General features: G+C 37.2%; 180 protein-coding genes, 1 tRNA gene and 1 pseudogene (1 of these 182 only partly in view). 95 read left to right on the forward strand and 87 right to left on the reverse strand.

Features of this window, described 5'->3' with window-relative positions:
- Window positions 1–118 carry the 3' portion of a rhomboid family intramembrane serine protease gene (locus FW778_RS16080; protein ID WP_150415843.1) on the forward strand. It extends 617 nt beyond the left edge of the window, so the window shows 118 of its 735 coding nt (coding positions 618–735); its start codon lies off the left edge, out of view; it ends in the stop codon at window positions 116–118.
- Between the two features lie 169 nt (window positions 119–287).
- Here the strand turns inward: FW778_RS16080 and FW778_RS16085 are convergent, their stop codons facing one another.
- Window positions 288–980: a 3-keto-disaccharide hydrolase gene (locus FW778_RS16085; RefSeq protein ID WP_150415844.1), complete on the reverse strand. Its 693-nt coding sequence runs from the start codon at window positions 978–980 to the stop codon at window positions 288–290.
- A gap of 681 nt (window positions 981–1,661) precedes the next feature.
- Here FW778_RS16085 and FW778_RS16090 point away from each other — a divergent pair.
- The 6 genes from FW778_RS16090 (at window position 1,662) to FW778_RS16115 (ending at window position 7,756) form a co-directional block, all read left to right on the forward strand.
- Window positions 1,662–4,049, forward strand: coding sequence for an ABC transporter permease (locus FW778_RS16090; RefSeq protein WP_150415845.1), 2,388 nt, complete (start codon window positions 1,662–1,664; stop codon window positions 4,047–4,049).
- 55 nt (window positions 4,050–4,104) lie between these two features.
- A complete protein-coding gene (locus FW778_RS16095; RefSeq protein ID WP_150415846.1) occupies window positions 4,105–4,695 on the forward strand; it encodes an ABC transporter permease in 591 nt (196 codons plus the stop codon).
- 347 nt (window positions 4,696–5,042) lie between these two features.
- Window positions 5,043–5,480, forward strand: a complete 438-nt coding sequence (locus FW778_RS16100) for an OB-fold protein (protein ID WP_150415847.1) — start codon at window positions 5,043–5,045, stop codon at window positions 5,478–5,480.
- 4 nt (window positions 5,481–5,484) lie between these two features.
- A complete protein-coding gene (locus FW778_RS16105; RefSeq protein WP_150415848.1) occupies window positions 5,485–6,042 on the forward strand; it encodes a YceI family protein in 558 nt (185 codons plus the stop codon).
- Between the two features lie 12 nt (window positions 6,043–6,054).
- Complete coding sequence (locus FW778_RS16110; protein ID WP_150415849.1) at window positions 6,055–6,999, forward strand: DUF5777 family beta-barrel protein; 945 nt, start codon at window positions 6,055–6,057, stop codon at window positions 6,997–6,999.
- A gap of 379 nt (window positions 7,000–7,378) precedes the next feature.
- Window positions 7,379–7,756 carry a response regulator transcription factor gene (locus FW778_RS16115; RefSeq protein ID WP_150415850.1) on the forward strand — a complete coding sequence of 126 codons (378 nt, stop codon included), beginning with the start codon at window positions 7,379–7,381 and terminating at the stop codon, window positions 7,754–7,756.
- Between the two features lie 3 nt (window positions 7,757–7,759).
- On the opposite strand, the gene FW778_RS16120 is transcribed toward FW778_RS16115, so the two are convergent.
- The gene (locus tag FW778_RS16120) at window positions 7,760–8,020 is read right to left on the reverse strand and encodes a hypothetical protein (protein ID WP_150415851.1); all 261 of its coding nucleotides are present in this window, start codon (window positions 8,018–8,020) and stop codon (window positions 7,760–7,762) included.
- Between the two features lie 133 nt (window positions 8,021–8,153).
- Entirely contained in the window at window positions 8,154–8,627 is a 474-nt protein-coding gene (locus FW778_RS16125) for a nucleoside deaminase (protein ID WP_150415852.1), read from the reverse strand.
- 84 nt (window positions 8,628–8,711) lie between these two features.
- Here FW778_RS16125 and FW778_RS16130 point away from each other — a divergent pair, with 84 nt between their 5' ends.
- The gene (locus FW778_RS16130) at window positions 8,712–9,461 is read left to right on the forward strand and encodes a class I SAM-dependent methyltransferase (protein ID WP_150415853.1); all 750 of its coding nucleotides are present in this window, start codon (window positions 8,712–8,714) and stop codon (window positions 9,459–9,461) included.
- On the opposite strand, the gene FW778_RS16135 is transcribed toward FW778_RS16130, so the two are convergent.
- The 4 genes from FW778_RS16135 to FW778_RS16150 form a co-directional block, all read right to left on the reverse strand.
- A complete protein-coding gene (locus tag FW778_RS16135) occupies window positions 9,451–10,878 on the reverse strand; it encodes an SET domain-containing protein-lysine N-methyltransferase (protein WP_150415854.1) in 1,428 nt (475 codons plus the stop codon). The two genes, FW778_RS16130 and FW778_RS16135, sit on opposite strands and share 11 nt — an antisense overlap.
- A gap of 88 nt (window positions 10,879–10,966) precedes the next feature.
- A complete protein-coding gene (locus FW778_RS16140) occupies window positions 10,967–12,088 on the reverse strand; it encodes a D-alanine--D-alanine ligase family protein (RefSeq protein ID WP_150415855.1) in 1,122 nt (373 codons plus the stop codon).
- Window positions 12,089–12,113: 25 nt separating this feature from the next.
- Complete coding sequence (locus FW778_RS16145) at window positions 12,114–12,623, reverse strand: SET domain-containing protein-lysine N-methyltransferase (RefSeq protein ID WP_150415856.1); 510 nt, start codon at window positions 12,621–12,623, stop codon at window positions 12,114–12,116.
- Window positions 12,624–12,829: 206 nt separating this feature from the next.
- The gene (locus tag FW778_RS16150; RefSeq protein ID WP_150415857.1) at window positions 12,830–13,924 is read right to left on the reverse strand and encodes an adenylate/guanylate cyclase domain-containing protein; all 1,095 of its coding nucleotides are present in this window, start codon (window positions 13,922–13,924) and stop codon (window positions 12,830–12,832) included.
- Between the two features lie 134 nt (window positions 13,925–14,058).
- Between FW778_RS16150 and FW778_RS16155 the strand changes: the two genes are divergently transcribed.
- The 3 genes from FW778_RS16155 to FW778_RS16165 are packed head-to-tail and all read left to right on the forward strand — an operon-like array spanning window position 14,059 to window position 15,928.
- The gene (locus FW778_RS16155; RefSeq protein WP_150415858.1) at window positions 14,059–14,820 is read left to right on the forward strand and encodes an ROK family protein; all 762 of its coding nucleotides are present in this window, start codon (window positions 14,059–14,061) and stop codon (window positions 14,818–14,820) included.
- An 11-nt stretch (window positions 14,821–14,831) separates the two neighbouring features.
- Window positions 14,832–15,290 (forward strand): RpiB/LacA/LacB family sugar-phosphate isomerase, encoded by a 459-nt coding sequence (locus tag FW778_RS16160; RefSeq protein ID WP_150415859.1) that lies wholly within the window; start codon window positions 14,832–14,834, stop codon window positions 15,288–15,290.
- Window positions 15,291–15,319: 29 nt separating this feature from the next.
- Window positions 15,320–15,928, forward strand: coding sequence for an HAD family hydrolase (locus FW778_RS16165; RefSeq protein WP_150415860.1), 609 nt, complete (start codon window positions 15,320–15,322; stop codon window positions 15,926–15,928).
- A 348-nt stretch (window positions 15,929–16,276) separates the two neighbouring features.
- Here FW778_RS16165 and accC read toward each other — a convergent pair whose 3' ends face one another.
- The 3 genes from accC to efp all read right to left on the reverse strand — a co-directional run bounded on the left by accC (window position 16,277) and on the right by efp (window position 18,908).
- Complete coding sequence (gene accC / locus FW778_RS16170) at window positions 16,277–17,614, reverse strand: acetyl-CoA carboxylase biotin carboxylase subunit (RefSeq protein ID WP_150415861.1); 1,338 nt, start codon at window positions 17,612–17,614, stop codon at window positions 16,277–16,279.
- Window positions 17,615–17,639: 25 nt separating this feature from the next.
- Window positions 17,640–18,116, reverse strand: a complete 477-nt coding sequence (gene accB / locus FW778_RS16175; RefSeq protein WP_150415862.1) for an acetyl-CoA carboxylase biotin carboxyl carrier protein — start codon at window positions 18,114–18,116, stop codon at window positions 17,640–17,642.
- A gap of 225 nt (window positions 18,117–18,341) precedes the next feature.
- Window positions 18,342–18,908: an elongation factor P gene (gene efp, locus FW778_RS16180; protein ID WP_150415863.1), complete on the reverse strand. Its 567-nt coding sequence runs from the start codon at window positions 18,906–18,908 to the stop codon at window positions 18,342–18,344.
- A gap of 144 nt (window positions 18,909–19,052) precedes the next feature.
- Between efp and FW778_RS16185 the strand changes: the two genes are divergently transcribed.
- Complete coding sequence (locus FW778_RS16185) at window positions 19,053–19,547, forward strand: TlpA family protein disulfide reductase (protein ID WP_150415864.1); 495 nt, start codon at window positions 19,053–19,055, stop codon at window positions 19,545–19,547.
- 185 nt (window positions 19,548–19,732) lie between these two features.
- On the opposite strand, the gene FW778_RS16190 is transcribed toward FW778_RS16185, so the two are convergent.
- Window positions 19,733–20,413, reverse strand: coding sequence for a T9SS type A sorting domain-containing protein (locus FW778_RS16190; protein WP_150415865.1), 681 nt, complete (start codon window positions 20,411–20,413; stop codon window positions 19,733–19,735).
- A 162-nt stretch (window positions 20,414–20,575) separates the two neighbouring features.
- Here FW778_RS16190 and mdh point away from each other — a divergent pair, with 162 nt between their 5' ends.
- Both mdh and FW778_RS16200 read left to right on the forward strand, forming a co-directional pair.
- A complete protein-coding gene (gene mdh, locus FW778_RS16195; RefSeq protein ID WP_150415866.1) occupies window positions 20,576–21,502 on the forward strand; it encodes a malate dehydrogenase in 927 nt (308 codons plus the stop codon).
- 209 nt (window positions 21,503–21,711) lie between these two features.
- Entirely contained in the window at window positions 21,712–21,897 is a 186-nt protein-coding gene (locus tag FW778_RS16200) for a hypothetical protein (protein WP_150415867.1), read from the forward strand.
- Window positions 21,898–21,957: 60 nt separating this feature from the next.
- Here FW778_RS16200 and FW778_RS16205 read toward each other — a convergent pair whose 3' ends face one another.
- The gene (locus FW778_RS16205) at window positions 21,958–22,581 is read right to left on the reverse strand and encodes a TMEM175 family protein (protein ID WP_150415868.1); all 624 of its coding nucleotides are present in this window, start codon (window positions 22,579–22,581) and stop codon (window positions 21,958–21,960) included.
- 234 nt (window positions 22,582–22,815) lie between these two features.
- On the opposite strand from FW778_RS16205, the gene FW778_RS16210 reads away from it, so the two are divergent.
- The 5 genes from FW778_RS16210 to lipB all read left to right on the forward strand — a co-directional run bounded on the left by FW778_RS16210 (window position 22,816) and on the right by lipB (window position 28,310).
- On the forward strand, window positions 22,816–23,496 hold the full coding sequence (locus FW778_RS16210; RefSeq protein WP_150415869.1) for a GDSL-type esterase/lipase family protein: 681 nt from the start codon (window positions 22,816–22,818) through the stop codon (window positions 23,494–23,496).
- Window positions 23,497–23,574: 78 nt separating this feature from the next.
- Complete coding sequence (locus FW778_RS16215) at window positions 23,575–25,131, forward strand: glycerol-3-phosphate dehydrogenase/oxidase (protein ID WP_150415870.1); 1,557 nt, start codon at window positions 23,575–23,577, stop codon at window positions 25,129–25,131.
- A gap of 87 nt (window positions 25,132–25,218) precedes the next feature.
- Complete coding sequence (gene glpK / locus FW778_RS16220; RefSeq protein ID WP_150415871.1) at window positions 25,219–26,709, forward strand: glycerol kinase GlpK; 1,491 nt, start codon at window positions 25,219–25,221, stop codon at window positions 26,707–26,709.
- Window positions 26,710–26,758: 49 nt separating this feature from the next.
- Complete coding sequence (locus tag FW778_RS16225; RefSeq protein WP_150415872.1) at window positions 26,759–27,463, forward strand: MIP/aquaporin family protein; 705 nt, start codon at window positions 26,759–26,761, stop codon at window positions 27,461–27,463.
- 76 nt (window positions 27,464–27,539) lie between these two features.
- Window positions 27,540–28,310 (forward strand): lipoyl(octanoyl) transferase LipB, encoded by a 771-nt coding sequence (lipB, locus tag FW778_RS16230; RefSeq protein WP_150415873.1) that lies wholly within the window; start codon window positions 27,540–27,542, stop codon window positions 28,308–28,310.
- Here lipB and FW778_RS16235 read toward each other — a convergent pair.
- Window positions 28,270–28,977 (reverse strand): hypothetical protein, encoded by a 708-nt coding sequence (locus tag FW778_RS16235; RefSeq protein ID WP_150415874.1) that lies wholly within the window; start codon window positions 28,975–28,977, stop codon window positions 28,270–28,272. The genes lipB and FW778_RS16235 overlap by 41 nt on opposite strands.
- A gap of 61 nt (window positions 28,978–29,038) precedes the next feature.
- Entirely contained in the window at window positions 29,039–29,950 is a 912-nt protein-coding gene (locus FW778_RS16240; RefSeq protein ID WP_150415875.1) for a 1-aminocyclopropane-1-carboxylate deaminase/D-cysteine desulfhydrase, read from the reverse strand.
- Between the two features lie 110 nt (window positions 29,951–30,060).
- Between FW778_RS16240 and FW778_RS16245 the strand changes: the two genes are divergently transcribed.
- Window positions 30,061–30,960, forward strand: a complete 900-nt coding sequence (locus FW778_RS16245) for a nucleotidyltransferase family protein (protein WP_150415876.1) — start codon at window positions 30,061–30,063, stop codon at window positions 30,958–30,960.
- Window positions 30,961–31,055: 95 nt separating this feature from the next.
- Here the strand turns inward: FW778_RS16245 and FW778_RS16250 are convergent, their stop codons facing one another.
- Window positions 31,056–32,159 carry a S1C family serine protease gene (locus tag FW778_RS16250; protein WP_150415877.1) on the reverse strand — a complete coding sequence of 368 codons (1,104 nt, stop codon included), beginning with the start codon at window positions 32,157–32,159 and terminating at the stop codon, window positions 31,056–31,058.
- 11 nt (window positions 32,160–32,170) lie between these two features.
- The gene (locus FW778_RS16255; protein ID WP_150415878.1) at window positions 32,171–32,737 is read right to left on the reverse strand and encodes an RNA polymerase sigma factor; all 567 of its coding nucleotides are present in this window, start codon (window positions 32,735–32,737) and stop codon (window positions 32,171–32,173) included.
- Window positions 32,738–32,874: 137 nt separating this feature from the next.
- Between FW778_RS16255 and FW778_RS16260 the strand changes: the two genes are divergently transcribed.
- From FW778_RS16260 to FW778_RS16305, 10 genes are all read left to right on the forward strand, one after another.
- On the forward strand, window positions 32,875–33,084 hold the full coding sequence (locus FW778_RS16260) for a hypothetical protein (RefSeq protein ID WP_150415879.1): 210 nt from the start codon (window positions 32,875–32,877) through the stop codon (window positions 33,082–33,084).
- A 340-nt stretch (window positions 33,085–33,424) separates the two neighbouring features.
- Window positions 33,425–34,249 (forward strand): prephenate dehydratase, encoded by an 825-nt coding sequence (locus tag FW778_RS16265; RefSeq protein ID WP_150415880.1) that lies wholly within the window; start codon window positions 33,425–33,427, stop codon window positions 34,247–34,249.
- Window positions 34,249–35,397: a pyridoxal phosphate-dependent aminotransferase gene (locus FW778_RS16270; protein ID WP_150415881.1), complete on the forward strand. Its 1,149-nt coding sequence runs from the start codon at window positions 34,249–34,251 to the stop codon at window positions 35,395–35,397. Before FW778_RS16265 ends, FW778_RS16270 begins: the two co-directional genes overlap by 1 nt.
- Window positions 35,398–35,402: 5 nt before the next feature.
- The gene (locus FW778_RS16275) at window positions 35,403–36,251 is read left to right on the forward strand and encodes a prephenate dehydrogenase (RefSeq protein WP_150415882.1); all 849 of its coding nucleotides are present in this window, start codon (window positions 35,403–35,405) and stop codon (window positions 36,249–36,251) included.
- Between the two features lie 97 nt (window positions 36,252–36,348).
- Window positions 36,349–37,437, forward strand: a complete 1,089-nt coding sequence (locus FW778_RS16280) for a chorismate mutase (protein WP_235906315.1) — start codon at window positions 36,349–36,351, stop codon at window positions 37,435–37,437.
- The gene (gene aroB, locus FW778_RS16285; RefSeq protein ID WP_150415883.1) at window positions 37,430–38,470 is read left to right on the forward strand and encodes a 3-dehydroquinate synthase; all 1,041 of its coding nucleotides are present in this window, start codon (window positions 37,430–37,432) and stop codon (window positions 38,468–38,470) included. Before FW778_RS16280 ends, aroB begins: the two co-directional genes overlap by 8 nt.
- Window positions 38,470–39,756: a 3-phosphoshikimate 1-carboxyvinyltransferase gene (aroA, locus tag FW778_RS16290; protein ID WP_150415884.1), complete on the forward strand. Its 1,287-nt coding sequence runs from the start codon at window positions 38,470–38,472 to the stop codon at window positions 39,754–39,756. The genes aroB and aroA overlap by 1 nt, the downstream gene beginning before the upstream one ends.
- 200 nt (window positions 39,757–39,956) lie before the next feature.
- Window positions 39,957–41,261, forward strand: a complete 1,305-nt coding sequence (der, locus tag FW778_RS16295) for a ribosome biogenesis GTPase Der (protein WP_150415885.1) — start codon at window positions 39,957–39,959, stop codon at window positions 41,259–41,261.
- A 69-nt stretch (window positions 41,262–41,330) separates the two neighbouring features.
- Window positions 41,331–41,753 carry a DUF6799 domain-containing protein gene (locus FW778_RS16300; RefSeq protein ID WP_150415886.1) on the forward strand — a complete coding sequence of 141 codons (423 nt, stop codon included), beginning with the start codon at window positions 41,331–41,333 and terminating at the stop codon, window positions 41,751–41,753.
- Window positions 41,754–41,960: 207 nt separating this feature from the next.
- Window positions 41,961–42,794 (forward strand): alpha/beta fold hydrolase, encoded by an 834-nt coding sequence (locus FW778_RS16305; RefSeq protein WP_150415887.1) that lies wholly within the window; start codon window positions 41,961–41,963, stop codon window positions 42,792–42,794.
- On the opposite strand, the gene FW778_RS16310 is transcribed toward FW778_RS16305, so the two are convergent.
- A complete protein-coding gene (locus FW778_RS16310) occupies window positions 42,775–43,620 on the reverse strand; it encodes a response regulator transcription factor (protein WP_150415888.1) in 846 nt (281 codons plus the stop codon). The genes FW778_RS16305 and FW778_RS16310 overlap by 20 nt on opposite strands.
- Window positions 43,621–43,997: 377 nt before the next feature.
- Between FW778_RS16310 and FW778_RS23205 the strand changes: the two genes are divergently transcribed.
- Genes FW778_RS23205 through FW778_RS16320 form a run of 3 tightly spaced genes read left to right on the forward strand, consistent with a single transcriptional unit; the run spans window position 43,998 to window position 48,343 of the window.
- A complete protein-coding gene (locus FW778_RS23205) occupies window positions 43,998–44,159 on the forward strand; it encodes a hypothetical protein (protein ID WP_202552303.1) in 162 nt (53 codons plus the stop codon).
- A gap of 54 nt (window positions 44,160–44,213) precedes the next feature.
- Complete coding sequence (locus FW778_RS16315; RefSeq protein ID WP_150415889.1) at window positions 44,214–45,284, forward strand: hypothetical protein; 1,071 nt, start codon at window positions 44,214–44,216, stop codon at window positions 45,282–45,284.
- Between the two features lie 59 nt (window positions 45,285–45,343).
- Window positions 45,344–48,343, forward strand: coding sequence for a T9SS type A sorting domain-containing protein (locus tag FW778_RS16320; protein ID WP_150415890.1), 3,000 nt, complete (start codon window positions 45,344–45,346; stop codon window positions 48,341–48,343).
- A 290-nt stretch (window positions 48,344–48,633) separates the two neighbouring features.
- Here FW778_RS16320 and FW778_RS16325 read toward each other — a convergent pair whose 3' ends face one another.
- Both FW778_RS16325 and FW778_RS16330 read right to left on the reverse strand, forming a co-directional pair.
- Window positions 48,634–49,050, reverse strand: coding sequence for a hypothetical protein (locus FW778_RS16325; protein WP_150415891.1), 417 nt, complete (start codon window positions 49,048–49,050; stop codon window positions 48,634–48,636).
- Between the two features lie 73 nt (window positions 49,051–49,123).
- On the reverse strand, window positions 49,124–49,750 hold the full coding sequence (locus tag FW778_RS16330) for an RNA polymerase sigma factor (protein ID WP_150415892.1): 627 nt from the start codon (window positions 49,748–49,750) through the stop codon (window positions 49,124–49,126).
- Window positions 49,751–49,763: 13 nt separating this feature from the next.
- On the opposite strand from FW778_RS16330, the gene FW778_RS16335 reads away from it, so the two are divergent.
- Window positions 49,764–50,534, forward strand: coding sequence for a C40 family peptidase (locus FW778_RS16335; RefSeq protein ID WP_150415893.1), 771 nt, complete (start codon window positions 49,764–49,766; stop codon window positions 50,532–50,534).
- A 5-nt stretch (window positions 50,535–50,539) separates the two neighbouring features.
- Here the strand turns inward: FW778_RS16335 and FW778_RS16340 are convergent, their stop codons facing one another.
- From FW778_RS16340 to FW778_RS16370, 7 genes are all read right to left on the reverse strand, one after another.
- A complete protein-coding gene (locus FW778_RS16340) occupies window positions 50,540–51,079 on the reverse strand; it encodes an inorganic diphosphatase (protein WP_235906318.1) in 540 nt (179 codons plus the stop codon).
- Window positions 51,080–51,129: 50 nt separating this feature from the next.
- Window positions 51,130–51,480 (reverse strand): DUF190 domain-containing protein, encoded by a 351-nt coding sequence (locus FW778_RS16345; RefSeq protein ID WP_150415895.1) that lies wholly within the window; start codon window positions 51,478–51,480, stop codon window positions 51,130–51,132.
- 1 nt (window position 51,481) lies between these two features.
- Window positions 51,482–51,853, reverse strand: a complete 372-nt coding sequence (crcB, locus tag FW778_RS16350; RefSeq protein ID WP_150415896.1) for a fluoride efflux transporter CrcB — start codon at window positions 51,851–51,853, stop codon at window positions 51,482–51,484.
- A 36-nt stretch (window positions 51,854–51,889) separates the two neighbouring features.
- Window positions 51,890–52,294, reverse strand: coding sequence for a DUF4878 domain-containing protein (locus tag FW778_RS16355; RefSeq protein WP_150415897.1), 405 nt, complete (start codon window positions 52,292–52,294; stop codon window positions 51,890–51,892).
- Between the two features lie 97 nt (window positions 52,295–52,391).
- On the reverse strand, window positions 52,392–52,970 hold the full coding sequence (locus FW778_RS16360) for a nuclear transport factor 2 family protein (RefSeq protein ID WP_150415898.1): 579 nt from the start codon (window positions 52,968–52,970) through the stop codon (window positions 52,392–52,394).
- 47 nt (window positions 52,971–53,017) lie between these two features.
- Complete coding sequence (locus FW778_RS16365; RefSeq protein WP_150415899.1) at window positions 53,018–53,710, reverse strand: C40 family peptidase; 693 nt, start codon at window positions 53,708–53,710, stop codon at window positions 53,018–53,020.
- Complete coding sequence (locus tag FW778_RS16370; protein WP_150415900.1) at window positions 53,707–54,681, reverse strand: PhoH family protein; 975 nt, start codon at window positions 54,679–54,681, stop codon at window positions 53,707–53,709. Before FW778_RS16370 ends, FW778_RS16365 begins: the two co-directional genes overlap by 4 nt.
- A 193-nt stretch (window positions 54,682–54,874) precedes the next feature.
- Between FW778_RS16370 and FW778_RS16375 the strand changes: the two genes are divergently transcribed.
- A complete protein-coding gene (locus tag FW778_RS16375; RefSeq protein WP_150415901.1) occupies window positions 54,875–55,453 on the forward strand; it encodes a c-type cytochrome in 579 nt (192 codons plus the stop codon).
- Window positions 55,454–55,657: 204 nt separating this feature from the next.
- Here the strand turns inward: FW778_RS16375 and FW778_RS16380 are convergent, their stop codons facing one another.
- On the reverse strand, window positions 55,658–56,257 hold the full coding sequence (locus tag FW778_RS16380) for an esterase-like activity of phytase family protein (RefSeq protein ID WP_150415902.1): 600 nt from the start codon (window positions 56,255–56,257) through the stop codon (window positions 55,658–55,660).
- A 243-nt stretch (window positions 56,258–56,500) separates the two neighbouring features.
- Here FW778_RS16380 and FW778_RS16385 point away from each other — a divergent pair, with 243 nt between their 5' ends.
- Window positions 56,501–56,980, forward strand: a complete 480-nt coding sequence (locus FW778_RS16385; protein ID WP_150415903.1) for a DoxX family protein — start codon at window positions 56,501–56,503, stop codon at window positions 56,978–56,980.
- A gap of 31 nt (window positions 56,981–57,011) precedes the next feature.
- Here FW778_RS16385 and FW778_RS16390 read toward each other — a convergent pair whose 3' ends face one another.
- Both FW778_RS16390 and FW778_RS16395 read right to left on the reverse strand, forming a co-directional pair.
- On the reverse strand, window positions 57,012–58,130 hold the full coding sequence (locus tag FW778_RS16390; protein WP_150415904.1) for a mandelate racemase/muconate lactonizing enzyme family protein: 1,119 nt from the start codon (window positions 58,128–58,130) through the stop codon (window positions 57,012–57,014).
- 59 nt (window positions 58,131–58,189) lie between these two features.
- The gene (locus FW778_RS16395; protein ID WP_150415905.1) at window positions 58,190–60,688 is read right to left on the reverse strand and encodes a TonB-dependent receptor; all 2,499 of its coding nucleotides are present in this window, start codon (window positions 60,686–60,688) and stop codon (window positions 58,190–58,192) included.
- 141 nt (window positions 60,689–60,829) lie between these two features.
- On the opposite strand from FW778_RS16395, the gene FW778_RS16400 reads away from it, so the two are divergent.
- A complete protein-coding gene (locus FW778_RS16400; RefSeq protein WP_150415906.1) occupies window positions 60,830–61,672 on the forward strand; it encodes a glycoside hydrolase family 30 protein in 843 nt (280 codons plus the stop codon).
- A gap of 19 nt (window positions 61,673–61,691) precedes the next feature.
- Here FW778_RS16400 and rpe read toward each other — a convergent pair whose 3' ends face one another.
- Window positions 61,692–62,336, reverse strand: a complete 645-nt coding sequence (rpe, locus tag FW778_RS16405) for a ribulose-phosphate 3-epimerase (RefSeq protein WP_150415907.1) — start codon at window positions 62,334–62,336, stop codon at window positions 61,692–61,694.
- Between the two features lie 32 nt (window positions 62,337–62,368).
- The gene (locus FW778_RS16410; RefSeq protein ID WP_150415908.1) at window positions 62,369–63,181 is read right to left on the reverse strand and encodes a tetratricopeptide repeat protein; all 813 of its coding nucleotides are present in this window, start codon (window positions 63,179–63,181) and stop codon (window positions 62,369–62,371) included.
- A 96-nt stretch (window positions 63,182–63,277) separates the two neighbouring features.
- Here FW778_RS16410 and FW778_RS16415 point away from each other — a divergent pair, with 96 nt between their 5' ends.
- Window positions 63,278–64,375 (forward strand): TolB family protein, encoded by a 1,098-nt coding sequence (locus tag FW778_RS16415; RefSeq protein ID WP_150415909.1) that lies wholly within the window; start codon window positions 63,278–63,280, stop codon window positions 64,373–64,375.
- A 63-nt stretch (window positions 64,376–64,438) separates the two neighbouring features.
- On the opposite strand, the gene FW778_RS16420 is transcribed toward FW778_RS16415, so the two are convergent.
- Window positions 64,439–64,927 carry a metallophosphoesterase family protein gene (locus tag FW778_RS16420; RefSeq protein ID WP_150415910.1) on the reverse strand — a complete coding sequence of 163 codons (489 nt, stop codon included), beginning with the start codon at window positions 64,925–64,927 and terminating at the stop codon, window positions 64,439–64,441.
- Window positions 64,928–65,111: 184 nt separating this feature from the next.
- Here FW778_RS16420 and FW778_RS16425 point away from each other — a divergent pair, with 184 nt between their 5' ends.
- Window positions 65,112–66,269, forward strand: a complete 1,158-nt coding sequence (locus tag FW778_RS16425) for a homogentisate 1,2-dioxygenase (protein ID WP_150415911.1) — start codon at window positions 65,112–65,114, stop codon at window positions 66,267–66,269.
- A 122-nt stretch (window positions 66,270–66,391) separates the two neighbouring features.
- Window positions 66,392–66,796, forward strand: a complete 405-nt coding sequence (locus FW778_RS16430; RefSeq protein ID WP_150415912.1) for a hypothetical protein — start codon at window positions 66,392–66,394, stop codon at window positions 66,794–66,796.
- Here the strand turns inward: FW778_RS16430 and FW778_RS16435 are convergent, their stop codons facing one another.
- Window positions 66,797–67,477, reverse strand: a complete 681-nt coding sequence (locus FW778_RS16435; RefSeq protein ID WP_150415913.1) for a hypothetical protein — start codon at window positions 67,475–67,477, stop codon at window positions 66,797–66,799.
- Window positions 67,478–67,567: 90 nt separating this feature from the next.
- On the opposite strand from FW778_RS16435, the gene infA reads away from it, so the two are divergent.
- The 9 genes from infA (at window position 67,568) to aroQ (ending at window position 73,141) form a co-directional block, all read left to right on the forward strand.
- A complete protein-coding gene (gene infA / locus FW778_RS16440; protein WP_150415914.1) occupies window positions 67,568–67,786 on the forward strand; it encodes a translation initiation factor IF-1 in 219 nt (72 codons plus the stop codon).
- Between the two features lie 29 nt (window positions 67,787–67,815).
- Window positions 67,816–67,932 (forward strand): type B 50S ribosomal protein L36, encoded by a 117-nt coding sequence (ykgO, locus tag FW778_RS16445; protein ID WP_083243899.1) that lies wholly within the window; start codon window positions 67,816–67,818, stop codon window positions 67,930–67,932.
- Window positions 67,933–67,987: 55 nt separating this feature from the next.
- The gene (gene rpsM / locus FW778_RS16450; RefSeq protein WP_150415915.1) at window positions 67,988–68,368 is read left to right on the forward strand and encodes a 30S ribosomal protein S13; all 381 of its coding nucleotides are present in this window, start codon (window positions 67,988–67,990) and stop codon (window positions 68,366–68,368) included.
- Between the two features lie 140 nt (window positions 68,369–68,508).
- Complete coding sequence (gene rpsK / locus FW778_RS16455; protein WP_150415916.1) at window positions 68,509–68,922, forward strand: 30S ribosomal protein S11; 414 nt, start codon at window positions 68,509–68,511, stop codon at window positions 68,920–68,922.
- 147 nt (window positions 68,923–69,069) lie between these two features.
- A complete protein-coding gene (gene rpsD, locus FW778_RS16460; protein ID WP_150415917.1) occupies window positions 69,070–69,675 on the forward strand; it encodes a 30S ribosomal protein S4 in 606 nt (201 codons plus the stop codon).
- Window positions 69,676–69,740: 65 nt separating this feature from the next.
- Entirely contained in the window at window positions 69,741–70,736 is a 996-nt protein-coding gene (locus FW778_RS16465) for a DNA-directed RNA polymerase subunit alpha (RefSeq protein WP_150415918.1), read from the forward strand.
- Between the two features lie 97 nt (window positions 70,737–70,833).
- Window positions 70,834–71,397 carry a 50S ribosomal protein L17 gene (gene rplQ, locus FW778_RS23825; RefSeq protein WP_150415919.1) on the forward strand — a complete coding sequence of 188 codons (564 nt, stop codon included), beginning with the start codon at window positions 70,834–70,836 and terminating at the stop codon, window positions 71,395–71,397.
- 157 nt (window positions 71,398–71,554) lie between these two features.
- Window positions 71,555–72,661 carry a glutamine-hydrolyzing carbamoyl-phosphate synthase small subunit gene (carA, locus tag FW778_RS16475; RefSeq protein WP_150415920.1) on the forward strand — a complete coding sequence of 369 codons (1,107 nt, stop codon included), beginning with the start codon at window positions 71,555–71,557 and terminating at the stop codon, window positions 72,659–72,661.
- Window positions 72,662–72,724: 63 nt separating this feature from the next.
- Window positions 72,725–73,141, forward strand: coding sequence for a type II 3-dehydroquinate dehydratase (aroQ, locus tag FW778_RS16480; RefSeq protein ID WP_150415921.1), 417 nt, complete (start codon window positions 72,725–72,727; stop codon window positions 73,139–73,141).
- Between the two features lie 50 nt (window positions 73,142–73,191).
- Here the strand turns inward: aroQ and FW778_RS16485 are convergent, their stop codons facing one another.
- The 3 genes from FW778_RS16485 to FW778_RS16495 are packed head-to-tail and all read right to left on the reverse strand — an operon-like array spanning window position 73,192 to window position 77,067.
- Window positions 73,192–73,845, reverse strand: a complete 654-nt coding sequence (locus tag FW778_RS16485; RefSeq protein ID WP_150415922.1) for an HD domain-containing protein — start codon at window positions 73,843–73,845, stop codon at window positions 73,192–73,194.
- 16 nt (window positions 73,846–73,861) lie between these two features.
- Window positions 73,862–75,367 carry a polysaccharide biosynthesis C-terminal domain-containing protein gene (locus FW778_RS16490; RefSeq protein ID WP_150415923.1) on the reverse strand — a complete coding sequence of 502 codons (1,506 nt, stop codon included), beginning with the start codon at window positions 75,365–75,367 and terminating at the stop codon, window positions 73,862–73,864.
- 26 nt (window positions 75,368–75,393) lie between these two features.
- Window positions 75,394–77,067, reverse strand: coding sequence for a M1 family metallopeptidase (locus tag FW778_RS16495; protein ID WP_150415924.1), 1,674 nt, complete (start codon window positions 77,065–77,067; stop codon window positions 75,394–75,396).
- A 47-nt stretch (window positions 77,068–77,114) separates the two neighbouring features.
- Here FW778_RS16495 and FW778_RS16500 point away from each other — a divergent pair, with 47 nt between their 5' ends.
- The 3 genes from FW778_RS16500 to FW778_RS16510 all read left to right on the forward strand — a co-directional run bounded on the left by FW778_RS16500 (window position 77,115) and on the right by FW778_RS16510 (window position 80,756).
- The gene (locus FW778_RS16500) at window positions 77,115–78,764 is read left to right on the forward strand and encodes an ABC transporter substrate-binding protein (protein ID WP_150415925.1); all 1,650 of its coding nucleotides are present in this window, start codon (window positions 77,115–77,117) and stop codon (window positions 78,762–78,764) included.
- Between the two features lie 90 nt (window positions 78,765–78,854).
- Window positions 78,855–79,595: a fatty acid desaturase gene (locus tag FW778_RS16505; protein ID WP_150415926.1), complete on the forward strand. Its 741-nt coding sequence runs from the start codon at window positions 78,855–78,857 to the stop codon at window positions 79,593–79,595.
- A 60-nt stretch (window positions 79,596–79,655) separates the two neighbouring features.
- Window positions 79,656–80,756 carry a fatty acid desaturase family protein gene (locus tag FW778_RS16510; protein ID WP_150415927.1) on the forward strand — a complete coding sequence of 367 codons (1,101 nt, stop codon included), beginning with the start codon at window positions 79,656–79,658 and terminating at the stop codon, window positions 80,754–80,756.
- Between the two features lie 9 nt (window positions 80,757–80,765).
- On the opposite strand, the gene FW778_RS16515 is transcribed toward FW778_RS16510, so the two are convergent.
- The 3 genes from FW778_RS16515 to msrA form a co-directional block, all read right to left on the reverse strand.
- A complete protein-coding gene (locus FW778_RS16515; protein ID WP_150415928.1) occupies window positions 80,766–81,668 on the reverse strand; it encodes an SAM-dependent methyltransferase in 903 nt (300 codons plus the stop codon).
- Window positions 81,669–81,750: 82 nt separating this feature from the next.
- Window positions 81,751–82,431, reverse strand: a complete 681-nt coding sequence (locus FW778_RS16520) for a hypothetical protein (protein WP_150415929.1) — start codon at window positions 82,429–82,431, stop codon at window positions 81,751–81,753.
- A gap of 8 nt (window positions 82,432–82,439) precedes the next feature.
- Window positions 82,440–82,988, reverse strand: coding sequence for a peptide-methionine (S)-S-oxide reductase MsrA (gene msrA / locus FW778_RS16525; RefSeq protein WP_202552305.1), 549 nt, complete (start codon window positions 82,986–82,988; stop codon window positions 82,440–82,442).
- 91 nt (window positions 82,989–83,079) lie between these two features.
- Here msrA and FW778_RS16530 point away from each other — a divergent pair, with 91 nt between their 5' ends.
- Together FW778_RS16530 and FW778_RS16535 are read left to right on the forward strand one after the other, a co-directional pair.
- Window positions 83,080–83,490, forward strand: coding sequence for a PPC domain-containing DNA-binding protein (locus tag FW778_RS16530; RefSeq protein WP_150415931.1), 411 nt, complete (start codon window positions 83,080–83,082; stop codon window positions 83,488–83,490).
- A gap of 83 nt (window positions 83,491–83,573) precedes the next feature.
- Complete coding sequence (locus tag FW778_RS16535; RefSeq protein ID WP_150415932.1) at window positions 83,574–85,682, forward strand: endonuclease MutS2; 2,109 nt, start codon at window positions 83,574–83,576, stop codon at window positions 85,680–85,682.
- Window positions 85,683–86,222: 540 nt separating this feature from the next.
- Here the strand turns inward: FW778_RS16535 and FW778_RS16540 are convergent.
- The 6 genes from FW778_RS16540 to dnaG form a co-directional block, all read right to left on the reverse strand.
- Window positions 86,223–87,965, reverse strand: coding sequence for an amidohydrolase family protein (locus FW778_RS16540; RefSeq protein WP_150415933.1), 1,743 nt, complete (start codon window positions 87,963–87,965; stop codon window positions 86,223–86,225).
- A gap of 48 nt (window positions 87,966–88,013) precedes the next feature.
- Window positions 88,014–88,361, reverse strand: coding sequence for a DUF1801 domain-containing protein (locus FW778_RS16545; RefSeq protein WP_150415934.1), 348 nt, complete (start codon window positions 88,359–88,361; stop codon window positions 88,014–88,016).
- 54 nt (window positions 88,362–88,415) lie between these two features.
- Window positions 88,416–88,832 carry a VOC family protein gene (locus FW778_RS16550; protein WP_150415935.1) on the reverse strand — a complete coding sequence of 139 codons (417 nt, stop codon included), beginning with the start codon at window positions 88,830–88,832 and terminating at the stop codon, window positions 88,416–88,418.
- Between the two features lie 151 nt (window positions 88,833–88,983).
- Window positions 88,984–89,505, reverse strand: coding sequence for a hypothetical protein (locus tag FW778_RS16555; protein WP_150415936.1), 522 nt, complete (start codon window positions 89,503–89,505; stop codon window positions 88,984–88,986).
- 98 nt (window positions 89,506–89,603) lie between these two features.
- Complete coding sequence (locus tag FW778_RS16560) at window positions 89,604–90,290, reverse strand: DUF899 family protein (protein WP_150415937.1); 687 nt, start codon at window positions 90,288–90,290, stop codon at window positions 89,604–89,606.
- A gap of 80 nt (window positions 90,291–90,370) precedes the next feature.
- Entirely contained in the window at window positions 90,371–92,311 is a 1,941-nt protein-coding gene (dnaG, locus tag FW778_RS16565; RefSeq protein ID WP_150415938.1) for a DNA primase, read from the reverse strand.
- Between the two features lie 276 nt (window positions 92,312–92,587).
- Between dnaG and FW778_RS16570 the strand changes: the two genes are divergently transcribed.
- Both FW778_RS16570 and FW778_RS16575 read left to right on the forward strand, forming a co-directional pair.
- Window positions 92,588–93,034: a DUF1569 domain-containing protein gene (locus tag FW778_RS16570; protein ID WP_150415939.1), complete on the forward strand. Its 447-nt coding sequence runs from the start codon at window positions 92,588–92,590 to the stop codon at window positions 93,032–93,034.
- Between the two features lie 113 nt (window positions 93,035–93,147).
- Window positions 93,148–94,332 carry an acetyl-CoA C-acyltransferase gene (locus tag FW778_RS16575; protein WP_150415940.1) on the forward strand — a complete coding sequence of 395 codons (1,185 nt, stop codon included), beginning with the start codon at window positions 93,148–93,150 and terminating at the stop codon, window positions 94,330–94,332.
- A gap of 68 nt (window positions 94,333–94,400) precedes the next feature.
- On the opposite strand, the gene FW778_RS16580 is transcribed toward FW778_RS16575, so the two are convergent.
- From FW778_RS16580 to FW778_RS16655, 16 genes are all read right to left on the reverse strand, one after another.
- Window positions 94,401–95,333: an RraA family protein gene (locus tag FW778_RS16580; RefSeq protein ID WP_235906322.1), complete on the reverse strand. Its 933-nt coding sequence runs from the start codon at window positions 95,331–95,333 to the stop codon at window positions 94,401–94,403.
- 73 nt (window positions 95,334–95,406) lie between these two features.
- A complete protein-coding gene (locus tag FW778_RS16585) occupies window positions 95,407–97,206 on the reverse strand; it encodes an amidohydrolase/deacetylase family metallohydrolase (protein WP_150415941.1) in 1,800 nt (599 codons plus the stop codon).
- A 62-nt stretch (window positions 97,207–97,268) separates the two neighbouring features.
- Window positions 97,269–98,477 (reverse strand): aminotransferase class V-fold PLP-dependent enzyme, encoded by a 1,209-nt coding sequence (locus FW778_RS16590; protein WP_150415942.1) that lies wholly within the window; start codon window positions 98,475–98,477, stop codon window positions 97,269–97,271.
- A gap of 67 nt (window positions 98,478–98,544) precedes the next feature.
- Window positions 98,545–99,765, reverse strand: coding sequence for a selenocysteine synthase (locus tag FW778_RS16595; protein ID WP_150415943.1), 1,221 nt, complete (start codon window positions 99,763–99,765; stop codon window positions 98,545–98,547).
- A gap of 147 nt (window positions 99,766–99,912) precedes the next feature.
- Window positions 99,913–100,947, reverse strand: coding sequence for a PIG-L deacetylase family protein (locus FW778_RS16600; protein ID WP_150415944.1), 1,035 nt, complete (start codon window positions 100,945–100,947; stop codon window positions 99,913–99,915).
- A gap of 174 nt (window positions 100,948–101,121) precedes the next feature.
- On the reverse strand, window positions 101,122–101,586 hold the full coding sequence (locus tag FW778_RS16605; protein WP_150415945.1) for a RidA family protein: 465 nt from the start codon (window positions 101,584–101,586) through the stop codon (window positions 101,122–101,124).
- A 184-nt stretch (window positions 101,587–101,770) separates the two neighbouring features.
- Window positions 101,771–102,895 carry a carbohydrate-binding family 9-like protein gene (locus tag FW778_RS16610; protein WP_150415946.1) on the reverse strand — a complete coding sequence of 375 codons (1,125 nt, stop codon included), beginning with the start codon at window positions 102,893–102,895 and terminating at the stop codon, window positions 101,771–101,773.
- Window positions 102,896–102,900: 5 nt separating this feature from the next.
- A complete protein-coding gene (locus FW778_RS16615) occupies window positions 102,901–104,649 on the reverse strand; it encodes a c-type cytochrome (protein WP_150415947.1) in 1,749 nt (582 codons plus the stop codon).
- Between the two features lie 38 nt (window positions 104,650–104,687).
- Window positions 104,688–105,947, reverse strand: a complete 1,260-nt coding sequence (locus FW778_RS16620; RefSeq protein WP_150415948.1) for an amidohydrolase/deacetylase family metallohydrolase — start codon at window positions 105,945–105,947, stop codon at window positions 104,688–104,690.
- A 57-nt stretch (window positions 105,948–106,004) separates the two neighbouring features.
- The gene (locus FW778_RS16625; RefSeq protein ID WP_150415949.1) at window positions 106,005–107,237 is read right to left on the reverse strand and encodes an aminotransferase class V-fold PLP-dependent enzyme; all 1,233 of its coding nucleotides are present in this window, start codon (window positions 107,235–107,237) and stop codon (window positions 106,005–106,007) included.
- Between the two features lie 66 nt (window positions 107,238–107,303).
- Window positions 107,304–108,854: a SusD/RagB family nutrient-binding outer membrane lipoprotein gene (locus FW778_RS16630; protein WP_150415950.1), complete on the reverse strand. Its 1,551-nt coding sequence runs from the start codon at window positions 108,852–108,854 to the stop codon at window positions 107,304–107,306.
- Window positions 108,855–108,880: 26 nt separating this feature from the next.
- Entirely contained in the window at window positions 108,881–112,417 is a 3,537-nt protein-coding gene (locus FW778_RS16635) for a SusC/RagA family TonB-linked outer membrane protein (RefSeq protein WP_202552306.1), read from the reverse strand.
- A gap of 207 nt (window positions 112,418–112,624) precedes the next feature.
- On the reverse strand, window positions 112,625–113,614 hold the full coding sequence (locus FW778_RS16640) for a FecR family protein (protein WP_150415952.1): 990 nt from the start codon (window positions 113,612–113,614) through the stop codon (window positions 112,625–112,627).
- Between the two features lie 399 nt (window positions 113,615–114,013).
- Complete coding sequence (locus FW778_RS16645) at window positions 114,014–114,223, reverse strand: Sec-independent protein translocase subunit TatA/TatB (protein ID WP_235906349.1); 210 nt, start codon at window positions 114,221–114,223, stop codon at window positions 114,014–114,016.
- A 169-nt stretch (window positions 114,224–114,392) separates the two neighbouring features.
- Window positions 114,393–114,977: an RNA polymerase sigma factor gene (locus FW778_RS16650; protein WP_202552307.1), complete on the reverse strand. Its 585-nt coding sequence runs from the start codon at window positions 114,975–114,977 to the stop codon at window positions 114,393–114,395.
- Window positions 114,978–115,130: 153 nt separating this feature from the next.
- The gene (locus FW778_RS16655) at window positions 115,131–115,382 is read right to left on the reverse strand and encodes a hypothetical protein (RefSeq protein WP_150415954.1); all 252 of its coding nucleotides are present in this window, start codon (window positions 115,380–115,382) and stop codon (window positions 115,131–115,133) included.
- A gap of 36 nt (window positions 115,383–115,418) precedes the next feature.
- Between FW778_RS16655 and FW778_RS23210 the strand changes: the two genes are divergently transcribed.
- Entirely contained in the window at window positions 115,419–115,562 is a 144-nt protein-coding gene (locus tag FW778_RS23210; protein WP_202552308.1) for a hypothetical protein, read from the forward strand.
- An 11-nt stretch (window positions 115,563–115,573) separates the two neighbouring features.
- On the opposite strand, the gene FW778_RS16660 is transcribed toward FW778_RS23210, so the two are convergent.
- Window positions 115,574–116,509 carry an SMP-30/gluconolactonase/LRE family protein gene (locus FW778_RS16660; protein WP_235906350.1) on the reverse strand — a complete coding sequence of 312 codons (936 nt, stop codon included), beginning with the start codon at window positions 116,507–116,509 and terminating at the stop codon, window positions 115,574–115,576.
- 400 nt (window positions 116,510–116,909) lie between these two features.
- Here FW778_RS16660 and FW778_RS16665 point away from each other — a divergent pair, with 400 nt between their 5' ends.
- From FW778_RS16665 to FW778_RS16695, 7 genes are all read left to right on the forward strand, one after another.
- Window positions 116,910–118,010 carry a TlpA disulfide reductase family protein gene (locus tag FW778_RS16665; protein WP_150415955.1) on the forward strand — a complete coding sequence of 367 codons (1,101 nt, stop codon included), beginning with the start codon at window positions 116,910–116,912 and terminating at the stop codon, window positions 118,008–118,010.
- A gap of 113 nt (window positions 118,011–118,123) precedes the next feature.
- On the forward strand, window positions 118,124–119,107 hold the full coding sequence (locus tag FW778_RS16670; protein WP_150415956.1) for a pyruvate dehydrogenase complex E1 component subunit beta: 984 nt from the start codon (window positions 118,124–118,126) through the stop codon (window positions 119,105–119,107).
- A 76-nt stretch (window positions 119,108–119,183) separates the two neighbouring features.
- Window positions 119,184–120,827 (forward strand): L-glutamate gamma-semialdehyde dehydrogenase, encoded by a 1,644-nt coding sequence (gene pruA, locus FW778_RS16675; RefSeq protein ID WP_150415957.1) that lies wholly within the window; start codon window positions 119,184–119,186, stop codon window positions 120,825–120,827.
- Window positions 120,824–121,333, forward strand: coding sequence for a bifunctional pyr operon transcriptional regulator/uracil phosphoribosyltransferase PyrR (gene pyrR / locus FW778_RS16680; protein WP_150415958.1), 510 nt, complete (start codon window positions 120,824–120,826; stop codon window positions 121,331–121,333). Before pruA ends, pyrR begins: the two co-directional genes overlap by 4 nt.
- An 86-nt stretch (window positions 121,334–121,419) precedes the next feature.
- Window positions 121,420–122,352 (forward strand): aspartate carbamoyltransferase catalytic subunit, encoded by a 933-nt coding sequence (locus FW778_RS16685; RefSeq protein ID WP_150415959.1) that lies wholly within the window; start codon window positions 121,420–121,422, stop codon window positions 122,350–122,352.
- Window positions 122,353–122,378: 26 nt separating this feature from the next.
- Window positions 122,379–122,846, forward strand: coding sequence for a pantetheine-phosphate adenylyltransferase (gene coaD / locus FW778_RS16690; RefSeq protein WP_150415960.1), 468 nt, complete (start codon window positions 122,379–122,381; stop codon window positions 122,844–122,846).
- A 1-nt stretch (window position 122,847) separates the two neighbouring features.
- A complete protein-coding gene (locus tag FW778_RS16695) occupies window positions 122,848–123,300 on the forward strand; it encodes a hotdog fold thioesterase (protein WP_150415961.1) in 453 nt (150 codons plus the stop codon).
- Window positions 123,301–123,316: 16 nt separating this feature from the next.
- Here FW778_RS16695 and FW778_RS16700 read toward each other — a convergent pair whose 3' ends face one another.
- Window positions 123,317–123,937, reverse strand: coding sequence for an NUDIX hydrolase (locus FW778_RS16700; RefSeq protein ID WP_150415962.1), 621 nt, complete (start codon window positions 123,935–123,937; stop codon window positions 123,317–123,319).
- 22 nt (window positions 123,938–123,959) lie between these two features.
- On the opposite strand from FW778_RS16700, the gene pyrE reads away from it, so the two are divergent.
- Window positions 123,960–124,595: an orotate phosphoribosyltransferase gene (gene pyrE / locus FW778_RS16705; protein WP_150415963.1), complete on the forward strand. Its 636-nt coding sequence runs from the start codon at window positions 123,960–123,962 to the stop codon at window positions 124,593–124,595.
- 21 nt (window positions 124,596–124,616) lie between these two features.
- A complete protein-coding gene (locus FW778_RS16710; protein ID WP_150415964.1) occupies window positions 124,617–124,976 on the forward strand; it encodes a heavy-metal-associated domain-containing protein in 360 nt (119 codons plus the stop codon).
- A 24-nt stretch (window positions 124,977–125,000) separates the two neighbouring features.
- Here FW778_RS16710 and FW778_RS16715 read toward each other — a convergent pair whose 3' ends face one another.
- Complete coding sequence (locus FW778_RS16715) at window positions 125,001–125,612, reverse strand: LEA type 2 family protein (RefSeq protein ID WP_150415965.1); 612 nt, start codon at window positions 125,610–125,612, stop codon at window positions 125,001–125,003.
- A 1,389-nt stretch (window positions 125,613–127,001) separates the two neighbouring features.
- Here FW778_RS16715 and FW778_RS16720 point away from each other — a divergent pair.
- Window positions 127,002–127,409, forward strand: a complete 408-nt coding sequence (locus tag FW778_RS16720) for a hypothetical protein (protein WP_150415966.1) — start codon at window positions 127,002–127,004, stop codon at window positions 127,407–127,409.
- 317 nt (window positions 127,410–127,726) lie between these two features.
- On the opposite strand, the gene FW778_RS16725 is transcribed toward FW778_RS16720, so the two are convergent.
- Window positions 127,727–129,742, reverse strand: coding sequence for a M56 family metallopeptidase (locus FW778_RS16725; RefSeq protein ID WP_150415967.1), 2,016 nt, complete (start codon window positions 129,740–129,742; stop codon window positions 127,727–127,729).
- Complete coding sequence (locus FW778_RS16730) at window positions 129,743–130,126, reverse strand: BlaI/MecI/CopY family transcriptional regulator (protein WP_150415968.1); 384 nt, start codon at window positions 130,124–130,126, stop codon at window positions 129,743–129,745.
- A gap of 181 nt (window positions 130,127–130,307) precedes the next feature.
- Here FW778_RS16730 and FW778_RS16735 point away from each other — a divergent pair, with 181 nt between their 5' ends.
- Window positions 130,308–130,793: a cytidine deaminase gene (locus FW778_RS16735; RefSeq protein ID WP_150415969.1), complete on the forward strand. Its 486-nt coding sequence runs from the start codon at window positions 130,308–130,310 to the stop codon at window positions 130,791–130,793.
- Window position 130,794: 1 nt separating this feature from the next.
- Here FW778_RS16735 and rocD read toward each other — a convergent pair whose 3' ends face one another.
- From rocD to FW778_RS16760, 5 genes are all read right to left on the reverse strand, one after another.
- Window positions 130,795–132,027 carry an ornithine--oxo-acid transaminase gene (gene rocD / locus FW778_RS16740; protein ID WP_150415970.1) on the reverse strand — a complete coding sequence of 411 codons (1,233 nt, stop codon included), beginning with the start codon at window positions 132,025–132,027 and terminating at the stop codon, window positions 130,795–130,797.
- 212 nt (window positions 132,028–132,239) lie between these two features.
- Window positions 132,240–133,061, reverse strand: a complete 822-nt coding sequence (ispE, locus tag FW778_RS16745; protein WP_150415971.1) for a 4-(cytidine 5'-diphospho)-2-C-methyl-D-erythritol kinase — start codon at window positions 133,059–133,061, stop codon at window positions 132,240–132,242.
- A gap of 85 nt (window positions 133,062–133,146) precedes the next feature.
- Window positions 133,147–133,728 (reverse strand): bifunctional nuclease family protein, encoded by a 582-nt coding sequence (locus tag FW778_RS16750; protein WP_150415972.1) that lies wholly within the window; start codon window positions 133,726–133,728, stop codon window positions 133,147–133,149.
- A gap of 120 nt (window positions 133,729–133,848) precedes the next feature.
- Complete coding sequence (locus FW778_RS16755) at window positions 133,849–134,811, reverse strand: electron transfer flavoprotein subunit alpha/FixB family protein (RefSeq protein WP_150415973.1); 963 nt, start codon at window positions 134,809–134,811, stop codon at window positions 133,849–133,851.
- Window positions 134,812–134,839: 28 nt separating this feature from the next.
- A complete protein-coding gene (locus FW778_RS16760; protein WP_150415974.1) occupies window positions 134,840–135,583 on the reverse strand; it encodes an electron transfer flavoprotein subunit beta/FixA family protein in 744 nt (247 codons plus the stop codon).
- Window positions 135,584–135,642: 59 nt separating this feature from the next.
- On the opposite strand from FW778_RS16760, the gene FW778_RS16765 reads away from it, so the two are divergent.
- Window positions 135,643–135,966, forward strand: coding sequence for a tetratricopeptide repeat protein (locus FW778_RS16765; RefSeq protein WP_150415975.1), 324 nt, complete (start codon window positions 135,643–135,645; stop codon window positions 135,964–135,966).
- A gap of 11 nt (window positions 135,967–135,977) precedes the next feature.
- The gene (gene tilS, locus FW778_RS16770; RefSeq protein ID WP_150415976.1) at window positions 135,978–137,390 is read left to right on the forward strand and encodes a tRNA lysidine(34) synthetase TilS; all 1,413 of its coding nucleotides are present in this window, start codon (window positions 135,978–135,980) and stop codon (window positions 137,388–137,390) included.
- Here the strand turns inward: tilS and FW778_RS16775 are convergent.
- Both FW778_RS16775 and FW778_RS16780 read right to left on the reverse strand, forming a co-directional pair.
- The gene (locus FW778_RS16775; protein WP_150415977.1) at window positions 137,377–138,033 is read right to left on the reverse strand and encodes a rhomboid family intramembrane serine protease; all 657 of its coding nucleotides are present in this window, start codon (window positions 138,031–138,033) and stop codon (window positions 137,377–137,379) included. The genes tilS and FW778_RS16775 overlap by 14 nt on opposite strands.
- Window positions 138,034–138,071: 38 nt before the next feature.
- Window positions 138,072–138,536 (reverse strand): 23S rRNA (pseudouridine(1915)-N(3))-methyltransferase RlmH, encoded by a 465-nt coding sequence (locus FW778_RS16780; protein ID WP_150415978.1) that lies wholly within the window; start codon window positions 138,534–138,536, stop codon window positions 138,072–138,074.
- A 69-nt stretch (window positions 138,537–138,605) separates the two neighbouring features.
- Between FW778_RS16780 and FW778_RS16785 the strand changes: the two genes are divergently transcribed.
- Window positions 138,606–138,679, forward strand: a tRNA-Arg gene (locus FW778_RS16785).
- A 481-nt stretch (window positions 138,680–139,160) separates the two neighbouring features.
- On the opposite strand, the gene FW778_RS16790 is transcribed toward FW778_RS16785, so the two are convergent.
- From FW778_RS16790 to FW778_RS16800, 3 genes are read right to left on the reverse strand one after another with little or no spacing between them, the layout of a single operon-like run.
- Window positions 139,161–140,027 carry a hypothetical protein gene (locus FW778_RS16790; protein WP_150415979.1) on the reverse strand — a complete coding sequence of 289 codons (867 nt, stop codon included), beginning with the start codon at window positions 140,025–140,027 and terminating at the stop codon, window positions 139,161–139,163.
- Window positions 140,028–140,065: 38 nt separating this feature from the next.
- Complete coding sequence (locus FW778_RS16795; protein WP_150415980.1) at window positions 140,066–140,863, reverse strand: sensor histidine kinase; 798 nt, start codon at window positions 140,861–140,863, stop codon at window positions 140,066–140,068.
- A complete protein-coding gene (locus tag FW778_RS16800; RefSeq protein WP_150415981.1) occupies window positions 140,811–142,586 on the reverse strand; it encodes a tetratricopeptide repeat protein in 1,776 nt (591 codons plus the stop codon). Before FW778_RS16800 ends, FW778_RS16795 begins: the two co-directional genes overlap by 53 nt.
- Before the next feature lie 647 nt (window positions 142,587–143,233).
- On the opposite strand from FW778_RS16800, the gene FW778_RS16805 reads away from it, so the two are divergent.
- The gene (locus tag FW778_RS16805; protein WP_202552309.1) at window positions 143,234–143,545 is read left to right on the forward strand and encodes a hypothetical protein; all 312 of its coding nucleotides are present in this window, start codon (window positions 143,234–143,236) and stop codon (window positions 143,543–143,545) included.
- Window positions 143,546–143,704: 159 nt separating this feature from the next.
- Here the strand turns inward: FW778_RS16805 and FW778_RS16810 are convergent, their stop codons facing one another.
- The 3 genes from FW778_RS16810 to FW778_RS23215 form a co-directional block, all read right to left on the reverse strand.
- Window positions 143,705–145,048, reverse strand: coding sequence for a glucoamylase family protein (locus FW778_RS16810; RefSeq protein WP_150415982.1), 1,344 nt, complete (start codon window positions 145,046–145,048; stop codon window positions 143,705–143,707).
- Window positions 145,045–146,454 (reverse strand): GH39 family glycosyl hydrolase, encoded by a 1,410-nt coding sequence (locus tag FW778_RS16815; RefSeq protein WP_202552310.1) that lies wholly within the window; start codon window positions 146,452–146,454, stop codon window positions 145,045–145,047. Before FW778_RS16815 ends, FW778_RS16810 begins: the two co-directional genes overlap by 4 nt.
- Window positions 146,455–146,865: 411 nt before the next feature.
- The gene (locus tag FW778_RS23215; protein WP_202552311.1) at window positions 146,866–147,027 is read right to left on the reverse strand and encodes a hypothetical protein; all 162 of its coding nucleotides are present in this window, start codon (window positions 147,025–147,027) and stop codon (window positions 146,866–146,868) included.
- A 573-nt stretch (window positions 147,028–147,600) separates the two neighbouring features.
- Between FW778_RS23215 and FW778_RS16820 the strand changes: the two genes are divergently transcribed.
- Together FW778_RS16820 and FW778_RS16825 are read left to right on the forward strand one after the other, a co-directional pair.
- A complete protein-coding gene (locus FW778_RS16820) occupies window positions 147,601–148,134 on the forward strand; it encodes a gluconate 2-dehydrogenase subunit 3 family protein (protein WP_150415984.1) in 534 nt (177 codons plus the stop codon).
- A gap of 8 nt (window positions 148,135–148,142) precedes the next feature.
- Complete coding sequence (locus tag FW778_RS16825; protein ID WP_150415985.1) at window positions 148,143–149,849, forward strand: GMC oxidoreductase; 1,707 nt, start codon at window positions 148,143–148,145, stop codon at window positions 149,847–149,849.
- A 135-nt stretch (window positions 149,850–149,984) separates the two neighbouring features.
- On the opposite strand, the pseudogene FW778_RS23760 reads toward FW778_RS16825, so the two are convergent.
- The 6 genes and pseudogenes from FW778_RS23760 to FW778_RS16855 form a co-directional block, all read right to left on the reverse strand.
- Window positions 149,985–150,398, reverse strand: a pseudogene (locus FW778_RS23760) (alpha-L-fucosidase); the annotation flags it as partial.
- A 280-nt stretch (window positions 150,399–150,678) separates the two neighbouring features.
- The gene (locus tag FW778_RS16835) at window positions 150,679–151,131 is read right to left on the reverse strand and encodes an L-rhamnose mutarotase (protein WP_235906358.1); all 453 of its coding nucleotides are present in this window, start codon (window positions 151,129–151,131) and stop codon (window positions 150,679–150,681) included.
- Between the two features lie 16 nt (window positions 151,132–151,147).
- A complete protein-coding gene (locus FW778_RS16840; protein WP_150415986.1) occupies window positions 151,148–152,800 on the reverse strand; it encodes a sodium:solute symporter in 1,653 nt (550 codons plus the stop codon).
- A 14-nt stretch (window positions 152,801–152,814) separates the two neighbouring features.
- Complete coding sequence (locus tag FW778_RS16845; RefSeq protein WP_150415987.1) at window positions 152,815–154,038, reverse strand: enolase C-terminal domain-like protein; 1,224 nt, start codon at window positions 154,036–154,038, stop codon at window positions 152,815–152,817.
- A gap of 221 nt (window positions 154,039–154,259) precedes the next feature.
- Complete coding sequence (locus FW778_RS16850; protein ID WP_150415988.1) at window positions 154,260–155,591, reverse strand: alpha-L-fucosidase; 1,332 nt, start codon at window positions 155,589–155,591, stop codon at window positions 154,260–154,262.
- 12 nt (window positions 155,592–155,603) lie between these two features.
- Window positions 155,604–156,437 (reverse strand): SDR family NAD(P)-dependent oxidoreductase, encoded by an 834-nt coding sequence (locus FW778_RS16855; protein WP_150415989.1) that lies wholly within the window; start codon window positions 156,435–156,437, stop codon window positions 155,604–155,606.
- 183 nt (window positions 156,438–156,620) lie between these two features.
- Here FW778_RS16855 and FW778_RS16860 point away from each other — a divergent pair, with 183 nt between their 5' ends.
- The 8 genes from FW778_RS16860 to FW778_RS16895 all read left to right on the forward strand — a co-directional run bounded on the left by FW778_RS16860 (window position 156,621) and on the right by FW778_RS16895 (window position 171,121).
- Window positions 156,621–157,550, forward strand: a complete 930-nt coding sequence (locus FW778_RS16860; protein WP_150415990.1) for an AraC family transcriptional regulator — start codon at window positions 156,621–156,623, stop codon at window positions 157,548–157,550.
- 110 nt (window positions 157,551–157,660) lie between these two features.
- Window positions 157,661–158,053 carry an aldo/keto reductase gene (locus FW778_RS16865; RefSeq protein WP_150415991.1) on the forward strand — a complete coding sequence of 131 codons (393 nt, stop codon included), beginning with the start codon at window positions 157,661–157,663 and terminating at the stop codon, window positions 158,051–158,053.
- Between the two features lie 343 nt (window positions 158,054–158,396).
- The gene (gene galB / locus FW778_RS16870; RefSeq protein ID WP_150415992.1) at window positions 158,397–160,955 is read left to right on the forward strand and encodes a beta-galactosidase GalB; all 2,559 of its coding nucleotides are present in this window, start codon (window positions 158,397–158,399) and stop codon (window positions 160,953–160,955) included.
- Between the two features lie 174 nt (window positions 160,956–161,129).
- The gene (locus FW778_RS16875) at window positions 161,130–163,064 is read left to right on the forward strand and encodes a right-handed parallel beta-helix repeat-containing protein (RefSeq protein WP_150415993.1); all 1,935 of its coding nucleotides are present in this window, start codon (window positions 161,130–161,132) and stop codon (window positions 163,062–163,064) included.
- Window positions 163,065–164,429: 1,365 nt separating this feature from the next.
- Complete coding sequence (locus FW778_RS16880) at window positions 164,430–167,651, forward strand: SusC/RagA family TonB-linked outer membrane protein (RefSeq protein ID WP_150415994.1); 3,222 nt, start codon at window positions 164,430–164,432, stop codon at window positions 167,649–167,651.
- An 18-nt stretch (window positions 167,652–167,669) separates the two neighbouring features.
- Entirely contained in the window at window positions 167,670–169,235 is a 1,566-nt protein-coding gene (locus FW778_RS16885) for a RagB/SusD family nutrient uptake outer membrane protein (RefSeq protein ID WP_150415995.1), read from the forward strand.
- Window positions 169,236–169,292: 57 nt separating this feature from the next.
- A complete protein-coding gene (locus FW778_RS16890) occupies window positions 169,293–170,018 on the forward strand; it encodes a hypothetical protein (RefSeq protein ID WP_150415996.1) in 726 nt (241 codons plus the stop codon).
- A gap of 11 nt (window positions 170,019–170,029) precedes the next feature.
- Entirely contained in the window at window positions 170,030–171,121 is a 1,092-nt protein-coding gene (locus tag FW778_RS16895) for a hypothetical protein (RefSeq protein WP_150415997.1), read from the forward strand.
- A 695-nt stretch (window positions 171,122–171,816) separates the two neighbouring features.
- Here the strand turns inward: FW778_RS16895 and FW778_RS16900 are convergent.
- Entirely contained in the window at window positions 171,817–172,101 is a 285-nt protein-coding gene (locus FW778_RS16900) for a hypothetical protein (RefSeq protein ID WP_150415998.1), read from the reverse strand.
- A gap of 264 nt (window positions 172,102–172,365) precedes the next feature.
- Between FW778_RS16900 and FW778_RS16905 the strand changes: the two genes are divergently transcribed.
- Complete coding sequence (locus FW778_RS16905; RefSeq protein WP_150415999.1) at window positions 172,366–174,717, forward strand: alpha-amylase family protein; 2,352 nt, start codon at window positions 172,366–172,368, stop codon at window positions 174,715–174,717.
- Window positions 174,718–174,934: 217 nt separating this feature from the next.
- Here the strand turns inward: FW778_RS16905 and FW778_RS16910 are convergent, their stop codons facing one another.
- A complete protein-coding gene (locus tag FW778_RS16910; RefSeq protein WP_150416000.1) occupies window positions 174,935–175,954 on the reverse strand; it encodes a LacI family DNA-binding transcriptional regulator in 1,020 nt (339 codons plus the stop codon).
- A gap of 193 nt (window positions 175,955–176,147) precedes the next feature.
- Between FW778_RS16910 and FW778_RS16915 the strand changes: the two genes are divergently transcribed.
- From FW778_RS16915 to FW778_RS16970, 12 genes are all read left to right on the forward strand, one after another.
- Window positions 176,148–176,717, forward strand: a complete 570-nt coding sequence (locus FW778_RS16915) for an RNA polymerase sigma factor (protein ID WP_202552313.1) — start codon at window positions 176,148–176,150, stop codon at window positions 176,715–176,717.
- Window positions 176,718–177,012: 295 nt separating this feature from the next.
- Window positions 177,013–178,221 (forward strand): FecR family protein, encoded by a 1,209-nt coding sequence (locus FW778_RS16920; protein WP_150416002.1) that lies wholly within the window; start codon window positions 177,013–177,015, stop codon window positions 178,219–178,221.
- Between the two features lie 214 nt (window positions 178,222–178,435).
- Window positions 178,436–181,768 (forward strand): TonB-dependent receptor, encoded by a 3,333-nt coding sequence (locus tag FW778_RS16925; RefSeq protein WP_202552314.1) that lies wholly within the window; start codon window positions 178,436–178,438, stop codon window positions 181,766–181,768.
- Window positions 181,769–181,840: 72 nt separating this feature from the next.
- Window positions 181,841–183,421 (forward strand): RagB/SusD family nutrient uptake outer membrane protein, encoded by a 1,581-nt coding sequence (locus FW778_RS16930; RefSeq protein WP_150416004.1) that lies wholly within the window; start codon window positions 181,841–181,843, stop codon window positions 183,419–183,421.
- Between the two features lie 120 nt (window positions 183,422–183,541).
- Window positions 183,542–184,657 (forward strand): endo-1,4-beta-xylanase, encoded by a 1,116-nt coding sequence (locus tag FW778_RS16935; protein WP_202552315.1) that lies wholly within the window; start codon window positions 183,542–183,544, stop codon window positions 184,655–184,657.
- A gap of 48 nt (window positions 184,658–184,705) precedes the next feature.
- Window positions 184,706–187,225, forward strand: a complete 2,520-nt coding sequence (locus FW778_RS16940) for a glycoside hydrolase family 3 C-terminal domain-containing protein (protein ID WP_150416005.1) — start codon at window positions 184,706–184,708, stop codon at window positions 187,223–187,225.
- 19 nt (window positions 187,226–187,244) lie between these two features.
- Window positions 187,245–189,584, forward strand: a complete 2,340-nt coding sequence (locus FW778_RS16945) for a glycoside hydrolase family 3 N-terminal domain-containing protein (protein WP_150416006.1) — start codon at window positions 187,245–187,247, stop codon at window positions 189,582–189,584.
- A 21-nt stretch (window positions 189,585–189,605) separates the two neighbouring features.
- Window positions 189,606–190,958, forward strand: a complete 1,353-nt coding sequence (locus FW778_RS16950; protein WP_150416007.1) for an SUMF1/EgtB/PvdO family nonheme iron enzyme — start codon at window positions 189,606–189,608, stop codon at window positions 190,956–190,958.
- Window positions 190,959–191,019: 61 nt separating this feature from the next.
- A complete protein-coding gene (locus FW778_RS16955; RefSeq protein ID WP_150416008.1) occupies window positions 191,020–192,456 on the forward strand; it encodes a hypothetical protein in 1,437 nt (478 codons plus the stop codon).
- A gap of 64 nt (window positions 192,457–192,520) precedes the next feature.
- Window positions 192,521–193,492, forward strand: coding sequence for a sugar phosphate isomerase/epimerase family protein (locus FW778_RS16960; protein WP_150416009.1), 972 nt, complete (start codon window positions 192,521–192,523; stop codon window positions 193,490–193,492).
- A gap of 29 nt (window positions 193,493–193,521) precedes the next feature.
- A complete protein-coding gene (locus FW778_RS16965; protein WP_150416010.1) occupies window positions 193,522–194,553 on the forward strand; it encodes a glycoside hydrolase family 5 protein in 1,032 nt (343 codons plus the stop codon).
- A 34-nt stretch (window positions 194,554–194,587) separates the two neighbouring features.
- Window positions 194,588–195,464, forward strand: an 877-nt coding sequence (locus FW778_RS16970) for a glycoside hydrolase family 3 protein (RefSeq protein ID WP_317132383.1), incomplete at its 3' end; no start/stop codon positions are given.

The following is a 195,464-nucleotide window of genomic DNA, read 5'->3' on the forward strand; positions in this document are numbered from 1 at the left end:
CGGTACCGGCTATCTCGGCAGCAGCGAAGTAACCGGTATTGCCTATGCGGCTCACATAGGTGGTTTTTTTGCCGGAATGCTGCTGGTAAAAAAATTTATTCCTGAACGAAGACTGTGATATCCAACGGGCCAATTATTAACCAGAAAGATTTTAATGATCCCGGGTGCGTAGGTAACTTCGTATATGCGTTATCGATATACGACCTTAATTAAAAATTCCCGGTGTGATTAAGGAAATGTTTTTATGTCCTTTAATTATAAGTGGCGCAATGGAAATACACGAGCCATTAACTTAATCTCTTAATTTTTATATTCTTAAAATAAATAGGAGCACCGGCATGTTTCCCCTGGAAGCCTACGTGGCCATGCAACGGCAATGTGGCCATAGGATTGCTTAACCATGAAGGTATCTCAGAACCATCAGGATTGATTTTTGCGGAAGTGAAAAGACTCATGTCGCAGGTATTAACCAGGGTACCGTTAAGGACTACCCATATTTTTCTTCCGCGACAAGTAATGGTAAAATGATTCCATTCCCCGGCCTTATGTAAGGTTTTATTGGTAGCAGCCTGGTGGCCAAATATAGCAGCACACTGCCAGGTAGGCGACACACTGCTCCATTCTTTGGAATAATCATCTGCTATTTGAATTTCCACTGAGTGGGGAATCCAATCCTTTGTATCGGTTGCATGTACCATTACACCGCTATTGGTACCCTCAGCATTCATAAAGTCAAGGTCCAAAACAAAATCATCATATTCATCTTTACTCCAAAGGGCTTCATCTTTCGTTGCAGTAAATATACCGCTGGAGTCGCTCCAGACACCAGCTGGAAACACAGCATTGGTAAGGCCTTTATTAAACATGGTTACCCATCCGCTACCTGAAGCATCGGGGCGAATATAGGCAGTATCCTGTGAAAATGAAGGCAATGTAAATAAACATAGAGCGACTATAACAAAAAGCTTAGTGATTTTCATAAAACAAATAAGTTTAAGAATAAATTTTCGTGAGAACATAAACTTTGATGTCAAATGTAATTGTAAATTTTAAAAGAATTGGTGGCGAAGCAGTCATTTATAAAATATATGAAATTGATAATGCTTGAAGTGTCTTTTGAATTAAGACATATATCCACCAAAGTCGACTCTTTGAAGGCTCTGACAATGAAGCATATTTATTTTTCAGCCAATTGCATGATTTCTTCTGATTTTTTTATTTTGCAATATTCTGCTTTATAAGTTTAAAGTCAATTTCAAATTCTTTCCTTGCTTTAGTCGATTGATTTCTTCCCGGCGTATGTAGGGAAATTCTTTTCCGTTGTTTTGAATAAAGGTGCTTACAATGCAGGACAATGAAGCTTTTACAACTATATTGTCCGCTTTATAAAAATGAGTGTTCGTTTCCGAACAGTGAAAATTAAAATTTCTTTTCTTAAATATTAAATATCAAAGCGATATGGGATTGGTATGAAGGTTGAAAATGTTTTATGGGGTTATTTTTGTCCGGGATATTTTAATCCACTTAATTTAATCCATCATGTTTAAAATTTTCAAAACAACATTCGGGAATCTTAGCAAGGACAATAAACATCCATTCCGGAACTGTAATGAATAAAAAAATCAATAAACTCAATCAATCATATAATCCCAGTTGAGACCATGTTTAAAAATTATTTCAAAACTGCATGGCGCAATTTATTACGAGGCAAAGGTTTTTCCTTCATAAATATTACGGGGCTTGCCATTGGTATGGCTGGCGCAATACTTATTATGATGTGGCTGCAAAATGAAATAAGTTTTGATAAATTCCATACAAACAGAAACAATTTATATGAAGTGTATACTCTAACAAGTAATACAGACGGGCATTCAAGAGCAGTAAATGCGACTTCACAACCACTTGGTCCTGCTTTGAAACAAAATTATCCTGAGATCGCTGCATTTACGCGTGTGTGGGATCTAAGAAACTGGCTTTTATCTGCCAATAATAAAAGCCTTACGGCTACTCACGGTTTTATTGTTGACACTTCTTTTTTGCAAATGTTTAGTTTTCCGTTGATTAAAGGCAATGCAACGGCGCCGTTTAGAAATAGCCATAGCATTATTATTACCCAGGATCTTGCAAAAAAATTATTTGGGGATGATGATCCGGTAGGAAAAATTATTAAAACAGAAAACACAGATAATTTCACGGTAACAGGTATATTAAAAAACCCACCGGTAAACACACGCTTCCAGTTCGATTACCTGCTGCCATGGTCTTTCCGTGATACGCAAATTGATGGCTATGCAAATGAAACTGAAAGATGGCTTAGTAATAATACGTCGACGTTTGTATTATTAAAACCAAATATGAATGTAGCCGCACTGAACAAAAAAATCAGCGATATCACCAGGCGTTATACCGGCCGCAATGATGTATGGACACATTTTCTTTTTTCCTTAAACAGGTGGTATCTTTATTCTGAATTTAAAGATGGCAAATCGGTCGGTGGGCGCATTGAAACAGTTCGCGTGTTTGCCATTATTGCAGCATTCATTTTATTAATAGCCTGCATCAATTTTATAAATCTAAGCACGGCGAGAAGTGAAAAACGTGCAAAAGAAGTCGGCATTCGAAAAGTGATAGGTGCGGGCAGAAGTTTACTGATTGGCCAGTTTATTGTGGAAGCCTTTTTAACTGCATGTATCTCGGGGGCAATTGCTTTAGTGATTGTACAACTTGTATTACCTTCATTTGATACACTTATCGATACACAGCTTTCCATTCCATATAATAATTTTTATTTCTGGCTTATTGCATTCGGTTTTATTATAATCACAAGTTTATTAGCGGGAAGTTACCCGGCCTTTTATCTTTCCTCGTTTAAACCGGTTAGCATATTTAAAAAGCAGTTCAAAAAAATTAATACCGTTATATCGCCCAGAAAAATTTTAGTCGTAGTTCAATTTACGTTTGCTATTATCCTAATCATATCAACCATAATAATTCGTAACCAAATTGTGTATGCAAAAGACAGGGACAAAGGCTATTCAAATAACAATTTGGTACAGGTAAATTTTGCTGGCGATATCGAGAAAAATTATGCGTTAATAAAACAGGATTTATTAGATGAAGGCATAGCATCTTCCGTAACAAAAAATATGGGGGGAATAACAGAAGGTGGAGCCCATACGTGGGGTTTACGGTGGCAAAATGAAAATTCTGCAGACACCAACACAACCATTACTTTATATAGTGCAGATGCGGATTGGATAAAGACTGCAGGATTGCATTTAATTGCAGGAAGAGATATTGATATTTATAAATATCCGGCAGATAGCAATTCAGTTGTGCTGAATGAAACTGCGGTTAAGTTGATGGGTTTTAAAGATCCGATTGGTCAAACTATTCTTGAACCTTTCTATCATACCACTTTGCATGTAGTTGGTGTGGTGAAAGATTATATTATTGGCTCGCCTTACGATGAAGTTCCGCCAACGGTAATACAAGGTCCGCGTGCCTGGTTTACTGCAATGCACATTAAATTTAATCCTGCACTGTCAACGGCGAATGCACTTGCGAAAACAGAGTTGATTTTTAAAAAATATAATCCTGCTTATCCGTTCGATTACAAATTTGTTGACCAGCAATATGCTGCTCAGTTTGATAATGAACAACGCACAAAAACAATGGCAGGCTTGTTTGCAGGTTTAGCTATTTTCATTTCATGCCTTGGTTTATTTGGTTTATCTGCCTACATTGCTGAAAGCCGGGTAAAAGAAATTGGGTTACGAAAAGTGTTGGGCGCATCCGTTACAAATATTGCGAAATTATTATCGTTCGATTTTGTAAAGCTCGTAATTGTTTCCATTGTTATTGCTATTCCTATTGCATACTATGCTATGAACAAATGGCTGCAGGATTACACTTATAGAATAAATATTGGATGGGGAATATTTGCAGTGGCAGGATTATTATCCATTATAATTGCATTGGCAACGGTGAGTTTCCAGGCAATAAAAGCAGCGGTTGCGAATCCGGTGAATGGTTTGAGAAATGAATAACGTGTAAGTATAAACGCAAAATACAGAACAGGCTTAAATTATAATAATAAAGATAATGGTTAAGAATTTTTTAAAAACAGCCCTCCGTAACCTTTCTAAAAATAGAGGATATAGTTTTCTCAACATCTTTGGTTTAGCTATCGGTATTGCGTGCGCAGGCTTTATATTTTTATGGGTAGAAGATGAAATGAATTTTGATGGCAATAATGCAAATAAAAGCCGCATCTATCTTGTAAAAACAAATGATAGAGTTGATGATGGCGTATTCACACATTCTTCAACCGCTGGGCCGATGGCTGCTGCATTGCAGGCGAATATACCCGGCATTGCAAACACCTGCCGCATAACTGAGGGAGGTACTTCATTTTTATTTACCATGGGCGATAAAGCAGTGAATGCTTCAGGGAAATATGTAGAACCTTCTTTTTTCAGCATGTTTACTTTGCCATTTGCTCAGGGCAATGCAGAAAGCGCTTTTTCACAGTTACATTCTATCGTACTCACACAAAAAACGACAACTAAATTTTTTGGTGATGAAAAGGAGAATTATGTTTCTAACAAGATTGAACAAAATGCTGAATGCATGCAACGCGCTATGCCATTAAAATCAGGACGAAGTGATGAGAAATTTTGTAATGTAGGTTGACGGAAGGTTTATCATAATGCAAAAAATGGTAGAGAGTTAAATGTTCGTGGACTTTCATGTTTTTTGAGACGGATCATTACGTTTGTTAAACAAAAGTAATTTTGATTAATTCGTTAGGATACGCAACATTAACTTCAAAAAAAATCCTGGATTTATCCATTAACGGATTAACGATTGAGAAGTTTTTCTTTGAGCAATAAAAATCTTTCTAATTACAGTCAATCCTATAATTTTTTTAGTAAGAACAGATAATCCATTGCGTTGATAAAAATATTTCACCGTTTGAACTTGAATCCTTTCCGGCAACCTTTAGGCCAGAACTCCCGATTTACTTCTGAAACACTTGTATGCGAAAGAAAGGCAGAACTATTCTCTTTATTCTCATTGCATTTGCATTATTCGCTTTTGTGATTGGCTTCCTGCTATGGAATAAACCCCACGTCAATGTAAAGGATGCTGACGCAGTTACGACCGACGCCATTGCATTGTACAGTAGTTTCATGAGTGATTCCGCAAAAGCTAAATCTGCTTTCCTGGATAAGGTTGTCGAGGTCTCAGGAGTAGTGCAGGAAGTTTCGATGAACCAACAGCGGCAACAAGTAGTTCTTTTGAAAACATCGGTGCCAGGCGCTTCAGTGAATTGTACTATGGAACAAAACCGCAATAAAATAAAACCAGGCGATAGGGTTGTTATCAAAGGTATCTGCAGTGGCTACATCGGCGGAGACAGGGAAATGGGCATACCTGGAGATGTTTTCTTAATACGATGCTATCCGTCAATATAAAAATATGAAAAGAGGAATTATTATTTTATTGTTTATAATATTTTGTTGTAGCTATTGCAACTCTTATGGCCAGCTATACTTTACCAAAAATGGGAGAATATCCTTCTTCTCAAAAACCGGTCTTGAAAATATTTCTGCGGATAATAACCAGGTGTTGAGTGTTGTTAATATGGAAACGGGCGCTCTTCAATTTTCATTGCTTAATAATGCCTTTTTCTTTCCAAAAGCGAAAATGCAGGAGGATTTTAATGAAAATTATATGGAGAGCGACAAATATCCAAAATCAACCTTTAAAGGAATTATCACTGACATTGGCACCATCAATTTAAACAACGACGGAAATTATCATGTGCATGTTAAGGGCGATTTAACGATACATGGTGTAACAAAAAATATCACCACCACCGGAGATCTAATTATAAAAAACGGAAATATTTCCGCAACTGCATCCTTCAAAGTACTGTTGACGGATTATAACATAAAAATACCCACAATAGTAACGGATAAAATTGCCAAAGACATAACGGTTACCGTTAGCTGTAATTACGAAAAAAAATTATAAAAATAACCAGGTATGAGTTTAATAAAATTTTTATTGCTGACAACCGCACTGTTGAACATATATAACAAGACCGGTGCACAGGATACAACTAGGATCGCCGGGAGTGACGCCACCCTTATGAGCCAATTGGAAACACAGGAAGCAAAGAATGAAACTAATTATGCTGCAGCTACCTTTAAATATACGCACGTTATTGACGGCCAATCGGTGGAGAATCTTCCTGCACGAGTTTTAGATGTAAGGATACTTCACCGCTTCGGGCCGCTTAGTAGTGGTCTTTATAACTTCTTTGGATTGGATTATTCGCCCTTCAATGTTAAGATTGGTTTCGAGTATGGCATTACCAATAATTTTATGATTGGTGTTGCACATAGCGGGTATAATAAAACTTATGACGCCTTTTTTAAACTCAGGTTATTGCGGCAATCAACAGGAGCGATAAAATCACCGGTAACTGTTTCTTTTGCTTCCACAGTTGCTATCAGTACACTGAAGCCTTCACAAATTGATCCGGCTGTGAAGCCCGATCCTACTACAAAAATTGACAGGGCATCTTATGTATTGCAACTACTGGCTGCCAGGAAATTTTCTGAAGGATTTGCTCTGCAGCTAATGCCAACGTTCGTTCATGCAGATAATATTTCGTTCCTTCATAACAAGCACGACATATTCGCCATAGGCATTGCAGGTCGTCAAAAACTTTCTAAAAGGATAAACTTTAATGCTGAATATTATTACCAGCTACCCGATATGAAAGCACCCGGGGCACACAACGTTTTATCTTTTGGAATAAACATTGGCACAGGAGGCCATGTGTTTGAATTACTTTTTTCCAATTCGTTTGGACTAACGGAAAAACAATTCATAACAGAAACCCCTGGCAGATGGGATAATGCCGACGCTTTGTTTGGATTTAACATTTCAAGAGTATTTCAGTTGGGGAAAAAACATAAATAGCTATTGAGAAATATTATAAAAAATATTTTTAGGATACTCATTACAGATGAAAAGAAAAATTTCAGAAAGCTAATTGTATCAGACGTAGTGATTAGCATTCTTGATATTTCTTTCCTGGCTATACTTTCTGGTTATTTAAAGTTGCATACATTCTTTTTGATTTTGTTGATAAAAAGAATAGAGATCCGTTATAATGTAGCTGTGCACCCCCGATACTTTGTCATAAGTATTTCTTATTTTTTAAATGAAATTTAAATTAACAATAATATTATATTCAAATTTTAATATGAGGATTAAAAAGCATCCTAAGTTTAATTATTTTTTACCAGGCGTCCTTATTTATTACAAAATTCTGCATACTTTTTGATAGATAGAATATATGCCCCGCATTTACGTAATTGATGATGATATGGACCTGCTTAAAGTGGTAAAATCACTTTTATTAAAAAGGGGATTCGACGTATCTATCTTTTCAGATTGGGAAGCTGCAAATTGTTCAATGAAGGTTTATGAGCCACAATTAATTTTATTGGACGTTTTTCTGTCAGGAATTGATGGGCTCGATGTATGTCAGCGACTAAAAGCTTCGCCTTATACTAAACACATCCCAATCCTTCTCTTTTCTGCTTTTCCGCGTATAGCTGAAAGCGCCATTCATGATTATGGCGCTGATGATTTTATTGCAAAACCTTTCGAAGTTGGCGATCTAATACAGAAGGTTCACTCAGTATTATCAATGAAAGGCGTATCTGCCTGAATTTTAAGAAATCTTAGATTTTAAGAAACTTTCAATAGTGCTGCAAGGTACCAGGAACGGCTTATCAGTTATCAGTAGATTTAGCGTTTGTGCGGAAACGTTATAATTGCCTCTTATTACATTACCAAAAACTGACACTTGAAAACTCCCTGAATTGACATCGCCGCTGAAATCCCCGTTTTGACTTTCGACTGCGGCCTTTGCTTTTGCCAAAACAGTTTCGGCCGGACCTGAAAATGGTATAGAAAAGTTACATGTTGACATTGCACAAATTTATCGCTTTCATAATAAAAATAACTAAGGCTCTTTATTTCACCTTTGTAGAATTTAATTTCCAACATTATAATTTCGAGAAGGCATCTAAAAAATGGAAAGTATTTTGCGTCTCCGGTATAAATTAATAAAGAGTTTTATCCTTTTTTTTAAACCAGTGCTCAAAAATTTTGCCGGCATCTGTCCTGCATAAGTTGGTAAGCGGAATTTTTCTATTATCCGGTTCTATGTTCATTTCATCATATATCATCGAATCATCAAACCCAATTGCTGCTGCATCGTTCCTGGTGTTTGCATAATACACAATTTTAGGCCGTGCCCAATAAATAGCTCCAAGGCACATGGGGCAAGGCTCACAGGACGTATATACTTCGCAGTCGTCCAGTTGAAAGGTCCCGAGGTTCTTGCAGGCATCTCTAATAGCGACAACCTCTGCATGCGAAGTGGGATCGTTGTCGAAGAGCACTCTATTATTTCCGCGGCCTACAATTTTGTTGTCTTTTACAATAACGCAACCGAAAGGGCCGCCTTCATTATTTTCAATTGCTTTTTTTGAAAGCGCTATTGCTTCCATCATAAATTGTTCTTCTCTTGTCATACGCTTTTCTTCTGTTATAAAGTTAATTCCGTTTCATGAGTTATTTAACTTTATCAGTTCGCTTTATAAATCATATTTGTAATTATGAAAGATAATTTCTCAAAACAATCTGATTTATATTCCAGGTTTCGCCCGGGCTATCCAAATCAATTGTTTGATTTTCTTATTCCATTACTTCCCGACAAAAAATATGCATGGGACTGTGCAACCGGTAACGGCCAGGTTGCAACGAAACTTTGCAAATATTTTAAAGAAGTATATGCAACCGATTTAAGCGCTGCACAAATTAATAATGCAGAAAAGAAGCAAAATATTTTTTATAGTGTTGAAAGCGCAGAAGAGACCTTGTTGCCTGATAATAAGTTTGATTTAATAACTGTTGCACAGGCAATTCATTGGTTTGATTTTAAAAGTTTTTACAAACAGGTAGACAGAACTTTAAAGCCCGGTGGTGTTATAGCTATAATAGGTTACGATGTGTGTAGCATAAATAAAGAGATTAATTTTTTAATTAATGATTTCTATAGCAAAACCATAGGCCCTTACTGGGATAAAGAAAGAAAATACGTTGAGGAGCATTACACAACGATTCCTTTCCCTTTTAAAGAAATAAAAACGCCCCGCTTTTCTATCAGTTATAAATGGGAGTTGGAGGAGCTAATTGGTTATTTAAATACATGGTCCGCGGTACAGCATTACACCAGGAAAAATAATGAAAACCCTGTTACAAAAATTTCAGAGCAATTAAAAGAGGTTTGGGGAAGTGTTGTAAAAAGAAAAGTTACATTTCCCGTCTTTATGCGAACGGGCATAAAACAAAATATTACATTTTAGTTTTTTCACGAAACGTTATTGAGTTTTCGTCAATACCCTGGACTACCTTTTTGCAATTTTCCGCTCCGCAATTACAGATAAAGCTTTCCATTTCATTATTAAGGAAGGTTGTATAATCGAGGGTTAATTCTTCGCCCGCAGCGATAGGTTTTATCGCCGTTACATTTAAACCTGAATAGACGGTATTGGGATTGCATGAATGATTTTGAGGTGACCATTCTGCAGGTGAATTGTCCCATAAAATATATACTTCGCTGCTAACCGGCCATGCATATCGTCTAAAATTTTCCCGCTCATCAATGTTCCAGTTTTGTTCAACAAATTTTTTTGTTACAAGGCGGTGAGGCTTTTCTTCGCTGGCAAAAATAATTTCTCCGGGGGCTAAGTCTTTGGCTGCATAAATTCCATAGCCGGATATAGCGTTGCATTTCACAAAATATTTCTTTTGCTTTTCTGCATGCCGGTAAATTCCTTCTTTAATAATCTTTTGTAGGAAACCTTCTTTGCCGGCCGGGTCGTTCATTAATATATAATCGGCAGAACCTTCATAACCTTTGTCGTAAAAAACGGAGCAGGTAAAATTAATTTCAAGAAAAAATATCTCTCCTTGATCATTTACTCTAAAATCCATCCGGGCATAACCCACACCATTAAACGCTTTAAATATTTTTGCGGCGCTTTCTTTTAGCTGACTGGCAAGTTCTGGTTCTTTACAAGGAATATTACACTCTTCGTGCAGTTCAGAAGTTTTAAGTGAATATGTTTTAAATTTTTTTCCTTCGGGAAAAACAAACTCAAGCGGATTATAAACTGTACAATTATTTTTATCTCCTGCTTCTGCAACAACCAAAACTGTAAACTCCCGCCCCGGAATATATTCTTCCACTAAAAGTTCCTGGTAATCTTCTAAAAGCTCATCAATTTTTTTCTTTAAATTCTTTTCATTCTTCACAAGAGAGTCCGCATTTATACCAAGACTGTCGCCTGCTTTGGCTGGTTTTATAAACAGGGGAAATTTTAATTTAGCAATCACCTCACTTATCTGATCAACGTGTTTTACTAATATATAAGCCGGGGTTTTTACACCGCATGTATAAGCAACATATTTCATTAATTCCTTCGGCGGGTCATATAATAAGGGTGTCGGGCCGGTGTAAGGAAGATTAAGCATTTCAAAAGAATGAATAACATCAATTGAAGGAACTGACCATTCAAGGTATCCTTCGCACAGATTTACGAAAATGTCATAATTTTTCTTTCTGAGTTCCTTCAGTCTTTTATAAGTAGAAAGTTTATTTAGAAAAACATGATCAACTATATCGCCGGGAAGTAATGAAGATAAGTTTCTTGGCGGATCGTAATATTTATAATCAACATTAGTTGTGGAATAATCAGGTTGCAACACACAAATTTTCATTGTATAAAATTTATTTTTTTATTACACTAATTCGTTAGTCAAATTCGTGCCATCCTGTTTAGGGTGAATATAATTTAATTGCTATTGATTAAATAAGTTCGAGTTGTTTTGCTTTTTTTTGCTTTCCTATATGTTTATGAGTTAAAGCATTTCTTATGATAGTAGCAATCAATGAGCCAAATGAATTGCCCGAGAGCCGAAGTATGGCACCGATGGAAGTAAAATTTTCGTCATCAGATAAACCGCATTGTGCGTTTACCTCAAGCACATACATTTTGCCGGTGTTTTTATCCATTCTTATATCGATGCGGCCATAGCCTTTTCCTCTTACAGCTTTATAAGAGTCAAAACTTATTTTGCAAATATTTTTTATAAATGATGGATCGGGCGTGCGGTAATTATAAAAATCTTCATTGTTATTTACCGGCATTTCTTCTTCGTACATTTCCCAAAGCCTGTCGAACGATAAAAATTTTTCATGAGGCGGCAGCGAACTATTAAAAGCCCGTTCTACCGGCATATAAATTTTACATTCCCTTGCATTCGCGCTATTGCCTACAATAAGTGTTGTAAACTCCGGGCCATCGATAAATTTTTCTGCAAATACACCACCATCAACAAGGTTCCATCCGTGATATCCTTTTAGCAGTTTATCATATTGGAGTAATAATTCTTTTGAATTTTTTACTACTGAATGAATACCTACACCAAGGCTTCCGCCTGAGATAGCAGGTTTTACAATAACAGGATTACCCAGATTTTTGAAAATTGATTTTGCATCTCCAGGATCATCGGTAATAATTTGCCAGGGTGGAGTAGCAACATTTCGCGCTTCAAAAACCTGCTTCATTATTATTTTGGAAGTGGTGGTGCGATAAAAATATTCATCAGATCCGGTAAAGCATAAGCCGCTTTTTTTAAGATACCTTATAATGTTTACACCGGGAGCATTATTAATTTCATCGCCATCGCAAAGATTGATTATGACTGTGTTTTCGGGCTGTGAACCTGCAATGATTGAATCTATAACAGGTTTATAATTTTCATTGGTTACCTGCTGCCATTTCCATTTCAGGTTTAGTTCTTTAAAAGCGACGGTAAATTCTTCTATGCTTTGAGTGTAGTCGTAATAGTAGTCAAGATTAACATCATTTGTTTCAACAAAGGGAGCTAAAACCCATACAAAAAGTTCTTTATGAAATGGAAGCATAATTTTTTTAAGATCATTTACATGATCAAACTTTTTGCAGGTGAGGTATGTTTAATTTTTGCATGATGAAATCAGTAAACTTATAATGAAGAATGACTTCCTGTGATAAAAATGAAGCACCTTGTATTTTATGAAGACAATTATTTGCGCCGCAAAAACAATTAAATGGCGATGCCATTGCAAATTCTGTTGAAGGATAAAAAAATGTTAGCTCATCTCCGGGCAAAATATCTTTCAAGCAACTTAATTCCATTCTTGTTGTATCAAAAAAAACATTGGGGTTGCAACTGTGATTAATGTATTGCAAAAATTCTGGATCAAGGATGATGTGGGTATCATCGTTAACCTGGACTGTATATTTATTAGGAGTGGCAAGGGTTTCAGCCGCATCGAACTTTGAAAAAATGTTGCCTGCATTGTACGATACCGTTGCATGTAAAGATTTTTCTCCGGTTATGTTATTTTGGTATAGAGTAGCAAAACCATAATGAGATATTTTGGTAAGGTTGGGTAGGGAGTAAGCAGAATATGTCATTAGGATTTTTTAAGATTGTTTACAATTTAATAACATATCTAAATTATCTTAAAAAAGATATTGAATGCAATTATAGGCATGAAAACTTATCAACAAATGTGCATATAGAAACGTACTGTTATAAAGCAAAACATTGGCTTAATAAATATTGATTGATTAAGACTGTTAGATGACATAAAAATTAATTAAAATCAACAGACATTAATTCATTCGTATTGTTCATTTATCAATCTTCGTACACTGTAAATTTCTGTGATTCCCTGTTTTCCTCTTAGCTGGGTTTCTGCAATTTTGGTATATATATATAGCCCTTCTTCTTTATTAAGTTCATCATACAATTTTTTTGAAATCAATAATTTTTCTCCATAAAGATTACATACAGATTCAATGCGTGATGCTGTATTCAAAGTATTTCCGTGGAAAGCAATCTCTTTTTTAATATCTCCGATTTCTACAACCGTTACCACTCCTAAACTCATACCCGCTTTAAATTCAGGAATGATGCCATATTTATCAAGATAATATCCTGATCTTTTTAATAATTCATCGCTAAATGCCCAAAAAGCGTGAATACATTCTGTAATCTTTTTCATTTTATTTATTTCCCAGGTAAGCACTGCTTCGTCGCCAACGTACTGGTAAATCTGTGCATTGTAATGTTGTACAATTGCAAGGTCATAAAAGCAATCTTTTATAAAACTGCTATAAGCAAGATGCCCGAGCTTTTCGGCTATAGTTGTTGAAGATTTTAAATCAACAAACATAAATATCCTGTATTCTTCTTTTGGACTATAAAATTTCCCGGTTATTAATTTAAAAAAGTTGCCGCGACCCAATAATCTGGTAACCTCCCATAAAAAGCTAAGAGATAAGTTTACAAGAAACGCATATAAATAATAAATTAAAGTTGTAGGCGATTGAATAAAATTCAAAAAGCTAATTTGGTTTACTTGAACCATTCGTAGTAACAAATAATAGACAAAGGTTAAGGCTGAAATTATCAGCAATTGATCAATAGACAACAGCAACATTACTTGCCAAAGTGGAATTTTTCTTAAAAAATATTTTTGAAAAAAATAATGAAGTGAGCCAAAGATTATTCCTGATACAATTGAAAAAAGTGGAAGTAATACAACAAATTTTATAATTGTAAAATGAACCTGGCTTAACCCGGATGCCCCGGCCCACCGCATAAGATAAAAGAATACAAGTGCAATAAACCAGCCGCCTGTAAAAAATTTTACATGCTCTTTCCATTCTTTCGGAATATGCCTCCTGATATTTGTTTTTAATAAATACACTTTTTTAAAAACGTATTAGGTCTAAATTCTTTATTCAAAACTAAAAATAAATGATATTTATATTTGTGTTTTGCGGAACGAGGTTCCATTTACGTGCTGGTAACGAATAAACGGTTCTTCATAAAATAATAAAAATGCTTACAGAGAACAACGGGAAGATTCTTTCAGTAGATATTGGTGGCTCACATATTAAAGCTACAGTTTTAAATGTTGCGGGAATCTTTCTCCAGGATTATGAAAGATTGCCAACACCAACGCCTGCAACTCCCGGCAAAGTTCTCGATGTTATTAAAGAGCTCGCTCAAAAGTTTCCCGGTTATGATAAAGTTGCTGCAGGCTTTCCCGGCTTTATTAAAGACGGCTTGGTAAAAACAGCTCCTAATTTAAACACAGCCGATTGGGCAAATTTTAATCTTGTAAAAGCGCTTGAAGAAATTTTAGGTAAACCTGCACTGGTAGTAAATGATGCGGATTTGCAAGGGCTCGCTGTTGTAAGTGGTAAAGGTCTTGAATTGATGATAACGTTAGGTACAGGCTTCGGCACGGCATTATTGAGGGATGGAGTTTTGATGCCGCATCTTGAAATTGCACATCATCCCGTAACAAAAAACAAAGATTATGATGCGTACATTGGCGAATTTGAATTTAAAAGAATCGGGAAGAAAAAATGGAATAAGCGAATGAAAAGAGTAATTGAAATTTTAAAGGTAGTTTTTAATTACGATCGCCTTTATATAAGCGGTGGAAGCGCGAAAGAAATAAATTTTAAACTCGATGATAATATTGTAATTGCCGGCAACCGCGATGGAATTAAAGGCGGGGCAAAGCTTTGGGAACAGGAACATAGAATGAACGCATGGAAACAGGAAATAGTTAATCCAACAGAAAAAATTTAAAACCCGGTATTATGAAAATAGGACTAGCAGCCGATCACGGGGGATATGAGCTTAAAGGAATTGTTTCAACATTTCTCAAAAATCTTGGGCACGAACTTATAGATTATGGAGCGTATGAATTAGATACAAAGGATGATTATCCTGATTTTGTTATTCCACTTGCGGTGGCGATCACGTCAAAAGAAGTGGAAAGAGGAATTGCCATTTGTGGCAGTGGAGTGGGGGCTTCTGTTGCTGCAAATAAAGTTACCGGTGTTAGGGCAGGGCTCATTCACGATCACTTTTCTGCACACCAGGGCGTGGAAGATGATGATATGAATATGATTTGCCTGGGTGGACGCGTAACCGGTTTTATGGCTGCTGAGGAATTAATTACTGCTTTTTTAAACGCAAAATTTATCGGTGCTGAAAGGCATAAAAGACGTTTGGAAAAAGTTGAAGCGCTGGAAAATAATCAAAATAAAGTGTGATAATATTTCAAACAAATGAAAATAATTTAATGAGTCAACAATATAAAATTTTATTCTCCGATATAGGAGGCGTATTGCTTACAAATGGCTGGGGGCAAGAATCCCGTGAGGCTGCTGCAAAAAAATTTGGCATTGAATATAACGAAATGGATTTGCTGCACGACTTTATTTTTAATGTGTGGGAGATGGGTAAAATATCATTGGATGATTATCTCGATACAGCAGTATTCAATCACCCTAGAAAATTTTCCAGGGAAGAATTTAAGTTATTTATGTTGGAGCAATCTCATCAATTGCCGGGCACGTTACAATGGTTGATAGAATGGAAACACGCAAATCATTTTATTAAAACAATATCTATAAATAATGAACCAAAAGAACTAAATGAATTCAGGATTAAGAAGTTTAAACTTCATAATTTTTTTGATGCATTCGTTTCATCATGCGAAGTAGGTATGCGAAAGCCTGACCCTGGAATCTTCAGGCTTGCATTAGGTATCGCACAGGCAGAGCCTCAGGAATGTTTATATTTTGATGACCGGGTAATGCTGGTGGAGGCAGCAAAAAAAGAAGGAATTCACGCACATCATCACACAGATTTTGAAAGCACGAAGAAGATAATTACTTCGTTAATGTAGAAATAAATTTTCTGCGTTTAACCCTTACAGTTATATTATTGATAGATTTCCTGCCCGGCTTAACGTAACTAACTATTCAATAAATACCGATGTCATGATTGACAGAATGTAGAAAACTTTCTATAAAAAGATAGACCTGATTACTACAAATATATTTTTCCGGATAGAGACCTTTGTAATTATCTAAATTATTCTTATCTGAACCTATGAGATTAGCCCCCAAAGGAAGCCATGCATATAAGCGTGGCTTTTTTATTACAGCACGGTCTGAATGTTTAAGAATAAACAGGAATAGTATTTAGATATAAAAAGAGTTGATAAATTTTAAAAGCAATTCTTTAAAACGATTTATTCCATTTTGAAGCTTTCCAAAAATTTAGTTGTAAAATTTCCCGAGCGGAAACTTTCATTTTTCATTAATTTTTTATGAAAGGGAATGGTTGTTTTAATCCCTTCAATTACATATTCACTCAGGGCACGGCTCATCGTATTAATTGCTTCATCACGCGTTTGAGCAACCGCAATTAGCTTACCAATCATGCTGTCATAATAAGGCGGGATAACATAACCTGCGTAAACATGACTGTCAACACGTACGCCGTGTCCGCCTGGTTGGTGCAATACAGTAATGCGGCCCGGAGACGGGCGGAAATCATTATAGGGATCTTCAGCGTTTATCCTGCATTCTATCGCATGCATTTCCGGATAGTAATTTCTCCCCGAGATACTTTCGCCAAAAGCAATTTTTATTTGTTCTTTAATTAAGTCATAGTTTACAACTTCTTCAGTAACGCAATGCTCTACCTGTATGCGTGTATTCATTTCCATGAAATAAAAGTTGCGATGCTTGTCTACCAAAAACTCAATAGTTCCTACACTTTCATAATTGATTGCCGATGCTGCTTTAATTGCTGCTTCGCCCATTTTCTCTCTTAGTTCGGGTGTCATAAATGGCGAAGGAGATTCTTCAACTAATTTTTGATGACGCCTTTGTATAGAGCAATCGCGTTCACTAAGGTGACAGACATTTCCAAACTGGTCGCCTGCAATCTGTATTTCTATGTGACGTGGCTCTTCCACAAACTTTTCCATGTAGATGCCGTCGTTCTTGAATGACGCCGCGGCTTCTGTTTTGGCATTATCAAATGCTTTCTCAATATCTTTTTCTTCCCATACCACCCGCATTCCTTTACCACCGCCACCAGCGGTTGCTTTTAAAATAACCGGGTAACCAATTTCCCTGGCAAGTCCTTTCGCATGGTCCACGCTTTGCAATAAACCTTCGCCACCGGGCACCACAGGTACACCTGCTTTTATCATGGTTTCCTTTGCCGTTATTTTATCACCCATACTATTGATCATCTCAGGCGTTGGGCCAATAAATTTTATTCCATGATCTGTGCATATCTGGGCAAATTTTGCGTTCTCTGCCAGGAAGCCATAGCCAGGGTGTATAGCATCTGCATTAGTTATTTCAACAGCCGCCATTATATGCGGTATGTTCAGGTAACTATCAATACTGGCGGGTTTGCCAATGCAAACTGCTTCATCAGCAAATTTTACATGGAGGCTATCTTTATCAGCGGTTGAATAAACTGCAACAGTTTTAATTCCCATTTCTTTACAGGTTCTGATAACCCGTAATGCAATTTCACCTCTATTGGCTATAAGTATTTTTTTAAACAAGATATTATAATTTGAAGATTTGGGTTTAAGCCGGTTCCACTAAAAACAGGGGCTGGTCAAATTCAACAGGGGAAGCGTCTTCTACTAACACTTTAACAATAGTGCCGGATACTTCACTTTCTATTTCATTAAAAAGTTTCATGGCTTCTATTATACATACTACCTGGCCTTCTTCCACTTCATCACCAACATTTACAAATATTGGTTTGCCCGGGCCTGCCTGGCGATAAAAGGTTCCGATCATTGGACTCTTAATGGTAAGCAGATTGTCAGCTTTCACATTTAAGGGTTCTGTACTTTTTACACCTGATGGAGTTGGAGTGGCGGGTGGCAAAACCTGCTGCGGCTGATGAACCTGTTGTTGTAACGGCGACACAAATTGTTGCACCGGTTGTTTCTTTTGTTTAATGGTAATCTTAAAATCGTTTTTCTCAATACTAAGCTCACCGATATTGCTTTTATTTACAAGCTTTACGAGTTCCTGAATTTGTTTAATGTCCATTTTGACAAATTAAATTTATATTATTGAAGACGGGCAGCTAAGATAGGGATGATTTATCAAAATAGCATTTTTAAAAAAATAAAAAAATTGATGAAATTGAAAGGTTTTTAAAAGAAACCCATTAGAATTTCCCCGAAATACCGGTTTTTTTGATTAAAAAATAAAAATACCGGAAATGAATTTATCAATTATAAGGAAAGAAAACCATGCATAATAGGAAGCAAATTATTCTTTTACCCGTTCAACATATTCACCTGTTTTAGTGTTCACACGAATCAGCTCTCCTTCATTTACAAACAAAGGAACGTTAACAGTTGCACCTGTTTCAACTGTTGCAGGTTTTAAAGTGCGTGTGGCGGTATCACCTCTTACGCCGGGCTCGCTGTAGGTTACCATTACCACAATTTTGTCAGGCAGTTCAACACCCATTGGCTGGTCAGTTTCTCCGTTTATTAAAACTGAAACTTCCTGTCCGTCTTTTAAAAACTGGGGTGCATCAACCATTTCAGCAGGTACGGAAATCTGCTCATAGGTAGTAGTGTCCATAAACGTATAACCCGTATCATCTTTGTATAAAAACTGGTAAGGTTTTTTTTCAACTCTTACAGGATATATAGTTTCACCGCTGTTCCACGTTTGTTCAATAGTGCGGCTATTATCCACACCTTTTAGTTTTGCCCACACTTTTGCAGCAGCACGTGCCGTTTTATTTTGACCAAATTCGATCACTGTATAAAGGCTTCCATCAATTTTTAAGATTAGCCCGGTCCTCATATCTGAAGTAGATGCCATAAGATTTTTTTTAAGGCGGTGAAGGTATAAAAAAGGAATGAATATGAAAATTGAATCACTATGAAATTTGAAAATGATTCAATAGATTAATTTTCACATTTTTATATTTTAGCATTCATCTATCTTTATTCAAAAATTATACTCTTGAAAAAATTATTCCTTTTACCCGCATTAATATTTTTATATATGGCTGCTTTTTGCCAGGAAGATAGTACAGCGCCTGTTTACCAGAGATTTCCGACTATTCCTCAGTTCACCATATTTAAAGCACCTGATAGCACTTCGTTTACAAGAAATGATCTCAAAAGAAACAAATCTGTTGTATTTATGATCTTCAGCCCTGATTGTGAGCACTGCCAGCATGAAACTGAAAACCTATTAGCTAATATTAATAAATTTAAGAATTGCCAAATAGTGATGGTAACTTACCTGCCGTATAGCGATATGATGGCGTTTTATAAAAATTACAAGATTGCTGATTATCCGCAAATTACAATGGGCCGGGATACCAAATTTTTCTTTCCCGTATTTTTTAAAGTGAGGAATCTACCTTCCATTTTTGTGTATGATAAAAAAGGAAAATTTAAAAAGAATTTTGAGGGAAGTGTAAGTACTGATTTAATCTCAGATGAATTGTAATCCTTTTTTTACACGAATTATAGAAGCACAAATTACACGAATTCGTTTTGCTCACACGTTTTTCTCACAGTTTACACAGATGAAAAAGATAAAATCATTATTGAAAAAATTCACCTGCGTCTTTCCATGCCATCTGTGTTGCCATTAACTTGTGTAGTTAGATTTAATTCGCGTCATATTCTAAACTATTGCTTTATAAACTTATCGTTTAATTGAATTTCGTTTTCTACATTAATTTTTATAAAATAAATACCCGCATGAAGTTTATTAACGGAAAGGTGTAGCTGCTTATTGGTGGAGGCAGCCCTGAAGCGGACAACAACTTTGCCAAGGGCATCCTGTATTACTATATTAATAACCCCTTTTATTATTTCATTTCTTTGGTAAATGAGATTGAGAATATCATGCGCCAGATTAGGAAATATTTGCCATATGTTGCCGTGATAGCTGGTTACAGGCTCGTCAATATTTGTATTTCTTTTTGCTAATGGTTTTTTAGATGGATAAGAAGTGACAGGATTGGCAACCACAGCAGTGTTAGAAATGTCAACTATATTTTTATTGGTATCATAAATTTTTACCCGGTAGAATATCTTTTGTTCACCAGAAAAAACATCACGGTAAGCAAGCTTTGTGGAAGTTGTATATTTTCTAAATACAGGATTCGCAGCTGCTGTTTCCCACGCAACTCCATCTGAACTTTTAAATAAAATATAAGTAGTCATTCCGGGATAATTTACCATATTCCATTGCAAGGTTACAGTTGGATTACCCGCATTGATTAAAGCAATGAGCCGGATTGCTGCAGAAGTTTTCATGGCGGAAAACAAAAAAACGACAATAAATAAAGAAGATAACTTGGTCATGAAAGCCTTTGAAAACAGACCATTAAATTAGAGTAAAGAATAAATCGCAGTAGTTAAAGAAGCTGTAAAAAATAATGTTCCATTATCTTTTTTGCTTTTTTATGAAACGTTATTACAGTTACCTTTGGCCGGAAAATAATTTTTAAAAATAAATACGATAAAATGAAAGTAACTGTAGTAGGCGCCGGAGCAGTTGGCGCAACCTGTGCTGATAATATTGCCAGGAAAGAGCTCTGCGAAGAATTAGTATTGCTCGATATTAAAGAGGGAATTTCTGAAGGGAAGTCTATTGATTTTATGCAGAGTGCGGCTTTGCTTGGCAGCGATACCAAAATTATTGGCAGCACTAATGACTATAAAAAAACTGCCGGAAGTAAAGTAGTGATCATTACTTCGGGTATACCACGTAAGCCGGGGATGTCACGTGAAGAACTGATTGGCATTAATGCCGGCATTGTAAAAGGTGTAACTCAAAATATTTTAGAACAGTCTCCGGACGCTATAATAATTGTTATTAGTAACCCCATGGATACTATGACCTACCTCGCTTTAAAATCAAGCGGACTTCCTAAGAACAGGATCATTGGTATGGGCGGAATTCTTGACAGCAGCCGGTTTAAATATTACCTGTCAACTGCAATAGGTTGTTCTATGCAAGACCTGCAGGCAGTAGTAATTGGCGGCCATGGTGATACAACAATGATTCCGTTAACAAGATTAGCAACATACAATGGCACACCTGTTTCTAATTTACTGGATGAAGGAACATTAAAAAAAGTAGCGGCAGATACAATGGTTGGAGGTGCAACTCTTACGGGCTTGCTCGGAACCAGCGCATGGTATGCTCCTGGTGCTGCAGGCGCAACCCTGGTGGAAGCAATTATTCGCGATGAAAAGAAATTAATTCCATGCTGCGTAATGCTCGACGGCGAGTACGGACAAAAAGATATTTGTATTGGAGTGCCTGTTGTAATTGGTAAAAATGGCTGGGAAAAAATTATCGATTTCAAACTAAATGATGAAGAGCAAGCTGCTTTTAATAAAAGTGCGGATGCAGTAAGGAATATGAATGGAGCATTAACATTGTAATAATCTATTAGAAAGTAATAGCAATGGCAGATTTTTTATCTGCCATTTTTGTTTCGGTAATTGACTGCAAATTTCATATATCTAATATAAAAGATTAGAAGCCCTTACTTTTAAATTATTTATTAGGTATGCGTGATTTGTAAATTGAAGATCTGGCTTCATCCATAAAGCTCGCTATCATAAATTATATAGAACAGGATTTACTAACGTTGAAGGTTAAACTGAATGATAATTTTCCGGTAAGCACACGCACTGAAGATGGTAACCTGCAGGAAATAATACAATTTGAAGACGCAGGCAATAGCAATACAAAAATAATTTCTTCAATGGTAGGCTGGGGTGTTGGAACAGATTGGGATAAGGTATATAAATTTTTTGAAAAAGGAAATACATAGACTTACGAAGAGATGAGCAGAATTTTCCAGTGAAAAAATCTAATTGAAGTTGTAGAGAAATCAGGGAAGATATTTATCCAGCTTATTGGGTAATAAATAAAGGATAGGTGTAAAAAAATAAATAACGATGCTTATCCATGGAAAATAAAAAGAAATAGCTATAGCAATTCCATATAATATTGGCGAAATTAAAAATAACCTGTTTGCTTCTTTTTTTACTTCTGCCGGCAATAATCTTTCATGAAGGGAAGGCCGTTTTATTCCATAAATCCATTGTGCATATAGCGCCAGGTTGCAACAACTAAGGTTCAATCCATACATTAAAATAGCAAACCATTTTAATGTATTGGCAGCAAGAAACCGGGTGCTAAAGGGAACCAGACATACCATCATATAAAACAATACACCCAGGTAAATAAAATAACGATTCGTTCTGTGGATGTATTCAAAAACCATGCGATGACCAAACCACATAATTCCCAAAACAATAAAACTTATGAAATAACAAAATAATTCCTGCCGGGTTTCATATAAGCCATGTAGAAAATCTTTCAACGAGTTTCCCTCGACCGAAGGAATTTTAAGTTCAATGGCAAGGATCGTCATTGCAACACTGAAAATGCCATCGCCTAGGGCCTCCAGCCGCCCCGCTGACATTGTAAGCCTGTCGGGTTCGATCTTCATTTTCCTAAATTAAAAATTCAATTGAACAATTGAAAGTAAACGGAACGAAATTTATTTCATGGTTATAGCCAGGGATATTTATTACAAAAGACGATTATAAAAAAGATTCATTCTTGTTATAAGTGATAAGATTTTGTAAAGTAGACGCAAAAAATATTTTAGGTAATAAAATATTAATGACCTTTATAAAAAATATTTTCTTAGATAAATAAAACTTTAATAAAAACTTACCGAATGAATAAGACGTTAAAAATTATCACTTGTTTTTTATTCCTTTTTTTTGCGTATACAAGTTTACCTGCGCAACAACATTTGCCTTTTTATGACGAAATAGAACATTTTAAAAAGCTTGACAGTGCTCATTTCCCCCCTAAAAATGCGGTGTTATTTGTTGGCAGTTCATCTATTCGTAAATGGGAAGATGTACAGAACTACTTTCCAAATGAAACGGTCATCAATCGTGGATTTGGAGGTTCCGAACTTACGGATGCGATCCGTTATGCTAATGATATTATTATACCTTATCATCCACGTGAAATCGTAATTTATTCGGGTGAAAATGACCTTGCTTATGCTGATTCTATAACGCCGGCAATTGTGTTGAGAAGATTTGAAACCTTGTTTAATATCATTCGTTCGGCAATGCCAAAAGTTCCTGTTATTTATGTGTCCATAAAACCAAGCCCTTCAAGAGAAAGGCTAATGCCGGAAATGGAAGTTGCTAATAAACTTATCAAACAATTTTTAAAATCTAAAAACAAAACAGTATTTGTTGATGTCTATCATAAAATGCTGGATAAAAGCGGGACGCCAATGACCGATATCTTCTTAAGTGATAACTTACATATGAATGCAAAAGGCTACCACATTTGGCAAAAAGCAATAACGCCTTACTTAGAGAGATACAAAAATTAACAGCCATCTATTTCTCTTGTATGCTATCATTATTCGCAAGTTATTATACATCATTTTGTAGCAAAGGATTTAATTCTAATGAATAGGGAAGCCGTTGTAGAAAAGATAAAAACTACTGCCATTTGGGATGTTGTGGTGATTGGTGGTGGCGCATCTGGTTTGGGTATTGCAGCAGAAGCTGCCAGCCGCGGCTATGCTACACTGTTAGTAGAGCAATCAGACTTTGCAAAATCGACTTCTTCCAAAAGCACTAAACTCGTTCATGGTGGTGTAAGGTACCTTGCGCAAGGCAATATAAGCCTTGTGAGGGAAGCAAGTGTAGAAAGGGGATTGCTCGGTAAAAATGCACCTCACCTTGTAAAAAATCAAATATTTATCATTCCGGTTTACACCTGGTGGAGCAGGTTAAAATATACAGTGGGTTTAAAATTGTATGATTGGATATCGGGGCGTTTAAGCCTCGGGTCATCTCTTTTCATTTCACGAAACGAAGTTTTGCAAAAATTACCCGGCATTATTTCTGAAAATTTATTTGGTGGGATTTTGTATCATGACGGGCAATTTGATGATGCACGACTTGCCATCAACCTTGCTCAAACAATTTTCGATAATGGTGGATACGCTACGAATTACATGAAAGTTGTTGATTTAATTAAAGAAGAGGGAAAGGCTTGTGGCATCAAAGTTCTCAATACGGAAAGTAATGAACAGTATTCAATAATATCGAAGGTTGTAATTAACGCAACCGGTGTATTTGTAGATTATATTTTGCAAATGGATAAACCAGGCACAAAGAAAAATATCGCAGTAAGCCAGGGAATTCATTTGGTGCTTGACAAAAAATTTTTTCCGGGAGAGGATGCCCTGATGATTCCTGAAACCAGCGATGGCAGGGTTTTGTTTATTGTGCCATGGCATAACAAACTTTTAATGGGAACAACTGATACACCTGTGAATAATATTTCGCTTGAACCCATTGCTTTGGAGACAGAAATACAATTCATTCTGGAAACAGCAAGCGTGTATCTTACGGAGAGGCCTAAACGAAAGGATGTGTTAAGTGTTTTTGCCGGCCTTCGGCCCTTGGCTGCGCCGGACGAGGGAGGAAGTGATACAAAAGAGATTTCAAGAAGTCACAAGATACTTGTTTCAGCTTCAGGATTATTTTCAATTCTTGGAGGCAAATGGACTACCTACAGGAAAATGGGAGAGGATATGATCGACAGAGTTGAAAAGGAATTGCGTTGGAATCACATTCCATCTGTAACTGCTTCCTTACATATTCATGGATACGCAACAGAGCCTAACCAAATGAATCCGCTGTATTATTATGGGAGTGATGAAGCTTTCATCAAAAAATTAATTGAAGAAAAGGGCAATAGATGGATCAGTGAAAAATTGCAAATTTACGAAGCGCAGGTTATTTGGGCTATAAGAGAAGAGATGGCAAGAACAGCAGAAGATATATTGAGCAGAAGAACGAGAGCGTTATTCCTGGATGCGAAAGAAAGCATTACTGTGGCCCCTTTAGTTGCTACAGTAATGGCCCAGGAAATGAATAAAGATGAGGATTGGATAAATGAGCAAATAGAAATATTTAATAGTGTTGCATCCAATTATGTGCTTGAAAATTGATAGGTGAAAATTATTCTCTACTCTCAATCATTTTATTTTCTATTAATTTTAAATCAGTTATTTTAGTTTGTCTCAAATTGCGATTGCATGTCAAAATACATCTTATCCTTCGACCAGGGAACAACGAGTTCCCGTGCTATAATTTTTGATAAAAAAGGCTCGATAAAAGCAATGGCCCAAAAAGAATTCACTCAGATATTTCCCCAGCCCGGCTGGGTTGAGCATGATGGAAATGAAATATGGTACACGCAATTGGGCGTGGCTACAGAAGTAGTTTTAAAAGCCGGCCTCACTGTCCATGATATTGCCGCAATAGGTATTACCAATCAAAGAGAGACAACTTTGGTATGGCACAGGCATACACATCAACCGATTTATAACGCAATCGTTTGGCAGGACCGCCGCACATCTGAATATTGTGATGAATTAAAAAAAATGGGACATGCCGAAGATATTCAACAAAAAACCGGGCTTGTTATTGATGCATATTTTTCTGCGACTAAATTAAAATGGATTTTAGATAATATAGAAGGAGCCAGACAAAAAGCAGAGAGTGGCGATTTATGCTTCGGAACAATTGATTCATGGTTGTTATTTAAGCTTACTAACGGTAAAGTACACACGACAGATGTGACCAATGCTTCCCGAACGATGTTGTTTAATATTCACACATTACATTGGGATGAAGATTTATTGAAATTATTTGATATTCCTGCATCAATGTTGCCGGAAGTAAAATCGAGTAGCGAAATTTACGGCTATACTGAACAAATTTTAACGGCCAGGCAAATACCGGTATGCGGAATTGCCGGAGACCAGCAGGCAGCGCTGTTTGGGCAAATGTGTATTAAACCAGGCATGGTAAAAAATACTTATGGCACGGGATGTTTTATGTTGATGAATACAGGAGATAAACCAGTGCTAAGTAAAAATAATTTACTTACAACAATTGCCTGGAAAATTGGTGATGTAACAACTTATGCTTTAGAAGGTGGTGTGTTTATTGGCGGCGCTGTTGTGCAATGGTTAAGGGATGGCCTGGGCATAATTAAAAATTCACCGGATGTTGAAAAGTTAGCAACGTCAGTAAATGATAACGGTGGTGTTTATTTTGTTCCTGCCTTTGCAGGCCTCGGAGCGCCTTACTGGAACCAGTTTGCAAGAGGAACGATGCTTGGAATTACAAGAGGAACTACCACTGCACATATTGCAAGAGCATCTATTGAAAGTATTGCATTGCAAACAATGGATGTTTTACAAGCCATGAATGCAGATGCTTCCTTACCTATAAGGGAATTGCGGGTAGATGGTGGCGCAACAGCAAATGATCTTTTAATGCAATATCAGAGTGATATGATGGATTGTAAAGTAATTCGCCCAAAGATAACGGAGACGACCGCTTTAGGCGCTGCATACCTTGCAGGCCTTGCAATAGGTTTTTGGAAAGATACGAGTGAGATAGAAAATTATTGGGAAGCAGAAAAATCTTTTGAACCGCAAATGAAAGATGAAGCACGACAAAAGGTAATTCATCAATGGAAGAAAGCGATCAAAGCAGCACAAGCATGGGCTGATTAAATACAACCTGAATTTTCAATTTTCAATTATAAATTCTCAATCATTTTAAATGTCAATTTTTCTAAGTGAATTTTTAGGAACCGCCATATTGATCGCCTTTGGAAACGGCGTGGTAGCCAACGTGGTTTTAAATAAAACCAAAGGGCAGAACAGCGGCTGGATAGTTATTGCCTTTGGATGGGCAATTGCAGTTTTTGCAGGTGTATTTGTTTCTGCTAAATACAGTGGTGCACATTTGAATCCTGCTGTTACATTAGCATTAGTATATCTTAAAAAAATAAGCTGGAATGTAGTGCCTCAATATTTAGCCGGGCAATTACTTGGAGCTATGACAGGAAGCGTAATTGTCTGGCTTTCTTATTTGCAACATTATAAAGCAACCGAAAATGCAGAAGGTATTCTTGCAACCTTTGCTACCAGCCCAGCGGTTAAAAGTTCAGGCCACAATTTTCTTACAGAATTTTTGGCAACATTTATTTTTGTACTCAGTATCTTATTTATTGTTGCTCCTTCTAACAGTCTTGGCTCGTTAGATGCTTTACCAGTTGCGTTATTAGTGCTGGGTATTGGATTGAGTTTTGGTGGCCCCACTGGTTATGCAATTAACCCCGTTCGGGATCTTGGGCCAAGAATAGTACATCAGTTATTACCCATAACACATAAAGGTGGCAGTGAGTGGAAATATGCACTGGTGCCCATTTTGGGTCCGTTAGCCGGCGGACTTTTAGCAGCAATTGTTTTTTCATTTATATAAATTTATTTTGTACAACCTGCTGGGCATAGGGCGCAAAATTGTATCCTTCGTATCTTTGTAAATCAAATATTTTGATTTGGACAAACAACCTGTAATTTTTGAAGACCTTGGTATTATCAATTATAAATCTGCGTGGGATTACCAGGAAATGCTGGTAAAGAAAAACCTGGATATAAAATCAGAAATAAGAAAAGCTGAGGCGAGTGGCATCCCTATTCATGTTCCGGAATTTACAGTTCGCAATACGACAACAAACTATCTTTTATTTTGCGAGCATCCGCCTGTGTACACGTTAGGTAAGAGTGGCCACATGGAAAACGTCTTGTTGAGTGAAGATGAAATGGAAGAAAAAGAAATCGAATTTTTTAAAACGAACAGGGGAGGCGATATTACCTTTCACGGATTGCAGCAAGTGGTTGGTTATCCCATTTTAGATCTTGAAAATTTTTATACTGATATCGGTAAATATCTTCGGAGCCTTGAGGAAGTTATTATTCTTACCATTGCCGAATATGGGATTAAAGGTGAAAGAAGTAAAGGTGAAACTGGCGTATGGATCGATGCGGGGGTGTTAGGTAAGGAAAGAAAAATATGCGCCATGGGCATACGTTGCAGCCGGTGGATTACAATGCATGGCTTTGCCTTAAACGTAAATACAGATCTTAGTTATTTCTCCAATATAATTCCATGTGGTATAGTAAATAAACAAGTCACTTCTGTTGAGAAAGAACTTGGGCACGAGGTAGATTTTGAAGAAATAAAAGAAAAAATTAAAAGAAATTTTGAGCAGGTTTTTAATGTAGAAATTATTTTATCAAATACCCATTTACATCAAGTGCCGGCATAGGCTGGCCATCTTTGGGAATATAAAATTTGTGTCTTTCTACCAACGCGCCATCCGCGTATAATTCAAAATTAAAGAGACCCGCATGAATAAAGTTTACTTTATCCAGTGTTAAATAAGGCTCGGTAATTTTTTTTATTTCAAATATCGGAGTGCCATCGTTTTCAAAAAATTTAATAGAATATTTTTTCTTGTTCGCATCCGGCAAAGAAATAATAACGTTATTTTCTTTACCTGTATAAACCAGTTTAGATGGAATAAAAAATGTTTGTACCGGCGGTCCCTGTTTAACTATTTCTTTTATCTCATTTACTTCCGCAATTGTTTTCGATGTATCAATGCCGGGCCTGTGCGATTGTGTAAACATATATGTACCTCCTTCAAAAGAAATAAAAACACGGTAATACTGTGAAGGAATAAATTCTTTTGAATCAACAAAACCATTGTTTCTTGCGCTTACATTTAGTACACTTCCGATTGTTGTAAAATTTTTAAGGCTATCGTAAGACCGTTGTATATTAATTGTAGTAAGAGAATTAAAAGGATTAACCCAAGATACCAAAACCTTAGTACCTAATTGTGTTACCGAAATTTTGGGAAGCGTATCCTGTGCCAAAGAAATTTTATGCAACACTATCAAAGAAAGTATAATAAAAATTGACTTACGCATAGGAACCGGACGAAGCTATTTGTTTTTTCAAATTGTAAATATAACTTGTTGTTAAATGAATTTAAAAATTGAGCATTCCTTCCGGTAACGATTTATTTCCCTGCAAACCGCCGGTATGAGTGCAGAGGATGTTTGATCCTTCCGGAAAATATTTTTTCTCAACAAGATCATACACGCCAAACATCATCTTTCCTGTATAAACAAAATCCAATGGGATTTTATTGTCCATATAAAATGAATTCATATATGATATGAGATTATTATTTCTTTTGGCATAGCCACCAAAATGATATTCATAAATAATTGAGGAAACTTTTGAAGATTCAATACCTAACAATTCCAGTTTTTCTTCAACATCATTTAAATTTTTTAAAACAGGGAAACCAATAATTTTAGCTTCACTATCGCTTCCCTTTATCAGCCCTGCAATGGTTGTTGCACTACCAATTGCACAGCATATATGTGAATAGTTTTCCGCATTGAAATAATTGCAGATTAATTTTGCTCCGTCAGCACCTTTTTGTGAAAAGCCTCCTTCCGGAATTAATGTATGATCGCCATATTTTTTTATCAGTTCTCCATGAAATTTTTCTTCATTAATGTTTTTATAGAGTTCCCTGCTGATAAATTCAAGTTGCATTCCGTTCTCAAGACAATAAAGCAAAGTATGCGACAATTCTTTTGGTTTTTCGGCCCGAACAAACCCTATACTTTTTATCCCGGCTTTCCTGCACGCAAAAGCGGTGGCGGCAAGGTGATTGGAATAGGCGCCCCCAAAAGTTATAATAAGTTTATGGAATGAATTTTTTGCTTCGTCCAAAAAATAACTCAATTTAAAAATCTTATTTCCTGAAATTACCGGATCAATCAAATCCAGCCGAAGCATCGACACGGATATTTTACTTTCATCAAGCAGTTTATTTTGCAATAAATCAATTCTAATATTATCAGTTTTGCTTAGAAGGTCTATCATTTGGAATTTATAGCATAAAAATTGTTTCTTACTTTCGCAGGCAAATTTAATGAGCTTTGTAATTTATAAATAGTTATAATCTTTAGAATAAACTTAAACAATAAGACGATATGAAACCTACACTTTTAATTTTGGCTGCAGGAATGGGAAGCCGTTATGGGGGAATAAAACAAATGGATTCTTTTGGCCCATCTGGTGAAACCATTATAGACTATTCAATCTATGATGCAATAAGAAGCGGATTTGGTAAGATTGTTTTTATAATACGCGAAGATTTTGCTGAAGCCTTTAAAAATATTTTTGAATCAAAACTAAAAGGTAAAGTTGAAACGGATTATGTAATGCAGGAAATGGATTCATTTACAAATGGCTTTAAGCCTTCTGTAGAACGTACAAAGCCGTGGGGAACTGCCCATGCAGTGTTATGCGCCAAAGATGCGATTAATGAACCGTTTGCTGTTATTAATGCAGATGATTTTTATGGAAGAGATGCTTTTGAAAAAGCTGCGAAGTTTTTAAGGGAAGAAGTTTCACCGCAAACCTGGTGCATCATAGGTTACCAGCTAGCGAAAACACTTTCTGAAAATGGGACCGTTAGTCGCGGTGTTTGCCAGGTTGATGAAAATGGAAATTTAATGAGCATCGCAGAACGTGTAAAAATTTACCCTGAAGGAAATAAAATTATTTATGAAGAAAATGATGCTAAAACAGAACTACCATCCGATACTCCGGTAAGTATGAATTTCTGGTGTTTCCATCAAAATGCATTTGATTATATTCAACAATTATTTAAAAAATTTTTAGAGGAAAATGGGTATAAGCCAAAGGCCGAATTTTTTATCCCAATAGTTGGGGATGCTTTTATAAAAGAAAAGATTGGACAAATAAAAGTAATAGAAACTTCTTCGCAATGGTTTGGTGTTACTTACAAAGAAGATGCACCGGGCGTAAAACAAAGTATCCAGGCATTAATTGAAAGCGGCGCGTATCCTAAGAAGTTATGGGATTGATGGATCAACTTTTGCGAGTAGCCGATTAGAGAATGTTGAATTGTCAAGGATGTTCATTAACATCGTACATCACACTTTGACATTTTCAAGTCGCGTTAGTTTCCCTTAATCATATAAACAAAATCTTCCAGCTTTTTAATTTGCTGAACTCTCTCGAGTCCCCTTAAACTATTTACAGAAGGAAGTTTTATTGAATCATTGCCACTTGCTTTAATAGCGTTGTAAATATTTTTTGATTTGATGGCAAATACAACGCCGTCTGCATTAGCTTCTTTACTGCTGATGATACCAATGATTTCGCCGTTTTTATTAACAACCGGTCCACCGCTGTTTCCAGGATTGACCGAAATGCTGATTTGATACGAAGTGGTATCTCCATAATAACCTGATTTTGCGCTCAGGTATCCTTCTCCATATACCACTTCTTCCCGCGGGTATCCTAATGTAAAAATATGCTCTCCTAATTCTGCTGAATATTTAGGAAATGTATAAGGGAGGCCAATTACTCTTTTAAAGGAAGTGTCCGAAATTTTTAAGATGGCCAGGTCGGTTAATTTATTTGAATAAATTGCTTTAGCAAAATATTGATCTCCTTTTTTATTCTCAACGATTATATTCCTGGCATTATCTACTACATGGGCGTTAGTAACAAGATATCCGTTCCCATCGACTAAAAATGCGGTTGCCCTGAAGTTCGCTTCGAAATCAGGCTTTACCGGTGTTTTTGTTTGTACAGACGATGCATCTTTTAGTTTACTCTCTATTTGTGTAAGTTTATGCTCAAACTGATTAAGCCGTGTATCTACTAAAGGAGTAATAACCGCTACTTTTTTATTTTCAGAATAAATAGAAACAATAGTTGCTGTTGAAATAGAAACAATACCGGCAATAGAGGCGGCAACTGCAATAGTCCGGCGATATTTATTCCACAGATAAATAATCTTAGCTTTCCCCTTTGCCTCTTTGCGTGAAATAATTCCTTCGTTAGTTAATTTATTCTCAACTTCATTTAAATTATGCCTATAGGCTTTTAAGTCACTCATTTTCTCGAGCTCTCCTAAAAAGAAATTATGTTCTGCAGCCAATTGATCTATTTCAGGATTATTCTTTCTTAATTCTTCGAAGAAAGTAATTTCCTGGGCAGACATTTCACCATTCCTATATCTTTCAACTGCGTCTAATAGTAAGGTATCGTCCATATTATAATATTTTATTCGCCATTTTTATATTGTGCAAAAAACAGTTTTTTTAATCTTATCAAGCACTTGTACTTCTGCGTTTTGGCGTTATCAGCATTAGTATAACCAAACGTTTCTGCAATCTCAGGCATCGACTTTTTTTCAATGTAGTAAGCTTCTAAAATACTCTTACAGGGTTCACCAATTTTAAGGAGTGCCTGTTCCATCAAATGAAAATCATTGTTCACCTTTTCATGTACATCAATTTCTTCCTCAACCTGCACAGTTTCATCCAGCAATTCAAACGCAGGGTAGTACTGATTTTTCTGCTGGAGTCTTTTTAGCCAGAGCCGCCTGCATACCGAATATAAATAAGTCCTGATCTGGCAGCTTAGAACAAAAGATTTCAATTTTGCTTTCTCAAAAAGAACTATCATGGCCTCCTGGAAAATGTCTCTCGCGTCTTCAGGGTAACCGTTATTTTTAACTATAAAGGCCTGTATAGTTGAAAAATTTTCCCTGTAAATTTTTTCAATTGCATTTGTTTCGTTGGCTGCAAGGCCTTCTAATAATGCTTTTTCCTCTTCAATTGTATTCACCAGGATTGTAATTAATACTTATAATGTGGAAAAGTAACCCAAAAAATAACCTGAAAAAATTTTTTTAACCGTGGGTTACTTTTTAGAGATTATGGTATAAACCTAAAATAATTATAAAAAATCTAAATTAAATTAAAATGAAAAAATTACTGGTAATCGTTTGTACTTCTGCTTTACTTGCAGCTTGTGGTGGTTCTTCAACAACTGAAACATCTTCAGATTCAACAACTGTTACAAAAGATTCAACAATGGCTCCTATGGCTTCTGATTCTTCTAAAATGTCAGCAGATACTACTAAGATGATGAGCGATACAACTAAGATGAAAGCTGATACTACAAAGAAATAATTATTGATCGTATTATTATAATGTCATAAATTTTTATTTTGGCAGGCAATCTAAAAGCCGTTTCTGAAAAGGAACGGTTTTTATTTTTAACAAATAGCATTAAACCTTGAAAAATTTCTATCACATTGGTAAATTTTTTAGCAATTAAAAAAAATTGGTTGGAAAATTCAATTTCCATTCTTACTTTTGACAAATCAAACGATGAACAGCACAAAAGCATATACCTTTTTTTATTTTAGCTACTATTTTAGAAATAGTCCGGGAGGCTTTTGTTAAAACTTAATTTAAAAAGATAACATAAAAGAATCCCGGCCAAAAGCCGGGATTCTTGTTTAGTACAATGAGTAAAAAAATATCCATACAAGGGTTCGAAGGTAGTTTTCACCAGGTGGCTGCACGCCAGTTTTTTGGCAACGACGTGGAGATAATCTGCTGCTCTACTTTTCGTGAGGTGGTAAAAATTGCAGCGGATAAAAATGAAAGCGACGGTGGCATAATGGCTATAGAAAATTCTCTTGCCGGAAGCATTTTACCCAATTACAACTTATTACAGAAAAGCCATTTGAAAATTACCGGCGAAGTTTATCTTAAAATAAATCAACATCTTTTAATAAATCCCGGGGTAACACTCGAAGATATTCGTGAAGTGCACTCTCACCCGATGGCATTATTGCAATGCATGGATTACCTTGAAAAATACAACTGGAAACTAATTGAAACAGAAGATACCGCTTTAAGTGCCAAACATATTCACCAACATAGAAGTAAACACATTGCTGCTATTGCAAGTAAACTTGCTGCAGAATTATATAATTTGAATGTCGTTGTTCCCAACATTCACACACTTAAAAATAATTACACACGGTTTTTAGTTTTGGAAAGGCCTGAAAATGCTAAAGAGGTGGAAGGCGCTGATAAAGCTTCGGTAAATTTTCAAACTGATCATTCTAAAGGAAGCCTTGCAAAAGTGCTTACGAAAATTGCAGAAAGAGACATTAATCTTAGCAAGCTACAGTCATTTCCAATTCCCGGAAGCGATTGGAAATATTCTTTTCACGCAGATCTTGAATTTCAAAATATAGATCAATTTAATAAAGTAATAAATGATATACAACCAATAACCGAAGCATTAAGGATTTATGGTGTATATAAAAAAGGTAAATAATGGAGGTATCAAAAAGACTGGAAGGTGTTGGCGAATATTATTTTTCTCAAAAGCTGAGGGAGATAGATGATATGAACAAAGCCGGGAAGCAGGTGATTAATTTAGGAATTGGAAGCCCTGATCTGCCCCCGCATCCTGATGTTATTAAAACGCTGCAGGATGAAGCAGCAAAGCCTAACACCCATGCCTACCAGAATTATAAAGGAAGCCCCGTTTTTCGCAATGCCATTTCGAAATGGTATAAAAAGTGGTATGATGTTGATCTGAATCCTGAATCAGAAATATTACCACTTATTGGAAGTAAAGAAGGTATTATGCATGTTTGCATGACTTATATAAATGAAGAAGATACTGTTTTAATTCCCGATCCTGGTTATCCAACATATAAAAGTGCTGCGACAATTGCCGGTGCTAACGTAGTACCTTATACGCTGAAAGAAGAAAATAACTGGTTCCCTGATTTTAATGAATTGGAAAAAACTGATTTGAAGAACGTGAAACTGATGTTTTTAAATTATCCCGAAATGCCAACCGGGCAATTGCCAACAAAAGAATTATTTCAACAGTTGATTGCATTTGCAAAAAAACATGATATACTTCTCTGCCATGATAACCCTTATAGTTTTATTTTGAATAAAGCGCCGATGAGTATATTAAGCATTGAAGGAGCGAAGGACGTAGCGATAGAATTAAATTCCTTCAGCAAGAGCCATAACATGGCGGGATGGAGAGTTGGAATGCTATCTGGTAAAAAAGAAAGGATTGATGAAATACTTCGGTTTAAAAGTAATATGGACAGTGGCATGTTCTTGCCGGTACAATTGGCTGCAGCAAAGGCGTTGGAACTCGGACAGGATTGGCACGATAAATTAAATGAAGTCTACTCAAAACGAAGAGAAAAAGTGTTCGAACTCCTACAATTATTGGATTGCAAGTTTGATAGAAAACAGGCTGGTTTATTTGTATGGGCTGCTATACCTGCCATGTTTAAAGATGGATACGAATTAAGTGATTCGGTTTTACAAAAATCAAATGTGTTTATAACACCGGGCGGAATTTTCGGCAATGGAGGAAATAAATACGTGAGAGTAAGTTTGTGTGCCACGGAACAAAAAATTGAGGAAGCTATTAAAAGAATTAAGAATTAATTATAATGTTTAATAACGTTACGATAGTTGGTGTCGGGTTAATAAGCGGTTCATTTGCCTTGGCGCTGAAAGATAAAGGTTATGCCAAAAAAATTATCGGTGTAAGCCGAACAAAAGCAAGCACTGATAAAGCAATAGAACTTGGAATTATCGACGAAGCGTTACCGTTAGAAGAGGCGGTAAGGCAAAGCGATTTTATTTATGTAGCTATTCCGGTAGACGCAACAATACCGGTGATGAAACAAATAATGAATCTGGTAACCGATAAGCAAATTATAGCGGATGCTGGCTCTACAAAATTCGTGTTGTGCAATTCATTGGCAGATCATCCTATGCGTAAACGCTTTGTGGCAACTCACCCCATGTGGGGAACAGAATACAGTGGACCCGAAGCCGCTGTGAGAGGAGCTTTTAAAGACAGGTCGTGTGTAATTTGTGAGAAAGAAAAGAGTGATGAGGATGCTGTTAGTTTAGTGGAAAAGATTTATAAATCGCTGGGTATGCATATTGCTTACATGGATCCCGAAAATCATGATATACATGCGGCTTATGTAAGCCATATATCTCACATTACATCTTTTGCATTGGCTAATACCGTTTTGGAAAAGGAAAAAGAAGAGGATGCTATATTTGAATTGGCAGGTGGTGGGTTTGAAAGCACCGTTCGATTGGCAAAAAGCAGCCCTGCAATGTGGGCGCCGATTTTTATGCAAAACAAGGAAAATGTTTTGGATGTTTTAAATGAACATATTTCTCAATTAAGAAAATTTAAAAGTTGTCTTGAAAAGGAAAATTATGAATACCTGGTTGAATTAATGGAGAATGCAAATAAGATAACTAGGATAATAAAATAAAAATCAATTAATATTTTTTGGCAATCGGTAGTAATGGGATAAATCAAATTTAAAAAACTTAAGGATAGAACATGAGTATTATTAAAATAAATTTACAATGCAAACAGAAACAAAATCAATGAAAGATCTAATGCAGGAAAAATGGACCAAACGTCCTTTAATTATAAGCGGCCCCTGCAGCGCGGAAACCGAAGAACAAGTGTTGGAAACCGCTACAAGGCTGGTTAACACAGGAAAAGTAGATATTCTTCGTGCAGGTATATGGAAGCCGCGTACCAAGCCGGGAATGTTTGAAGGTATTGGTATGAAAGGCTTGCCATGGATGGCGCAGGCTAAAAAAATTACCGGCCTTCCAATCACAGTTGAAGTGGCAACTGCCAAGCATGTTGAGGATGCATTGCATTTTGATGTTGACATGCTTTGGATTGGTGCGAGAACAACCGTAAATCCTTTTAGTGTGCAGGAAGTTTGCGATGCGCTACGTGGAGTAGATGTTCCTGTGCTCATAAAAAATCCTATCAATCCTGATCTCGAATTATGGTGTGGTGGAATTGAAAGGCTGCAAAAAGTAGGAGTGAAACAAGTAGGAATGATTCATCGTGGTTTTTCAAATTATGGTAATACGGAATTTCGTAATGCACCCATGTGGCACCTGCCAATTGAAATGAAACGTCGGTTCCCGGAGATGTTATTGATCTGCGATCCTTCACATATTTGTGGTAACAGAACCATGTTGCAGTCAGTGGCGCAAAAAAGTATCGATCTTGATTTTAATGGTTTGATGATAGAAAGCCATATTGATCCTGATAACGCCTGGAGCGATGCAAAACAACAGATAACTCCAGAACGCTTATCTGAGATGCTCGGAGAATTAATCTGGAGATCAGAAAATACCGACGAAAAGGAGTTTCTAACGGCGCTGGCTACCCTGAGAGAACAAATCAATCATATAGATGATGAATTGCTTACCCTTATTGGTCAGCGTATGAAGATTGCTGATAAGATTGGTAAGTATAAAAAGGATAACAACATCACTATCCTGCAGACTAACCGTTGGAATGATATACTTGCAAAAGCATTTAAGAAGGGTGATAAATTAGGATTGAGTAAGGAATTTATCACCAAATATTTTGATGCAGTTCACCTTGAAAGTATCAATCACCAGAATAAAGTAATGAATGATTAGTAAAGAAATATTGCCGCAGCAATATAAATTTTCAGAAAAAAAAATTGATGTTTTTTTTGATGCAGATTTTTCTTTGATTGAAGCAAAACTTCAAAAAGATAAGACCATATTTATAACGGATGAAAATGTATATGCTGCACACAAAGAAAAATTTTCGGGCTGGCAAAGCATTGTAATAAAGGCGGGCGAGCAGTTTAAGAATCAGCAAACGGTTGATTTAATAATTCAGCACCTCATTGATTTGCATGCAGACAGGCAAGCCTTTATCGTGGGAATTGGAGGTGGGGTTATAACAGACATTGCGGGATTCGTAGCATCTATTTACATGCGTGGTGTAAAATTTGCGTTTGTGCCCACCAGTATTTTAGCAATGGTTGATGCTAGCATTGGCGGAAAGAACGGAATAGATGTGGGTGTTTATAAAAATTTAGTTGGCGTAATAAATCACCCGGAATTTTTATTATATGATTATTCTTTTTTAGAAACATTGCCGGATCACGAATGGGTAAATGGTTTTGCTGAAATTATTAAGCATGCCTGCATTAAAGACAGTGAAATGTTTCAGTTGCTTGAAAAACGTTCCATCGCAAAATTCCAGCAATCTTCAGAAGATACTGCTTCAATTATCAAAAGAAATGTTGATATAAAATATAATGTTGTAGCCAATGATGAACAGGAAACCGGCGAAAGAAAACTGTTAAATTTTGGACATACCATTGGCCATGCAATTGAAAATGAAAGTAAGCTTCCGCATGGTCATGCAATAAGTATAGGAATGGTTGCTGCATGCCATATTTCAGAAATGATAAATGATTTTAGTAAAGCAGATACCAGGCGAATTTCTGATCTGCTTGGCAAATATGAATTGCCAGTTTCATTTACATCTGATAAAGAAAAAACCTGGGAAATTTTATTGCACGATAAGAAAAAATCGGGCATTAATATGAGCTTTGTTGTTCTGGATTCAATTGGCAAAGCATCAATAAAATCGCTACCCTTGGATCAGTTACATAAAATTTTTAATAGTATATAGTGATAGTTACTGTTTCTCCTTCCTCCGTTTCGGGTAGCCTGCAGGCGCCGCCATCAAAGAGTTGTATGCAAAGAGCATGCGCTGCTGCGCTTATTAATAATGGAACAACTATTATTGATAATGCCGGCAACAGCAATGATGAACAGGCTGCAAAAAACATTGTGCAAAAGCTGGGCGCCACTGTTGATACAGTTCGAAAAGAAGTTATCATCACATCAAACGACCATATTTTTTCTTCAACTTATCCCGGTAAACGCTCCATCATTTCCGTAGGAGAAAGTGGATTGTCATTACGGATGTTTACACCGCTCGCTGCATTATTTAAACATGAAATTATTTTTACGGGCGAAGGAAGTATTCTAAAAAGGCCTGTAGATTTTTTTGAAAATGTTTTACCACAATTGGGAGTAGAGATACAAACTACTGGTGGCAAAATACCATTGACATTAAAAGGGCCATTAAAGCCTAAAAACATTACGGTCGATGGATCTTTGAGCTCGCAGTTTCTAACAGGATTGTTAATGGCTTATGCAAAAGCGTGTACAGTGCCCGTTAGTATAAAGGTAAATAACCTTACCAGTAGACCTTATATTGATCTTACGCTCGATATTTTAAAACATTTCGGATTTAAGGTAGAAAATGAGCATTATGAAAAATTTAACCTATTTCCTTCTAAAACTGTAAACAACCATAGTATAAAATATACCGTTGAGGGCGACTGGAGCAATATAGCCTTCCTATTAGTGGCCGGCGCAATTGCCGGCGAAGTGACAGTAAAGAATGCTGATATTAATTCTTCGCAAGGTGATAAAAGGGTTATTCATGCACTCGAAGCATGCGGTGCTAAACTTAATATTGGTAAGGGAGAAATTACTGTTACAAAAAATAAACTGGAGTCTTTTGATTTTGATGCAACACATTCACCTGATTTATTTCCCCCGTTGGTTGCACTTGCTGCGTATTGCAAGGGAACAACCACCATTAAGGGCGTTAACAGGTTGCTGCACAAAGAAAGTAACCGGGCCAGCACACTTCAATCTGAATTTAGAAAATTGAAAGTTGATGTTGAGATTAATGGAGACCTAATGCTTATAAAAGGAGGCAATCAAATTAAAGGAGCAAAAGTTTCTTCGCACAACGACCATCGGATAGCTATGGCCTGTGCTGTAGCGGCTTTGGGAGCAAAAGGAAATACCATCATACACGACGCGGACGCCGTAAATAAATCATACCCATCTTTCTTTAACGATATAAAAAAGCTAAAAGCGTCTCTGCAAATTTCATAAACGATACCTTTGTGTGTTATTCGGCCTAGTTGATAACTTTTTAGGGTGTCAACTAAAAAATAATTTTGCTGGCAGAGCGGTTGAACAAAGTTGCACATAGAACAAAAAGTACAAAGGGAGTGACACAACCGGGATGCCCAAAGAAGTAAAGCTGGTAACAAAAAATTATTTTCTAAGAAATTATTTTCAATTGCATTTTCATGTCATACACAATAGCCATAACGGGAAGGCCTAACGTAGGAAAGAGTACTTTTTTTAACCGGTTGCTTGAACAGCGTAAAGCGATAGTAGACGATGTGAGCGGAGTTACACGAGACAGGCAATACGGTGTTGCAGAATGGATTGGCAAATCATTTAACGTGATTGACACCGGCGGTTTTGTGGCGCATAGCGATGACGTTTTTGAAAGAGAAATTCGCAAGCAGGTGCATATTGCGATAGAAGAAGCCAACGCAATTATTTTTATGGTTGATGTTACTACCGGCATTACCAACCTTGACCAGGAAATGGCTGAACTGCTGCGCAAGTCGCCTAAGCCTGTTTACCTGGTAGTTAATAAAGTTGACAATCATGCACGCATGCTGGAGGCTTCAGAATTTTATAGCCTTGGTTTTAAAAATATATTCTTTGTCTCATCAATAAGCGGCACAGGAACAGGCGAATTATTGGATGAAGTGTGTGCGGCTATTCCTACAGAAATAGAAGAAGAAAAAAATGAACTTCCAAAGTTTGCAATAATTGGTCAACCTAACGTTGGTAAATCATCTTTGTTGAATGCCTTAACCGGTAAGGAACGCACGATTGTAAGTAACATCGCGGGCACTACAAGAGATTCCATTCATACAACATATAATCTTTTTAATAAAGAATTTATTTTAATAGATACAGCGGGCATAAGGCGTAAAACAAAAGTGAATGAAGACCTGGAATTTTATTCGGTGATACGTGCTGTGAAAGCCGTAGACGAAGCAGATGTATGCCTGATAGTATTGGATGCAAAAAGTGGTATAACCGCACAAGACCTTAATATTTTTTCTTTATGTGTAAAAAAAGGAAAGGGCATTGTTGTACTTGTAAATAAATGGGATTTGGTTGAAAAAGGAACAAACACCGCACGTGATTACGAAAAAGTGTTAAAACAAAAACTGGCGCCTTTTAAAGATGTTCCAATTATGTTTATATCTGCAACAGAAAAACTGCGCATACTCCAATCTATGGAAATGGCGATTAAAGTATACGAAAACAGGCAGCAGAAAATAGCCACTTCCAAATTAAATGATGTAATGTTGAAAGCTACAGAAGCTTATCACGCACCGGTTGTGAGAGGTCATCCATTAAAAATAAAATACGTTACGCAGTTGCCAACCGTTGTTCCGTCTTTTGCATTTTTTTGTAACTATCCTGAAGATGTGAAGCCGGCCTATAAAAATTATCTCGAAAATCAATTGCGTGAGAATTTTCATTTTACCGGCGTTCCAATCCGTATTTTTTTTAGAAAAAAGTAAGTGCTTTTTTTTGTGTGAAAAATGGTATAACTTAATTCGATCAAATCATTAAAATTTAAAAAAAATCTAATGAAAAAATTAATTACGATTGTAGCTATTGCAGCCCTTTTTACTTCATGCAATAGTGGCACTTCAACAAGCTCAGAGTCTGGATCAGATTCGTCAATGACCGATAAAAAGATGAGCTCAGATTCTTCTATGAATTCAATGTCATCTTCGTCTATGGCCTCTATGCCGGGTGAAGGGAGTATGACTATGAAAGATGGAAAAATGATGGTGATGAAAGATGGCAAATGGGTTTTGATGGATCAGCAAATGACGTGTACTGACGGCTGTAAAGTTACACCTGCTGGTGAAGTTATTATGCCAAACGGGGAGAAAATGATGATGACGGAAGGAATGGTTATTGATAAAGATGGCCACATGATGGATGATAAAGGTAAAATGATGCCAATGGATGATAAGATGAAGATGGACAGTATGAAGAAATAGAAAGACGCTTATTTTTATTAAAATTATTCCCCGGAAATTTCCGGGGATTTTTGTTTATTAATACTTAGTTATATAAACATTAATTTCTAACCCTTATTCTGTTATAAATTCCGAAACGAAAATTTTTCATGTAGGAAGTAGAATAAATATCAGTTTTTTGAAATAATTTGAATAATCATTTTTTAAACTTATCAATACTCGTGCTGCATGTACCAAAACTTTATTACTGTAAATAATTTACAAATAGCCTACTACACTAGGAACCCGGAGCAAGCGGAAACAATTTTTTTTATTCATGGTAATTCATCTTCTTCCAGGGTATGGCGCAAGCAGGTGGAAAGCCCGTTGTTAGCGGCTTACCGCTTGATTACAGTCGACTTACCCTCTCATGGTAATTCTGACCAATTGCCACCCTATGCAGATTTTAGTGTGCTCGCCCTTGGACAAATAATGGCAATAGTCATTAACGAACTCATCAATGATAAACCTTATATAATTTGTGGCAGTTCTTTGGGTACCAATATTGTTGTTGAAATGATAGTCAATAACTGTTCACCGAAAGGAATAGTGTTGGCGGGCCCATGTATTGTTGGTGAAAGGTTTGGTATGGATAAAATGATCTTACCAGGAGCCGACGTAAGTCCCATATTTGCAGATAATGTACCGAAGGAACTTGTAAATAAATATGCAAAAGAAACTTCCTTTTCAACGGAGGAAAAAGATACGGAAATATTTTTAGAGGATTATTATACAGTAACAGGGAACTTCCGTTCTTCTTTATACGACACCGTCGCAAATGGATCTTATAACGATGAGATTGAAATACTCAAAAATAAAAACTGCACGATTTGTATTGTTTTTGGTAAAGATGAAAAAGTAGTAAATAATCATTACTTAGATGAGGCGCCAATAAATGTATGGCACAATACGATCTATAGAATTGCGGGTGCAAGCCATTTGGTAAATATAGATGCGCCTGAAGCATTTAATAAGATAACTGCTGAATTTGCAAAAGACATTTTTACAAAAGATGTTGCTTAAAAGCAAAGCTTATTAAAGCTGCACTATTTTGTGTGTTGCTTTTATTATGCATACTGCGCTTGTGGTTGATAACGGTATGTTCGCTTATAAACAATTTATCAGCTATTTCTTTGCTCGTTAAGCCTTCACCCAGCCATAATAAAATTTCCTTTTCCCGTTTAGAAAAAACTTTATCTTCCTCGTGCAGATAATAAGTATTTTTTAGAAGGACTTCAACATCTCCGGAGGTAGGATCTACTTTTTCCACTAACTGTATTACCGGGCTTTTATCATTAAACTGATCAATATTGGTAAGCACACCGAGGCTCAGGAGAGGGTTCCCATTATCATCTGATTCGATAAAAGAGTTACGTTGCAACAGGCTTATATACTCGCCTTTGCCATTTTTTATACGAATGTTAAAAGAGAAAATATAATTCTTATGTTGTTCAGCGGGAATCGTTTTCAGGATGCTTAACCTATCCTTAAAAATTTGTTCATTAAATACCTTCATGTCTGCCGGGTGGTATCTTTCCATCACAAAAGGTATGCCCCCATCCAACATTTTTTTATTGGAAAAATTTACAACAGCCTGGCATTGATTACTCACAACCAGGTATTTTCCGGTAGTATAATCTAATAGGTAAATGAAGGGGATGCTGTGGCTAAGGATATTAAATGCAGATTGTTGAAGGTTAATAAACTTATCAATCCCTTCTATCTGTAATTGCTTCGGCACAATTTCTTTATTGCTCAAATCGTCTAGGTAATTAACCCAGGTAATAGAATTTTTGGATGGCATAAGCAGGTTGCTGGCTACTTGTTTTGGTGAAATTGATTTTGGCAATCCGAATATACACCAATTTATAAAAAAATGACAAGTTCTTGCTATAGAATATTAAGATAATCGGCTTTACTTTCACTACCGAATATTCAATACCGTTAAAATACCCGATTCGATCTCCGTGGAAATACGCTTGTGCTGATAAAATCAATTGAGGAAGTTTGCTGAGTAAATGAAATTGAAGGTAAAAATACCAACTAGTTGGTATTGCCTGTAAAATGAATTTGACACATTATTGTTTAATAACATTTTCCTTTTTGACTCAAATAGATTTCTTATCCAACTTCCTGCGCATCGCCATTGTTAGCCTCCACTTTACGACTTTTTATATAATTTATAAAGCTGCATCCACAGATTTGAATAGCTATCAATAAATTTTTATGAAACTAACCAGACAAAAAACGTGGAAGATTATAGAAATTTTAATTGCTGCGTTTCTTATTATCAGTAGTTGCGGAGAACCAGGTAAAACTTACACCAACGATGAAAAGCAATTAACCAACAATTTGCAGCTTTTTCTTAAAAACAATTTCTTTCACTGATAAATTTCCCCTACAATTTATTCTATAAAACTTCATTATTAAAAACTTACAATCATGACAACAAAATTTATTACTTTCTTAATAGCTGCTTTAATTATTAGCAACTTTTCTTTTGGAAATATATTTCGCGTAGGCTATTCAGGACCCCAACTGACCGGGGTTGATTTTGCTACTGTATCGGAAGCTATAGCTGCCGCCAATGCGAACGATACTATACAGATTTATCCGGGCGCAAATAGTCCAAGCGCAGCAGGTTTTGATAAAAGATTAGTCTTTATCGGAATGGGTTATTTATTGGACAAAAATACGGGCTTGCAGGTGGCCACTACTTCGTCTGCATTGACTGTTCAAAACATAAATGCCGGAGCAAGCGGTTCTGTATTTGAGGGATTGGAAATCAACCAGACCATCAATTCTACTTCAGGGCTGTTGCAAGATATCACATTCCATCGGTGTAAGATCACAAATAACCAGATTCAACTTAGTACTGCCGGAGATAGCATCAAGAATATGACATTTTCTCAATGCTTTTTTTCGGTTAATTCAGGTACGAGCTATTATAGTGGCGCAAATACAAAAATAGCCGGTATGCAATTTCTAAATTGTATTTTTTCGTTTGAAAATTATTGGGGAGTTTTTAATAATGATGTAGGAGGAGCAATTACCAATACCAGCTTTGTGAATTGCAGTGGCAACGGGTATCCGGCTCTAATTGAAAATGGACTTGTATCAATCTATTACCGAAATTGTATTTTGGAAACTGAACCAACCGTTGCAAATACTGATCTTTATGATTATTGTACTTTCCAATCTGATTATTCCACGCATTATGTTTCCGGCACTTCCAACCAGTTTGGTAAAGATTTCACTACCGTATTTTCAGGCGATGTATCGGCTGCTTCCGGTTTAGATGCAGGATGGACAATTGCATCGGGTAGTCCAGCCATTGGTTATGGAAAAGACAATAGTAATAACTCTATAGATGCCGGCGCTTACGGCGGAGTAAGTCCATATAAACTAAGTGGCGTTCCTCCTGTACCCGCCTTTTATAAATTAACGGCGCCCACTACCAATGCTTCATCCAATCCATATACCATCACGTTTAGCGTAAGAGCCAATAATTAAAAATTTAATAGCCTTTCAATGGGCTTGTAATTTCTTATGCTAAATCAAATTTTACACAAATGAAACATTTAATAAAATTCATTGGATTGTATGGAACTACCATGCTATTGTGGTTTTGTTCTGCAGCACAGCCAAATGTAACAAGAGTGGAATATTATATTGATTCCGACCCAGGATATGGTGCCGCAACTAATGTTACTATTTCTGCAGGCACCAATCTTGCCAATCAAACAATAAATATTGATCCATCTTCTTTATCACCAGGCATTCATTTTCTCGGCCTTCGTGCTAAAGATGCCAATGGAAATTGGAGTCTCAACCAAAAATGGATATTTGTAAAACCGTCCAGTGTTACACAAACTGCGCCTCCAGCTAAAACCATAAAGCAGGTAGAATATTATATTGACAATGATCCGGGATGGGGCAATGGCGTTCCTGTTGCGATCCAAAACAATGCAACCCACCTTTCTGATATTCTCATTGCTGCCAATGTAACGGGATTAACAACGGGGTTACATAATTTTTATATTAGAGGCAAAGACACTACTGATGCATGGAGCCTTACCGATACTCTCCAATTTAATATCCCAACGGCTTTATCTACACCAGCTATTACTGTAAACAGCATTGTAGCAAAAACATCTAATTGCGCAAGGGATAGTTTCGATATTTCTTACGATAAAACCGGAACATATAATGCAGGAAATAAATTTAATGTAGAGCTAAGCGATGCATCAGGCAGTTTTACATCTCCAACAATTATAGGTTCTTATACCGGAACCGGCAATGCAATTATAAAAGCAAGATTACCGTCCCATTTGACTGATGGAACAAATTATCAGGTAAGGGTAAGCAGTACTAATCCTGTAGTTACGGGAGTTGCAAATGCAACTACTCTTACCATTCACGACCGCCCAACCGTGCAATCGATAACCGGCGCAGGCGATGCCAATGCAACATTCAGTTATCCATATTCCATACCTTCTTTTACAGGAAGCACGTGGACCTGGCTGGCGCCTGCCGCAAGCATTACGCAAACTAACAATACTGCCAACCTTTTATGGAAGACAGCAGCGCAACCCGATACTATTAAAATCATTGAAACCAATCAATATGGTTGTGTGGGTGATACCAGCATAAAATATGTGAATGTTTATAATTTGAAAGTTGATAACGTTGCTGTATCATCTTTAACTCCATGCCCATCCGAAAACATAACGGTTACAGGCAACGCAACAGGTGTATTTGATGTGGCCAATAAATTCACCGCACAATTAAGCGATGCATCAGGCAGTTTTGCGAGCCCGGTAAATATCGGTTCACAAACCGCTAATCCTGTGGGCCTTTCACAAGCAGTAAGCATCAATGCAACTTTGCCATTTCCTTTGGCAAATGGCGCAGGCTACCGGATACGCATAGTCGCTAATTCTCCCGCTGTAACGGGAATCGATAACGGGCAAAACATTACTATCAATAAACCAAATCTTGGCGCAGATCAAACAGTAAGTAAATGCCCCGGTTCTATGGCGGATATCAGTTCAGTATTTAATGCTACCGGTTTAACCGTTCTATGGAATACGGCAGACCCAACATCAGTAGATGTAGGCACGTACCAGTTAATTGTAACGAATGCTAACGGATGTAAGGATACGGCTAATGTAACGGTAACCAATTATCCAAAACCAAATTTAGGAGCGGATAAATCAACCACTATCAGTTGTGCTAATGGCACGGCAGATTTAACTACTTTGTACAATACTTCCGGTTATTCAAGTGTGGTGTACAGCGTTGCTACTCCAGCAGCAGCCGGAGTGGGCGTTTACACGCTTATAGTGACCACTAGTAATGGGTGCAAAGACACAACTAATATAACGGTGCTGGATGCCAGTACTGTAACAGTTCCCACCGCAGGAAGCGATTTGATAACAGCCAACCGTGAATGTACCGATGCACAGGGCTGGACGCATTATTATGATGACAACGGTACTCCTACTGATTACAGCGATGACATTCGCCTGTTATCAATCAAAAAGAATGGTAACAATATTGGCACAGTTGGTGACGGTACGTTCCAGTTGAAAGTGGCCGCTACAAGTGGCGCAGGAAGCAATCATGCAGTATTTGTGTCTAATAATTTAGTGACGACAGGCAATGATTTTTATAGCATGAACCGTTACTGGAATATAACGCCAACGAACCAGCCAACCTCATCAGTTGGTGTAAGATTTTATTACAATACACAAGACCTTACCGATGTAAATGGTGATATAACTGGCGGACCGATAAACCATACACAGTTAACCGTGTATAAACTACAAGGTGGAAATCCTGATCCAACTTCGAACTGGGCCGGTGCGACGGGTGTTAATTATTACACTTCAGGCGTTACTGCATCTTTAAGTAATTGGGTATATACTGATCTTGGTAATAACCGTCACCAGGCAGAGTTTTTAGTAAGCAGCTTTAGCGGTGGTGGGGCAGGAGTTATAGCCTTATCTCCTTTACCGGTTACTTATGTTTCATTTACTGCCAATGCCGAAAAAGATAAAGTGGTATTGCAGTGGAGTACAGCAACAGAAATTAACAGCAAAGATTTCGAAGTTCAACGTAGTCTCGATGGAATTCATTTTGAAACTATTGCAACAGTTAATGCTGCAGGTAACAGCAATTCCACTCGTAATTACAGTTTTGATGATTTGCAAAGCATTACTTTAAAAGGCAAGGTGGTGTTCTTCAGAATTGTTGAGACAGATATTGACGGGCATTTATTTTATACGGATGTGAAGAAAGTGAAAATATCGGATAGTAAAAATAAGTTCACATTAGCGTATAATCCTGTAAGAAATGAAGCTGTATTGAATTACGAGTGTGTTGAAAAAGATGAAGTGCTGATAAGGGTTATAGATCATTTGGGACAGGTGGTTATCAATAAGGAAGTAAAGGTAATGGCTGGGACGAACAAGATACAATTACAGACCGGCAATCTCGCAAAAGGCATATACGAAGTTGAATTAACAAGCAACAAAAATCAGGGAGTGGTAAGAATGATGAAGGAGTAGTGGTAATAATCCTCATCCATTTCTAAAAATGGGTGGGGATTTTTTTAATAAGTGAGCAAAAAACTTTGTAAAGCAATAACGTAAGATTTTATTTTTCTAATAAGTGTTATCAGTGGTTTTTTAGAGAGTGTGAACAAGCGCCCATTCGAAAGAATGGGTTTTTTGTGCGTGGTAATTTATTTACCGTTAACACAGCTCATTTTTTTAGAAGGATAGCCAAAACTAATGTCACAACAGCTGATAATATATTTAATGAAAAAATCGTTTACGATATAAAGGCGTCCGTTAGGTTACTTAATAATAATTGTTGTTTCTTTTTTTGCAGGAATTTTTATTTGATCTCGCTCACTCTCCAAATGCTTTTTTATAAGAATAAATCCGATCAAAATAATTATAAGAATAAGAATGATTGAAAAATATAACCAGTTCAGGTTTTTAATTTCTCTTTTTAATTTTTTTGCTTTCTTTTTTTCAAGTTGCTTTTTCAGGCTAACATTAAGTTGTTCAACCAAAGCTGAAACTTCTTTTTTATTTTTGAATTTTTCAAGGCCTTCAACCACATCGTTGAGCATTTCGGAATCAGCGATATTTTTTTCAAATTCATGTTTTTCCTGCTGCGACAATTTATCGCTCACGTAATCCATTAGCTTTTGATTGTCTATGTCTTTATTACTATTTGATAATATGTTTAATAATTCATCATCCATTTATGTGCGATTTACGACGTTCGATGTACGATATTTTTGTTTGTTAATGTTTCATATTAATATTCATCATTAGTTAATTATTTTCCATCATCAATCTTAAATTTCTTTTGCCATTTTGAATATGGCTTTTTACCTGCAGCATCGTAAATCCTGTTATGTCTGCAATTTCAGCATAGGATTTTTTTTGCAGGTAAAACAAACTTACACATTCTTTTTGCTCGCTGTTTAGACGTTTAATAGCATTCATCATTTTATTTAAAAGAACATCTTTTTCTATTAATGAATTTTTCTCTTCAGTTTCATCTGGTACACTTGTCATTTTTTCATTAAGTTCTGCAGTAAGTTTTCCTTTATCTCTGAGTTTCATGAGGCAGTGATTTTTTGCTATCACGTATATCCAGCTCTTGAAATAATCAACCTTATATTTATGCAACTCGTTAATAATTTTTATAAAAATCTGTTGAACACAATCTTTGGCATCTTCCTCATTTTTTAAATATTTCATGCATACACCAAGGAGCAAAAGCGTATAACGTGGGAGCAAAATTCCGAGCCATTTATTATCACGGTCGTTATAAAAATTTTGCAGCAGTTCACTATCGTCAGTATCGTTGTAGCTTTGTGACTTCAACTGCTTTGTGTTTTTCTTAATGAGATGTAAACATAAATAATTTCCATAATTTACATTTGAAATAAACATTTTATAATTCTGTATGCAATACACTGTTTGTTGTGTTCCCGTAAGCCCTTTAAGAGCAGAGCCTTCCCACAAATCAGAAATGGTTACACAGCATTTATTCGGCGAAAAATCTGTTGTTATAGAAACAGCTATTGATAACTGGGCAAAAATTATTTTAAAATATGATGGCTACCAGGGATGGTGCCAGCTTAGCCACCTAGCAGAAATTGACGAAGAGCATTATACGAATATTGACAAAGACCTTACAGCCGGCTGGGTAAATGAAGTAGACTATAACGGGCACCGGATGTTTGTTCCATTGGGAAGCTCACTTTCTGCTTTTAAAAACGGAAAGGCTTTCTGGAGAAAAAATTCAGTCCAGTTTAAAGGAGAAATCTGGAACCCTGATGAAATAAAAATTACCAACAAAATTATTAAGCAGGTGGCCTATAAGTTTTTAAATACTTCTTATTTATGGGGGGGGAAATCAGTATTTGGAATTGATTGCAGTGGCTTCGCACAAATGACTTATAAATTTTTAAATGTAAAACTGCCCCGGGATGCATGGCAACAGGCTGAACAAGGAACGGTGATAAATTTTTTACAGGAAGCGCATTGCGGTGATCTTGCTTTTTTTGATAACGACGCGGGTAATATCGTTCATGTGGGCATCTTACTTAACGACCATGAAATTATTCATTCATCCGGTAAAGTGAGGATTGATAAAATTGATACGCAGGGAATTTTAAATTTTGATACAAAACAAAGAACACATCAACTTCGTATAATAAAAAGATATTTCTAAAAAATTTATCCCGGAAATTTCTGTTTATAAAATTCTATTGATTCATTAATAATTTCGAAAGCTTTTTCCTTTGTTTGAAAGTCATTAATCTCTACTTTTTTATTTTCCAAAACCTTATACTGTTCAAAATAATTTTTAAGGACTTTTATAAAGTGCTGTGGCACATCATACATAGTTTTTATATAATTAACGCCGGGATCTTTTGCCGCAACAGCTATAATTTTGTCATCAATCAATCCGCCATCAATCATCTGCATATTGCCAATAACGTAAGCTTCTACCAGACATAAAGGTTGTATAGATTCTGAACACATCACCAATATATCAAGCGGATCAGCATCCTGCCCCAATGTTTGCGGAATAAATCCATAGTTAACCGGGTAATGAAATGAAGAATAAATTACCCTGTCGAGTTTTAGCAAGCCGGTTTTTTTATCAATTTCATATTTCGATTTTGACCCTTGCGGAATTTCAATAAGTGCATTTACTAACTGAGGGGCTTCTGCTCCATAATGAGCGCCATGCCATGGATGTAATACGTACATAATTATTTTAATTTTTTTTGATTAACTATTAAACCAACTAACTTTTTAACTTATTTTTTTCCTGCCCTGTATCTTATAATTTCTGCTTTCTCTAATGTAATTAATCCTCCCGACTTTGTTTGCTCAAATAAATCTTCAACCGTTTTAATAAACCCCCTTATTTTGTCTTCGGCATCAACTATTTCAATAATTAAAGGTAAATCAACAGAAATTTCAAAAAGCTTCGTTGTGTGAACTTTGCTGTTAGCGCCAAAACCCATAATTCCTCTCGTAACAGTTGCACCTGAAAGAGATTGTTTTTTTGCTTCAAAAACAATGGCTTCATACAACGGCTGATGTCCGGCTTTATCTGATTCTCCAACAAAAATCCTCAGCAATTTTGCATTTTCATTATTCTCCATCTTACAAAAGTTTTATTAACGAAATACCTATAAAGGTTGCCAACAGGCAGATCACCATGCTGGACATTATATAAGTAAATGCCTGCCACATCTGCCCGTCGCGAAGTAACCCGACGGTCTCCATTGAAAACGAAGAAAACGTACTGAAACCTCCCAAAAATCCTGTTGCAAGAAACAATCGCCATTCCATATTGAAATTGCCTCGTTCGCTAAGGCCAAAAACAATGCCTATGAGAAAGCAAGCCATAATGTTTACACCCAGCGTTCCAAAGGGAAACGTAGAGAGAAATTTATTTTGTATAAATAAAGAGAGCAGGTACCTGGAGATGCCACCTATAAAGCTTCCGATACCAATCAGTAAAATTATTTTCATCAATTCCGGTTTATTGTTTTAATTCAAAAAACGGCATTACATATTACTGTTGAAAGTATATTTAAAATCAACAAGCCATTCATTATTCTTTTTAACCATTTTTAATCTTGATGGTTTATTTTTATAAGTGTTTGAATAGGTTATAATGGTAACTGAATCCGATAATTGCTGTGTTGAATCAATAAGAATATTTGCGTTTTTGTAACCTTCTTTTTCAACGTCACTTCTTTTGCTGTTGAAATCTTTAAGGCCTTCAAAATATTGCATATTTATGCTATCCTGCAGCAGGTATTTTTGAGCTTCATCATAATCGCCCTTTAAAGACGACTCTATAAATCCCCTGCCAGATTCAAGCGGATCTCTTTTACTTACTTCTGCAGAATGTTTACAAGCTAAAATTGTAAAAATTATAGCCAGTATTCCAATTATTAATTTGTTCATTTGGGTAGTTTAAAAAACTAAGGTAATTATCTTTCGAATGTAAATAAAAAACACCCCGTAAAAGGAGTGTAATATTAAAATGAATATGTAACAAAAATTACTTTGCATTTTCTTTTGCTTCGTTAAGCATCTTGTTGGCGCTATCCATCATTTTGTGTGCCTGCTGCATCTCTTCCTTCGAAACAGAATCCATATTTGGCATTGAACCACCGTTGATATTATTTAGAGAATCATTCATTCCACGGTTCATCATTCCACCCATTCCATGCTCTTTCATTTTTTTCTGGGCCATACCCATTAAGGTAGATTTATCGAATGCTACTTTCCAATCACCACCCTCTTTCTTTAAAGTAAAGTCTGTGGTTTCCCCTGATTTTTTTTCTTTAACAGGAACCGTTGCCATATCACCGTTAATAACCGCATCGCCCATCTCCAGGTTATCCCTGTTGAACTTCATGGTCTGGGAGGTATCAGGCATTTGTTGCATTGCCATTTGCATCATACCCAACATACTTTCGCTATCCTTGGTGGATAGTTTTTTTACAGTAGTAAAATCTTTTTTCAGCATTGCATCAAAAAAGCTTGAGAGAACCATTTTAGGATTACCCCCGCCCGATTTACAGCCTGCTAAAATTATAATGCTTACAGTTAAAGCTGCTAAAATAATTTTCTTCATAAATGTTTTGTTTATCGGCAAATGTAATAGTTATTTAGAAAAGACACTTATTGCCGGGCGTAGGTAACCCGTTTTATCTGAGCGCAAAAAGGGTTTATAAAAAGATTATCAAGTGCAATAAATTTTATATTATTTATGGTGGTTGTTGGCAAAACAATTTTATTATTACTGGCATGTTCTATGACTTTGTAAACAAATTCGGAGCAATACATTCTATCATCAGAAGCAAGATTGAACTGCATATCGAACATTATTTTTTTGTTATAAAGCTTATGAATAAAATGGACGAGAGATATTTTCTCACCCGGCGTTATCTTGTATCTGAAGATTCCAAAACCCCTGTTCTCATAAGGATTGCAAAATATTTCAAACGGGTCTTTTCTTAATTTTTCATCGGGATTCCATTCACCGCCAATAGAATGATAAACGAAAAGTGAATCGTGCTCAATACTGGCAATGCCGCAATGGGAATAGGTTTTATCTTTTGTGGAAAGCAACCGCATTGTTTCGCTTGTAAAATCTTTACCTGTTCTTACAACAAGGTCTCCCGTCTTTACCATTTTTTTATACTGATAAATACTGTCTAATGCCTCATTGATTTTTTGTTCATCTGCTATGGAATCAATTTTTGTAGTGGTGAAACTGGTATAATCTTTTTTTGAGTTGCAGGCGAAAACAAAAAATAAAAGGCAGCATAATAGCCACCTTTCATTATTTATTCTTTTTAAAATGAAATTCATCTATTATCTTCCATTTCTTTTATTTTTTCTTTGTCGTAAGCTTTTATAATTGCTTTTACCAGCTTATGTCTTACAACATCTTCTTCGTCAAGCTCAATATGGCCGATGCCGTCAATATTTTTTAGAATTCTCGCAGATTTTTCTAAGCCGCTTTTTATTTTGGGAGGAAGATCGATTTGTGTAACATCGCCCGTGATGATTGCTTTTGCATTTGCACCAATCCTGGTAAGAAACATTTTAAGTTGAAGGTCGGTAGAGTTCTGCGCTTCATCTAAGATTATAAAGGCATTGTCGAGCGTACGGCCACGCATATACGCAAGCGGGGCAATCTCAATAGTTCGTGTTGTCATATAATATCCCAGCTTATCAGCAGGTATCATATCATCAAGCGCATCGTAAAGAGGCCTTAAATACGGATCAATTTTTTCCTTAAGATCGCCGGGAAGAAATCCAAGATTTTCTCCTGCTTCTACTGCGGGTCTTGTTAAGATTATTTTTTTTACTTGCTTATTTTTAAGCGCTCTCACTGCAAGCGCAACGGCGGTATACGTTTTACCAGTACCAGCAGGGCCGATAGCAAATACTATATCATTTTTATCAACAGAACTCACCATCAGTTTTTGATTGGCTGTTCGTGCTCGAACCGTTTTTCCATTGGGGCCAAAAACCAAAATGTCGTTAGGATTTCTTTCGATAAAATTATCAATGGTTTTCTCATCATCACCGCCAAGTATCTGTTCCAGGTAATTTTCCGTCATGTGGCCATTTCGTTCGAGATATTGCACTGCAAGATTTATTTTATCTCTCGCATCTTCAATTTGCTCAGGTGCTCCACTCAACTTTATTTGCGTACCACGGCTGAGAATTTTGAGACGGGGAAATTTCTTTTTTAAAATATCGAGTTTTCCATTGTTAACTCCAAAGAATTCAATAGGGTTTACTGTTTCGAGGTTAATTATTGTTTCAGTCAATCGGGTTTACGTTTTAATTTTAAAAAAAAAATGCTGCACTTATTCAAATATAAAATTCTGATAAGCATCTTTACTAAATTACTTATTAACATTAAGTTGAAAAAGTTAAATAAGTTAATATAATGCCCTTTAAAAATAATAGATTTCTTTCAATGTTTAAATTTTCAATATTTTCGGTGATAAATTCAACAAAATGAAAAAAAGCTTTTTAGTAATTCTTACTTGTGTTATAAGTGTAATTATTTTCCAGGCATTTACAACGTCGCGGGAGCCACACTTTAAAAATTTACAAATACTTCCTAAAGATATTTCAGGACATGATCTCGATAGTGTGATGCATCACTTTACTGCAGCGCTGGGAGTAAAATGCAATTTTTGCCATGTAAGAAATGAAAGCGAAAGAAAAATGGATTTTGCAAGCGATGATAAACCTGAAAAAAATATCGCGCGTAAAATGATGTTAATGGCGATAGACATTAATAAAAATTATTTCAAAGGGATGGAGCATGATATGGATCACGACATGGACCATGATATGAAAAACATGGACAGCAGTATGCATAAAGATATGGTTCATGATATGAGTAATATGGTTCATGATATGAGTAACATGGATCATAAAATGATGGAAGGCGATTCAAAATATATGTTACAATCTGTAACTTGCTATACTTGCCATAAAGGAGATCCTCATCCTGAATCAAAACTACCTCCACGCCCGGAAGGTCCAAAACCTGCGGAACAACAACAGAAGCCAGCGGATAATAAATAGTACCGTTTTGTAACCGACATTTTGTTCATAGTAAACTCCGTTCCGTTTACCCGGGAGAAATTTTTTGCCGGGTAATAATTCCTCTTATCGGACTTTTAATAAAATTTGAAGGACTATAAATTGAAAGGTTTTGCCTGGAGATTAAAAATATTTTATTCAATTTCAAATAACAGAACGCGTGTTTTTTCAAGAGGATTAAAATTATTATCGGCAACAAATAATAAAGATATTTTGCCGTTGGGCAGTGTTGTTCCAAAAGTGACCTTCAACATTATCAATATAAATTCCCAGTTTATCCATATTTAATAATAGCTTTTTTGAAACTGTTTTCAACTCCGGTTTATTTTTTAGAGAAGAAAGTTCTTGAACATTTTCTGCGGAAGAAACATCTGCAATGAAAACTTTAATGGTAAACGCAAGCCTGCCGGTAGAGTAGGAGAACTCAATAACTAAAAATTTATTTTTATTTAGCGCAAGAAGATCCGGAATGCCGTTAATTCTAAATGCATTTAATGGTGTTGGAGCAAAAGTAACAGGATCGAGAATGTATGCATATTGTGCTATGGGCTTTTTGGTATCCATATCAAATTTAAGGATTCTTGTAATGCCCGTAGAATCGTTTAACCCTGCCCGTGAGCCATCAACGTATAGCGGTTCTTCCACGCTTGCAAATAGTGCTTTATAATTTTCTGAGAAAGTTACACCTTCGAAAACGCTATTTTTTCTTGCGCCTGATTTATTGGATTGCATATGCAATTGCGGCGGTAATTGAAAGGTATCCAAATAATTTCCATCAGCATTTATTCAGTTTCAGATGGATCTTCCAGAACTAATTTTCCCGGCTTTGCAATGCGCTCACCTTCATTGGTCCATACAAACGTGAAACACGCAAATACAACTTCATAAATTATTATTGAAACGCAAATTTGGAGAAACTTTACAATAAAATGAGCCTTTGTAAATGAAAACAATAATTGCTAATTTTAGGATATACAGTATTCATAAAACTGTAACAGTTCTTTCGTTTATCATTTAAAATCTAAAGTTATGGAAGACACTGATATAACAGAAAAAACAAGTATTACTCAACCCCGGTGGCTTACTATTGTTAGAATCGCATTAGGCCTCATTCTTTTTTGGAAAGGAATTTCTTTTATTCGCGATTCATCAGACCTGCATTTAATGCTGCAAAGAATGGCAATAGGTGTTGTTGATAAAAACTCTGAGTGGATTGCTTTCCTGATTACTTATATAAATTTATTAGGTGGCTTGTTTATTACGGTCGGCCTTTTTACTAAAACCTCCTGCATTGTGCAAATACCCATTCTTATTGGCGCAGTATTCTTTGTGAATACAAAACACGGGCTTAATCAAAGTACGTCACAACTTATTCTTTCCGCGGTCGTGCTGGTTCTGCTGGTTCTTTTTGCAATAAAAGGGAGCGGTGTCTTATCCGCGGATGAATATTTTAGAAGTTATTACAAAGCCGGCTCAGAGGATGGTAATACAAAAAAGTTTTTTAAATAGTGAATGTTATTCCGATGGAAAAGACTTAAGATCAAACAATTATTTTTTCTAATTTTTCTAATCTTTCTTTTGCTATCCATGCGCCAAGCCCTACGGTTTCAGGCACATCGATAATCCCATTTTCTTTGTAAATAATTCCGCCACTCACGGGATCTTCTGCAAACATAAGCGGAGTATCAAAATCGCAATACAAAATATTTTTGCTGCTTAATGCCAGGTGTGCATTTGCGGTCATTGCAATTTTTGATTCCATAAAACCCCCAACCTGCATTTTCATATTTTCTTTTTCAGCCAATGCAATTATTTTTTTTGCTTTTAATAAGCCGGATGATTTCCCCAACTTTAAATTAAACATATCACATGAACGCAATTGAATCAATCGTTCAGCATCGTGGTGATCGCAACAACTTTCATCAGCCATAATTGGTATAGGGCTTTTCTTTTTTACTTTTTTAAGATTAAGATAATCCCAGCGTGGTATTGGCTCTTCGCAATATTGTATATTATAATCTTTCAAAGCCTGTAAAACTTTTATAGCTGTCTTCGCATCCCATCCCTGGTTGGCATCTATGCGAATTGGTATTTTTCCTCCAATTGCTTTTCTTATTGCTTTTATTCTTGCAACATCAGTTTCTTTACTTTCTCCCAATTTTACTTTTATAACCTGGTAACCTGCTTTTTTTATCTTTAACGCATCGCTTGCCATTTTCTCAGGATTACCAATACTTACTGTATAATCTGTAATTAATTTTTTGTCTTTTTTGCCACCCAAAAATTTATATAACGGCACTCCCGTATGTTGCGAGGCAATATCGTATAAGGCGATATCAAATGCACTTTTAATGCTGTGGTTACCATAAATGGTTTTGTCCATCATGTTCATACAATCTTCAATATTCAATGGATTCTTTCCCTTTAGTTTTTTGGCAAGAATTTCACCTACTGAGAAACAAGTAGATTGTGTTTCTCCGTTAATAGTCATGAAAGGGCTGCATTCTCCAAAGCCGCTAATGCCAATGTTTGTCCGGATAACTGCTATAATATTTTCTGCGTTATAAATTGGCCCCAGTGAAATAACAAAGGGCTCTTTTAAAGGAATAAATAATTTGTATAATTCAATTTGGGTTATTTGCAAATCGTGAGCTGTCATTTATCTTCTGGTTTAAAAATCTTAATTTATTTTAATGAATATGTGCCAAGGATTATCATTTAAAACCTTGCCAGCAATTTAAAATTAATAAGCCTTGGCGTTAACCGATTTGGAATGCTGAATGTATCGTTTGCAAAATCTTTTATTAATTGATAAGAGATGGTATTTGCACGATCAATTAAATTAAATACTTCAAGGCTCGCCCAGATATTATCAAAACTGCGAAAAGGGGAGTGGCTGCGGCGCAATGATTTTTCACTGAGCAATAAAGCGCTAAAACCAATATCAGCTCTTATGTATGGCTCAATAATCAACGCATTGCGATACCTCACATTGTTAGGAATATTATAAGGCATATTGCTTCCGTAAATCAGGTTAAGATGCACTCTAAAATTTTTATTGGTGCTTAAATAATCCTGTAAAAAGAGCCCAAGCGTTAGTAACCTATCAGTCGGCCTTCTTACATAACCCACGTTATTCTTTAAGCTGTCGGCAACAACCTGGTCTGTCGCTTGAGACGTTATAATTTCACCGGCAGCATTTTTATAAGTATAATAAAAGTCATTATTAAGATTTTCTTTAGTGCTGCTTAATCCAATACTAAACCAGCTTTCAGCGTCTTTTACCAGATCAGTAAAGATGCGGGTTTCAATTCCGGTAGCATAAGCTTTTGCATTATTGTTTCCGTAATATTGAATTCTTACATTGTCAATATCATAAACATCCACATCAGTAAGCGATTTATAATATGCTTCTGTAGTTATGCGCATGGGCCGGTCACCTGAAGAAAGATTGTAATCGAATCCGGCAACAAACTGTGCACTTTTCTGGCTTTTTAATGCGGTGTTTACAGTTCCATCATATCTTCTCATTTCACGATAAAATGGTGGCTGGTCATATATTCCGGCTGCGGCTTTAAGAACGATATCTTTTTTCCAGTTAGGTTTATAACTGAGCTGTGCCCTGGGACTAACAAGGAACTCGTGATTCAATGAATTGTAATTGAAGCGGGCGCCTACCTGCAGAGTGACATCTCTAACGGAATCGCCTAATCGAATATTGTCCTGAACGTAACCGCTATATTTATCAATAGAAAGATTTGTTGAAGATTTTAATACACGGCTTAGATTTAGAACATTCGGATTATAGGGCAACGAATATTCTGCACTGTCCTGGTATTCCCATTCATTCAATTTTTCACGAATAATTGTATGATCAACTCCTGCTCCCCATTGTATAAAATGTTTTCCTATATCAAAATTTCCTTTATGGCTTATGTTGTAAACATCAATGTTTAGTGAATTGCGTGCGTAGTTTTGATATACGCCGGCGCCAAGCGGATTTACAATCTGGCCGTAACTTGAACTCGTTTTATCAAAATCCCTTTCGCCAAAAAAATAGGCGCCTGTGATATCATAATTTTCTTTTTCATTATCTCCGTAATGGCTCGCCATCCATTTTAATTTTACTCTTTTATTTACCACTTGATTGAGGCTTAAACCAACAAGATTTGTATTATAATTATCTTTCTCCTGTCCATCGAAAAATATATTAAGTGCAAGGTCTGCTGTAAATAAAGGGGAGAAAACTGCCGTGGATTTTTGAGCAGATTCAGGGATTAAAGTAAACTTTGAACCTGAAAGAATCCCAAGTAACTCAAGTTGTAATTTATTGGAAAGTTTATAAGTAATAAATGCCTGGAGGTCTAAAGCAGATGGAACATAATTCCCTTTTACTTCCTGGCTGCTTAATAAATCTTTATTGGTTTTACTGCGAACTCCAAACAACCAGGTAAGCTTTTGATTTTTTGAAGACCCTTCAAAATGAAATCCCTGTTCTAAAAGACTTACGTAAGCCGAGCCGCCAAATGTAGTTGGTTTTTTGTATTGAATATCGAGTACGCTGCTTATTTTATCGCCATACTTTGCCTGGAATCCACCGTTATAAAAACTAATGTTTTTTGCAAGCTCAGGATTTATAAAACTTAATCCTTCCTGCTGTGCATTGCTTACAAGGAATGGGCGATAAATTTCAAAATCATTTATGTAAATAAGATTTTCATCGTAATTACCACCACGGACAGAATATTGTGATGTAAGCTCATTATTGCTTCCAACCAATATTTTTATAAGAGCTTCAACGCCTCCTGTAGCACTTGGCAAAGTAGTGGTGCTTTTAGGATTTATCTTTACAAGACCTGTTTCTGTTCTTTCCTTCTGATTATTTATTATAACTGCCTGTAATGTTTTTCCACTTCGGTCAAGCTTTACCGTTAGTTGCTCTTCTTCACTCTCACTCAGGTAAAAATTCTTTTGTTCATCCCTGTAGCCTGTAAAGGAAAATATTAATGCAAAAGCTTTTTCGGCGGGAACTTTTATACGGTAGGTTCCGGAATCGGAAGTAACAATGCCTTTTTCTTTTCCCAGTATTGTAATACTAACACCCGGTAAAGGATTTTCATTTTCATCAATTACTTTCCCTGATACATAAGCAGCCTTCTTTTGCGAAAACCCCGAAAGCGCCATAAATACAAGGATAAAGGAAACCGCTATTCTCATAAAGTGAAGATAATATTTTATGCATTATATCTTATAACGATCATATACATTTCAAATTGCTGCGATGGTTAACAACTTTAGTACGGGTATAAAATTTCAAACGCAACCAAAGTTCCGTTTCAATTTTATTATTTTTGAAAAATGAGAAAGACACATATTATTTTTTGGTTTTTTATTTCTTTGGTACCCGTTAGCTGCTCTATGCAACAGGAACGCAAAGATGAAAGAATTGTGGATGATAAACCTCTCGTTTTTAAGGATCCTTTTCATAGGCTTTGTCAATATTGGGAAGTTACTGATGCTGAAAACCCCACGTTCAGGGACCTTTATGATGATAAGGAAGAAGACGTTATAAATTATCCGGGCATCATATTTATGACAGACTCAACGTTTCTTGAAAACCCAAAAGCCGCGATGCGTTATGGCAAATTCATTTTTAAGGGTAAAGAGATTGATGCGCAATTTGATGATGGAAAAAAAGCAGTCTATACCATTCAACGTGTGCAGGGCGATACGATGCAGGTTAGGAGAGTTGAGAAGGATCATACAACCATTCTATTTGTAGAAGGAAACCGGGTATTCTGGCCGGATGCTTCATTAAATCCTTTTAATAAAATAAACAGCTTATGGAGAATTAAACCTTCTAAAAGCGAAAGTGAACAGGAGTTAAAAGAAAGGTTGAAAGGATGTGTTCAGTTTTACGAATATCTTTTTTTGGGCAATGCTGAAAGCGATAATAAAGAGATAGATTTTGTTGGGTTGCCCACATGTTTTAAATGGTACCAGGGCGGCATTTTTGTTCTTTCAGAAAAAAACCTTGATAAGAAATGGATCAACTGTTTTTATTCTAAAGAACAGGCGTTGCAGGCAAGGCAAATGATGGAAGACGCAGTTACAACAAAAAAATACGACTGGGATACCACGCAAACGAATTGGCTAAAACAAACTGCCAATGTTTTAAAACAGATACACGATAAAATGTAGGTTTGAGTTGTGAGTGGCTCTAAAGCATCTTAAATTTCTTTATTGTTTCTTTAGGATCAACAGAATTAAAAATTGCATTTCCTGCAACCAATACATCAGCACCCGCATTTAAAATTTCCTTTGCATTTTGTAACGATACACCACCGTCAATTTCAATTTTTGCAGAAGAACCGGATTCTGTAATTAATTTTTTTAAGTCTTTAATTTTTTGAATTGAATAAGGAATGAATGATTGTGCACCAAACCCCGGGTTTACACTCATAAGGTTTACCAAATCAATATCAGCAATAATATCGTTAAGAAGAATAATAGGAGAATGAGGATTAATAGCCACACCGGCTTTCATGCCCAAAGATTTTATCTGCTGAATATTGCGATGCAAATTCGGGCACGCTTCCAGGTGAACCGTTAGTCCATCGGCACCGGCATCTTTAAATTCATCTGCATATTTTTCAGGTTCTAAAATCATTAGGTGTACGTCAAAAAATTTTGTTCCAACTTTTTTTAGTTGTTTAATTACATTCATCCCATAACTGATATTCGGGACGAACCTTCCATCCATAACGTCAAGATGAAACCAGTCAGCTTCGCTTTCATTAACTATTTTACAGGCATCGGCCAGGTGTAAAAAATCAGCAGCTAAAATCGATGGAGCAAGTATCATTTATTATAAATTAAGAATTATGAGTTTAAATATCAATTATTAGTTTTTCCCTGGAGTTTATTCAAGGCTTCCCGGGCTTCAATAAAATTTTTATCATATAAAAGCGCAGTCTGGTAGCTTTGAATGGCATCATCTTTTTTGCCAAGTTTTTCATAACATCTTCCCATCCAGTAATATCCTTCATCAAAATTATTTTGAACCGTCACAGCTCTTTTTAAAACTTCTAAAGCTTCTTCATATTTTTCTAAATCGTACAAAGCAATGGCTTTTTCACGATAAGAAAACATATAAGTGAAATCCATGTGGAGACTGCTGTCAAAATAATTAATGGCTTTAGTCTTATCATTATTGTAACTATAATATAATCCTTTTACAAACATTGCATCGGCGCCGGATTTTACCCTGTTTACTTTTAATAATCCATCTGCAATAATTAATGATTTTGGGTTTTTTACCTCAGCATAAATAGTTCCGAGTGCCACAAGATATTCCGGCATTGGATAAATATCTACAGCATGTTCCAAAGAATTTATTGCATTGAGTGTATCATCATTTTCAAAATGCAAAGTGGCTTTCATGTTCCATAGATAAGCATTATTGCTGTCTTTTTTTATCTGGTCATCAGTAAGCGTTAACGCAGAATCATAAGAACCTTCATTCCTGTATGCTTCAATTAAATCCTGTATTAATAAAAGAGAATCAGGGTATTTCTTTATTGCATTTTTTAAAGATTCCTTTGAGCTTCCGGAGAGGTCAGCTTGAACTTTGTCATTAGAGTTATTGTTACATGAAATAATTATGGTGAGGATAGTGCCACAGGCAATCTTTAAAATCGTTTTCATCATTTCGCAAATTTACTCTACTGAACATTCATTATTTCCCGCGGATAGAATTGCAAATATAAAGTTTGGCTAAATTGCAATGCATTTTTAAAAGATAGTATGATGAAAATTTTCATTTCATTAATAAGTTTGTTTTCCCTTGGTTTTTGTTTTCAACACAAAAATGATTTGCGTGAACCGTCAATTTATAAATCTGATACGCTTCAATATCCGGAAGAGCATCATTTTAAAAACCCTCGCCAGCTTACGTTTGGAGGTGATAATGCAGAAGCATATTTTAGTTTTGATGGAAAGTATGTGATCTTTCAGCGAACAGATCCAAAAAATGGTATTATGTGCGACCAGATTTGGATGGGAAAGATTCCTGAAAAAGCAGATGAGCCATTTACTCCAAAATTGGTGAGCACTGGTAAAGGTCGAACAACCTGTTCTTATTTTTATCCCGATGGAAAACATATTTTGTATGCATCAACTCATCTTGCTTCCAATGATTGTCCACCTGTTCCTGATAAAGAAAAAATGAAAAGATATATCTGGCCGGTGTATGAAAGCTTTGATATTTTTAAAGGAGATACTAACGGCAATATTATTCAACAGCTTACTCATACAAAAGGTTACGATGCAGAAGCAACCGTTTCGCCCAAAGGTGATAAAATTATATTTACGTCTATGCGTAATGGTGATCTTGATTTATATACAATGGATTTAGATGGGAAAAATATAAAGCAAATAACCAATACGCTTGGTTATGATGGCGGTGCCTGGTTTAGCCCTGATGGAACAAAAATTGTTTGGCGTGCCAGCAGGCCCAAAACAAAAGAAGAAATCGAGGATTATAAAAATTTGTTATCGCAAAGCCTGGTGGCGCCTACTTCAATGGAGGTATATGTTGCTAATGCTGACGGAAGTGATGCGCATCAAATTACATTTCTTGATAAAGCTAATTGGGCTCCCAACTTTACTCCGGACGGAAAGCATATTATTTTTTGCAGCAATCATGAGTATGCAAGAGGTTTTCCCTTTAATATGTATATAACGGATATAAATGGACAGGGACTCGAGAAAATAAGCAGGGATAAAGGTTTCGATGCATTCCCTATGTTTAGCCGTGATGGTAAAAAAATTCTTTTCAGCAGTAACCGTAATAATGGTGGCGGCCACGATACTAATGTTTTTATTGCTGATTGGGTGGAATGAAGAGTGATAAGTTTAAAGATTTGCTGCATTAACAATAAAAAATATTATTGCGTAGTAAACACATTAGTTTAATTCAATTACCTCACAATCTTTAATATCCTTTCCATCTATCGCAAACCTGATGATGGTTTTAATTTTGTGCCATCCCTGCTTACCTGCTGCACCTGGATTCATGTGTAAGCAACTTAGTTTTTCATCGTACATAATCTTTAGAATATGAGAGTGTCCGCTTATAAACAGTTGCGGGTGATGAATTAAAATTTCTTTTTTGGTCTCTGCGTTATAACGCGGCGGATAACCCCCGATATGCCGCATCATCACTTTTACTCCTTCACACATGAAGACTAACTGTTCAGGGTAAACGCTTCTTATATCATAGCCGTCTATATTTCCATAAACGCCGCGAAGTGGTTTAAGAGATTTAAGTTGATCTGCAATCACTGATGTTCCAAAATCACCCGCATGCCATATTTCATCGCAATCTTTGAAATGTTCCAAAACGGATGGATCAAGGAAATTATGTGTATCTGATATTAATCCGATCTTAGTCAAGATGTTCTATATAAGGCGTAAATTTACAAAGCAAATAATTGCCAATGCTTTTCTTTCGCAACTTTACTTATTATATTGATAAAAGAACCTGGAAGTATTTTTTTCTTTTGCTGGCCTTATGCAAGGGGTTTAGTTAACCTATTTTCTTAATTAACTAATTCACTATTAAACTAATTAACTAAGCATGCCACACTACCATAAATCAGGCTCAATTCCCCATAAACGCCATACACAGTTTCGTAAGCCGGATGGAGCATTATATTCAGAACAACTATTTTCAACCGAAGGTTTTTCTTCAGATTCTTCATTGCTTTATCACACACATCCGCCAACACAAATTATAAAAACGGATAAGCCATATTCTGTAATGCCCGAGATTGCAGAAGAGAAAATGCTGCAGCACCGTAGTTTCCAGGGATTTAATATAAAAGCTGAAAATGATTATTTAAAAAGCCGTAAGCCGGTATTGGTAAATAACGATTGCCATATTTCACTGGCCGCGCCTGCAAAGAGTATGGAAAAATATTTCTATAAAAATGCAGATGCAGATGAAATTATTTTTGTCCATGAGGGAAGTGGAAAATTAAAAACTCAATATGGTGAGTTAAGTTTTTCGTATGGTGATTACCTGGTAATTCCAAGAGGTTCTATTTGCCAGATTCAATTTGATACGAAAAATAACCGCCTCTTTATTGTAGAATCGTTTAGCCCTGTACGTTACCCTAAGAAATATTTGAGCAATTACGGCCAATTGCTTGAAAATTCCCCCTATTGCGAAAGAGATATCCGCCAGCCGGAGAATTTGCAAACTTTTGACATGAAAGGTGACTTTCTGATTATGACCAAAAAAAGCGGAATGATGTATGGTATTCATTACCTGCATCATCCTTTTGATGTTATTGGCTGGGATGGTTGTTGTTATCCCTTTGCTTTCTCTATTCATGATTTTGAGCCAATTACCGGCCGTGTACACCAGCCGCCGCCCGTGCACCTTACGTTTGAAGCGCATAATTTTGTTGTTTGTTCTTTTGTTCCCAGGATGTACGATTACCATCCTGAATCAATTCCTGCCCCCTACAACCACAGCAATATTGATAGTGATGAATTATTGTATTACGTTGATGGAGACTTTATGAGCAGGAAACATGTTACAAGAGGCATGATAACATTGCACCCTGGGGGAATTCCGCACGGGCCGCACCCCGGCGCTGTTGAGAAAAGCATTGGCATGAAAGAGACGAAAGAACTTGCTGTAATGGTTGATACTTTTCATCCCTTGCAATTAACAAAACAGGCGCTTGAAATTGAAGATGCAAATTATGTAATGAGTTGGGCGGAGTAGGGTTTAGCTAATTAGTTAACAGTTACATTACTTTAGAAAACCAGGTTATAGAATTCTCTATCAATAATCGAACAGGAAAATAATTTTAATTTTACCTAAATTGAGCAATAAAAAAATATAGTATGATAAAATTCCACGATTTAAAAGCCGGAGACTATGTACTTGCCGAAAGTGATGGGCAGGCCTGGGAAGGCGAAGTAACCGATTTTAACCACGACGAGAAAGAAATAAGTGTATACAACGGGGTTCAGGACTTTTGGTTTAAAAGTGAAGATTTGTACCCGCTGCCGCTTGATGAAAATCAATTAATGAAATTAAAATTTAAAAAACATGTGAACGACGATGGCACAGTGAAATATATGAAAGGGGCTTTTAGAATTCAAACTCCTCAACAGGATAATTTTTCAAATTTTGAAATATGGTATAGAGATGAAAAAAGAATTATGACTCAGCCAATTTCTGTTCACCAGTTGCAAAACCATTATCTTGAAATGACTAAGGTGCATTTAACTGATGAGATCATTTAGTTATAAAAGACTGGCGCTTACAATCTTTGTTTGCACGTTCACATTAGCAACAACCCCTAAGTAATTAAGGCTAACGAGCGTACTATTCTCAATTAATCCATACTTTTTTGCATAATAGCTATTTATGCTGGTAGTAAGGTCGGCAGAAGGAATAAGTGTGGATGAGATAGTAGCGGTGACGTGTATAACATCTGAATAGTTTTGGCTGTTTACGGTTCTTGAAACGCCTTTTTCAGCTATTTGATAGTTAAGTGTAACAGGAACAGGAATCGGTATTCCCGGTACAGTTACAGAAAGCGTTTGAGACCAACCAGTTCCCACATTCATATTATCTTTCAGGTAAAGTCTTTCAAATGCCGTCGTGCCAAGCCCGGCAGGCAGCGAATCATATTGATAATAGTCATTTCCGGAGATGTTAAGATATTGGTTATTACCGTTAGATACATTGTACACATGGTATGTTTTTCCGCTTATCGAACTGTCTTTTGTAGTGGAAGTAATTGTGTAATCAGTATTAACCGGTGTATTTCCTGAAGAATCGGCCTGGTGATAATGCCATGTACTGCCTGCGTCGGCGTTTACGTAAGTGTCCTGCCTTGATGGAGTAGGTGTGTCCGTGGTTTTTTTGCAGGAAAAGAAAATCAAAATAATAGCTGGAAATAGTAAGTTTTTTAGTTTCATATAGAGGATTTTTGTAGACTTGATGTAATATTAAGCCTTTTTTTGTAAAATTAAAATATTTAAACTTATCTTTGCGCTCCCAAAATCAATATGGCCAAACAAGCACTCATTAAACAAGACGGTACAATCCTGGAAGCCTTATCCAATGCGATGTTCAGGGTTAAGCTTGAAAACGGACACGAGATTTTGGCTACCATTTCGGGTAAAATGCGTATGCATTACATAAGAATTTTGCCGGGAGACAAGGTAGGAGTGGAAATGAGTCCTTACGATTTATCAAGAGGCCGCATCATATTCAGGTATAAATAAGGGTATTAAAAGCAAATAACTAAATAGTCATGAAAGTAAGGGCATCAATAAAAAAAAGAAGTGTTGATTGTAAGATCGTGAGGAGAAAAGGAAGATTGTACGTAATCAACAAAAAAAATCCCCGCTTTAAGCAGAGACAGGGATAATCTTTTAATAGGCTTGGGATGACAAATAATTCAAAATTAAAAATTACAGATTAGTATGGCTCGTATTGCCGGTATTGATTTACCAAAAAACAAAAGGGGAGAAATTGGTCTTACATATATATATGGAATAGGCCGTTCTACCGCCCGTTACATTTTAGATAAGGCAAATGTTAATCACGATAAGAAAGTGAATGAATGGAATGATGAAGAGCAGACCTCTATCCGTAATGTAATTAGTGGTGAATTTAAAACAGAAGGTGCATTAAGAAGTGAAGTTCAAACCAACATTAAGCGATTGCTTGATATTGCTTGCTATCGTGGTTTAAGGCATCGTAAAGGTTTACCATTGCGTGGGCAACGTACCCGCACCAACAGCCGTACCCGTAAAGGAAAACGCAAAACCGTGGCCGGTAAAAAGAAAGCGCCTAAGAAATAATTAATATTAATTTCTGCAAAGAAATTTTTTATAAGGCTTGTTTTTTCGAACTAAACCCGGATAACTAAAAGCCGGAAGGAGGGTGGTTCGATCCTGGTAAGATCAGGAAAATTTTTAAAGATTACCTATTTAATACAATTATGGCAAAAGCAACAAACGCAAAAGCTTCGAATGCTAAAACATCATCTAAAAAAAGAATTGTAAAAGTTGATCCATTCGGGGATGCTCACATCGTAGCAAGTTTCAACAACATTATTATTAGTTTAACCAACAAACAAGGCCAGGTAATTTCATGGTCATCTGCGGGTAAAATGGGCTTCAGGGGTTCTAAAAAGAATACCCCCTACGCAGCGCAAATGGCGGCTTCAGACGCAGCAAAAGTTGCATTGGATGCAGGTTTGAAAAGGGTTGATGTATTTGTAAAAGGACCAGGTTCAGGCCGTGAAGGTGCTATCAGGTCTCTTTCACAATCCGGCCTTGAAGTGGTTATGATTAAAGACGTGACTCCTTTACCACACAATGGTTGCAGGCCTCCTAAGAAGAGAAGAGTATAACAGTATATGATGTACGATGTTTGATGTATGATGTATCACATCACCTATCAAACATCAAACGTCGCACATATTTTAATAACCGGGTGTATCATTAATTTTTGATTTTTAATGATGATATACCGACACTAAAAAATCAATATATAAATTATGGCTCGGTACACAGGACCAAAAACAAAAATCTCCAGGATATTTGGAGAGCCCATTACAGGTAATGGAAAGTGGTTAACAAAAAACAGCAACCCTCCCGGAATGCACGGCGCAGCCCGTAAGCGTAAAAGCCTTGGAGAATATGCTTTACAGCTTCGCGAAAAGCAAAAAGCAAAATACACTTATGGTGTATTGGAAAAGCAATTCCGCAATACATTTACTGAGGCTTCACGCAGGAAGGGTGTAACGGGTGAAAATCTTATTAAACTATTGGAGGCTCGTTTGGACAACACAGTTTACCGCATGGGAATTGCTCCAAGCCGCCAGGCTGCAAGGCAGTTGGTTTCTCATAAACACATCACTGTCAACAACCAGGTAGTGAATATTCCATCGTACTCTCTCAATCCTGGTGATATTATCGGCCTAAAAGATAAGTCTGCTGATAATACTTCTATCACCGGAAACCTCAGGCCCAAAAATCCAAAGTTTAATTGGATTGAATGGAGCGAAGGCTCGATGAAAGGAACTTTTATAACTTACCCCGAAAGAGAAAGTGTTCCAGAAAATATTAAGGAACAACTTATAGTGGAATTGTACAGCAAGTAATAAGTTGTGATAACGAGTAGGAAAAACAGATCAAATAATTAAATCAAATCAAAACAAAATAAAAAATGGCCATTTTAAATTTTGTAAAGCCAGACAAAATCGTTCTCCAAAAAAGTAATGATTTTGAAGCACAATTCGAATTTCGTCCGTTAGAACCAGGCTATGGTGTAACCATTGGCAATGCTTTGCGCAGGGTATTGCTTAATTCATTAGAAGGTTATGCAATAGTTGGAATTAATATCGCAGGGGCAGATCACGAATTTGCAACAATTAAAGGCGTTACCGAAGACGTTACAGAAATTATTCTTAACCTGAAACAGGTTCGCTTTAAAAAGAAAGTTGACCAGGATGCAGGTACAGAGAAAATTAGTCTTTCATTAAAAAATAAATCAGAATTTACTGCCGGTATGATTGGAGATGCTTCTCCCTCTTACCAGGTAATGAACCCCGATTTACTTATTTGTACCATGGATACTTCTGCAAAGCTTGAAATTGAAATTACAATTGGCAAAGGCCGCGGATATGTTCCTGCAGAAGATAACAGGGAAAAAAGTTCTCATTTTGGTTATATTCCTGTTGATTCAATTTATACTCCCATTAAAAATGTAAAGTATAGCATCGAAAATACGAGGGTTGAACAAAGAACAGATTTTGAAAAATTAGTGATGGACGTTGTAACAGATGGTACAATTCATCCTGAAGAAGCGGTGAAGCAGGCATCAAGAATTTTAATTCAACATCTGATGATCATCACCGATGAAAATATAACTTTCGACAGCAAAGAAGAGAAGAAAGAAGATCTGGTTGATGAGCAAACTTTACAACTTCGCAAAGTATTGAAAACTCCATTGGAAGATTTGGATCTTTCTGTAAGAGCATTCAATTGTTTGAAAGCTGCGAAAATTAATTCATTAAGCGAACTGGTTCAGTACGAACAGGAAGACCTGATGAAATTCAGAAACTTTGGACAAAAATCTTTAAGTGAAATTGAGCAGGTGTTGAACGAAAGAGGACTTGGTTTTGGAATGGACCTTAGCAAGTTGAAATTAGACGACGAGTAATACATTATTTGAATGCTGAATGTCAAAGATTCAGCATTCTTCATTTATAACAAAGGTTATAATTCCTGACACGGTATAACCTATAAAACAAACAGTCATGCGTCACGGAGATAAAGGAAATAATTTAAGTAGAACAGCAAGCCATAGAAAGGCTTTGCTCAGCAACCTCGCCTGCCAGCTATTTCAGCATAAGAAAATAGTAACAACATTGGCAAAGGCAAAAGCATTGCGTCCATATGTTGAGCCTCTAATCACCAAATCAAAAGATAATACTACACACCAGCGTAGAATTGTTTTTAGTCATTTGCAGGACAAAGATGCGGTGAAAGAATTGTTCGATGTTATTAGCGCTAAGATTGCGTCCAGGCCTGGTGGTTATACCCGCGTTATTAAGTTGGGAAAAAGAGTAGGAGATAACGCAGAACTTGCTATGATTGAATTGGTAGATTACAACGAAATCTATGGTAAAGGAAAAGGCGAAACTGCGGGTACTGCAAAAAGAACAAGAAGAGCAGGTGGACGCAAAAAAGCCGGTTCAGAAAGTGCTGCGAAGGAAACAGTTGAAACCACCAAAGCTGAAGTTGTTGAAGAACCTAAAGCAAAAAGCGAGTCGAATAAACAGGATGATACTTCAGAATCAGCGGTAGAAGACGCTCAGTAAATTCTAATTGATTTTAGCATAAGTAATTTTTGAAGTGTCCCGTTTAGCGGGACATTTTTTTTAATAATCAAATCATAATTATTTCAATTGTTAGCAAATAAAATTATTATGCTTGATTTTTTTGCTCACATTTTCTTTTCTTTGCAAAACCTTTTTCATGTCTGAATCAAATTCCCCACAGCCCGCAGTTTTAATTTTAGAAGACGGAAATATTTTTCACGGAAAATCATTTGGAATGATTGGTAGCACCACTGGTGAAATTTGTTTTAATACAGGAATGACCGGTTACCAGGAAGTGTTTACTGATCCCAGTTATTATGGCCAGGTTATTATCATGAATAATGTGCATATAGGCAATTACGGAGTTAAAGATGCAGATGTCGAAAGCGACTCAGTAAAAGTTAAGGGTGTTATCGGACGAAATTTAGAACAGCAATATTCCAGGTTTGCTGCCAATAATTCTTTGCAGGAATATTTCGTTAAACAAAATATTGTTGCCATTGATGGAATAGATACCCGTGCATTGGTTATACATATACGTCAGCAGGGTGCGATGAACTGCATTATATCCAGCGATAATAATAATATTGAGGAACTAAAAAAGATGTTGACTGAAGTTCCTTCTATGAATGGACTCGACCTTGCTTCTACTGTTTCTACAAAAGAAACTTATACAGCAGGGGATGAAACAAGTAAAGTTCGTATCGCTGTCCTTGATTTTGGTATCAAAAAGAATATTTTGAATTGTATGGTGGAAAGAGGCGCTTACCTAAAAGTATTTAATGCGAATACAGAATTTAAAGAACTTGAAAAATTTTCACCGGATGGTTATTTTATAAGCAATGGACCGGGCGATCCTGAGCCTTTACATTATGCAGTAAAGACTATTAAAGATATTCTTCAATCAAAAAAACCTTTATTTGGAATTTGCCTTGGACAACAATTGCTGGCATTGGCAAATGATATTCCAACTTTTAAAATGCATCACGGCCACAGGGGATTAAACCACCCGGTGAAAAATATAATTACCGGTAAATGTGAAATAACAACCCAGAATCACGGCTTTGGCGTAGACGCAGATGCAGTGAGAGCATCAAAAAATATTGAAATCACGCATATTAATCTTGATGATAATTCAATTGAAGGCATTCGCTTAAAAGACAGGCCTGCTTTCTCTGTTCAGTATCACCCGGAATCTACACCTGGCCCGCATGATAGCAGGTATTTATTTGACGAATTTTTTGGAATGATAATGGATAGGTAGGTAATTGGTTGACTGGTTAATTCGTTAACTCTTGTAATAAAATTCTTGTATAAAATTTGTGTTATGAAAATAGCAATCATAAACGGGCCTAATCTCAATTTGATCGGTACAAGGGAGACAGATATATATGGCGGGGAAACTTTTGAACATTATTTTGAGAAGTTGAGGAAGAAATATGAGAGGATCGATTTCGATTATTTTCAAAGTAATGTAGAAGGTGAATTAATAAACGAAATACAAAGTGCCGCACAAAAAATGGATGGTATTATTTTAAATGCAGGCGCATACACGCATACTTCAATTGCAATTGGCGATGCAGTTGCGGCGGTAAAAATACCTGTTGTTGAAGTTCATATTTCAAATATTGAAGCAAGAGAAGAATTCAGAAAATACTCTCATATTTCTGCTAAATGTGCCGGAACAATTTTTGGATTTGGATTGAAAGGGTATTTGCTGGCTGTTGAATCTTTTTTGAATTAAAGGTATCATTATCATATTTTACGTTAGTCAACTTATGGCATTAATAATGCTCATTCTTTGCCTGCCCACTCTTTATAGAACTGCGCCAGGAAAATTTCCATAAAATGATGTCTTTCTTCTGCTAATTTTTTTCCGGTTTCGGTATTCATCTTTTCTTTTAACAGCAATAATTTTTCATAAAAATGATTAATAGTGGGAGCCTTGCTGTTCTTATATTCATCTTTGGTCATTTGCAGATCCGGCAAAATAGCAGGGTTATAAATTTCCCTGTTTTTATATCCTCCATAATTAAAAGCTCTTGCGATACCAATTGCTCCAATTGCGTCTAAACGGTCTGCATCCTGCACCACTGCTAATTCCGGCGAACAAAAATTATTTGTAAAGTTTCCTCCTTTAAAAGAGATGTTCCTGATTATGCTTTCAACGTGGTTAATAATTTCTGCGTCTATGGGAAAACTATTTAGAAATTCTTTTGCTTTCCTGGGACCGATAGTTTCATCTCCGGCATAAAATTTTGCATCAGCTATGTCATGTAATAATGCAGCAAGCTCTACAATAAAAATATTTACCCGTTCGGTTAGCGCAATCAATTTCGCATTTGTCCATACCCTTTCAATATGCCACCAGTCATGTCCGCCTTCGGCACCCTGCAATTCTTTCTTTACGAATGCTATTGTACAATTAATTATTTCTTCATTGCTCATCTTATAAATATCGCAGCTATTTTATTATTCTTTTTGTTCTTTTTTTAATGCTGTCAATTATGGGTAATGCATCCGGTGTAAGATCAAAATAGATAATGGCACCGCCATACAATACAATAAAAACGCTGCTTTTTAATACCATTGCCAGAAAGCCATGAAAACTTATAAATGTATAATAGCAGGCATAAAAACAAACAATAGCTATAATAATTGAATAAAGAGTTTTATAACTAAAAGGATGCATCTTAAATTTTCTTTGTAAAAAAATAATCCTGATAAAATTATAAATCGTAAACGAAATTACGTTTGAATAACCAGCCCCAATAATGCCAAAATGTTTTACCAATAAATAACTGAGTGGGGTAATGAGCATGAATAAAATAATTCCGCTGATAAGTTCAAATCTCCAGAAAACAGATGTGCCGATAATTTGTGCATTTACGCCCGTACCTAAATCGATAATGCGGGCCATGCCCAGGAAAAAAAATATCCATTGCGATTCAAGATATTGCGGCTTAAGGCCAAAGGTTGTTACTGCGTCGGTATAATTGAGCCATACCACTACAAAAATTCCCAGCGATGCTATAAGCAAATTGATGCCTGACCTTTGATAAATGAGGCTGATTTTATTATAATCTTTGTCCTTCCATGCTTTGGAAAGGATGGGTATGGAAGCCGCAATAGCGCCTCGTTGCGGTGCTTGTACCAGTCCGGCCACCACGCTTCCTAATGTATAAATCCCTGCTGAAGTTGTTCCCAATACAGACATGATAACCAGTGTGTCAATAAACTGTGCTATCATTAAAACTGTTCCGCCAACGTAAATAAGCGAGGCTAAAGAAATTATTTTTTTATAAAACTTTTTGGTAACGCGGCTAACCGTAAACGTTAGATATAGCTCTTTTTTAGATACCAGGTAAATTAAGAGAACTGCGGCAACAACTCCATAGGTTAAGGCATATAATTTTATAAAAAGATCAAAGCTGTTAATGAGCTTAAAACTAAGCAGGAAGATAAGAATCGTTGTAAGCAGCCTGAAAAGAAGCTCTCTTAAGAAAGTTGTAAAAATTGATTTGCGGATATTCCATGCAAAAACTTCAAATATAGAATACAATAAAAGCGACAGGCCAAATGGGAAAACCCAAAAATAATATTGAACAAATTCCGGTGAGTGGGCCCCGAATTTTCTTATTACAAGGTCTTTAAAAATAATACCTGCGAGAATTACAAAAGCAAACCCAACTAAACTTAGTATCAGCGCCCACGTTAAAAGATCATTTTTCTTTTTAGGGAGGTTGTCATTATAATAAGGATAAAACTTATAAATAACCGAAATCATTCCCATGTTGGCAAATGCAAACATAAGATTTCCTACTGCAATAAAAATTCCGGTTAACCCATACTGCGATGGTGTAAATGGCGAGCCATGCCTTGTAAAAAGGTACGTGTTAATAAAGCCAATAAAGAAACCTGCGTAAACAAAAACCGTTGAGATGATACTTTGCCTTCGTATCTGAGACATAGATGAATTTAAGCCGCTAAATTATTTTAATTAATTTGATTTGTATAGATATAAAAATTTTCATCCACTTTTAATTGTGTAATGTTCATTTTTAGTTGTTGCATTTTCTCTTTTGGATAAATAAATTTCAGCTTTCCCTTTGCATCATAAATTTTCAATGGCATATTAAAACCGGGAACAACATTCGTCCAGCGGTAAGAAAGTAGGCCATTGTTTATTTTATATGTCAATGTTGGAATTTTTATAGTTCTCAAATATTGATCAAATACTTTCGAAAAATTTATTTTAAATTTTTTGCTGATATACGCTTCAATTTGCCTGCTGGTAACCGTTTGATGATAAAATGTTTTATTTAGTCCCCTTAAAATATTTCTGAAAAGTGTATCATCATTAATTACCTGCCTTATCGTATGAAGCATATTGGCAGCCTTGTAATAAATGTCTATTGGCCCATCTGCGTTTACACCATACGGTGAGATAATAGGTTTTTTGTTTTCAATATTTTTTCTAATGCCAATTACATACTTATCCGCAGCTTCTTTCCCGAACCAATATTCAGTAAAAAGGGTTTCGCTATAGTTGGTAAATCCTTCGTGTATCCAGCTATCAGCAATATCTTTTGATGTGATGTTATTTCCGAACCATTCGTGCCCGCTTTCATGTACAATTATAAAATCCCATTTCATTCCAACGCCTGTTCCTGAAAGATCCATTCCATGATAGCCATTTAAATATCCGTTTCCATATGCAACAGCGCTTTGGTGCTCCATACCGAGATAAGGAGCATCAATTAGCTTATAACCATCTTCATAAAAAGGGTAGGGGCCAAACCAATATTCAAATGCCTTCATCATGCGGTGCACTTCTTTAAATTGTTTTTTTGCTTTGGTAAGGTTTGAATCAAGCACCCAATAATCCAATGTAAGATTTCCTTTTTCACCTTTATAAATTTCTCCGAAGTGTGTGTATTTTCCCAAGTAAGGAATAAGATCATAATTGTTGATGGGGTTCACTACCGCCCAAGTTGTTGTAGTTGTGCCGTCATTATTATTGATCTCGCCTCTCATTCTTCCATTGCTTATGGCAACTAAATCAGAAGGAGCAGTAATGTGCATTTCAGCGCTGTCGGGTTCATCGCCCTGGTAATCTTTGCAGGGATACCAAACACTTGCTCCCAATCCCTGGCAGGCAATACTTATCCATGGATTACCCTGTTTATCTCTTGCCCACACTATGCCTCCATCCCATGGAGCTTTTTTAGAGATGCGAGGTTTGCCATGATAGTAAATAAACAGGGTTCCAATATTATAAATATTTAGTGTGTCGTTTAATGAAATAAAATAAACATTCCCTTCCTTTATAATATTGTTGAGGAGTTTTGGATACCGCATACCGACCGTTCTTTTTGATCCCGGCTTTCGATACTCCTCCTTGATTTTAATACTATCAATTATCATTGCCTCTTGCAAGTCTATTTGCATAATCGAGCCCGGTTTTAAAACCTTAAATGAAATTTCATTATATCCACTTATCGAACTATCCTCCAAATTAAATTTTACATGCAAATCATATTTTGTAGCATCCCACCATACTCTTCCAGGGCCATTGCTGCCCCGCGATGTATCAGCGTGTGTATAGGGCTGGGCAGAAGAGTTAAAAAAAAGGTGTACTAAACAAAATAGTGCTACTGTCTTTTTCATTTACTAAATTTATTTTTTCTAAAACAAAGATGACGTTAAAAAATCAAATGCCTCCGCCTCTTATAAAATTTGTAAACAGGAATTTGCGGTTTATTTTACCGGTAATTTTTTTATTTGCGTTTACCTCCTGCCAACATCATAAAAAAAATAAAAATATTTTTCATTATAATGAACAATCCGGTATTGCCACACTCGATCCTGCCTTTGCAAAAAACCAATCGATCATGTGGGCAGTACATCAAATTTATAATACCTTAATTCAAACAGATGACAGCCTTAATTTAATTCCATCTCTTGCAAAAAGCTGGGACATATCTAACGACAATCTCACATTTATTTTTCATTTACGTAACGATGTATTTTTTCATGACAATGATGCCTTTCCCAATGGCAAAGGAAGAAAGATGACGGCACAGGATGTGGTCTATAGTTTCAGCCGCATTATCGATGTAAATACTGCCAGCAGCGGCGCATGGATTTTTAACAGCCGGGTAGATTCATTACATCCTTTTAAAGCTCTTGATGATACTACGTTTCAATTAAAATTAGCTGCCCCTTTCCATCCCATTCTTGGTATTTTAAGCATGCAATATTGTTCCATTGTTCCTAAGGAAGTTGTTGAAAAGTATGGAAAAGATTTTCGGAGGCATCCCTGTGGAACCGGGCCTTTTCAATTTGTTGCATGGGAAGAAGGCCAGGCTTTGATCCTTAAAAAAAATCCCAACTACTTTGAAAAAGATAGCACCGGAAACCGCTTACCTTATCTTGATGGAATTAAAGTTTCTTTTTTTGAAAATAAAGCAACCGAGTTCTTGGAATTTCAACAAGGCAGGCTCGATTTTATTAATGATATTGATGCATCATTTAAGGATGAAGTTATAACCAAAGAAGGAGCCTTGCGTAAAGAATGGGTTGGTAAGATAATACTTGTTACACATCCATATCTTAATATCGAATACCTCGGAATATTAAATGATACTTCTCTTGACATTGTAAAAAACTCACCGCTTAAAAATGTGAAAGTGAGGCAGGCGATTAATTATGGATTTAACCGCCGGAAGATGATGTTGTATATTCGTAATTCTATAGGCATTCCCGCAGAAAGCGGGTTTATTCCTGCGGGCCTCCCTTCTTTTGATTCTACTGCGGTTATCGGCTACCGTTATAACCCGGCTAAAGCCCTTCAATTGTTGAAAGAAGCTGGTTATCCAAATGGCGTTGGGTTGCCTGTTATAAAGCTCCTTACCATACCGGTGTACGCGGAGTTTGCAACTTATATAGCCAGCGAACTACAACAAATAGGAATTAGAATCCAGGTGGAAACAATACAAAAGGGTCTGTTGCTGGAAGAAACTGCTAAATCTGATGCATTATTTTTCAGAGGTAGCTGGATTGCCGACTACCCGGATGCAGAAAATTACCTTAGTGTTTTTTATGGAAAAAATCCCGCGCCGCCAAATTATACCCGTTATAAAAATTCGGCTTTTGATAAATTATATGAGCAGTCACTGGCAGAAAAAAACGATTCCATAAGAATAAAAATTAATCAACGTGCTGATCAACTGATGATAAAAGATGCACCTGTAGTTCCTCTGTGGTACGATATGGTGATTCGGCTGGTACAGCCTTATGTTAAAAATTTCACACCTAATAGTCTTAACCTGTTAGAACTTAGGAAAGTAAGATTAGCGAATTAATTTGTTTATAAGTTAAAAGTGCGGATAATCCCGCCGTTACCGATAATTAAGCTTAGATTACAGCATTCTTCTACTATTTAATTTTCTCAAATGTTTTTTGTTTTGTGCTTCTTTTTTATTCATTGGTTCCTTTCATTATTTTTTCATTCATTTTTTCTGCACAGGTATGCTTCTCATCAAATGTACACCACCACAAAAAGATGGGAGAAGATCTTTTATTTTATGACGTTTGTTACGCAGGGATCGTCTTTTCTTGTACCACGGGCTTACGCGATAATGCACAGGATGCATCATAAATACAGCGATACGAAAAAGGATCCGCATTCACCACATTTCTTTCGGGATATCTGGCAAATGATGTGGCATACGTATAAGCTTTTCGAACAGTTTCACTCAGGCAAAAAGGTGCCCGATGCCCAGTTCACACAAGAATATATTCCCAGTTGGGATCGCCTGGATAAGTTAGGAAACCATATGATTACAAGAATTTTGTTCGCTTTGTCCTACACTGCATTTTATATAATCTTTGCCCCAAGTCTCTGGTGGTTTCTTTTGCTCCCGGTTCATTTTTTTATGGGGCCTGTTCAGGGCGCTATTGTAAATTGGTTTGGCCACAAGCTGGGTTATGCGAATTACAGTAATGGTGATCACTCCAGAAATACCACACCGTGGGGCTTGATTATGATGGGAGAATTATTTCAAAATAATCATCATTATAAAAAGTACGATCCAAATTTTGCAAGAAAGTGGTATGAGTTTGATGGAACTTTTATCATTATGACAGGTCTCCAGCATTATGGAATAATTAAATTAAAACCCTTACCTGCTTGAGGAAGCTTTCCTTCAAACACAATAAATAAATAATACAACAACACAAACCAATACATTCCAATGTCCTCAAAAATACGATTTGCTAAAACAGGTGATCCTGATTTTTACTCAACGCTCAATAAAAGAGTAGATGAATATTTTACCGATAATAAATTATCTAAAAACGCCAACTGGGTTATGGTGTTTAAAACATTTTTTTATTTAGGAATTTTTACCGCCGCATACCTGCTACTTATTTTAGGAACAAACAGTATTGCGATGCAATTTATTTTGTGGATTGTAATTGGCTTTTTCACTGCGTTTATAGGCCTTAATATTTCGCATGATGCAATACATGGTTCATTATCTCGGCATAAAAGAATTAATAAAATTTTAAGCTATACTTTTAATATTATTGGAGCAAATGCTTACCTGTGGGGCATCATGCACAATATTGTTCATCATACCTATACTAACATTGAAGGCCATGATGAAGATATTGAATCAGTTCCTTTGTTAAGAATATGCCCTCACCAAAAATTAATGAAAATACATCGCCATCAATATTGGTATGCATTTTTATTCTATGGTTTTGGTTCTCTTACCTGGGTTTTTATTAAAGACTATGTAAAGTTCTTTAAAAAGAAAATCGGTAATTATGAAAACAAGAAACACCCGCCGATAGAATATTTTAATTTATTCTTTTTTAAAGCCGTTTACTACACCATCTTTCTTGTGTTGCCGCTTATATTTATCCAGGCCGCATGGTGGCAAATACTGCTCGGGTTTTTTGCTTTGCATTTTTTCGAAGGAATTACAATGGCAGTTATTTTTATGTTGGCACACGTGGTGGAGGAAACTAATTTTCCATTGCCAAACGAAAAAGGAAATATCGAAAATAGCTGGGCAGTTCACCAATTATATACAACGGCCGATTTTGGAAGAGAAAATAATGTTTTAAGCTTCTTCTGTGGTGGATTAAACTTTCAGGTAGAGCATCATTTATATCCGCGTATTTGCCATGTGCATTATAAGCCCATTTCAAATATTGTCAAACGAACAGCAGAAGAATATAACCTTCGTTATAATTCGAATCATTCATTCAGGGGTGCAATAAGATCTCACATCCGCTTATTAAAAAGATTAGGGAGAAAAGAATTGGTTACTGTGCCGGCGGCATAATAACGCAGTTTATATTTTTTCAAACACCAGCCTGAAGTGATCCATCGTTTCGTTTTCGAAACATATTTTATTAGGACTTATTTTAAACACTTCTACCTGGTGGCGAAATTCCTTATCAAATAAAAATTTAGGAATAAGCGAAGCATACAGTGCATATTTTTTCAAATTAAATTTCCTGAATTTAATGCGCCACCTTTTAATAGTTTCAATATAATCGAGCCTGCCACTGCTTTTAGAAATTAGCTTGAAATAAGGCGCCGCATTTTTTACTACCTGGTTTTCTCCATAAGGCAGCCACGACCCGGGAAATTGTTTTACCATTAAAGCCATTGCATAAGAAGGAGAATCTTTTGGAGCATCTACACTTACTTCTTCGAGCGGCATCATATTCTTACTAAATACCATTGTTTGCATATAGAATCTCCCACCCGGTGGTAACAGGTCATTTAATTCTTTAAAAAAATTGTGATATACTTCATCTTGTTTTCCATCTTTATATTCTTCAATAGAACAGAAATGCTCTAATCCGCCGATACAGGTTATCGCGTCAAAGGTTCCAAAATTTTCAGGGGTTATTCTCCTGCAGTCCATCACCTGTACATCCAGTCCGTTCTTAACGCATGCTGCTGCCTGTCCTGACGATAATGTAACACCCATTGCATTTGCCCCACGCCCTTTTATGTACGTCAGGAACGGGCCCCAGCCACAGGCCATATCTAAAACTTTTGTCTTATCTTTTATGCCAAGGCTGTCGGCAATGAATTTGTGTTTATTTTTTTGAGCTTCTTCAATAGTCATGGAAAAATCGCCATTAAACATTGCACCGCTGTAGTCAGCACTTTCACCCATGCTTAAACGAAATATTTCATCAATAGTCGTGTATGTAAAATCAAGATCATTTTTAGTTGCCATTAAGAAATATTTTTATTTGAGATTAAAGAGTGGGGATACCGATCCAATATAGGCAGAATTTTTGCATTTGAAATCACAAAAATTATTCAATAGTAATTCTCACGCCCGCCTGCTGTATCAACATGTTTGTTCTGGAGCTGTTTTGTTGAAACGAAACGTTTCCATTTCCATCAATATTAGGATCTGTAAGATAATCGGTATAAGATCCTACAAGGTAAGCTACTTTCAATTCCAGGCCTATACCATCGCGTTTATTTAAAGGTATGTCTACGCCGCCGGCAGCGCCATAAGCAAACGCCCAATGCGCTTTTGAGGAGTTGGAATAAGATGGGCTATAATTGCTATAATAGCTAACCTCTTCAACGTTTACTGTGGAGTAGAAGACATTCCATCCGGCGGTAATATCTATAAAAGGTTTTAATTTATGCGGTATGGAAGATTGTATTCTTGTTACAAACATCAGGGAAAATATATTGCTGCTGGCACTCACCTGAAATTCATCATAGTAGCCAAATACATATCCTGAAAAGTATTGAGTGGCTCTTGCTTTCTCCTGCATGCCCAATTCAATTCCAAATTTTATGGGTTTGGTATAACTCGGTTTAAAAAAAACAGCGGCACGCAAACCATAACCTGCATCGTTATTCACTTCTTTATAATCGCTTTGAGGTATAGCTAACTGTGCATCTATAGACGTAGAAAATTTTTGTGCAAAACAAATGGTGTTTACAAAAACAATTATAAGAGTAAATAAATATTTCATTAATAATTTTATTGTTTCAGTTTATCAGCAAAAACTTTTTTTATTTTATCCATCTTAGGTTTTATTACAAAATAACAATAAGGTTGCGAGCTGTGATTTTTATAATAATCCCGGTGATAATTTTCCGCCGCGAAAAAATTGGTTAAAGGTTCAATGGCTGTTACAATTGGCTTGTCAAATGCGCCGCTTTTATCAAGTTGCTGTTTATACTTTTCAGCCTTTTCTTTTTGTTCTTCATTATGATAAAAAATTACGCTCCGGTATTGCGGCCCTATATCGTTTCCCTGCTGGTTAAGTGTAGTTGGATCATGGGTTGCCCAAAAAACTTCTAACAATTCATCAAAGCCTATAATGGACGGGTCATAGTCAATTCGCAATACCTCGGCATGGCCGGTTTGTTTGCTGCAGACCTGCTCGTAGGTTGGGTTTTCTACATGCCCGCCACTATAACCACTCGTTACTTTTTCCACGCCTTTTAATTGCTGAAAAACTGCCTCTGTACACCAAAAACAACCATTACCGAAAGTGGCTGATTCAATATTTTTATTATCTCCCATAAAAATCATTTAATTTATGCAGTCATTAAAATTAATTGTACTAACAAAGATAAGTTGCGCTTATTACAAATAAACTTTGTAAACCGAAACGATGAAAAATACAAACGATATTTCCTATGTACTTAGATTGCTGCCAGATAGTGATTTGCGCTTATCAATAGAAAATTTTGTTAAGGAACATAAAATTGCAGCGGGATGGATTGCTACTTGTGTGGGAAGCTTGTCAGCGTGGTCGATTCGTTTCGCTAACCAAAAGAACTCTGCAGCCGCTGTTGGCCACTTTGAAATTATAAGTCCTACCGGCACTCTTTCTTTAAATTGTTGTCACCTGCATATTAGTATTGCCGATAGGGCAGGAAACGTGATTGGTGGCCACCTGGTGCATGGTTGTAAAATATATACAACTGCCGAAATAATTTTAGTTCAATCTGCCAGGTATGTTTCCACCAGGGAACAGGATGATAGTACTGGCTGGAAAGAATTAATTGTCCGCAAGAAGTAAATTGACGTCGCTTTTTTATTAAATTACTTGATATCGGTATGCTTATTTTTGCCTGACATCTAAAGCGCTTGTTTAATTAATACATGAAATTATTTCCTTCTTCCGCTATACAACAACTTGAGTTTGATAAAATAAAAACTTTGCTGGCTGGCCATTGCCGTACAGAATATGCAAGGTATAAAGCTGACAATTTACGCATCCATACACGAAAAGAATTTATAGAACCTGAGCTCAGGCAGGCTTATGAATACAAATTATTTTTTCAAAACCACCTTCATTTTCCTGATGATGCCGTTATCAATCTTAATAAGGAATTAAAGCTGCTAAGTATTGATGGCGCTGTTCTTGCCGGCAATCAATTTTTATTAATAAAAAAATTAACCGCATCCATACAGCAAATATTTCGCTGGTTTGATAATGACCGCAGGATTGCATTTCCTTTTCTTGCATTGGTAATTAATGAAACTTATTTTGAAAAAGCTATCGTGCAAATGATAGACGAAGTTTTGGATGAAGATGGAAACGTAAAGGATAACGCTTCGGAAGAACTTGCAGAAATAAGAATGCGGTTGTTTAAAAAAAGAAATGAATTGCGAAGGCTTTTTGACCGGATCGTTAGCCGGTTGAATAAGCAGGGATACCTCGCCGAGATAGAAGAAAGCTTTATGAATGGAAGGCGCGTACTCGCTGTATTTGCAGAACAGAAGCGCATGATAAAAGGAATTTTGCACGGAGAAAGCGATAGCCGCAGGACGGCATTTATTGAGCCGGAGGAAACAACGGGATTAAACAATGAAATATTTTCCCTCGAGAATGCAGAGCGTAAAGAAGTGTATAGGATCTTGCAAAGGCTTACTGCTAATATGTGTTCGTACCATTCGCTATTAACTGTTTACCATACTGTTCTTGGTGAATATGATTTTATTAGAGCCAAAGCAAAGCTTGCAATGGAATACAATGGCAACATGCCTGCCGTGCACGACAAGGCATTTTTGAAATTGGTAAATGCATGTCATCCGTTGTTATTTATTTATAATGAAAAGCAACAAAAGCCTACCATTCCGGTAAACCTTGCTCTTGATGATATGAACAGGATATTGGTTATTAGCGGACCGAACGCCGGCGGTAAAACCGTAACCTTAAAAACCGCGGGGCTTTTACAAATGATGTTACAAAGTGGCTTGTTAATTTCGTGTAGCCCAGAGAGTGAGTTTGGTATTTTTAAGCAATTGATGATACATATTGGCGATACCCAAAGCCTCGAATTTGAGCTGAGCACTTATTCATCGCACCTGATGAACATGAAATATTTTATGGAAAATGCCAATGGCAAAAGTTTGTTTTTTATTGATGAACTCGGGAGTGGAAGTGATCCGAACCTGGGTGGCGCTTTTGCTGAAGTTATTATGGAAGAACTCGCTAAGAAGCATGCAATAGGCATTGTTACTACGCATTATCTTAATTTAAAAGTAATGGCTAATAAGGTGCAGGGCATCATGAATGGCGCAATGGCCTTTGATGAAAAAAATTTGAAACCTTTATATAAATTAATTGTTGGAAAGCCCGGTAGTTCCTATACTTTCTCCATTGCCGAACGAATTGGCTTGCATCCCTCGCTTATTAATAAAGCAAGAAAACTGGTTGATGAAAATCATTTTAGTCTTGATAAATTATTGAATAGAACTGAGCAGGATTTGCAGCAGGTGCAGGCCGAAAGAAAAAACCTTGATAAGCTTTTAAAAGAAAATGAAAAACTGAAAGAAGAACTGGAACAGGTGATGAACCGCGAAAGACACAGCCAGCAAATTGAATTATTAAAACATCAGAATAAAATAAGCGAAGAAAAATTATTGTATTTAAAAGATATGGAGCGGAGGCTTAAATCAATTGTAATTGAGTGGAAAAAGACAGAAGATAAAAATGCATTGATTAAAATGATTCAGTCACTTTTATTTAAGCAAAGGGAGAAACAGGTGGTAGAAAAACAACAAAAGAAACTTGATAAAAAATTTATAGAATCATCAGAGCCTGTTAAAGAAGGCGATAAAGTAAAAATGATTGCCAACAGGCAGGTAGGCGTTGTTACAAAAATCCGCGGTAAGAAAGCAATTGTGCAGGTTGGTTCTGTGCCTATAACGGTTGATGTTACAGAGTTGATTGTTGTGAAAGATAAGGTTGCAGAGAGCCCGTAGCTCCACATTTTTCAGGTTTTTGCAGGCACGCAACGTTCCTAACGGAACATGTACTAATACCTATTTTGTAAAATCAGGCTTTATATGTTTCTCCTGCTTACTAAAAGAGAGAACGCGTAAGGGTTTTCCGGCTGTTTCCTTATTGAATGCTGGCGGACTTCTTGCAGAATTGTTGCGGGCATGTTGCAGCGGCCAGTAATATTCTAGCGAGGGGAGTGCAACATTTCCCGAAGAAGAGAGCAACAAATGCGGTTACTTATAATCCAGCAAAAAGTACGGAAATTATCAGTACGCTTTTTTACCAGCCGTTATATCGCGATTTTAGCGATTGCAGGTATTACATGAGATCAGCCTGAATTTCAAATTCGTGAAGCATTTTCATTTAATTTAAGTTGGTATTACCTTTACGATAGCAAGCCTGCTGCAACGATTCTTAAATTAAATTACAGCATCAATAACGGTATTACGTATGTATTTTAAATTAGACGATATCAAAACCATCGGCGGTCCGATTATGCGACTCTAACGCCTGCGATTCTTTTATAAAATAATATACACTTTCTTTATTTTATTATTTTCTATTTGATAGATCGATATGCCATCTATTTTACTTGGGCCCATGCCGGTTATAACTTCTTTATCGATAATGGTATTGCCAAGGATAATTCTGTCTTTTACTTCGCAATGCAAACCGGGCGCACTATTGAAGATGGCAGTATATGCTTTCCGCATGGCGTCTTTTCCTTTTCCTATCAGCTTACCCGGGAACTGGTATAGTTCTGCATCATCTGCATAAGGCGCTACAAATGCGTCTATGCTCCTGGCGTTATATGCATTTAATTGTTGCTCCACTAACGATAAAGGCGTTACTTTGATAAGCGTATCCGGGCTCATCACATGTCCGTTTTTAACCACTAAATCTATTTTGGTAATATTTGATAAACTATCGATTGGGTTTGCGCTTAATAAAACTAAATCGGCTTTTTTACCAACCGTTATACTTCCACATTCGCTTTCTTTGTTGAGTATCTTTTGTCCGTTTATGGTGGCGGATTGAATAATCTGCCAGTTTGTTAGTCCACTTGCCTTCATAGCCTGCAGTTCATCATAAAGCGATGTCGCATGTTGCGTGCCTATGTTTCCCGCATCCGTTCCTGCAGCAATGGTTATTCCACCATCAATCATCTTTTTAAGGTTCACCATTCTCACTGAATCATCATGATGCCATTTATTAATAACTGCAGGCATACGAAATCGCATTTTATAAAAGCCGATCATGGTTGTATCGGGCAAATGTTTGAGGTCTTTGATCGATCCTATCTGCAAAGGATTTGAATTCATTAAATCATAAGTTGAGTAATCCGTTGTTTGCCCAAACGTTTTAAAGTAATCGTCTTCAACAATTAACGTCGGGCAATCGATAACCTTTTTTGATTTTAATAGTTTAATAAAATCATCGTTCACAATTTCATCTTCCACTCCATGTACCAGGTAATCGCAATCGTTTTCTACAGCAAGCTGCGCAGTAATTCTTTCTGTAGCATGCACGGCTACTTTTAAACCATGCTTATGCGCTTCATCAATAATTACTTTTGCAATTGGCGCAAACCTTTTTGCACTTGCTTCAACGCTGTCTTTATTCTGACTAACAATGTACCATATCTTAATAAAATCGGGGTGGTAGGGAAGTTCCGCCTGTACACCTTTTATTCCATCTTCCGGCGTTTTCACTAAAATAAATGGTTCATTGGTTTTTAAATTTTTGAAAACATCCGGCTCATAAGATGTGAGCAAAGGGCCCGTCATATATATCGACGGCGCATAATTTTTATTTTCAAAAGAATCTCTTTGCTGCAAAAAACTATAGGTGTCTCCTACATCAATTACAGAGGTTATACCGCATTGTAAATACCGGCGCAAAAAATCTTCCATATTATCATGAACCCATGCTATCTCGTGTTCGTACGGTTGATCTTTGGTGAGATTAATTGCATCCGGTCTTGTATACAAACCGCCACTTTGAAAAAAATGCACATGCGCATCGGTAAGACCGGGCATGAGAAATTTACCTGTACCATCGATGGTTACTGCATCTGCGGGGAGCTTTATTTTTTTTGAAGATTGAATATTGGCAATGATGCCATCCTTTATTATTACGGTTTGCGCCGGAACTAATTTTTGTTTTATAACATCGAGTACCGTTACGTTAGTAATATAGGTTTGAGAGAATGTTGAAAGTGAAATGAAAATTATAAAAGTTAGAAACGCAACCCTGTATCTCATAATGCAAATATTTTTACACTAAATATAAGCTGAAATAGACTAAAATGGTTACCTGGCGGCGTTATCCAAACTTACTGCTTCCTTCAATAATTTTACAATTGCTTTTTCGTCAATTTCTTCCGGTGTATAAAATATTTTATAAAAGATTTGTTTATTGGTACCGTGAGTGAGATGATGATCAACATCTTTTAATTTGTTGCCATACCAGAATCCTAACAAAACTTCTTTTTTAATTCCACCACGTGGAACGGTAGATGGCCATATAATGCAAAGTCCCTTCCTGCCATAAAAGAGGGGAACATTGTAAGATATCTTTTCTTTAAAAGTATTCGGAATATTTCCTGCAATGATCTGTCTTAACACATCTACCATTATACGTTCTTCTACGCGAAGCATTTCATACAATTGAAGAATGGATGCGATCTTTAATGGCGAATGTTTCACTTGTAATTATGGCTTTGGCATTTTACTCATATCCATATGCAATACATTCCACCGGTGTCCGTCCAAATCAATAAAGGCACAGCCATACATCCATCCCTGCACACTGGCTGGTTTGCTGAACAGTGTGCCGCCTGCATCTACCACCTTCCCGGCTATTTCATTTACTTCATCTTCATTTTCTGCATCGAATGAAAACAATACTTCTGTTCCTTTTTGAGGATCGGCAATTTCATGTTGAATGAAATTTTTGAATGATGCTTCTTTGAAAAGCATTACTGCAATGTTTTTACTCCCAACAGTTATGCAGGCAGATTCGTTGCCATTACTGTATTGTTCATTAAGTGAAAATCCAATACTGGTAAAAAATGCTTTTGATTTATTAACGTCTTTTACCGGCAGGTTGATCCAGATTTCTTTTGTCATGATTGTTTTTTTTTTAAGTTTTTAATGCAGCAAACATACCGATAGAATATTTTTGAACGCAGGGGCAAGCACGTCATCTTGGGGTGTAATTGCGACAGCAACGAAATTAAAATTAGTATCGATAATTGCGGATATGCCAGCCAGTTAGTACTTAATTTTTTACGCTCTTTTTATTTGATAGCACTTTTGCTTTCTTCTTTTCGGTATGTTTTTTAAGCTCTCTTTTTTTGCCCGATATAGATTTTGTAATGGTAGCGCCTTCCATAATTTGATTTCTATTTTTTACTTTGGCGAGTGAGTTTACAAAAGCTTCATGCATTAACTTCGTTATATATTCTTTTGGAAAATCATTTTTACCTTTTACTAGGATGTACCTGTATTGCTTTCCATTCCCAATCAGTAATTTTTCGGGGTCTGAAAGTTCAGAGCCCCAATAGAAGCCGAAGTGTATATTTTTACTTGTTCTGCCTACAGCTATTGAGCAAAATGTATGACCAACTTTATCAGTAGGAGACCAACCGAAGGCTACCGCATTGTAGTTATCATAAATTAATTCATTGCTTGTTGGATACAGGTCCCAAACAAATTCCCGTAGCCAGAATACGAGTTCGTTTATTTCTTTATCAAATGGTTTTATAAATTTGATAAGGTCCTTAGTTTGATCTTTACTCATTTGTATAGTTATTCATTTACCATGAGGACACGAAGGCTGAAGAATATTTCCTGATGTTCTTTGAGGCTTAGTGAAAGTACTTACTTCGGTTGGCTAAGCTAATAGGCAAGTTTTGGATACCAATTTGTTCCACGGCCTTCCGGCGTATAATCAAACAAATTCCATAACGGCCATATCGAATCAACGTGTCGTCCATTTTGCCCTTTTTCTTCCGGAGCGAATAATAGTTCTGTTCCATATACATGAAAGATACCTTTGTCATTTTTGTGAAACACATTAAGAATGGGTAATTGGTTTCCCTTGTCATCTTCGCCAAAATAGTCCTGGTTATAAGTATTGGCAAATGAAGACAGCAAACGCAGGTTTTTCCATCCGCGGGTTTCGGTAAAATTTGTGAGCTTGTCAATTGAAGTTTTTGCGACCACAGCAACGTTCACTCTTTGCTCAACATGGAATACCATGCCATTTAATCCGTCCAAAATTGAAGTGCACATAGGACATGGCTTTTGATTTTTTGGCCCAAACATGTAGCTGTAAATAATAAGTGAATCTTTTTCTTCTTCAAAAAGTTCGCTAAGTTTTGTATTCTTTACTTTGCCTGACTTATCTTTTCCTTCGAAAACATAATCTTCTTTTACCTCAGCGCTGTAAGGCAGCTGCCGCCTAAGTTCCGCAACTTCTTCCGTTTGCCGGCGTAAATTTATTTCTGCTTCCAGCAATTTATTGCGGGCTTCCCGGTAAGCATCACTTTCACCGGGAAATTGTTTATCGTGAAATGTTTTCATGGTGATAATATTGATGGTTAGATAAAATGTATCTATTATAACGGAGAAGACTACACGTTTTCTGGAAAAAATTTAATCGTCTATTTCAATATAACTGCGCCTATATCCCTGGTTATTTTGGTTTCCAAATCTTTTAAGCGAACATGTGTTTGTATTAAAAGAATTTGCCTTTCAGGAGAGGAGGTTACTTCCAGCTCTTTTTGATTTTGTTCGATTAATTTTTTTAGCTTCTTTAATTCAAGGTAACTAAGCGTTGAAATAATCTCTTCTTTAAAATTATCTTCTCTTGTAGGAACAGGTACTTCGTAAGTATTTAGCCAGTTCGGGCTTATTTCATATGGAAATTCGATTAATGAAACTACCATTCGGCTCATTTCCAGGTTTTCACTATATAAGAAATTTTTTGCGGTAGGTTCCAGCTTTTGTTCGTACCAGCTTTTATAAGTATCTATAATTTTTAAGAGCCCTTTATTCGTAATCAAATCATCATCTATGCATTCATATAAGAGATAATCCGCAACAGTTTTGCCGGGCTCCCATTCTTTCAATCCGAATTCGATAAGACAACGCACAACGGCCCTTTCATTATATTCATCTTTATTAAATAATTCCAATGCGTCAATATCGGCTTCGGGAAAATCGTTTATTTCCCTGCCTGGCTCCTGGAATATTTTTTCATTGTTAAGCAGGCGTTTTTCATCTTTGGTAAGCTTTTCTCTTATATATTTATTTACCAGGTTGTGTAGTCCCGATTCATCTATATTTAAAAGTTGCGCAGTCTTGTGTATATAATCCTGCTGCTTTGTAAACTCTTCGGCCTTATTAATTTTTGAAATGGTTTCTGCCACCTGGTTTACGGCATGCGAGCGTTTGTTGGTATCATCACCCGCATCTTTTAATGCATGTTCTAACTGAAAGAGAATAAAATCTTTTTTATTTTCTTTAATAAATGCGTTGAAAGCAGCAACACCATTTTTATTTATATAACTATCAGGATCTTCCTGGTTGGGCAATAAAACAAGCTGCACATTAAGCCCTTCTTCCAACGCAAGATCGAGACCTCGCAACGCAGCTTTTATTCCTGCATTATCCCCGTCATATAAAATGGTAAGGTTCTGTGTGTATTTTTTTATAAGCCTTAGCTGGTCGGGTGTTAATGAAGTGCCACCACTCGCCACTGCATTCTCAATGCCGGCCTGGTGCAATGCAAGCACATCAGTGTAGCCTTCAACTAAAAGACATTCGTCTGCTTTATCAATTGCCTGTCTTGCAAAATAAGAACCATATAAAATTTTGCTCTTTACATAGATTTCATTTTCCGGCGTGTTGATATATTTTGGAGCTTTATCGTTATTGCGTATAAGCCTTGCGCCGAAACCTGCAATCTTTCCGGTCTGGTTATGAATTGGAAAAATAATACGGCCGCGATAATTATCCTGCAATCCATTTTCTCTTGCAACAACAAGTCCTGATTTTTGTAAAAGACTTTCGTTGAATTGCGCATTGGTAGCAACTTTGGCGAAAGTGTCTCTTGCCTCAGGGTTATAACCTAATTCAAACTTTTTTATAATTTCTTCTCTGAAGCCTCTTTCTTTTAAGTAGCTTAACCCGGCATTATTGCCCTCATCGGTATTAAATAAAACTTCCGTAAAAAATTGCTGCGCAAATTTATTGATGATATATAAACTGTCTGAAACTTGCTGCTGTTCTTTAAACTCAGGAGAGGTTTCAGTTTCTTCAATTTCAACATTGTACTTTGCAGCAAGCCATCTTAAAGCTTCAACATAACTATACTTCTCGTGCTCCATTAAAAAACTAATGGTATTACCACTGCGGCCGCATCCAAAACATTTATATATTTCTTTGGATGGCGATACCGTAAAGGATGGAGATTTTTCGTTATGAAACGGGCAAAGGCCTATATAGTTGGTGCCTCTTTTTTTAAGCTTCATAAATGAACTTATGATCTCAATAATATCAATCCTGCTTACAATTTGCTGTATGGTCTCCTGTGATATCATTGTTTGTTTAAATCAATAAAAAATGAACCCTGCGCTCGTTTGTATTATTTATGGCAAGGCGTAATGTTGATTAGCGACCTACATACAAAGAAAATATTGCCAGAAGTACAAGTAGCACAGCCGTTATTATAATAATATTTGTAAATTTTTTTGTGGAAATAGTAGCCATAATATATGTTTTTAATTAAATAATTTTAGGTAAAATAAATTAAATTCACCCACTTTTAAAAAAATAAAAAGATAAAATCCTTAACCATTTAAACCTAAATAATTTATATGGGTAATTTATTCAATGCCGAAGATAACAATTCCATCCAGGAGCGAATTAACAAACTCACTGCGGATTCAAAACCATTGTGGGGTAAAATGAATGTTGCTCAAATGCTGGCTCATCTTCAGCCTACCATGCTCGTTAGTTTTGGCGAGCTGGAGCTGAAAGGAGGATTGATGGGATTTCTTTTTGGAAAGATGGCAAAAAAGAAAATTGTAACTGAAGAACCCTTTAAACGAAACATTCCGACATTAAAACAATTTAAGGTTGTTCCGGGAGATTTCGAAACAGAAAAAAGTAAACTACTCTCTTACGTTAATCGTTTCAAAACAGAAGGGCCAAAAATTTTTACAACAAAGCCTCATCCATTTTTTGGCAAGCTAACTGTTGAAGAATGGAATATGCTGCAATGGAAACACCTGGACCATCATTTACGGCAGTTCGGTGTTTAAATAAATGTTTTTTGGTTAAATGGTAAATTGGTTGGCATTCATTGTTAATTATCAATTTTCAATTCTCCCTGCTTCAATAATCTCTTCGTTATCTTTGCTTCTAAATATTTTTTATGATTGCAAAAGAAGTTTACATCATGTCCGCAGTACGAACACCGATAGGAAGTTTTGGCGGGAGATTAAAAGATATACCCGCAACAAAATTGGGTGCAACAGTTATAAAAGCAGCGGTTGAAAAAGCAGGAATAAAACCAACAGATGTGCAGGAAATTTATATGGGTTGTGTGTTACAAGCCAATCTTGGCCAGGCTCCCGCACGGCAGGCAGCCATTTTTGCCGGCCTCCCGGAAAATGTTTGTTGTACTACCGTAAATAAAGTTTGTGCCAGCGGAATGAAAGCAATCATAAACGGGGCGCAAAGTATTTTATTAGGAGATGTCGATATAGTTGTTGCCGGCGGAATGGAGAACATGAGCAGTGTTCCGTTTTATGCTCCCGCGATGCGCTGGGGAAATAAGTATGGTAATACCAATATGATTGATGGTATGGCAAAAGATGGCCTTACCGATGTGTATAAAGATTATGCAATGGGTAATGCTGCAGAGTTATGTGCGAGGGAATGTAATATAAGCCGTGAAGAACAGGATGCGTTTGCAATTGAAAGTTATAAACGTAGCCAGGCTGCAGTAAATGAAGGAAAGTTTGCGGATGAAATTGCAGGAGTTGAAATTCCACAGCGCAAGGGCGATCCTGTTACAATGCTTAAAGATGAGGAACCTTTCAATGTGAAATTTGATAAGATAACGGAATTGAAATCTCCTTTTGAAAAAGGTGGAAGTGTTACGGCCGCAAATGCCAGCACCATTAATGATGGAGCTGCAGCGGTTGTTTTAATGAGTAAAGAAAAAGCGGATGAGTTGGGACTAAAGCCCCTCGCAAAAATACTAAGCTATGCGGATGCAGAACAGGCTCCTGAGTGGTTTACAACAACACCTTCGCTTGTAGTTCCCAAAGCTGTAAAGAAAGCGGGCCTTACTTTAGAACAAGTTGATTACTTTGAATTAAATGAAGCATTTAGCGTTGTTGGAATCGTGAATACACAAAACATGAAACTCGATCCGGCTAAGGTAAATGTAAATGGGGGAGCCGTTTCACTGGGCCATCCGCTCGGCTGTAGCGGTGCAAGAATCATCGTTACATTGATAAATGTTCTTAAGCAAAATAACGGTAAGATAGGCGCAGCGGGAATATGCAACGGTGGGGGAGGCGCAAGTGCAATGGTTATAGAATTGTGTTGATTATTTTGCTTGTTTGCTGGTCGAGCAAAAGAAGATTTTTTATGACGCGGTAAATTTTCCAAAAGGAATTACCAGGTCCTTTTACTCATGATCTCATCGAGCTTTGCTTTGGTCATCTTTCCCAATTCGGGATGTTGACCTAACCATTTAAGAAAATTTTCTTTGATGTCATCGGTCCATTGGCTATCGATTTGTCCTGTTGTATATTTTGCCGACTTCACCATTTCAAAACCAAACTTATCTTTCAATGTAACAAACTCGGAAGTGCTTACAACTTGTTCTGCAAGATGTGCAGGAATAAATAACACGCCTTCTCTGTTTGCAATAACCAAATCACCCGGCAACACTATTGCATGCCCAATACGGATTGGAGTGTTAAGTCCCATTAACACCATTCCTTCAAGAAACGAAGGATCAAAATCACGCACAAAAGCATTAAATCCTTTAATTTCAGATAAGCCATCGAGGTCACGAGCGGAGCCGTTAAAAATAACTCCGTTACCTGACTTTGCATAGATCGAATTCCCGAGGGTGCTACCTATGAGTGTTCCACCATTAATTTTGCCAAAGCCATCAGCTACGTATACATCACCTTTCAAAAGAATATCTATTGGCCAGGAGTTAGTATTGCCTTTTCTGCCTTGTTGCAAGCCACGTTCCTTAATGCTTTTTTCAACATCAGGCCTCGAAGGCAGAAACATTGCGGTGACTGCCCGGCCTATAACAGGAACGGTATCATTTACCATCTTCCAGCCAGCTTCAAATTGGTTGGTGTAACCTAAATTTTTTAATACTGTCCATGCATCATCTATACCAATATTAGCTGCCCGTACTAACAAATCATCCGGCACTTTCGGGCGGCCGTCGGTAAATCTTTCACCTTTCCATTCTGATGTAAGCAAAATTAATTCATCGCGTGGGATCATTTGCGCATAAACGTTAGCTTTTTGGAAAAAGCATAAAATAAGCAGTGCGGTAACAATTCTTTTAATTTTCATCATGCTGATTTTGATACATATTTTTAATAGCGATGATCATCGCTATTCGGAAATTTAAGTGCCCGTCATTTCAAACCTAGGGCACTCTTACTTTAATCACAATCTTTTTTATTACATCATAGCCATTAACCTTAATGGCGGGACGATGCATTTCCTGTGGAGAAAATATAAAGAAGGTGTTGGGATCTGCATCATAATAGTCGCCTCCTTCATTGGTGAAATTTTCGTTATCGGTTGTATTGGAATAAGGAACAACTAGCACTCCCCGAATATCTGCACTTGGAGCAACGCCCATTTGCGCTTTACCTTTTATTACATATTGCAGGTCATTGAAATTTCTATGGGCTTCCCATTTAACATCTTCAATATTTTTTGTTGGTCCTTCTGAAACGGTCGCCGTAACATTTCCGGAATCAATCACATAAACTCCCGGTGCAAGATTGGCGAGATCCTTTGTTTTCAAAAATGTAAACGCCTCAATCCACCAGGTACTGTCTTTTCGATATTGCCTGAAAAATTCCTGTTGATTAATACTCTTACTTGGTGTAAGTTTTAAACCGTTCTTTGATTGGATGGTGTTGTACCAGTCGGAAAAATTTTCAGCGGGATTTGGTTTAAGCGGAATAAGACGAATGGGAGGATTTATTGGGTTGGCAATGCCGTTTAAATCGTAAACAATTCTGCCATCCCGGATGGTCATTTCACATTCCAGTTTCTTATCAGTTTCGACTTTGTAGCCGGTGTAATCAAAAAGGCCGAATTTACCTTTCCTGATGTTCAGGATCGCAACATCTGCTCCTGAGCCAACCGATAGATTACCCAATTCTTCATGATTAATTTCTTTAGCAGGATTCCAGGTGCTTGCGGTGATGACACTTTTAAGATCCATACCTATTGCTAAAAATTTAGACATGGTAGTAAGCATATCTTTCATCGCCGCATTCATACTACCTACGTGTAAATCTGTGCTGATAGAATTAGGATAAAATCCTTCTTTAATGGCAGGAATTGCTTGTGAGTAAGAGAAACTTATTCCACCATATCCCACATCGAAAACAATTCCCTTATTCCGGGCCTCGAGAACAAATGGTTTAATTTTGCTAGTTAAAGTATCCAGGATAAATTCCCTACCGGGTATTTGAGCAAAGCAATGGGTAAAGATATCTCCGGGGCGAAGGTGATTCAAAAATAATTCTTCTATTGAAAGCGGTGGTCTGCTTCCGCCAAAATCTACCATCACCGGAATGCCGCCAGCAAGGTTACCCGCTTCTACAGCCCTGTCTGCAGGAGCCCAATCCCAGCCTTCGTAATGAGCGAGTTTAAATCCCACAATGATATTTTTATATTGTCTCGCAACCATTGCAGACATTTTTGGATCCATATCATTCTCATTTTGTTCATAACCGCCACGCATACCTTCACCCACAATGTTTAAAAATGCGAGTACACGGGTTTGGGATTGATCAATGGTTTGTGCCTTAAAAATGGGGAATGTTCTCCAACCCGAACTGCCGGCATCAACAATGGTTGTAACCCCATTACGAAAGGTAAATCCATCTGGTTGTATGGCAGCGTTTCCATTTTCATATTGTTGATTTGGTTCCGTACCCCAAAAATCGTGGGTGTGAATGTCTATCAATCCCGGAGTTACATACATGCCCTTTGCATCTACCACCTGGGCAGCATTATTTGTATTGATATTTTTTGCTACTTTAACGATTTTGCCACTATCAATAGCAATATCCATTACCTGATCGATATTGTTTTTTGGATCCATAACATGGCCTCCCTTAATAACGATACTATATGTTTGTGAAAGAGCCGGGCTTGATGCAAGGCATAGAGAACCTATTAGAATCAGGAATATTTTTTTCATCTAAATTTTTTTATGTTTTACAGTTAAGACAATCATTTGTCTTTTTCCTTTTTTATAGAAATCTAAACAGCCTTACTTAAGATTTCTTTCACCCGCCTGGCCACAATATTTACCTGGTCGGGTCTTAACAATACTACTCCGATACTTAATACTTTATCGTCGCCGTTAGCAACAATACTGGGCGTGCCATTTTTGAGTTGATCAAGAACATCTTTAGGCGTAGTCTTTACTTTCTGCTGGTCCCAGGTGAGATGCAGGCTGGGAAAAGCATTTGCCGGCCCAGGATCCACGTGAGTTTCACCTTTTACCGTGGCAATGGTTTCCACTTGTGATTTTATACGGCTAATACGGTCCAGCCAACCCTGCCATTCTTTTTTATGGTCGCGTTCCAGGTACGATTTTAATGCGGCATACATGCCAAATATTTCTTCTTTATTTACTTTCATAGGCCGGCCAATGGGGGCTTCGTGCGGACTGTGATTTAGTTTAGCTGCTTCGATCAGATCTTTTCTGCCAAATAATAAACCGGCACTCTGAGGGCCACGAATCATTTTACCTCCTGAAAATGTAACAAGATCAAATCCCATTTTTTGATATTTAAAGAGATTTTCAACAGGTGGTACATCAGCTGCAGCATCAATAAAACTGGGTATTTGATGTTTTTTACAAATTGCGATAAAATCTTCGCGAGTGACACTCGAACTCCCGGCTGCGTTGAAGAATAAAGCTAATACGGTATTACTATTAAAGGCTTTTTCCATTTCGTCATTTCCTTCAACCTCGATAATCCTGGCGCCGGTAGTGGTAATCGCCTGGTCGAACAGATAGCGGTGGGTTTTTTGCATGATAACTTCTGGCCGCGGCCCTGGAAGATTGGGCAGCAGTTTTATTTTTTCCTGGTCTGTTCCTGTTATAGCAGCTGCAGTTCCAAGAAGCAATGCACATGCGGCTCCCGAAGTAACCATTGCTGCTTCGCATTGCAGCATTTCCGCCATTTTTGCCCCAACCTTATCCTGTAATTCATACATGTTGGCAAAATCATGTGATGTGGAATTAATGGCTTCTAGTACCTCGGGCATCATTAGAGAACCAGACAAAAAAGTCATGGTTACTCCGGCATTAATTACCCGGGTAACTCCCAACTCTTTAAATAAATCCCTTGTGGGAGCAGGTGGTTCTGCGAAAACTGATTCCGAAGCCAGTACGCCTCCCATTACTCCGCCGGAAAGGGGCAGTAAACTTAATCCTTTAAGAATATCTCTGCGTTTCATAATTTCTTTTTAATTAATATTGATTTTTTATTGTTTTAAACTTGGCAACGTTAAATAGTTCAACTCTCTAAGCAGAAGCTTTCAGGAGCTCCTCTTTAATTCTGGCTGCGACGATTTTCACCTGTTCGGGTCTCATCATCCAGGGCGAAACAGTAATAGAATTTTTACCGCCGCCATATGCTTCGATGGATGGGTTACCCTTTCTTAATTTCATTAATAGATCATCTCCGGAAAATTTGACTTTACCGGTGTCCCAGCTGATATTGAGCGTAGGAGTGTGGTCAGCAATCGGTGGAACATAAGTTTCAGTTTTAACACCGCTTACAGATTCGGCTGCTTTTGCAATCCGTGCAACACGATCTTCCCAATCTTTCCATTCTTTATCATGATCCTGGCTAATATATCTTTCCAATGCTACATACATACCAAGAATTTCTTCTTTATTTACTTTCATGCCCCTTCCTATGGTACCAGAGTGTGGCGACGAATTTAAACAAGCTGCTGCAATGATGTCTTTTTTGCCCATCAAAACCCCGGCACTTTGTGGTCCCCGGATTGCTTTACCGCCCGACAGAGCAACAAAACTAAAACCCATCTCATTAAATTTCCAGAGATTTGATACCGGAGGAATATTCGCCGCAATATCAATGGAGGTTGGCAAATTATGTTTATTGGCTAATGCTATCCATTCTTCATGCATAATTTTCCCATTGGGTGCGCCGCTACCTAAGAAATGCATAGACGCAGTTTTTTCATTCACAGCTTTATCAACATCTTCCGGCGTTTCTACATAAACTAGTTTTGCTCCGCAATTAAGAAATGCATGATTATAATCAATTTGATGGCCTCTTTGAATGATAACTTCAGATTTCATTCCGGTGCCTTCGAGTTGAGGAAGTTGTGCCACTTTCTTTAAATCAGAGCCAGTGAGGATTCCAGCCATACCGAGCATTAAAGCGGAAAATGCACCTGCTGATACCAGGGCTGCTTCAGAATGAACCATAGCGGCAATTTTTTCTCCCACTTTGTCTTGTAGTTCTTCCATCATGCAGAAATCTTTTGAACTATCATTAATAGCGTCCAGTACGTAATCGTGCATTAGTGAGCCGGACATAGCTGTTATCGTTCCTCGCGCATTTATAAAAGTGCGGACCCCAAGTTCTTTAAACAAATCCCTATTTGGTGCAGGTGGTTCAGCGAAAACTGATTCCGAAGCGAGTATTCCGCCCATTACCCCACCTGAAAGGGGTAGTAAGCTTAATCCCTTAATAATATCTCTACGTTTCATTACAATCTGTTTATGTCTAATTATATTAATCTAACTCTTTCAATAAGTATTTTTAACAATGATCGCCCTCTTTTGCAACCTAAGCCTGTAACTGTATGTAACCTGCTTTGTATTTAAAAAAGATTGTACTTATTAAGCAAGTTGTTTTTATATGGAAACCGCATTTTTTTGTACATATCTATCAACTGAAGAAATAGTAGGCCCAATATAATGAAAGCGTTCTGCCCAGCCCAATCCATATTTTTCTCCAATTTTCCTGTCAGATGGAATACCCCTCAGGTTCTCAGAATCTATATCCAATGCAAATTCCTTAATGTAATTAAAGTTGGCAGTCTGGTCATCATTACCGAGGATAGATAATTTCTTTCCATTAGCTGCCAGGGTTCGTCTCAGTTGGGCACCGGCACCACCTGCTAAACCCTGGTTTGTACAAGCAACATTAACCTCTACCTTTTTATCTATGAATTTACTGATATCAACTACCCGGTTTACAAGTTGAGGTCCCCTGGCAAAATAATACATTTCTTTTACGGTATGAGGTTTTACAACCTCTAATTGTTCTGTATAATCGGTACCCATGCCTGACATCCAGCGGGCAGCTTCAACGGCCTTAGCTGTTATATAATGATCGGGATTTTCTTCATATTGTCCCCAAGGATCATAACAGATCAACGTATCTACCTGAAGTAGCCTGAACAAAAAAATAAGGCGACATTTAATATCCTGTATATTATATTCGTCCATCCTATGGTTGTTATAATTTAAACTGTATGCTTTTTTAAGTCCTAAAGCTTTTGCCACTGCATCATTTTCCTTTTCATTATTAAAAACCCGCTCCCCCATGGTCGCACCACCGCCTGCGGCGTCATCATTAGAGGTTCTGATCAAATACCCGGTATATCCTTCATAAATAAGTTTTGCCACCGTACCCGCAGCATAATATGCAATATCATCACAATGAGGTTGTATTACCGCTAGTACTTTGCCGTTGTGAGGCCGGCCTTCCGACAATCTTTCTATTACAACATCATCATCACCATCGGGAGAACTTTCCAGTTTATGGATCTTTTGATCTGATAAGCTCAAATTGACTTTCTGATTTGAAAATCCCATTGCTGCGTAAGCGGCAGGTACAAGAGCCCCTGCAACTATATTCTTCGAAATAAAATTTCGCCTTTTCATGTTTAAACTATTTTTACGTTTATGTATAATTTAAAAGTAGATTTATACGTTTACCCCCCGTGCAAGCACATCCCCTAACGCCCCACCCGTAATGGGCAAAATGATTAATCCTTTAATTACGTCCAGGCGTTTCATTCCCCTTTAATTAGAATAAGAAATATTAGCTGGTAATAGTTAAACATACGCAATGCAATCCATCTCTACCAATGAATTGCCGGGCACACCACCCTTGGCAACGGCAACGGTTGTACGAACCGGGGGGTTCTTTCCGAAACGGCCTTTATAAACTTCATTCATTCCCTGGTAGTCTGCTATATCATTGAGGAACACACTTACTTTTAAGACTTTTTCCATTGACGAGCCGGCTTTAATTAACTCCTTTTCTAATTCTTTTAAAACTATTTCGGTGTGTGCTTTAATTTCAAAGGGTTCAACATGTGCACCTTTGCCAGCAATATATACGATATCCCCATGTCTTGTAGAACCTGAGAATAAAGGTACATCCTGGAAATCTGTTACATTATTAACTTGTTTCTGTTCACCGGTAATGCCCTTCGCTTTTGCCGCAAAGCCAAGACCTACCACTGCAGTTACTGAAGCCAATAACTTCTTAATTAATGATCTTCTTTCTGTTTGCATAATTCATGTTTTAAAGGTTATATAATTGGTTGTTGAAAACTTTGCTAAAATAGTTCCCTGTATTTCTTTATTCCTTTGTTACCACGACGAAAAATATTTCTAATTTACTTATTAAAAATTATATCCCATCAACAATCAGTCACGGCTTCTGCTGAAATCTTTATTAAACCCACTTCTTTAATTTTTATTTAGAAAGATTGTCAATATTTAATTCTCCTTCTTCATCTACAGACAACAAATGATCCACTCCCGGGTAAGAGCCCTTAATCAAAAACTGGTATTCGTCGGCATAAAGCTTAATCTCAAAATCTTTTTCGTTTAATGAAGGACCATCCTTATACATCTTTTTTAACTGCTTTAAGTTATTCGAATATTTGCCGTTTACTCTTTTAAATTCCTGTTGTAAATAATAATATTTCCACAGAATTAATTTCAATTTCTCTGTTTTCTCAGAAAGAAATCCTTTCGGAGATAATTGATCAGAAAATTGAACATATCCCCATCTTTCCGGGCAATGTAAATTCACGATTCCCTGGGGAGACCATACGTTATAATGTTCGGGCAGTGGTTTGCCCGTATTAATATCTTTTCGCCGATGATATGACCCATTTAGGGTATCAATGTCCCACTTTACTCTTGAAAAATTCATACGCCAGGTTGTTCCTATACCTGGCGGCTGATCACCACTCAGGTTAAGAGATTTAAATGGTACTGCCAATTCTATACTCCAGCCTTGATCCGTATCATTAGGATTGTTAATTGTACCATTTAGTTGTACGGCCTTCTTCAAACCCTTTAAATCCCAACTGGTTAAATTTTTGCCGCCATTACGATAAGGCTTTGGCATAAATAAATCCCATACCGTTCCGTAGGCATTTATTTGAAATTCAAAATAGTTAAAGTTAGTTCCGGATGGATCGATAAACATTTCGAATGCATTGTCCTGGAAAACCGGGCTGTCATGCTCGGTTAATGAAGCCCATAAGTTGGTTTCATCCAAGCTAACAAATAAATATAAATAATCATCGTCCCATAACATTTTGCAATGCGACTTTATTAAAGGGTTGCTGTCGGCGCCACTTTTAATATCCGTAAAAAATTCCGTCCAGGGGGCTTTGCTCCAATCCGGCTCATCATCTTTCCCGTCTATTGTCATTTGCCCGGTCGTTCTCAATACAGTGTATTGCAATGGCACTTGTAATAGCCTCTCAAAATCTACCTTGCTTATTTGCGCATCGACCCTTTTAAAAAAAAGAGATGCGAATAGAGCTGAAAAAATAAGTACACCTGTTTTTATTCTCAAGTACATTAAGGTTATTGTTTTCCTGGTTTATTAACTTTCCCGCCCAGGGCCTTTCTTGTATTGTTAACATCCTCCAATGTAACAGCGCTGGCGTTGTTATTAAAATTTTGCCTGATGTAAGTCAATATCTGGGCTATATTTTCATCTGACAAAAGATTCAGCCGAGGCATTTTATTATTATAAGATTTTCCTTTAACCGTAATGTTTCCATCGAGTCCACTCAATACGATAGCAATTAATGAATTTTTATCGCCCTTTACCCATTCGGAACCACTCAAAGGCGGAAAGCGATCATTTCCCAATCCATCCCGCTGGTGGCAAATAGCACAATAGGTATTAAAAGTTTTTCCTGCTATACTCACGTTCCCTTTATCTAAATTATCCCTTATGGAATCAGGTGTTTTTATGTTCAGCGCTTCTTTTTTTCGTCTAATCATATCCGATAGGTCTGCCTGACCAAACTTGCTGGTGTCCCCTTTATACATAATCCGCCATATTTTTCCCTTTTCTGAATCGCAAACATAAAGGGAACCGTCGGGGCCCATGGATAAACCCATTGGTCGATATTTAGCATCACTTGTGTTAACAACCGTATCTACTCCTGCAAATCCATCGGCAAAAACTTCCCACTGGCCTGAAGGAGAGCCATTTTTGAACGGAACAAAAGCTACAAAATAACCGGACTGCGGATAAGGTGCGCTGCTTGTTGATCCATGAAATGCTATGAAGGCTCCGTTCTTATAGTGTGCAGGAAATTGATTACCCGTATAAAATAAAAGATCGTTCGGTGCAAAGTGTCCAGGGAACCCTATTAAAGGTTGCGTATAGTCGGAACCGTTACCTTCCTTTTTCCCGTCTCCACCGTATTCTGGATTAAGTAATAATTTCCCTTTCAGCTGATCATAATAATAATAAGGCCAGCCAACATTAGATCCCTCTTTTAATTTCAGGAATTCTTCGGCAGGAAGCAAAGCCCCGTCCCATTCAGTGTAATAATTTGGCCATTGTGCATGCAGGTAGTCTCTTCCATGCATCATCGTAAAGAGGTTATGGTCCTGGTCATTCCATTCTAAAGCCACAATGCTTCTGACGCCGGTAGCGAACTTTTGACCGTCTTTTTGAAACTGCCCCGGTTTATTAGCATCAAATTTCCAGATGCCACCTCTTGTTAAAAGCATCGGGCAAGAATCCATTCCTGGTGAAAAGGGAGTTCTGTCTTCCATCTGGCAACAATCGGATGGGGCTCCAAACGGTACATACATGTTTCCTTTATCGTCAAAAGCTATTGGTTTTGTATCATGCTGACTTGGCGGCTGCGTATCGGTCAACATTAATTCTATTTTGGTATCCGGCACCAATTGTCCCGGCGTTAGCTTCTGCCTGAAAACTCTTGTAACTGAACTGAAATAAAGGTAGCCATTGTGTATTCTCATCCCGGTTCCATAACTACTCTTATCCTGATATTCATCGAAGTCTTTAACAATTTCTGCCTTACCATCATTGTCCTCATCTCTTAATGCTGCATTTCCTCCGCTGGAAAGGGGAAACCTTAATTTCACATATATATCTCCGTTGGAATTTACTGCAATATGTCTGGCTGCTCCGTCTAAGCTATCGACAACCACCACTGCTTCGAACCCTTTCGGCAAGAACAGCCCACCATTATCAGGATCGCCCGGAGGTAAGCCATGTCGCCTGCACTGAGTAAAATATACGATAATAAAAAAAGAGAGTAATACTGAAAGACGACTTAGCCTCATACTGGTTTGTAATTTTTTTTAATGATTTAATTTTGATGCTATTGAATATTGCCCGTAACCTCGGGATTTGTGATGCCGTTTAAATCGTAAACAATTTTTCCTGCGCGAATAGTCATATCACACTCAAGCCGCTGTTTACCTTTTATTTTATATCCAAGCCTATCCCAATATCCAAAGTCTCCTTTTCGCACGTTTAATATGGCGATGTCGGCAACTGAACCGACCGATAAATTTCCTAATTCTGTATGTTGAATTTCCTTCGCAGGATTCCAGGTGCTTGCCTGAATAACGTTTGGTAAATCCATACCCATGGCTAAAAACATAGACATAATGTTGAGCATATTTTTCATTGCCGCATTCATACTTCCTGTGTGCAGATCGGTACTGATTGAATTAGGATAAAAGCCACTCTTAAGAGCAGGAATGGCTTGCCGAAAATCGAAGCTTGCGCCGCCAAACCCAACATCGAATACAATTCCCTTTTGTTGAGCGGCCAATACAAACGGTTTAAGCGTTCTGGTAGTTGTGTCTACAATTGGATCTCTTCTTTTTAATTCTGTAAACGTGTGCGTATAGATATCACCGGCACGAAGGTGGTTAAAAAATAGTTCTTGAATAGATAAAGGGGGATGGGTGTCGTCGCCACCAAAGTCAACCATTACCGGCATGTTAGTTAATTTACCGGCCTCCACGGCACTATCCACCGGGATCCATTTTGCGGCTTCGAAATGTGCAACCTTAAATCCCACAATATAATTCTTGTACTCTTTGGCTACATAGGCAGCCATTTGGGGATCCATGTCGTTTGTATTCTGCTCATAGGCACCTCCTCTCATACCCGCTCCAACAATATTCAGAAATGCGAGGACCCTCGTTTGTGACCTGTCAATTGTTTGCTCTTTGAAAAGCGGAAAAGTACGCCATCCCGAGCTTCCCGCATCTACCACTGTGGTAACGCCAACACGAAATGTAAAGCCGTCCGGAACTATCGCAGCGGTAGCATCCATCAAGTATTGATCTGGATTATTGCCATAAAAATCATGCGTATGAATATCTATGAGGCCTGGTGTAATATACAAGCCATGCGCATCTACTACCTGCGTTGCGTCTTTACTGTCGATGTTTTTTGCCACCCTGATTATTGTGTCACCTTTGATGGCAATATCCATCATACCATCAATTTTGTTCTTGGGATCAATAACGTGTCCTCCCTTAATAACTATACTATAAAGTTGCGCCTGCACAAAATTATCTGCAATACAAAACAAAGAGAACAGCAAAAAATATTTTTTTAGCATATGGGTTACTTAGATTTTAATAAACTGAATAATTACCCCTAATAGAAATTTGAATTATTAGGAGGATGCAACAGAAAGTTCCTCTTTGATTCTCCGCGCAACAATCTTTTCCTCCCCCTTTTTCAACATGAAAACTGTGAGGCTAATGCTGTTATCTTCATCACCCCAGGAAATGACCTCGATAGAAGGATTTCCTGTGCGCAATTTATCTCCTAAATTTTCGCGTGTTGTCCTTATTATATTCTTATCCCAAGCAATTCTTAACTTAGGGGTGTGGTTTGCAATGGGTGGAACGCTTATTTCAGTTGTAACACCTTTGATATTTTTCACGGCATCATTAATATAGCCTATGTTATCTTCCCACATCTTCCATTCTTTATCATGATCCTGATTGATATAGCTATCTAATGCCGCATACATGCCCAGCATTTCTTCTTTATTCACTTTCATACCACGACCTATGGTAACTCCATTGGGAGAATCATTCAGGCGGGCTGCTTCAATGATATTTTTCTTGCCCATTAGTACACCAGTACTTTGCGGGCCACGGATGGCTTTCCCGCCGGACAAAGCAACAAAACTAAAACCCATATCATTGTACTTCCATAGATTCGATACTGGTGGCACATCAGCGGCGATATCAATGGTAGCGGGCAGGTTATGTTTCTTTGCAAGTTGCAACCATTGTTCATGCATAATTTTTCCTTCCATTGCGTTGCAATTCAAGAAATGCATTGACGCAGTTTTTTCATTTACAGCTCTTTCAACATCATCAGCCGTTTCAACGGAAATTATAGTGACCCCGGTATTATATAGAGCTTGTTCGTAACCATCAAAATGGCCTTTCTGTAATAACACTTCTGATTTAATACCAGCTTCTTCCAGGCGATGGGGCAGCCGCTTTATTTTCTGCTGATCCGTTCCAGTTAGAATGCCTGCCATTCCCAATGTCAGGGCGGAGAAAGCGCCAGCCGTTACCATGGCACCTTCCGCATGGACCATTTGAGCAATTTTTTCACCTACTTTATCCTGAACTTCGTTCAGCATGCAAAATTCTTTGGAGCTATATTCTATTGCATCCACTACCTCGTCATGCATCAGGGATGCAGTCATTGTGGTGTAAGTTCCTGCAGCATTAATGAAAGAGCGGATGCCAAGTTCTTTCAAGAGGTTTCTTTTAGGTACCCTCGAAGGAGCAGCCAGCAACGACTGGCCAGGAAGAATGCTTCCTAAAAACGTGCCGCCTAAAGGAAGGAGACCTAATCCTTTAATAATTTCTCTACGCTTCATTTTAATTTTTTTTAAATATTTGCTAAAAAATGATTTTACTTAGTCAAGCCGCACCCAGTGCGTCATTTATTTATCCCACCAAACCCTGGTTAGTAAATTATCACCGTCTAATTCGGCAAAACCCTGCCTTTGCAGTGCATCCAGGTAATTAGTTTTGTTCGTGAGATTTTCCGAATTGGGCAAGGAGAAGCGCCTAAACATTTTACCTCCTGTTACATTGCCGGGATAATTTACCGGGGTTAGAACCGGATACCCTGTTCGCCTCCAATTTGCATAAATCTCGTAATCGTTACCAAATAAAGTTAACCATTTTTGAACTGATATTTGCTCCAGTTGTCGATCAAAACTTCCGCCAGAAGGGTAAGGATTAAGCTGCAGATAAGCGTTGATCTGTGCATTGCTAATAATGTTGGGACTTGGAGCCACTGCGGGATAAAACGCCCATTGAGTCATGCCATATTTCACGCCATTGTTATATGCCTCTTCTGCGGTGGAACCGGAGTACCAACCCCTTAAAGCAGCCTCTGCCATAAGCAGGTAGCTTTCCGAGGGTCCCATCAGTATTATGGGCGCAGCTACATTTAATACGAGTAATGAGGGTTCAGAATAGGTACCGAAATCGGTTGGCTTTGTATTTAAGCTTGCACTTATCATCCCTCGTTGCGAAGTAAACGAAGTGTCAGCATAATAACTGGTTGCGCCGGGCGAAGTAGGAACCCATACAACTGAGATTACCGGCAGCCGCGGATCTTGAGTGCTTTTAAGATAATCTATAAAAGTAGCCGCGTATTTACCGCCTTCAACATTATCACCACCCGGGCTAATATAATTACCGTTACGCATAGATACCGTTTGCGGATTCATGCCACCAGCAGCGTCTGCATAATTAATTTTGGCTATGTCAGCATCCGATGTCATAACGCCACCGCTTATAGCTTTTTGAACCCATGTTTTTGCAATTGTAGCATCCACTTTCGTTAGGCGCATACCTAAACGCAACATTAACGTATAAGCGAACTTTTTCCATTTGGTTACGTCGCCTTTGTAAAGCAAATCCGCATTGCCAAAAGTTGGTTTGGACGGGTCTAGGGCTGCCGCTGCTTCGTCCAGTTCTTTAAACATGTCGAGATATATGTCTTTCTGGGTATCATATTTTGGCTTCAAATTTCCCTGGCCCGATAATGCATCAAAGTAAGGGATATCTCCTGCAACGTCAGTTAACTGATCAAATTCATACACTTTAAGAATACGAACCAGTGATAGTTTATTTACGTCATTAGGATCTTGCACAGCAGCCTGCAATTGAATCAGCCTGTTTAGTTTATCGGTATAATATCCAGCAAAATCTGCTTCTGTTCCATTAAAGCTATAGAATTTGTCGCCTATGGCAGGGACTTCTTTATAAGTTGAAAAATATTGCATACCCTCAGCGATAACGGAATAGTTGGAAGCTTGCATCGCCAATATTGCTCCCGTAAACAAATAATCTGGTTCAGCGGTTTGTGTCGTGTTTGGATTCTTGTTAAGATCTGTAAGGCTTTTCTTGTTACAGGAAATCAATACAAGAACCGATACAAGAGTTAGAAAATATATTGCTTTTGAAAATTGAATTTTCATAATTTCTTTATTTATGAGTTAAAGATTTAAAATTTAATATTCAGATTTAGTCCTATGTCCCGGGTCCTTGGTTCACCGGTACCTGATGTACCAGTTGTGTTACTAACAGTTTGCCCGAATTCAGGATCTAAACCTGCCTCTTTTACCCTCTTATCGCTGTATAAAATGGCAAGATTGCGGGCCACGAGTGCTATAGATGCAGATTGAATTTTAACCAGCCTCATTTTATTTACAGGGAGATTATAACTTAAGATAAGACTACGAAGTTTTACAAAATCTGTTTTAAAAACATTCACACTTCCTGCATAATTATTACCACGGTTATTATAATAAGTATCTAAGAGCGTAACGTCCCATAACTTACTAAAAGAATTTCCATTTTGATCGACCCCTGTTACTTGTAAACCATTTTCTCTACCGGGCAAAGTTTCCTTCGTTAAACCAAATCTTGAAGCATATTGCCATAGATTGCTATATCCGACAGATCCAAATTTTCCATCAAGTAGTATATTCAGAGAAAGTCTTTTATACCTGAACTCATTGGTAAGTCCCATTATGTAAGGAGGATTGGCAACGCCCAAATTTTGTCGTACGCTTTGCTCATAACCGCTTACGCTATTATAAACCTGTATGCCCTTTGCATTCTTTAAAAACACAGGCGCCTGGAGTGTTGCGTAAGGCAATCCTACCTGCGATATAACATTTACGCCACCTGCGATGCCAGATCCTATAGTAAGTGTAGTTAATCCGGGAGCAAGACTTAGAATCTGGTTCTTATTCCAGGCCATGTTGTAACTCACATTCCACCTGAAATTGGGAGTTATTAACGGGGTGCCCGTCAAGAGCAATTCAATTCCCCTGTTTCTCAGTGTGCCTACGTTTTGATTCCCCGCGAGGTACCCCGATGCGTTCGAAATATCAGGTTGAAGGATGTTATTTGTCGTCATACGATCATAATAAGTCGCATCGATTCCCAGCCGGTTATTGAAAAATTGTATTTCAAAACCTCCTTCGGAAGTAGTTACCGTCAATGGCCGCAAGCCTGGATTAGGTAACCTGTTCGATGCATTCAGAACTGGTAATCCGTTAAAGCCTCCTGGTGTCAGGTTATAAGTTTGATTGATAGCATAAGGATCAACCGTTGCATTACCTACCTGGGCCCATGAGCCACGTAGTTTAAGGAAGCTAATTGCTTCGGGAAGCCTTAATGCATCAGATAATATTACGCTTCCGCCAATTGAAGGATAGAAGATAGCGTTGTTCCCGGGATTTAAGGTCGAAAACCAATCCTTTCTTCCGGTAAATGAAAGGTAGATTATTCTTTTAAAATCAAGGTCTGCAGAACCGAACAGTGAGTTTGTACCAAAATGACTTTCTGATTTATTTGGAACGTCCAGTGTCCCCAGGTTGGTATAGCTGATAAAATCCGGGATAATAAAATCTCTACCCGTTATACTACTAGAAAGCGAGTTGTGTCTTTCGCGGTTTACACCTACAAAGGCATAGACACTAAAGTCCTTTAAGAATTTTGTAGAATAATTTATGGTTGCACGAGCATTGCTTATGTCAAATTGATCTTCATAGGAATTATAGTATCCTTTAGGAGTAAATGCTGTTCCAATGGGTGTGTAATTAGAACGGTTAGAAAATAAGAAGTCTTTAGAAATTATTCCTTTTACAAAAAGATTAGGAAAGAAATTTACCTGTACACTTCCTGAACCAATGAAGCGGTTTCTTATATCATCGTTTCCAGTTCTATTAACGACAAACCATGGATTGGGAGCCGCCGGTACCGGGTTCCACTGTATTTCATCTCCGTTATCATTATAACCAGGGGCTAATGATCTTATATCTACAGTATTTCCCAGCAGGTAGGTGGCCCAGCTCGGATTCAATTCGGCGTAACCAACATTTGGACGATTATGACCTTTTTCGTAATTATATTGGGCATTGCCTTCAATAGTTATAAAATCATTTTTGCCAAGGTGCGATGAAACACTTAAGTTAGAAGTTTTCCGGTCGAATGTTGAATTCGGTGTTTGTGCCTTTGCATCCAAATCGGACATTGACAAGCGGAAATTCAGTGCACTGCTTCCCCCGTAAAATGCGATCGTATTGGTGAAGTTAGTGCTGGGGCGATAGAAGTTGTTAACATTGTCCTTTACTTTAACGGGTGAATACGGACGTTCAACTCCGTCGAACTGAACCACCATGGAACCATCTACTTTGGCTCCGTAAGATAAACGGCCTGCACTGAGGGCAGCGGCCTGCGTAGCTGGTTTTACACCGTCATTACCTGACCCATATTCATACTGATAATTTGGGTAAGAAGAAGGTGTTCCGGTTACATAATTTGTATTGAAGTCAACACCAATGCCTTTTTGTGCTCTTCCAGATTTTGTTGTAATTAATATTACGCCATTAGCTGCCTGGCTTCCGTATAGTGCAGCCGCAGCACCACTTTTAAGGACAGTAATTGTTTCAATATCGTCAGGATTTATACTGGATATCCCATCCCCAGTGTCATAGTTAAATCCAGTGCTACTGGCAGATGCGCCGCCGTTTCCGTTGTAGATTGGAGAACCATTTACAACATACAGTGGCTGGTTATTAGCGGAACCGTTGATAGCCCCAACTCCACGAATAACTATTCTGCTTGATCCTCCCGGACCTGATGCAATTTGTGTAGCATCAACCCCTGCAATCTTTCCGGTAAGGGCACTTGCAACATTATTTTCGCGGGCCTCGGTAAACTCGGAGCCCTTCACTTCAGCGGATGAGTACACCAAACCTCTCTTGCTCTTCTTAATTCCCAAAGCAGTAACAACTACTTCATTTAATTCCCGTGATTCTTCCTTGAGAGTTGCATTTATGATCGTTTGATTATTCACAGCAATCTCCTGAGTGATAAACCCAATAAACGAAAATATCAGTGTGCCATTTTCCGGTGCATCAATGGCATAATTGCCGGATTTATCAGTGGAGGTTCCAATCGTGCTTCCTTTTATGGTGATACTTACTCCTGCTAAAGGATTGCCTCTATCGTCGGTAACCTTTCCGGTAACGATATTAGCTGTGGTAAAGCTAGTACTAATGCCATAAGGAATCTTATAATCATTTAACTTCGAATACGAAATCAATTTATTCGAATGCATTATCAAAATCTGGTCCTTCACCTGCCTGTAAGTCAGGGCGGTATTTGCCAGTGCAATCTTTAGGAAGGTCTCAACAGTTAATTTGGTGACGGGTAAATTCAAATTACGAATGCTTTCAACCTCATCTTTCCGATACATGAAATGATACCCCGTGACCGCTTCAATTTTCTGAAATGCCTGTACAAGGGTTTCATTTTTAAGCCCAAGTGTTACTTCAACTTCATTAATCGGCTGGCTTTTAAGTGGAGTCGCAAAAAGTAATTGGGCAGATGTAGTAATCAATATGGTAGCAGTTACTATTCCAATGCGCATAATGTCTTTGATGATTGATTTTTCGCGGAAAAATTTTTTCTTAACGTTTGATTTGAAAAAATTATGGAATTCTTCAGTTAATGATGAAAGATTCATAAATTTGGTATGTTTTAAGTTAATAAGGAACTCGTTTCGAGTGTATTTAAAACAGTGCATAGTCCCGATTGCAGTCGGTACTGGCAATATTGCCTCTGAAATAATTTTCAGAGGTTTTTTTTAAGTTTCATTCTAGTTTTATTGACCAGGAATTACTTTTTTTAAAGTAAAGTCGTTTTGTCATATTTAAGGTTTTTAGTAAATTAATTATTTTTTAAGATTAATATTGATGGTAGATTTTTCCATATCATTTGTATAGGCAAGGCCATTAAAAAGGCAAATGCTGTTTAATATCTCTTCAAGTGTTTCTTTTTTTGAAAACGTGGTGGTAAATCGCAATGATTCAATTTCAGGGTCATTGATTATTATTTTAACGTCATAGCGATCCTCGATTATTTTTGCAGCCTCAGACATGGTAAGATTATCGATGAGTAAATCTTCTTTTTTCCAATTCAAATAGGTTTCATTTTTAACCGTCTGGATTACAGACTTTACTTTGGATTTCGCATAAGTTATTTGTTGGTTGGGGGTAATTATCCCGATTAATTTACTTTTATTGTTGACACTAACTCTTCCCCTCTTTACGGTTACGGTAATATTATCTTCTCCCGGCAACGCTTTAATATTAAAAGCAGTTCCTAATACTTTAGTTTCTAACTCGCCCGTATGCACTATAAACGGCCTCGATTTATTATGCATAATGTCAAAAAATGCCTGGCCTTCAAGATATACCTCCCTTTTATCCTTACCGTCGAAAGTTGATGGGTAATTTAACTTGCTTCCCTGGCTCAAAATAACCCTGCTACCGTCAGGAAGGAAAATGACGCGATTCTTTATATGTTCTATAGTTGCTACTTTTTCAGGTGCGCCCATATTTTTTTCAACAGAATGGTTGTTTAAAAAATATAAGCCTGAAATAAACACGAGTGTAGTAATCACGGCTGCAGCAAGTTTCACATACCTGTGGTTAATGAAACGTACATTCTTGCCCACCTGCCCTCCACTGTAAATATTATTCCAGATGCCATTCCTTAAATTGTTTCTAATTGCAGTTCTTTCATCACGTCCTAAGTCATCCATTACGTCAGGCTCATTTTGAAACAAGTTGTAATATTTTTCTACAAATACCTGCTCCTCTTTTGTTGTTTTGCCTTTTTGGTATTTATGCAACAATTTTAAAAAATAATGTTTGTCCATTTAAATATTTGAAACTATATGCTTGTATGGATGACCTCAAAAGATAAGAAAGTCCTACTCTCAAGAAATATATTTTGAATAAAAGTTATGCGCATTCGTAAGGATGTTGCAAAAAAAACTTAAATGTTACGGTACCACTAGTTCTAAAGGAATTACCTTAAATAATAAAATAAAAATATTGCTACTTCATAGTTTTGTTTTAAAAAATGATGGGCTTGAACCTGGTTGTTGCAGAACATAAACCAGCATTAGCATGGTATATATAATCAGTAAATTAATTATTTAATATTTGTATCAAATAATCTTCGTTATAAATCACGAACCTTATTGTTTAAAAAAAATAAGTTGGTAAAATTAATTTATAAGAATGGAGTTGCAGGTTTTAGAACAAAGATTGCCCTAACTTTTTTTTCCTTCACGCCCTTCATTTATCTCATTTTTTGCATGAGCTTTCGCATCATTAAATTCTCTGACTCCCTTACCAATACCCCTCATAAGATCAGGTATTTTTTTTCCTCCAAAAAATAACAGAATAACAATAAGAATAAAAATCCATTCTGTTCCGCCAGGCATGGATAAAAGTAAGACTGATTTTACAATGCTTAACATTAGTTATCTTTTAGCTAATTTGGATACTAAAAATTGCTGATCTTTATTTTTCCAAATTATTATTTAGGGTATTAAATTTCGTTCAAATTAATATCTGAGACTGTTTGCTTATAGAGATGACCCAAAAAAATAAAAAAGTCCCACTCCGGGTAAATATTTTTTGAAAAAATTACGATGTGGTTATTAGGATTATTGCTATTGTGAGAATTCGTAATAAAGAAACTCTTAAAGTTTCTATTGCTTTACCAAGTTGGTTTTGAACTGTTTTTCTAGTAATTCCCAATTTCATGGAAATAACTTTTGTAGACAAATCTTCCTGGTAACGAAGACGAAAAATAATTTGCCTTTTGGGAGGCAAGGATTCCATGAGTTCTTCATAAGACTTGAAAAATTCTTTCCAAAGCAAATTCGCATCAGCTTGGGAATTTTTTTCAGGAATATTTTCTAAAATATCAAAAAAGGGATGGAAGTGCTTTTGTTTGGAAAGTGATTTAATCACATTATTTCGGATTGCCACATGTAAATAAGCTGGAAAATTTTCAATCATATGCGTTTGCCTGTTCAACCATATTTTAGTAAATATTTCCTGCACGATATCTTTTGCGTCTTCACCATTTTTTAAGCGCTTATAGGCAGCCGAATAAGCCTTTTCCCAGTATTTTTCGAATAAGAGATTAAAAGCATGTGTACTTCCGTCTTTAACTTTTTCGAGCAATAAAGAATCATCAATCGTGAGTGGTTCAGGTTGTCTCATTGCAAGCATTTATTAACGCAATGTAAAAAAAGTTTCGCTAAACATGCATTTAATTTAAAATCCCTTTTGGAAAAGATGCCCGACTGGGCTTTGCCGATGTCAAAAAAATCATGTTATATTTCCATCAAAGAAGATTTGCTTAATACCTCCGATTTAATACTGGCTTTTTCCGGGCGATGGGCAGGGCAGCTGTTTAACTTTCTGCTGATCCTTAACAGTAAGAATAACTGCCATTGTCAATATTAAACCGGAGAAAGCGCCAGCCGTCACCATGGCTCCCTCCGCGTGAACCATTTGTCCAATCTTTTCTCCAACCTTATCCTGCACTTCATTTAACATAAAAAATTCTTTAGCGCTATAATCTATCGCGTCCATTACCTCTTCGTTCATAAGAGAGGCTGTCATAGTGGTGTATGTTCCTGCGGCATTAATGAAAGCGCGATGCCAAGTTCTTCGAGAAGGTTCCTCCTGGGTTTTGATTTGGAAGGTTTGCGGGCCGTTGTTTCTATCGGGATGGTGATGGAAATTAATATCAGTTCTTTATTAAAAGCGATTATGCCTGACCGTTATAAACATTTTCAATAACGCGATTTCTTTTATTTTTTTCTTTGCATCCTCCATTCTCTGCCCGGCGTATCTACACGAAAAGTTTCAAGATTACCCATGTCCATTAATGTCACATAAACTCTACAACCATCCTCTCCCCCAAATGCCACATTCGTGGGGTTTTTCCCAAATAATTTTATTTCCTTTAATATATCTCCATTGGGGGAAACTTTTGCCACAACACCTTTTCCGATGCGGGCAATATATAAATTCCCTGCAGTATCGCAACGCATACCATCGCAACCAAAATCAGCGAATTCAAGTAATAAACTTTTATTGTTTAATTCGCCTTTAGGCGACAGATTATAAGACCAAACTTTTCGTCCTGCATTTACATATAGTTTTTTTTCATCAGGACTTACCTCTATTCCATTTGCAGGACCGTTTAGTGTATCTAATAAAGTGACACTTCCATGCCCGTCAATCCGCCAAATTCGGCCGGTGTTTAATTTAAAGTTTGGATCACTGGCATAAACACGGTTTTTGCTGTCAATGGCTATATCATTGGGCTGCGTCATCTTCGGTTCATGGGCAAAAACACTGATCTTTTTGGTTTTCATGTTAACCTTGAGCACATTGTGCTTTGTATAATCAGCAATCAACATATTACCATGGGTGTCAAACCTGATTCCATTTCCAACACTGCTATCCGGAAGATCAATAAATAATCCTGGATTTCCTGCGGTGTGTACAATTCCGATTGTACCCTCACGGGAAAAGTTTACCGCATAAACATTTCCGTGCTTGTCTACTGCAGGGCCTTCCACGCCATGAGTAAAACTGTTTGGGGGTGTAAATTCAGCTGATTTAAACAACGTATCTGACAAAACAAACTGCGCATTTGCAGACAGGCAAAATTGAACCTGGGATGAAAGTTGAATGACAGCCAACGCCAAAATATAAAACGCAATTCGTTTTTGTTTCACATAAATTTTTTTGAAAGATGTTTGAATATATCACCGGCTTCGTAATATGTTTTGGAACATAGTTAAACCAAATAATATTCAGACAACTAATAATAAAAAAAAAACTTTAGTTAGTTTTCAAAAGGGAGGGTAATAAGTACCTGTCAATTTCAAAAACTTTAATTCATCTTGTGTTAAGATTCTTTTGTTAAAAATAAGGAAAGCTTTTAGATAATTGAACAATAAGGTTTGTATAACTAAAATTCTAAAATTAAAAGCATTGTTTATTATTTCAACGTTCCTTTAGAATGTTTGTAGCGAAGCACATTAATAGGTGAGTTTCACTTATTATGCAATGGAAATTATAAGCGGTGAAATGCTTTTTTAAATAATCTTATTTTTGCGGCCAAAATAAATATTCATGAAAAAACTAGTATTCTTAATAGGTATTTTATTCCTGGGTTACATCTCCCACGCACAGGATTCTTCCTTTACAATTAATGGCCAGCTAGATAAAATAAAAAATGGAACGATCTTTTTAAATATTTATGAAACTGACAAGACCATTAAGGATTCCGCTCTAATCAGCGATGGCAATTTTAAATTTACAGGCTACGTAACGGCGCCTTATTTTGCAACGCTAACCATGCCGGTTAAACCCAATGATTATTATACGTTTTATATAGAACCTGTGTCCATGAATATTTCAGGCAGGGGAGACTCTCTTAAACTTCTAACCGTAAAAGGATCGCCAATAAATGATGACGATAAACTTTTGCAGGAAAGAATGAAATATGTAACCAAATGGGAAGATGTTAACAGCAAAGTTTTTGAAAAAGCCTATAAAGAAAAAAACAAGAGGGTGATGGACAGTCTTGATGAGGTTGATAATAATGTTTTAGCAGAAAAGAGGAAAGTAGTTACCGAGTTTGTGAAAGCATATCCTAATTCTATGCGTGCCGCAATGGCTATCTATGAAAATTATGCCTACTATGCTGAAGCTAGTGACGTTCAGCCTTTATATGATATGCTATTGCCTCAAATTAAAAACTCACCAAAAGGAATTGAGGTTAAAAAATTACTCGATACCTATAGTAATGTGGCTATCGGCAAAGAAGCCCTTGAAATTTCACAAAGCACACCCGATGGTAAAACACTTAATTTATCTTCTTTGCATGGAAAATATGTATTAATTGATTTTTGGGCAAGCTGGTGTGGCCCTTGCAGACGGGCAAACCCGGGAATAGTTGATGCCTACAACCAGTATAAAGATAAAGGGTTTACTATTTATGGCGTTTCTTATGATACTAAAAAAGACCGGTGGGAAAAAGCCATTAAGGATGATAAATTAAAATGGAACCAGGTTTCTGATTTGCAGGGCTGGAAGAACAGTACTTCCAATCAATATGGAATTAAGGCAATTCCCTCTAATCTCTTATTGGATAAAGACGGAAAAATTATTGCAAAAAATCTTTTCGGAAAACAATTAACTGATAAGCTTTCAGAATTAATGAAAGACTGATGATTGTATAAATTTCGATTATTAAAAAAATGGCAATTGCGATTTTCACCTTTTCAATTCTCTCTTTTCAATTATCAATTATCAATTATATTTGCAATCAATTTTTAAAATAGATGAAAGAAATAGCATTTAGAGAAGCTTTACGTGAAGCAATGAGTGAAGAAATGAGACGTGATGAAAGCGTTTTTTTAATGGGTGAAGAAGTTGCTGAATACAATGGCGCTTATAAAGTGAGCCAGGGAATGTTGGAAGAGTTTGGCGAAAAAAGGGTGATTGATACGCCAATTACCGAACTTGGATTTACTGCAATAGCGGTTGGCGCTGCGCAAAACGGCCTCCGTCCTATTGTAGAATTCATGACCTGGAATTTTGCTACCCTCGCAATTGACCAAATTTTGAACACTGCTTCAAAAATGCTTGCCATGAGCGGCGGACAAGTAGGTTGTCCAATAGTATTTCGTGGCCCTAACGGAAGTGCAGGACAATTGGGAGCGCAGCATTCAACCGCTTTTGAATCAATGTACGCGAATATTCCGGGCTTAAAAGTAATATCAGTAAGTAATCCTTACGATGCAAAAGGTTTATTAAAAAGCGCCATACGCGATAATGATCCTGTAGTTTTTATGGAAAGTGAAGTGATGTATGGAGAAAAAGGACAAATACCTGAGGAAGAATATTTAATCCCGATTGGTAAAGCAAAAATTGTGCGTGAAGGAACGGATGTTACTATAGTTTCTTTCAACAAAATGATGAAAGTTGCATTAGGCGCCGCTGTTGAACTTGAGAAAGAAAATATAAGCGCTGAAGTAATTGATTTAAGAACCATACGTCCTCTGGATTGGCAAACTATTCTTAAATCGGTTAAAAAGACGAACCGGCTGGTAATTGTGGAAGAGCAATGGCCGTTTGCTTCTGTATCTTCTGAAATAGCATACCGTATACAAAAAGAAGGATTTGATTATTTGGATGCTCCTGTAAGAAGAATTACTTCAGCAGATGCTCCAATGCATTATGCGCCAAACCTGGTAGCAATGTATTTACCAGATGTTCCCCGTACCGTTAAGTTGGTGAAGGAAGTTATGTACCTGAAAAAATAATCAGGTCAATTATTTGATCTTCGCTTTATATCTTTTAATGCCAGCCAGCTTCGGCATTGATTCTAAATAATAAATTATGAATACCGGTAATTTTTATTATCCGCTTCCTTCCAATGAACCTGTACTCAATTTTGCCCCCGGAAGTGCAGAAAGAGAACTGGTAAAAAATGCTTTAAAAGAATTAAAAAGTAAAAAGCTTGATGTTCCGATGTACATCGGTGCTGAAGAAGTACGTACAGGAAATAAAATCGATATAAATCCCCCTCACGAAATAAATCATGTATTAGGCAGCTTTCATTTCGGCGACGCATCTCATGTTAAAAAAGCAATTAATGCCGCATTAAAAGCAAAAGATAAGTGGAACAACACAAGTTGGGAAAACAGGGCTAATATTTTTTTAAAAGCGGCAGAGCTTCTCGCCACGAAATACCGGCCTTATATTTTAGCAACAACCATGCTTGGCCAGAGTAAAAATGTTTACCAGGCTGAAATTGACGGAGCTTGCGAACTCATAGATTTTTTAAGGTTTAATGTTCATTTTCTAAGTGATATTTATAAGCAACAACCTTCGAGTAGCCCTGGTGTTTATAACAGGATGGAGTATCGGCCGCTGGAGGGATTTGTTCTTGCCATAACGCCATTTAATTTTACTGCAATAGGAGGTAACCTTCCAACTTCCGCTGCCATGTGTGGAAACACAGTTGTATGGAAATGTGCACATACGCAGGTTTACAGCGCTCAAATGTTTATGCGCATTTTAAAAGAAGCAGGTTTGCCGGGTGGAGTTATTAATTTAATTTATGTTGATGGCCCTACGTTAGGAGAAGTTTGTTTTAATCATCCTGATTTCGGCGGTATACATTTTACAGGAAGTACAGGTGTGTTTAACAGCATGTGGCAAATTATTGGCGAGAATACTAAAATATATAAATCGTATCCACGAATAGTTGGTGAAACCGGTGGTAAAGATTTTGTATTAGCGCATAAAAGTGCCGAAGTCGATGTAGTTGTTACAGCCTTATGTCGCGGTGCATTTGAATACCAGGGGCAAAAATGTTCTGCAGCTTCACGTGCATATATTCCGTCTAATCTTGCGGCGCAGATTAAGAAAAAATTAGTTGCAGAAATAAAAACAATGAAGATCGGAAGCGTTGAAGACTTCACGTGTTTTATAAATGCAGTGATTGATGAAAAGAGTTTTGATAAATTAGAAGGATATATCAAACAGGTAAAAAAAGACAAGGATGCAAAGATATTAGTGGGCGGAAAATGTGATAAAACCAATGGCTATTTTATTGAGCCAACCGTAATAGAAGTTACCGATCCGCGTTATGTAACAATGTGTGAAGAATTATTTGGTCCTGTACTAACGTTATACGTATACGATGAAAACAAATTCGATGAGGCGATTAAATTAGTTGATTCAACTTCGCCTTATGCACTCACAGGATCTGTAATTGCCCAGGATCGTTATGCAGTTGAACTTGCGACAAAAAAACTTGCAAACAGCGCTGGAAATTTTTATATAAATGACAAACCTACCGGCGCAGTAGTTGGTCAGCAGCCTTTTGGCGGCGCCCGCGGAAGTGGAACCAATGATAAAGCAGGAAGTATCCTTAATTTGTATCGCTGGTTAAGTGCCAGAACTATAAAGGAAACTTTTAATCCCGCAGTTAATTACCGATATCCATTCATGAATGAGGATACCAAAGTTTCATGAAAACAATTCTCGATAAATATCAGCTTCAAATAACTATCGAACGACTGGCTTACCAGTTGATAGAAAATTATTCTGATCTTTCTTCTGTAGTAATTATAGGCATTCAGCCAAGGGGAATTTTTTTATCGGATAAGATTTTTGCACAGCTGAAAAAAATTATTCCGGGTAATACAATTGAGTATGGGAAAATGGATATTACTTTTTACAGGGATGATATCCGGAAAGAATTGCATAGTCCCAATCAGACCAATATTTCATTCTCAATAGAAGATAAAAATGTAGTTCTAATTGATGATGTATTGTACACCGGAAGAACCATACGGGCAGCCTTAGACGCATTACTTGCTTTCGGAAGGCCAAAAAAAGTAGAGTTGTGTGTTTTGATAAATAGACGGTATAGCCGCCAATTACCCATTCAGCCGGATTATTGCGGTAAAGCAATTGATTCACTTATTTCACAAAAAGTGAAAGTTGAATGGGATAAAGAAGAGGTTGTTTTGTACTAGTTATGAACAGTCAGTCGGCAATAAGCAGTAAACAATTTATGTTTCAGAAATCACCTTTCACAATTTTTATTTAGCTTTGACCTTTAATGCAACTTTCTACCAAACATCTCCTGGGCATTAAAGATCTACAACTCAGCGATATTGAACTTATTCTTTCTACTGCCACACAATTTAAAGAAGTGTTACAACGGCCGATTAAAAAAGTGCCATCGCTTCGTGATACTACGATCGTGAATTTATTTTACGAAAATTCTACACGTACAAGAATTTCGTTTGAACTGGCAGAAAAAAGATTGAGCGCTGATACTTTGAATTTTTCTGCATCGGGATCCTCAGTTTCAAAGGGTGAAACTTTATTGGATACCGTAAATAATATCCTGTCAATGAAAGTTGATATGGTTGTAATGAGGCACAGCGCCAGTGGCGCCCCACACTTCCTGGCAAAACACATACCTGCCGCAATAATTAATGCAGGCGATGGAATTAATGAACATCCAACGCAGGCTTTGCTGGATGCATTTTCAATAAAGGAAAAATGTGGAACGCTCAAGGGAAAAAAAGTTGTATTGGTGGGAGATATAATGCACTCAAGAGTAGCGCTCAGTAATATTTATTTATTAAAAAAAGCAGGCGCGGAAGTTATGGTAGCCGGGCCGCCAACTTTAATCCCAAAATACATCAGCGCAGCATTTGATATTCGCGTTGAATACAATCTTAAAAAGGCATTGAAATGGTGCGATGTAGCTAACGTTCTTCGCATACAATTAGAGCGGCAAAACCAGGTTTTATTTTCTTCACTAAGGGAATATAATCTTGCGTACGGAGTAAGCAAAAAGTTATTGGAAAGCATTAATAAAGAAATTGTAATCCTTCATCCCGGGCCGGTTAACAGGGGAGTAGAAATAGACAGTGATGTTGCAGATTCAAAACAATCAATTATTTTACAGCAGGTAGAAAATGGCGTTGCTGTAAGAATGGCTGTACTTTATTTACTTAGTAATAAACAGAATTTTAATTAACTGATCTCAAAAATTAAAATAGTAACATGGAAAGAATTTGTTTATTCCCCGGAACTTTTGATCCTGTTACGTTAGGCCATACAGATATTATTAACAGGGCTCTCCCTTTGTTTGATGAACTGGTTATTGGGATCGGTAGAAACAGCAATAAAACAGCCATGTTTTCTGAAGAGCAAAGACTGCAATGGCTGCGGGAGATTTATAAAGATGAACCAAAGATTAAAGTATTGGCCTACGATGGCCTGACAGTTAATTGTTGCAAATCAATTGGCGCTAATTTTATTTTAAGAGGCATTCGTTACGTAAATGATTTTGAATATGAAAAAGCCATTGCAGATATGAACCGTAGTTTAGCTCATAATGTTGAAACCATTTTTTTAACCTGCCTTCCTGAATTTACTTCTGTTGCGAGTACGCTTGTACGTGATGTTATACGCAATGGAGGACACGTTTCCCAGTTTCTTCCCGATGCCGTGAAAAATAATATAAAATAATATGTCTATCTGGTTTGATAAAACGATAAGCCTTGAAAAGATCAAAGATTTTGGAAGAGATTCTATGGCCGGATTTTTAGGCATGGAGTGGACTGCAATCGGAGATGACTATTTGCAAATATCTATGCCCGTAAATGAAAGAACGAAACAACCTTATGGAATTATGCACGGCGGCGCTTCCTGCTCCCTCGCTGAAACGCTAGGAAGTGTTGCTTCAGCACTTGTAATCGATTTGGATAAATTTTATTGTGTAGGTATGGAAATCAATGCTAACCATTTAAGAAGCGTAACTCATGGACTCGTCACGGGTAAATCCACGCCGTTACATTTGGGGAAAACAACACACGTTTGGGACATAAAGATTTATGACGAGAGCCAAAATCTTGTTTGCGTAAGCAGGTTGACAGTTGCCATTATTCCCAATAATAGATTCGTTCAGCATACTAAAATGTAATTTGTAAGAAATAGCCTTAGAAATTTTTTAAAACAGAAATGATAGTTGGAAATGTATTATCCAGGTAGTTTTTTAAGTCGTTTTTTTTAACCCAGCGTATTTCTGTGATATCTTCTTCAAACTGTGGTTTAAAGTCTTCATTTCCTTTTGAAAGCATCTTATACCAATGTGATTCCTTTAGTATGTGTTTGCCAAATTCAACATAAGTGTGATAGGTTGTATTAATTTCATTTTCCAGTTCGATTTTCATGAGGCCCGTTTCTTCCTGCACTTCTCTCAAAGCACATTCCTGCAGTGTTTCACCATTATCAAGCTTTCCTTTTGGCAGATCCCATTTTCCCCTGCGGAAAATTAGTAATATTTCTCCTGCTTTATTTTTTACAAGGCCCCCTGCTGCTTTTACCAATTTGAAATGCTTAAAAAATTCTTTTTTTAATTTATTAAAGTTTTCGTGGATAATAATTCCAGCATGAAATTCTTTTTTTTCTATTTCATGAAGTAAGGAATTAATCGCGGCGCTAGAAAGCTCATCAATAAATACTGCATCAGGATGGTGTCTCACTGCCTCAATCTCTTTGGTTAATGCATCACATAAATAAACTGGTTTTTCTCCAAAGTAAATTGTTATATAGCTCATAGCTGTATATTATCTTCGTTGTATGAATAATAAAAAAGCAGTTGCCGAAAAGTTGTTACAAATTAATGCAATTAAATTAAGTGTAAACAAACCTTTTACATGGGCTAGTGGTTGGAAGAGCCCGATATATTGTGATAATCGTAAAATACTTTCTTATCCTTACATCAGGGATTTTATTAAATCTGAGTTATGTAATACAGTGTTTCAATCTTATGAGGATGCCGAAATGCTTGCCGGAGTGGCAACGGCAGGAATACCATGGGGAGCTATGGTGGCTGACCAGCTTAAACTTCCTTATATATATGTGAGACCAAAACCAAAAGAGCATGGGCTCGGTAACCAGATCGAAGGGTTTTATGAGCCGGGAAAAAAAGTTGTTATAATAGAAGATCTTATTTCTACCGGGAAGAGCAGTCTGCAGGTAGCAGAAGTTTTGAAAAAAGAGGGACTTCAAGTGGAAGGCATGGTTTCGATTTTTAATTATGGATTTGATGTAGCTAAAAAAGCATTTGAAAATGCAAAAGTCAATTACCATTCTCTTACTGATTATGACACCGTTATTACACTGGCTATTGAAAAAAATTATGTGTCAGAAAAGGATCAAAATACCTTGTTAAACTGGCGGGCAGACCCTGCAAATTGGGATGCAAAATCCTAAATTCGTTTAAAATATTCGTATATGAACAGTGTTATACTTAGTTTAATTATGTTGGCCGGATTTACCACTCCAAGCTATGCGCAACAAAAAGCGATTCAAAAGGCAGTAATCAAAACACCGAATGTTCAATGCGAAGCCTGCAAAACCAGGATTGAAAATCATTTAGCTCATGAAGATGGGATTTCATCAGTTAAGGCAGATTGGAGAAGGCACACCGTGACCGTTACCTGGTATACAGATAGAACCAATATTGAAAATATAAAAACGGAATTAGCCAACCTGGGATATGATGCGGACGATGTGACTGCTGACCCTTATGCTTATAAAAGGCTTCCCATTACCTGCCAGCATGTAACGCATCCTGCTGGTCCTAAAAAATAAAAAATTTTAGTCGATAAGTGCTTTTCAGAATAGAGAAAAGGTTTCCTTGGTCTCGTAGTTTACCGGGAAGTTCATGAATACATTTGCTTTACCAACTTTTATTTTCCCCGTTAACTTCACCATCACTTCCTTCCCGGTTAATGTATTCCATGCGTTCTTATAAATATTCTGCATATTCACATCAAACTTTACAGGAAGCGTGAACGTATCTCGTCTTGGAATTCTTATTAGAGTGTCAAATGTGCTATGACCCAATAAACTTCCATCAATAAAAATATCCAGGTCACTATTCCTTAATTGCATCCCAAAATTATTGGGATTATAATATTGAATATCCAAACCAACCGTCGAATTATTAAACCCCAGTTTCTGGACAGTGAAATTATTAAAGTTTATATACTCCAGTTCTTTAGGGGAGGAGCAGGAAAAATTTGTCAAAATCAGGACAATATATCCCAGTTTGTTTCGAGTCATTTGTTTTAAATATTTCTTCACTTCAAAGATGGCGGCTATATCTCTTCCCGCAAAATAATCCACACTGTTTATTTTTAAATGTTCACCACACCGCTTTCTGAAAACATTATCTTTTTCAAAAGTATGGGCCTCCAGCTTTAGTCTCCTGCTGCTGATTTTCATTCATGACCTATTTGTTCCGATCTATTTCTCAAATTTAAATTCCGGTGAAATTAAAGCCGACACCCAAGCCTTTAAACACTTCAGTTTCGAAAGGCAAACTGTCTCTTATTCCATTCATGCGAAGCTTTCCACATATTATAATTCCTCAGAAAGGTCAATTGCGTTTTAATAAGAAAAAATAACCAACTAAAGACCTTAGAAGAAGATATTTATGTAGCCATTAGGGCAGGGGATCTTTTTGCGCCTTTATGGCATATAAGCTCAAAATTTTTGTTTGACTTTGTGGTAAGTTGTATATATAGGACCCCAGCAAATAAACTTTTGGATACTAAAAATATTGGTAGAGGAAATAAATTTTACCAACCGTAAGTAAGCTTATTTATTTAGTTTGATTATTTTATTTTAAAATAATAATTATCAATTATTTATAATATTTATATGATTATTTATATTATAATTGCAAGGGGTTTTTTTCGCAAAAAATCACTAAATTAACTGACTTTGACTATTTGACGACAAAAAGTCATTATTTTATTTATAATTATTTGAATTACATAAAATTTATAGCTATAATTGACAATAAAATTCAATTAATTGTCTTAGGTTAAAAAATTATAATGTGAATAGGTTGGCATCTGAAGTTTTTAGAAATTGACCGGCTGGAAGTTGATCTTTGGCAGAAATAATGTCAGTTTGTTGTTTAAATAGTTCAATTTTTTGAATCTTGCTGTCGTAATTAGATAAAATCTAAAATTGTTAGAAACATTACGCTATAATCAAACTATATCTTTTACAAAAGATAATTTTTTTAAAAAATAATCAAGTGAGACGAATATGGAGTAGATAATTTCTAATTTCATAAAAGCAGTAATTTTACGGTCTTGCAAAAATGGAATATGTACTCTATGTTTGCATCTGTAAGTGAAAATGTTTACCTCAACATAATTGCTTTATATCAAATTTCTTTGCTGAATTACCTAACTGTTCCAATCCTCCTTGAATTCCCATCGACAAAAAAGATTGTTTAATATAGTATAACCTCAAACACAAGAAATGAATAGAAACTCTACATTAAAAAGTAAGATTGTATCGATACTTACTAATCCAACTTTCTTCTCTTATTCTTTTAAGCTTTTTTCCTTTTTGTATAAACACCAGTTTATACAGCCTGCTTTAGTGGTTGAAAGGGGGAACGCAAAAAACCGCGTTATTAATTCCGCGCTTTGTTCGTCGAGTTAATACTTTCCCCATTCTGGAAAGAAACTGCCTGGAATTTTTAAATAGAAAGTGAGCTATAGTTTCTATTAACTTTTAAATCGTCCAATATTTATTGTAACATAATCGTCATCCAATATTCATTGCAATTCAGAAATTTTAAAAATTTAAGCAATGAATACAAAAATTTTATATAAAAGCTTAGTAGTTATATTGGCCCTAATGATGACCCATTCGGATGCCATGTGCCAAACTCAAATGAAAACTGAAAACGCTCAACAGGCGAAAGTTAATTATACCAGTTTCACTGTGAATGAGGAAAAGCAAAAAATAATGATTGACTGGTCGACAGATAATAAAGTTGCTACTAACTATTTTGAAATACAAAGAAGTATTGATGGCACTAATTTTAAAACAATTGCATTGGTAATGGGACCTGATCCAAAACAAGCAAACTGCGATTGTTACGAAGGCTTTGACAAACTATCAAACATTAAACATAAATATTTTTATCGACTTAAGCATGTAGGAACTGATGGCGAAGTGGTGTTGAGTGAGACAAAAATGCTGGCAATAAAATAAATTATAAACTTATAAAACTTGTTTTCTTTGGGGGTTACAGAACCTTATTGGTTCTTAACAAACGCCGCATTTCTATGCGGCTTTTTTTATTTCAGTCATTACAAACGGTTCAGAATTAAGTTTAGTTGTTTTGCCAAACAATACTGAAATATTAGGTGTGAGGAATGGAAAATTTAATTTTTAACTATAGACATTACCGACGCATTTTAGCATCTGATTACTATGTTTTATTTCTTGAAATAATGACCCGTATGTTGCCAAAAAGATTCATCGGGCAAAATAGGACAAAAGCAACTTGACAAGGAGAAAGAAGTACTTTAAGGTAAATCCGTTACCTCAACATTGACAACATTTTGATGGCCTGGTTTTTTAGTATTAGTATCAAAAGAAAATTGTAAAATTTTTCTTTGATGCACGCCAGCATTTGATTTTTCGGAAGGTTTAAGGATTATTTTTGTTTTTTTACTCTCACCTGTTGAGAATGAATTATTACTCGCATTAACGCTTACCAGCTCATTGCCGTCTGTTTCAGTTTCATCTTCGGGTGAAGGAGAAGTGTTTATCCTGTATTTATAATAAGGATTACTCAAAGCCTTTTCTTTCGGGTGATCCGGAACCCTCTGGTATTCCCGCTGAACCCTCTCATTTTTGCTATAAATCATTCTCATAATGGTTGAACTCAAAGAATCATGGAGTCGGATCTCTTTGTTTAAATTGTCGAGCAGATATAATTTACCAAATTTCCCTTTGTCACCTTTTAACTTTGAAAGTTCTTGTTTAGCATTTTCCATAAAAGTCTGTGTTTCTATTTTGCCCGGGAAATCGGTAGATTTTATTTTTGAAAGACTTTCACGGATATTGTTTTGAACTTCGTTCCAGTTAATATTATTTATTTCTTTATAAGCTTGTTTTAAACCCTCATTTAATTCATTGATATCAATATTACTTAAATCAATTTTGAAGTCGCCGTTTTGAAATGGTAAATTTCGGATGTTTATAGATTGAGGTAATTTTAATTTGCTTCCATCGAAGAAATATTGTTGGCCGTTGAAATTCATCGGTAATGGGGCACGTCCATTCGTTCCATTTATTTCTGTATTAAAAGTAAAATTGTTATTTTCTTCAACCGGAAAACCGTTATTATCTTTTTCGTCGAAAGTCTTTAATTCCTTAGTAAGTGAAATATGTTTTAAGGTTTTTGCTGGCGAATTTTCTTTTACAGCATTATGTAAAACCAATACTTTGGCAGAATCATTTGCGTGCAGGATTTTTTTAACTTCAATATCTTTCTTTATAATTCGAACGGGCACCTGTCTTTTTTCGCCGGGAGACAGCCACGCCAGCGAGCAAAGGATACCCGTAACTAATAGCAGCGCAAGTAATTTCTGACCATAATTAAATTGTCTGGAAACTGACTGGCCCTTTGTAATTCTTTTGATACGGGATAAGAGTTGCTTTTTGCCTGAAACCGCTCCTATAGCAAGTTTTAGGTTAGTGGCACGTGATTGTTCCAATCGTAGTAACGCAGATGCATAGGAGTGGGGGTCGTACCGGTATTGAAGCACAAAATCATCGCAACAATTTTCCCTTTCTCTCTTAATAACTTTTGAAAGTAAGACCACAAATGGATTGAAAAATAATATCGTTTCAATAACAGAAACCATAATGTTTATTATATAATCGTTGCGTTTTATGTGTGATAATTCGTGTAAAATAATAGCCTCCAATTGATCAGTTGATAAATTATTTAAGGAGGCAAAAGGAATGAGGATAACGGGTTTGATAAATCCTATTGTTGCCGGAACATCGATATGGTGAGAAACCCATACACATATTTTCCTGGTAATTTTCATTTGCCCTGCAACTCTTTGTGCAAAAGCCTGTAATTCTGCCGGTGGATTTATTAACCGCCTGTTCGATATTTTATACACATACCTGTAGGCGGTAAAAAGCTTCGCCATCAGGAAAAATAAAAGAAAAATGTATGCAACTGATAAATAAGGCAGCGATGAGCCTGCATATAATAAAAACTTCTCGAATGCTGATGTATGCTCAGCGGCGGCAACTTTTGCAGTGTTAGTAATTGCATAGGTTATCGACAATGCTGACTGGTGATTAATTATTTTTGAAACAAAACCCGCCAGAAACAAAATAAAAGAAAAGAACACAAGTACTGTAGAAAGATTATTCTTGAATTTCGCGGATGCATTTTTATAAGAAGCAGAAATGGTTTCGTACAAAAGCCAAAGTATAAATGCCTGCCATAAGCTGTTAAGTATAGCGCTACCGAGTGCCTGGAGGAAAACTGAATGTTGTAATGCAGCAAAATCCATTTATTCTTTTTTTAAATTGTCAAGATATTTTTGAATTTCTTCTAATTCATTTTTAGATGCTTTCTGGTTGCCAAGCGCTTGTAATACCAATTGTGTAGATGAACCATAAAATAATCCCTTAATCATTTTATCCAGGAACTGTTTCTGCGTTTTTTGCCTGCTTATAGCTGGTGTATAAATATGTGTTTTTGCGCTATCGTCCCTGGTTACCAATTTTTTTTCAAACATTATTTGCATCAATTTGAGAGTGGTTGTATAACCCGATGCTTTGGTTTTGGAAAGTTCTTCATGCACTTCACGAACAGTTGCGGATTCACGCTGCCAGAGGATTTGTAAAATCTCTAATTCACTTTCTGTTGGATTCAGGTTTTTATTTATTGACATTATTACGACTTTATTCGTAGCAATATACGATTTTGTTCGTAACCGAAAATAATTTTTTTGATGAACGGTATCTAATTAACGATTTATAAACTTTGAAAATGATTTTTTTGGTTTGATATAGATATATTATTGATTTTTTTTTCATAATTATACTGTTTAAGTTCGTATCAAATATTAAAGAATGAAAACAGCAGAAGTTAAGTTTAGTATTTCTTTATTTGATTCAATTGATGAATTAAATAAAGAAGATGCTTTACTTTTAAGAGAAGCACGAAAAGTTACGCAGTATGCTTATGCGCCTTATTCAAATTTTAATGTTGGAGCTTTTGCAAAACTGGAAAATGGTAAAACGGTAAGTGGAACTAACCAGGAAAATGCTTCGTTTCCTGCGGGCATATGTGCTGAAAGAACCTTGCTTTCTACTGCCTCATCTTTATTTCCGGGAGTAGGAATTGATACGATTGCGATTAGTTATAATAATCTCGATGGCAAAAGCGACAGGCCTGTAAGTCCATGCGGTATTTGCCGTCAATCTTTAGTTGAATTCCAGGACAGGACCAAGAAACAAATTCGCGTTATATTAAGTGGAATGGAGGGAGAAGTGCAAATTATAGAAAATGCAAAAGACCTCCTTCCATTGGTGTTTGGAGCCGATGATATGAAATAGATTAATCCAACACCTTCAAACTTTTTTCAATAATTTTTATACAATCAATTATTTCATCTTTACTAATAATTAAAGGTGGTGCAAACCTGATTTTATCTCCATGTGTTGGTTTCGCCAATAGTCGGTTTTCTTTTAGTTCCATGCATAATTTCCATGCAGCATTTTCATCAGGATGATTAATTACAATTGCATTCAAAAGCCCTTTGCCGCGAACTTCTTTTATATGCGGTGAATTCATTTGCATCAATTCTTCTCTAAAAAATTTTCCAACTGCTTCAGCATTTTCTGCAAGGTTTTCTTCTTTTAAGACGTCTAATGCAGTGATAGCAACTTTACAAGCTAATGGATTTCCGCCATACGTACTTCCATGTTCACCCGGTTTAATAGTAAGCATTATTTCATCATCTGCAAGAACAGCGCTGACAGGCAGAGCACCACCACCAAGCGCTTTGCCCAATATTAAAATATCAGGTCGAACATTTTCATGATCACAACAAAGCATGCGCCCGGTCCTGCATAATCCTGTTTGAATTTCATCACCGATAAATAACACATTAGCATCGGCACAATATTGTTTTGCTTTTGAAAGATAACCATCATCAGGAACCACAACTCCTGCTTCGCCCTGAATAGGCTCAACCAAAAAGCCGGCAACATTTGCATCTTGTAGTGCATCAGATAATGCAGGAAGATCATTATATGGAATTATTTCAAACCCGGGAAGATATGGCCCGAAATCTTTTTTTGCAACAAGGTCAGTGCTAAATGAAATTATACCTAAAGTTCTTCCATGAAAATTATTGGCACACACAATTATTTTTGCTTTGTTATCCGGAATTTTTTTTACGGCATATCCCCAATGCCTGCAAAGTTTCAAAGCTGTTTCTACCGCTTCGGCTCCGGTATTCATTGGTAGTACTTTATCGTACTTAAAATATTGTGTAATGTATTGAGTAAACTCACCCAGCGCACGGCTATGAAAAGCCCTGCTGGTAAGGGTTAGTTTTTGGGCCTGTTCGATTAATGATTGTATAATACGGGGATGACAATGGCCTTGGTTTACTGCAGAATAAGCGCTTAAAAAATCATAATATTTTTTTTCTTCTACATCCCAAACATATATACCTTCTCCTTTTTGAAGAACAACCGGGAGGGGATGATAATTATGAGCGCCATATTGATTTTCGAGATCAATAAAATAATCGGTTTGGGAAACAGCTGATAAAACTGGCATAAATAAAAATTAAAAAAACTAAATGAAAAATTAGAAAAGAATCGAAACCAGGGGACGATATCGTTAAACCTTGTGATCTAAGAAATCAAGATTTGCAGAAAGAAACTGTTGTATGTAAGAAGTATTGATCAACTGTAATATTTATCCGTAAAGATAATTATTTTTAAAATTATAAATTGATTAATTTATCAGAATTATTGATGGTACTCCCGTTAAAGTCGTGCAACATTGATAAGTTTATAAAAAAAACGCTGCTCATTTTTGTAATTGATTATTTCATCCTTTTTAAAAATGCCAAAGACAGTACTTCCGCTACCGCTCATAGCGGCATAAACTGCACCTTTTTGATACAGGTCTTCTTTAATTTTTTTTACGTGGGGATACCTTTCAAAAACATAATTTTCAAAATCATTACCCAATTCTTCTTTCCAGGTCTCAATGGGTTGTAGAACAATATCGTTAATTTTTTTTGCAGGAATAGCCGGTATAATTTTTTTGAATGCTTCTGCTGTGCTGACATGTATACCGGGATTTATCAATAAAATTTTATGCCCGGAAAGAGAAAGATTTATGGGCTCAAGAACTTCTCCACGACCGCTTGCCAGACATGGCTTGTTGAGTAAAAAGAACGAACAGTCGCTTCCTAACTGTAAAGCATAATCGAATATTTTATCTCCCGGGATATGGAGATAAAATTTTGTATTCAATAATTGTAGCATAAAGGCCGCATCAGCAGACCCTCCGCCAAGTCCGGCTCCAATTGGAATTGCCTTGTGTAGATGAATAGTTATTGCAGGTAGTTGTGGATAATCTTTCTTCACAAGGAGGTAAGCTTTCAGGCAAAGATTATTTTCCGGGTTACCTGCTGCAATGCCGGTAACGGTAATTTGAGTTTTAGTTGATGAAGGAACTATTTCCAGGGCATCCTGTAAATTTATTGGAAAGAAAACAGTTTCGAGATCGTGAAAACCATCTTCTCTTTTACGCAGAATATTAAGTCCAAGATTTATTTTACAATTGGGAAATGTTATCAAATGATGAGCGATGAATAATGTTGAAATATGAGCGATAAAATCAGATATTCAAACGAGGTTTTAACACTAATAACTGGTTAACCAATTAACCCGTCTTCCTGGCTTTTATTTCATCTCTTATTGAGGCTGCCTTAATATAATCTTCCTGCTCGAGTACTTCGGTTAGTAAATTTTCAAGTTCTGAAATGGATAATTTTTTGAGATCGTCACTATTGGTGTCAGAATGAGAAACGACAACCTTTTTCTTCTTATCATCTTCTTCCATTAAAATTCCTGCACTATCAAGTATATTATCGTAAGTGTATATGGGACAGCCAAACCTTACTGCAAGTGCAACGGCATCTGAAGTACGCGAATCGATTTCTACTGTATCATGTTCTGTTGAACAAACCAACTTGGAATAGAAAATACCTTCCTGCAAATCATTAATAATTATTTCATGGAGCTCAATATTAAAAGCGAGCATAAAATTTTTCATAAGATCATGGGTGAGAGGCCTGCTGGGCTGCATGCGCTCCAAAGCAACAGCAATTGCCTGTGCCTCGAAACCTCCAATAACTATTGGAAGACGACGCAAACCATTTACTTCACCCAATACAACAGCATACGAATGCGTTTGTGTGATACTATGAGAAAGGGCAACTATTTCCAATTCAATTTTCTTCATACCAATCCCTGTATTTAATGAATTTTGATATTAGCAAATATATAAAAATTAAAGCCTTCTATAAACGAAATGCATTACAGATTAAATTTTTTGAATAAGTCTATGCGTTTTAGTGACGAATTATGTTCCTTTCAATTTTTTTACGGCTTCAGTAATTTGTGGAACCACCTCAAATGCATCTCCTACAATGCCATAATCGGCTGCCTTAAAAAAAGGTGCTTCAGCATCTTTATTAATTACAACAATTGTTTTACTTCGGTTTACTCCTGCAAGGTGTTGTATTGCACCGGATATTCCAATGGCAAAATACAAATTTGGTGCAATGGCAAGCCCTGTTTGGCCTACATGTTCATGATGTGGCCTCCAGTCGCTATCGCTTACGGGACGGCTACACGCAGTTGCAGCGCCAAGTGCTTTAGCAAGATCGGTTACAATTCCCCAATTTTCAGGCCCCTTTAATCCACGTCCGCCACTTACTACAATTTCTGCTTCAGATAACGGAACTTCGCCAACTACTTTGTTTACCTCCTGCACCTTCACTTTTGCTTCCGGTATGGGAACATTTAATTCTGTTGTTTCTGCTATGCCTTCTACTTCGTTAATTTTATAAGCGTTCGCATTCAATGAAATTATTTTTACATCTGTATTTATAGCAACATTGGCAAATGCTTTGCCACTAAAAACATTTTTCTTTACCACAAATCCATTGCTTAATTCTGGTAATGATACGGCCCCGGATACGAGGCCTGCCTTTAATCTTACAGATAAACGCGGTGCAATAGCCTTTCCATTAAAGTTGTTAGAGAAAATAACAACATTTGCACCGATGTTTTTTACAGCTTCAGCAATTACACTTGCAAACACTGCAGCATCAAAATTATTAAGAGATTCGTTTTTTAATGAATGAACTTTTTTCAAGCCATATTTACCCAAACCGGCAAGGTCTTCATTTATTGTTCCCAGCACAATTCCCTCTGCAGTTGTATTTAGCATTTCTGCAACTTTTGCACCATAAGATGCGGCCTCCAGTGAATTTTTTTTAATATGCCCGTCCGACTGGTCAAGAAAAATTAATACGCTCATTTTTTTAATTAATAATTTAGGAATTGAGTTAAAAAACTTTTGCTTCTTCATGCAACAACCTTACAAGTTCCTCCGGCTGATCTGCAGGAACTAATTTTACTCCTGCTTTTGGTGGCGGTAATTCAAAAGAATTTATTGAAGTTAATGTTTCTGCGTCTACAGGATCTGTTACTTTTAATGGCTTTGTTCTTGCGCCCATGATTCCTCGCATATTAGGAATACGTTGTTCTGCAACGCCTTTCTGGCAGCTAACTACAGCAGGAAGTGTTACTTCATCGATTTCTTCGCCACCTTCTATCTCACGGTTAACTGTAGCCGAAGTTCCATTAAGTGTAAATTTTGTTGCTAAAGAAATGTAGGGTAATTCAAGTAGCTCAGCAACCATACCTCCGATTGATGAGCCATTATAATCTATAGTTTCTTTTCCTGTAAAAATCAGGTCGTAATTATTTTGTTTTGCTATGGCAGCAATTTGGGATGCGATATAAAAACCATCCTGGCTGCTACTGTCAACACGGAAAGCTTCATCGCCACCAAGAGCGAGGGCTTTACGTATAATCGGATCTGCGTCCGCACCCCCAACGTTTATTAAATGAATTACAGAAGACGCATCTGCTTCCTTTATCTCGATGGCTCTCACCAATGAATACCACTCATCATATGGGTTTAAAATGAATTGTACACCTGCTTCCGCAAATTTCGTATTGTTATCAGTGAAGGCTATTTTTGCCGTTGTATCCGGAGTTTTGCTAATGCAAACAAGAATCTTCATGAAGCTCTTTTTGTTGATTTGCGAAGATACTAAGGAAACAAAACGTAAAAAATTATTTGATGGACAGGATAGACAAACTGAAAGAATACATGAAAACTGCAGGGAAAGACAGTTTCCTCCAACACGCATTGGCGTTGGAATATATTAAAGTAGGTAATGATGAGGAAGCACGACAATTGTTTAACGAAATTTTAAAAAGAGAACCTACCTATATTGGATCATATTATCACCTGGGGAAATTGCTTGAGCGCACCGGTGATAATGCGAAAGCATTAAGAGTTTATAAAAGAGGGATGGAAGTAGCAGAAGATTCCAGTGATCATCATTCGTACAGGGAACTCCAGGCTGCTTATGAAGACCTTGAAGATATTGAATCAGCATAACCAAACTTTACATGTCTTTTCTCCAAAAATTTATTGATAAAATTCAAAAAGAAAATCTTTTTCAAAAAAAAGATCAGTTACTATTGGCCGTTAGTGGCGGTATCGATTCTATTGTGTTGTGTGAATTATGCAGCCAGGCCGGTTTTGAATTTAAAATAGCACATTGCAATTTTCAGTTAAGAGGGGAGGAGAGCGAGCGTGATGAGGCCTTTGTGAAATCGCTTGGTGAAAGATATTCAACTGAAATTTTCATAAAAAAATTCGATACTGAAAAATATGCGGAAGAAAAGAAAATTTCCATACAGGTCGCTGCCAGGGAATTAAGATATGAATGGTTTGAGGAATTAATTGCATCGACAACCGGCAAGTTAGAACCCACGACAAAAAAATTTTCCGAAACATCGAACAACAAACATCGTACGTTGTACATCCTAACTGCTCACCATGCAAATGATAATATTGAAACCCTTTTAATGAATTTTTTTAAAGGTACCGGCATTAAGGGATTGCAGGGAATTCCGGTAAAGCAACGCAAAATTATCCGGCCTTTATTATTTGCAAAACGAGGGGAAATACTTGCGTTTTCCAAAGTAAATAGTTTATCATTCGTCGAAGATTCTTCCAATCTATCTGATAAGTATACACGAAATTATTTCCGCAACCAATTGATTCCATCTATTCGAAAAGTTTTCCCGGAAGTTGAAGACAACTTGCTTCATGCCATTGAAAGATTTAAAGAAATAGGAATGTTATATGAACAGGCAATTCAGCTTCACAAAAAGAAATTGCTTGAGTATAAAGAACACGAAATCCATATTCCTGTTTTAAAATTACTTAAATCAATACCCTTAAAAACCATTATTTATGAAATTATCAAAGAATATGGTTTCACAGCACATCAAACCGATGACGTGCTTCATTTATTAAAAAGTGAAAGTGGTAAGTATATTTCTTCTTCCATGTATAAAATAATTAAAGATCGCAAATGGATAATAATATCACCACATAATTCGCTACAAGCTGCAACTATTTTAATTGATAAAAATGATAATAAAATTGTATTTGAAAATGGTGAATTAGAGATCAGCAAATTTGTAAAAAGTGATACGATTCTTTCAACAGAAAGTTCAATTGCCACGCTTGACGCAAAGGATATCATTTATCCGTTATTATTAAGAAAATGGAAACAAGGCGATTACTTTTATCCGTTAGGCACAAAGAACCTGCCCGCCGGCAGGCCGGGAAAAAAGAAACTAAGCCGGTTTTTTATTGATCAAAAATTATCACTCACTGAAAAAGAAAAAATCTGGGTAATAGAAAGCAATAAAAGAATAATTTGGGTTGTTGGTAAAAGAATTGATGATCGTTTTAAAATTACAGGCAGCACAACTAACGTACTTAAAATTTCGTTTAACGAACGGTAAATATTTTGCGGGGATCCAGGTTTTTTACTGCGTCTATGAAATGATCCAAAACAGGATAATTAGAAAATAGTTTACTGGCAACTATAAGAAAAACAATACCAAACAACGCTCCCCAGATATGTGCAGAGTGATTGATACGCCCGCCACCTTTTTGATCTAACCAATAAGATACGACTAGGTAAATAATACCGAATAAAAACCCCATCATATACACAGGTATAAATATTAATCCTATTCCTTGCAAAGGATTAAATAAAATGTAAGCAAAAACTACCGCCGATACAGCGCCGGAGGCACCTAAGCTTCTATAACCAGAATTTGTTTTATTTTTTAAATAGCTCGGTATAACACATACGATCAATGCAAGAACATACATAACGACGTACAATAATTTTCCATAGTTTCCAAAGATCGCATCAAAAATTTCTTCTGTAATATTTCCGAATAAGTAAAATGCATACATGTTAAAAAACAGGTGCCCGATATCTGCATGAATAAGACCGCATGTTATGAAACGGTAATATTGCTTATTATTTGTAATTGCAGGGGGATAAAAAATAAGATCATTCATAACTTTTTCGCTGCGGAAAGCGGCTATTGATATAAGGGAAGTAATTACTATTATAATAACTGTTATTGACATTTCGGGTAGTTTTTAAAAACATCAAACATACATATAAACTAAGAATGATGATATTTTTCGTTACGAATAATAGTGCAGGCACGATACACTTGTTCAGAAAGTATAAGCCTTACAAGCTGGTGAGGGAAAACCAGTTTTGACAAACTCCATTTATAATCACATCTTTTTAATATAGTTTCATGGAGCCCATAAGCTCCACCAATCACAAAAATTAAATTCTTTGTACTGTTGTTTGCCCGTCGCTGAATAAATCCAGCGAGTTCTTCAGAGCTCCATTGTTTCCCATTTTCATCTAATGCAACCACCATATCATCTTTTTGAATGCTGCCAAGCAATTGGGATGATTCACTTTTTTTAATCTCATCCGTTGATGAACTTTTTGACGATGGAAAAATTTTCCATTCAACTGGGTAGTAATGTGAAATTCGTTTTGTAAATATTTCAATACCTTCTTTTACATAAGGTTCGTGGACTTTACCAACCGACCAAAAATAAATTTTCATAATTTTATTTAAATGCAAGATGCTAAATTATTTTACTGAACAAATAATTTATTATTTTTGCCGCCCATTGGCTGCGTAGCTCAACTGAATAGAGCATCTGACTACGGATCAGAAGGTTTTAGGTTTGAATCCTAACGCGGTCACTTATCTCGGTAAAACCCGCTCTGGTAGCGGGTTTTATTTTTGGTGGTGTCGTTTTGTTAAAATTCCAAAGCGGTCAGTGATTTTCAATTACATGGAGAGAGATTGATTTGATAACTCAGTCATTTTGATTATTCCGGCTATTCCATTGATTATCGCTATAACCTCCATTACCATCACGAGATTTTTGTGAATATTGATCACGATAGAATGGAACTTGGTAAAATAAATTTTTCTGTTTCTTATCTTTTATTAATCGCAAGGGTTTTAGATGTAAGCCCTAAGGAATTACTGCCGGACTGAATGAGAATGTTCAGGCATTTTCGTATACTTGCAGAACTTGTTGTTTAGTTAATTAATCCTTACCAATTCCTGTAAATTAAATTGGCTTTAGATAGCATCTGTGGAAGAATGAACTAAGTCGAATATTCTTTGAAGCTTTTCTTTTCTTTGGGTGTGTGGTGATGTATTTCCATAATGAATTTATTTGTCTATACCGTAGTTACCCACGATCAGTTTTTTTATATTGGCAGCTTTTTGCTCCAGTTGCAGGATGCGGCTTTCAATTAATTGACTTAGTGCCTTGATCTCACTCGCCGATATCAATATCCTGTTAATCGCAATGGGATCAACTGAGCCTAGGCGTAAGTTTGCATTTTGTTCAATGATGTTAGTTTCTGCATCTTTTACTTTATTGTAATCGCCTGCTCTCAGAATAAGTGGAATATCGTCCTGAAATTTATTTTTATACCCAAGTAAAGTTTGCTGCAAATAGTCATCGTATTCAACCTGCTTATAATAATTTTCAATACTGTCGGCTATCTGTATATTGCTTATAAGCCTTATTTCGCCGGCATTTGTTATTTGGTCGATAGTGCGGCCCGTTATGAATGACTTTATACCCTGTTGCCTGAACAGTCTTCGCATAAAAATGTATATAATACTAGCAGGCTTGATTGTATCAGCCTGGCTTAATAAAGATGGTAGTGAGTTTGCGGGCTGTATTTGTTCTGTTTCAATATTATTAATGAGTCCCGGTAAGTGCGATTCATCTGCTGAAAAATCTTTGTAAAAAGAAGCCATGTATTGGTACTCTTTATCTTTGTTCACAAAATGCTCCCGCAAGTTTTCAGCAAAAAAACCAAGTGTTACCGCAAGAAATATCATTATAAATTCTAAAAAATATTCTTTCCATTTTTTAGGTTTATGATGTAAGTCAGGATGATGATGTACTTCCATATTTTCAGATTGAGATTGTTCAATAGTTTGGTCCTGTGAAGCATTTTCATTCACATCTTCAGCATTATCATTGTTCTTTGGTGCATTGCCTAAATTCCGCTCTCCATTCATTCCTTTTGTATTGTGCTAATAAAAATGTATGATTTTATTTATACCGGTAGTTGAATCTCAAACTCTGTAAATTCACCTTCACTGGTATTTACCTTGATCTCACCACGATGCGCTTTAATGATATCGTAACTTAAACTTAAACCTAACCCTGTTCCTTCACCCGCTGGCTTTGTTGTAAAAAAAGGCTGAAAGATTTTATCTATTACTTTTTGTGGGATGCCATTACCATTATCCTTCACTGTTAGTATTACTTTATCGCCTTCCTTCTTTGTAGTTACGGAAATCGCGGGTTCATATCCGTTAGTCTGTTGTTTTGCTTTTTCATTAACTGCATAAAATGCATTGTTATATAAATTCAATAATACTCTTCCAATGTCTTGGGGAACGATGTCGATCTTTCGAATGCCATTATCAAAATCTGTTTTAAAGCCTGCGTTGAACGATTTATCCTTTGCTCTTAATCCATGATAACTTAATCGTAAATATTCATCAGCGAGTTCATTAATATCAGTTGGTTCTTCTATTCCACTGCTGTTACGGCTGTGTTGCAGCATGCCTTTAACAATGGCATCGGCTCTCTTACCATGATGATTAATTTTCTCCTCATTCGTAATTACATCGTTTGCAAGAGTATCCACTTCATCCATGTTTCCTTTTCTAATTTCATCTTTCATCTCCAACAGCAATTCTTTATTCACTTCAGAAAAGTTGTTGACGAAGTTTAACGGGTTTTGTATTTCATGGGCAATACCGGCCGTAAGTTCGCCAAGGGATGCCATCTTCTCACTTTGTATCAATTGTGATTGTGTTGCTTTTAGCTTTACCACAGTTTTCATTCAGGGTTTCAAAAGATTCGGCATTTTCTAAGGCAATAGCTGTATAGATGGCGATGTTGCGCAGCATAAATAGGTGATAATCCGAATAAGCATTTTGCCGGAAGCTTTGAACCGTGATTACTCCTATTCTCTCATCTTTTACAACCAACGGAAGATAGATAAGTGAAACAGGCTGTTTACCTTCATGGGGTGTCACGACTTCCTGTATATACAATTTGTGCTCATCGTCGATGTTACCCATTATAATTTCCCTGCCTTGTTTGAAGCATATTACAGCAAAGCGGGCTTCATCTTCAACTGAATTTGAATAAAAGGGAAGTGCCTCGCCATCTTCATAAGTAGCGGGAAAATCTATCCTTTTTAAAGCATCGTGGTAAATGCCAATGCCAAATACCGAAGCGTCCATTAAGGCGTTCACATTATCATACACCGTACTAATGATCTTTTCAACAGAAAGTGAAGATGTGATTTTACGGCCAATCTCACCTAATTTTTCGACATTGTTATAGGATTGTTCCAGGTTTTCTTTTTGTATAGATAGCTCATTAGCTTTATTATCAATTTCTTGTTTTTGTTGTTGAAGTAACACATTAGCTTTTCTTTTCTGCCTGTTGTTGCGGTACAAAAGAAAAGCTACAATAAGGAGGGCGCCGAGCCCGGTGATAAGACCATTCTGTTTTAGCCTTGCCCGCTCGTGCTGTCTTGCATCTTCTACCTGCCGTTGACGAATGCTTTCATCATACGTCATGTTTTGTATTTCGTTTGCTTTTTGTTGGCTGAACAAACTGTCTTTGGCAGCAATAGTAGCTGACAAATAACTGTAAGCACTATCTACGTTGCCTGCTAATTTATAGTATGCTGCTAAAAAGTTACTGGCAGCCAATGACTGACTCGTAAATCCCGCGTGTTGTGCAGTTGTAAAATCCAGCTTTGCATAATAAAGACTGGAGTCGATTTTATGTTGTTGAAGAAAAACTTTTGCAATGCCTAAGGCGGTTTCACATATTGCTTCCTGGTTGTTTAATGCGTTTAAAACGGGAAGAGCGGATTTGTAATAAATCATTGCACTGTCAATTTTCCCCAATTTCAAAAATATGTTGCCGAGGTTACTGAAGGCGATCGCTTTTGATGATTCGTTATTTTGTTTGGAAGCCATTTGATAACCAAGCATTGTGTACGCCATTGAAGAATCCAATTGATTTAATTTTTCATACGTGTCGCCAAGATTTAGAATAGTACTTAAAACATGCGTACTATCATTAATTTTGTGGTAAAGCGATAACGATTTATGTGAATAATCAACACTTCGCTTCATATCACCTTCGTAAAAGTAGATATCAGCAAGGTTGCTTAGAGAGACGGCCACATTAACGTCATCATGGGTATCTTCAGCAAGTTTTAGAATCTCTAAGCTAACTTTCAAGGCTCGTGGGTAGCTGCCTATATTTGCAAAAACGATTCCAGTGATCCTTAAACAGTAGATTTCTCCTCTTGTAAAATGTACCCTCCGAGCCAGTTCCAGTCCTTCATTCGCTATTGATAGCGATGTATCGGGCTTCGAATAAATATAAGTTCCTGCAAGCTGGAACATGAGCAGTACGCGGCTGGTATCGGGGTTTTCTATTGCCAGCAACTGTTTCAGGCTATCAGTCCTCCCGCTTTGTGCAAGTACGCTCAAACAACTGTAATAAAGCAACACTAACACAATAATTAATTTTCTCATGGCTAATTCGTATTGGTAATAGATAATAAATAAAGCTGTTTTGCCTTCCTGCTTAACTGCTTTTATCTCTCAGTTCCCTGGTTCAGACAACGAAGCAACAAAAATAACAAACTCAGTTACTTCTCTCTTCTTTCGAGTAGCCTCTTATTCCACACATGTGCTTTTCCAGTTCGCACCTCGATGTTAAACTCAGCCTTTCTTTCCCGATTGGTTTTTACATTAACGGGTTAGCAATTATAAATAATAGTACTTTTTGGAAATAGTCGTCTTCAGATGGGAGAATAAAAGTAGGGAGATTTAATGTGAAATCCATTTTACTGTTTAATAAGTTTTTATTTAAAGAGACATTTAAACCGAATTAAAGTCTATTTAGTGGTATGCATAATTCTAATTTTAAGTTCATGTGTTTTATCAAGAAAAGTGTGTTACACATAGTTGCCAGCCAGTACATCCCAACAATTGTTCAGAAGAGAATTGTTCAGAAACATTAAATTGCATAACTAAAACTTATTTATGAAAAAGATTATTATTGCGATTGCATTCATGTTTGGTTCAGTTAGTTTGCTGCATGCACAAGCTCCTACGCTGTAACAAAGCAAACGAAGAAGGAGAAGAAGGAAAAGACCACGTCGGTCTAAAGTAATGGGTTGAAAAAAGATGGTACTCCTGATATGCGTTTAAAAGCCAATAAAACAAAGGTTCAAACAACTACTTCTGTTCAACCTGCACCCAATGTACAAACCCAGGTAACTACACAAACAAAATCCCGTAAGCAGGTTCAACAGCCAAAGACTGTTCAACCACAGGTAACACAACAACGCACTCAAGTTTCAGCAACTACCACAAAAAGTGCTGATCAGGCCATAGGAACTGATGCTAAAGGAAGAACAATATACCAGGGCCCCAAAGGCGGAAAGTATTACATCAACAAAAATGGTAATAAGGAATATATAAAATAGTTTTCATATTTTGTTTCAGGTGGACGGGTTACTTTATAGTAACCCTTTTTATGTTTTTAAGCTAATTGCCAGCAGTATTCCGTCGGTTCTGATTTGAATCTTATAACACGGTGCATATTCGATGCTCTATGCAGCTGAATTTGAAGATATCCTAAAATGCTAAATTTCATTTTTCAGCCACCCCCCGGTAAAACCGGCAACATGCAGCCCTTTGATAATGTAGGGACACTCGCGCATGATCTTCCATATTAATCCAGTATGATAATTCTCGATCATAATAACAATCGGACCTTGGTTAAGGCCAAACCTCCATGGCGAAACCCAACCATTTGGATTTTTCGATTTTTCAGGGAAGGTGGGGTTAAAACTTGCGTCAAACCCATATAATCGGTGGTGCTTCAAATTTAATTTTTCAATGGCATGCCTAATCGTATCCAGCACTATTTCCGGTGCAAAAGGAAGAGATGCTACTACTCCCCAAGGTGAAACAGTCCCATCATCCGGTCCAAATGGGGCACCTCGGGCTATATAGCCATAGAATATTCTTTTTCTCCCGCCAATATCGATTGTTTTATTACCAGGGCCATCGCTTGCCGTTAGCCCCCAGCAATATTCTCCATAATGTTCAAATTTGTTTGGGTTTTCTATAGCATATCGCTGGTGAATGTGTGTTGCACTTTTACTATTTTCAAAATAATCAAAGCCAGCTTTTTTATTAAAGTCATCATGAATGCCTCGAAAATCAATCCACATGTGGGAAAATTGGTGAATAAATAACGGGCCTCCATATAAATATTCAAATTCATAAACCTTTTTCACCTCAAAGGTCTCAGTCCATTTCTTATAACTATCTGCCTTTATTGGATAGGTTGGCGAACCAAGCGCTAACACATATAATAAAAGTGCTTCGCTATAATTAGTATCCCATCTGTAAGGTAAAAACCCATCTTCAGGTGTCCATCCATGTGATAATGTTACCCCCTCATTTAACGCCCATTGCCAGTCGACACGGCTATAAAGTTGACTGGATAATTCCCTTATCTCTGTCTCATCTTTATTACCATCTTTAAAATAGGAAGCCGCGGATAAACCCCCCATTATAAAAAGGGCTGTATCAATGGTTGATAGTTCACATTTCCATGTCCTCTCACCGGTACCCGGTGTAAGAAAATGATAGTAAAAGCCCTTATATCCTGTAGCATCGGCTTCGGTACCTTGCCGGCTATTATAAAAGAACCTCAATATCTTTAGAACCCGTGTAGTCGCATCTTTTCGTGATAGAAATTTTTTTTCAACGCCTACAATATATGCACTTAGCCCCATCCCGACAGCAGCGATACTTGCGGGAGAGCCGGGTTGTGTTTTATCTTTAATTAAACCGGTAACAGGATCAACTTCGTTAAGAAAATAATCAAAAGTTTCCCTCTGCAGATCATTGAGCATTTCCTTATCCGTACCCAATGGTTTTATATTATCAGGGCCTATGTCTTTTGCGTTTGTCATTCGCTTTCAATGGTTACGAGAGCAGTCGCCTGTGGAACTAGTTCAATTTCCAGATAAATTGAATTGTTTTGGAATATAAACAAATGTGGTTCCTTTATCAGTGCTGACGCCGATTCCAAAGTAATTACCTGGTTAGAAGTAAGTGTACCGGGACTTCCCATTTCTATCCATGTTGCATACGCGTTTGCATGAGTATCGTCAATTCTTTGTATATACACATCCTTTACATTAGGCAAGTGGTCTATGGTAGTTTTAATTAATTCAGTTTTTATAGCATGGCGAGGTAATGCGGAGTTGGTAAGTAGTAACTGTACCAGCCCTTTTTTCTTAATTACCCAAGCATCAACTGTTGCATGATGCCCCTCCACAGGCAGGATATCCTCACCTAATTGATGTAATAGTTCATAAGCCCGGTAAGAAGGCTTGGGAATTCCGTAAATATTTAAAAGCCCAAAGCCACCGTGAAAGGGGATAGACGAAAAATAATTTTCTTCAAAAATATCAGAGAAAGTCCAATAACTGTATCCCTGTACCTGTCCCCGGGCTTCCATAATAGTTTTAGTTATAAAAGCAGCCGCATAGGGCATATCATGTAATTCATCAAACGGATTGGAAGAAGTACTCCATTCAGTATAATAAACCGGTTTGTCACCCGCTTTTACTTTTGTGGCTATTACTTCCTCTCTTAGGACACTTCGCCGGCTGGCTGCCAGTTGAGCTAGTGTATCATCACCAGGTTTACCGAATGCGTCTGTGGGGTAGTGATGGGTAGATATAAAATCGTAAGGCACCTGGTTCTTTTCACAATAATCCCTGAATTCTGTTATCCATGCATTTCCTGCAGTAGCCGGGCCACCAACTTTTAATGAAGCATCAACTGCTTTAATGGCTTTTGCCGCATACTGATACAGTAAAAAATAATCCTGTTGAGTTCCCGTCCAAAATGTAGAAAGATTTGGCTCGTTCCACACTTCAAAATACCACTCGCGCACGTTTTCTAAACCATACCTTGTAACCCAATGCTGAACAAGAAGGTTAATAAGGGTCTCCCATGCCGTAAAGTCACGTGGTGGTGTTATATTGCCTTTGTAATGAAAAACGGTATCAGCGCCGGATGAAAGGGTTAATGGCATAAATGAAAGCTCTGCAAACAGGCTCATACCTATAGAAAGGAGAAAATCACACACCTGATCTGTGTTATAAAAAGAATACACCAGTGTATCATTTTGATTTACCAGGGTTCCCATATTGTCTGAAAGAATGCCATGGAACCGAACATGTTTAAACCCGAGCTCTGTATGGCAGCGGCTTAATTGTTTCTGCCAGTCGGCCCGTAAAGCAAGAGTGGCATGTCCACTACCTATCGTGTGTTCCCAGAAATGAGGTAAGGCACTGCTAGCAGCCATTGTATTGCAAATAAAATCATCCTGCATCCAGTATAATTAAGAAATTATCAAACATAGCGAGATACATTGTTACATCAATAAATTAGAGGAATTAAATTGACGAAAAAACTGGTAATAACAGTCACGCTTACCCGATATGTTAACTTCAAAGTGGCTCTATTAAACCAGCAGTGAAATTAGAATTGAACTATATCTTTCTAAACTCTTTTGTATAATTTTTCAAGGCCCATAATGCATTTCCCGCTAACTACAGATAAATAATATCCTTTATTGCCTGTCACTCCAAAGTAATAAATTTCGTATCTATGTATTTAAGCGGGAAATGTGTTTTGCATTCCATGATTTAATTATAAAAAAATATAGTTTCCCCTTCAATCAAAAGTGATAAAAAGTGATGATTAAAACCATAATTTAATCCATCTTCTTCTTGACGCTGCGACCCACCTCTTGTGCTTTAGATTTCACTTTTTGTGCTACCTCTTTGGTTTTGTCAGCAATTTCATGGGAAGTATGCTCCGTCTTCTTTTCTGCTTTGTGAGCGTCTTTTTTAATTTGATCTTTTAGATTTGACATGTTATAAGTTTTAGTTTATAGCCTTAAAAATCATGCCATCCCACTTTAGATTTTATTATTCACTTAAAGTGGCAAGGAACAATTGAAAAGAGAGCGGGCAGGGGGAATGGATGGTTATTCTTAAGATGTAGTATAAATTGGCTTGTTATGATAGCATGAGCAGGATTCAACGCCTATATTAAATCATCATCCGAAAAACTGAAATACTTTTGATGAAATGTTATGATCAGTTGATCCTGAGCAGCAATATCGGGGATTTTGCCGCTTCTTTGATATGCAACATTTAACGGTATGTTAATATCGGTTATGCGGGTTTAAAAAGTAACTATATAATATTTAGAACCACAACGTAATAAAAACTAACGGTAATGGCTATTGTAAATTTAAATAGAGTAGCTTTTGGAAATAAAATAAAAAATTACACCGCCGGTTTGTAGAATACAGCGGTAACGGATATGATTATCTGTCCTATAACATTGATTATTTTAAAAATTAGAATATCAATAAAATTTATTTCAGTTAGTTAGATCAATTTTTATAAATTACGCTTCTTCTAAGAAAATATATTTTGAAATGAACCGACGCTCAACCTTAAAAACTTTACTGATAATTTCTACAGGCGCTGCTTTACTACCTTCATGTTTACCGGATGAAAAAAAATCTTCCATCTCTTTAAAGAATATTAAGATAAACGGAAAGGATGAAGAGCTGCTTTCGGATTTAAGTGAAACTATCATTCCAAAAACAAATACACCGGGAGCAAAAGATGTTTCTGCCCATCTTTTTACTTTAATGATGATTGACTATTGTTATGCTCCGGCCGACCAGGATAAGTTTGTAAAGGGATTAAAAGAATTTGAAGATTTTTCCAAAAAGAAGTTTGATAAGTCATTTTTAAGATGTTTTGCATCTGAAAGAGCAGAAATATTAAAATCGATAGAAAGCAAAAAAGATATTCCTGAGAATGTTGCCTTCTTTTATAACACAACGAAAAGGTTAGTGCTACAGGCATTTACTAAATCAAAATATTATTTAACCAAAGTACAGGTTTATGAACTCGTGCCCGGAAAATTCTACGGTTGCGTTCCTGTTAAAAAAGCAAGCTAATTAAAGATATGGGAGATACTAAACAAGCACGGACTTTTGATGCGATTGTAATCGGTTCAGGAATGAGCGGTGGATGGGCAGCAAAGGAATTTTGTGAAAAAGGATTAGAAACTTTGGTGTTGGAGAGAGGAAGAGATGTAAAGCACATAAAGGACTATCCAACTACAAATATGATGCCTTGGGAGTTTAAACACCGTGGAGAAATTCCCTACGATATACGCGAGGCCAATCCTGTAATCAGCAGGTGCTATGCTTTCCGTGAAGATGCCATGCATTTTTTTGTAAAAGATACTGAGCATCCATATATCCAGGATAAACCTTTTGACTGGATACGCGGATACCAGGTAGGTGGCAAATCTATTATGTGGGCCCGGCAAACACAACGATGGAGCGATTTTGATTTTGAAGGCCCCGCAAGAGATGGCTTTGCTGTTGATTGGCCGATACGCTATAAAGATATAGCGCCATGGTATAGCTATGTAGAAAAGTTTGCCGGCATATCCGGCAATAAAGATGGGCTTCCTAATCTGCCTGATGGAGAATTCTTACCGCCGCTGGAATTGACTTGCGTAGAAAATTATTTCAAAGAAATTGTTGCTAAAAATTTTAAGGGTAGAGATGTGATCTATGGCCGTTGTGCTCATTTAACAGAGCCAAAGCAAATACATATTGACCAGGGAAGGGGCCAATGCCAGAACAGGGATCTTTGCCAGCGAGGTTGTCCGTTCGGTGGATATTTTAATGCCAATGCTACCACCATACCGTGGGCTCTGAAAACAGGCAATATGACGCTGCGCCCTTTTTCGGTTGTGCATTCTATTATTTATGACGATGCTAAAGGAAAGGCAGTTGGAGTGCAGGTAATTGATGCGAATACAAAAGAATCAATCGAATATTATGCGCCGGTAATTTTTGTAAATGCAGGGGCATATAATACAAACCTTATTTTGCTGAATTCAAAATCAAAACGATTCCCTAACGGTTTGGGAAATGATAATGGAATTCTTGGCAAATATGCAGCTTTCCATAATTACAGGGCAGAAATCAGTGCAAAATATGATGGCTTCCCCGACACGACCAGCAAAGGTGGAAGAAGGCCAACAAGCGCCTACATGCCACGTTTCAGGAATTTATACAAACAGGAAACCGACTTTTTGCGTGGATACGCATTAACTTTTAGTGCCAGAAGATGGCCAAACAATGATACCAATGGATTTGGACAAAACCTTAAAGAGAATTTACTGGCAGAGCCTACACTAGGCCCCTGGTATGTTGGCTCACAAATGATGGGAGAAACCATTCCAAAAGAAACCAACTTCCTTAGTTTGGATGCCGATAAAAAAGATGACTGGGGAGTACCTTTATTAAAAATCAATATTGATTATGATGACAATGATGAAAAGATGATCAAAGATTTCTTTGAGCAGATGACGGAAATGTATACAAAGGCAGGCTTCACCGATATTAAAACATCAGACTCCAAACAAGCACCGGGATTGGATATTCATCATATGGGCGGCGTAAGAATGGGTAAAGATCCTAAAACTTCAATGCTTAATAAATGGCATCAGTTTCATAATTGTTCCAATGTTTTTGTAACTGATGGCGCGTGTATGACTTCCACATCTACGCAAAACCCATCGTTGACATTTATGGCAATGACGGCACGTGCAGCAAATTATGCAGTGGAACAATTGAAGAAAGGGGAAATATAAATTTCTTTGATTTCAATATTTTGATAATAAGGCAAACATCTAAAAAAGCCGGCGTTGAATATTGCCTGAACCATGAAGTATAGTAATCAAAACTTAATCTGAGAGTTATTAAATTTGATAACAAAATAAAACAGATTATGATGACAACAACCACAGAATATTAATTTTTACATAATCGCTCATCAGCTCATTGATCTGGTTATGCGTATAATCAACAAATTTTTTCCACTGATCAGGGTGTTTTGTAATAGAGTAATTGACATTGCGATCGACAGGAGGGAACCTTTTCCACCAATAACAATTGCTGTGCCAATCGGGTTTTGAAAAATAAGCGCCTACCCAAAAATTCTCTTTCCTAAAAGCATTAAAATTTCTTTGGTAACATTAGCGGATCTGATGAAAATGGACAGTCCATATCTGTGATTTTATAGTCGGTGTATTTACTGTAGAACATACAAAAACCTCCGTGATGTTTGTAATAAAAATGACATATTTCATTCCAGCGTCTTTGGCTGCAGCCGTCCCCTTATCAGGGTCAAATTTTGTGGGATTAAAAGTTTTTAATCAAAATAATCTTCAGCGCCCTTTTGCACTCTCGCTCCCGTAGCCCATTCCTACGTCCTCGGGGCAAATGCTCCAGCTTTCCACAATGCTTTTCTGACTGTAATCTCCCCAATGCATTAATAACCCAAATTTCAAGTCCTACCACTGCTCCAATTTTTTTTGAATTAAAGTATCGGGATCGGGATAATACAGAAAAAAAAGCCAATCTTCAAAAATGGTTTTTTAATTCTCATGTTGCGATTTTTATTTGTTTTGCAATAGCCTTTTAATCTTCATGAAATACTTCTTCCATACTGCTCCAAATCTGTTTTTTCGAAGCGGCATCTGGTAAAGGTTGCTGACATGGATCGGTTTCTTTCCACCAGCGTTGAGTAGCGCTGTCTGCAGCCATTTTTTTCATATCCTTATCAAAGTCGTTTCCTGTGTATTCAAAATAACTAAACAATAGCAATTCACCATTTATTTTTTTCAGGAAGATAGAATAGTTTTGAATGTTACATTCTGTAATTTTTTTCTGCACTTCGGGCCAAACGGCAGCGTGTAATTTTTTATAATATTCCATTTTCTCAGGCCTCAATCCCGTGACCATGCCAAATCGTAAAACGTGTTTATTTGTTTGTTTACTGGCAGATGTCGATTCGGTTTTTTGATTTTGTTTACATGCAGAAAGACTTAGCATTGCTGCAAAACAGAGGATTAAAATTTTTTTAAAAGACATTTTTTATTTGTTTTGATTAATGAAAAATGCTGTATAACACTACCATCACCAATAATAGAAGCGCTGATAAAAATTTATAATTACCGACACCCTTCCAGCCTTTATCCTGTAAAGGTTCCCATGGCGATTTCCAATAGAGCGTATTACTTTCAGCCGTATGATGTACCGGAAAATAATACGAGAAGGAAATCTGCATAATGCCACATGCAATGAATAAATAAAAAGCCATCATCATAGATGGTATTTGACCGATTACCGAATCCGGAAATATTTTATTGATAACAAAAACTCCTGCTCCCAGTGCGGAGCCCAGCCACAAAGTATATTGCGCAGATTTGGCGGAAGCCTTTTTCCAAAATATGCCCAGTAAAAAAACTGTTGAGATAGGTGGCGCAATGTGTGCAATTATATCGTTAATACCATTGAATAAACTTTCATACTGGTCAATTAGCGGTAATAATCCAAGAGAAAAAACAAGCGCGGCTACTGCTGATATTCTCCCTGCTTTTACTAACTGCTTATCGTTTGTTTGCGGCTTGTGGCGCTTATACAAATCATAACTTACCAATGTGGCAATCGAATTTAAAGCGCCGGAGATCTGGCTCATCAGCCCTGATAATAAAGCGGCAACTAAAATTCCCACAAGACCGGTGGGTACCAACTCTGTAATCATTAAGGTATAAATTCCCTTTGTATCCGTAACCATTTTTCCGGTTGCATCAAGGTGTTGTACGGAATGAATATCAAACAATCCTTTTTGCGCAAGCACGTAAGCCATCAGGCCGGGCAACACAAAAATGAATACGGGCAATATTTTAATAAAGCCGCAAAATAAAGCGCCACTCCTTGCCTGGTTGGTATCTTTGGCTCCCAGAACTCTTTGGACAATAGTTTGATCGGCACACCAATACCATATTCCCAAAACAGGGTATCCTAAAAACACCGCCATCCACGACATGCCGCTTTTATCGCCCATTGGCCGCAGCATTGAAACTTTATCCATATGTCCAGTAGTATGAAGTAGATTGGTAATGCCATGCCAGCCACCAACTTTATTATAACATATTGCCGTGATAATAATTGCCCCGGTCAACAACACAATTGTTTGAATAGATTCTGTTACCACCACCGCCCTCAATCCGCCAATGATGGTGTATAGCCCTGTTAACAGAGCAATAACAGTTATACTAACGTACATGTTTACCCCAAATAAAGTTTTCAAAACAATGCCGCCAGCTAAAAATGAAAAAGCAATGTGTATGATAATTGCTGACAATATAGAAATGATGGCCAGCCAGTCGCGGCAGGCTTTGTTGTATCGCTTCTCCAGGAAATCCGGCAGCGTAGCAACTTTTGATTTCATATAAAAAGGCACAAAAAATAATGCCAGCAAAATCAATGTGAAGGCTGCCATCCATTCAAAATTGCCATTGAGCAAGCCGGTATCAAAGCCAGACTGGGCAAGGCTCACCAAATGAAGGCAGGAAATATTGGTAGCAAATAAGGCAAGACCAATCATCGGCCATTTCAACGTTTTACCGGCCAAAAAATAATCGTTTGATTCATTGCCTGCAATCTTTTTCTTCTTTCTTAATCCGGCCCAAAGGCCTATGGCAACAATACCGGTGATATACAAAACACTAATCGTTATATCTATTCTTTTTATCATCGGTTTTAATCAGATTAAATCTTTAAATCGCAACTGCTACCAGTTTCCTGCGGTGTTTTATAAACACCATTTTCTATTATTGCCGGGTGAACAAAATGTTTTTGAAGATGAGGAATGTGTTCAAGAAACAATGCTTCATGGCCAAGGGAAATATGATTGAACAAAACTAAGTGTTGATGCAGTTGCCCCATATCACCTACATGCGGCACCACGGGTATTCCAAATTTTTTGCACAAAAGGCTAACCGTTATAAATTCACTTACACCACCAACACGCACTGCATCCACTTGTATAAAATCAGCGCACTTGGCTTGTAAATAATTTTTAAAAATTATCCTGTTGGGTACATGCTCGCCAAGGGCTAATTTAGTTGGTGCAATTGCATTGGCTAATGTTTTATGCGCCAGCACATCATCGGGATGAGTGGGCTCTTCAATCCAATAAGGATTGATTGATTGCAGTTGTTTACAAATTTTTATCGCTTGTGGTAATGTCCATTGCTGATTGGCGTCTAACATCACTTTCACTTTTTCACCTGCTGTTTCCCGAACAATATTGGCCCTACGGATATCTCTTTCACTGTCCGTTGAACCAACCTTTAATTTCATGGCAGTAAATCCTTCTGCCACAGCTTTCTTACAATTTTCTCTCACCTTTTCATCCGGATAATTAAACCAGCCAATAGAAGTATCATAGCCAGTATAACCCGTCTCGATAATCTTTTCTCTTTCTTTTTTCCCCGCTATTTGCGATTGCATCAATTGCAAAGCCTGCTCTCTACTTAGTTCATCTTCCAAATAAGAAAGGTCTAAAGTGTTTAAGATCTGTTCGGGACTTAGATCAATTAAAAGTTTCCAAAGCGGCAACTTTCTTTTTTTTGCCCACAGATCATAACAGGCATTGGTAACCGAAGCAAGCCCGAGATGCACTACTCCTTTATGTGGGCCCAGCCAGCGAAATTGCTGTTCGTTGGAAAGATCATTAAATACTTTTCCAAAATTTGCCATCAATTCTTCTATGTCTTTTCCAATTAGTTTGTTGGCATAAAATTGTGCAGCCTTACATACCAAGTCGTTTCCTTCACCCAATGTAAAAGCAAAGCCAGAACCCATTATGTCGCTATCATCCACCAGCTTCGTTACCGCATAAGAATAAGTTGGATCTTTATGAATAGCATCACTTCCTGCGCCATTTTCAAGGGCGAACCTTGCATCGTCAATTAGAATTTTTGTTATCATAAATTTGCTATCACAAAAAGAAATGTAGCCACTATTATTTCTATAAGAATATTGGTGCGCAAAGAATTTTTCTAATTCGTCTTCGACGAATTTTATTTTTACCACCAAGGCACAAAGAACACAAAGGATTTTTTTTCTTCGAAAAAAATAAAAAAAAGAAATTTTCTTTGTGTCCTTGCTTTCTTTGAGTAACTATCGCTGTCTCAAAGTAAAACATGACATCAATTCTTATTCATCGTAATCACCGGAATATTTTCAGCATTGCTATTCAAATCAAATTCAATCACAGAATCATTTTCATCGGGAAGCTGCGCCGGCAGACTGATAAGAACATCGCCATTAGCTTCCTGTGTGTAAGAAACTTTAGCGCCTCCGATAAAATGTGCCTGAAGAAATTTTACGCCGGTCAATCTGGGCAATCGCAACGACCTTAATTTGTCAGAGAATACATGTATAAACATCTTGTTGCCTATTCGTGTGGTACCGAATGTATCATTAGGTGTATAAGGGCCACCTTTTGCATTATAAATACTTTCTCCATAAATTTTTAACCAATCGCCCATTTCTTTCAATCGCAGTATCTGCCTTTCTTCCATGCGACCGTCGAGCATAGGGCCTACATTAAATAAAAGATTCCCATTGCCGCCGGAAGTCTTGGCTAATGTCTGAATACACTCTTTCAGCGATTTCATTGTATCATTCGGTTTCCATGACCACTGCTGGCAAATAGTCATGCAGGTTTCCCAGGGATCTTTCATATTTAATGCGCCAATCTTTTGTTCGGGCGTAGCATAATCGCCCACAGATGTTGAAGTCATTTCTGTATGATCACCTTTGCCTAACCTGTTATTGATAATGACGTCCGGATCCAAACTTTTTAAATAGTTATACATCTCCACAGCATATTCCTGCGTCCAGGGTTTTTCCCAATCGCCATCAAACCAAAGCATGTAAGGATGATAGCGGGTTATCAACTCTTTTAATTCACCCTTCATAGTGGTATTTACAAATTTATTCATATCGGCCTTGGGGTCAATTTCTTTCTGGCCGGGCAAATGATTGGGATAATTGGGATCGTACCAATCAAGCACCGTAAAATAAATACAAAATCTAATGCCTTGTTTTTTACATGCTTTGGCCAATTCACCTACAATATCTTTTTTGTATTGAGAGTGCATGATGTTATGTTCGGTAAAGGCAGTTGGCCAAAGGCAAAAGCCATCGTGATGTTTAGCAGTGATGGTCAGGTATTTCATGCCGGCATCTTTCGCGGTTTTTACCCATTTATCCGCATCAAATAAAACCGGGTCAAATTCTTTATATAGATTATCATATTCTTCCACAGGCACCTCGTTTCCTCTTGACCAGCCTATTTCTGTGCCTCTAAGCGTTACCGGCCCCCAGTGAATGAACATACCAAAACGCAAGTCCATAAAGCCGTCCATAATTTTTTTATTGGTTTTAATATTGGCAGCTACTTCCGGTGTTGACTGGGCCGGGAGCAGTGCAGGCAAAAAGAAAAAGCTAATGAACAGTAAACAAAGTTTTTTCATGTTTTCTTATTTTTATTTATCAGATGGAATTCCATGATTCCTATTTATAGTTTTATCTCCGCCGGAATGATATTCACTATTTACATTTCTATAACCCAACTCGGCGCCGCCACTTACGGGCATAATACAGCCTGTGATAAAACGGGCTTTATCAGAAAGTAGAAAAACACACACATCCGCCACCACATCTCCATTGGGGCAATATCCCAAAGGATGTATGCCATTGAGGTAGGCTTCCATATTTACATCACCCAGCTGCTCCGCGTTCCATTTTCTTAAAGTGTGTGTCCACACGCCTGCGGGGCTTACTGCATTTACTCTTATTTTATATTTTGCGTAATCCAATGCCATAGATTTGGTTAGGGCATTAATGCCACCTTTCGTTGCAGTATAAGCAGCATGCATTTCCTGACCTATTTCTCCAACGAGGCTGCTGGTATTTAAGATACATCCCTGTGAACTTTGCAATGATTCAAATCCATATTTTATGGTATGATATACGCCCCTCAGATTTACATTCATTAAATTATTCCATTCTTCATCTGTAGTTTGATGCAACGGTTTTGATGGTGTAGCAATGCCAGCGTTGTTGTGGATGGCATCTATCTTTCCGTAAACCTCTAATGTTTTTTCAATAGCCGATTTTACGGCAGAACCTACCGAAACATCACAATGAATACCCAAGTGATTTTGACCTAATTCATTTATCACTTCATTTATTCGGATTTCGTCTAATGCGGCAATTACTACCTTAGCGCCTTCGGCTGCATAAGCTTTCGCACATTCGTAACCGATGCCTTCGGAGCCACCGGTAAGAAAAATTATTTTGTCTTTTAATAATTCCACAATGAAATAAACTTTTGATAAAACAGGCCTGATAAGATTTTATAAAAGTACGTGCCTCCTGTCTCTTAAACCATAGAATATGCAATTATAACTATGGACTATCCGATGATTTTCATAATGATTTTTATTCAGGTTATTGTTATCTTGCTTTAAGCAATAGAAAGATTTTTTAAACAGAAGAAAATGGCTGAGAAGAAAATAAAGGACGGATTTTTTGGAGAAAAACAAATCAATATTCCGCGGGGGGTGGTTATCAACAGGTTGAGTAAACAACAATTTGTTGACAGCCTATTTATAACCCATATTGGTTATTTTCCGAAAGCAAAGTTTCATTATCGCGAACGGCAATATGGTTGTCCTGATAATATACTGATCTATTGTGTGGAAGGAAGGGGCCACTACCAAACAGTCGCTAAGAGCTACACATTAAATGCAAATCAATTTATGATTTTGCCACCAGGCAAATTTCATATCTACCAGGCAGACCTGCATAATCCGTGGAGTATATACTGGATACATTTCAGCGGGCACAAGGTGAAACAACTGAATCATTGGATGAAGACTGAAGACTACGAGCAGCCTACAGATATTGATTACAATAAAAAAATTATTGAGCAATGGTTCGAAATATATAATGCACTTGCTTCAGGATATTCTGATAATAATCTTGCTTTTGCAAATCTTTGTCTCTATAGATTTCTGACTTTCTTTCTTTGCCAACCCGATTTTATTGCAGCCAATTTGCAACGTGATCCGATTGGAGAATCCATAGCATATATGAGAGCTAATATTGATAAAATATTCTCAGTAAATGATTTTGCAAAACATCTGAGTCTTTCAGGTTCACATTATTCAAGCTTGTTTAGAAGCAAGATCGGATTGTCTCCTATTGATTATTTTATTAAATTAAAAATTCATTATGCCTGCCAGTTGCTAAGCCAGACTGATTTTAAAATCAATCTGATTGCGGAAAAGATTGGTTACGATGATTCATTTTATTTTTCACGACTTTTTAAAAAAATAAATGGAAAATCGCCAAAAGCATACCGGCAGGCGATGATCGAAAAAAAAGCGTCGCTGCAACCGGCTATCAAATTCAGAAAAAAAGATTGATTTCTTTTATTGCTGAACAGCAAAAAGAAAATCTTCAATAAAAGTTTATTTACTGATAAGAAAACATCAAAATAAGTCAAGATTGCAATAGTTACTTAGCCTGAAAGAAAATACTTTTATACTTTACTACCGGGTTAGGTGGAGGTAGGGGGGAAATTGACCGTAAAGAATCTATTAAATCAATTTTGATGGCATTAGAGAATGGTATTACTTGTATAGATACCGCACTAGCTTATAGGGACGCCGAGTCTTTTGTAGGCATTGCTTTGAATCAAAGGGAAGGGCAAAAGCCGAGCGTGAATAATGTGGGAGGAAATAGTAATATTTATAACCCCGCTACAGACAAATGGGGTATTGAAGGAAAAGACGTTCGTCATACCAGTTTCAGCAATTATCTTCCTTGCACTTTTGGTATTCAAAATTTTCAATCGGACCATAATGTGTTTTCCAACAAAATAAAAAATGAATTAACAGATTCGTCTAAATATTTTCAACTGGAGTAGATAAGCGCAAATACCTGGAAATTTTATCAGGTATTAGCTTCAGACGATTAGGAAAATCTGTGATTTTAAAAAAGAAATTGTAAATCAGGTTGTTGGCTATCTAGTTCAGATAAAAGATATAGCAAATGGAGCTAAACTAGCCAAAAGACTGGTTCTGGTTCTTTTGTCATTTCATTAATGGGATTAAACAGCGTTGCAATTGGGGGTAAGTCATCTTAAAAGGTCGCACATGAAAAACTTAAAAAAAGTCTCTTAGTAGTGACTTAAGAAGATGACAAATATGAGGTGTTGTTAGAAACGAAATACAGTTCGTATTAATATAAATTAATGAACTCTTAAAAAAATGAAAATCAGGCTGCCTATTTGTTTTCTTCAATTGACATTATTGATAATTGGTTGTTACAATTTTAGTTTGTCGCAAACCCACTTTACCCGGCTTGGTAATGCGGACGTACGGTCTTTTGATGAAGGATGGCTTTTTAGTCGCTATGGTTTGCAGGCAGATGGTTCCAGGCGTGAAGAACCTCAGAATGTAATCGAACAGCCCGGCTACAACGATAAAAATTGGCAACGCATAGATCTCCCCCATGATTGGGCTATCACAGGGCCTTTTAGAATTGAACTGGCAGGTGAAACAGGCAAGTTACCCTGGAAAGGAATTGGCTGGTACAGAAAGCATTTTGTCGTTCCCGTAGCAGATCAAAATAAAAGAATTTTTGTTGATTTTGACGGCGCCATGGCTTATGCACAACTATGGCTTAATGGAAAATTTATAGGCACCTGGCCTTATGGTTACGCCTCTTTCCGAATGGATCTTACTCCTTACCTGCAATTCGGGAAAGAAAATATACTGGCAGTAAGACTTGATACAGAAAATTGGGATTCACGGTGGTATCCCGGGGCAGGTATTTACAGGCACGTATGGCTTGTAAAAACTAATGCAGTACATGTAGATCATTGGGGTACTTATGTAACCACACCTAAAATCAATCCCCAATCAGCAACTGTGAACATCGCCGTAACGGTTTCTAACCAAAGTAATAAACCTGTAAAGACTATTTTAAGAACACGGATTTTTCAGGCGGGGATAGGCAATACGCTAAAAAGACAAGTTGCCACTACCAAAGATGCAGTTGTAAATATTAAAGCCGGAGAAAATAGTATTGTCCAAACTAATGCTACTATCGCCAATCCTAAGTGTTGGGATATTGAAAATCCGAATCGATATTTTGCCCAAACACAGATTTTAATAAACGGAAAAATTGCTGATACTTACTATAGTACATTTGGTGTACGCAGTTTAAAGTTTACCGCATACAATGGCTTTTTGCTGAATGGTAAAAGAGTTGATATAAAAGGAACTTGCAATCACCATGATCTCGGTTCTTTAGGAACAGCTATTAATGCAAGCGCTTTGCGCAGGCAGTTACAATTGTTGAAAGATATGGGCTGTAATGCGCTGCGTACTTCACACAATCCACCCGCACCGGAATTACTGGAATTGGCAGACGAGATGGGATTTCTCGTATGGGATGAAGCATTTGATACCTGGGAAAAAGGAAAGAAGAAAAATGATTACAACAAATTATTTAAAGATTGGCATGAGAAGGATTTAGTTGCTATGATTCATCGGGACAGGAACCACCCTTCTGTTTTTATTTGGAGCATTGGGAATGAGGTGATGGATCAACGCAATGTTGCGCTTACAAAACATTTGGCGGATATCGTGAAACGGGAAGATTCCACCCGGCCTGTTTCCAACGGTTACAACGATCCTGATGGTGGACGAGAGGTGGGAGCTGCAATGGCTTTGGATGTAATGGGCGTAAATTATTTCTTCGGGCAACAACCCAGTTGGGATAAAGATTCCCGCTACGCAAATATGCCCACTATCGGAAGTGAAACTTCAAGTTGTGTAAGTTCAAGGGGAGAATATTTCTTTGGCAAGGAATATCAAAATTGGCAGGTTACTTCGTACGACGTTGCTAAACCGGGATGGGGATGTTCACCAGACGAGCAATTCAGAACCAATGCGCGTTTACCAAATTTGCTGGGTGAATTTGTTTGGACGGGTTTCGACTATTTGGGAGAACCTACTCCCTATGGATCTGATGAAACCAATTTGCTAAATTTCCGCACGGATCCCTCCAAACAGCAGGAGCTTAAAGAGAAACTGGAAGAAATGAGAAAGAATAACCCGCCTTCACGGAGTAGTTATTTCGGTATTATAGACCTTGCTGGTTTCCCCAAAGACAGGTACTATCTTTATCAGGCTCACTGGCGCCCCAATTTTCCCATGGCGCATATCCTTCCTCATTGGAACTGGAAGGAACGAATAGATTCAATCGTGCCCGTTAATGTTTATACATCTGGTAACGAAGCTGAATTATTTTTAAATGGGAAAAGTCTTGGTCGCAGATCAAAAAAAGAAGGCCGGGATTTTAGATTGGTTTGGGATAGTGTGGTCTATACACCAGGTGAATTGAAAGTGATTGCTTACAAGAATTGTAAGCAATGGGCGACAGACGTTGTTAAAACAACCGGAGAAGCAGCAAAGCTAACGTTGACATGTAACCGCAAGGAAATAAGTAATGATGGACGCGATCTTGCCTTTATTACAGTATTCGTACAGGACAAGGAAGGATTAACCGTACCTCGTTCAAATCCACTCCTGCAATTCGAAATAGAGGGCCCGGGTGAAATTATAGCAACTGATAACGGCGATGCAACGAGTTTTGAATCGTTTCAAAGCAAGCAAAAACACGCCTTTAATGGAATGGCTTTGATTGTTGTAAAAGCAAATAAGGGAATGAGTGGAAATATAATTGTGACGGCCAATGCCAAACTGCTTAACAGCGGACAAGTTGTAATACCTGTGCGATCAGGCGAGAAAGAGGAATAATCACAATTGATGCAAAAGAGTCCATTTTAAGCAAAATAATATGCGACCATTATTTTTTTTCCGTTTTCACGCATTTGCCCCACTTAATAACTGACGATTATAAAAGTCTTGATAGATAACATTCCAACTATTAAACATCCTACTGAATTATTAATAGGATATAGACAACAAAATATGAAAAAACTTTTGGTCGTCGCGTTTGTTTTAAACAGTGTGGTTGTTTCAGCACAACAAAACCCTTATACCTTACACCACATTGAATACCATGTTTCGGTAAAAGGTGATGACCACAATAGAGGCTCCTTATCCCAACCATTTAGAACTATTTCTGCAGCAGCAAATGTGGCCATGCCGGGCGATGTAATAACTGTTCACACAGGATACTACCGGGAGCAAATTACACCGCCCAGGGGTGGGAATTCCAACTCTGAAAGAATTACTTATCAGGCTGCGAAAGGCGAGAAGGTAGTGATAAAAGGCTCGGAAATTATAAAGGGATGGAAAAAATTGGAAAATGATACCTGGAAAGTAACGATTCCAAATACATTTTTTGGGGATTTTAATCCGTATAAAGAATTGATTCATGGCGATTGGTTCACTCCTACACCAAAGGACCGGAAATACCATCGCGGAGCTGTTTATCTAAAAGGCGACTGGCTGACGGAAGCGGCAAAAAAGGAGGAGGTCATGGCATCTGCCGATAAAAAAAATCTGCTCTGGTGGGCAGAGGTTGATTCGACTATTACAACCATTTGGGCACAATTTAAAAACGCAGATCCCAATAAAGAATTAGTAGAAATCAATGTTCGCCCAACAGTTTTTTATCCCGACAAACCATTTATTAATTTCATTACCGTTCGCGGCTTTACAATGGAGCAGGCCGCTACCAATTGGGCGCCACCTACTGCAGAGCAGCCGGGATTGATTGGTACACATTGGAGTCGTGGTTGGATTATTGAGAATAATACAATTGAATACTCAAAATGTTCAGGTATTTCTTTGGGCAAATATGGCGATTATTATGACAACAAAAATACAGAATCGGCAAAAGGATATGTAGGAACCATCGAAAGAGCATTGGCTTTTGGCTGGAACAAAGGCACTATCGGCGGACATATAGTTCGCAACAACACGATTGCTTATTGCGAACAAACTGGTATTGTGGGTAGCATGGGCTGCTCTTTCAGTACTATAGAAGGCAACACCATTCACGATATATATGTGCATCGTCTATTCACCGGAGCAGAAATGGCAGGTATTAAATTTCACGGTGCTATAGATGTACAAATTAAACACAATCATATTTATCACGTAGGAGGCGTTGCCGGAATATGGCTCGACTGGATGGCTCAGGGAGCACAGATAAAAAACAATTTAATGAATGACAATGCTACAGATATCTTTTTGGAAGTAGATCATGGACCAATGCTGATAAGTAATAATATTTTATTATCGAAAACCAATCTTTTAATGAACTCAAGTGGGGCTGCTTTTGTGCACAATTTGTTTGGAGGCAAGATAGACGTAATACACTACGATGCACGGTTAACGCCATATATGAAGCCACATTCCACTTATGTTGTAGCACTTCACGATAATCCCAGTGGGAACATTCAATTTATAAACAATTTGTTTGTAAATGGAGGAGATGCCAGCCAGTATAGCAATGCTTTGCTACCAGTTGTTTTTGATGGCAATGTTTATACCAAAGGGGCGGTGAGAGCCATAAAAAATAGTGGGCAGGATAGATTTGGTGAAATGAACAAAAACGCAGAGAAGCAAATGAAGGAATATAAAGAACATATTGCTACCGAAATGAATGCATTGGTAGATAATGGTTTTGATGGGTCGGTTAATTTATTGCAGCAAGGTAAGGGAATGTATCTCGATATAGCCTTTGATGAAAAGTGGTTAGCACAGAAACATAAACTGGTAACCACCGAAACGCTTTTCAAAGCAATAGTTCCAGACCTTCCGTTTCAGAATGTGGATGGTTCTGCGCTCTGGATTGATAAGGATTACCTGGGGAAAAAACGGAACGTTGCAAATCCTTCGCCGGGCCCTTTTGAAATCATGGGTACAGGGAAACAAAAAATTGAAGTTTGGTAAAAATTGAATGATTAAAAATGGAATATAAAAAATCAACAGTAATAATTTTAGCATTAATACTTTTAGGAAATTTAAGATTGTGAGGCCAGGTTCCGGTTAATAATTTTTTAAAAGGGATACAGGGAAGTATGGATCTAATGGAATGTTGGCAAATGGAACTTCTCAGGAACATAAAACTATTGTCAGGTGTATAAATGCCATTTCAAAAATGCCAACCCCATTGAATTATAGAACACTTAATAAATATTTGAAAGACCTAGTGACTTTAGGTCCTTAAATGAAAGTGTGGAGTCGTTTACTAACAATAATTCGCCCAGATGTCTTTTGTACCATCTCTACGTCACAATTGAGAAGAAAGATCGGTAGCATGTTAAATAAGCATATACGAGATTTAGGAACTGTTGAAGGTTATCTGATACTTATACAATTAATTCATTCATCCCCTTGGTTTATTAGTAAATGTCCAACAGATGCAAGAGAACTTAATATATGGAGAGGACCAAACTTGATAAGTGGATAAAACTGCAACCTTTACGGTAGAAAAAAACAATTTCTCAATTCTTTAAAGCAACTGCCAAATTTGGAGAAATCGGCAAGGAAAAAAGATAGTACTGTAGATGTTACAATTTTTGATGGTATTTGCAATTAGTTATACGGGGCATTCAATTAAAGGTTCAGGCAAGAACCGAGGGTAGCGCAAAATTTACTATTCGATTATGGTATATTACCAATTTAGTGAACGCTGAAAAAGACGATGAACTTCATTTTGGGCTTAACAGAAAATCAGTTCAAATTATGAGGGGTACATTCGGCGCACTCACCACTTTTTTTGAAACAGATAATATTTTAAGACGTATGCTGTAAAAAATCCAACTTGTCAGATTAAATGTTGACGATGCAGGGTGTAAAGTTTTTTTTCAGTATAAGACAAAGAATTGTATCGTTACAACACACCGAATGTAAGAGCCATAATAAGAGGTAAAGAAATAAAACCTGAGACCCGATAGCTATCGGGTTTGACTCGAAGGTTCATAAAGTTAGGACGGAAGGATTAAGTTTTATAGAGCACCTGAGCCATGATAATTTAAATGAAGGAACAAGACTAAAACAATCCTTGGCTTTCCAGCAAAAAGCAGTTTTTTATTCACATTTACAATTATTCATCTTTACAAGTTGGTTCAACGTTAATGATTTAGCCAGTTTTAGTGTTACGTTTTTGTTCACTGAACTTAGTTTAGTTAATTAGGTTAAAATTCAATATCGGAAAAAGAAATATAGGGTAATTACTATTAACAATTTGTTAATTTAAAACTACCCCCCTCAAAAAATTTGCGCGAGTTTTGACACAACTAAACTAAGAATGCTATGACAAAATTAAATTTTCTTCAATTTACAATTGTAATTGTTTCTTTTCTGTTATTTTCTTTTGTGGCAAACGGGCAACGAAAATTAAGTGGAATTGTTGAGGATGAAGCCACTAATTTACCTTTGGATGGCGCAACAGTTTCTATAAAAAACCATAAAAACGCAAATGCGGTCACTGACAAACGTGGTAAATTTGATATTACAGTTCCAAATGAGAAAATTACACTTGTTATTTCATTTGTTAATTACCATGAGAAATTAGTTACAGTAGGGGGAAAAGAAACCAGTGTTTTAATTTTGTTGAATAAATCTTCTACTTCCTTAGATGATGTAGTGATTTTAGGTGTTCAATCGCAAACAAAAAGAACAACCACTTCTGCTGTTTCAACAGTTTTATCTAAACAAATAGAAAATTTACCAGCCGTCAGTGTTGATCAGCTATTGCAGGGGCGTGTTGCGGGGCTAAATGTGCAGATGGTCTCAGGAGAGCCTGGAGTTGCGCCAACTATTGTTGTTCGCGGGAATAGCAAGATGTCAACTAATATCAATGATCAAAATGTAGCTCAGGCACATGCACTAAGTGGACCATTATATGTAATTGACGGGGTCCCTACTAATCCTGACGATATTGCAAATAGTATTGATGCTACAGGGACTAATTATTTGGCCGGAATTAATATTAATGATATTGCGAGTGTTGATGTTCAAAAAGATGCTGCAGCAACTGCAGCCTGGGGTTCAAGAGGCGCAAATGGAGTGATTTATATAACAACTAAAAAAGGGCTGTCAAGTACACCAGAATTTAGGGTAAATGTTTATCATGGAATTACACAAGAACCTAAGTTGTTGGTTACCCAAACAGGAGCCGCTGAAAGGGCACAGAAGATGAATCTCCTTGACCAATATCGGGGGTATATGCAGCCAGGAGTCGCAGGATTTGTCCAGGTGCAGGATTTGCCTCAGGTTTTAACAGATAGGTTCAACCCTTATTTTAATAATGCTACTGATTGGCAGGGATTATTTTACCAACAAGGAAAGATAGATAATGTAGATGCTACTATATCTGCTGCGAATAAAGGTGTTAATTACCGTGTAAGTATGAATTATTATAATGAGCAGGGAATTATTAAGGCATTTGGAATTACCCGGTATAGTATGAGGGGTAATTTTAATTTTACGATTAGCCCAAAATTAAAAAGTCAGTTGATTGTAGCATTTTCAAGAAATGATAGAAAAAGAGGTAGAAAATATAATAATAGTGATGATAATATACCCATAGGTGCCGCAAGTCAACCTTCCTCTTTCTTTAGATTAAACTCTTTTGATTCGTTAAATTTCAATGGATTGTATAATAAATTAAGGAATAAAAATATCAATGATTATATTAGCGCGTCGCTGACAACAGATTATTCTATTTTACCCTCTTTAAAATATACTTTTCAGGGTGCTGTTAATACCTCCAGTTCTAATAGAGACTATTTCCAGCCATCTAATATTGATGGACTTCAGTTACAATTGGGAAATGTTCAACCCTCTTATGCAGAATCTGACAAAGGAACTTATTCAACCTACTTTTTGTCTAATACATTGAATTTTAATAAAAAAATTATTGCAGGAAATCATACTCACAATTTTGTATTGACAGGTTCTCAGCAATTTACTTCAGATGTTTCTAATACAAATTCAGTATGGGGGTCCAATATTCCTTCCAATAATATACAGGTTGTGAGTGGAGTACCTCAATCTGATTTGGGAGGATACTCCAATTACAGTGCTGATGGGTTACTTTCTTTTGTAGGTCAATTTCAGTATGATCTTGATAGCAAGTATCTCCTGTATGCGTCGTACAGAACGGACGCATCATCGCGTTTTGGCGACAAGTCAAAATGGGGTACTTTCCCTGCGGTAGGTTTGGGATGGAATATTGCCGAAGAAAACTTTATGAAGAAGATTACAAATATAGTACCCTACTTGAAATTGCGGGCTAGTTATGGTCTTTCAGGATCGCAATCTTCAGATTTATATGCACCTTATAATTCTTACCAAATTCCTGGCAACTATAATGGAGTAGTTGCTATCCAACCTAGTTATACTAATGGATTAACAAAGAATAACCTAACATGGGCTACAACATCTCAAAAAAATATTGGTATAGACGCTCAGTTGTTCAATAGTAGAATTAGCCTTAGTGTAGATTTTTATGAAAAGCTGTCTAAAGACGATTATTATAATTTTACTTTACCGTTTTATACAGGTTTTGGAAGGATAAATTTCAACGCAAAGGACCTTTGGATAGTTAATAAAGGCCAGGATATTACGCTCAGCACTAAAAATTTATCAAGAAAAAGTCCTTTACAATGGAATATGCAAATTACAGTTTCGCATAATATAAATGTAATTGCAAAACTTCCTAACAACAATAGAACTTTTATAGATGAGAGCGGACCACTGGCGAGGATTTACTCGGTTGGACAACCCATTTATGAGTTTTATCAAATGCATTATCTGGGTGTTATAAATAATCCAAGTGAAATACCATTTGACAAATATACAGGACAGGTAAAAACTTATCATACAGGATGGAGCCCTGTGTTAGTGGGATGGCCACTTTATCAAAGTGTTCTTAATAATGATGATATTTGGAAGGGTGATCGTCTTCCTTCTGGAGACCCTAATCCTAGATTTACGGGTGGTTGGGCAAATGATTTTACTTATAAGAATTTTTCATTAAGCATATTAAGCGTTTTTACCTGGAAAAGAGCTATTTACAATTCTTTCAAGATGGATCAGGTGTACGACCTAAGCGCGGGAGGTTTGATTTATAGCCAGCGGTTTGCTAATAACAGAATGATTGATGTAAGTAAATGGAATTATTGGTTACCTTCAAAAGCAAAAGCTGACCCAAATTATAAAGCAGATTACCCAATGCTAAATCCCTATTTGGGAACTGTTGGTCAATTTACCCCTATAAGTGATATTGGTACTGAAGACGGAAGTTATTTTAAAGTTAAGAGTATTGTTTTAGGTTACCAGTTGCCAAATACATTAATGAATAAAATGAAACTTAAAGGAGCACGAATATATGCTGTAATGGATAATGTCCTTACACTGACCAAAAGCGGTTTGCCCGACCCGGAAGCGGTGGATCAAGTAGGAAACTATACCGGAGGATTATACCCTCTTTCTAAGAAATTCACTTTTGGTATTGATGTACAATTTTAATTTTTAAAATGACTTTTTATGACTAAACAGAACTTGATATTAAAATTATTCTTTCCAATTGTGGTGGTGGCATCCATTCTTGGTATTTCATGTAAGAAATATATTTATCAGGGCCCAATTACTTCCACTTATGGTGCTGAATTTTGGACCTCTCAGCAATCAGTAGAACAAGCTACTGCTGCCATGTATGGACAGTTGCGTGCTGATTTTGTAACTGCAGATAATTCTAGTCCCGGACTATTTTTTTTAGCTGGCGACTATGTTTCAGGAAGTTTTTTTAACGCAAGCCGCCAGGATTACAGGCCTTTGACTGCATCCCGTAACCCTTTTGGTACCGGACCATTTAATTTCAATTACGCGCCGTATAATCATGGAATGCATGATTGGTCTCGTTTTTACCAATTGATTGCGCAATGCAATCTTATTTTACAAAATGTACCGGACATGCCAACATCACTTTTCGGAAGTGAAAACAAAAAGAATGCTTATTTGGGCGAAGCGCTGTTTATGAAGTCCTTTACTTATTTTTATATTATTCGAATTTGGGGGGACCCTGTTTTTGTAGAAAAGACTTATAACGGTGCAGATTATGGAAATATAGCGCCGATAGCCCGTTCACCTGAAGCCGATGTTTTGGATAGCTGTATTAGCTATTTGACCAAAGCAACCAGTTATCTTGAATATACCGCAGGAGATCCTTCTAAATCAATAAGGGCAAATAAAGGAAGTGCGCTTGCTTTGCTTGCACATATATATGCCTGGAAACATGATTATGCGAATGCACACAAGACATGTCTGGAACTAATCAATAATGGCGGATATTCTCTGGAACCTATGTCGTCTTATAAAAATATTTGGGCTGGAGAATTTTCGTCGGAAAGTATATTCGAAATTTCCATGTTATTTAACCCTACTGATCCTAACTTTAAAGGTCAGGGGGCTTGGGCAGAAGCCCGATTCGATTTTTTTGCTACTTTTTTAAAGGGGCCTATAATAAACAATCTGCGAAGTCAAAGTTGGGTGTCTCCATATGATTTTATTCAAAACCTATATGATACGACTAATGATGCACGTTTTAAAACTATTTTGAGTTTCGTTCCCCCAAGTGGAAGTGATGAAATTGGATACATGCTTGAGAAATATACGAATTTTAAATATGCAGAACCTGGCACTGAAACCTCACCTTATATTAACAATAACCTTGTAGTCTTCCGGTTATCAGATATTATTTTACTTGATGCCGAAGCGTTGGCTTCAACAGGTGATCTTGCAGGCGCTGCTGCTGATCTCGCACAGACGGAAAACAGAGCCGGAATTTCCAGTTATAGTAATCCGACAAATCAATTTGAAATGTTAAATGAGATTATTGATGAAAGGGGACGCGAATTGATTGGAGAAGGGCAATGGTATTTCGATTTAATTCGTACTGAGCCCGCCATAGGACGGCTGGTTTTATATGGTTATCCCAGAGATAGAGTAACCCCTGCAAATAAAGGCTATTACTGGCCGCTTGATATGCCTCTTTTGTTTCCCCAGGATAATTTGCTCACACAAAATCCATGGTGGGCATCACATACACTTTAATATGAAATTTAATAATTTCTTATATACTAGATCAAATAATTTTAAAACTAATTGCTCATGAAAAGAATATCTATTTTAAATTTTATCTTATTACTTACGATTATTTTGTTTATGGTTGCATGTAATAAGAATAAAAATTACATTATTGGAGGCGTTCCGGAGGATGTAAACATGTATAAAAATATAACATCGTATGATGTTTTAAAGAATGATCCTAAGTATGATACGTTGATTCAGATTATAGATGCCGCAGGGTTTAAGGATAAGCTGAATAAACCGGGCGTAACCTTTTTTGCACCTTCTAATATTTCAATTTTCCGGTATCTTAACGCTCGCACTATTCAGGTTCAGAAAACTAACATATATGCAAAATTTGCTATGGATTCTCTTTTGTATTATCTAAGTAATAATATAAATGGTACTGCTGATTCTTTAGGAATGTATCTTATGGATCAGCTACTACCTTATTCTGTTCTCACAAATACCGGAGCTTACTATCCTACTGAATTAGCAGGAGTTAAGTCTATTGTATCGTTCGAATATACTAAGGACCCTAGCTTAGGTTATAATCCTCTTGTATCAAGCGTTCCTCAGATTGTTTATTATACCTATATGTGGAAGCCTTATACTTATAATTTAAGCGATGCAAATCCAGCGGGTAATATTACTCCTGCATTAGGTGTGCATACCAGGGTTATAACATCCGGGATAATGACAAAAACAGGCATTATAGATGAATTAGAAAATGGACATGTTCTTTTCTTTTACGGTATCAAAAGATAAAAAATAAAATTATGAAAAAAAATAAAATCATTCCTTTTATAATTGTGTTTTCGGCTATTGCTTTCATTGAATTGTTCGGTGGTTGTACTAAAATCCAGCACGGTTATCTAAGCCCTTTTATAGCCTATCAAGCCACTGAATTTACTGTTGTTGCGGGACGAACCACGTTTTCTACTACGTTGAACTTAGACGGGTCAACTACCCCAATACATGCAAAATGGCTACATTTTTATGATTCAACGGGTAAAAATGTTGATGCTATTTTCTCCAAAAAAAACCTTGTTGATATATGGACAGCAGCATTTGACCCGAAATCCGATTTAAGTTTTGATCAGATCTCAGCTAAATTACAGAAAGACACTTTAGAACCGCTGTCTGTAAGTGAAGAAAGTGGTGTAATTACTTCAAACGCAGGTAGTTTGAATTTACCTTTGGGAACGTATACAATGGATCTTCAGGTATCTAATCCTGAAGGCACGGAGGTTTTAAAAAATATTTTAAAAATAAATATAGTGCACGGGAACCCAATGGAAACCGATCCGCAAGTGGGTACATTTGCTGTTGGCTGGGCTCTTGCGAATCAGGCACAGGTAAATTATTTTTATAACGGCCCGAATATTCCATATTTGAAATATACTATTAACCGGATTTCTGATCAACCTAACCTTTTAATCGTTAAAGTTATGGATAAAAACGGGGTACCTTTTAACCCCAAGTCAGGAGAAATAAAGGGAAGGCCTAATACCGGATTAAATCCAAATCCTCCTTATCTTCAAAATCTTGAGGCTTATGCCCCTGATACTTATGAGACAACGGATACATCCATGTCGGTCAAATTTCCATTAGCACCGTTTCCGACGGCTTCATTAGGAAATGGTTACCATATGTATTATAATATTTCTGCGTCTGCAGTCATTGTAGATAGCACTTCTAAATGGTCAGGTAATTCAGCTGGTAATTATTATCAAGGAGTAAGTGATCCACATTATCTTGGTGTATTTACCCCAGGAGTAGTGGATTATTCGGTACGGTTTCCATTGCGCATTTATGTGCCAGGTACTTATGAGTATACGGTTAAATTATTAAATGCCACGCATAGATAGAGCATTATTTAAAATTTATAATTTTTAATCGATTTGTAATTTTTGAAGTGCTGATTTTAACTAGGGTTGCAGAGGTTAATTATTCAGGATTAAATTAATCTATAGGATAATTAAGATGGATCGCACGGAAAAATCGAAAGTACAGCAAAACCTTTGTCTGGCCTTAGTTTGATTAAAATACAGTCAAAATTGTTTAACCGCACTAATTGTTTTTACACGGTTAATCTTAATTATTCTATTAATCTAAAAAACTTTAAAAAACAGGCTTTAATATTGGCATAATAATTATGGGAAAAGGCAAAAAAATGAAGGATTAAAAACATTTCTGTAATAATCCGGCAGATAGAGCATGGATTTCTGAAAATGAAAGTTATTTTAAGAACAACCATTTTAAAGAATTTCTCAAACGCTAAAAATATTGAAAAAATTAGCCGTAGGTGGGCTATAAAATAAGTTTAATACCTATGATTAAAAACAATTTCCCATCCTTCTTAAAAAAAATCTAAATTGAAAAGAATGCGTACATGCCTGGTGATTATAGGGTCAAAGAGTTGACAAAATGGAAAGTCCCCGGCGTTCCGACGGAGAATAAGTGAAGCAAAAAATGGCCTTTATAATTTACCCAAATGGATTGAATAGCAATCTCATAACGAAAGAGGATTTATTTTTTATCTATTTTACGTCCAAAATCTAGTTCAGTCCCTATAGATTTTCCTAAGCTCATTATCCAATTCAAATTCATTTTTCTTATAAACGTCTATGAAATGAATCCGTTTCTGAAACAATGCCTTATCCAAAGCAAGCTTCCGGTATTTATTAGCAGAACCACCCTTCAGCCAAATAGTAACAATAGATTCATCAGCAATTTCATGTTCCACCTTTTTTACCCAGAACCAATCTATTCCAACTTTTGCTTTAATAAATGGGAAACTAACTTTTTCAAATTCTCTTGGAATTACCTTCAATAATGTGTAAAACATATAACTATCATCAGAATTGCTGAAATACAGTTGAACCTTTGTTCTAAAATTATTTTATAACAACTGCACTGGCTCTAATGAGAAAGGAACGTTTATCAATTTAACACGGGATACTCCGGAAGGTTATTAGTGAGGTTCTTAAATTAAAAGATTTACTGTTTTTTTTCAATTATATATTTGCAATAAACTGACTTTTAATGTGAATATGTATTAAGGGAAATGCGTTCCGCACTCCATCCTTCTAATAACAATTAAATAAGAAACATGAATAGAATCAATGTAAAAAGAATAACTATTTCGATCTTGTTGCTCATTAGTGTAAACCTGCTACTTGCCCAGCAAAAATTTTTGTCTAAAACATTTTCTCTTTCCATAGATGGCATGGGAAATATTACCGCACTGGAAGTGTTGCCCGCGGGCAAAAACCTTGTAGCAAAAGATAGTGCCGGTGTATTATTACAACTTGTAAAAGATGAAAAACGGTATAAACCTGTATCTGCTACTTTTGCCAAAAGTACCGTAACATTGCGGTACCCGGATGGACAAATTGCCAGGATCAGGGTGTCATCTAAAAATACCTATCTTCGGTTCGAATTAATTGAAATAAGTAAAGATGCTGATGCCGTAATATGGGGACCCTTGAACACCTCCCTTGGCGATACGATCGGCAATACAATTGGAGTTGTCCGGTCTCCCGAATTTGCTGTTGGCATTATTGCACTTAATACAAAAACTACAGGCGGCGAACTGGTTAATGAAGAAGGGGCAGTATATGATCGCGGTACTACAGCAGTTAAGAAAAATTTCGGATCATCATTGCAGGCTTTTACTGTTGACCGCTCCCATAATCGGGTTATTACAGTTTGGGACAGATGGAAAAACGTGCCTGTGAAAGGGATACCTGAAGGCAAATTGGAAGGCTCTGCCATCGCAGTTTTTGGTAGCAAGCCTTCGGCAGTTCTTCCTGTCATTTCCAACATTGAACAATCAGAAGGATTGCCTCATCCCGTATGGAAAAAGGAATGGATTAAACAATCTGAATATACCGGACGGCCTTATATGATCACTTCTTTCTCAGAGGAGAATATTGATACCTTGCTGAACTACGCCAAAAGAATGGGGCTGGCAGGTGTATATCATGAAGGTCCTTTTGCCTCCTGGGGCAATTTTGAACTCGATAAAAAACTATTTCCCAATGGCATAAAAGGCTTTACTGAATGTGTGAATAAAGCGCATGCCAAGGGCCTGCGGCTTGGCTTTCACACCCTTTCTAATTTTATTACTACAAACGATGCTTACGTAACTCCTAAACCGAATCCGCATCTGGCAACTGCCGGAAGCAGTATTTTGCAGGAGGCTATTGATAAGGATGCTACAGTATTAACCGTTCAGTCGCCGGAATATTTTGAAATGCAAAGTGACCTCAACAGCATTCGCATTGATGACGAAATTATACGTTTCAGGGAGGTCTCTAAAAATGCCCCTTACCAATTGCTGGATTGCGTGCGGGGAGCTTTTGGTACAAAAAAGTCCAACCATGCAAGAGGGTCGGCTGTCAACAGGCTCTTAGACCATCCCTATAAAGTTTTTTTTCCGGACTGGATATTGCAAAAAGAGATCGCCGCCAATATCGCAAACTTCATAAATGAAACCGGCGCTGATCAAATGGATTTTGATGGGCATGAAGGAACTTATGCTACAGGAATGGGCAACATGTCCCTGTCGGGTTTTGCAGAAGACGTATATAAGGCAATAAAGCATCCTGTTGTTTTTGGGTCAAGCAGAGCTGCACATTATTTCTGGCACATGGATGATTATCTTAACTGGGGCGAGCCGTGGTATGGCGGCTTCCGGGAAAGCCAGTCGGATTACCGTATTGACAACCAGAAGTTTTATGAAAATAATTACATGCCGAATATGTTGGGCTGGTTCTTAATCACGAGCCAAACTAAGCCGGAAGATGTGGACTGGATGCTTGCGAGAGCGGCAGGTTACAATGCCGGCTATGCTTTGGTGGTGCGATATGATGCCATAAAAAATAATCCTTTTATTAATGAAATTGTAGAGCAGGTTAATAGCTGGACAGAAGCGCAACAAAAAAATGCATTTTCGCAGGCTCAGAAACAATGGCTGAGGGTTCCGGAACATGATGTGCACCTGGAAAGAGATGGCGTAAATGCATGGAAAATGTACCGGTACAAAAAGGTCGTTTTCGAACATTCCGCCAAAGAATTACAGCCGGGCGAACCCACTTCGTCTGAATGGACTTTTCAAAACAATACAGGAAAGCAAAATGTACAAATGATATTGCTGGCTGCCGGTAACACAGGAGAAATCAGCAACCCTGTTATTGAGCTGGATAATTCCTTGCGCATACATTTACCAGTAAGCTTAAAAGCAGGACAAAGTTTAGTTATTGATCACTCAACTTCTGCAAACCTCTACGATCAAAAAGGAAAATTTATTAGGAAAGTGACATTACCCCAACCTCTACCCGAATTGGCGGAAGGCAGTCATCATTTATTGTTCGATTGTGCATTTTCAGAGGGTGCTGATATCAATGTAAAAATAACGGTTAGGCTTTCAGATGGTATAGAAAAAGTACAGGCTGAATAAGAAAGATGTTTAGCAGGCCTTCCGTTATTGCACAACAAGGAAATTTAAACCCGATGTATATGGCAAGTTATAATTTAACTCAGTAGTTTATTGATAAATAAGAAGCATGATTCAAGATATAAATTCTCAGAAGATTGTATGCAATAGTCGCACTGCAGCAATAACTTACAGGAATCACTCATAAAAGAAAGTGGAATACTTTAATTTTTTCATCGAGTCATTTTTCGCCGGAGGTCTTTTCCGTAGAAATTCTTTTTATCAATTTCGAATTGATCGTTGTTTTTTCTAAAAGAAAATGATGTCCTTTTTTCTCTATCAGCTTAAAAAGAATAGAAGCTGCTTCCCTTCCGATTTCAAACGCAGGCTGTGTGATAGTTGTCAATGATGGATTTAACAACCCGGCAGTTTTTAAATTTGAAAAGCAGATAACTTTGACATCCGCGGGGATATTAAGATTTAATTCCTCGCAAACTTCATAGGTTATAATAGCGAGTTTTTCTACAGAAGCAAATATACCATCGGGTCTGTCTTTTCTTTTTAATAGGTTTCGAATTAAATCTTTATCCTTGTGCTCGTCCCCGTTACAAAATAAAATCAGGCTATTATCCTTTTTAATATGAATGTTTTTTAGTGCATCCAGGTAACCGTTCATTCGCTTTTGAGTAATTGTAAGCTTGTTGGGCAAGGACACAAAGGCAATGCGTTGGCAACCGTTTTCAATCAGGTGGTTCGTTGCTACGGCGCCGCTATTATAATCATCCGTAATAACTTTAGGTGCATTTATACGTTCAACAATCCTGTCAAAAAAAACAAGCGGTATTCCTTTTTCTTTTAATGCCTCGAGGTGAGTTGTATCAGAAGTTTGGGCTGAAATTGATATCATTACTCCGTCAACCCTTCCATTTTGAAGAAGATTAATGATCGCTACTTCTTTTTGCTCAACCTCATGTGTAAGATAAATCAACACGTGATATCCTTTTTCCTGGGCAATAGATTCAATACCATTTATAACAGGCCCAAAAAAATCATTGACCACTTCGGGAATAATAACTGCGATTGTTTTGCTTTTTTGTTTTCGTAATCCACTCGCAAACGGGTTAACCTGGTAATTGAGTTCTTTTGCTTTTGCCAATACAGCCTTCTTTGTGGCAGGGCTTATTTCGTGACTGTCCCGGAGTGCCTTTGAAACCGCGGAAATGGACAAATTCAGCTCTTTGGCAAGTTGTTTCAGATTCATAATAATATGGTCTTCATAATAGAAAATTAAGGCCGGAATTCATTTTAATACTGGTATAAAATATTCTATTTTTTACGAAAAATTACTAAAACGTTGTAGTAAATAAATAGTTTGTCAATCCGAAAATATCTATTTTTTTTATCCAAATTACATGATGAAATAAGTACACCTCTTTTTAATAAACCAGATTGCTTTGTTAAATAAAAATTCATTTACCGAAAAAGATTTGTTGCTTCTTGCATCTAAAGGATGTGAAGATTCGTTCACAAATTTATTTCATTTATATAAAGACAGGCTATATACTTTTGTACTCCGGCTAACAAATTCGGAGGAGCAAACTTTAGATCTCATTCAGGATATATTCATGAAGTTGTGGATGAACCGTAGCGTTCTTGCAACGGTTGATAACCTTGGCAGCTATATTTTTCGTTCTGCACGCAACAACATTATCAACTCTTTTAAACGTGCGATGAATGAAGCATCAATACTTTCAGAATTGCAGGCTCCCAATAATCTCCATAAGGATGTTGAGATCAATTTTGAATATAAAATATTGGAATCAAAATTTAAGAACGTAGTTAAAAAACTTCCACCCCAGCAGCGCTTGGTATACACCTTAAGCCGGGATCAAGGCCTTAAGCACGAAGAGATAGCACAACAACTTCATATATCTACCTCAACGGTAAAAAATCATATGGTAGAGGCTTTAAAGAATATAAGGATGTTCCTTAAGAATGAGCTTGACATTGCAGAATTTTATTGATGTCTGACTACCATATTTGTAAACTCTTTTATTTTTTTACGCTGGTTCTATCATGGGCAACTTTCGTTTACGCTAATCTTCCTCATCTCATCTGGTAAGTGCTCCCACAAGGCCATTGATTCAATTCCGGTTTTCATTCAGGTTATTTTATTTCAGCTTTCCGAAAAAGTTTTTATCTCCACTAGTCCTAAATCATTTGTTAATTGTCTTAATAAGCGGGGGTTAAATTTAAAAGATTAAGGTTTCGCCCAGATCAAGTGTTTTATTACTTCAACAGGAATTCAAACGATTGCAGATGCCAACAGATAGGATAAAATTTCTAATACAGCTTTATTTTGATAAGACTATTGATAATTCTCAACAGTCAGAGTTATCTGAATGGGTAAAAAACCACGCTTCAGATGAAGAATTGATTGCACTATTATCACATGCCTGGCAGGCAAATGATGAAAATATTGTAATGCCTGAAGTGGCATCGAAGAATATTCTGTCAGCCGTCTTAAAATCTTCCTCATCGAAAAATCAAAAAAAAGATTCAAATAAAATAATTCCCCTTAATAAGACTGCTCCGTGGATAAAACGATTTGTTATTGCTGCATCAATACTTATTGTTTGTTCAATTGGATATTTTTTAAGAAAGCCCGCCGCGTCTCATAATGCAGTTGCCCGCAATATCAACAATACAAAGGGAAATATCATAAAGCCCGGAGGTTCCAAAGCTACTCTCACTTTATCTGACGGCACTAAAATCGTTTTGGATAGTACCGGGAATGGGCTTTTAACAAAACAGGGCGGAGCAAGTGTAATAAAACGTGCTAACGGAAAACTACAGTATTTACGAGACCAAAGTGTGACTTCCGAAGTTGTTTACAATACTATGAGTACACCTGTTGGAGGTATGTATGAGGTTGTGTTGCCTGATGGAAGCAATGTATGGTTAAACTCGGGCTCTTCAATTACATACCCAACTTCTTTTTCCCGGAATGAACGCAGGGTACAAATGACGGGAGAAGCTTATTTTGAGGTGGCTCACGATAGAACGAGGCCATTCCATGTATCAGTTAATAATATGGATGTTGAAGTATTGGGGACTCACTTTAATATTAATTCATATGACAACGAACCGTCCATCAAAACGACTTTGTTGGAAGGAAAGGTTAAGGTTTCGAAAGGGAATGCCACTGTCTTAATTATCCCCGGCCAACAAGCGGTTACAGCTAAATTGTCAAATGATTTGTCGATTAACAAAAATGGAGTTGACCTTGACCAGGTCGTAGCGTGGAAAAACGGAAAATTTGTGTTTATAGACGATGATATTAAAAGTATAATGAGGCAAATTGAAAGGTGGTATGGGGTAAGCGTAACCTACAATACTAATGTAACCAATGAGGAGTTTATTGGAGTTATTTCCAGAAGCGTAAATATCACGCAAATACTGGGTATGCTTGAAAAAACAGGGAGCGTAAAATTCACGATTCAGGATAGAAATATTATAGTACAATAAAAAAAACCAACTTAAAAATATGCCGGAAATGCTGCGAACATTTCCGGCTGTTAAGTCAGTTAAAGAAATAAAATAAAACCGTTACGAATCATTTTTTCTTAAACCTAAACAATGCAAAAGTATGAATTTACTGACATGCAGGATTCAAAAATGTAATGCTGCTGATTACCAAAAAAAAGTAAGCTGCCTACTTACTTCTCAAATTTTGAAAGCAATGAAATTGACTTTCGTTTTTCTTACCGCGGTTTTTCTGCAAATATCGGCGAAAGGGACGTCGCAGACGGTTACGCTTTCTTTGAAAGATGCGCCGCTTATAAAAGTATTTCAGGAAATTGAAAATCAAACAGGATTTGGCTTTTTATTTTCGAGGAAGACAATGAAAGATGCCCGCAAGGTGAATATTAGCGTTAGGAATGCATCCCTTAACGATGTGCTGCAAATTTGCTTCAAAGGGCAACCACTTACGTATTCAATCGAAAACAACACGATTGTAATCTTACAAAAATCGTCAAAAGAGATGGTACTGCAGGAAGCTGCGTTGCCGCCACCGGTTGTGATACGAGGCAAGATCACAAATGAAAAGGGCGAACCGTTAAGTGGTGCAACTATCACCGAAAAGGGCACCCGGAATGTTACCACGTCAAATGTTGAAGGCAAATTTGAGATACAAGTCTCTAATTCCAAATCAGCATTGGTTATTTCATACGTAGGGTACCAAAGTACGGTGGTGGAAGTAGGTAATAAAGAAGAAATTACTGTCGCGCTGGTAATGCCGGATAAAAGTTTAAATGAAGTTGTAGTGATCGGCTATGGTACGCAAAAGAAAAGTGATATTATTAGTTCGGTTGCTTCTATTAAACCTCAAAATGCAACCCGAAACATCACCTTAGATGTAGGTGAAATGCTGCGGGGAAAAGCTGCGGGGGTTATGGTCACAACAAACGATGCAGGGCCGGGTGGCTCATCAAACATACTGATCCGGGGTAGAAGTTCAATTTCGGGTGGTACCAACCCAATCGTAATTGCTGATGGTGTGCCTATTGGTTCTATTAATGATTTGAATCCAAATGATATTGCTTCAATTGAGATATTAAAAGATGCGGCGGCTCAGGCTATTTATGGTGCCAGGGCTTCGAATGGCGTAATACTAATTACAACAAAAAGAGGAAAGGCCGGTAAAGTAAGCATCAATTATAACGGATATTATGGAATTCAAACTGCCAAGAGAAATTTTGATGTTTATACCGGACCTGAATTTGCCCAATTAAAAAGAGAAGCCGATAGGTCCGTCAATAACAATATCCTGCGGCCGGATTCGGTTATTTTTAGCTCCAATGAATTAGCCGCTATTGCACAGAAAAGGTCTATCGATTGGTCGAAGGAAGTTATGCAACCTGCAAACATTCAAAATCATGATCTTAGTTTTTCTGCCGGCACTGAAAAGACAAAATTATACGTAGGAGGTAATTATCAGGATATGACCGGGATAGTGCCTACTACCGATATTATAAAGGGAACATTAAGAATGAATCTTGACCAGGTTTTAACGAGTTGGCTGAGAGCAGGTCTAAATACTTCATTCCAATCATCGGTAGCAAGCGACCCGAATGTTGCAAATATTGTACGTCAGGTTGTCACTGCGTCCCCGCTTGGCAACATCTATAGCCCTGACGGATCTTACAACGTTCGTCCAGGAGGCAACCAGGAAAGTTTCAACCCCTTACTAAATTTAGCCGAAACACAAAACCGGGTAACCAACCGGAACGATATTCTCAATATTTTTCTAGATATTAACCCGGTTAAAGGATTAAATAACAGAATAAACGCAAGCCGCAGGTCCTGGAATTACAAAGGATTGAATTATGCCACTAAGAAATCTGAAAGCGGTCTTACAAGTGGCTACGGCAGTGGCAATATTCAATACCAGGAAAACGTAGAATGGCAGGTAGAGGATATTATTACCTATAACACGCACATTCAAAACCATAATTTGAATTTTACTATCGTTGGAAGTGCAAGCGAACAGAATTATTACAATTTTAAAAATGCATCTTCAAAAATACCCAATGACATTCTCGGCATTTATGGCTTGGAATCTGCATTAATAAATATTCCCACAATTGACGGTAATAAGCGCCGTCTATTGTCGGGTGTTGGAAGGATTCAATACGATTACTTATCAAAATACTATGCTACATTAAGTGCCCGGGCTGATGGATCTTCAGTTTTCGGCGCCGATAACAAGTGGGGCTATTTCCCAGCCGTAGCAGTTGGCTGGAATATATACAAAGAAAAATTCCTGGCTAATTTCAAAAACCTAACGAACTTAAAATTAAGAGCAAGTTACGGGAGCGTCGGCAATGAAGCCATATCTCCTTATGGAAGCTTAAGTCTTGCCAACCAGGTAGACTACTTATTTGGAGTAGACAGGGTATCAGGTTATTCTCCCGGTAGCACCTTATCAAACCCAAAGCTAAAATGGGAAACTTCTACTACCCTGAATTTAGCTGTAGATTTCGGGTTCTTCGGTAACCGTCTTTCCGGAACTGTTGAATATTACAACAAAAACACAACCAACCTATTGGTCAATCGTCAGTTAAACGCCTCTATCGGATATTCCTCCCAGCCTGATAATATTGGAGAAGTTCGCAACAGGGGAATTGAAGTTCAAATCGACGCAATTCCAGTTAAAACGCAAGATCTAACGGTGCAAACGGGCGTAATGTTTTCCAAGAATAAAAACTCAATTATAAAATTATATGGCGATTTAAATGGAGACGGTAAACAGGACGATGATGTAGCCAACAGATGGTTTATAGGCCAACCGATCGAAGTTTATTACCAACCTGAATACCTCGGAGTTTGGCAAGGGACGGAGGTATATCCCGGATCAACATTTAATGAAACCACTGGTAAATGGCAGATAAATGGAGTGCAGGCTCCCGTTGCTCTTGATCCAAAAACAAACTTGCCAATAGTTGACCCGTATACGGGAAAAACACCAATACCGGGCACCTGTAAAATAAGAGATAAGAACGGCGACGGAAAAATTAATGCACTTGATAATTATATAACATCTAAATATCCGGATTGGATAGGATCTTTTAGCTTAGGTGCAAGCTATAAAGGATTTGATTTTTCAATGGATATTTATACGGTTCAGGGAATTACAAAAGACAATCAATACTTGTATGATTATACAGCTGGAGGCGATTTAAGAGGAAACAGAAACGGCATAAAGGTTAACTACTGGACACCGGAAAACCCTGCACCGATTTATCCTCAGCCTAACGCAGGTACGTCACCTCCGGGCATGGTATTTCTTGGCCTGCAGGATGCTTCCTATTGGCGTTTGCAAAATATTACCATCGGCTACACGCTTTCACCAAGAATTGTCTCCAAGTTAAAATTAGCCGATCTAAAGTTTTACGTAACGGCTCAAAACATTATCACAGTTACGGATTATAAATCATATAGCCCGGAGCAAGACTTGTACGCCTATCCAACAACCAGGAATTTTGTTTTTGGTTTAAAGTTGGGCCTATAACAAAAATCCTGTAGACTAATTTTTGAATAATGTTTATAGGTATTTAATTCAATTAAAATAAAAAAGGTACAAATGAAAAATATTAATAAAGTTGTATTGGGACTATTTGGGATAGTACTCCTGAATACTTCCTGCAAAAAATGGCTTGTAGAAAGCAATTTTACAAAAATTGGGTCAGATGTTATTTACAAGGACGAGGCAGGTTTACAGGTGGCCCTTGGTGGATTGTATAACTTGCAACGTGCCTACGAAAGAACTACTGATCAAAATTCAAACGGGCTAACGCAAAATAATCTTTGGCTCTATTGTGCCGACGATTTGGGATGCACTAGGACTTTTAATGATGCACAAATTTATAAGTCTGCTATGACTCCAACAGCCTTTCCAAGAGGTAAATGGACTTTGGGGTATCAACTGATTGATAGAGCCAGCGCAGTTATCAGTGCCGCCCCAGGTATTAGTTTTGCAGTGGCGGCTAATAAGAATCAATTGATCGCTGAAGCAAAAGTAATCAGGGCTTATACCTATTTTAAACTTTGGCAACTGTATGATAATATTCTCATAGACACCATTCCGACTACTGCTAAAAATGCTTTTGATGCAGTTGTATATAAACCTGCGTCAAGAGAAGATGTTTTGAACTTGATTAATTCAGATTTGGATTATGCTATTGCCAACCTTTCTTATAATGCTAAGCCAGGACAGGTGAACCAGGGATTTGCCCGTCATTTGCGGGCGCAGGTAGCCGCCTGGCAAAGTGATTGGGCAACCATGGCAGCGCAGTGCGATTCTATTGTAAAGAGTGGCAAATATAGATTACAGCCAATCGAAAAAGTCTTCGGAGCTGATGTTAATCACTCAGAAGCAATTTTTACTTACCAGTTAGACGAAACGCTGGGAGGAAGTGATGCCCTCGCTGGAGGTGGTGACTGTATACTCGGTGGTGTTTTTCAGGCAAGGTATTATGAAATGCCTGGCGGTCACATTATTGAAGATAACAATTGGGGTGGAAACAGTCTTGGATGGACAGTTCCCAATAAGTATTTAAGAAGCCTTTACAATCCTGACCCCGTTACAGGATTAAGCGCTGACAAACGTTTTACCGCCTATTATTACCCTGATAGCCTAATTGGCAATAAGCCTGGTGACCCTTATTATGGTAAGCCATTACCGAAATCTTCCTACCCTGATAATTATAGACAATATCATTGGAGTGTGAGGAAGTACCAGGATTTTGTTAAATCACCTGGTACGTACCACAGTTATAAGGATATCATTGTATGCCGGTATGCCGAAACTCTCTTACTTGGAGCTGAAGCCCATTGGAGACTGACAAATAATCCTTCTGATCCAACAGCGTTGTCATATATTAACATGGTGCGTGAAAGGGCAGGCGTACCAGATTTTACTTCTATAGATCAGCAGACAATCCTGGACGAGTCTGCTCGTGAATTGGCTTTCGAAGGTGGGCGTTGGTATTTACTCAAGAGAATGGGAGTTTTAATTGACCAGGTAAATGCTCATAAAACATTTGGCAGCGCCTCAACAAATGAGAAACTATATCCAATGCAGCCGTGGATGGTACGTTGGCCAATACCACAGGATCAGATTGATTTAATGGCACCAGACTTTCCGCAAAATCCCGGCTATTAAATCTTCATTTAAGCGCAAATATTTGATGTAAAACCTGCACCCGGTAAGTATTTTCCGGGTGCAAGTTTAAAATCGCGACACTATTACTATTGATTAGCTAACGCAACTCTATAATCTAAAATGCAAAAACTTATTTTCGGCCCGTTAAAGGTAAAAATTTTGAACCTTTACTTTGCCGTTCTAATACTTTCAATAATATCATGCAGCAAAAAAAATCATGCTGTTACTCCCGGTAACAATACCCAAAATCCTCCGCCCGCAGTGGTTTCCGCCCCGTTGAAGGACAAGGCCTTGTTTGAAATTGGCGCTGCCGTAACCGTCGCTCACTTAAAGGAGCCGGATTTTGCTAATACCTTTAAGACCAACTTTAACCAGTTGTCTGCTGAATATGAGATGAAGATGAAACAAATCTGGACATCGGCCACCACTTATTCGTTTGATGGGCCAGATTACCTGGTCAATTTTGCTGCGCAGAATTCGATGAAGGTGCACGGACATACACTCCTTTGGTACAAATCGTTTCCCGATTGGTTCATAAACGCAGCATATGATTCGCTCAATTTTGAGAATAATGTGAAAGCTTATATCCAGACAGTTGTTGGTCGCTATAAAGGAAAAATCAGGAGTTGGGACGTTGCCAACGAAATTTTTGCAGATGATGGTTCTTTGAGAATCGATGCTTCGGTTTACAAAACGTTTAAAGACCCGATTGGTTTTTATGAAAGATGTTTTCAATATGCCAGGGATACTGATCCTGACGCGAAACTTTTTTATAACGATTATGATCAGGTCTTAAATTCTGCGAAAAGGTCTTCTCTAAAAAAAATGGTTGAACGTTTCAGGAAAGAAGGCTACCCAATTGATGGTATCGGTGACCAATTTCATACAACCGTTTGGACTGATAAAGCAACAATAAATATCGGTTTGACGGATCTTGCAAGCACAGGCCTACTGATCCATATTTCAGAATTAGATATTAGGGTTAATCAAAACAAATCGGATTCATATGTATTCACCGATGCAGAACAACAAAAGCAAGCCAATATGTACAAAGCAATTGTTGAAATGTATGAGGCGTTGCCACAGGCTCAAAAATTCGCAATAACGGTATGGGGAATTACCGATAAATATTCCTGGCTTCTTAGCTGGTGGAGCCCAAAAGAATATCCCCTGCTTTTTAATGGTGATTATTCCAAAAAGAAGGCGTATGAAGGGTTTTTGTCTGGATTGAAATAAATGGATACCTAATAAATAGTGCAAGCCATGATTTTAAATTCTGTTTAAATGAAAAAAGTTACTTACTGCTTTTTGTTACTTCTGGTTGGAGGTTTAGTATTGTCTTTTCTTAAACATGAGTCACCGGTTCTACTCGAAACAAATAGCCCTTTGGAATCAAGGCTCAACAAGCTTCTTGGAAAAATGAGCATGCAGGAAAAAATTGAACAACTTTACTACAAAACAGATGGTAATAAACGGCTTGGTATTCCACAATTTAAAGGGAGCGACGGCCCTCACGGTATTGGTAATAATGCAGCTGGATTTTCATCTTTCCCGGTAACTATTGCAATGGCAGCCACATGGGATCCGGTTTTAATTACAAGAGTAGGAAGAGCAATTTCAGAAGAACAGGCTGCACGTGGCAGAGACAGGATTGCCGGACCGACACTCGATTTACTGATCGATCCAAGGATGGGCCGGGCTTCCGAAACTATCGGAGAAGACCCATTTTTAGGGGGACGGATTTCGGAAGCTTTTGTACTCGGACAAAACACCATTTCTGTATTTGGAACAATTAAACACTATAATTTAAACACCTACGAAATCAATAGGAGAACTAATAATTACCTGATTGATGAAAGAAGCCTGGTTGAGTTTTTCGGCTATCACTGGAAAAGGACAATCCAGCAAGGCGGGGCTATTTCTGTAATGTGTGCTTATAACTGGATAAATGGGGATAAATGTGCGGAAAATAAATTGCTAATCAAAGATTTATTGCGAGATCATTGGGGTTTTGATTTTTACACAATGTGCGACTGGGGTGGCTTTAGTGAAACAGGTAAGGCTTTAGATGCGGAATTGGATTTTTGCGAAGGCAATGACCTATACATAAAAGAATTACCCGGTGGTGTAAGTGGTGGACGGTTCGATAGTAATCTCGTTAACAGGGCCGTGAAGAACGTGCTTCGAACTAAAATTATTTCGGGAATGATTGATGGTGTTCCGGTTACTCCTGGGAGCGTTATTGACAGCAGGGAGCATCGGGAACTGGTGTACGAAAGCGGATTAAAAAGTTTAGTGCTCTTAAAAAATGAACAAGGTATTTTGCCCTTAAGTAAAGATAAACTTAGATCCATAGCCATCATTGGTCCCAACGCCGCAGTTTTGCCGCTTGACGGAAACAGCAGCTCGAAAGTTTTTCCTTCGTATAGGATTCCGGTAGAAAAAGCAGTGAAAGCAATTTTGGGTGATGATCGTGTAAATTATGCAAAAGGTTGTAACATCAATGATACGGATACTTCGCAATTCTCGTCAGCCATTGAAGCGGCAAAAAAATCTGAATTTGTATTGTTTGTTGCGGGACTGGATAGCACGGTTGAAGGTGAAGGCTATTTTCTGGATAAAGAAGCCGACGAAAAAGGGGGCGGAACGCTAGCCCGGCCCGATAGAGTTTCACAAACCGTATTAATGCCTGGTATGCAAAACAAGTTGATAAACGAGATTGCAAAGGTTAACCCGAATATAATACTGGTCGTTATTTCGGGTGGACCTTGCAGTATAACACCGGTTATAAAAAGTATTAAAGGATTGCTCTATGCATTTTATCCCGGGCAGGAAGGGGGACGGGCTATTACTGATGTTTTATTTGGTAAATACAATCCTTCAGGAAAATTACCTGCAACAATTCCAAAAAATGATGAACAGATCAGACCTATAAGTCCTGATTTCCGCAATATAGTGAGCACAGGAATTGGATATCGTTGGTTTGATTCACAAAAGTTGACGCCTGAATTCGCATTTGGATTTGGATTGAGTTACACAAGATTTAAGTACTCCAACATCAGGGTAAACAATGTAAATGCTAAGGTTGGTGATTTAATCAAAGTTTCATTTAATCTGAAAAATATAGGGAAATTGGCTGGTGCAGAAGTTGCTCAACTCTATCTTTCAACCGGTAAAATTACTCCCGACGTTGTGATGCCCAAAAAGCAATTGCGTGGTTTTGAAAAAATCTTTTTAAATCCGGGTGAATCTAAGATCATCACTTTTCAACTTACACCCGAAGAGTTGTACATATTTAATCAGGCCAATGATTCATACGAGATACCGGTGGGGCAGTATGTGGTGCAGGTGGGAGGTTCATCGGATATATTGCCACTTAAAACGGAATTTAGTTTGCGCAAAGCTGAAGGAAAGCCAGACCCTTCGGTTAGGAATATCCGAACTATGCCTGCTTTCCCAAAAGAACATGAACCGGTAGTTTTCATGGCTTCAATAATCAATAACGGTACCGCACCCACGAAAAAGGGAGACGCTCATTTAATTCATTTTTATGTCGACGGAAATGAAGTGGCCTTATATTTCTCGAAATCAATTTCTATTCCAGTTGGCGGAATGGAACTTGCCTGTGCACAAGGCATCAAGAGGAAAAACTGGGTAGCTTCCAAAGGCAAGTTTACTATAACAGCAAAAATTGAAGTTTCAAAAGGTGAGGATTTGAACCCCAATAATAATACCTGTACGGGAGAATTAGCCATCCCAAATGGGAAAGTGATTCCCGAAGAAATAGCAAATATTTTAAAGTAAGTGAAATAATTGAAACCAAATGAAACGAAAATGTATTTTGATTTTTATTGCGATCTTACTTGGAGGAAAATTTCTTCTGGCGCAACCAATCACCGAAAAGCCATTCTATAAAAATCCAGATGCCCCTATTGAATTACGTATAAAAGATTTACTTGGCAGAATGACACTCGAAGAAAAGTGCAGCCAACTTAATATCTGGCATGTGGACGACCTAAATACTGCAGACAATGTAGTTTTCCAAAAAGTTTTGAAGAATTTGGGAGATACCATTAATAATGGAATGGGCTTTTTGCAATTTGACACAAAACTTCCTGCAAATGAATATGCAGCCAATTTTAATGCGATTCAAGAATATTTTGTGGAACAGACACGATTGGGAATTCCTGCTATTTCAAATGGTGAAGGTTGCCACGGCTTTGTGGGCAACGCTGATCAGTCGACCGTGTTTCCTGTCCCACCTTTATTAGGAAGTACGTGGGATACTACTTTAATGGAAAGTGTTTATTCCGCTGTGGCAAAAGAAATGCGTAGTTATGGTATTACACATGCTGCAACACCTGTGATTGACCTGCTACGCGACCCTCGTTTCGGGCGTTCCGATGAATTTCTTGGGGAAGATCCTTACCATGTTGCTCAAATGGGTGTGGCAGCAATCTTTGGCTTACAAGGTCGCTCTGCCATGATTGATGGAAACCACCTGCTTGCCTGTGCAAAACATTTCGCAGGCCATGGGCAACCTGAAGGAGGAACCAATCTCGCTCCCGTAAATTTATCAGAAAGAGTACTTCGTGAAAACCATTTCTATCCGTTTGAGATGGCGGTGAAGAAAGCCAACGTTCGTACCGTCATGGCATCGTACAATGAAATTGATGGTGTGCCTAATCACGCCAACAAATGGTTGCTGACCGATGTACTTCGGGGAGAATGGGGCTTTACTGGCTTTGTGATTTCCGATTATGATGGCGTTAACAGAATGGTGACCCGTCAACATGCCTGCCTTAACCAGGCTGAAGCAGGCAAAAAAGCCATTGCTGCCGGAATGGACTTTGAGTGCCCCAGCAGTTGGAAAGACTATTGTTTCCGCTTTCTGCCTTCACTTATAAAATCCGGCGAATTAAAAGAATCTATTCTTGATTCTGCTGTTGCCCGTGTTCTTCGCAATAAATTTATTCTTGGATTATTTGAGCATCCATATATAAAAACTTTGGGTGAAAATGAGAGATTAGAAATGCAAAAGAAGAACAGGCAAATTGCACTTAAAGCTGCCGAAGAAGGAATGATTCTATTAAAGAATGACAATCATACGCTTCCTTTTAAACAAAATGAAATTAAAAGGTTGGCTATCATTGGACCCAATGCGGGTGAGGTTCATTATGGTAATTATTCGAACGATAAAAGTCCAGGGGTCAGCATTTTGGATGGTTTGACCCAATATGGAAAGGGTAAATTCGAAGTATTCTATTCGGAAGGTTTCAAAATATACGAGAACGACACCACCATCAAAGCAGTCGATAAAACTCCGGAAGCTGAAAATCGAAGGATTGCTGCTGCTGTAGAATTGGCAAAGAAATGCGATGCTGTTTTACTTGTAATGGGCGGTAATGAATTGACATGCCGTGAAGAATGGGCTGGGCATACAGGGGACCGGTATAGCCTGGATTTACTTGGAAGGCAAAATGATTTGGCAAAAGCCATTTTTGATTTAGAAAAACCAACGGCTGTGGTCTTAATTAACGGTCGGCCATTATCGGTAGATTATTTATCAGAAAAAGCTCCGGCTATGATCGAGGGTTGGTATTTAGGCCAGGAGCAAGGTATTGCGGTAGCCAATATTATCTTCGGGAAAGTGAATCCAAGTGGTAAACTGGCTGTGACCATTCCCCGCAATGTAGGTCAACTACCGGTATACTATAATCGAAAACCATATATACATGAAAGCCCCTATATTACCGGCGAATATTCTCCGTTATATCCTTTCGGATTTGGATTGAGTTACACTAAATACAACTACTCAAATTTAAAACTGGATTATAAACAAATAATAGTTGGACAACCTGTTAAGGTTTCTGTTGATGTAACGAATTCCGGGGATATGGATGGCGATGAAATTGTTCAATTATATATTCGCGATACGGTTAGCTCGGTAACACGGCCTATACAAGAACTAAAAGATTTTACCAGGGTACATCTCAAAAAGGGCGAGACAAAAACAATCACTTTCCTGATAACAGCTGATAAGTTGCAGTATTACGGTCCTGGGATGAAACGTATTGTTGAACCTGGCGAGTTTGAAGTTCAGGTAGGAAGAAATTCAACCGATTATTTATCCAGTTTCTTTGAAGTAATTAGTCAAAAATAAACCTGTAAATAAATTTTTCTAATGAAAAAAAATATAGGCTACACGGTTATTGCGGTTTGTTTTTCTTTATTCAACTCAATGTTGAAAGCTTATCCAATTGAAAGGATTTTCGTGAAAGGGGGAGAGATGAAGTATCACCATGTAAATGTTATTGTGAGCAGTTTTGAAATCTCTAAGTATGAAATCACGAATAAACAGTATGCAGGATTTTTAAATGAAAAGAATATAGGGCCTCAAGGTATTTTGGGTGGCATAAAATTGATTAATGTAGGTTCAAATGAACTACAGGTTGAATACAAGAATGAAAAATGGATGCCGAAACCTGGTTACGAAAATTACCCTATGGTGATGGTAAATTATTATGGGGCAGTTGATTTTTGTAATTGGATTGGAGGTAAACTTCCAACTGAAATAGAATGGACCTATGCAGCAAAAGGTGGAACAAAAAGTAAAAACTACACTTATGCTGGTGGAAATATATTTGATGAAGTTGGTTGGTACAAAGATAATAGTGAGCAACATTCACATCCTGTAGGCGAAAAGAAACCCAATGAATTGGGCATCTATGATATGAGTGGGAATGCGTGGGAATGGTGCCTGAATGATACACTTAAATTAGCCACTGGCTTCTGTGTTCATATGGGTGGAAGTTGGTATGCAACAGAGCAACCGGGTCGCATTGATGCTCATTACGGAAATGTTCCAACACACTTCAGCAACAGCGTTGGATTTAGAGCAGTGTTTCCTGCCGACTCTGTAATGCTTGATAAAAGACCTTTCAGAAACTACAAAGGAAAATCCTGGAATAATGAACCACAGCAAATTCCCGGAAAAATTCAATGTGAATTTTATGACATTGGTGGAGAAGGAATTGCTTACCATGATACGGATAGTATCAACAATGGAAGTGGAAAGTTAAACCCGGCAAACGGGACTTTTCTCAACGAATTTAGAATAAAAGAAGGAGTTGATATTTCCTTCACCAAAACAAGAGATATTGATAACAATCCTTATAATATGGTGGAACCAAAGATGGATCAGTTATATGTTGGCTGGACAATGCCTGGTGAGTGGATTAATTATACCATAAAGGTTAATAAAACCGGTAACTACACAGTCAGGCTCATGTATACAGCAAGTGGAGATGGTGGTATTTTATTGTTGTTAGATGGAAATAAACTAACGAATGAGTTGCTGATTCCTTCCACGAGAAATGATAAGGAACCAATTGCATGGCGACAATGGCATCATTGGAATAGGATTGATTCCTTGGCAACGGTTAAACTTAAAAAAGGGATACATGTGCTAACACTAAAAACGGTTACCAATGGGAATATGAATTATGATTTTCTTGAACTCAAATTAGAAAACTAATACGGGAATAATGCTTAAAGGCTTTGCTGAAACTGAAAATTGAAACAAAAATTGATTTAAGATGATGAGTAAACAATATAACATAATCTTGGTATTTATATTTCTTTTTGGGTTTTCATGGGATCAATCCGAAGCTCAAATTCAATCAGGCAAGGAAATCGCGGAATATCACCGTGTTAAGGCCAGAGCGAATGCTGATAGTAAAGAGTGGAAAACCTATACGGCCAAAACAATAGATAAACTTCCTGGGTTCCATATATCCGCGGATCCGGAATTAGATTCCTATGGCGGATGGAAAGTAAACCGATCAAAAGCGACCGGATTTTTCAGGGTTGAGAAAAAAGGTGATCGTTGGTGGATTGTTGATCCGGACGGTTACCCGTTTATCCATAAAGGAATTGACGTGTTCCGCCCCGGAAGTTCTGATCGGCAAATCGAAGCCATGAAAAGTAAGTATGGAACAAAAGGGAATTGGTTATTGCAGGAAAGTAAATTTTTAAAAGGCAATGGTTTCAATGGCACCGGTGCCTGGTCAGATGTTGACCTGATTCGCCAGTCACCGTCACCGCTTGTATATACAGTAATAGTAAACCCGATGGGAGCATATAAATCAGCTCACTTAAAAAAATATGGTGGGAAATATAAAATGGCTGGCTGGCAAGGGTATCGCTTTGATTTGGTAATGGTTTTCGATCCTGAATTTGATAAATATCTTGAGGAAGCAGTTGCTCCAATTGCCAAATATTCCAATGATAAATATCTGCTCGGCTATTTTACGGATAATGAATTGCCATGGAAAAATGATGCCTTAGACCGCCACTTGAAGTATTTGGCAAAGGACGAACCTTGTTACATTGCCGCAAAAAAATGGCTTGACGAACGTAAGGGAAAAGATGCTACAACTGAAGATATAACTAATGAGGACCGATTAGCTTTTACCGCATTCTATTTCGAAACTTATCTAAAGAAAGTAGCTGCTGCGGTTCGTAAGTACGACCCAAATCACCTTTACCTGGGATGCCGTTTTAACCAGGGATCTGAAGAATTGAGTAATCCTGAAATCTTTAAAGTTGCAGGTAAATATATGGACGTCATTTCGATCAACCATTACAGGAAATGGCAGCCGGACCAATCGATCATGGCTAATTGGACGAAGTGGTCGGGCAAGCCATTTATCATTACCGAATGGTATACCAAAGGAGAGGATTCAGGTTTGCCAAATCGAACCGGGGCTGGATGGAATGTTCCTACACAGCTCGACCGCGGTTATTTTTATCAGAATTTTACGATAGAACTATTGAAAAGCAAATCCTGTGTTGGATGGCATTGGTTTACCTACCAGGATAACGATCCAACGGATCTTAAAACCGATGCTTCAAACCGCGATTCGAATAAAGGAATCGTAGACAGCAATTTCAAACCTTATCAACCTTTGTTGGACAACATGAAAATATTGAACAATCATGTTTATGGACTGATACAATACCTGGATAAATAGTTTAAGATTATTTATGAAAGAAATTATAACAAAATTAAAACCGTAAGACTAAAATATAAAAAGCATGAAAAATTATTTGATCAAAAAAAACAAGATCCGGAGCTTTGGATTGCTGATATTAGGAACAATTTCATTGATGAGCATTAGTGCCGGAAAATCAATGGCTCAAAAACGTAAAAATGAAAAACATCAAAAGCCATTAATTGCGTCCCTAAATGCATATTCGTTTGCCGACTTACTAATGGCTCACGATTCCCGTGGCGATAACCAACAGGTGTTCAACTATTTTAATTTATTGGACTGGTGCGCTACCAAAAAAATACCAGCACTTGATCCAACCGCTTATTTCTTTCCAGGCTACCCGAAAGTTCCTTCCGATGAATACTTGAAAAAATTCAAAGACAGGGCCGCAGAATTAGGTATTGTCATAACGGGAACCGGTATACGAAATGATTTTGCTTCGCCAGATCCGAAAGTGCGTGCGGAGGGGGTGCAACTTGCTAAAGACTGGATTGTAGCGGCCTCTAAAATGGGGGCTCCTATTGTTCGGCTATTTTCCGGAGAAATCCCCAAAGGATATGAAGATAAGTGGAAAGAGGTAGCCGGCTGGATGATTGATTGCTATAAAGAATGCGCAGCTTTCGGTGAAAAATATGGCGTGAAAATCGGTGTTCAGAATCATGGGGATATGCTTCAGACGGCTGAACAATGCGTTTACGTAATGAAAGCAGTTGATTCTAAATGGGCTGGTCTCATTGTTGATATTGGTAATTTTAAAACTCCGGATCCGTATAAGGACATTGCTGAAGTGGTGCCTTATGCGATCAACTGGCAGATAAAGGAAAGTGCGTTTGGTATTGGAAACGAAACTCCTACCGATTATAAACGCCTGATCAAAATTATAAAGGATGGTGGTTATAGCGGGTATTTGCCGGTTGAGACACTTTTGGTTCGTGGCAAGGCTTACGATCCATTCACATTGGTTCCTCAAATGCTACATGAAGTAACAGCGGCAATTGATGAAGTATATAAATAGCTTGAAAATTTATAATTAAAGCAGATACTATGAAAAAACTCGCAATGATTAATTGTTCGTTTCTTGGCTTAGTAATTTTTTTAATAACGGGTATCAATGTTTCAGCTCAGGGAATGTTAGGTAAAGGCTATGCATTTGAGCAAAATGCACGACTCGGCCGCGGCGTTAATATTCTTAGCGCCGACCCAGGATGGAAAAATATTTTAAAAGCCAGGATGACTGAAAAGGATTTTAAGTTGATAAAAGAAGCGGGTTTCAATAACGTCCGCATTGCAGTTCATCCTTTCAGGTTTTCAATGAATGATTCGACTTATACAATTGATCCGGTTTTTTTTATTACGCTCGATTGGGCCATTAAAGAGTCTTTGAAAAATAACCTGATGGCCATTGTTGATTTTCATGAGCACGAGGCAATGGGTAGAGACCCTTTAGGCAATAAGTCTAAATTTTTATTTATGTGGCAGCAAATTGCTGATCATTGTAAGGGTTATCCCAGTGATGTTCTATTTGAAATTGCCAATGAGCCAAACATGAAACCGGAGATATGGAATGAAATTCACACAGACGCCTATAAGATTATACGCAAATCAAACCCAGACCGAACATTGCTTATCGGCCCAATATACGGCAACCAAATTAAATACCTAAAAGACTTAATCTTGCCAGATGACGATCGTAACGTCATCGTCCCGATTCATTATTACTCGCCCATTCAGTTTACCCACCAGGGAGCTCCCTGGTCTGTAAAAAATAGAGATTTAAGCGGTATTACATGGACTAATTCAGCAAGTGAAGAGCAGGCTGTGAATTCTGATTTTGATACTGCTCAGGCATGGTCCGAAATTCATAATCGTCCACTTACTCTTGGTGAATTCGGTGCGTATGAAAAAGCGGATATGCCTTCCCGTGTGCGATGGACTAACTATATTGCCAGACAGGCTGAAACCAGGAAATGGAGTTGGAGTTACTGGCAATTCGATTCCGATTTTATTGTATACAACATCGATAAAGATGAGTGGGTCACACCCATTAAATATGCACTTATTCCAAATAAAAAATAAAAACCGATTGTCATATTTAAAACTGTAAAATCACATGAACCACACAGCTAAATTATTTTCTTTAATCTTCTTTGGCCTATTCTCTAATGGTCTTTCTTTGAAAGCTCAGGTTATAAATATCTATCACAAAGGCTGGATAGATTTTAATAAAAATGGTAAAATGGATGTCTTTGAAGATCCTGCTCAACCCGTTGAAAAAAGAGTTGCAAACTTGCTATCGCAAATGAATGTGGATGAAAAGACCTGCCAGATGGCAACTTTATATGGTTATAAAAGGGTATTAAAAGATAGTTTACCTACCCCCGAATGGAAAACTGAAATATGGAAAGATGGCATTGCCAATATTGACGAGCAACTCAATGGCGTTATCAACGGACCAGAAAGATATTATACCAACAACCTCACTTATCCATATAGCAATCATGCGGCTGCCATCAACCAAATACAAAAATGGTTTGTGGAAGAAACGCGTTTAGGCATTCCCGTTGATTTTACCAATGAAGGAGTACATGGCCTTAACCATGACAGGGCAACTCCGTTGCCTGCACCAATAAGCATTGGTAGCACCTGGAACAGGGATTTAGTTTTCCAGGCGGCCCAAATTGAAGGAGCTGAAGCAAAAGCGCTCGGTTATACAAATATATATGCACCCATTTTAGATGTATCCCGAGACCCTCGTTGGGGAAGGGTTGTAGAAACTTATAGTGAAGATCCCTACCTTATTTCCGAACTGGGAATACAAATGGTAAAAGGTATACAAAGTGAAGGCGTTGCATCCACGTTGAAACATTTTGCGGTGTACAGCGTGCCTAAGGGAGGCCGTGATGGAAATGCGAGAACTGATCCGCATGTGGCGCCAAGGGAATTACAGGAAATGTATTTATATCCCTTTAAAAAAGTAATCGAACAGG

The sequence above is a fragment of the Ginsengibacter hankyongi genome (assembly GCF_008710285.1).
In the GTDB taxonomy this organism is placed as follows: Bacteria; Bacteroidota; Bacteroidia; order Chitinophagales; family Chitinophagaceae; genus Ginsengibacter; species Ginsengibacter hankyongi.

Coding starts and splice junctions, on each gene's coding strand:
- FW778_RS16085 (WP_150415844.1), bottom strand. CDS start 980: ATGAAAATCACTAAGCTTTTTGTTATAGTCGCTCTATGTTTATTTACA.
- FW778_RS16090 (WP_150415845.1), top strand. CDS start 1,662: ATGTTTAAAAATTATTTCAAAACTGCATGGCGCAATTTATTACGAGGC.
- FW778_RS16095 (WP_150415846.1), top strand. CDS start 4,105: ATGGTTAAGAATTTTTTAAAAACAGCCCTCCGTAACCTTTCTAAAAAT.
- FW778_RS16100 (WP_150415847.1), top strand. CDS start 5,043: ATGCGAAAGAAAGGCAGAACTATTCTCTTTATTCTCATTGCATTTGCA.
- FW778_RS16105 (WP_150415848.1), top strand. CDS start 5,485: ATGAAAAGAGGAATTATTATTTTATTGTTTATAATATTTTGTTGTAGC.
- FW778_RS16110 (WP_150415849.1), top strand. CDS start 6,055: ATGAGTTTAATAAAATTTTTATTGCTGACAACCGCACTGTTGAACATA.
- FW778_RS16115 (WP_150415850.1), top strand. CDS start 7,379: ATGCCCCGCATTTACGTAATTGATGATGATATGGACCTGCTTAAAGTG.
- FW778_RS16120 (WP_150415851.1), bottom strand. CDS start 8,020: ATGTCAACATGTAACTTTTCTATACCATTTTCAGGTCCGGCCGAAACT.
- FW778_RS16125 (WP_150415852.1), bottom strand. CDS start 8,627: ATGACAAGAGAAGAACAATTTATGATGGAAGCAATAGCGCTTTCAAAA.
- FW778_RS16130 (WP_150415853.1), top strand. CDS start 8,712: ATGAAAGATAATTTCTCAAAACAATCTGATTTATATTCCAGGTTTCGC.
- FW778_RS16135 (WP_150415854.1), bottom strand. CDS start 10,878: ATGAAAATTTGTGTGTTGCAACCTGATTATTCCACAACTAATGTTGAT.
- FW778_RS16140 (WP_150415855.1), bottom strand. CDS start 12,088: ATGCTTCCATTTCATAAAGAACTTTTTGTATGGGTTTTAGCTCCCTTT.
- FW778_RS16145 (WP_150415856.1), bottom strand. CDS start 12,623: ATGACATATTCTGCTTACTCCCTACCCAACCTTACCAAAATATCTCAT.
- FW778_RS16155 (WP_150415858.1), top strand. CDS start 14,059: ATGCTTACAGAGAACAACGGGAAGATTCTTTCAGTAGATATTGGTGGC.
- FW778_RS16160 (WP_150415859.1), top strand. CDS start 14,832: ATGAAAATAGGACTAGCAGCCGATCACGGGGGATATGAGCTTAAAGGA.
- FW778_RS16165 (WP_150415860.1), top strand. CDS start 15,320: ATGAGTCAACAATATAAAATTTTATTCTCCGATATAGGAGGCGTATTG.
- accB (WP_150415862.1), bottom strand. CDS start 18,116: ATGGACATTAAACAAATTCAGGAACTCGTAAAGCTTGTAAATAAAAGC.
- efp (WP_150415863.1), bottom strand. CDS start 18,908: ATGGCATCTACTTCAGATATGAGGACCGGGCTAATCTTAAAAATTGAT.
- FW778_RS16190 (WP_150415865.1), bottom strand. CDS start 20,413: ATGACCAAGTTATCTTCTTTATTTATTGTCGTTTTTTTGTTTTCCGCC.
- mdh (WP_150415866.1), top strand. CDS start 20,576: ATGAAAGTAACTGTAGTAGGCGCCGGAGCAGTTGGCGCAACCTGTGCT.
- FW778_RS16205 (WP_150415868.1), bottom strand. CDS start 22,581: ATGAAGATCGAACCCGACAGGCTTACAATGTCAGCGGGGCGGCTGGAG.
- FW778_RS16210 (WP_150415869.1), top strand. CDS start 22,816: ATGAATAAGACGTTAAAAATTATCACTTGTTTTTTATTCCTTTTTTTT.
- FW778_RS16215 (WP_150415870.1), top strand. CDS start 23,575: ATGAATAGGGAAGCCGTTGTAGAAAAGATAAAAACTACTGCCATTTGG.
- glpK (WP_150415871.1), top strand. CDS start 25,219: ATGTCAAAATACATCTTATCCTTCGACCAGGGAACAACGAGTTCCCGT.
- FW778_RS16225 (WP_150415872.1), top strand. CDS start 26,759: ATGTCAATTTTTCTAAGTGAATTTTTAGGAACCGCCATATTGATCGCC.
- FW778_RS16235 (WP_150415874.1), bottom strand. CDS start 28,977: ATGCGTAAGTCAATTTTTATTATACTTTCTTTGATAGTGTTGCATAAA.
- FW778_RS16240 (WP_150415875.1), bottom strand. CDS start 29,950: ATGATAGACCTTCTAAGCAAAACTGATAATATTAGAATTGATTTATTG.
- FW778_RS16245 (WP_150415876.1), top strand. CDS start 30,061: ATGAAACCTACACTTTTAATTTTGGCTGCAGGAATGGGAAGCCGTTAT.
- FW778_RS16250 (WP_150415877.1), bottom strand. CDS start 32,159: ATGGACGATACCTTACTATTAGACGCAGTTGAAAGATATAGGAATGGT.
- FW778_RS16260 (WP_150415879.1), top strand. CDS start 32,875: ATGAAAAAATTACTGGTAATCGTTTGTACTTCTGCTTTACTTGCAGCT.
- FW778_RS16265 (WP_150415880.1), top strand. CDS start 33,425: ATGAGTAAAAAAATATCCATACAAGGGTTCGAAGGTAGTTTTCACCAG.
- FW778_RS16270 (WP_150415881.1), top strand. CDS start 34,249: ATGGAGGTATCAAAAAGACTGGAAGGTGTTGGCGAATATTATTTTTCT.
- FW778_RS16275 (WP_150415882.1), top strand. CDS start 35,403: ATGTTTAATAACGTTACGATAGTTGGTGTCGGGTTAATAAGCGGTTCA.
- FW778_RS16280 (WP_235906315.1), top strand. CDS start 36,349: ATGCAAACAGAAACAAAATCAATGAAAGATCTAATGCAGGAAAAATGG.
- aroB (WP_150415883.1), top strand. CDS start 37,430: ATGATTAGTAAAGAAATATTGCCGCAGCAATATAAATTTTCAGAAAAA.
- der (WP_150415885.1), top strand. CDS start 39,957: ATGTCATACACAATAGCCATAACGGGAAGGCCTAACGTAGGAAAGAGT.
- FW778_RS16300 (WP_150415886.1), top strand. CDS start 41,331: ATGAAAAAATTAATTACGATTGTAGCTATTGCAGCCCTTTTTACTTCA.
- FW778_RS16305 (WP_150415887.1), top strand. CDS start 41,961: ATGTACCAAAACTTTATTACTGTAAATAATTTACAAATAGCCTACTAC.
- FW778_RS23205 (WP_202552303.1), top strand. CDS start 43,998: ATGAAACTAACCAGACAAAAAACGTGGAAGATTATAGAAATTTTAATT.
- FW778_RS16315 (WP_150415889.1), top strand. CDS start 44,214: ATGACAACAAAATTTATTACTTTCTTAATAGCTGCTTTAATTATTAGC.
- FW778_RS16320 (WP_150415890.1), top strand. CDS start 45,344: ATGAAACATTTAATAAAATTCATTGGATTGTATGGAACTACCATGCTA.
- FW778_RS16325 (WP_150415891.1), bottom strand. CDS start 49,050: ATGGATGATGAATTATTAAACATATTATCAAATAGTAATAAAGACATA.
- FW778_RS16330 (WP_150415892.1), bottom strand. CDS start 49,750: ATGTTTATTTCAAATGTAAATTATGGAAATTATTTATGTTTACATCTC.
- FW778_RS16335 (WP_150415893.1), top strand. CDS start 49,764: ATGCAATACACTGTTTGTTGTGTTCCCGTAAGCCCTTTAAGAGCAGAG.
- FW778_RS16340 (WP_235906318.1), bottom strand. CDS start 51,079: ATGTACGTATTACATCCATGGCATGGCGCTCATTATGGAGCAGAAGCC.
- FW778_RS16345 (WP_150415895.1), bottom strand. CDS start 51,480: ATGGAGAATAATGAAAATGCAAAATTGCTGAGGATTTTTGTTGGAGAA.
- crcB (WP_150415896.1), bottom strand. CDS start 51,853: ATGAAAATAATTTTACTGATTGGTATCGGAAGCTTTATAGGTGGCATC.
- FW778_RS16355 (WP_150415897.1), bottom strand. CDS start 52,294: ATGAACAAATTAATAATTGGAATACTGGCTATAATTTTTACAATTTTA.
- FW778_RS16360 (WP_150415898.1), bottom strand. CDS start 52,970: ATGAAGAAAATTATTTTAGCAGCTTTAACTGTAAGCATTATAATTTTA.
- FW778_RS16365 (WP_150415899.1), bottom strand. CDS start 53,710: ATGAATTTCATTTTAAAAAGAATAAATAATGAAAGGTGGCTATTATGC.
- FW778_RS16375 (WP_150415901.1), top strand. CDS start 54,875: ATGAAAAAAAGCTTTTTAGTAATTCTTACTTGTGTTATAAGTGTAATT.
- FW778_RS16385 (WP_150415903.1), top strand. CDS start 56,501: ATGGAAGACACTGATATAACAGAAAAAACAAGTATTACTCAACCCCGG.
- FW778_RS16390 (WP_150415904.1), bottom strand. CDS start 58,130: ATGACAGCTCACGATTTGCAAATAACCCAAATTGAATTATACAAATTA.
- FW778_RS16395 (WP_150415905.1), bottom strand. CDS start 60,688: ATGAGAATAGCGGTTTCCTTTATCCTTGTATTTATGGCGCTTTCGGGG.
- FW778_RS16400 (WP_150415906.1), top strand. CDS start 60,830: ATGAGAAAGACACATATTATTTTTTGGTTTTTTATTTCTTTGGTACCC.
- rpe (WP_150415907.1), bottom strand. CDS start 62,336: ATGATACTTGCTCCATCGATTTTAGCTGCTGATTTTTTACACCTGGCC.
- FW778_RS16410 (WP_150415908.1), bottom strand. CDS start 63,181: ATGATGAAAACGATTTTAAAGATTGCCTGTGGCACTATCCTCACCATA.
- FW778_RS16415 (WP_150415909.1), top strand. CDS start 63,278: ATGATGAAAATTTTCATTTCATTAATAAGTTTGTTTTCCCTTGGTTTT.
- FW778_RS16425 (WP_150415911.1), top strand. CDS start 65,112: ATGCCACACTACCATAAATCAGGCTCAATTCCCCATAAACGCCATACA.
- FW778_RS16430 (WP_150415912.1), top strand. CDS start 66,392: ATGATAAAATTCCACGATTTAAAAGCCGGAGACTATGTACTTGCCGAA.
- FW778_RS16435 (WP_150415913.1), bottom strand. CDS start 67,477: ATGAAACTAAAAAACTTACTATTTCCAGCTATTATTTTGATTTTCTTT.
- infA (WP_150415914.1), top strand. CDS start 67,568: ATGGCCAAACAAGCACTCATTAAACAAGACGGTACAATCCTGGAAGCC.
- ykgO (WP_083243899.1), top strand. CDS start 67,816: ATGAAAGTAAGGGCATCAATAAAAAAAAGAAGTGTTGATTGTAAGATC.
- rpsM (WP_150415915.1), top strand. CDS start 67,988: ATGGCTCGTATTGCCGGTATTGATTTACCAAAAAACAAAAGGGGAGAA.
- rpsK (WP_150415916.1), top strand. CDS start 68,509: ATGGCAAAAGCAACAAACGCAAAAGCTTCGAATGCTAAAACATCATCT.
- rpsD (WP_150415917.1), top strand. CDS start 69,070: ATGGCTCGGTACACAGGACCAAAAACAAAAATCTCCAGGATATTTGGA.
- FW778_RS16465 (WP_150415918.1), top strand. CDS start 69,741: ATGGCCATTTTAAATTTTGTAAAGCCAGACAAAATCGTTCTCCAAAAA.
- rplQ (WP_150415919.1), top strand. CDS start 70,834: ATGCGTCACGGAGATAAAGGAAATAATTTAAGTAGAACAGCAAGCCAT.
- carA (WP_150415920.1), top strand. CDS start 71,555: ATGTCTGAATCAAATTCCCCACAGCCCGCAGTTTTAATTTTAGAAGAC.
- aroQ (WP_150415921.1), top strand. CDS start 72,725: ATGAAAATAGCAATCATAAACGGGCCTAATCTCAATTTGATCGGTACA.
- FW778_RS16485 (WP_150415922.1), bottom strand. CDS start 73,845: ATGAGCAATGAAGAAATAATTAATTGTACAATAGCATTCGTAAAGAAA.
- FW778_RS16490 (WP_150415923.1), bottom strand. CDS start 75,367: ATGTCTCAGATACGAAGGCAAAGTATCATCTCAACGGTTTTTGTTTAC.
- FW778_RS16495 (WP_150415924.1), bottom strand. CDS start 77,067: ATGAAAAAGACAGTAGCACTATTTTGTTTAGTACACCTTTTTTTTAAC.
- FW778_RS16500 (WP_150415925.1), top strand. CDS start 77,115: ATGCCTCCGCCTCTTATAAAATTTGTAAACAGGAATTTGCGGTTTATT.
- FW778_RS16505 (WP_150415926.1), top strand. CDS start 78,855: ATGTTTTTTGTTTTGTGCTTCTTTTTTATTCATTGGTTCCTTTCATTA.
- FW778_RS16510 (WP_150415927.1), top strand. CDS start 79,656: ATGTCCTCAAAAATACGATTTGCTAAAACAGGTGATCCTGATTTTTAC.
- FW778_RS16515 (WP_150415928.1), bottom strand. CDS start 81,668: ATGGCAACTAAAAATGATCTTGATTTTACATACACGACTATTGATGAA.
- FW778_RS16520 (WP_150415929.1), bottom strand. CDS start 82,431: ATGAAATATTTATTTACTCTTATAATTGTTTTTGTAAACACCATTTGT.
- msrA (WP_202552305.1), bottom strand. CDS start 82,988: ATGGGAGATAATAAAAATATTGAATCAGCCACTTTCGGTAATGGTTGT.
- FW778_RS16530 (WP_150415931.1), top strand. CDS start 83,080: ATGAAAAATACAAACGATATTTCCTATGTACTTAGATTGCTGCCAGAT.
- FW778_RS16535 (WP_150415932.1), top strand. CDS start 83,574: ATGAAATTATTTCCTTCTTCCGCTATACAACAACTTGAGTTTGATAAA.
- FW778_RS16540 (WP_150415933.1), bottom strand. CDS start 87,965: ATGAGATACAGGGTTGCGTTTCTAACTTTTATAATTTTCATTTCACTT.
- FW778_RS16545 (WP_150415934.1), bottom strand. CDS start 88,361: ATGCTTCGCGTAGAAGAACGTATAATGGTAGATGTGTTAAGACAGATC.
- FW778_RS16550 (WP_150415935.1), bottom strand. CDS start 88,832: ATGACAAAAGAAATCTGGATCAACCTGCCGGTAAAAGACGTTAATAAA.
- FW778_RS16555 (WP_150415936.1), bottom strand. CDS start 89,505: ATGAGTAAAGATCAAACTAAGGACCTTATCAAATTTATAAAACCATTT.
- FW778_RS16560 (WP_150415937.1), bottom strand. CDS start 90,290: ATGAAAACATTTCACGATAAACAATTTCCCGGTGAAAGTGATGCTTAC.
- dnaG (WP_150415938.1), bottom strand. CDS start 92,311: ATGATATCACAGGAGACCATACAGCAAATTGTAAGCAGGATTGATATT.
- FW778_RS16570 (WP_150415939.1), top strand. CDS start 92,588: ATGGGTAATTTATTCAATGCCGAAGATAACAATTCCATCCAGGAGCGA.
- FW778_RS16575 (WP_150415940.1), top strand. CDS start 93,148: ATGATTGCAAAAGAAGTTTACATCATGTCCGCAGTACGAACACCGATA.
- FW778_RS16580 (WP_235906322.1), bottom strand. CDS start 95,333: ATGATGAAAATTAAAAGAATTGTTACCGCACTGCTTATTTTATGCTTT.
- FW778_RS16585 (WP_150415941.1), bottom strand. CDS start 97,206: ATGAAAAAAATATTCCTGATTCTAATAGGTTCTCTATGCCTTGCATCA.
- FW778_RS16590 (WP_150415942.1), bottom strand. CDS start 98,477: ATGAAACGCAGAGATATTCTTAAAGGATTAAGTTTACTGCCCCTTTCC.
- FW778_RS16595 (WP_150415943.1), bottom strand. CDS start 99,765: ATGAAACGTAGAGATATTATTAAGGGATTAAGCTTACTACCCCTTTCA.
- FW778_RS16600 (WP_150415944.1), bottom strand. CDS start 100,947: ATGAAAAGGCGAAATTTTATTTCGAAGAATATAGTTGCAGGGGCTCTT.
- FW778_RS16605 (WP_150415945.1), bottom strand. CDS start 101,586: ATGCAAACAGAAAGAAGATCATTAATTAAGAAGTTATTGGCTTCAGTA.
- FW778_RS16610 (WP_150415946.1), bottom strand. CDS start 102,895: ATGTACTTGAGAATAAAAACAGGTGTACTTATTTTTTCAGCTCTATTC.
- FW778_RS16615 (WP_150415947.1), bottom strand. CDS start 104,649: ATGAGGCTAAGTCGTCTTTCAGTATTACTCTCTTTTTTTATTATCGTA.
- FW778_RS16620 (WP_150415948.1), bottom strand. CDS start 105,947: ATGCTAAAAAAATATTTTTTGCTGTTCTCTTTGTTTTGTATTGCAGAT.
- FW778_RS16625 (WP_150415949.1), bottom strand. CDS start 107,237: ATGAAGCGTAGAGAAATTATTAAAGGATTAGGTCTCCTTCCTTTAGGC.
- FW778_RS16630 (WP_150415950.1), bottom strand. CDS start 108,854: ATGAAAATTCAATTTTCAAAAGCAATATATTTTCTAACTCTTGTATCG.
- FW778_RS16635 (WP_202552306.1), bottom strand. CDS start 112,417: ATGAATCTTTCATCATTAACTGAAGAATTCCATAATTTTTTCAAATCA.
- FW778_RS16640 (WP_150415952.1), bottom strand. CDS start 113,614: ATGGACAAACATTATTTTTTAAAATTGTTGCATAAATACCAAAAAGGC.
- FW778_RS16645 (WP_235906349.1), bottom strand. CDS start 114,223: ATGTTAAGCATTGTAAAATCAGTCTTACTTTTATCCATGCCTGGCGGA.
- FW778_RS16650 (WP_202552307.1), bottom strand. CDS start 114,977: ATGAGACAACCTGAACCACTCACGATTGATGATTCTTTATTGCTCGAA.
- FW778_RS16655 (WP_150415954.1), bottom strand. CDS start 115,382: ATGACAGCCTCTCTTATGAACGAAGAGGTAATGGACGCGATAGATTAT.
- FW778_RS23210 (WP_202552308.1), top strand. CDS start 115,419: ATGCCAAGTTCTTCGAGAAGGTTCCTCCTGGGTTTTGATTTGGAAGGT.
- FW778_RS16665 (WP_150415955.1), top strand. CDS start 116,910: ATGAAAAAACTAGTATTCTTAATAGGTATTTTATTCCTGGGTTACATC.
- FW778_RS16670 (WP_150415956.1), top strand. CDS start 118,124: ATGAAAGAAATAGCATTTAGAGAAGCTTTACGTGAAGCAATGAGTGAA.
- pruA (WP_150415957.1), top strand. CDS start 119,184: ATGAATACCGGTAATTTTTATTATCCGCTTCCTTCCAATGAACCTGTA.
- pyrR (WP_150415958.1), top strand. CDS start 120,824: ATGAAAACAATTCTCGATAAATATCAGCTTCAAATAACTATCGAACGA.
- FW778_RS16685 (WP_150415959.1), top strand. CDS start 121,420: ATGCAACTTTCTACCAAACATCTCCTGGGCATTAAAGATCTACAACTC.
- coaD (WP_150415960.1), top strand. CDS start 122,379: ATGGAAAGAATTTGTTTATTCCCCGGAACTTTTGATCCTGTTACGTTA.
- FW778_RS16695 (WP_150415961.1), top strand. CDS start 122,848: ATGTCTATCTGGTTTGATAAAACGATAAGCCTTGAAAAGATCAAAGAT.
- FW778_RS16700 (WP_150415962.1), bottom strand. CDS start 123,937: ATGAGCTATATAACAATTTACTTTGGAGAAAAACCAGTTTATTTATGT.
- pyrE (WP_150415963.1), top strand. CDS start 123,960: ATGAATAATAAAAAAGCAGTTGCCGAAAAGTTGTTACAAATTAATGCA.
- FW778_RS16710 (WP_150415964.1), top strand. CDS start 124,617: ATGAACAGTGTTATACTTAGTTTAATTATGTTGGCCGGATTTACCACT.
- FW778_RS16715 (WP_150415965.1), bottom strand. CDS start 125,612: ATGAAAATCAGCAGCAGGAGACTAAAGCTGGAGGCCCATACTTTTGAA.
- FW778_RS16720 (WP_150415966.1), top strand. CDS start 127,002: ATGAATACAAAAATTTTATATAAAAGCTTAGTAGTTATATTGGCCCTA.
- FW778_RS16725 (WP_150415967.1), bottom strand. CDS start 129,742: ATGGATTTTGCTGCATTACAACATTCAGTTTTCCTCCAGGCACTCGGT.
- FW778_RS16730 (WP_150415968.1), bottom strand. CDS start 130,126: ATGTCAATAAATAAAAACCTGAATCCAACAGAAAGTGAATTAGAGATT.
- FW778_RS16735 (WP_150415969.1), top strand. CDS start 130,308: ATGAAAACAGCAGAAGTTAAGTTTAGTATTTCTTTATTTGATTCAATT.
- rocD (WP_150415970.1), bottom strand. CDS start 132,027: ATGCCAGTTTTATCAGCTGTTTCCCAAACCGATTATTTTATTGATCTC.
- FW778_RS16750 (WP_150415972.1), bottom strand. CDS start 133,728: ATGAAGAAAATTGAATTGGAAATAGTTGCCCTTTCTCATAGTATCACA.
- FW778_RS16755 (WP_150415973.1), bottom strand. CDS start 134,811: ATGAGCGTATTAATTTTTCTTGACCAGTCGGACGGGCATATTAAAAAA.
- FW778_RS16760 (WP_150415974.1), bottom strand. CDS start 135,583: ATGAAGATTCTTGTTTGCATTAGCAAAACTCCGGATACAACGGCAAAA.
- FW778_RS16765 (WP_150415975.1), top strand. CDS start 135,643: ATGGACAGGATAGACAAACTGAAAGAATACATGAAAACTGCAGGGAAA.
- tilS (WP_150415976.1), top strand. CDS start 135,978: ATGTCTTTTCTCCAAAAATTTATTGATAAAATTCAAAAAGAAAATCTT.
- FW778_RS16775 (WP_150415977.1), bottom strand. CDS start 138,033: ATGTCAATAACAGTTATTATAATAGTAATTACTTCCCTTATATCAATA.
- FW778_RS16780 (WP_150415978.1), bottom strand. CDS start 138,536: ATGAAAATTTATTTTTGGTCGGTTGGTAAAGTCCACGAACCTTATGTA.
- FW778_RS16790 (WP_150415979.1), bottom strand. CDS start 140,027: ATGAATGGAGAGCGGAATTTAGGCAATGCACCAAAGAACAATGATAAT.
- FW778_RS16795 (WP_150415980.1), bottom strand. CDS start 140,863: ATGAAAACTGTGGTAAAGCTAAAAGCAACACAATCACAATTGATACAA.
- FW778_RS16800 (WP_150415981.1), bottom strand. CDS start 142,586: ATGAGAAAATTAATTATTGTGTTAGTGTTGCTTTATTACAGTTGTTTG.
- FW778_RS16810 (WP_150415982.1), bottom strand. CDS start 145,048: ATGACAAACGCAAAAGACATAGGCCCTGATAATATAAAACCATTGGGT.
- FW778_RS16815 (WP_202552310.1), bottom strand. CDS start 146,454: ATGGCTGCTAGCAGTGCCTTACCTCATTTCTGGGAACACACGATAGGT.
- FW778_RS23215 (WP_202552311.1), bottom strand. CDS start 147,027: ATGTCAAATCTAAAAGATCAAATTAAAAAAGACGCTCACAAAGCAGAA.
- FW778_RS16820 (WP_150415984.1), top strand. CDS start 147,601: ATGAACCGACGCTCAACCTTAAAAACTTTACTGATAATTTCTACAGGC.
- FW778_RS16825 (WP_150415985.1), top strand. CDS start 148,143: ATGGGAGATACTAAACAAGCACGGACTTTTGATGCGATTGTAATCGGT.
- FW778_RS16835 (WP_235906358.1), bottom strand. CDS start 151,131: ATGTCTTTTAAAAAAATTTTAATCCTCTGTTTTGCAGCAATGCTAAGT.
- FW778_RS16840 (WP_150415986.1), bottom strand. CDS start 152,800: ATGATAAAAAGAATAGATATAACGATTAGTGTTTTGTATATCACCGGT.
- FW778_RS16845 (WP_150415987.1), bottom strand. CDS start 154,038: ATGATAACAAAAATTCTAATTGACGATGCAAGGTTCGCCCTTGAAAAT.
- FW778_RS16850 (WP_150415988.1), bottom strand. CDS start 155,591: ATGAAAAAACTTTGTTTACTGTTCATTAGCTTTTTCTTTTTGCCTGCA.
- FW778_RS16860 (WP_150415990.1), top strand. CDS start 156,621: ATGGCTGAGAAGAAAATAAAGGACGGATTTTTTGGAGAAAAACAAATC.
- galB (WP_150415992.1), top strand. CDS start 158,397: ATGAAAATCAGGCTGCCTATTTGTTTTCTTCAATTGACATTATTGATA.
- FW778_RS16875 (WP_150415993.1), top strand. CDS start 161,130: ATGAAAAAACTTTTGGTCGTCGCGTTTGTTTTAAACAGTGTGGTTGTT.
- FW778_RS16880 (WP_150415994.1), top strand. CDS start 164,430: ATGACAAAATTAAATTTTCTTCAATTTACAATTGTAATTGTTTCTTTT.
- FW778_RS16885 (WP_150415995.1), top strand. CDS start 167,670: ATGACTAAACAGAACTTGATATTAAAATTATTCTTTCCAATTGTGGTG.
- FW778_RS16890 (WP_150415996.1), top strand. CDS start 169,293: ATGAAAAGAATATCTATTTTAAATTTTATCTTATTACTTACGATTATT.
- FW778_RS16895 (WP_150415997.1), top strand. CDS start 170,030: ATGAAAAAAAATAAAATCATTCCTTTTATAATTGTGTTTTCGGCTATT.
- FW778_RS16900 (WP_150415998.1), bottom strand. CDS start 172,101: ATGTTTTACACATTATTGAAGGTAATTCCAAGAGAATTTGAAAAAGTT.
- FW778_RS16905 (WP_150415999.1), top strand. CDS start 172,366: ATGAATAGAATCAATGTAAAAAGAATAACTATTTCGATCTTGTTGCTC.
- FW778_RS16910 (WP_150416000.1), bottom strand. CDS start 175,954: ATGAATCTGAAACAACTTGCCAAAGAGCTGAATTTGTCCATTTCCGCG.
- FW778_RS16920 (WP_150416002.1), top strand. CDS start 177,013: ATGCCAACAGATAGGATAAAATTTCTAATACAGCTTTATTTTGATAAG.
- FW778_RS16925 (WP_202552314.1), top strand. CDS start 178,436: ATGAAATTGACTTTCGTTTTTCTTACCGCGGTTTTTCTGCAAATATCG.
- FW778_RS16930 (WP_150416004.1), top strand. CDS start 181,841: ATGAAAAATATTAATAAAGTTGTATTGGGACTATTTGGGATAGTACTC.
- FW778_RS16935 (WP_202552315.1), top strand. CDS start 183,542: ATGCAAAAACTTATTTTCGGCCCGTTAAAGGTAAAAATTTTGAACCTT.
- FW778_RS16940 (WP_150416005.1), top strand. CDS start 184,706: ATGAAAAAAGTTACTTACTGCTTTTTGTTACTTCTGGTTGGAGGTTTA.
- FW778_RS16945 (WP_150416006.1), top strand. CDS start 187,245: ATGAAACGAAAATGTATTTTGATTTTTATTGCGATCTTACTTGGAGGA.
- FW778_RS16950 (WP_150416007.1), top strand. CDS start 189,606: ATGAAAAAAAATATAGGCTACACGGTTATTGCGGTTTGTTTTTCTTTA.
- FW778_RS16955 (WP_150416008.1), top strand. CDS start 191,020: ATGATGAGTAAACAATATAACATAATCTTGGTATTTATATTTCTTTTT.
- FW778_RS16960 (WP_150416009.1), top strand. CDS start 192,521: ATGAAAAATTATTTGATCAAAAAAAACAAGATCCGGAGCTTTGGATTG.
- FW778_RS16965 (WP_150416010.1), top strand. CDS start 193,522: ATGAAAAAACTCGCAATGATTAATTGTTCGTTTCTTGGCTTAGTAATT.